This is a genomic window from Deinococcus aestuarii (assembly GCF_018863415.1).
GTDB lineage: Bacteria > Deinococcota > Deinococci > Deinococcales > Deinococcaceae > Deinococcus > Deinococcus aestuarii.
Genome location: NZ_JAHKSN010000005.1, coordinates 1 through 228,637 on the forward strand (window position 1 = coordinate 1; position 228,637 = coordinate 228,637).

The 228,637-nt window shown below is 71.0% G+C and carries 196 protein-coding genes and 4 pseudogenes (1 of these 200 cut by a window edge); 111 read left to right on the top strand and 89 right to left on the bottom strand.

Annotated elements, in window-relative coordinates:
* Window positions 1-80 precede the first annotated feature (80 nt).
* Window positions 81-1,145 carry a hypothetical protein gene (locus tag IC605_RS08620; protein WP_216321876.1) on the bottom strand — a complete coding sequence of 355 codons (1,065 nt, stop codon included), beginning with the start codon at window positions 1,143-1,145 and terminating at the stop codon, window positions 81-83.
* 284 nt (window positions 1,146-1,429) lie between these two features.
* Here IC605_RS08620 and IC605_RS08625 point away from each other — a divergent pair, with 284 nt between their 5' ends.
* Complete coding sequence (locus IC605_RS08625; protein ID WP_216321879.1) at window positions 1,430-1,591, top strand: J domain-containing protein; 162 nt, start codon at window positions 1,430-1,432, stop codon at window positions 1,589-1,591.
* A gap of 210 nt (window positions 1,592-1,801) precedes the next feature.
* Here IC605_RS08625 and IC605_RS08630 read toward each other — a convergent pair whose 3' ends face one another.
* Entirely contained in the window at window positions 1,802-2,971 is a 1,170-nt protein-coding gene (locus IC605_RS08630) for an HD-GYP domain-containing protein (RefSeq protein ID WP_216321881.1), read from the bottom strand.
* Window positions 2,972-3,253: 282 nt separating this feature from the next.
* On the opposite strand from IC605_RS08630, the gene IC605_RS08635 reads away from it, so the two are divergent.
* The 3 genes from IC605_RS08635 (at window position 3,254) to IC605_RS08645 (ending at window position 4,655) form a co-directional block, all read left to right on the top strand.
* The gene (locus IC605_RS08635) at window positions 3,254-3,502 is read left to right on the top strand and encodes a Y-family DNA polymerase (protein WP_216321884.1); all 249 of its coding nucleotides are present in this window, start codon (window positions 3,254-3,256) and stop codon (window positions 3,500-3,502) included.
* Between the two features lie 321 nt (window positions 3,503-3,823).
* Window positions 3,824-4,294 (top strand): DNA glycosylase AlkZ-like family protein, encoded by a 471-nt coding sequence (locus IC605_RS08640; RefSeq protein ID WP_216321887.1) that lies wholly within the window; start codon window positions 3,824-3,826, stop codon window positions 4,292-4,294.
* 187 nt (window positions 4,295-4,481) lie between these two features.
* The gene (locus IC605_RS08645; RefSeq protein WP_216321890.1) at window positions 4,482-4,655 is read left to right on the top strand and encodes a DNA glycosylase AlkZ-like family protein; all 174 of its coding nucleotides are present in this window, start codon (window positions 4,482-4,484) and stop codon (window positions 4,653-4,655) included.
* 143 nt (window positions 4,656-4,798) lie between these two features.
* Here the strand turns inward: IC605_RS08645 and IC605_RS08650 are convergent, their stop codons facing one another.
* From IC605_RS08650 to IC605_RS08685, 8 genes are all read right to left on the bottom strand, one after another.
* Window positions 4,799-5,215: a VOC family protein gene (locus IC605_RS08650; protein ID WP_246580614.1), complete on the bottom strand. Its 417-nt coding sequence runs from the start codon at window positions 5,213-5,215 to the stop codon at window positions 4,799-4,801.
* Between the two features lie 35 nt (window positions 5,216-5,250).
* Window positions 5,251-5,430 carry a YdeI/OmpD-associated family protein gene (locus IC605_RS25035; protein WP_216321893.1) on the bottom strand — a complete coding sequence of 60 codons (180 nt, stop codon included), beginning with the start codon at window positions 5,428-5,430 and terminating at the stop codon, window positions 5,251-5,253.
* A gap of 27 nt (window positions 5,431-5,457) precedes the next feature.
* A complete protein-coding gene (locus IC605_RS08660) occupies window positions 5,458-5,655 on the bottom strand; it encodes a DUF1905 domain-containing protein (RefSeq protein ID WP_216321894.1) in 198 nt (65 codons plus the stop codon).
* A gap of 9 nt (window positions 5,656-5,664) precedes the next feature.
* On the bottom strand, window positions 5,665-6,480 hold the full coding sequence (locus IC605_RS08665; RefSeq protein ID WP_216321895.1) for an alpha/beta fold hydrolase: 816 nt from the start codon (window positions 6,478-6,480) through the stop codon (window positions 5,665-5,667).
* A gap of 104 nt (window positions 6,481-6,584) precedes the next feature.
* Window positions 6,585-7,154, bottom strand: coding sequence for a dihydrofolate reductase family protein (locus IC605_RS08670; protein ID WP_216321896.1), 570 nt, complete (start codon window positions 7,152-7,154; stop codon window positions 6,585-6,587).
* A 459-nt stretch (window positions 7,155-7,613) separates the two neighbouring features.
* Window positions 7,614-8,285 carry a Type 1 glutamine amidotransferase-like domain-containing protein gene (locus IC605_RS08675; protein WP_216321897.1) on the bottom strand — a complete coding sequence of 224 codons (672 nt, stop codon included), beginning with the start codon at window positions 8,283-8,285 and terminating at the stop codon, window positions 7,614-7,616.
* Between the two features lie 141 nt (window positions 8,286-8,426).
* The gene (locus IC605_RS08680) at window positions 8,427-9,083 is read right to left on the bottom strand and encodes an N-acyl homoserine lactonase family protein (RefSeq protein WP_246580615.1); all 657 of its coding nucleotides are present in this window, start codon (window positions 9,081-9,083) and stop codon (window positions 8,427-8,429) included.
* A complete protein-coding gene (locus tag IC605_RS08685) occupies window positions 9,034-9,999 on the bottom strand; it encodes a DUF899 family protein (protein ID WP_216321899.1) in 966 nt (321 codons plus the stop codon). Before IC605_RS08685 ends, IC605_RS08680 begins: the two co-directional genes overlap by 50 nt.
* A 210-nt stretch (window positions 10,000-10,209) precedes the next feature.
* Between IC605_RS08685 and IC605_RS08690 the strand changes: the two genes are divergently transcribed.
* A complete protein-coding gene (locus IC605_RS08690) occupies window positions 10,210-10,848 on the top strand; it encodes a TetR/AcrR family transcriptional regulator (protein WP_216321900.1) in 639 nt (212 codons plus the stop codon).
* A gap of 65 nt (window positions 10,849-10,913) precedes the next feature.
* Here the strand turns inward: IC605_RS08690 and IC605_RS24525 are convergent, their stop codons facing one another.
* The 6 genes from IC605_RS24525 to IC605_RS08720 all read right to left on the bottom strand — a co-directional run bounded on the left by IC605_RS24525 (window position 10,914) and on the right by IC605_RS08720 (window position 17,497).
* Window positions 10,914-11,231: an oxygenase MpaB family protein gene (locus tag IC605_RS24525; RefSeq protein ID WP_246580616.1), complete on the bottom strand. Its 318-nt coding sequence runs from the start codon at window positions 11,229-11,231 to the stop codon at window positions 10,914-10,916.
* A 697-nt stretch (window positions 11,232-11,928) separates the two neighbouring features.
* A complete protein-coding gene (locus tag IC605_RS08700; RefSeq protein ID WP_281416250.1) occupies window positions 11,929-12,969 on the bottom strand; it encodes a vWA domain-containing protein in 1,041 nt (346 codons plus the stop codon).
* A gap of 164 nt (window positions 12,970-13,133) precedes the next feature.
* Entirely contained in the window at window positions 13,134-13,811 is a 678-nt protein-coding gene (locus IC605_RS08705; RefSeq protein ID WP_216321913.1) for a hypothetical protein, read from the bottom strand.
* A gap of 1,298 nt (window positions 13,812-15,109) precedes the next feature.
* Window positions 15,110-15,427, bottom strand: a complete 318-nt coding sequence (locus IC605_RS08710) for a 1-phosphofructokinase family hexose kinase (RefSeq protein ID WP_216321916.1) — start codon at window positions 15,425-15,427, stop codon at window positions 15,110-15,112.
* Window positions 15,428-15,518: 91 nt separating this feature from the next.
* Complete coding sequence (locus IC605_RS08715) at window positions 15,519-16,385, bottom strand: sensor domain-containing diguanylate cyclase (RefSeq protein ID WP_216321928.1); 867 nt, start codon at window positions 16,383-16,385, stop codon at window positions 15,519-15,521.
* Window positions 16,382-17,497 carry an EAL domain-containing protein gene (locus IC605_RS08720; protein WP_216321931.1) on the bottom strand — a complete coding sequence of 372 codons (1,116 nt, stop codon included), beginning with the start codon at window positions 17,495-17,497 and terminating at the stop codon, window positions 16,382-16,384. The genes IC605_RS08715 and IC605_RS08720 overlap by 4 nt, the downstream gene beginning before the upstream one ends.
* A 408-nt stretch (window positions 17,498-17,905) precedes the next feature.
* Here IC605_RS08720 and IC605_RS08725 point away from each other — a divergent pair, with 408 nt between their 5' ends.
* Both IC605_RS08725 and IC605_RS24530 read left to right on the top strand, forming a co-directional pair.
* Window positions 17,906-19,111 (top strand): GGDEF domain-containing protein, encoded by a 1,206-nt coding sequence (locus tag IC605_RS08725; protein ID WP_216321934.1) that lies wholly within the window; start codon window positions 17,906-17,908, stop codon window positions 19,109-19,111.
* A complete protein-coding gene (locus tag IC605_RS24530) occupies window positions 19,101-20,693 on the top strand; it encodes an HD-GYP domain-containing protein (protein ID WP_343216550.1) in 1,593 nt (530 codons plus the stop codon). The genes IC605_RS08725 and IC605_RS24530 overlap by 11 nt, the downstream gene beginning before the upstream one ends.
* 163 nt (window positions 20,694-20,856) lie before the next feature.
* Here the strand turns inward: IC605_RS24530 and IC605_RS08735 are convergent, their stop codons facing one another.
* The 3 genes from IC605_RS08735 to IC605_RS08745 form a co-directional block, all read right to left on the bottom strand.
* On the bottom strand, window positions 20,857-21,201 hold the full coding sequence (locus IC605_RS08735) for a sensor histidine kinase (protein WP_343216551.1): 345 nt from the start codon (window positions 21,199-21,201) through the stop codon (window positions 20,857-20,859).
* Window positions 21,185-21,616, bottom strand: a complete 432-nt coding sequence (locus IC605_RS08740) for an aldo/keto reductase (protein ID WP_216321937.1) — start codon at window positions 21,614-21,616, stop codon at window positions 21,185-21,187. The genes IC605_RS08735 and IC605_RS08740 overlap by 17 nt, the downstream gene beginning before the upstream one ends.
* A 143-nt stretch (window positions 21,617-21,759) precedes the next feature.
* Window positions 21,760-22,974, bottom strand: coding sequence for a cytochrome P450 (locus IC605_RS08745; protein ID WP_216321940.1), 1,215 nt, complete (start codon window positions 22,972-22,974; stop codon window positions 21,760-21,762).
* Between the two features lie 84 nt (window positions 22,975-23,058).
* On the opposite strand from IC605_RS08745, the gene IC605_RS08750 reads away from it, so the two are divergent.
* The 4 genes from IC605_RS08750 to IC605_RS08765 all read left to right on the top strand — a co-directional run bounded on the left by IC605_RS08750 (window position 23,059) and on the right by IC605_RS08765 (window position 28,448).
* Window positions 23,059-23,661 (top strand): TetR/AcrR family transcriptional regulator, encoded by a 603-nt coding sequence (locus IC605_RS08750; RefSeq protein ID WP_216321943.1) that lies wholly within the window; start codon window positions 23,059-23,061, stop codon window positions 23,659-23,661.
* Window positions 23,658-24,665 (top strand): alpha/beta hydrolase, encoded by a 1,008-nt coding sequence (locus tag IC605_RS08755; RefSeq protein WP_246580617.1) that lies wholly within the window; start codon window positions 23,658-23,660, stop codon window positions 24,663-24,665. Before IC605_RS08750 ends, IC605_RS08755 begins: the two co-directional genes overlap by 4 nt.
* 489 nt (window positions 24,666-25,154) lie before the next feature.
* On the top strand, window positions 25,155-27,503 hold the full coding sequence (locus IC605_RS08760; RefSeq protein ID WP_216321946.1) for a GAF domain-containing protein: 2,349 nt from the start codon (window positions 25,155-25,157) through the stop codon (window positions 27,501-27,503).
* A 51-nt stretch (window positions 27,504-27,554) separates the two neighbouring features.
* Entirely contained in the window at window positions 27,555-28,448 is an 894-nt protein-coding gene (locus IC605_RS08765) for a sensor histidine kinase (protein WP_216321949.1), read from the top strand.
* Between the two features lie 216 nt (window positions 28,449-28,664).
* Here the strand turns inward: IC605_RS08765 and IC605_RS24535 are convergent, their stop codons facing one another.
* A complete protein-coding gene (locus tag IC605_RS24535) occupies window positions 28,665-29,774 on the bottom strand; it encodes an ROK family transcriptional regulator (RefSeq protein WP_216321951.1) in 1,110 nt (369 codons plus the stop codon).
* Window positions 29,775-29,925: 151 nt separating this feature from the next.
* Here IC605_RS24535 and IC605_RS08775 point away from each other — a divergent pair, with 151 nt between their 5' ends.
* The 6 genes and pseudogenes from IC605_RS08775 to IC605_RS08800 all read left to right on the top strand — a co-directional run bounded on the left by IC605_RS08775 (window position 29,926) and on the right by IC605_RS08800 (window position 35,234).
* The gene (locus IC605_RS08775; protein ID WP_216321954.1) at window positions 29,926-30,903 is read left to right on the top strand and encodes a phosphotransferase family protein; all 978 of its coding nucleotides are present in this window, start codon (window positions 29,926-29,928) and stop codon (window positions 30,901-30,903) included.
* A 6-nt stretch (window positions 30,904-30,909) separates the two neighbouring features.
* Window positions 30,910-32,307 (top strand): MATE family efflux transporter, encoded by a 1,398-nt coding sequence (locus IC605_RS08780; protein WP_216321957.1) that lies wholly within the window; start codon window positions 30,910-30,912, stop codon window positions 32,305-32,307.
* 70 nt (window positions 32,308-32,377) lie between these two features.
* Complete coding sequence (locus IC605_RS25545) at window positions 32,378-32,719, top strand: DUF4158 domain-containing protein (protein WP_216321959.1); 342 nt, start codon at window positions 32,378-32,380, stop codon at window positions 32,717-32,719.
* 547 nt (window positions 32,720-33,266) lie between these two features.
* Window positions 33,267-33,758 (top strand): annotated as a pseudogene (locus IC605_RS24540) (GAF domain-containing protein); the annotation flags it as partial.
* 250 nt (window positions 33,759-34,008) lie between these two features.
* Window positions 34,009-34,599 carry a GAF domain-containing protein gene (locus IC605_RS08795; RefSeq protein WP_216321962.1) on the top strand — a complete coding sequence of 197 codons (591 nt, stop codon included), beginning with the start codon at window positions 34,009-34,011 and terminating at the stop codon, window positions 34,597-34,599.
* Window positions 34,557-35,234, top strand: coding sequence for a GAF domain-containing protein (locus IC605_RS08800; RefSeq protein WP_216321965.1), 678 nt, complete (start codon window positions 34,557-34,559; stop codon window positions 35,232-35,234). The genes IC605_RS08795 and IC605_RS08800 overlap by 43 nt, the downstream gene beginning before the upstream one ends.
* Here IC605_RS08800 and IC605_RS08805 read toward each other — a convergent pair.
* From IC605_RS08805 to IC605_RS08815, 3 genes are all read right to left on the bottom strand, one after another.
* Complete coding sequence (locus IC605_RS08805) at window positions 35,186-35,644, bottom strand: hypothetical protein (RefSeq protein WP_246580618.1); 459 nt, start codon at window positions 35,642-35,644, stop codon at window positions 35,186-35,188. The genes IC605_RS08800 and IC605_RS08805 overlap by 49 nt on opposite strands.
* A gap of 128 nt (window positions 35,645-35,772) precedes the next feature.
* Window positions 35,773-36,057: a hypothetical protein gene (locus tag IC605_RS08810; RefSeq protein WP_216321967.1), complete on the bottom strand. Its 285-nt coding sequence runs from the start codon at window positions 36,055-36,057 to the stop codon at window positions 35,773-35,775.
* Window positions 36,058-36,343: 286 nt separating this feature from the next.
* Complete coding sequence (locus IC605_RS08815; protein WP_216321970.1) at window positions 36,344-36,991, bottom strand: YqhA family protein; 648 nt, start codon at window positions 36,989-36,991, stop codon at window positions 36,344-36,346.
* Between the two features lie 689 nt (window positions 36,992-37,680).
* On the opposite strand from IC605_RS08815, the gene IC605_RS08820 reads away from it, so the two are divergent.
* From IC605_RS08820 to IC605_RS08880, 13 genes are all read left to right on the top strand, one after another.
* Window positions 37,681-38,100: a DUF4397 domain-containing protein gene (locus tag IC605_RS08820; RefSeq protein ID WP_216321973.1), complete on the top strand. Its 420-nt coding sequence runs from the start codon at window positions 37,681-37,683 to the stop codon at window positions 38,098-38,100.
* Between the two features lie 185 nt (window positions 38,101-38,285).
* Window positions 38,286-39,242 carry an ABC transporter substrate-binding protein gene (locus IC605_RS08825; protein ID WP_216321976.1) on the top strand — a complete coding sequence of 319 codons (957 nt, stop codon included), beginning with the start codon at window positions 38,286-38,288 and terminating at the stop codon, window positions 39,240-39,242.
* Window positions 39,239-40,189, top strand: a complete 951-nt coding sequence (locus IC605_RS08830; protein WP_343216552.1) for an ABC transporter substrate-binding protein — start codon at window positions 39,239-39,241, stop codon at window positions 40,187-40,189. Before IC605_RS08825 ends, IC605_RS08830 begins: the two co-directional genes overlap by 4 nt.
* Window positions 40,186-41,151, top strand: a complete 966-nt coding sequence (locus tag IC605_RS08835; RefSeq protein WP_216321978.1) for a sucrase ferredoxin — start codon at window positions 40,186-40,188, stop codon at window positions 41,149-41,151. The genes IC605_RS08830 and IC605_RS08835 overlap by 4 nt, the downstream gene beginning before the upstream one ends.
* Window positions 41,148-42,125 (top strand): FecCD family ABC transporter permease, encoded by a 978-nt coding sequence (locus IC605_RS08840; RefSeq protein ID WP_216321982.1) that lies wholly within the window; start codon window positions 41,148-41,150, stop codon window positions 42,123-42,125. The genes IC605_RS08835 and IC605_RS08840 overlap by 4 nt, the downstream gene beginning before the upstream one ends.
* 18 nt (window positions 42,126-42,143) lie before the next feature.
* Window positions 42,144-43,073 (top strand): ABC transporter substrate-binding protein, encoded by a 930-nt coding sequence (locus IC605_RS08845; RefSeq protein WP_216321984.1) that lies wholly within the window; start codon window positions 42,144-42,146, stop codon window positions 43,071-43,073.
* The gene (locus IC605_RS08850; RefSeq protein ID WP_216321987.1) at window positions 43,070-44,083 is read left to right on the top strand and encodes a FecCD family ABC transporter permease; all 1,014 of its coding nucleotides are present in this window, start codon (window positions 43,070-43,072) and stop codon (window positions 44,081-44,083) included. Before IC605_RS08845 ends, IC605_RS08850 begins: the two co-directional genes overlap by 4 nt.
* Complete coding sequence (locus tag IC605_RS08855) at window positions 44,080-44,898, top strand: ABC transporter ATP-binding protein (RefSeq protein ID WP_216321990.1); 819 nt, start codon at window positions 44,080-44,082, stop codon at window positions 44,896-44,898. Before IC605_RS08850 ends, IC605_RS08855 begins: the two co-directional genes overlap by 4 nt.
* Window positions 44,899-45,408: 510 nt before the next feature.
* Window positions 45,409-46,152, top strand: a complete 744-nt coding sequence (locus tag IC605_RS25360; RefSeq protein ID WP_216321994.1) for a FadR/GntR family transcriptional regulator — start codon at window positions 45,409-45,411, stop codon at window positions 46,150-46,152.
* A 21-nt stretch (window positions 46,153-46,173) separates the two neighbouring features.
* Window positions 46,174-47,646 (top strand): ABC transporter substrate-binding protein, encoded by a 1,473-nt coding sequence (locus tag IC605_RS08865; protein WP_216321997.1) that lies wholly within the window; start codon window positions 46,174-46,176, stop codon window positions 47,644-47,646.
* A 49-nt stretch (window positions 47,647-47,695) separates the two neighbouring features.
* Complete coding sequence (locus tag IC605_RS08870; RefSeq protein ID WP_216322001.1) at window positions 47,696-48,640, top strand: ABC transporter permease; 945 nt, start codon at window positions 47,696-47,698, stop codon at window positions 48,638-48,640.
* Complete coding sequence (locus IC605_RS08875) at window positions 48,640-49,512, top strand: ABC transporter permease (protein ID WP_216322004.1); 873 nt, start codon at window positions 48,640-48,642, stop codon at window positions 49,510-49,512. The genes IC605_RS08870 and IC605_RS08875 overlap by 1 nt, the downstream gene beginning before the upstream one ends.
* A gap of 28 nt (window positions 49,513-49,540) precedes the next feature.
* Window positions 49,541-51,130 (top strand): gamma-glutamyltransferase family protein, encoded by a 1,590-nt coding sequence (locus IC605_RS08880; RefSeq protein ID WP_216322009.1) that lies wholly within the window; start codon window positions 49,541-49,543, stop codon window positions 51,128-51,130.
* A gap of 31 nt (window positions 51,131-51,161) precedes the next feature.
* On the opposite strand, the gene IC605_RS08885 is transcribed toward IC605_RS08880, so the two are convergent.
* Window positions 51,162-51,914 (bottom strand): IclR family transcriptional regulator, encoded by a 753-nt coding sequence (locus IC605_RS08885; RefSeq protein ID WP_216322012.1) that lies wholly within the window; start codon window positions 51,912-51,914, stop codon window positions 51,162-51,164.
* Window positions 51,915-52,027: 113 nt separating this feature from the next.
* On the opposite strand from IC605_RS08885, the gene hutU reads away from it, so the two are divergent.
* On the top strand, window positions 52,028-53,710 hold the full coding sequence (gene hutU / locus IC605_RS08890) for a urocanate hydratase (protein ID WP_216322015.1): 1,683 nt from the start codon (window positions 52,028-52,030) through the stop codon (window positions 53,708-53,710).
* A 56-nt stretch (window positions 53,711-53,766) separates the two neighbouring features.
* Here hutU and IC605_RS08895 read toward each other — a convergent pair.
* Window positions 53,767-54,258: pseudogene (locus IC605_RS08895) on the bottom strand (Uma2 family endonuclease); the annotation flags it as partial.
* Between the two features lie 104 nt (window positions 54,259-54,362).
* On the opposite strand from IC605_RS08895, the gene IC605_RS08900 reads away from it, so the two are divergent.
* The 3 genes from IC605_RS08900 to hutH are packed head-to-tail and all read left to right on the top strand — an operon-like array spanning window position 54,363 to window position 58,137.
* Entirely contained in the window at window positions 54,363-55,280 is a 918-nt protein-coding gene (locus IC605_RS08900) for an arginase family protein (RefSeq protein WP_216322017.1), read from the top strand.
* Between the two features lie 4 nt (window positions 55,281-55,284).
* Window positions 55,285-56,550, top strand: coding sequence for an imidazolonepropionase (gene hutI / locus IC605_RS08905; protein WP_216322019.1), 1,266 nt, complete (start codon window positions 55,285-55,287; stop codon window positions 56,548-56,550).
* A 9-nt stretch (window positions 56,551-56,559) separates the two neighbouring features.
* On the top strand, window positions 56,560-58,137 hold the full coding sequence (hutH, locus tag IC605_RS08910; protein ID WP_216322023.1) for a histidine ammonia-lyase: 1,578 nt from the start codon (window positions 56,560-56,562) through the stop codon (window positions 58,135-58,137).
* Window positions 58,138-58,752: 615 nt separating this feature from the next.
* Here hutH and IC605_RS08915 read toward each other — a convergent pair.
* Window positions 58,753-59,973 (bottom strand): PucR family transcriptional regulator, encoded by a 1,221-nt coding sequence (locus IC605_RS08915; RefSeq protein WP_216322026.1) that lies wholly within the window; start codon window positions 59,971-59,973, stop codon window positions 58,753-58,755.
* A gap of 160 nt (window positions 59,974-60,133) precedes the next feature.
* Between IC605_RS08915 and hpaE the strand changes: the two genes are divergently transcribed.
* The 8 genes from hpaE to hpaI all read left to right on the top strand — a co-directional run bounded on the left by hpaE (window position 60,134) and on the right by hpaI (window position 67,536).
* On the top strand, window positions 60,134-61,690 hold the full coding sequence (gene hpaE, locus IC605_RS08920) for a 5-carboxymethyl-2-hydroxymuconate semialdehyde dehydrogenase (RefSeq protein WP_216322029.1): 1,557 nt from the start codon (window positions 60,134-60,136) through the stop codon (window positions 61,688-61,690).
* 2 nt (window positions 61,691-61,692) lie between these two features.
* On the top strand, window positions 61,693-62,064 hold the full coding sequence (locus IC605_RS08925) for a VOC family protein (protein WP_216322033.1): 372 nt from the start codon (window positions 61,693-61,695) through the stop codon (window positions 62,062-62,064).
* A 2-nt stretch (window positions 62,065-62,066) separates the two neighbouring features.
* Window positions 62,067-63,548, top strand: a complete 1,482-nt coding sequence (hpaB, locus tag IC605_RS08930; RefSeq protein WP_216322036.1) for a 4-hydroxyphenylacetate 3-monooxygenase, oxygenase component — start codon at window positions 62,067-62,069, stop codon at window positions 63,546-63,548.
* A 9-nt stretch (window positions 63,549-63,557) separates the two neighbouring features.
* Window positions 63,558-64,523 (top strand): 3,4-dihydroxyphenylacetate 2,3-dioxygenase, encoded by a 966-nt coding sequence (hpaD, locus tag IC605_RS08935; protein WP_216322051.1) that lies wholly within the window; start codon window positions 63,558-63,560, stop codon window positions 64,521-64,523.
* Between the two features lie 197 nt (window positions 64,524-64,720).
* The gene (locus tag IC605_RS08940; RefSeq protein ID WP_216322064.1) at window positions 64,721-65,506 is read left to right on the top strand and encodes a fumarylacetoacetate hydrolase family protein; all 786 of its coding nucleotides are present in this window, start codon (window positions 64,721-64,723) and stop codon (window positions 65,504-65,506) included.
* 16 nt (window positions 65,507-65,522) lie between these two features.
* A complete protein-coding gene (locus IC605_RS08945; RefSeq protein WP_216322067.1) occupies window positions 65,523-65,909 on the top strand; it encodes a 5-carboxymethyl-2-hydroxymuconate Delta-isomerase in 387 nt (128 codons plus the stop codon).
* Between the two features lie 23 nt (window positions 65,910-65,932).
* The gene (gene hpaH / locus IC605_RS08950) at window positions 65,933-66,739 is read left to right on the top strand and encodes a 2-oxo-hept-4-ene-1,7-dioate hydratase (protein WP_216322071.1); all 807 of its coding nucleotides are present in this window, start codon (window positions 65,933-65,935) and stop codon (window positions 66,737-66,739) included.
* A complete protein-coding gene (hpaI, locus tag IC605_RS08955) occupies window positions 66,736-67,536 on the top strand; it encodes a 4-hydroxy-2-oxoheptanedioate aldolase (protein WP_216322074.1) in 801 nt (266 codons plus the stop codon). The genes hpaH and hpaI overlap by 4 nt, the downstream gene beginning before the upstream one ends.
* Before the next feature lie 403 nt (window positions 67,537-67,939).
* Here the strand turns inward: hpaI and IC605_RS08960 are convergent, their stop codons facing one another.
* The 5 genes from IC605_RS08960 to IC605_RS08980 form a co-directional block, all read right to left on the bottom strand.
* A complete protein-coding gene (locus tag IC605_RS08960) occupies window positions 67,940-69,274 on the bottom strand; it encodes a GH1 family beta-glucosidase (RefSeq protein WP_216322077.1) in 1,335 nt (444 codons plus the stop codon).
* 162 nt (window positions 69,275-69,436) lie between these two features.
* On the bottom strand, window positions 69,437-70,321 hold the full coding sequence (locus IC605_RS08965; protein ID WP_216322080.1) for a carbohydrate ABC transporter permease: 885 nt from the start codon (window positions 70,319-70,321) through the stop codon (window positions 69,437-69,439).
* Window positions 70,318-71,292 (bottom strand): carbohydrate ABC transporter permease, encoded by a 975-nt coding sequence (locus tag IC605_RS08970; RefSeq protein WP_216322083.1) that lies wholly within the window; start codon window positions 71,290-71,292, stop codon window positions 70,318-70,320. Before IC605_RS08970 ends, IC605_RS08965 begins: the two co-directional genes overlap by 4 nt.
* 95 nt (window positions 71,293-71,387) lie before the next feature.
* A complete protein-coding gene (locus IC605_RS08975; RefSeq protein WP_216322086.1) occupies window positions 71,388-72,641 on the bottom strand; it encodes an ABC transporter substrate-binding protein in 1,254 nt (417 codons plus the stop codon).
* 451 nt (window positions 72,642-73,092) lie between these two features.
* Window positions 73,093-74,124, bottom strand: a complete 1,032-nt coding sequence (locus tag IC605_RS08980) for a LacI family DNA-binding transcriptional regulator (protein WP_216322089.1) — start codon at window positions 74,122-74,124, stop codon at window positions 73,093-73,095.
* Between the two features lie 509 nt (window positions 74,125-74,633).
* On the opposite strand from IC605_RS08980, the gene IC605_RS08985 reads away from it, so the two are divergent.
* The 3 genes from IC605_RS08985 to IC605_RS08995 are packed head-to-tail and all read left to right on the top strand — an operon-like array spanning window position 74,634 to window position 77,699.
* On the top strand, window positions 74,634-76,844 hold the full coding sequence (locus IC605_RS08985; RefSeq protein WP_246580619.1) for a heavy metal translocating P-type ATPase: 2,211 nt from the start codon (window positions 74,634-74,636) through the stop codon (window positions 76,842-76,844).
* Between the two features lie 40 nt (window positions 76,845-76,884).
* Window positions 76,885-77,286, top strand: coding sequence for an ArsR/SmtB family transcription factor (locus IC605_RS08990; RefSeq protein ID WP_343216553.1), 402 nt, complete (start codon window positions 76,885-76,887; stop codon window positions 77,284-77,286).
* A complete protein-coding gene (locus IC605_RS08995; protein ID WP_216322095.1) occupies window positions 77,283-77,699 on the top strand; it encodes a hypothetical protein in 417 nt (138 codons plus the stop codon). The genes IC605_RS08990 and IC605_RS08995 overlap by 4 nt, the downstream gene beginning before the upstream one ends.
* Before the next feature lie 75 nt (window positions 77,700-77,774).
* Here the strand turns inward: IC605_RS08995 and IC605_RS09000 are convergent, their stop codons facing one another.
* Complete coding sequence (locus tag IC605_RS09000; protein ID WP_343216554.1) at window positions 77,775-79,004, bottom strand: hypothetical protein; 1,230 nt, start codon at window positions 79,002-79,004, stop codon at window positions 77,775-77,777.
* Window positions 79,005-79,162: 158 nt separating this feature from the next.
* Window positions 79,163-79,534, bottom strand: a complete 372-nt coding sequence (locus tag IC605_RS09005) for an SDR family NAD(P)-dependent oxidoreductase (RefSeq protein WP_216322441.1) — start codon at window positions 79,532-79,534, stop codon at window positions 79,163-79,165.
* A gap of 265 nt (window positions 79,535-79,799) precedes the next feature.
* Between IC605_RS09005 and IC605_RS24545 the strand changes: the two genes are divergently transcribed.
* The 4 genes from IC605_RS24545 (at window position 79,800) to IC605_RS09020 (ending at window position 83,427) form a co-directional block, all read left to right on the top strand.
* The gene (locus IC605_RS24545) at window positions 79,800-80,108 is read left to right on the top strand and encodes an ATP-binding cassette domain-containing protein (protein WP_246580620.1); all 309 of its coding nucleotides are present in this window, start codon (window positions 79,800-79,802) and stop codon (window positions 80,106-80,108) included.
* Between the two features lie 96 nt (window positions 80,109-80,204).
* Complete coding sequence (locus tag IC605_RS09010; protein WP_246580621.1) at window positions 80,205-81,755, top strand: excinuclease ABC subunit UvrA; 1,551 nt, start codon at window positions 80,205-80,207, stop codon at window positions 81,753-81,755.
* Window positions 81,756-82,003: 248 nt separating this feature from the next.
* The gene (locus IC605_RS09015) at window positions 82,004-82,438 is read left to right on the top strand and encodes a hypothetical protein (RefSeq protein ID WP_216322097.1); all 435 of its coding nucleotides are present in this window, start codon (window positions 82,004-82,006) and stop codon (window positions 82,436-82,438) included.
* Window positions 82,435-83,427 (top strand): tyrosine-type recombinase/integrase, encoded by a 993-nt coding sequence (locus IC605_RS09020; protein WP_216322099.1) that lies wholly within the window; start codon window positions 82,435-82,437, stop codon window positions 83,425-83,427. The genes IC605_RS09015 and IC605_RS09020 overlap by 4 nt, the downstream gene beginning before the upstream one ends.
* A gap of 745 nt (window positions 83,428-84,172) precedes the next feature.
* Here the strand turns inward: IC605_RS09020 and IC605_RS09025 are convergent.
* From IC605_RS09025 to IC605_RS09065, 9 genes are all read right to left on the bottom strand, one after another.
* Window positions 84,173-86,464, bottom strand: coding sequence for a GAF domain-containing protein (locus tag IC605_RS09025; RefSeq protein WP_343216555.1), 2,292 nt, complete (start codon window positions 86,462-86,464; stop codon window positions 84,173-84,175).
* 515 nt (window positions 86,465-86,979) lie between these two features.
* Window positions 86,980-87,771 carry an SDR family NAD(P)-dependent oxidoreductase gene (locus tag IC605_RS09030; RefSeq protein ID WP_216322102.1) on the bottom strand — a complete coding sequence of 264 codons (792 nt, stop codon included), beginning with the start codon at window positions 87,769-87,771 and terminating at the stop codon, window positions 86,980-86,982.
* Window positions 87,772-87,837: 66 nt separating this feature from the next.
* Window positions 87,838-88,602, bottom strand: coding sequence for an SDR family oxidoreductase (locus IC605_RS09035; RefSeq protein ID WP_216322105.1), 765 nt, complete (start codon window positions 88,600-88,602; stop codon window positions 87,838-87,840).
* 144 nt (window positions 88,603-88,746) lie between these two features.
* A complete protein-coding gene (locus tag IC605_RS09040) occupies window positions 88,747-90,258 on the bottom strand; it encodes a sugar ABC transporter ATP-binding protein (protein WP_216322108.1) in 1,512 nt (503 codons plus the stop codon).
* A gap of 69 nt (window positions 90,259-90,327) precedes the next feature.
* Window positions 90,328-91,272: a sugar ABC transporter substrate-binding protein gene (locus IC605_RS09045; protein WP_216322111.1), complete on the bottom strand. Its 945-nt coding sequence runs from the start codon at window positions 91,270-91,272 to the stop codon at window positions 90,328-90,330.
* 82 nt (window positions 91,273-91,354) lie between these two features.
* Window positions 91,355-92,344, bottom strand: a complete 990-nt coding sequence (locus IC605_RS09050; RefSeq protein ID WP_216322114.1) for an ABC transporter permease — start codon at window positions 92,342-92,344, stop codon at window positions 91,355-91,357.
* Window position 92,345: 1 nt separating this feature from the next.
* The gene (locus tag IC605_RS09055) at window positions 92,346-93,872 is read right to left on the bottom strand and encodes an FGGY-family carbohydrate kinase (RefSeq protein WP_216322117.1); all 1,527 of its coding nucleotides are present in this window, start codon (window positions 93,870-93,872) and stop codon (window positions 92,346-92,348) included.
* Window positions 93,873-93,875: 3 nt separating this feature from the next.
* Window positions 93,876-94,823 carry a transketolase family protein gene (locus IC605_RS25365; protein ID WP_216322120.1) on the bottom strand — a complete coding sequence of 316 codons (948 nt, stop codon included), beginning with the start codon at window positions 94,821-94,823 and terminating at the stop codon, window positions 93,876-93,878.
* Entirely contained in the window at window positions 94,820-95,692 is an 873-nt protein-coding gene (locus IC605_RS09065) for a transketolase (protein WP_246580622.1), read from the bottom strand. Before IC605_RS09065 ends, IC605_RS25365 begins: the two co-directional genes overlap by 4 nt.
* Window positions 95,693-96,224: 532 nt before the next feature.
* Between IC605_RS09065 and IC605_RS09070 the strand changes: the two genes are divergently transcribed.
* The gene (locus IC605_RS09070; RefSeq protein ID WP_216322123.1) at window positions 96,225-97,061 is read left to right on the top strand and encodes an AfsR/SARP family transcriptional regulator; all 837 of its coding nucleotides are present in this window, start codon (window positions 96,225-96,227) and stop codon (window positions 97,059-97,061) included.
* A gap of 82 nt (window positions 97,062-97,143) precedes the next feature.
* Complete coding sequence (locus IC605_RS09075; RefSeq protein ID WP_216322126.1) at window positions 97,144-97,662, top strand: hypothetical protein; 519 nt, start codon at window positions 97,144-97,146, stop codon at window positions 97,660-97,662.
* On the opposite strand, the gene IC605_RS09080 is transcribed toward IC605_RS09075, so the two are convergent.
* Window positions 97,659-97,796: a hypothetical protein gene (locus tag IC605_RS09080; RefSeq protein ID WP_216322130.1), complete on the bottom strand. Its 138-nt coding sequence runs from the start codon at window positions 97,794-97,796 to the stop codon at window positions 97,659-97,661. The genes IC605_RS09075 and IC605_RS09080 overlap by 4 nt on opposite strands.
* Before the next feature lie 471 nt (window positions 97,797-98,267).
* Here IC605_RS09080 and IC605_RS09085 point away from each other — a divergent pair, with 471 nt between their 5' ends.
* From IC605_RS09085 to IC605_RS24550, 9 genes are all read left to right on the top strand, one after another.
* Window positions 98,268-99,395, top strand: coding sequence for a M20/M25/M40 family metallo-hydrolase (locus IC605_RS09085; protein WP_343216556.1), 1,128 nt, complete (start codon window positions 98,268-98,270; stop codon window positions 99,393-99,395).
* A gap of 26 nt (window positions 99,396-99,421) precedes the next feature.
* The gene (locus IC605_RS09090; protein ID WP_216322136.1) at window positions 99,422-100,573 is read left to right on the top strand and encodes a diaminopropionate ammonia-lyase; all 1,152 of its coding nucleotides are present in this window, start codon (window positions 99,422-99,424) and stop codon (window positions 100,571-100,573) included.
* A gap of 2 nt (window positions 100,574-100,575) precedes the next feature.
* On the top strand, window positions 100,576-101,853 hold the full coding sequence (locus IC605_RS09095; protein ID WP_216322139.1) for a hydantoinase/carbamoylase family amidase: 1,278 nt from the start codon (window positions 100,576-100,578) through the stop codon (window positions 101,851-101,853).
* Window positions 101,854-102,008: 155 nt separating this feature from the next.
* A complete protein-coding gene (locus tag IC605_RS09100; RefSeq protein ID WP_216322151.1) occupies window positions 102,009-102,305 on the top strand; it encodes an ATP-binding protein in 297 nt (98 codons plus the stop codon).
* 35 nt (window positions 102,306-102,340) lie between these two features.
* Window positions 102,341-103,348 (top strand): LacI family DNA-binding transcriptional regulator, encoded by a 1,008-nt coding sequence (locus IC605_RS09105; RefSeq protein WP_216322156.1) that lies wholly within the window; start codon window positions 102,341-102,343, stop codon window positions 103,346-103,348.
* Between the two features lie 65 nt (window positions 103,349-103,413).
* Window positions 103,414-105,120: a glycoside hydrolase family 13 protein gene (locus IC605_RS09110; protein ID WP_216322159.1), complete on the top strand. Its 1,707-nt coding sequence runs from the start codon at window positions 103,414-103,416 to the stop codon at window positions 105,118-105,120.
* A 121-nt stretch (window positions 105,121-105,241) separates the two neighbouring features.
* The gene (locus IC605_RS09115) at window positions 105,242-106,438 is read left to right on the top strand and encodes an ABC transporter substrate-binding protein (RefSeq protein WP_216322161.1); all 1,197 of its coding nucleotides are present in this window, start codon (window positions 105,242-105,244) and stop codon (window positions 106,436-106,438) included.
* A gap of 68 nt (window positions 106,439-106,506) precedes the next feature.
* Entirely contained in the window at window positions 106,507-107,430 is a 924-nt protein-coding gene (locus tag IC605_RS09120) for a carbohydrate ABC transporter permease (RefSeq protein WP_216322163.1), read from the top strand.
* Window positions 107,427-108,266: a carbohydrate ABC transporter permease gene (locus tag IC605_RS24550; RefSeq protein ID WP_216322166.1), complete on the top strand. Its 840-nt coding sequence runs from the start codon at window positions 107,427-107,429 to the stop codon at window positions 108,264-108,266. Before IC605_RS09120 ends, IC605_RS24550 begins: the two co-directional genes overlap by 4 nt.
* Before the next feature lie 92 nt (window positions 108,267-108,358).
* Here the strand turns inward: IC605_RS24550 and IC605_RS09130 are convergent, their stop codons facing one another.
* Window positions 108,359-109,783 (bottom strand): glycoside hydrolase family 32 protein, encoded by a 1,425-nt coding sequence (locus tag IC605_RS09130; protein ID WP_216322169.1) that lies wholly within the window; start codon window positions 109,781-109,783, stop codon window positions 108,359-108,361.
* A 408-nt stretch (window positions 109,784-110,191) separates the two neighbouring features.
* Window positions 110,192-110,767, bottom strand: a complete 576-nt coding sequence (locus IC605_RS09135; protein WP_216322172.1) for a PadR family transcriptional regulator — start codon at window positions 110,765-110,767, stop codon at window positions 110,192-110,194.
* A gap of 75 nt (window positions 110,768-110,842) precedes the next feature.
* Here IC605_RS09135 and IC605_RS09140 point away from each other — a divergent pair, with 75 nt between their 5' ends.
* Complete coding sequence (locus IC605_RS09140; protein ID WP_216322175.1) at window positions 110,843-111,811, top strand: alpha/beta fold hydrolase; 969 nt, start codon at window positions 110,843-110,845, stop codon at window positions 111,809-111,811.
* A gap of 495 nt (window positions 111,812-112,306) precedes the next feature.
* On the opposite strand, the gene IC605_RS09145 is transcribed toward IC605_RS09140, so the two are convergent.
* Window positions 112,307-112,792, bottom strand: a complete 486-nt coding sequence (locus tag IC605_RS09145) for a hypothetical protein (protein ID WP_216322178.1) — start codon at window positions 112,790-112,792, stop codon at window positions 112,307-112,309.
* 207 nt (window positions 112,793-112,999) lie between these two features.
* Between IC605_RS09145 and IC605_RS09150 the strand changes: the two genes are divergently transcribed.
* The 6 genes from IC605_RS09150 to IC605_RS09175 all read left to right on the top strand — a co-directional run bounded on the left by IC605_RS09150 (window position 113,000) and on the right by IC605_RS09175 (window position 122,995).
* Window positions 113,000-114,598 (top strand): ABC transporter substrate-binding protein, encoded by a 1,599-nt coding sequence (locus IC605_RS09150; protein ID WP_216322183.1) that lies wholly within the window; start codon window positions 113,000-113,002, stop codon window positions 114,596-114,598.
* A 210-nt stretch (window positions 114,599-114,808) separates the two neighbouring features.
* Complete coding sequence (locus tag IC605_RS09155; protein WP_216322186.1) at window positions 114,809-115,816, top strand: ABC transporter permease; 1,008 nt, start codon at window positions 114,809-114,811, stop codon at window positions 115,814-115,816.
* Window positions 115,813-116,661: a nickel transporter permease gene (nikC, locus tag IC605_RS09160; RefSeq protein WP_343216557.1), complete on the top strand. Its 849-nt coding sequence runs from the start codon at window positions 115,813-115,815 to the stop codon at window positions 116,659-116,661. The genes IC605_RS09155 and nikC overlap by 4 nt, the downstream gene beginning before the upstream one ends.
* A gap of 253 nt (window positions 116,662-116,914) precedes the next feature.
* Entirely contained in the window at window positions 116,915-120,022 is a 3,108-nt protein-coding gene (locus IC605_RS09165) for a tetratricopeptide repeat protein (RefSeq protein WP_216322189.1), read from the top strand.
* A 233-nt stretch (window positions 120,023-120,255) separates the two neighbouring features.
* Window positions 120,256-121,932: a M12 family metallopeptidase gene (locus tag IC605_RS09170; RefSeq protein ID WP_216322192.1), complete on the top strand. Its 1,677-nt coding sequence runs from the start codon at window positions 120,256-120,258 to the stop codon at window positions 121,930-121,932.
* 130 nt (window positions 121,933-122,062) lie between these two features.
* The gene (locus tag IC605_RS09175; protein ID WP_216322194.1) at window positions 122,063-122,995 is read left to right on the top strand and encodes an alpha/beta hydrolase; all 933 of its coding nucleotides are present in this window, start codon (window positions 122,063-122,065) and stop codon (window positions 122,993-122,995) included.
* 95 nt (window positions 122,996-123,090) lie between these two features.
* On the opposite strand, the gene IC605_RS09180 is transcribed toward IC605_RS09175, so the two are convergent.
* On the bottom strand, window positions 123,091-123,999 hold the full coding sequence (locus IC605_RS09180) for an SDR family oxidoreductase (RefSeq protein ID WP_216322196.1): 909 nt from the start codon (window positions 123,997-123,999) through the stop codon (window positions 123,091-123,093).
* Between the two features lie 172 nt (window positions 124,000-124,171).
* On the opposite strand from IC605_RS09180, the gene IC605_RS09185 reads away from it, so the two are divergent.
* From IC605_RS09185 to IC605_RS09195, 3 genes are read left to right on the top strand one after another with little or no spacing between them, the layout of a single operon-like run.
* The gene (locus tag IC605_RS09185) at window positions 124,172-125,350 is read left to right on the top strand and encodes an acyl-CoA dehydrogenase family protein (RefSeq protein WP_343216559.1); all 1,179 of its coding nucleotides are present in this window, start codon (window positions 124,172-124,174) and stop codon (window positions 125,348-125,350) included.
* Window positions 125,347-126,057, top strand: coding sequence for a PIG-L deacetylase family protein (locus IC605_RS09190; RefSeq protein WP_216322200.1), 711 nt, complete (start codon window positions 125,347-125,349; stop codon window positions 126,055-126,057). Before IC605_RS09185 ends, IC605_RS09190 begins: the two co-directional genes overlap by 4 nt.
* Window positions 126,054-126,647, top strand: coding sequence for a class I SAM-dependent DNA methyltransferase (locus IC605_RS09195; RefSeq protein WP_216322201.1), 594 nt, complete (start codon window positions 126,054-126,056; stop codon window positions 126,645-126,647). Before IC605_RS09190 ends, IC605_RS09195 begins: the two co-directional genes overlap by 4 nt.
* Here the strand turns inward: IC605_RS09195 and IC605_RS09200 are convergent.
* Window positions 126,611-127,732 carry a glycosyltransferase family 2 protein gene (locus IC605_RS09200; protein WP_216322204.1) on the bottom strand — a complete coding sequence of 374 codons (1,122 nt, stop codon included), beginning with the start codon at window positions 127,730-127,732 and terminating at the stop codon, window positions 126,611-126,613. The two genes, IC605_RS09195 and IC605_RS09200, sit on opposite strands and share 37 nt — an antisense overlap.
* A gap of 307 nt (window positions 127,733-128,039) precedes the next feature.
* On the opposite strand from IC605_RS09200, the gene IC605_RS09205 reads away from it, so the two are divergent.
* The 6 genes from IC605_RS09205 (at window position 128,040) to IC605_RS09230 (ending at window position 134,207) form a co-directional block, all read left to right on the top strand.
* The gene (locus IC605_RS09205) at window positions 128,040-129,422 is read left to right on the top strand and encodes a mercuric reductase (protein ID WP_216322207.1); all 1,383 of its coding nucleotides are present in this window, start codon (window positions 128,040-128,042) and stop codon (window positions 129,420-129,422) included.
* Between the two features lie 687 nt (window positions 129,423-130,109).
* The gene (locus IC605_RS09210; RefSeq protein ID WP_216322209.1) at window positions 130,110-130,790 is read left to right on the top strand and encodes a hypothetical protein; all 681 of its coding nucleotides are present in this window, start codon (window positions 130,110-130,112) and stop codon (window positions 130,788-130,790) included.
* 64 nt (window positions 130,791-130,854) lie between these two features.
* Window positions 130,855-131,598, top strand: coding sequence for a response regulator transcription factor (locus IC605_RS09215; protein WP_246580623.1), 744 nt, complete (start codon window positions 130,855-130,857; stop codon window positions 131,596-131,598).
* Complete coding sequence (locus IC605_RS09220) at window positions 131,595-132,983, top strand: sensor histidine kinase (protein WP_216322211.1); 1,389 nt, start codon at window positions 131,595-131,597, stop codon at window positions 132,981-132,983. The genes IC605_RS09215 and IC605_RS09220 overlap by 4 nt, the downstream gene beginning before the upstream one ends.
* A gap of 117 nt (window positions 132,984-133,100) precedes the next feature.
* Window positions 133,101-133,988 (top strand): intradiol ring-cleavage dioxygenase, encoded by an 888-nt coding sequence (locus IC605_RS09225; RefSeq protein ID WP_216322213.1) that lies wholly within the window; start codon window positions 133,101-133,103, stop codon window positions 133,986-133,988.
* Window positions 133,989-134,024: 36 nt separating this feature from the next.
* Window positions 134,025-134,207, top strand: coding sequence for a twin-arginine translocase TatA/TatE family subunit (locus IC605_RS09230; RefSeq protein ID WP_216322215.1), 183 nt, complete (start codon window positions 134,025-134,027; stop codon window positions 134,205-134,207).
* A 200-nt stretch (window positions 134,208-134,407) separates the two neighbouring features.
* Here the strand turns inward: IC605_RS09230 and IC605_RS09235 are convergent, their stop codons facing one another.
* Window positions 134,408-136,204, bottom strand: coding sequence for a sensor histidine kinase (locus tag IC605_RS09235; protein ID WP_216322217.1), 1,797 nt, complete (start codon window positions 136,202-136,204; stop codon window positions 134,408-134,410).
* Window positions 136,205-136,398: 194 nt separating this feature from the next.
* Between IC605_RS09235 and IC605_RS09240 the strand changes: the two genes are divergently transcribed.
* Window positions 136,399-136,920, top strand: a complete 522-nt coding sequence (locus IC605_RS09240; RefSeq protein WP_343216560.1) for a response regulator — start codon at window positions 136,399-136,401, stop codon at window positions 136,918-136,920.
* Here IC605_RS09240 and IC605_RS09245 read toward each other — a convergent pair.
* The gene (locus IC605_RS09245; protein WP_216322220.1) at window positions 136,868-138,910 is read right to left on the bottom strand and encodes a sensor domain-containing diguanylate cyclase; all 2,043 of its coding nucleotides are present in this window, start codon (window positions 138,908-138,910) and stop codon (window positions 136,868-136,870) included. The two genes, IC605_RS09240 and IC605_RS09245, sit on opposite strands and share 53 nt — an antisense overlap.
* A gap of 222 nt (window positions 138,911-139,132) precedes the next feature.
* Here IC605_RS09245 and IC605_RS09250 point away from each other — a divergent pair, with 222 nt between their 5' ends.
* The 4 genes from IC605_RS09250 (at window position 139,133) to IC605_RS09265 (ending at window position 142,641) form a co-directional block, all read left to right on the top strand.
* A complete protein-coding gene (locus IC605_RS09250) occupies window positions 139,133-141,091 on the top strand; it encodes a hypothetical protein (RefSeq protein WP_216322222.1) in 1,959 nt (652 codons plus the stop codon).
* Between the two features lie 202 nt (window positions 141,092-141,293).
* Window positions 141,294-141,497 (top strand): CopZ family metallochaperone, encoded by a 204-nt coding sequence (locus IC605_RS09255; RefSeq protein WP_216322224.1) that lies wholly within the window; start codon window positions 141,294-141,296, stop codon window positions 141,495-141,497.
* A gap of 52 nt (window positions 141,498-141,549) precedes the next feature.
* Entirely contained in the window at window positions 141,550-141,813 is a 264-nt protein-coding gene (locus IC605_RS09260) for a metal-sensitive transcriptional regulator (RefSeq protein ID WP_212744545.1), read from the top strand.
* A gap of 381 nt (window positions 141,814-142,194) precedes the next feature.
* Window positions 142,195-142,641, top strand: a complete 447-nt coding sequence (locus IC605_RS09265) for a universal stress protein (RefSeq protein WP_216322227.1) — start codon at window positions 142,195-142,197, stop codon at window positions 142,639-142,641.
* A 70-nt stretch (window positions 142,642-142,711) separates the two neighbouring features.
* Here the strand turns inward: IC605_RS09265 and IC605_RS09270 are convergent, their stop codons facing one another.
* Entirely contained in the window at window positions 142,712-142,957 is a 246-nt protein-coding gene (locus IC605_RS09270; RefSeq protein WP_216322229.1) for a hypothetical protein, read from the bottom strand.
* 450 nt (window positions 142,958-143,407) lie between these two features.
* On the opposite strand from IC605_RS09270, the gene IC605_RS09275 reads away from it, so the two are divergent.
* The 5 genes from IC605_RS09275 to IC605_RS09295 all read left to right on the top strand — a co-directional run bounded on the left by IC605_RS09275 (window position 143,408) and on the right by IC605_RS09295 (window position 148,424).
* The gene (locus IC605_RS09275) at window positions 143,408-144,022 is read left to right on the top strand and encodes a TetR/AcrR family transcriptional regulator (RefSeq protein ID WP_216322232.1); all 615 of its coding nucleotides are present in this window, start codon (window positions 143,408-143,410) and stop codon (window positions 144,020-144,022) included.
* 141 nt (window positions 144,023-144,163) lie between these two features.
* Window positions 144,164-144,679 (top strand): hypothetical protein, encoded by a 516-nt coding sequence (locus IC605_RS09280; protein WP_216322235.1) that lies wholly within the window; start codon window positions 144,164-144,166, stop codon window positions 144,677-144,679.
* 29 nt (window positions 144,680-144,708) lie between these two features.
* Window positions 144,709-145,989, top strand: coding sequence for a glycosyltransferase (locus IC605_RS09285; RefSeq protein ID WP_216322238.1), 1,281 nt, complete (start codon window positions 144,709-144,711; stop codon window positions 145,987-145,989).
* Window positions 145,990-146,253: 264 nt separating this feature from the next.
* The gene (locus IC605_RS09290; protein ID WP_216322241.1) at window positions 146,254-147,084 is read left to right on the top strand and encodes a class I SAM-dependent methyltransferase; all 831 of its coding nucleotides are present in this window, start codon (window positions 146,254-146,256) and stop codon (window positions 147,082-147,084) included.
* A gap of 98 nt (window positions 147,085-147,182) precedes the next feature.
* Window positions 147,183-148,424: an NHL repeat-containing protein gene (locus tag IC605_RS09295; RefSeq protein ID WP_216322244.1), complete on the top strand. Its 1,242-nt coding sequence runs from the start codon at window positions 147,183-147,185 to the stop codon at window positions 148,422-148,424.
* Between the two features lie 49 nt (window positions 148,425-148,473).
* Here the strand turns inward: IC605_RS09295 and IC605_RS09300 are convergent, their stop codons facing one another.
* Entirely contained in the window at window positions 148,474-151,554 is a 3,081-nt protein-coding gene (locus IC605_RS09300; RefSeq protein ID WP_216322246.1) for an ATP-binding protein, read from the bottom strand.
* Window positions 151,555-151,735: 181 nt separating this feature from the next.
* Between IC605_RS09300 and IC605_RS09305 the strand changes: the two genes are divergently transcribed.
* Window positions 151,736-155,029: a type ISP restriction/modification enzyme gene (locus tag IC605_RS09305; RefSeq protein WP_216322249.1), complete on the top strand. Its 3,294-nt coding sequence runs from the start codon at window positions 151,736-151,738 to the stop codon at window positions 155,027-155,029.
* Between the two features lie 148 nt (window positions 155,030-155,177).
* On the opposite strand, the gene IC605_RS09310 is transcribed toward IC605_RS09305, so the two are convergent.
* Window positions 155,178-156,440, bottom strand: a complete 1,263-nt coding sequence (locus IC605_RS09310; RefSeq protein ID WP_216322253.1) for a VWA domain-containing protein — start codon at window positions 156,438-156,440, stop codon at window positions 155,178-155,180.
* Window positions 156,437-158,686: a DUF5682 family protein gene (locus IC605_RS09315; RefSeq protein ID WP_216322255.1), complete on the bottom strand. Its 2,250-nt coding sequence runs from the start codon at window positions 158,684-158,686 to the stop codon at window positions 156,437-156,439. The genes IC605_RS09310 and IC605_RS09315 overlap by 4 nt, the downstream gene beginning before the upstream one ends.
* Before the next feature lie 56 nt (window positions 158,687-158,742).
* Between IC605_RS09315 and IC605_RS09320 the strand changes: the two genes are divergently transcribed.
* Window positions 158,743-158,973 carry an antitoxin gene (locus tag IC605_RS09320; RefSeq protein WP_216322260.1) on the top strand — a complete coding sequence of 77 codons (231 nt, stop codon included), beginning with the start codon at window positions 158,743-158,745 and terminating at the stop codon, window positions 158,971-158,973.
* Window positions 158,970-159,401 (top strand): PIN domain-containing protein, encoded by a 432-nt coding sequence (locus tag IC605_RS09325; RefSeq protein ID WP_216322262.1) that lies wholly within the window; start codon window positions 158,970-158,972, stop codon window positions 159,399-159,401. The genes IC605_RS09320 and IC605_RS09325 overlap by 4 nt, the downstream gene beginning before the upstream one ends.
* Window positions 159,402-159,697: 296 nt before the next feature.
* On the opposite strand, the gene IC605_RS09330 is transcribed toward IC605_RS09325, so the two are convergent.
* From IC605_RS09330 to IC605_RS24555, 5 genes are read right to left on the bottom strand one after another with little or no spacing between them, the layout of a single operon-like run.
* Window positions 159,698-160,267 (bottom strand): hypothetical protein, encoded by a 570-nt coding sequence (locus IC605_RS09330; protein WP_216322266.1) that lies wholly within the window; start codon window positions 160,265-160,267, stop codon window positions 159,698-159,700.
* Window positions 160,268-160,270: 3 nt separating this feature from the next.
* A complete protein-coding gene (locus IC605_RS09335; protein WP_216322269.1) occupies window positions 160,271-161,356 on the bottom strand; it encodes an ATP-binding protein in 1,086 nt (361 codons plus the stop codon).
* Between the two features lie 18 nt (window positions 161,357-161,374).
* A complete protein-coding gene (locus IC605_RS09340) occupies window positions 161,375-162,829 on the bottom strand; it encodes a DUF5691 domain-containing protein (RefSeq protein ID WP_216322272.1) in 1,455 nt (484 codons plus the stop codon).
* On the bottom strand, window positions 162,826-163,998 hold the full coding sequence (locus tag IC605_RS09345) for an SWIM zinc finger family protein (RefSeq protein ID WP_343216561.1): 1,173 nt from the start codon (window positions 163,996-163,998) through the stop codon (window positions 162,826-162,828). Before IC605_RS09345 ends, IC605_RS09340 begins: the two co-directional genes overlap by 4 nt.
* A 36-nt stretch (window positions 163,999-164,034) precedes the next feature.
* Window positions 164,035-164,172, bottom strand: a complete 138-nt coding sequence (locus IC605_RS24555) for a hypothetical protein (RefSeq protein ID WP_246580625.1) — start codon at window positions 164,170-164,172, stop codon at window positions 164,035-164,037.
* An 827-nt stretch (window positions 164,173-164,999) separates the two neighbouring features.
* Between IC605_RS24555 and IC605_RS09350 the strand changes: the two genes are divergently transcribed.
* The gene (locus IC605_RS09350; protein WP_216322275.1) at window positions 165,000-166,976 is read left to right on the top strand and encodes an adenylyl cyclase; all 1,977 of its coding nucleotides are present in this window, start codon (window positions 165,000-165,002) and stop codon (window positions 166,974-166,976) included.
* A 492-nt stretch (window positions 166,977-167,468) separates the two neighbouring features.
* On the opposite strand, the gene IC605_RS09355 is transcribed toward IC605_RS09350, so the two are convergent.
* Window positions 167,469-168,362 carry a ParB/RepB/Spo0J family partition protein gene (locus IC605_RS09355; RefSeq protein ID WP_216322278.1) on the bottom strand — a complete coding sequence of 298 codons (894 nt, stop codon included), beginning with the start codon at window positions 168,360-168,362 and terminating at the stop codon, window positions 167,469-167,471.
* Window positions 168,359-169,120 carry a ParA family protein gene (locus IC605_RS09360; RefSeq protein ID WP_216322281.1) on the bottom strand — a complete coding sequence of 254 codons (762 nt, stop codon included), beginning with the start codon at window positions 169,118-169,120 and terminating at the stop codon, window positions 168,359-168,361. The genes IC605_RS09355 and IC605_RS09360 overlap by 4 nt, the downstream gene beginning before the upstream one ends.
* Window positions 169,121-169,376: 256 nt before the next feature.
* Between IC605_RS09360 and IC605_RS09365 the strand changes: the two genes are divergently transcribed.
* Complete coding sequence (locus IC605_RS09365; RefSeq protein ID WP_216322285.1) at window positions 169,377-170,804, top strand: replication initiator protein A; 1,428 nt, start codon at window positions 169,377-169,379, stop codon at window positions 170,802-170,804.
* A gap of 752 nt (window positions 170,805-171,556) precedes the next feature.
* Here the strand turns inward: IC605_RS09365 and IC605_RS09370 are convergent.
* Window positions 171,557-171,988 carry a hypothetical protein gene (locus tag IC605_RS09370; RefSeq protein ID WP_216322289.1) on the bottom strand — a complete coding sequence of 144 codons (432 nt, stop codon included), beginning with the start codon at window positions 171,986-171,988 and terminating at the stop codon, window positions 171,557-171,559.
* A gap of 73 nt (window positions 171,989-172,061) precedes the next feature.
* On the opposite strand from IC605_RS09370, the gene IC605_RS09375 reads away from it, so the two are divergent.
* The 3 genes from IC605_RS09375 (at window position 172,062) to IC605_RS09385 (ending at window position 178,373) form a co-directional block, all read left to right on the top strand.
* Window positions 172,062-175,016 carry an ATP-binding protein gene (locus tag IC605_RS09375; RefSeq protein WP_216322293.1) on the top strand — a complete coding sequence of 985 codons (2,955 nt, stop codon included), beginning with the start codon at window positions 172,062-172,064 and terminating at the stop codon, window positions 175,014-175,016.
* A 74-nt stretch (window positions 175,017-175,090) separates the two neighbouring features.
* Window positions 175,091-176,317 carry a hypothetical protein gene (locus tag IC605_RS09380; RefSeq protein WP_216322297.1) on the top strand — a complete coding sequence of 409 codons (1,227 nt, stop codon included), beginning with the start codon at window positions 175,091-175,093 and terminating at the stop codon, window positions 176,315-176,317.
* A 112-nt stretch (window positions 176,318-176,429) separates the two neighbouring features.
* Window positions 176,430-178,373: a S8 family peptidase gene (locus IC605_RS09385; protein WP_216322300.1), complete on the top strand. Its 1,944-nt coding sequence runs from the start codon at window positions 176,430-176,432 to the stop codon at window positions 178,371-178,373.
* A gap of 810 nt (window positions 178,374-179,183) precedes the next feature.
* Here the strand turns inward: IC605_RS09385 and IC605_RS09390 are convergent.
* Both IC605_RS09390 and IC605_RS09395 read right to left on the bottom strand, forming a co-directional pair.
* On the bottom strand, window positions 179,184-179,453 hold the full coding sequence (locus tag IC605_RS09390) for a hypothetical protein (protein ID WP_216322303.1): 270 nt from the start codon (window positions 179,451-179,453) through the stop codon (window positions 179,184-179,186).
* Window positions 179,446-180,030 (bottom strand): ParA family protein, encoded by a 585-nt coding sequence (locus IC605_RS09395; RefSeq protein ID WP_216322306.1) that lies wholly within the window; start codon window positions 180,028-180,030, stop codon window positions 179,446-179,448. Before IC605_RS09395 ends, IC605_RS09390 begins: the two co-directional genes overlap by 8 nt.
* 647 nt (window positions 180,031-180,677) lie before the next feature.
* On the opposite strand from IC605_RS09395, the gene IC605_RS09400 reads away from it, so the two are divergent.
* Complete coding sequence (locus IC605_RS09400; RefSeq protein WP_343216562.1) at window positions 180,678-181,130, top strand: molybdopterin-dependent oxidoreductase; 453 nt, start codon at window positions 180,678-180,680, stop codon at window positions 181,128-181,130.
* A 162-nt stretch (window positions 181,131-181,292) separates the two neighbouring features.
* Here the strand turns inward: IC605_RS09400 and IC605_RS09405 are convergent, their stop codons facing one another.
* Genes IC605_RS09405 through IC605_RS09420 form a run of 4 tightly spaced genes read right to left on the bottom strand, consistent with a single transcriptional unit; the run spans window position 181,293 to window position 185,795 of the window.
* The gene (locus IC605_RS09405) at window positions 181,293-182,156 is read right to left on the bottom strand and encodes an IclR family transcriptional regulator (protein ID WP_343216563.1); all 864 of its coding nucleotides are present in this window, start codon (window positions 182,154-182,156) and stop codon (window positions 181,293-181,295) included.
* 13 nt (window positions 182,157-182,169) lie between these two features.
* The gene (locus IC605_RS09410) at window positions 182,170-184,059 is read right to left on the bottom strand and encodes a bifunctional sugar phosphate isomerase/epimerase/4-hydroxyphenylpyruvate dioxygenase family protein (protein WP_216322309.1); all 1,890 of its coding nucleotides are present in this window, start codon (window positions 184,057-184,059) and stop codon (window positions 182,170-182,172) included.
* Window positions 184,056-184,952 carry a shikimate dehydrogenase gene (locus IC605_RS09415; RefSeq protein ID WP_216322312.1) on the bottom strand — a complete coding sequence of 299 codons (897 nt, stop codon included), beginning with the start codon at window positions 184,950-184,952 and terminating at the stop codon, window positions 184,056-184,058. Before IC605_RS09415 ends, IC605_RS09410 begins: the two co-directional genes overlap by 4 nt.
* Before the next feature lie 33 nt (window positions 184,953-184,985).
* Entirely contained in the window at window positions 184,986-185,795 is an 810-nt protein-coding gene (locus IC605_RS09420) for an IclR family transcriptional regulator domain-containing protein (RefSeq protein WP_216322316.1), read from the bottom strand.
* Between the two features lie 192 nt (window positions 185,796-185,987).
* Here IC605_RS09420 and IC605_RS09425 point away from each other — a divergent pair, with 192 nt between their 5' ends.
* From IC605_RS09425 to IC605_RS09435, 3 genes are all read left to right on the top strand, one after another.
* The gene (locus IC605_RS09425) at window positions 185,988-186,944 is read left to right on the top strand and encodes a tripartite tricarboxylate transporter substrate binding protein (RefSeq protein WP_216322319.1); all 957 of its coding nucleotides are present in this window, start codon (window positions 185,988-185,990) and stop codon (window positions 186,942-186,944) included.
* Between the two features lie 93 nt (window positions 186,945-187,037).
* Window positions 187,038-187,493, top strand: coding sequence for a tripartite tricarboxylate transporter TctB family protein (locus IC605_RS09430; protein ID WP_216322322.1), 456 nt, complete (start codon window positions 187,038-187,040; stop codon window positions 187,491-187,493).
* The gene (locus IC605_RS09435; RefSeq protein ID WP_216322325.1) at window positions 187,490-189,037 is read left to right on the top strand and encodes a tripartite tricarboxylate transporter permease; all 1,548 of its coding nucleotides are present in this window, start codon (window positions 187,490-187,492) and stop codon (window positions 189,035-189,037) included. Before IC605_RS09430 ends, IC605_RS09435 begins: the two co-directional genes overlap by 4 nt.
* A 100-nt stretch (window positions 189,038-189,137) precedes the next feature.
* Here IC605_RS09435 and IC605_RS09440 read toward each other — a convergent pair whose 3' ends face one another.
* From IC605_RS09440 to IC605_RS09465, 6 genes are all read right to left on the bottom strand, one after another.
* Window positions 189,138-189,374: a hypothetical protein gene (locus tag IC605_RS09440; RefSeq protein WP_216322328.1), complete on the bottom strand. Its 237-nt coding sequence runs from the start codon at window positions 189,372-189,374 to the stop codon at window positions 189,138-189,140.
* Between the two features lie 235 nt (window positions 189,375-189,609).
* Window positions 189,610-190,110, bottom strand: a complete 501-nt coding sequence (locus IC605_RS09445) for a Na+/H+ antiporter subunit E (RefSeq protein ID WP_216322330.1) — start codon at window positions 190,108-190,110, stop codon at window positions 189,610-189,612.
* An 87-nt stretch (window positions 190,111-190,197) separates the two neighbouring features.
* Window positions 190,198-190,842 carry a YqhA family protein gene (locus tag IC605_RS09450; protein WP_246580626.1) on the bottom strand — a complete coding sequence of 215 codons (645 nt, stop codon included), beginning with the start codon at window positions 190,840-190,842 and terminating at the stop codon, window positions 190,198-190,200.
* 74 nt (window positions 190,843-190,916) lie between these two features.
* Complete coding sequence (locus IC605_RS09455) at window positions 190,917-191,600, bottom strand: aquaporin (RefSeq protein ID WP_216322335.1); 684 nt, start codon at window positions 191,598-191,600, stop codon at window positions 190,917-190,919.
* 376 nt (window positions 191,601-191,976) lie between these two features.
* Window positions 191,977-192,549, bottom strand: a complete 573-nt coding sequence (locus IC605_RS09460; protein WP_216322338.1) for a YtxH domain-containing protein — start codon at window positions 192,547-192,549, stop codon at window positions 191,977-191,979.
* Window positions 192,550-192,654: 105 nt separating this feature from the next.
* Complete coding sequence (locus tag IC605_RS09465) at window positions 192,655-193,608, bottom strand: PRC and DUF2382 domain-containing protein (RefSeq protein WP_216322340.1); 954 nt, start codon at window positions 193,606-193,608, stop codon at window positions 192,655-192,657.
* Window positions 193,609-194,028: 420 nt separating this feature from the next.
* On the opposite strand from IC605_RS09465, the gene IC605_RS09470 reads away from it, so the two are divergent.
* Together IC605_RS09470 and IC605_RS25370 are read left to right on the top strand one after the other, a co-directional pair.
* On the top strand, window positions 194,029-194,727 hold the full coding sequence (locus IC605_RS09470; RefSeq protein WP_216322343.1) for a hypothetical protein: 699 nt from the start codon (window positions 194,029-194,031) through the stop codon (window positions 194,725-194,727).
* A gap of 133 nt (window positions 194,728-194,860) precedes the next feature.
* On the top strand, window positions 194,861-197,890 hold the full coding sequence (locus IC605_RS25370; RefSeq protein ID WP_216322346.1) for a DUF2382 domain-containing protein: 3,030 nt from the start codon (window positions 194,861-194,863) through the stop codon (window positions 197,888-197,890).
* A gap of 168 nt (window positions 197,891-198,058) precedes the next feature.
* Here IC605_RS25370 and IC605_RS09480 read toward each other — a convergent pair whose 3' ends face one another.
* The 3 genes from IC605_RS09480 to nirB form a co-directional block, all read right to left on the bottom strand.
* On the bottom strand, window positions 198,059-198,892 hold the full coding sequence (locus IC605_RS09480; protein WP_216322349.1) for a uroporphyrinogen-III synthase: 834 nt from the start codon (window positions 198,890-198,892) through the stop codon (window positions 198,059-198,061).
* Entirely contained in the window at window positions 198,871-199,224 is a 354-nt protein-coding gene (gene nirD / locus IC605_RS09485) for a nitrite reductase small subunit NirD (RefSeq protein WP_216322353.1), read from the bottom strand. The genes IC605_RS09480 and nirD overlap by 22 nt, the downstream gene beginning before the upstream one ends.
* 68 nt (window positions 199,225-199,292) lie before the next feature.
* A complete protein-coding gene (nirB, locus tag IC605_RS09490; protein WP_216322356.1) occupies window positions 199,293-201,866 on the bottom strand; it encodes a nitrite reductase large subunit NirB in 2,574 nt (857 codons plus the stop codon).
* Between the two features lie 216 nt (window positions 201,867-202,082).
* Here nirB and IC605_RS09495 point away from each other — a divergent pair, with 216 nt between their 5' ends.
* Both IC605_RS09495 and IC605_RS09500 read left to right on the top strand, forming a co-directional pair.
* Window positions 202,083-204,212 carry a molybdopterin oxidoreductase family protein gene (locus IC605_RS09495; RefSeq protein WP_216322359.1) on the top strand — a complete coding sequence of 710 codons (2,130 nt, stop codon included), beginning with the start codon at window positions 202,083-202,085 and terminating at the stop codon, window positions 204,210-204,212.
* Window positions 204,213-204,266: 54 nt separating this feature from the next.
* Entirely contained in the window at window positions 204,267-205,502 is a 1,236-nt protein-coding gene (locus IC605_RS09500; protein WP_216322362.1) for an MFS transporter, read from the top strand.
* 156 nt (window positions 205,503-205,658) lie between these two features.
* Here the strand turns inward: IC605_RS09500 and IC605_RS09505 are convergent, their stop codons facing one another.
* Complete coding sequence (locus tag IC605_RS09505) at window positions 205,659-206,987, bottom strand: dicarboxylate/amino acid:cation symporter (protein WP_216322365.1); 1,329 nt, start codon at window positions 206,985-206,987, stop codon at window positions 205,659-205,661.
* 356 nt (window positions 206,988-207,343) lie between these two features.
* Between IC605_RS09505 and IC605_RS09510 the strand changes: the two genes are divergently transcribed.
* A complete protein-coding gene (locus IC605_RS09510; RefSeq protein ID WP_343216564.1) occupies window positions 207,344-208,933 on the top strand; it encodes an ATP-binding protein in 1,590 nt (529 codons plus the stop codon).
* On the top strand, window positions 208,930-209,589 hold the full coding sequence (locus tag IC605_RS09515) for a response regulator (RefSeq protein ID WP_216322368.1): 660 nt from the start codon (window positions 208,930-208,932) through the stop codon (window positions 209,587-209,589). Before IC605_RS09510 ends, IC605_RS09515 begins: the two co-directional genes overlap by 4 nt.
* Before the next feature lie 1,266 nt (window positions 209,590-210,855).
* Here IC605_RS09515 and IC605_RS09520 read toward each other — a convergent pair.
* The 7 genes and pseudogenes from IC605_RS09520 to IC605_RS09555 form a co-directional block, all read right to left on the bottom strand.
* Window positions 210,856-212,442, bottom strand: coding sequence for a subtype B tannase (locus tag IC605_RS09520; RefSeq protein ID WP_216322370.1), 1,587 nt, complete (start codon window positions 212,440-212,442; stop codon window positions 210,856-210,858).
* A gap of 153 nt (window positions 212,443-212,595) precedes the next feature.
* Window positions 212,596-214,317 (bottom strand): annotated as a pseudogene (locus tag IC605_RS25670) (tannase/feruloyl esterase family alpha/beta hydrolase).
* A 234-nt stretch (window positions 214,318-214,551) separates the two neighbouring features.
* Window positions 214,552-215,346, bottom strand: a complete 795-nt coding sequence (locus tag IC605_RS09535) for an NAD(P)-dependent oxidoreductase (protein WP_216322379.1) — start codon at window positions 215,344-215,346, stop codon at window positions 214,552-214,554.
* Between the two features lie 2 nt (window positions 215,347-215,348).
* Window positions 215,349-215,531: an RraA family protein gene (locus tag IC605_RS09540; protein ID WP_216322382.1), complete on the bottom strand. Its 183-nt coding sequence runs from the start codon at window positions 215,529-215,531 to the stop codon at window positions 215,349-215,351.
* On the bottom strand, window positions 215,525-215,980 hold the full coding sequence (locus IC605_RS09545; RefSeq protein ID WP_216322385.1) for an RraA family protein: 456 nt from the start codon (window positions 215,978-215,980) through the stop codon (window positions 215,525-215,527). The genes IC605_RS09540 and IC605_RS09545 overlap by 7 nt, the downstream gene beginning before the upstream one ends.
* The gene (locus tag IC605_RS09550; protein WP_216322388.1) at window positions 215,974-216,231 is read right to left on the bottom strand and encodes a hypothetical protein; all 258 of its coding nucleotides are present in this window, start codon (window positions 216,229-216,231) and stop codon (window positions 215,974-215,976) included. Before IC605_RS09550 ends, IC605_RS09545 begins: the two co-directional genes overlap by 7 nt.
* A 54-nt stretch (window positions 216,232-216,285) precedes the next feature.
* The gene (locus IC605_RS09555; protein WP_216322391.1) at window positions 216,286-217,422 is read right to left on the bottom strand and encodes a DmpA family aminopeptidase; all 1,137 of its coding nucleotides are present in this window, start codon (window positions 217,420-217,422) and stop codon (window positions 216,286-216,288) included.
* Between the two features lie 260 nt (window positions 217,423-217,682).
* Here IC605_RS09555 and IC605_RS09560 point away from each other — a divergent pair, with 260 nt between their 5' ends.
* Window positions 217,683-218,255 carry a hypothetical protein gene (locus tag IC605_RS09560; protein WP_216322394.1) on the top strand — a complete coding sequence of 191 codons (573 nt, stop codon included), beginning with the start codon at window positions 217,683-217,685 and terminating at the stop codon, window positions 218,253-218,255.
* Window positions 218,256-218,740: 485 nt separating this feature from the next.
* Here the strand turns inward: IC605_RS09560 and IC605_RS09565 are convergent, their stop codons facing one another.
* Window positions 218,741-219,697 carry an NAD-dependent epimerase/dehydratase family protein gene (locus IC605_RS09565; RefSeq protein WP_216322396.1) on the bottom strand — a complete coding sequence of 319 codons (957 nt, stop codon included), beginning with the start codon at window positions 219,695-219,697 and terminating at the stop codon, window positions 218,741-218,743.
* A 221-nt stretch (window positions 219,698-219,918) separates the two neighbouring features.
* Here IC605_RS09565 and IC605_RS09570 point away from each other — a divergent pair, with 221 nt between their 5' ends.
* Window positions 219,919-220,890 carry an aldo/keto reductase gene (locus IC605_RS09570; RefSeq protein WP_216322399.1) on the top strand — a complete coding sequence of 324 codons (972 nt, stop codon included), beginning with the start codon at window positions 219,919-219,921 and terminating at the stop codon, window positions 220,888-220,890.
* The gene (locus IC605_RS09575) at window positions 220,884-221,753 is read left to right on the top strand and encodes an NAD-dependent epimerase/dehydratase family protein (protein ID WP_343216565.1); all 870 of its coding nucleotides are present in this window, start codon (window positions 220,884-220,886) and stop codon (window positions 221,751-221,753) included. The genes IC605_RS09570 and IC605_RS09575 overlap by 7 nt, the downstream gene beginning before the upstream one ends.
* A gap of 349 nt (window positions 221,754-222,102) precedes the next feature.
* On the opposite strand, the gene IC605_RS09580 is transcribed toward IC605_RS09575, so the two are convergent.
* Window positions 222,103-222,306 carry a hypothetical protein gene (locus IC605_RS09580; RefSeq protein WP_216322402.1) on the bottom strand — a complete coding sequence of 68 codons (204 nt, stop codon included), beginning with the start codon at window positions 222,304-222,306 and terminating at the stop codon, window positions 222,103-222,105.
* Window positions 222,307-222,325: 19 nt separating this feature from the next.
* Here IC605_RS09580 and IC605_RS09585 point away from each other — a divergent pair, with 19 nt between their 5' ends.
* Entirely contained in the window at window positions 222,326-222,490 is a 165-nt protein-coding gene (locus IC605_RS09585) for a hypothetical protein (RefSeq protein WP_216322405.1), read from the top strand.
* A 389-nt stretch (window positions 222,491-222,879) separates the two neighbouring features.
* Here IC605_RS09585 and IC605_RS09590 read toward each other — a convergent pair whose 3' ends face one another.
* Complete coding sequence (locus IC605_RS09590) at window positions 222,880-223,566, bottom strand: hypothetical protein (protein ID WP_216322408.1); 687 nt, start codon at window positions 223,564-223,566, stop codon at window positions 222,880-222,882.
* A 376-nt stretch (window positions 223,567-223,942) separates the two neighbouring features.
* Here IC605_RS09590 and IC605_RS09595 point away from each other — a divergent pair, with 376 nt between their 5' ends.
* From IC605_RS09595 to IC605_RS09605, 3 genes and pseudogenes are all read left to right on the top strand, one after another.
* Window positions 223,943-225,766, top strand: coding sequence for an extracellular catalytic domain type 1 short-chain-length polyhydroxyalkanoate depolymerase (locus IC605_RS09595; RefSeq protein WP_216322410.1), 1,824 nt, complete (start codon window positions 223,943-223,945; stop codon window positions 225,764-225,766).
* 140 nt (window positions 225,767-225,906) lie between these two features.
* Window positions 225,907-226,326, top strand: a pseudogene (locus tag IC605_RS24575) (Y-family DNA polymerase); the annotation flags it as partial.
* Between the two features lie 15 nt (window positions 226,327-226,341).
* Entirely contained in the window at window positions 226,342-226,614 is a 273-nt protein-coding gene (locus IC605_RS09605; protein WP_246580661.1) for a hypothetical protein, read from the top strand.
* Here IC605_RS09605 and IC605_RS09610 read toward each other — a convergent pair.
* Window positions 226,595-228,637, bottom strand: the 3' portion of a protein-coding gene (locus IC605_RS09610; protein ID WP_216322418.1) for a Tn3 family transposase. 912 nt of this gene lie beyond the right edge of the window; 2,043 of the gene's 2,955 nt are visible here — the last part of the coding sequence; its start codon lies beyond the right edge, outside the window; its stop codon occupies window positions 226,595-226,597. The two genes, IC605_RS09605 and IC605_RS09610, sit on opposite strands and share 20 nt — an antisense overlap.

The following is a 228,637-nucleotide window of genomic DNA, read 5'->3' on the forward strand; positions in this document are numbered from 1 at the left end:
CGGCCCGCAGGCAACAGCGGCTCAAGGCGCTTAAACTGCTTCCGGGTCAGGTCACTCGGGTATGTTTTGCGTTTCACACCTCAAAACTGCCGCAGGACCTGACCCTTTTCAAACACCCTCTGAGAGGTGTCCCCCAGCAGCAGGTCGGCCAGCAGCACGCCGCTGCGCCGAAAGCTGGTCCGGGAGACGGCCTCGCCCAGGCTGAGGGGCCGGGCCGCCTGGGTGGGCGCGGGGGGCGCCTTGGTGGCCCCGCCGGAGACGGAGGGCGTCCCCCCCGGCACGCGGGCGAGCACTGGGGCCGGCGCGGCGCCGTGCCGGGCGAGGTTGGCGGCCGAGTCGTCGGCGTCCGTTCTCCCCCGGGTGTCCGAGGTCCACCACCGGTCGAGGAAGGCCGCCCCCTCCTGCTTGGCCCGCTCCAGCCAGGTCCGGTCGCCGGTGCGCTGGTACTCCTGGCGCTCGAAGACAGAGTAGCCCGCCAGACGGAGGTCGTTGGCAAGCCCGGCCTTGTCCTGCGCGCTGTAGCCCTGGTACGCGGCGTCGGCCAGGAACGTGCGGGCGATCTCCGCCCGGCGGGCCTTCCAGGCGGCGGCCGAGGCGCGCATCCCGGTGTAGCCCTCGTAGGCGAGCACGCTCGCGGTCGCCAGCAGGTGGGAGAGGTCGTCGGGCTTGGCGCCGTAGCGCTTCACGGCGTCGTTCCACACCCGCATCTGCTCGGCGTATTCCCACCGCTTGCGCTCGACGGAGGTCTTCGCCTGCTCGGCCCACTGGGCGAGGGGGGGCTCGTACGGCTGGGGCGTGAAGAGCAGCGTGGCCCGCCCCGCCGCGATGACCGCCTTGCCCCGCTCCTCGCGCGCCGCCTGAAGCTGCATCTCCGAGAGCATGGCCTGCTGCATCATCAGGTTCATGGACATGCTGCTCTGCATGTTGTTCTGAATGATCTGGGTGGTGAGCTGATTCTGGTAGATGTTCTGCTGGCTCATCACCGCCGACAGGCTGTTGTTGAAGGTGTTGCCCGCACTGTCGGACCAGGGGTAGGACGTGGCGCCGGGGTTGTAGGAGACCTGCGCGTGCGCGGCGCCCGCGAGCGTCATGGCGGTGAGCAGCGTCAGGAGGGGGCGGGGCGGTCGGGGAGGGGTGGGGCGCATGGGGTCCTCGCAGGTGACGTGGGTGGACTGGGGAGAGTGCTGCCCATTGTTCTGCCGGACCCCTTCAAAAGACAGGGGTATTTTTGCCTGCCTCACGCCCGGTGCTTCAGGCGTCCGGGCCGCCCGAGTTCTGGATGGATCGGCGTCGTGGCGTCCTGCGGGAGCCCTGCCTGGGTGCGTGATACAGGGCCTGGAGGCCACGCACGGGGTCGAGGAAGAGGTCCTGGGTGCCGAGGTCCCCGGTAGCCGGCCCTGTCGGAGGGCGGGGGGGGCGAGGTGCTGGGGTGAGACGGGATGCCTCACCGCAGGAGATTCGGGCGGCGTACAAGGCGCTGGCGAAGCGCCATCACCCGGACCGGGTGGGGCACCTGGGGCCGGAGTTCCGTCCTATCGCCGAGCGGCGCATGAAAGCCATCAACGCCGCCTGCCAGGCCTTGACCGCCTGAAGCGATTGGGGACGCGGCGTGTGTCTTGCAAAACCTCCACATCCAGGGGTCCCCACCTGGAGGGTCTGGTTGACGAAGAGCACCACCCGCCACCAGTCCCCCCGCTCGCGCACCTGCACCATCTAAGGCCAGTTCCACCGCGAAGAGCGCCGGGTCAGGTGAGCCGCGGGAAGCCCGAGGCCACCGGACGGTCAACCCGGGGACCCGCGCTCACCCGCTCCGGTCAGGTGAGTCAGGCGTTTCCCTCGACCCTTCGTCGCCCACCACCCGGAGAAACACCTCGACCAGTTCGGGATCGAAGTGGGTCCCGGCCTGCGCCCGCAACTCCGCGCAAGCGGCCTCATGACTCCAGGCCGCCTTGTAGGGGCGCGCGCTGGTCAGGGCGTCGTACACGTCGCACAGGGCGAACAGCCGCCCCTCCAGGCTAATCTCCCGCCCGGCCTTCCCGCCGGGATACCCGCTGCCATCCCAGCGCTCGTGGTGATCGTTGATCACGGCCAGGGCCGGGGCGGGCAGGAACTTCAGCGCCTGGGCGAAGCGGTCTCCCTCCCGAACGTGCGAGCGCATGACCTCCCACTCCGCGGGCGTCAGGCGCCCCGACTTGAGCAGAACGGTGTCGGGGATGGCAATTTTGCCGATGTCATGCAGGTAGGCGCCCCAGCGCAGCGCCTGCCGCTGGGCCGGGGAGAGCGGCAGTCGGTCGGCCAGCCGCAGGGCGAGAGTGGTCACCCGGTCGGTGTGTCCCTGCGTCTCCCCGTCGCGCGCCTCCAGCGCCAGGCCCAGCGCCCGCAGCGCCGCCTCTCGCGTGTCGAGGACCTGTTCCTCGGCCGCCAGGCGCCCGGCCAGCGCCGCGATGGTGCCGGAAACCATGCTGAAGAGGGCCGCCTCCTCCGGCTGCCAGGTGTGCGGCTCGAAGGTGTGCATCAGAAAGGCCCCCAGCAACACGCCATCTGCCCGGCGCACCGGGGCGGCGGCCAGGCTCGCCACGCCCAGGGCCGGGAAGCCCTCGGTTTCCCTGGCCCGCCGCGTGTCGTCGAAGAACAGCGGTCCGGCGCTGAGGTCGAGCGCTCGCAGCAGCGGGGTCTCGGCCGGCAGGCCGTGGGCGGCGATGGCCTGCATCTCCGGCGTCCGGGGGAGCTCGCCCCAGGCCGCCCGGACGCGGTAGCGCAGCAGTTCACCGCTCCCGGCCTGGAAATAGGCCGAGCCGACGGCGGCCGTGCCCCGCACCAGGTGTTCCAGGGTCGGCGTGACGCCTGAGGGGAGGTCCGGAGCCGCCAGCGCAACCCGGGTAAGGGTCACGACGGCTTGCGCGGCGTCGGTGCGCGCGTTCCGCTCGGGGATCAGGTCTGAGGCGCGGGGCTCGGGCGGCGGGGTGGACATGCCTTCATCATGTCTTCGAGCTTCTCTCACTCTCCTGACACGGCGATCCTTTATGCCGCGGTGGTCTGGGCTACGACTCAGCCCAGGTTGTTCCTGGTCGCCCAGGCGGCGCGCTGGCTCGGTCACCGGGAGGTCGGGCCGTCGGGCCCGGCCAGTTCTCCTGACGCCCACGGTCGTCAAGGAACGCCGACCAAGTGATGGCCCGGCGGTTTCGAGGACGGTCTGAGGGTGACCGTGGGGCGTCAGACCCAAAGTGTTCACCCCATCGGGGACACTGCCCCCATGACGCGCCTGATCGTGCAGGTGGACATGGACGCCTTCTACGCCTCGGTCGAGGTCCGCGATCAACCGGAGTTGAGGGAGAAGCCTGTCGTCGTCATCGTTCCGGGTCGCCGGGGCGTGGTGGTGAGCGCCAATGACAGGGCCAGGGGCTTCGGCGTCCATGAGTTGGCCGCCCGCGCCGCGACCCGCACGGCCGACGATACCCCGGATCCGTTCCGGAGGCTCTTGAACCTGCTGATCCCGCTCTGAGGGCTGGACGCCCTTCCCGACCCGAGGGGTGAGGCCTGTGGCGCCGAACGTCACCTCCCAGGGTGGCCCCGCTCCTGGCGGGCGGCGGGCTCAAGAGCCTTAGAGAATGAGGGTGTCAGGGGAAACGAGGTCATGGTCCCCAGAGTAGACCGCGCCCTCCCTGGGCAGCTCCAACTGTGCGCCTCAAGCATCCCTGCGCTTTTCAAGACGGCCGACCCGCTTACGGGAAGCGCGGAGGATCGATCACGATCTGGTACGTACCGCCATTCGAATGGATGGGGAGCCGCGATTGTATTGTGGGAGCGAAAGCCCAAACTCCAGATGACGCTCTCCGCGAAGCAGCTCAACCGCGCCACGCTCGGGCGACAGCTCCTCCTGCACCGCGAGGCGCTGGAGGTGGCCGAGGGCGTCTGTCACGTCATGGCCCGACAAGCGCAGGAGGCAGCCTCACCGTACCTGGCGTTGTGGCATCGCCTCGCCCCCTTCGATCACGCCGATTTGGACGCCGCCTTCACCACGCGGACAGTGGAGAAAGCGTCGCTGATGCGCATCACCCTGCACGCCGTGCATGTCGACGATTACCCGGCCTTGTACCGGGTGATGGTGTCGAGCTTGCGTGCCGCACGCTTGGGTGGTCCGCGCTTCACCGGGAGCGGCCTGACCACCGCCGACCTCGACGCCCTTCTGCCCACCTTGCCGACTTCACGGCACAGCCCCGCCCCCGAGCATAGGTCGAGGGGATGCTCGCGGCCCGGTTGGGGTTCCAGCATCCCGGCACGTGGTGGGCACTGAAAACCTTCGCCCCTTTGTGGCACGCGCCGAGTGGTGGGCCGTGGTCGTTCGGCTCACGCCCCCGTCCTTCGTTACCGCTCGCCCAGCTCTGACTCCTGACTGGTCGCCCGACGAGGACACGCCTGCCCCGCCGAGGCTGCTGCCGATGTGAGACAGTACCCTGCTCGCCTCCCAGGACCGTGGCCGGGTGATCCCGCCGGAGTACCGCCGCCTGGTCATCCAGCAGAACGGCGACGTCCTCCCGACCCTGCTGGTGGACGGTTACGTCGTGGGCGTGTGGCGTCCAAGGCGGGAGCGCTGGTGGCGTTTCTGGCTGAGCGTGACCCCGGCGTTTACCACCGCTACACCATTGGTAGGGTGATCTGCCGGGCGTCGACACACGGCTCCTGCCTGATTGAGGCCCTTGTCATCCTGCGTCAGCTCTGCGCCTCCAGCGCTCGTTTCGTCGCCTGCAAGCTGTACCCGAGGGATGCCACCGCCAATGACCTTCTTCGGTCCAGCACGCTAGCGTCGGGCGCTGATCTGCTGGACCGCCCAGCCGTTGCCGTCAGGATCGTTGAAGAAGAGAAAGCCGACGTTGTTGAGGTCTTCCCCCGGCTGGGCCGGGCGTACCCCGGTCGGTCCGACCACCTGGATCTCGCCGACCTCCACGTGGCGTTCGAGGAGCTGGGCCCTCGCGGCGCGCAGGTCACGCACCACCAGTTGCAGGCCCTGAAGCGAGCCCGGGGGCATGGGTGAGAGTCCCGTGCCCACGACGATGGAACACCCGGACCCCGGCGGGGTGAGCTGCACGATCCGGCGAGTCTCGCTCACCCTCGTGTCGTGATCCACCACGAAGCCGAGGCCATCCGCGTAGAAAGCGCGGGCGCGCTCCACGTCGCTCACCGGCACCACCACCACCTCCAGCGTCCAGTCCATCATCCCTCCGTCAGTGTCTGAATAACCTTCTCCACGCGCTACTGGCATGTTTCGGGGTTCCTGGTGCCCTCCACCGTCAGGACAGGCTGGCGGTGTTGACGGGAGGAGAGCTGGCCGAAGCGCTCCAAGGCCGTGGGGTTGGCGTTCAGCGCCCCCCGCAAGGCGTCCGGCACCTCGACCTCGCGGGGTTCGGTGTCCACTTCCAGCGTCACGCTCACGTGATCGCCCGCCTGAACTCCGGCGCCCTAGCGGTGCTCGGCACTGACGGGCACCGTGAACCGGTCTCCCATGACGGCCACGGTGCTGCGGTAGGTAGAGCCGTTCAGGGTCACCTTCACCGCCGACTTCTTACCAGTCCCCAGGGCCGACACGACCTCCGGGGGCACCTCGATGCCGGTGGCCGTTTTGCGCTCCCGTCTCAGGGTCGTTTCAAAGCTGGGCATGGCTCTCCTTTACGGGGCGTCCAGGAAAGCGGTGACGGCGGGCAGCAACAGGGGCGACTGCAAGATGTCGTAGTGGGTCGCGCCGGGCAGGACGGCGAGGCGGTGCGCCGTTCGGCCGGAGCCGTCCCAGCCCGCGTCCCGCAGGCCACCCCCCAGCAGCGCGAAGAATTCGGCGGCGTGCGCGGGCGCGAAGCTGTCGGCGTCCCCGGCGACGATCAGGGTCGGGTTCCGGAACTCGCGCAGTTCGTCTGCCCAGTCGTGCTCGCTGTTCACGACCTCGCCGACCCGGGTCACCAGCCTCGGCCAGTCGTCGGGGTGGGGTGCAAGGCTGGTGTAGAGCGAATGCATAGGCCCCTGCTTCAGGCCCTCGGCGGTGTGAGGACCGATCTGGGCCATGCCCTCGCGCACCTCCGGGAACCAGCCGCTGCGGCGGAATGGGAACGATACGACGACCAGCTTGCGGAGCGACCCTGAGTGCTGGACGGCGAACCTCAGGGCCGCGCCCGCCCCCAACGAGTAGCCCAGCACGTCGGCCTGGGGGAGCTTCAGGTGCCCCAGCAATCCGGCGACGTCATCGCCCAGGGTCTCAAAGCGCATCGGCCGGTCGATGTCCGCCGTGCGGCCGTGCGCCTGCAAGTCCACGGCGATCACCTCCCGCCTGGCGGACAGCGCGGGAATCAGCCCGCTGAACATGGAGGTCGCCCCGAAGCCGCCGTGGAGGAGGACCAGCGGCGCCCCATCGGGTCGGGGTGTGCCGTGCCGCTCGTAGTACAGGTTCAATCCGCCCAACTCGGCGTAGGTGCCCGCGGTGGTCTGATGGGTCATGGGTAAACTCCTCTCGTCAGGGCAGATATGGATAGGCGCTCGACGGGTCGCGGCGACTGACGCTGAAGTCCTGGTGGCTCGCCCAAAGTCCGGGCTGGCAGCGATTAACCCAGGCCCGGTGTCCTTTCAGGTGAAGTCCCCGTCGCAGGCTCATAGGTCAACAGCAGCACGCCCGAGCCGAGGTCCCGCGAGGAGGTGAGGTTCAGCGGCAGCCGGTCCCCGCCCGCGAACAAGCGCTTGCCGCTTCCCAGGACGAGCGGGTAGACCATCAGGCGCAGTTCGTCCACCAGGCCGCGGCGCAGCAGTGTCTGGACGAGGGTCCCGCTGCCGTAGACGAGGAGGTTCCCGCCCTCCTGCCGCTTCAGGGCCTCTACCGCCGCGCCCACGTCCCCTTGCAGGGCGGTGGCGTTCCATTCGAGGGAAGAGAGGGTGGTGGTAGCGACGAACTTCGGCAGGTTGTTCATCCGTTCCCCGAACGCCCCGGTGCCGGTCGCCGTCGGCCAATACCTGGCGAAGCCCTCGTAGGTCACGCGGCCGAGCAGGAGGGCGCCACTCTCAAACAGTTCGTCGTGCTTGAATGGGCCGTCATCCGGGCTGTAGCCCTTCTGCCACGGGATGGACTCCTCGTACACGCCGTCGAGGGTCAGGAACTCGGTCACGATCACCTTCCGCATGGGGGCTCCTTGTGCTGCTCGTCGGCGGGCTCATGCCCGCGGGTGGGAGGGCGACCGCTCCGGTACGAAAACGACACCGCCGTGCAACTGGATGGTCACAGCCCCTGGTGTCAAACGTGGCGCGAGTGCGACGACGCCCATCCGGTTCAGGTCAGCTCGAAGGGACTGGGGGCCGCAAAACCAGAGTTCGCCTTCACGCCAGCGGGGGCTTTCCGGGAAGTTGAGACCGTCGGTGAGCATCGTTGTGTTCATCGGACCACCCCTCTGGTTTTCTTCGACGACGCTCCTTGCGGGCCTGCGTGTTCAGGTCGGGAAAAACTCACAGGGTTGAAGAGAGGGCGCCACGCGCTGAGGACAGAATCGCTGGGTGACCCGGCAGGCTCCCCCAATGATTCGGGTCCACCCGGTTTCGGCCGCACAGGCCAGAGGTCGCGGGCGAATCCGCCGGGGCTCGCGGTGTTAGGGCGTAAAGAGCCTCCAGTGCCCCTCGGAGACCACTTCGACGGTGCCGCCCCGCACGGTGATGGCGGTCTGATCGTCCACCGCATAGGCCGGGCCATGCAGGCGGGCGGCCCACCTCTCCGCGTTCGCCAGGGTGTTCTCCGGCAGCTCCGGGTGACCCAGATGCGGGAAGATCGAGAAATCAACCAGGCCCAGCGTTTCATCGCTCCCCGTGGGCGACCGCCACTCTACGAAGTCCTCCCCGATGCGGGGGGTCATCACCATGCTCCCCGCACTCAGCCCCACCCAGACCGTCTCGCGCAGCGAGGGCAACAGGTCCGCCAGCCCGGACGCCCGCATCCAGTGGCACAGGTACAGGGCGTCGCCGCCATTCACCAGCAGGACGTCTGTCTCCCGGACCCAGGGCACCCAGCGCTCCTCACCGATGCTGGGCAGCGCCGTGAGTTCCAGTACGCCCAAGGACTTCCACCCCAGCTCGGTCATCGGGCACTCGGGTTCTCGTCCGCTGATGAACCGCCAGGCATGGCCTGGGTTGGTTTGGGGGTGCCCGTAGCCCGCGGTGGGGATGCAGAGGGCGTTGGACTCGGCAATCGGCTTGCCCAGAAGGTCGACCAGCGCGTGGTGAATGCTCGCATTGGTGATTCCGGCGGACGTCAGCAGAAGTTTCAAGGTTCCTCTCCTTGCCGATGGATGTGGAGCCCGGTCCCTGACAGGTTGTGCTTGTCGCTGTCCAGGAGCAGGAAAAGAGGAATCATCACACCACTTTCCTGTTTCTCGGTCCTCCGACTGGGGAAAGGGATGCTGACCTCCTCACCCGTAAGACTCCGGCAGCTTGTTCAGCCCTTCCCACTGGGCCTGGTCATGCCCGAAGATGACCAGCCCGATCTGCTCGCGTTCCACCAGATCAAGCAGCTTGATGGTGCTGGCGCGGATCGCTTCGGCGTCCGGGCCGCTCCCGTCGTCCTGCCCGTCCCGGGTCAAGCCCTCGCCGAAGGGGACCGCATCAACCGTCAACAACACCGACCCCGTGGTGGGCAGCCGCACCAGCACCGATTGATGCCCCGGCACATGCCCGCTCGTCTCGATCAGTCTCAGCCCCGGCAGCAGTTCCGTGTCCCCGTCCACCAGCCGGAGGCGCTCCATCGGCTGATCCCATTGGGACCGAGTGGCCGCAAAGCGGGGGTTGCTCGCCGCCTCCAGATGATGTGCACGCTGAACGACATACTGCGCCCTCGTGAATGCCGCGTGTCTTCCGGCATGGTCGATATCGTAATGCGTCGAGACGACGGTATCGATATCGTCCGGTGCCAAGCCGATGCTCGCCAGTTGATCGATCACGTCCCGTCCATTCTCGAATTCCGATGCTTCTTCAGGAATGATTTCAGGGAGGCCACTGTCGATCAGGATGTTTTTGCCGTCATCCGTCTGCACCAGATAGCAAACGATTGGAATCTGGTACTGCGGCATGGACCCCACCTCTATCAGATAAAGACGCTTCACGACATTCTGGTTCATACGTTCCTTCCTGAACTTGAACTTTAGAGGCTGCCAGGAAACCTATGCAAAGAGGGCTCGAGATTGCTTCAGACCAGAATGCAAGCCGCCGGAAACAGGCGCGGTGTCCGCTCACTTGAGTGCTTGGGCTGTCCACGTGCACGAACAGCTCGACTTTGTAGGGACAGTGCAGAACACCGCTCGTGGGCCTGTTGACATTCACCTCGACATCAGGCGGCTGAGGCCAGACCTGCGGCCAGCCGGGCGGGACCGCCTGCCAGCGCTCCTGACGGCCATACGGCAGCAGGTCGGCGTACCCGAAGTGGCTCGACATCGGCTCCACGCCGCGGCCGGTGGTGGAGTACGTCAGGTGGGGCCGCCCCTCCAGCAGCAGGTACACGTTGAGGCCCGGTCCTTCGCCCCCGTCCGGGCCCGTCCACCCCCAGTCCTGGTTGAAGGTGTTCCCGAACGACGAATACCACGGCACGCTCCAGCCCTTGTTCTCGGCATAGGCCAGCAGTTTCCCGATGGGCGCCCGGGAGATGCGGACGAAGCTGGCGTCCATCGATTTGAGGTGCGCGAGGTGAGGGGTGGCATTCTCCGCGAAGTGCGTGCAGGAGGGGCAGCCCGCGTCCCAGTCCGGATGGAACATGAAGTGATGCAGGGTCGGTTGCGGACGGCTCCCGAAGAGCTCGGCGAGCGTGACCGGACCGTCCTTGCCCACGAAGAGGGAGTCGTCCACGGGCGTCATCGGCAGGCGGCGGCGCTGGGCGGCGATGGCGTCGGTGAGGCGGGTGCCGACTTTTTCCAGGGTCAGCAGCTCGGCCCGGGAGCGCTGCCAGGTTTCGAGGTCGACGACGGGTGGGTGGGCTTGGGTCGTGTCGATCATGCTGGACCTTTCGTAGGGGTAGAGGTGGACCGGGGCGGGACGGACGCTCAAACGCCGCGCTGCGTTGAGGCTGGACTTCCCTCCTCTCAAGTGGGGGCTGGAGATGTGTGACGCGCTAGGCTGCCTGTGCCGGACACGCCCAACCTCCGGTGTGTGTACGCCGTCCACATTACTACGTCAGGAACAGAATTACAATCGGGAACCGACCCTATGGCTGAAGCCACATCCGCCAAACGCGACACCTACCACCACGGCGACCTGCGCCAGGCCTTGATCCGGGCCGGTCTGGACCTGGCCCGGGAAGGGGGTCCCGACGCGGTGAGCGTGCGTGAGGCAACCCGCCGCGTGGGCGTCGCCCCGAACGCGGCCTACCGTCACTTCGAGGACCGGGACGCCCTGCTCGCCGCCGTCTGCTCCGCCGCCCAGGTGGAGGTCGCCCGCGCCATCGACGCCCAGCTCGCCACGGTGGGTCCTGACCAGGACCCCGTGACCCGGGCGCGCCTGCGCTTCCGGGCCGTCGGGCTGGGGTACATGTGGTTCGCGCAGAGGCACCCGGGGCTCTTCCGCACCGCCTTCTGGACGTCGGGGGACCTCGCGAAGGCCAGGAGCCCGGAGAGGCGCGGCGAGGGGGGACGCACGCCCTTCGAACTGCTGTCCGGCGCGCTGGATGAACTCGTCGGGACGGGCGTTCTCGCGCCCGAGGAGCGTCCAGGCGCGGAGTTCCTCGCGTGGTCGGCCGTGCACGGCCTGGCGACCCTGTTGATCGACGGTCCACTTCGGGAGCTTGGGGAGGCGGAGGCGCGTCGACTCGAGGACCGTCTGGTGAGGATGGTCGAACGGGGGCTCTAGCGTTGCTGCGGGCATTCAACCAATCTGCCCCCAGGGGGCTGGTAAGCATGCCCTCCCGTTGAGCGTCAGGCTCGGGAGTCCGGGCTCAGGTCGAGGCGCCGAACGGAGGCGAGGTGGGCGGGCGGGATCAGGGCCCGGCGCAGGACGCCGCGCAGGCCGAGCCGCGTGGCGCCCGGGCACAGCGGCAGGAGCGCCCGCAGCCACGGCCGCGCCGGCAGGCCGAGCAACTCCCGCACCTGCTGCGGAACGAGCACGGCCTGCACCTGCCGCAGGAGGTGGTCCCGCCACGGGCCCAGGTGCTCGCGGTAGGCGGCGTACAGGGCGCGGGTGTGCTTCCCGCACCCAGGTCCCGTCTCAGGTGTCGCTCGCGGTCCTCCCGCCACCCGGCGTAGCCCACGGGCAGTTCCGGGATGCCCAGGCCCAGCCCGACGCGCCGGAACACCCCCCACAGGTCCTCCCGCTCCGTCTCGGTGAGGGGACCGTGGAGCGTCTCGTACGCCCGCTGGGAGTAGGCGACGAGCAGGTACAGCACGTCCCGGTGGGCCCAGTCGGGAATGCGGTCCTGCCGCGCCCGCTCGACCCCCCGTGGGCGGCGCGGATGCGGGCGAAGGTGCGCTCGCCCCCGGCGGGCACGTTGAGGGTGTCGCCTGCCTGCCCCTCGAAGGCCACCGTCGTCCCGTCCGGCGCGGCCCCGAGCTGCACGGTGGCCGGTCCCCCCTCCGCCCGGTAGCGCAGCACGGTGCTCTCGCCGCGCCCCAGCGTCTGCCCGGCTGTCGGATCGAGGGGCACGATTCGGCCAGCGGGCGCGGGCTGGGTGGCCCCCCACTGCCAGCACCCCCGCCCGCGCCCGTCGCCGTCACAACCTGGGGCTGCGCCGCCCGCCCGTTCAGGGTTGGGGTGAGGCGCGCGGCCTCGCCTGCGGGCAGCCCACGGTTGCGCAAGGTGAGCGCGACGGTGCTCCCTGCGGCGACGGTCAGCGGTCCACCCAGGGGCTGACCGTTCACGGTCGCCTCCAGCCCCTGCGGCAGGGTGCGGGAATCGACCTGTCCGCGCTACCCCGCCGGTCCCCGAAGCCGGTATCTAAGGGTCGTCGCTTCCCCGGGGGCCAGGGTGCGGTTCGCCTCCGGGTTCAGCAGCACCAGCCGCAGGGGGCCGGTGGCCGGGTTGCCGCCGGGAGTCGCCGCACTGCCCGCCGGGGTGCTCGCCCCGCTGCACGTGCCGCCATCGCCGCCTGAAGGGCTGGTTCCGGCGCCCGGCCCTCCACCCGCCAGCAGGTCCCGGCCAGGCCTGACCAGGACCCGCTCCGGGAGCCTGTTGCCCTCGACGCACAGCAGGGCCGCGGCCTCGGGGGTGCCGGGCCGGGTCCACCGTCAGGCTGAACTGGGACGCCCCCGCGACCAATCGGCCCTGACCGAGCTTCAGGCCCGGAAACTGCGAGTTGTCCATGTCCAGCCGCACGTCCTCGCCCAGCTTGCCGCTGCGGGTCAGCCTGCCCCCGGACAACTCCAGCAGGGCTGGGAGCAGCCCGAAGCCCCCGAGCTGCGGAATGATCCGGGGCGGAACTTCCAGCGTGCGCGCGTAGGCGGTGGCATCGAAAGCGGTTCTCGCCGCTTGCGGGATGTCCGTGCCCAGCCCAATGTAGTAGAGCTTGTCGAAGCGGCCCCGGTTCTTGTCGAACGTCGCCAGGGCGTCTTGCAACTTCACGGGCCCTGGATCGTTGTCCTGCCCGTCGGTGAGGACATAGACGGTCGTGGCGAGGGCGCTGTTCCGGCTGAGCTTCGAAAACACGTCCTGCATCGAGCGGTAGAGGAACGTCCGCTCGCCGGTCGGCTTCAGGCGGTCGAGGTAGGTCTGTAACTCGGCCTTCTGCCGCGGGTACGCGAAATCGCGGCTGGCCTGGACGCCCTGCGAGAAGGTGACCAGCCGGACGGTGCTGGTGCTGGTGGTCTCCCGGAGGAAACGGCCGAGTTCGCGCTGGACCTGCCGGGAGATGTCGTACTTGCCGTCGCCCTTGCCCGCCATCGAGCCGGAGACGTCGAGCCAGGACCACGTGGCGTGAGCGTTCGGGGAGAGGCCCCCCGGGGGGCTGACAGGCGGCGTCCGCCAGGGCCAGGCCCCCAGTCAGGCCCAGCAGGGCGAGCCCGCGGCGCAGAGGAGTTGACGTCGGCTTTGCCAGCGGGCCAGTCTCTGGGGCCGCCCCACCAGGTCGGCACGCCGGACTTGCGTGGCACCTCAGAAATCAAGCCTCGCTCAACTCCGGGCCCCTGAAGGAAGTGTGAAGCCTCTCAGCCTTCCCGACCGGGCGGGTTCGGTCGGGCGGCCCGGGTCCGCAGTTCCGCCGCCACCCGTTCCAGGGTCTCGACCACCGCCGGGGTCGCCTTGAGCGGCAACTTGACGAGCTGCGCGGTCGCCTCCGCGATGATCACGCCCAGGGTCTCGGCGCGCCCGACCACCTCGTCTTGTTCCGCGCGGTCCAGGGCCTCCTGCATCCCCAACCCCAGGCGCTCGAATTCCTGCTGCTGCTCGGGGGTGCGGCCGTAGCGCTTGGCCTGGTTGAACAGGGACCTGAGGGTATTCAGTTGCCCCTTGGCGTCCTGCTCGATCTCCTGGAGGGCGGCCGCACTCAGGAACACCGCGGGGGTGGAGGTCACGTCGCGCAGCGCCTCTGCGAGGACCGCCTCGGAGCGCGACGCCAGCCCCAATTGGGCGTTGAGTGCCGTCAGCAACTCGGCACGGGCGGCTTGCTCCCCGTCCTGCATCTGACCCAGCGCCCAGGCCAGCGAGCGCAGGGCGGTGGAGACGGCGGCCTGGTCCCGGCAGACCCGCAGCAATCTCTCCAGGCAGGCGGCCTGCTCCAGCCCGGCGGCCCCCACGTGGCGGCGGGCCGCCGCCATCAGTTCCTGGCCCAGTGGGCCAGTCTCGCGGAGCTGTTCGAGCGTGAGCAGCGGTGGGAGGTTCTCCAAGGTCGGTGTCCTTTCGCGGTCGGCTTTCGCTTTCCCAGCATACCGGGACGAGGTGGCCGCTCCCGGCGCCCGGACGAGAACAAAGCCCCTCCAATGAAGCTGTCCTGAAGAGCAGGCGCGCCGGGAAAGCCCCCCTCATTGGGGATCAATGTTCGCTCAAGGCGGCGCTCCGGAGGGTGGGCCTCACACCGCTGCGGAACGCCGAAACCCGGGGTCCAGGGGGTGGTGACCGTCGGGGAGTGGGATCCGGCGACCTTCCCGGTTGACGACGGCACAGGTCCTCGCCCGTTCTGGCGTGCCGGGTGCCCGGTTCGCGTCATGAAGACAGCCTGCCGACCCTGGCTGGCAGGGTCTGGATGGGCTGTCGCTGCCACAGACCACCGTGCGCGGTGAGAAGCCCGGCCGTTCCCTCCCCGCCGTTCGGCCAACCGGCCACCTCTCAACAGGCGTACCTTGCGTTCCACCGCGCCCAGAGCCGTGAGAACGATCACCGGGACTTCGTTGTGCTGGCGGATCTGACGCCGCCCCTGCGCGCCGTCCATGTCTGGCACTCCCGGGTCGGGGACCACCCACCTGCGGCCGGTGAGGGAAGACCGGCCGCAGGCCCGTGGAGCCGTCGGGCGCCGTCGTGATCGGGTACCCGGCTTCCCGCAGGTCCAGGCCGATCAGGTGATTCAGGTCCGGGGCAGCCTCGATCAAGAGCATCAGGGCGGTCATGGTGGGGCCAGTCTCCACGCGGAGGCCGCCAGGGTCGTGATGCATGAACGTCCGACCAACGGCGTGGGGCGGAGGACCGCCATCGAGCGCCGCCCGTCGGCGGACTGGGCTCTTCCCGGCGCGGCCACCAGAAGCTGGTGGCCGCGTACCGTCCAGCCGAGACTGAACACCCAGGCCAACAACAACAGGGTTGTCAGGTTGCGAAGGCCAATGGACGCCCGCAACCACGGCCCCGTGACTCTTCAAGAGAGGGGCAGGCCGTTCGGGCGCAGGGGGCGAGAGGAAGTCAGCGGCCCGACGCGCGATCACGAACCAGGCCCCGATGCCCCTGGTCTGTGGTCGTGAGGTCGGCTGCCGGGCCGCGATGACCGCACCTGCTCCCCGACCTGTTCCCAGAAACACAGCTCGGTCCCGGGCGTCGTCGCCGTGGCTGTTGCGCAGGCCACGCCGGAGCCAGGGCGTCCAGCGGGTCCCAGCCCTCGGCCAGAATCACGCACAGTCCCGCCAGCAGGGCGTCTCCCGACCCCACCTGGGACCGCATCTCGACCCTGGGGGAATGGCCTGCCACTCCCCATCTGGGCTCACCAGCAGGGCCCTTGCTCCCCCAGGCTCAGGGCGACCGCCCCAGCCCCGAGCGCCAGCACCTCCCGGCAGGCCGCGCTCACGTCCTCCCCGGCGGGCAGCACACGCCCCACCAGCCGCTCCAGCTCGGACCGGGCCAGGCGGCGCAACTCCTCGCCGTTCGCATCCACCGCGACCCGCGCGCCGTCCTGTCTCGCCCGGGTGAGGGCCCGCTCGAGGAAGTCGGGGGGCACGTTCTGCGGCCGTGATCCCGCGAGGCTCAGGAAGTCGGGCGGGCGCAGGGCGAACAGGGCCCCCCAGACTTGATGGGCTGCCACCGCGTCGATGAACAGGGCGACAACAATCGCTCTTTTTGGCCGATCGGTCGGGACTGGTCCAACGTGTTCTGGGGGGTCGGTGGGCCCTCGTTCACCTGCCTGACCCGGGTCTGGGTGGGATCTTGCCCGCCGCCTTGTGGGCGTAGAGCCGCCGGTCGGCCAACCGCAGCAGCGCGGGGAGGTCGGCGGCCTCCTCAGGGAAGCGGGCGGTGCCCAGCCCGGCGCGCAACGTCCCGCCCTCCAGGGTTTGAAGTGCGTCGAGCAGGTCCTCCCCTCCCCGTGCCTCACCGGTGCCGGGCAGCAAGACGGCGAACTCGTCACCCCCCAGGCGGTAGGCGCCGCCCGTCTCCGGGGTCACGTCCTTCAGGCACCGTCCCACCGACGCGAGCAGGGCGTCGCCCGCCGGGTGACCTCGCAGGTCGTTCACCTGTTTGAAGTCGTTCAGGTCGAGCAGCACCAGGGTAAGAGCCCACCCCTGCCCCACGAGATCGGCGAGCCGGGTGTCGAAGGCGCGGCGGTTCCCGAGCCCGGTCAGCGGATCGAGGGAGGCGAGGCGCTCCAGCCGGACCTGCGCGGTGTGGGTTTCGGAGAAGTCCTCCTGCACGCCCACGAAGTAGCGCACGGCGCCGTTCTCGCACAGCGGCCGGATCCGCAGCCGGTACCACATGGTGCGCCCGTCCTTGCGGTAGTTCAGCACCACCCGCCGGATCGGCTCGCCCAGGTCCAAGGCCTCGCGCATGGCCTGGATATCCGCCGGGTCGGTCTCGGGTCCCTGTAAGAAGGAGCAGGGGCGGCCCAGCACCTCCTCCTGGCTGTACCCCGTCTCACGGGTAAAGGTCGCGTTGACGTAGACGATGCGCCGCGCGGCGTCCGTCACGAGCAGCCCGACGTCGGCCGCATCGAGGACCTGCCAGAGCAGGTCGGTGGGGAGCGCGGCCCGCGGCGAGACCACGGTCATCGGGTGGCCCAGTAGTGAAGTGCCTGTGGGGTGAGGCCGGACGCCTGCTCGACGGGGCGACCGAGAAAGTAGCCCTGCGCGTAGTCGGTGCCCAGCTCATAGACGATCTGCACCTCCTCCTGGGTCTCCAGCCCCTCGGCCACCACCCGGACGCCCAGGTCGTGCGCGTAGCGGATCAGGGCGCTCACCAGCGGCACCCGGGGATCGTCGCCGTGCAGGTCCCGGACGAGACCGCGGTCGAGTTTCACCACGTCGGGCCTGAGTTCGGAGAGGTAGGTCAGGCTGGTGTGCCCGGCGCCGAGGTCGTCGAGCGCCACCTGGGCCCCCTCCGCGCGGTAGCGTTCCAGGATGCGTTTCAGCAGCCGCAGGTCGGGGAAGGCCTCGCTCTCGGTGACCTCGAACAGCAGGCGGGAAAAGTCCGCTCCCACCTCGCGGCAGGTCTCGAAGGTGGTCTGGAGGCAGATGTCGGGGTTGTACACCACCCCCGGGGCGAAGTTGATGAACAGCACCTGATCCCCCTGGAGCTGCGGGTAGGCCTGGCGGATGGCGGTGCGCCGGGCGTGGGCGTCGAAGCCCCGGGACTGACCATGCGCGGCGGCAGCTTGCAGCAGGGGGCCTGCTCCGAAAAATTGGCCGTGCCACTGAGCACGGACCAGGGCCTCGTAGCCGTACACCCGCCCGCTGGCGAGTTCCACGATGGGTTGCAGGTGAAAGCGCAGGTGCCCGCTGGCCCCGGCGAACCAGCGGCTCGACAGCCGTGCCACCCACTGCTCCAGCGGGGCGATGTGCCAGGTCTCGACCCGATCACCGCTGCGGGGCAGGGCGAGGAGATCGGGTCGCTCGGTCTGAGAGAAGCCCGCCAGCACCTGGTCCAGGCATTCGAAGGCCTGGGCGGGGATCACGAAGGCGTCGTCGTGCGTCTCCAGGGGCAGGCCCTGGGCGGTGAGCAGCAGGGCGAGCTTGCGGTGCAGGTGGCGGGAGGCGGCGTGGATGGCGAGGCTGGTGAAGCGGTCGAGATCGAGGGGGACGACCGCGTGGCAGTCGCAGGAGGTGAAGCCGCTCGCGTGGCCGGTGGTGGGCAGCGGTTGACCCAGGGTGGGAGTGGCCGTCATCGCGCTCCGTTGTACCAGGCCGGCCCTGACACGGTTCTGTCGCGCGGTCAGGGGAACGGTCTTCACTCCGCCGGGGAGGCGTGGGAACGCCTCGGGCTGTCGGAGCCTCCTCTCTCAGGAGGGTGATGTTCTTCCCGCCTTCGAGGCCCTCCACCGAGCAGGACCCGCTCCGATGCGCGCAACAAGCTGGGTGAGCCGGCCTGCACCTTGCCGGTCGCCTGGCGGTGACGACCCGAGAGGGGCGGGCGAAGGGGGTTGATTGACGGAGTGGTGGGGCAGCCTCCCGATCTTGGTGCCGCACGGCCGCGTTGTCCGGAAGTGAAGGGCCGCTGCGGTAAGAGTTCTGTGGCGGAGGCCGCCCACACTGGATCACAGCTTGCGCCCACCGCGAGCAGCGTTCCCCTGACCATGCCGCAGCCTCACTCCCCACCCCCGATCTTCACGCCCGAGTACGTGCGGGCGCTCGAACGCGTCTTCCGGCTGATCCTCCCCGTCATGGCCCTCACCGAGGCTGCCCGCGCGTGGGTGGAGTGGTCCACCCATCCGCTGGAAGCGGGCCTCAACCTGCTCTACGGCGTGGTCTTCCTGGCCGGTGCCGTGGGTCTGGGCACCCTGCCGGGACGGGCGCTCACGGTCATCCGGGTCATGTTCGGCGCGGCCGTCCTGGTGGCGCTGTCCTTCGACGCCCTGAGCTACCGCCTGCTGCCTCCGGAAATCCTCGCGGGCAACACGACCTCCGCCCTGAACGGGCGCTACCTGTACCAGACCTACGTGGTGATGGTGTGCAGTTGGCTGCTGTTCCCCGTGCCGCTGGCCGGACGACTCGCCCTCGGCCTCTTTCTGACGAGCCTCGGTTTGACGACGCTCGCCACCGGGCACGCGGTGGGGCACGGGCAGGCCGTTCTGGGCGGGGGGCTGAGCCTGGTGCTGACCCAGGCCGCGGTGGGAGGCTGTTTCTACCTGCTGCTGCACGTGCTGACCGGGGTGTACACCCGCCACGCCACGCTCGAACATGAGCGGGGACTCCTGGAGCGGTACGCGCACGTGGACGTGCTCACGGACCTGCCCAACCGGCGGGCCTTTGACGCGGCCCTCGCCCGGGAGGTGGCGTGTGCCCGGCGCGAGGGGTCGGCCCTGAGCCTGGTCACCTTCGACCTCGACCACTTCAAGCGGGTGAACGATACCTACGGTCATGACGTGGGAGACCGCGTGCTGGTCGACCTCACCGCTCTCGTCCGGAGCGAACTGGGCGCGGGTGAAGTGCTGGCCCGCTGGGGGGGCGAGGAGTTCGTCCTGCTGCTGCCGGGGGTGGACGGGGCGCGGGCGTGGGGGCGCGCGGAAGGGCTGCGCGCGCGGGTGGCCGCGCACGACTTCGGCGTCGGGGGGGTGACGGTCAGCCTGGGCGTCGCCACCCTGCGGGGGGACGAGCCCGCGAGTTGGCTGTTCAAACGCGCGGACGAGGCCCTCTACGCGGCCAAGCGGGGCGGCCGGAACCGCGTGGGCGGGGCGGCCGGGTCCGGGCACCCGGAGGCGGATGTGGGTGAGGTGGCGGGCCGGGTGGACGCCGCGCGCCGCGTGTCCCGGGAACGTGGTGGGGTGAGCCGTGAAGCTTGAGCAGGGGGTGTGGCGGCGCGAGCGGGCCCTGACGGCGGACCCGGTGGGGGGCAGCGGGCTGAGCGCCCTGCTCGGCGGGTGGTCGGCGGCGTGCCGTGCCCTGCACGCGGCTGGGCCGGAGGACCTGCCCGGCCTCCTCGCCGACTACGCGACCCGGCTGCTGGGGGCCTCCCGCGCGGCCTTCGTGTCTCCCGCAAGGAGCGAGCCGGTGCTGTGGGGCGAGCCGGGGGCGTTCACCCTGGCCTGCCGCGCGCTGGAGACCGGTGAGGTTCAAGGCCTGTCCCCGGGGGGCGGGGAGGTGCTGCTGGCGGCGCCGCTGCTCGACTCGGCCGAGGGGCCTCTGGGGGCGGTGGTGGTCGCCCGGGGAGCGAACCGACCCTTCGGGGAGCGCGACGTCCACCTGCTCACGGCGCTCTCCACGGCGGGAGCGGCGGCGCTGGGCCGGGCCCGGGCCGTCCAGGCCGCCCAGGACCGCGCCGAGGAGTTCCGAATGCTCGCCGAACTGTCCGGGGCGACCCTCTCGCTCACCGAGCCTGCCGCCGTGGCCCAGGCCAGCCTGGAGGCCTGCCGCGCCTTCCTGGGCGCCGACCACGCCGCCTACTACGCGCCCGCCCGGCAGGTGGGTGCCGAGGTCGGCGAGGCGCCCGGCCCCTACCGCGCGGTGCTGAGCGCCCAGCGGGAGCGGCGCGCCGCCGGCATGTCCTCCCGGGCCCGGCGGGGCGTGCAGGCCACCCACGCCTACCCGCAGGAACCCGACGCGCGGCCGGAACTCATCGCGGCGGGGGTGCGGGGGGTGGTGGTGGCCCCGGTGGTGCTCGCGGGCGGGGAGGTCGAGGGCGTCGTGAACCTGGTGTGGTTTCGCGATCTCCCGGCGCTGCCCCGGGCGGCGCGGGCCCTGGCCGGGCGGGCCGCCGAACTGATCGCCCGGGCGGTCGAGCGCGAGAGCCACCTGCGGGCGGTGGAGGCCACCCGCGAGGGGGGGCTGCTCGCGCTGGGCCTGGCCCTGGAGGCGCGCGACCTGGAGACCTCGGGGCACACCCGGCGGGTGGTGGCGCTGGCGACCCGGCTGGGGGAAGTGCTCGGCCTGAGGGGCGACCTGTTGGAGGAACTGCGCCAGGGGGCCTACCTGCACGATCTGGGCAAGCTGACCGTACCGGACGCCGTCTTGCTCAAGCCGGGAAAGCTCACCGCCGAGGAGTGGATCACCATGCGGGGGCACGCGGCGCGGGGGTATGAGCTCGCCCGCCAGATGCCCACCCTGGGCACGGAGACGCTGCACGTCGTGCGTCACCACCACGAGCGGTGGGACGGGGCGGGCTACCCGGACGGCATGGCAGGAGAAGAGATCCCGCTGGGGGCACGCATTTTCGCGGTGGTGGACGTGTATGACGCGCTCACGAGTGAGCGGCCGTACAAGCGGGCGTGGACGCCAGGGGAGGCGTTGAGGGAGCTGCACGCCCAGGCCGGGCAGCACTTCGACCCGCAGGTCGTGGAGGCCTTCTTCTCGCTGTTGCCCGGGACACGGTTGGTGGAGCGCGCGGACAGCGTGGCCGGTTCTGGTGGGCAGGAAGGACGGGCCTGAAGTGCTGGGGCACGGCTGTTTCTCCACAGGGTGAGCCGCGTCTTCGCCCCGGGGCGAGGCCGAAGGGGCGAGCGCCTGTGCCCGGGGACGGGCGATGGCGGTGCGGGAGGAGCCGGGCCCCTGACGCCTGGCCGGGACGGGGCGGCGTCCCACGTGGGGCCCGTCAGCTCCTGGGCAGGCTGAAGCGAAAGGTCGCCCCCTCCCCCGGCCTTCCCTCGGCCCAGACCCGGCCCCCATGCCGCGCCATGATCCGCCGCACGTTCGCCAGCCCCACCCCCGTCCCCTCGAAGTCCTTCGCCAGGTGCAGCCGCTGAAACACCCCGACCAGCTCGCTGCCGTACTGGGGACCAAATCCCACCCCGTTGTCCCGCACCGAGATCACCCACTCCCCCGGCTGCTCCTGGGCCCCCACCTCGATGCGCGCCACCTCCCGCGGGCGGGTGTACTTCAGGGCGTTGTCGAGCAGATTCACCACGACCTGCCGCAACGTGTCATGATCGCCCGTCACCAGCGGGGCGGTTCACCTCTGCGGCCAGCGCCCGCAGAACGTCGAACACCGGCCAGTTGTGGTCCGTGAACTTGGTGTCGCCGAAGGGATTCGCGCCGCTCAGACGCCCCTCCCCGCTGGCCCCCGCCCCCTGGCGCGTGTACCTGCCCGCCAGAAAGCCGCCCGCCAGCGGACTCCAGGGGGTGAGCTCCAGACCCAGCTCACGCGCGGCGGGCACGTGTTCCTGCTCGATGGAACGGTCCACCAGCGCGTATTGAAGTTGCAGGACGATGGGGCCGGGGACACCGTGCGCTTCGGCCAGCGTGGCCGCCCTCGTCAGATACCAGGCGGGCACATTGGACAGGCCGTCGTACCGGATGGTCCCGGCCCGCACCAGCTCGCCCAGGGCCTGCACGACCTCCCCGGCGGGAGTCACCCCCCCAAGTCACGCCCGGCCAAGGCGACCGACCCGCCCGGCGTGTTCGAGTACAACCTGCGGTACTCCACGCCTTACGAGGGGAGCGGACAAGAGCCAGCAATTTTGTGCACAAAATTTTTAAATCCTGTCCGCTCCCCCTTTCATTCATGAACTTCAACGATGAAGTCGCGGATCTCGTAACTCATCAGCATCTCGTTGAAGGTCAGTTGCGGCGTACCCACGATGCGCAGTGGCAAACTCAGCAGACGGTGGAGAAATACGTCGCTCTCGTGGACGGCGAGGAAAGCGCCGGGGCAGCGGTGCGCGCCGTCCCCGAAGCTCAGGGCCTGCGCCTGCACGCCGCTCGGCAGGGCCCGGCGCGGGCAGAGCGTGAGCGGCCCCTCGCCGACCACCGAGGCGTCGGCGTTGGCGGTGCGAAGGTCCAGAATCATGCGCGCCCCCGCCGGGATGTGGTGCGCCGCGCCCCCCTGCTCGATGATCACGTCCCCCACCGCCTTGCGCCACAGGGTCGAGGCCACCGGCTCCAACCGCAGGATCTCGTGCAGGATGCGGTGCCGTTCGGTGCGGTCGCCCGCGAGGTACTGCCCGCGCACCTCGTCATGTTCCAGCAGGTGCCACGCCGCCACGCCGAGAAATTCGCGGGTGGTGACCATCCCGGCGGTCGCGTAGGTCAGGCACTCCACCAGAATTTCGAGGTCGTTGTAGCCCTGGCCCAGCAGGTGGCTGATCACGTCCTCCTGGGGCTTTTGGCGCCGGGCCTGGATGGCGGGGCGCACGTCGATGCGGTAGAAGCTCGACATCCTGAGCAGGCCCCTGGCCTGGGTGACGGCGCTCCGCAGGCGGGCCAGTGGACCCGCCCCCGCAACACCGCTGATGTCACTGCCGGAGAGCAACTCGTCGATGCGGCGGTCCATGCCGGGCTGAAGCGAGTCGGTCAGGCCCACCACGCGCGCGGCGACCTCGACCGAGAGTTCCATGCTCAGGTCGCTGAGGTCGGCCTGCCCCGCCCGCAGGAGCCGCACGATCAGGCGCTCGGTCAGGTGGTCGATGAAGGCGTGGTGTTTGTCCTGCACCGTCTTGGGGGTGAAGAAGCGGGCGATGGCGGTGCGCTGCTCACGGTGCTCCTCCCCGTCCTGAAAGATCACCGCTGGGCGCAGACGGGTGACGAGCACATTGTCGGTGGTGGCCCCCTGCCGCACCCGCTCGCTGTCGCGCAGCACCTGTCTCACGGCGGCGTAAGAGCGAAGGTGCCACACGTCGCCCTGAAGTTCGACGCCGGGCTGGTGGTCGGAGCCGAAGCCGGTCTTGCGCTCGGACTCGTGGAAGGGGCAACGGGGGGTGGATTCCGTGGTCATGGTGGGGCCTCCTCAGGGCAACTAATGATTCACGGTGTATCATACGAGTTATGAATGCGCGTGAGTCGTTGTGGAGAGGGACGGATGTCTGAGGTTCCATTCGTTCCCCAGCCCGATCTGCGCGTGCGGCGGACCCGCCGCCTACTCACCCAGGCCCTCATCGAACTGAGTGCCGAGCGGCCCCTTGAGGCCATCACCGTGCGCGACCTGACCGACCGGGCCGAGGTCGGTTACGCCACCTTTTTCCGCCACTACGCGAGCATTGAGGAACTGCTGCGCGGCGCGGTGGACGACCTGCGCGCCGAGCTGCTTGGCCTGTTGCCTCCGCTGGCGGGCGACTCGCCCGAGCAGGCGGGCGCGGTGGTGTTCCGGCACGTGCAGGCCCAGCCGGACCTCTACCGCCTGCTGCTCGGCACCGACCGCTCGCACGGACTGCTCGACCAGATCGTCGATATTGGCGTGGAGGGCCTGCTGGACACCTTCGAGGCCCGTCCGGACGCAGGGGTGCCGGTGGAGGTCGCCGCGCACCACTTCATCCGCTCGTTTCTGAACCTGATCGAATGGTGGCTGCGGCATGACCAGCCCCACAGCCCGGAGCGCATGGGCGAGATCTACCGCGAACTGATCCTGCGCCCCACCCAGGCCGCCGCCTTGCAGCCCCGCACCTCCCCCAGAGACCAGCGATGAACCTGAAAAAGACCCTCGGCTGGGGCACCCTCGCGGCCCTGGCCCTCGTGCTGTACCGCCGCCGCTCCCCTTCCTACAGCCAGTTGCACCCCGAACTGCGGTCGCCCCTGCTGCGCCTGCGCAGTCCGGCTTTTACCCTCCCGCTCGTCTCGCTGATGCAGCGCCTCCCCACCCGTTTCTCGGAGCCGACCGATGTGGCCTTCGAGGCCCGCACGGTGCCCGGCCCGGCCGGGGCGCCCGACGTGCCCGTCTTCCTGTACCGGCCCTTACCAGGACAGCGGAGCGACGCCGCCGTGCTGTACATCCACGGCGGTGGCTTCGTCACCGGCTCGGCCGGGGCGTACCACCGCCAGTGCGCCGGGTTCGCCCATGAACTCGGTTTGACCGTCGTGAACGTGGAGTACCGTCTTGCGCCGGGCACGCCCTTCCCGGGGCCGCTGGAGGACTGTTATGCGGTCCTGCGCTGGATGAAAGAGCAGGCGGCGTCCCTGGGCATCGACCCGGCCCGCATCGCCGTCGCCGGGGACAGCGCCGGAGGGGGTCTCGCGGCGTCGCTCGCGGGGCTGGCCCGCGACCGGGGGGAGGTGCAGCCCGCCTTCCAGCTCCTGCTGTATCCGATGCTGGACGACCGCACTGTCCTGAACACCGACCACGCCGGTCGCGGAGAATTCGTCTGGACGCCCGCCTCGAACAGGCTGGGTTGGACGGCCTATCTGGGACGCCGACCGGAGCTGGAGACCGCGCCGCCCTACGCGGCGGCGGCCCGCCTGGAAAACCTCGCGGGCCTGGCCCCCGCCTGGATCGGCGTGGGGACCCTCGACCTGTTCTACACTGAGGACCGCGAGTACGCCCGTCGGCTGAGAGGGGCGGGTGTCCCCTGCGAGTTCTATGAAGTGAAGGGCGGCTACCATGCCAGCGAGCTGTTCACCCCGGCGGCGTCTGTCTCGCGTGATTTTCTGGCGCGCAGCATGGAGGCGCTGCGGCGGGGACTGCGGCTGGCCTGACTGGGCCTCGGGAGAATTCAGGCGCCGGTGAAGACTCCCCGAAGGGGTGCCAACCACAGGGGCATACCGGGAACTGCACGGGTAAAGCTCGTGCAACACGCCCTTTTTCCTTAACGTTGTGTCTTGGACTGCGGGCCATTCTCAGGTCCTCCGTCAAGCCAGCCCGGACCACTAAGCCTGCGCTCGGCGTTGACCCCCGAGGTCGTTTGCGGGGTCACGCCAGCAGCGGCGCGAGAACAAACGCTTCGGTACCCTGTCGCGTCGTTGCCCCAAGCACCCGAGCCCGTTCGTCGCGGCCTTGGCCGGGGTGACGCGGGCACAAACGCTCTGCCCCAGCCGTCCCCCTCCTGAGCGGTTCCAGATGGTGTGCGGACAGGGGGCACCGCCGCGCCGCGCGAACGAGGCCAACCGTGTGCGGTGACCCGTGCTCTGACTTGTTCAGTTCGGTATCTTGACCCGGTGTCTCGCCCGTCCACAGCGCCCTCAGCCGTGGCTCCTTCCCCGGGTGAACGGCTGCAAACCGTCACCGAGGCGCTGGCCGCCACCCACAGCACGGAGGACGTGTTCAGGGTCGTCCTGAAGCCCGCCCTGGAGGCCGTGGGAGCCGTCGCCGGAGCCGTGCTGCTGGTGGACGGGACGCGGGAACGGCTGGAGACCGTGGCCGCTGTGGGCTACGAGGCAGGGGCCCGGACGCCCTGGCAGGACGGCCCCCTGGGCGGCCACGGCCCCGCGGGTGACGCCCTGGCACGCCGTGAGCCGCTGTTCTTCGAGCAGGCGGGCGACCTCGTGCGGGCCTCCCATTCTGGGGAGGCCCGCACGGGGAGGGTGGCCGCGGGCGCCACCGCCGTGCTGCCGATGTTGCTTGACGACCGGCCGCTGGGCGTGATCGTCCTCGACTTCGGAGAACCGCACGAGTTCACGACCGAAGAACAGCGCTTTCTGCGGACCCTCGCCGCCCAGTGCGCCCTCGCCCTGGGCCGCGTCCGGCTGAGCCGGGACCTCGAACGGCGGACCGCCGAACTGGAGGAGGAACGCACCGCCCTGGCGGCCTTTGCGCGCTTCACCGAGGCCTCGACGCATCTGGTGGACGCCCGCGCCCTTGTTGGGCAGGCCGGGGCCGTGCTGCGCGACCTTCTCGGGGTGCACGTGGGCTACTCGGCACTGGAGGACGGCCGGTGGAAGGGCGAGGTGTTCTCCGAGGACACCCCGCCGCCGGTGGTCGAGGCCGCCCGGGCCGGCTTTCCCGCCGACCTTCCCAGCTTCGCGCGTCCCTTCGTGGAGCGGGACGTGGTGTTCGTGGAGGGGTGGAACGGGGAGCAGGAGGGCGCCGAGGTGACCGGGGTGTACACGGCCGCCGCGCTGTACCCGTACTTCCAGGAGGGCCAGCCGCACGGGCTGCTGACGATGGGCTCGCTACGCGCTTCGGCATGGACCGAGCGCGAGCGTAGGGTGTTCCGGGCGGTGGGGCGCAGCCTGGCGCTGGCCTTCGAGCGCGCCGAGCACGCCCGGCAGGTCGAGGCGGATGCCCGCGCCCACGAAGCCTTTATGGCCTTTACGGAAGCCGTGGGCACCGAAACGGACCTGCTGACCCTTGCCCGGCAGGCCATTGCGGTGCTGCGTGCCCGCTTCCAGGACGGCAGTATCGGGTACTACACCCAGGACAGTGGGTTGTGGAAGGCCCAGGCCTGGAGTGAGGACATGAGCGGGGCGTTGCTGGGCAGCCTGCGGGCGGGTCTGCCGGGCAGCACGCCGCTGATCCACCAGGTGCTTCAGGCGGGCACCGCGGTGTTCACCGACGCCTGGGACCCGGAGCGGGAGGCGTTCGAGCACACCCAGGCCTACGGCACGGCCGCCGCCTATCCCCTGGTCGTGAACGGCGAGGTCGGGCACCTGCTGCTCTTCGGCCTCAAGGACACGTGGCGCTGGAGCGAGCGGGACCGGGCCGTGGTGCGCGCCGTGGGCCGGGGCCTGACCCTCGCGCTGGACCGCGCCGAGCAGACCCGGCACCTGGAGGAGGAGCGGGCGGCCCAGGAGGCCTTCGTGTCGTTCACGGAGGCCTCCAGCACCGAAACGGACGTGCTCGCCCTGGCCCACCAGGCCACCCGGGTGCTGCGGGCCCGTTTCGCGGACGCCAGCGTCGGGTACTACGAGCCCGAGGGCGAGCGGTGGAAAGCCCGGGTGTGGAGCGAGGACGTGCGGGCGGACGTGCTGGCCCTGATGCTGGCCGGGCTAAGCGCCGACACGCCGATGTTCCGCACCGTCCTTGAGCGGCGGCAGGTGGTGTTCACCGATGCCTGGGACCCGGCGCGCGAGGAGCTGGAACCCACCGAGCAGTACGGCACGGTCGCCAACGCGCCCCTGCTGGTGGGCGGCAAGGTGCGGGGGGTGCTCTCCATCGGCCTCAAGGACACCCGGCAGTGGCGTGAGTCCGACCAGGCCCTGTTCCGCGCGGTGGCGCGTGGGCTGAATCTCGCCCTGGAGCGCGCCGAGCAGACCCGGCGCTTGGCCGAGCAGAACGCCGAGCTCGACGCGCGCACCCGGGTGCTCTCCGGCTTCGCGGAACTCTCGCACGACCTGGTACTGGAAACCGACCCCCTGGTCCTGATCCGCCGCACCCAGGAGGTCGTGCTGGGCCTGCTGTCCGCGGGCTACTCCATGTACTTCGAGCCCGAGGGGGGGTGGTGGCGCCTGAAATCCCAGGTGGGCCGGGCGCCCTCCCCCAGCGTGCAGGCGGTGCTCGACGAGCGCTACCCCTTCGAGGCGGCGACGAATCTCGTGATCCCCTACCAGCGTGGCGAGGTCCACTACCAGGACGAGTACGACCCGGGGACCGACTAGCTCCCCGGCGGCGACGAGTACCCCGGCGCCACGGCGGTCTTGCCGGTGACCGTGAACGGGCGGTCCCGCGGCGTGCTGGGCTTCGCGCTGTACACCCAGCGGCGCTGGTCGCGGGAGGACCGGGCGATGCTGGAAACGGTCAGGCGCCAGCTCACCCTGGCGCTGGAGCGGGCCGAGAGCGTGGCGCACCTCGCCGAGGAGCGGCGCGGGTTGGCCGCCGCCAACGAGGAACTGGTGGCCTTTACCTACAGCGTCTCCCATGACCTGCGCACGCCAGTGCGGCACGTCACCGGCTTCGTTCACCTGCTGCGCCAGACCCTGGACGGCGGGCTGAGTCCCAAGGCGGCCCGTTACCTGAACGTGGTCGAGGAGGCGGCCGGGCGGATGAACATCCTCATTGACGGCATCCTCCAGGTCTCCCGCACCTCCCGCCTGACGCTCAGCCCGGGGCCGGTGGACCTGGGGGCGCTGGTGGACGGGCTGCGCCGGGAGCTGCGGCCGGGTGAGCGGGAACGGCGGGTGGACTGGGCGGTCTCACCCCTGCCCGTGGTCACGGGCGACGCGGACACCCTGCGCCAGGCCCTGCGGATGTTGCTGGAGAACGCCCTGAAGTTCACCCGGACCCGGGAGGTGGCCCGAATCGAGGTGTGGGCCGAGGAGCGCCCGGACGAGTGGGCGCTCTTTGTGCGGGACAACGGGGTGGGCTTCGACCCCCGGTACACGGCGCGGCTGTTCGGCATCTTCCAGCGGCTGCACCGCCAGGAGGAGTTCGAGGGGGCGGGGGTGGGGCTGGCGAACGTGCGCCGGATCATCAATCGGCACGGGGGACGGGTGACGGCGGAGGGTCAGCCCGGAGGCGGCGCCACCTTCGGCTTCACGCTGCCCAGTGCAGGAAGGGTGGTGGGGACCCACGCGGCCCCGAGCACTGCGGGCGCAGGCGGCTAAGCCCCGCTCGCCGTTCCGGTGGTCGTGCGGCCTGACTTTCTGCGGGGAGAGGGGTGAGCAGAGGGCCCGAACGTCGGCGTGGGGACCCGGTGAGGCGCGAAGGGAGAAGTGCTCGGCTCTCGTGGAGCAGGGGGGGCGGCGGTGTCCGCGCGGGGGGCTGGCGTCACCTCTGAACGGACGTCCTCGGGCGCTTGGGGCCACAACGCGACGTCCCCGCTACCGGGGCAGCGTTTCCGCTCCGCCCGTGAGCCGGGCACGCTCCAGCCACGCGGCCCCGTAGCCCCCGGCGCTGTCCACACCCCCAGCGGGTCCCAGCGGGCTGACCTGCACTCTTGGAAGCAAGTCGAGCGCCGCCAGGGCGCGCTCCACCTCCCGCCGCAGGGGACCCGCCGCGTGCGGCACGTCCTGCAAGACCATGACGGCGGGGTCGAGCACCGCCGCCACCGCCGTCAGGTGGTTGCTCAGGTCCGTGGTGAAGGCGCGCATCGCCCGCCGGGCTGCCGGGTCGCCCCCGGCGGCGAGGGCCGCCACTTCCGCCGTGGAGCCCCCGGGCAGCGCCGCGTGCAGGTGACGCAGCAGCCGAACCGAGAGGGCATCACGCCGTCCACGTGTGGCCGGGTCGGCGGCAGAGGAGACCTCGCCCGCCGCGCCCGTCGCGCCGTGGTACACCCGCCCGCTCAGCACCATCCCCAGACCGATCCCGTAGCTGTAGTTGAGGAACACCAGCGGCTCGTCCGCCGTGAGCTTCAGGGCCTGCCAGGCGTGCCAGGCACAGAGGTTGGCGTCGTTCTCCACCCGCACCGGCCAACCGAGCGCTGCGGTCAGCTCGGCCTCCAGCGGGCGGTCCCGCATGGCGAGGGGAACACTCGTCAGGGCGCGCGTCACCGGGTTCACGGCGCCCAGAACGCTGACCACCGACAGGTCCGCCGGGCCCTGCACGCCCAGCCACTCCAGCAGCAACCGCACGTTGTGCCCGGCGTCCTGGGTAAATTGCCGAACGGGGAACCCGTGCTCGGTGAGCCCATGCCGTCTGCCGTGCAGGTCGTAGCGCCCGCCCATCGCCTGAGGTCCACCGAGGTCGAGGGCGGTGACGGTAAACCGGTCGGGCGTGAGGCGCACCCGGGCCGCGGGGCGTCCGCGGCTCCCGGGCAGGGGCGCGTCCTCCAGGGCGGCCAACCCTGCGCCGATCAGGTCGTCCACGGCGGCGATGACCGTCGGCAGGCTGAGCCCGCTGCGTCCGGCAAGTTCGGGGCGGGTGGCGGGGCCGAGTTTGAGGGCCCCGTACACCCGTTCCCGGGCGGGCCGGGTTTCCGGGAGGCTGGTCACGGCGGGCCCGACCTTCGCCAGATTTGAAGGAGGTGATCGCGGCTCGACATGGTGCCGTTATTTTACTAGCTTGACTTTACTAAACTAAGACTTAGAAAATAGTTCCTGCTCTGGATGGACGCACCGGGGTCCGAGCTCTTGGAGGACTGAAGTGGACAGCAAGACCAAAAACCGCAAAACACATGAGCAGATCGCCGCGATGGCCGCCCGCGCCTTTGACGGGATGACCCTCGCTGACAGTGACGACGCCGTGCAGGAGTTGAAGGAGGGCTGGTTCAACGCGGCCTTCCTGGTCCGATTGGCCGACGGCCGGGAGGTCGTCCTCAAGATCGCTCCCCCACCCGGCGCCGAAGTGATGCAGTACGAGAAGAACATCATGGCGACCGAGGTGGCGACCATGCGCCTCGTCCGGCAGCACCCGGCCATCCCCGTGCCCGAGATTTACTTCTACGATCAGGCCCACGACCTGTGCGACTCGGACTACTTCTTCATGGCGAAGGTGGCCGGGGACAATCTGGAGCACGTGAAAGAGGCCCTGCCCCCCGAGACCCAGGCCGCCATCGAACGGCAGACCGGCGAGATCATCCGCGAGGTCAACGGCTTTCGGGGCACCTCTTTCGGATACGACGGCAACCCTGACCTACGCGCGGACACCTGGAAGGAGGCCTTCCTGCGGATCGTCGAGTCCGTCCTGGAGGACGCCGCCCGCAAGGACGCCCGGTTCGACTACAGCTACGACGAGCTTCGGGAGGTGGTGCACAGACATGCCCCGGCGCTGGAGGAAGTCACCACGCCCGTCCTGGTCCACTGGGACGCCTGGAACCCCAACTTCTTTGTCAAAGACGGCCAGGTGGTCGGCATCATCGACTTCGAGCGGGCGCTGTGGGCCGAACCGCTGATGGAAGCGCAGTTCCGGCCACTGCTCGGCGAGGGCATCACGAACCAGATGCAGGGCTACGGCAAGACGAGCTTCACCCCCGCGGAGGACCAGCGGTGCCACCTGTACTCGCTGCATCTCGCGCTCGTCATGCACGTCGAGTGTTACTACCGCAATTACGACACCGACGACATCTTCCATTTCTCCAGGGGGTTCATCGCCGAGACGATGGCCTGGCTCAAGGCCCACTGAGGCTGCATGACGCGGGCGTCCGGGGTCGAACGGCTGGGGACCGAGAGCGTCGGGAAGCTGCTGCTGGAATTCTCGTCGCAGACGACCTTCTCGCTGCTGGTCTACGCCATCTACACCGTCACGGACACCTACTTCCTCTCCGTGGGGGTGGGTCCGCTGGCGGCGGCGGGCGCCTCGATCATCGCGCCGGTCCTGATCGCCCTGGGCGCGGTGTCCACGACGGTGGGGGCCGGGGGCGCCTCGGTGGTGTCCAGGGCCTTGGGTGAGCGGCATGTGGAGCGGGCCTCCCGGACCGTGGCGATGACCTTCCTGATTTTCTGGGTGGCGGCCCTCACCATCAGCGTCCTCGGCACGCTCTTCATCGGGCCCATCGTCCACCTGCTCGGGGCCACCCAGAGCATCGCCCCCTACGCCGTCGAGTACGGCCGCATCATCTTCCTGGGGGCCATCACGAGCACCGGCTTCTCGGCCATCATCCGGGCGGATGGGAACGCGCGGTTCTCCACGGCCATCTGGATCGTTCCGGTCACCGTCAACCTGGTGCTGTGCTGGCTGTTCATCATGGTGCTGGGGATGGGTGCCGCAGGGGCAGCCCTGGCGACCGTCGCCGGTCAGACGGTCTCGGCGGGCATGGGCATCTACTTCTTCTTTTTCAGGAAGAACCGTTCCTACGAGATCAAGGCTTCGTATTTCAGACCGAACGGGCCGATCATCGCCGAGGTGCTCTTGATCGGCCTGCCCTCGTTCGCCAGGAACCTGAGCGTCAGTCTGGCGGCGATCATCACCAACAACCTCCTGAGGCAGATGGGTGGGGACGGCGCCCTGAGCGTGTATGCGATTGTGGGCAGACTCTATGCCGGGTTGCTGACGCCGCAGACGGGCATCGTGCAGGGGGTGCAGCCGGTGGTGGGGTACAACTTCGGCCAGCGCAAACTCGAGCGGGTGCGAGAAGCGGTCCGGCTTTCGCTGACGGCCACCATCGTCTATGGGGCGCTGGTCTGCGGGCTGTGCCTGCTGATCCCGGCCGCCCTGATCGCCCTGCTGTCCAAGGAGAGCACGGTGATCGCGCAAGGGCAGACGGCCCTGCGGCTGCTGGCGCTGGCGGCTCCCCTGGCGGGCGTGGCCCTGGTGACGGCGGCCTCGTTTCAAGCGGTGGGACGGGCCAGGGAGGCGCTGCTGCTGACGCTGGGCGGCATCGTCCTGGTCAAGGTGCCGGTGCTGCTGCTGGCCGCCCACCTGTTCTCCCTGACGGGCATCTGGGCAGCAGAGGCGAGTTCGGAACTGGTGCTGTGCTTGGTCTCCTGGCTGCTGCTGGGGAGAGTCCTCGCCCAGACCGGGAGCCCCCGGCTGGAGGAACAGGGGAGGGAGCACCCGTCTTCAAGCTGGAGGAAACGGTCGGAGTGAGGTGAGGGGGATCCTCCCGGGGAGGGTGAGTCCTGAAGGGGTCTGGCTGTGACTCCATCCGTCAGGCCGGATGGCCGCTCACTCAACCCCGCTCACCCGGGCCCAGCGCGAGCCATTCACGCGCGTTCCTTCCCTCGACGAACGCATCCTCTCCCGCTCCTCCCTGCTGAGGGAAGACGATCTGCGCTTGGTGCGGGAGCGGAGACGGGATTTCGACAAGCTCGGGTATGCCGTCTGGCTCACCGTGTTGCGCCATCTCGGGCGTGCGCTGCGTCCCGGCGAAACACCGCCCGAGGTCGTCCCGGCTTCCCTCGCCGCACAACTGCGGGCAGACCCCGGGCGCGATGCAGGGGTGACGCCCGCAGGGCCTTTGTTGGCGAATTCCCGGGAAGGCGCAGCGAGCGCGTGTTGATCGCCGCGGGTTGCGGTTGAACACGGCGGTCATCCGAATTCGCCCGCAAAGTCGGCATGGGTGCGGAAACCAACGCTCAGCCTCCAGCCCCCGCTCTCGCCGGGTCGGCAGGATCGGCAAACGGTCGTAAGGCCCCTGTGCGAGCAAGGGCAACCCCTCGACATGGGGCTCTTTCAGCATGGGGATGTGCTCGAACAGCAGTCGTGAGCGCCGCAACCCATCCTCCGGCCACACCCCTGTCCCCGACGTCCACGGGAGCTTCGAGATCGCGTCGAGAGACTGGGTCTTCCACAACACGGCGGCGTTCACCACTGGTCCCCGTGCTTCAAGCTGATCTTCCTGGCCCTCGCGGTCCTTTCGCCGCACCCCGGCCCACCGCCCGGAGAAGGGTCAGCCTCAGGGAAGCCCCCGTGGGGCACGCAGGAAGTTCAACCCGAGGGTCCAGAGTGTACCCGCCATCGTCCTGCTGGAGCGCGCACCGGGGGAGAGGCGTGCGGAAGGAGGAAGGCTGATCTGACCCCGGGCTGCGGACAGTATCCTCATTTCTGTGTCCAGCCCATCCACGACGTCTCCTTCCCTGAGCGAACGTCTGCGAACGGTCACCGAGCAGCTCGCCGCCGCCCGCACCCAGGAGGAGGTGTTCGGGGTGGTGCTTATCCCGGCCCTGGAGGCCCTGAACGCCATCGCAGGTGCGGTCTTGCTGGTGGACGAGACGGGGGAGCGCCTGAACCTCGCCGCCCACCAGGGCGACCGGGACGGGGCTCAGATCCTCTGGCAGGACGGTCCCCTGGACGGCGACGTGCCTGCCGGAGACGCCCTGAAGCGCCACGAGGGGCTGTTCTTCGAGGAGCGGGGTGACCTGACCCGGGCCTACCCCGGGCTGGAAGCCCGCACCGGGGGGGTGGCCGCCGTCGCCACCGCCGTCCTGCCGATGTTCCTCGACGGCGCTCCCCTGGGCACGCTCATCCTCGACTTCACCGAGCCGCATCACTTCACTCCGGAGGAGCGGCGCTTCCTGGGGACCCTCGCGGCCCAGTGCGCCATCGCCCTCGGCCGTGCCCGCCTGAGTCAGGGCCTCGAAACCCGAGTCGCGGTCCGCACCGCCGAACTGGAGGAGGAGCGCGCGGCCCTCGACGCCTTCGTCGCCTTCACGGAGGCGTCGGCCGGGACGACCGATGTGCGGGCCCTCGCGCGCCGGGCGGTGGACGTGCTGCGCGCCACCCTGGGCGAGGTGAGCGTCGCCTCCTCCGACCTGGAGGGGAGCCGCTGGAAGGCCCGGGTGTGGTCCGATGACTTCGCCCCCCGAGGTGGTCGAGGTCTTGACGGCGGGCGTCCCGTTGGACGCCCCGAGTTACGCCGAGGCCGTGGAGACGAGGGAGGTGGTGTTCGTTCCCGGCTGGGAGGCGGAGCGCGAGGGGGTGGCCCGGACCGAGGCCTACGGGGCGGGAGCGTTTTCCCCCTGCTTCGTGGGAGACGCGCCGCGGGGCCTGCTGGCGATGGGCACCCAACGGGCCGGGGACTGGTCGGCGCGCGAACAGGCGGTGTTCCGCTCGGTGGGCCGCAGCCTGACCCTGGCGCTGGAGCGGGTGGAGGCGGCCCGGCGGCTCACGGCGCAAAACGCCGGGCTCGACGCCCGCACCCGGGCGCTGGAGGCCTTTGCGGAGTTGAGCCGTGATCTGTCCCTCCAGGGTGATCCCCACGCCCTGATCCGGCGGGCCGGGGAGGTGGCCCTGTCCCTGCTGCCCGGGGGCAGCGTGCTGCTCTACGAGCCCGCGCGTGACCGCTGGCGGGCCGCGGTGCAGGTCGGCGCCCCCTCGACCCCGCCCTTCAGGCGGCGGTGGACGCCGGGCTCGCCTTCGAGCAGACACACAACCTGCTGATCCCCTGGACCAGCGGGCGGCCCGTCTACCAGGACCTCTACGACCAGGGCACCGACCACCTCGGCGACCTGGCGTTGGGGGTGGGGGCCACGGCCACGCTGCCGCTGACGGTCGGGCACGAGCGGGCGGGCGTGCTCGCAGTGGTCTTGTCGCGGCCCCACGTCTGGTCGGCCACCGACCGGGCGGTGCTGGAGACGACCGCGCGCCAACTGGGCCTGGCGCTGGAGGGGTCGCGGGCGCAGCGCGAACTGGGCCGAACCCAGCACTACCTCAAGGTAGCCGTGGAGAACGCGCCCCTCCTGCTGTTCGCCACCGACGCGCGGGGTGTGTTCGCCCTGTCCGAGGGCCGGCTCTTGGACACTCTGGATCTGAAACCCGGTCAGGCCGTCGGGCACGCGGCCACAACCCTGTTCGCCCACGAGCCGAATCTCCGCGAGGGGCGGCGGCTGGGCCAGGCCCTCGCCGGTGAGGAGACGCACGACCTGATGCACTTCGCGTCCCGGGGCGTGACGCTGGAGACGTGGTTCACCCCGGTCAAGAACGCTGCGGGTGAGGTGACCGAGGTGGTGGGCGTGTCGCTGGGAGTTCACCACGTCCTGCCCGTCCACGCCGCCCAGCGGAGACCGCCCTGCTGATTTACGACACTGCCCGCAGCATTGGCAGCCGTCCCGGCGGCGTTGGTCGCCACGCCCGCCACGTTGCCCAGCAGGTTGCTCGCGGTCCCCAGCAGCCGGGCGGCGCTGTTCAGGGCGAATAGGCTGGTCAGCAGCACGAGCAGGCCGCCCGTCACGAGTCCGGTGAGGGAAGCGTCGTCATGGGTCATGATAGCGATGCCGTCGTCGTTACGGGTGACGGGGGCGCTGGCCCGCACGGTGGTCAGACCCGCGACGTAGGCGCCCACCAGCGCGGCGAGGGCCGTCCAGATGCCCGCGGCGACGCCGGTGCCCAGGGCGATGATCGTCAGGGTCGAGACCAGGCCCACCAGGCCCGCGAGGACGCCGCCCCAGTGGAGGCGGTGGGAGCGGCGGTCGGCATTCAGGGTCATGGGGTCTTCCTCAAGCAGTTGACAGAAGAGTGTCATGCTGAGCGCAAGCGAGGCAGCTTCAAACACTGTGGAGGAGACCCTCCGCTCCGCTCAGGGTGACCAGTGTTCTGGCAAAAGAAGAGGAAACGTCAGTTCAGGTCGGGTGGACGGTTGGACTGGGGCGGGTGGGCGCGGGGTTCATGAGCTGGCCGCGTGTGCAGCGCGATGCCCAGGCCGAGCAGCAGGCCGGAGAGCAGCGCCAGCCCGGCGGTGAGCAGCACCTCACGCCCGGGATGGAAGAAGCCGGTGGAGCGGTTCGCGCTCGCCACGGCGACGAGCTGGTTGAGGTCGATGAGGTTCTTCGCCAGCAGCCCCACCGCGCCCAGGAGCACGACCACGCCGAAAAACAGCAAGACCCGCTTCAGGTTATTCACAGTCACCTCCTCGGGGGAGACGGAGGAAAGCCGTCGGGCTCCCTCAGGCGGGCAGGGCGCTCTCCTCCTGCCGCCGGTCGTCGAGGGCGGGGGAGCCGAAGCGCGCCCGCAGTCGGACGCTGGCCGTACCCAACAGGGCCGTATACCGCGCCCAGACGCCTGCCCAGGACCGTAGGGGCGCTCCCACCGCGTGGAAGCGGGCCCAGACTGACCCAAAGGCCGCGCGGCACAAAGAAGGGGAGATATCCGTTCCACACCGGCAGGCTGAGCAGGGTGGAGCCCATCCTCACCCGCCGCTGCTCTGGGTCCGCCCCTCCACCTCGTCCTGGCTGATGACGTGCTGCTCGGTGTCTTCCTCGAACAGTTCCTTCTTGGCGCGCGCCGTCACGTCCGGGCTCTTCTGCTGCTGCGCCTCCTTGGCCTGGTGGCTGTGCCGCTGGAAGAACACCAGCGCCGCCACCACCACCGCCAGCGCCGCGCCGAACTGCAAGGTCTCCAGCGGGTCCTCCCAGCGGACGAAGTGCTCCAGAAAGGTCACGCCCAGGATGACGATGACCACGCTGACGATCTTGTCCTCGAGGTCGTTGAGGGTCTCGATGCCCAGGCTGACGGTGAGGTTGAGGGGCGCGATGAAGAGGCTGTAGAGCCCGACGCCGATGATGTAGAACACGACCGCCTTGAGCATGGTGCTGACGATCTCCAGAAAGACGAGGGTGAGGTTGGCGGCGTTGAACTGCAAGTCGGCGACGGCGGCGGCGGCGTTGACGATGCCGGTGAGGGCCTGGATGACGCCGATCAGGAAGAGGGCGGCGGCGACGAGCAGTACGGAGATCACGGCCAGCAGCACGATGAAGCGCGACTGCCCGATGAAGCGGCTGAAGGGGGTGGGAGGACGGCCCCCCTGGTCGGGGGTCTCGGAACGGCGTGAGGTCATGGGACTCCTTGCGGAAAGAGGGAGGCGGGGTGGGGTGCAGGGCGGCCCGGGCGCGGCGGCGTGCGCCGCACGGACCCTACCCGGCCGGGGCGCCGCGAGACTGTCCGCGACCACCCGCAGGGGCTCTCGCCGCCGGGAACCGCGTCCCCCGGCGTGGCGTCGCGCATGAACAGGACAACGCTGGTGGGGTGGCCCTCCCGCCGTGCGGTGGACCTGCTCTCCCGGCAGCAGGGTGCACGCCGGGACGCACGGGCCCGGTCAGCGTGCCGACGCTGGGGTGGCCGCTGACGTGAAGGTCGGGGAGCGTCCGGCGTGTGGGTGCGGGGGGGAGCCGCGCCGCCGGGGGAGGGCCCGCCCGGGGACGGCCGGCCTGTGCGGAGGGCGGGGGTGGCGGTGGGGTGCATGGGCGGGCCTCCTGGGCGGGGAAACGGCAAAGGAGGAGCCCGCTAGCAGACTCCTCCAGTTCGGCGTATGGTCGCCGGGACCCGTCAGATCGACGCTGTTCCGAGGGCAGTGTACACGAGAAGGGCGCGGTGGGACGGTTCCACGGGCCGCGTCCGGCGGGCCCTGCCGCCCTCTCTGCACACGACCTTCGAGGAGCGCGCGAGAAACGTTGAAGGTCGCCTCCTAACCTCTGGGCAGCGGGGAAGCCGGACCGGCCCCCCGAGAGACGACCGGAGGCAAAGACCATGAACAAGCTCGTCAAGACCGCCCTGATCCCCACCGCCTTCGCCCTGACGCTGACCGGCGTGCTCGGCACCGCCCTCGCCCAGACCACCCCGCCCCGCCCCAACGTCCTCTTTCTGGCCGACACCGGCCGTCCGGGCGCGGTCGACGTGTACGTGGACGGCGCGCAGGTCAAGGCGGGAGTGCAGGCGACGGGCCGTCCCAGCCCCCTGTTCCTGACCCCCGGCGCGCACGAGATCACCGTGAAGACCAGCCTGAGCGGCGAGGTGCTCGCCACGGCCACCCTGAACGTGGCGCCCAACAGCCTCAACGCGGTGAGCCTCCAGAACAGCTCGAACGTGCCGGGTGTCCACGCGACGGACTACACCCTCGCCCTCGCCAGCGGCGGCACCGCCGTGAGGAATCTGGTGCAGAGCGATTGACACGCGTTCCCGCCGTCCCTGCTCCCCCCGTCTCCCGAAATGGAGGCGGGGGTTTTCCTGGGCGGCGGTGGGCGGGCGGCGCGAGCACCGGCCGGAGGTCCGCGGTTCCAGACCGCCTGGAACGGGAAGGGGAGCCCCCCGGCCCAAACTTGACTAAATCGGTCGGATTATGGAGTATGTCCGGCATGAAGGCCTTCCTGCTCTCCCTCGTCACCCTGTCGCTCGCCGCCGCCTCGGCGCAGCCCCTCACCCTCCGGCACGACGAGGGGACGGGCACCGTGCAGGTGACGCGCGATCCCAAACGCCTCGTCGTGCTCGACGAGCAGGCGCTCGATTTCATCTATGCCCTGGGGCTGGGTGACCGCGTGGTGGGGCTGGGCAGCGCGGTCATAGGGTCTGCCGGGCTCACGGCGGGCGGATACCTGAGACCCGAGGTCCTGAAGACCGGCTACCTGGCGCGCGGCAGGCTGAACAACCCCCGCTTCGTGGGGACCTGGACGGCGCCCAACCTGGAGACCATCCTGTCGCTGAAGCCCGACCTGATCGTGCGCTCGACCTGGGAGGGCAACCAGCACTACGCCAACCTCAACAAGATCGCCCCGACCGTCGGCTACCGCGAGGACGCCTCCGGCTTCTGGCAGGGGAGCCTGCGCGACCTCGCCCGCGTCTTCGGGCGGCAGGTGCAGGCTGAGCGGGTGATCAAGCAGGTCTCGGACGTGAACCGCGCCAACGCCCGCAAGCTGGCGGCGGCGGGCGTCTTCCGGAAATACCCCAAGGTCGTGGTGATCTCGCCCTTCACGGGGGGCAGCACGTGGCTGTACAACGAGGTCCGCCTCATCGACGACCTGCGCGCCCTGGGGTTCAGGGACGGCCTCAAGGCCCCCTCCACCACCCTGGGTGTCGGCGTCCAGATCAGCGACGAGGCGCTGCTGGGGCTCGACAAGCAGACGCTGGTGGTCATCATGCCGCCCGCCGGGCAGTACAACGGCGGCGAAGCCTTCCTGAAGTCGGCGGTCGGGCAGCGGCTCAGGGGCCAGAGCGTGATCTACAACCTGGAGGCGAGCAGCCCGTGGTCGGGTCCCCTGGTCTCCATGCGCAACAGCAACGACGTGACCCGGCTGATTCTGGAGGCGGTGAAGTGAGGAGGCTGGGGCTCGCCGCCCTCGCGGCCGTGCTGGGGCCCAGCGGCCCCGCCCTCGCCCAGACGCCCTCCTGTGCCGGGAAGCTCGTCTCCCACGCGCTCGGGCAGACCTGCGTCAGGGGCGTGCCCAGGCGTGTGGTGACGCTGGAGTGGACGTACACCGAAAACGTCCTCGCGCTCGGGGTGCAGCCCGTCGGCGCGGCGGACACCGGCGGGTATAGGGAGTGGGTCAGGATTCCCGCGCCCCTGTCCGCGGGCGTGCCCGACGTGGGCACCCGGCAGCAGCCCAGCCTGGAGCGGATTCGCGCGCTGAGGCCCGACCTGATCCTCACCTCCAAGCTGCGCGCGACCCAGAACTACGCCCAGCTCGCGGCCATCGCGCCCACCCTCGCTTTCGACACTTACGCGCCGGGCTCCCCGTACGGCGAGATGCGCGCCACCTTCACGATCATCGGGGACGTTCTCGGGCGCCCGAACACGGCGCGGCAGGTGCTCGGCAACCTCGACGCCCGCCTCGCCCGGGTGCGGGGGGACCTGCGGGCCGCCGGGAGGGCGGGGGAGACCTTTGTCTTCGCCCAGGCCTTCACGGCCCGGGGCGGCACGCCGACCATGCGCCTCTTCACGAACAACAGCCTGGTGAGCGAGGTGCTGGAGAAAGTCGGTCTGGTCAACGCCTGGAACGCACCCGCGCAGGGCTACGGCTTTTCCGAACTCGGGCTGGAGGGGCTGGCCGCGCTGAGGCCGAGGAACTTCCTCTACGTGATTCAGCAAGAAGACAACGTGTTCGCCGCGCCCGCCACCGCGCCTCTGTGGCAGGGCCTCCCCTTCGTGCGGGAGGGGCGGGCCTACGCGCTCGACGAACGCACCTGGACCTTCGGCGGGCCGCTCTCGGCGCTCGAACTGGCGAGCGGGGTCCGCCAGAGGATGCTGGGCCGCCCCACGCCGTGAGGACGCCCCACGCCCGCCTCCCCCTGTGCGCCGACGCCTCCCGCGCCGCCGGGGAAGACCCCATCGGCACCGCCCCCCACTGGCAGGAGGTGACGGTCCTCGAACTGGACGTGCCCGTGTGGGCGGCCCTGCGCAATGTGGAGGCGTGGACCGCCGAGCAGCGCGGCCTGTTCGAGGCGCTGCGCGGCAAGGTCGAGGCGAGCGGCGCGGGCTTCGGCCTGCTGATGGCGGCGCCGGAACGTCCGGGGCAACCGTTGCGCGTCAGACACTACGTCCGGGGGGCGGGCGGCTTCACCCGCCGCGACTACGTGTCCGGCCTTCCCCAGACCGAGTGGGCGCGCGGCCTGAGCGCCACCCTCCTGCACCCCGAACGGCTCCGGGGGGGCGAGTGGGCCGAGGTGCCCGCCCCGACTGGCCCCGACCATCACGTCTGCACCCACGGAACGGTGGACGCCGCCTGCGGGAAGTACGGCGTGCCTGTCCACCACGCCCTGCGCGGGGAGGGGCAGCGCGCGTGGCGAACCGGGCACTTCGGGGGCCACCGCTTCGCCGCGACCGCCGTGGAGTTGCCGTCCGGGCTGCTGTGGGCGCACCTGACGCCGGAACTGGCGGTCCGGGTCGCGCGGCGGGAGGTTCACCCGGCGCAGGTGCGGGGGCATCTGCGCGGCTTCGCGGGCCTGCCCGCCCCCGCGCAGGTGCTCGACCGGGAACTCCTCGCGCGGCACGGCTGGGACTGGCTCAGCGCCGAGCGCGCGGCCCGGGTGGAGCCTGGGGGGGAGGGGGCCGTCCGGGTCACCCTGTCCTTTGTCTGGAAGGGCGCACGGGGGAGTGCCAGCGCCCTGATCCGGGAGGCCGAACCGCTGCGTCTGCCGGGGTCCAGCCACAAGGCCGATCTGGGCGCGGTGCGGCAGTACGCCGTTCCCGACGTGTGGGTCGCCGACGGAGAGCCGAGCCCCGCTTGAGACGCCCCCTGATCTTCGTCCTCGCCGCCGCGCTCCTGATCCTGGCCCTCCTCGCCTCGCTGGCCCTGGGCGCGAGCGACATCCACCCGGGCCGGGTCGCCCGCCTCCTGTTCGCGCCCGACGACGGCACGGACAGCCTCGTGATCCACACCCTGCGGCTGCCGCGCACCGTCGTCGCCGCGCTCGCCGGGGCGGGGCTCGGCGTGTCGGGCCTGCTCCTCCAGGGGGTGACGCGCAATCCGCTCGCCGACCCCGGCATCCTGGGGGTGGAGGCGGGCGGGGCGCTCGCCATCCTGGTGATGGTGGTGTTCTTTCCGGGGGCTCCCGCCGGGCTGTTCGTGCCCGCCGCCTTCCTGGGCGGGGCCCTGGCGGCGGCGCTCGCGTACGGGGTGGCGCGGCGGGTGGGCGTCACGCCGCTGCGGCTCGCGCTCGCGGGGGTGGCCGTCGCCAGCCTCGCCGGGGCGGTCACCCGTGGCCTGCAACTGCTGTTCGAGGAGCGGGCCCGGGGAGCGCTGTTCGCCCTCTCCGGCTCGGTGGCGGGCCGGACGTGGGAGCAGGTCGCGCAGGTCGCCCCCTGGCTGGGGCTGGGGCTGGGGCTCTCGCTCCTCCTCACCCCGCGGGTGAACGTGCTCGCCCTCGGGGAGGACGTGGCCCGGAGCCTGGGCGCGCGCACCGAGCGCGACTCGGCCCTTGTGACGGTCCTCGGGGTGCTCCTCGCGGCGGCGTCGGTCAGCGTGGTCGGGCCGGTGGGCTTCGTCGGGCTGATCGTTCCCCACGCGGCCCGCGCCCTGATGGGACCGGACCACCGCCTCAGCCTGCCCCTCGCGGCCCTGCTGGGGGCGGCCTTCCTGACCCTGGCCGACGTCGTGGCCCGCCTGATCGACCGCCCCGCCGAGACGCCCGTCGGCATCCTCGCCGCCGCCGCCGGGGCCCCCTTCTTCGTCCTGCTCGCGCGGCGGATCGGCCGCCGGTAACCCAAGGAGAATTCCCCCATGCGAACAAAGCCGCTGCTCCTCACTGCCCTCACCCTCGGCACCGCGGCCGCCGCCGCTGTCACCGTCAACCACGAGCGGGGGACGCTGAGCCTCGACCGCCCTGCCGGCCGGGTCGTCGCGCTCGAATACTCGTTCGTGGACACCCTGCTCGCGCTCGGCGTGAGGCCCGTCGGCGCGGCGCTGGGCACCGGGGGCGGGGACCGCGGGACGCCGCCCTACCTGCGGGGCCGCGTGGGGGGCGTCACCGTCACGGGCAGCCGCGCCCAGCCCAGCTTCGAGACGATGGCCGCCGCCCGCCCCGACCTGATCCTCGCCGACGCCTTCGTCCACGGCAGCGTGTACCCGCAACTTTCCAGGCTCGCGCCCACCGCCGCCTTCCAGAGCCGCCGGGGCAGCCTCGACGACCTGAACGCCCAGACCCTCGCCATCGGTCGCCTCGTCGGGCGCGAGGCGGCGGCGCGGCAGCTCCTCGCGGACCAGAAAAGCCTCCTGGCGAAGGCGAAAGTGCTCGCCCGCAAGGGTGCGCCCCCCTTCGTCGCGGCGGTCGCCACGCCCGGCAGCCTGACCGTCCACACGAGCGGGAGCTTCGGGGGCAGCTTTCTGGAGGACCTGGGGCGCAAGAACCAAGTCGCCGTGCAGGGCGGGCAGACCCAGTACGAGATTTCGCTGGAGGGCCTCGTCGCCCTGAACCCGCAGACCCTCGTGCTGTTCACCGCGCCGGACGAGCAGCCCATCACCGAGACGTGGAGGACGAGCCCCCTGTGGCAAAAGCTCCCGGCGGTGCAGCGGGGCCGGGTCTACGGGTTCGACCGCGACAACTGGACCCGCGGGCGCGGCCCCATCGCCCTGAAGCGGATGGTGGCCGAGACGATCCAGAGCCGCCTCCTTCAGGACGCCGCGCCGCCCACGGAGTTCCGGTCCCGGTGACCGCCAGCCCCTACACCGCGCGCCGGGCCCTCCTCGTCGGCCTGCTCCTCGCGGGGCTGACCGGGCTCGCCTCGGTCCTGGCCCTGGGGTTCGGCGCGGTCCGGACGCCCGCCGCCGACGTGCTGCGGGTGCTGGCGGGCGGGGGAGACGACCTGACCCGGCAACTCGTCCTGGGGCTGCGGGTGCCGCGCGTGCTCGTCTCCCTGCTGTGCGGGGCGATGTTCGCGGCGTCGGGGGCGATCATGCAGGGGGTGATCCGCAACCCGCTCGCCTCGCCGGACCTGATCGGGGTGGGCGCGGGGGCGGGGCTGGCGGTCACGCTGTTCCTGCTCGCGTGGCCGGGGGCCCCGGTCGGCGGGCTGCCCTGGGCCGCGCTCGCGGGCGCGTGGGCGGGCTTCGGGCTGGTGCTCCTCCTCGCGCGGGAGTGGCGGGGGGCGGGGCTGAACAACCTCCACCCCGTGCGGCTCGCGCTCGTCGGCGTGGCAGTGGCGGCGGCACTAGGGGCGTGGCAGCAACTCGTCCTCGTGCGCGCCCCGGACGGGCTGGGCACCGCCCTCTCGTTCCTGACGGGCACGGTGTACGGGGCGGACACCGAGCGGGTGGCGCGGGTGCTGCCCTGGGCGCTGGTGCTGCTGCCCGCCGCCCTGCTGCTCTCGCGGACGCTCGACGTGCTCAACCTCGGGGAAGACCTCGCCACCAGCCTCGGCACGCGGGTCAGCGCCGCGCGGCTGCTGTGCCTGGGGGTGGGGGTCGCGCTCGCCGGGGCCGCCGTGACGGGGGCGGGCATCCTGGGCTTCGTGGGATTGCTCGCGCCCCACCTCGCGCGGCTGCTCGTGGGGGGGCGGCACGGGCGGCTGGTGCCCGTCTCCGTGCTCGTCGGCGCCCTGCTCGTGCTCGCCGCCGATACCCTGGGGCGCACCCTGCTGCCTCCGGTCGAGGTCCCGGCGGGCATCTTCACGACGCTCGTGGGGGCGCCATACTTCCTCTATCTGCTGAGGCGCAGCGCATGACCCACACTCCCGTCACCGAGGCTTCCGACCCCGCCCCCCTGACCACCAGCAACCTCAAGCTCGCCTACGGGCAGACGGTGATCGTCCCGGGGCTCGACCTGCACGTGGCGGGCGGAAAGATCACGAGCATCATCGGGCCGAACGGCTGCGGCAAGAGCACCCTGCTGCGCGCGCTGGCCCGCCTGCTGCCCGCCGGGGGCGGCTCCATCAGCCTCTACGGCCAGGCGCTCCACGCCCTGCCCTCCCGCGAGGTCGCGCGGCGGCTGGCGATCTTGCCCCAGGGCCCGGCGGCCCCCGAGGGCCTGAGCGTGGAAGACCTCGTGTGGTTCGGGCGCCACCCCCACCAGGGCCGCTTTCCCGTGCGGCGGGAGGAAGACCGCGAGGCGGTGGCGTGGGCGCTCGCCCAGACGGGCATGACGGTCTTCGCGGGGCGCCCGCTGGAGGCCCTGTCCGGCGGGCAGCGCCAGCGCGCCTGGATCGCCATGAGTCTCGCCCAGCAGACCGACATCCTGCTTCTCGACGAGCCGACGACCTACCTCGACCTCTCGCACCAGCTCGAGGTGCTGCACCTCGCCGGGCGGCTCAACCGCGAGCAGGGCAAGACCGTCGTGATGGTCCTGCACGACCTCAACCAGGCCGTGCGCTACAGCGACGAACTCGTCGCCATGCGGGGCGGGCAGGTGTACGCCCAGGGCCACCCCGAGGAACTGATGACCGCTGAACTCCTGCGCGACGTGTTCGGCCTGAAGGCCCACATCCTCGCCGACCCCGACACCGGCAGGCCCCACGTGATCCCCTACGCGCTGACCCGCTGACGGCCGCTCCCGCCCCCCGTGCCTGGGCGAGTGCCCGGAAGGCGCCAGGCAGGGGAGAGGGTGCAGATGGCCTCTCCTGTCCGACCCTCGCATGGCCCAGGGTCCCCCGGTGACCGGCCAGAATCGGCGCGGCGGTGCCGGAAGTGGCCCACCCTGTCCGGCGCCCCGGAGCCCACCACCTCGTGCCGGAAGCCGCTTCTCCCCGCCTCCTCTTCGGCGGCCAGGGAGGGCGCCCAGCTTCAGGCACGGGCGGCCCGGGTGCGCCGCGCTTCCCTCGCCCTCCGTCCCGACTCCCCGACCCGGGCGGAGTCGAGCGCGGCGGGGGAGAGTGCCGGAGGACGCGAGGCGGACGTATCACCTCCCACTGCGGGGTTGACCCTCGGGCCTCCGGCACCCGGCGCCGCTTGTCTAGGCCCGTCGGCGTGGTGGGGGGCGGCCGGGCTTATCGTCTGCTCACGACAAAATTGGTCAGACCATCGTACCTCCAGAGAAGTGCGGCCAGGAGGATCCGTGATTCAGCCCCTACGCAAACCCAAGCTCTCGGAAACGGTCGCCGACGAACTTCTGGTGCTGATCCGCACCGGCACCTATCCGGCGGGGAGCCGCCTTCCCCCCGAACGGGAACTCAGCAGCCGCTTCAACATCTCGCGGGCCAGCCTGCGCGACGCGTTCAGGCACCTCGAACTGCTCGGGCACGTTGAGATTCGGCAGGGGGACGGCACCTACGTCCGCACGCCCGACGGGGAGACGCTCAGCCTGCCCTTTCGCGGGCTGCTCACCGGACGTCCCCAGGCGGCCCTCGACCTCCTCGAATTTCGCCGGATGCTCGAACCCGAGGTGGCCGCCCTCGCCGCCGTGCGGGTGAGGCCCGAGCACGCCGACGCCTTCGGCGAGTCGCTGGCGCGGCAGCGGGAGGCGCTGGGCCGGGGCGAACGGCTCTCCCGCGAAGACCTCGCCTTTCACGGGCTCATCTCGCGGACCGCCGGGAATCTGGTCACCCTTCAGGTGCTGGGCACCCTCCGCTCGCTGCTCAGTGAGCTGCGGACCTCCGCCCTGCCCGGCCACCTGCCCGACCTCACCCTCGCCCAGCACGAGCGCATTGCCCGGGCGATCCTGGCGGGTGACCCCGCGGGGGCCCGGGCCGCCATGCTCGATCACCTGAACGCCGTCGTCGAAACGTCCTCGTTGCCCGGGTCGGCCAGTCCCGCTCCAGGGAGCCCCGCCCCGACCCACCCTTCACCCAGGCCGGACTGAGATCCCGCCAGGAGGTTTTCCATGCGTCCAGCCCCCCGCACCCTGGCCCTCTTCACCCTCCTCGCGCTCGGCACAGCAGGGGCGCAGACGGTCACCGTCGGCCTCGACGCCGATCCGCCGCGCCTCGACCCGGCGCTGTCCTCGGCCTTCGTGGACCGGCAGGTGCTCAACCAGATCTTCGACAAGCTCGTGGACCTCGACCAGAACCTCAAGATCGTCCCGGCCATCGCGCGGTCGTGGAAGGTCACGAACGGCGGCCTGACGTACACCTTCACCCTGCGCCCCGGCGTGAAGTTCCACGACGGCACGCCGCTCGACGCCAGCGCCGTCAAGTACTCGCTGGAGCGCAACATGACCGTGGAGGGCAGCGCCCGCAAGAACGAGCTGTCGAGCGTGAAGGAAGTGAAGGTGGTCAATCCGCAGACCGTCCAGGTCACGCTCAAGCAGCCGTACGGCCCCTTCCTCGCCACCCTGACCGACCGCGCGGGCATGATCGTCTCGCCCACGGCGGCGCAGAAGGCGGGGGCGGACTTCCAGAACAACCCGGTGGGGAGCGGCCCCTTCCAGTTCGTGAGCCGCAAGCGCCAGGACAACGTGACGCTTCAGGCGAACAAGGGGTATTGGGACGGGGCACCGAAGATCGACAAACTGGTGTTCCGGCCCTTCCCGGACGGGGACGTGCGGCTGGCGAACCTGCTCTCGGGCGCCGTGCAGGTCATCACGCCCATCGACCCCAAGGACATCTCCAAGCTGGAGCAGAACCAGAAGTTCGAGGTGCTGAATTACCCGGGCCTGGGCTTCCAGGGCATCTGGTTCAACGTGACGCGCGCGCCCTTCAACAACAAGGCGAACCGGCAGGCGGTGGCCGCTACCATCGACCGGGACGCGGTGGCGAAGGTCGTCTTTTACAACACGGTCAAGCCCGCGGCGGGCCCCTTCGCGCCCGGCACGCCCGTCTACAACAAAAACACCCGCATTCCCGCGCCGGACCTGAACGCCGCCCGGCAGCGGCTGGCGGGCAGGCCCCTGACCTTTACGCTGCTCACCACCCCCGGCACCGTGACCACCCAGCTCGCGCAGCTCTATCAGGCGATGTTCGCGCAGGCGGGCATCAACGCCAAGATCCAGCAGGTGGAGTTCGGCACTCTGCTCGACCGCGCCGACAAGCAGGACTACGACGCGCTGATCCTGGGCTGGAGCGGGCGGCCCGACCCGGACGGCAACATCTACGACTTCTTCGTGACGGACGGCTCGAACAACCAGGCGGGCTACAGCAACAAGACGGTGGACGGCCTGCTCGCCAAGGCGCGGGCGCAGAACTCCCTGAACGCCCGCAGCGCCACCTACAACGTGGCCCTCAACCAGATCGTCAGCGACGTGCCCTACGTGTGGGTCTACCACCCCAACAACCTCGTGGGCATGGTGAAGGGGATGAGCGGCCTGAAGCCCATCCCGGACGGGATCGTCCGCTTCAAGGACGCCGACTTGAAGTAACCCCTCCTTCCCCGGGCGCCCCCCCCGGGGAGACGCTCAGGAGGCCCCCGTGATCCAGTTCGCCATCAGGCGCCTTCTCTCCGCGCTTCCCACCCTGCTCGTCGTGACGGTGCTGGTCTTCGGCATGGTCCAGCTCCTGCCCGGCGACCCGGCCCGGCTATTGCTGGGCGAGGAGGCCACGCCTGCCGCCGTGGCGGAGCTGCGCCGCTCGCTGGGGCTCGACCGCCCGGTTCCCGAGCAGTATTTCCGCTGGCTGGGTGACGTGGCCCGGCTCGACCTCGGCGCCAGCGTGAAGGACAACACGTCGGTGGGAGGGCTGATCGCCGACAAGCTGCCCACCACCCTGCAACTCGCCGTCTTCGCCATGCTGATCTCGCTCCTGATCGCCCTGCCCGCCGGGATTCTCGGCGCCATGCGGCAGAACTCGTGGGTGGACCGGCTCCTCACCCTGCTGGCGCTGTCCGGGATCAGCCTGCCGAGCTTCTTCCTGGGCATCTTGCTGATCTACCTCTTCAGCATCCGGCTCGCCTGGATTCCGGCGAGCGGGTACGTGCCCTTTTTAGAAGACCCCGGCAGGAACCTGCTGCTGCTGCTGCTTCCCGCCGTGACGCTGGGCGTGCCGACGGCGGCGGTCCTGACCCGCTACCTGCGGTCGAGCATGCTGGAGGTCATGACGCAGGACTACGTGCGGACCGCCCACGCCAAGGGGGTCACGGGGGGCCGCGTGATGTTCAAGCACGGGCTGCGCAACGCCCTGATTCCCGTGATCACGGCGTTCGGCCTGCAACTCGGCGGGCTGCTGGGCGGGGCCGTGATCACCGAGCAGATCTTCAGCGTGCCGGGCTTCGGGCGCCTGCTCGTGGACGCGGTGTTCACCCGCGACCTGCCCGTCATCCAGGGGGTGGTGCTCGTGTCCGCCGTGGCCGTGTTTCTGGTGAGCTTCCTCGTCGATCTGGCGTACGCGGCGGTCGATCCGCGCATCCGGTACCACTGATGCAGCAGACCGTGCCTGCCCCCACCCCCGCCCGCCGCTTCCGACTGGGCAAGCCCGTCCGGCGCTTCCTGAAAAACCGGCTGGCGGTGATCGGCGCCGCGTTGCTGGCCCTGTTCATCCTGCTCGCCGTGCTCGCCCCCTGGATCAGCCCCTACGACCCCACGCAGGTGTTTTTCACGGACCTGCGCGCGGCCCCCAGCCCCGCGCACCTCTTCGGGACCGACGAGCTGGGGCGCGACATCCTCAGCCGGGTGCTGTCCGGGGCGCGGGTGTCGCTCAGCGCGGGTGTGCTGAGCGTCGCCGGGGCGCTCGTCGTCGGGACGCTGCTGGGCCTCGTGTCCGGGTACGCGCGGGGCTGGCTCGACGAGGTGATCATGCGCCTGGTGGACGCCATGCTCGCCCTGCCTTTTTTGGTGCTCGCCATCGCGCTCGCGGCCATCCTGGGGCCCAGCCTCCAGAACACCATGATCGCCATCGCCATCGTCACCGCCCCCGCCTTCGCGCGGATCACCCGGGGCGAGGTGCTCGCCCAGCGCGAGCGCGAGTACGTGCAGGCGGCCCACGCCCTGGGGGCCAGCGGCGGGCGGCTGGTCTTCCGGCACCTGCTGCCCAACATCAGCGGCGCGCTGATCGTGCAGACCTCGCTCGCCATCGCCAACGCCGTGCTCGCCGAGTCCAGCCTGTCGTTCCTCGGGCTGGGGGTGCAGCCGCCCGCGCCGTCGTGGGGCTCGATGCTCAACGCCGGGCGCGGCTTTCTCGCCGAGGCGCCCTGGATGGTGGTCTTTCCCGGGCTCGCCATCTTCCTGACCGTGCTGGCCTTCAACCTCGTCGGGGACGGCCTGCGCGAGGCCACCGACCCCCGCAGCCGCTGACCTCCCCAGGAAGGAACCTGCCTATCCCATGACCTCCCCCCAGTCCGTCTCCCACCGTGAACCCGTGTACGCGCGGGGCGGTATGGTCGCCACCTCGCAGCCGCTCGCCACCCAGGCCGGGCTTTTCGTCCTGCGCGAGGGAGGCAACGCCGTGGACGCGGCCATCGCCACCGCCGCCGCCCTGACCGTCGTGGAACCGACCAGCAACGGCATCGGCGGGGACGCCTTCGCCCTCGTCTGGATGGAGGGGAAGCTGCACGGCCTCAACGGCTCGGGCCGCGCGCCCCGGGCGCTCACCCGGGACGCCCTGCCGAACGGGGAGCTGCCCACGCACGGCTGGCTTCCCGTCACCGTGCCGGGGGCGCCGCGCGCCTGGGCGGACCTCCACGCCCGTTTCGGGCGGCTTCCGTTTGACCGCCTGCTCGCGCCCGCCACCGAGTACGCCCGGCGGGGCTACCCGCTGTCGCCGGTGCTGGCGAGCAACTGGCAGCGCGGCATCCGCGCCTACCAGGCCCGCCGGGTGCCCGAGTTCCGGGCGTGGTTCGACACCTTCGCCCCGGACGGCTTCCACCCCGTTCCGGGGGCCGTGTGGGCGTCGGAGGGGCACGCCCGCACCCTGGAACGGATCGCGCAGACGAACGCGGCGGCCTTTTACGAGGGGGACCTCGCCGGGGCCGTGGACGCCCACGCCCGCGCGACCGGCGGCCTGCTGCGGGGGGAAGACCTCGCCGCGCACCAGTCGGAGTGGGTCACGCCCATCCACGCCCGCTACGGCGACCACCTCGTCCACGAGATTCCGCCCAACGGCCAGGGCATCGCCGCCCTGATCGCCCTGGGTATTCTGGACGGCCTGCCGCTGCCGGACTGGCGGGACAGCGCGGAGGGCCTGCACCTCCAGATCGAGGCGATGAAACTCGCCTTTGCGGACGCGCACGCCTTCGTGGCCGACCCGCAGCACGCCCGGGTCCCCGTCGCCGAGCTGCTCGACCCGGCCTACCACGCCCGGCGCCGCGCCCTGATCACCGGGGAGGCGCGGCCCCCCGGGGCGGGCGACCCGAACGCGCACGGCACCGTGTACCTCTGCACCGCCGACGGGGAGGGCGGCATGGTGAGCTTGATCCAGAGCAACTACATGGGCTTCGGCAGCGGCGTGGTCGTGCCCGGCACCGGGGTCGCCCTGCAAAACCGCGGGCACAACTTCAGCCTCGACCCCGCCCACCCCAACGCGCTGGCCCCCGGCAAGCGGCCCTACCACACCATCATCCCCGGCTTCCTGAGCCGCGCGGACGGCACCCCGGTCGGCCCCTTCGGCGTGATGGGAGGCTTCATGCAGCCGCAGGGACACCTTCAGGTCGTCGTGAACACCGTCCGGTACGGCATGAACCCCCAGCAGGCCCTCGACGCGCCCCGCTGGCAGTGGACGGGCGGCAAGGCGGTGGAGGTCGAGCCCGCCCTCGGCGCGGACCTCGCCCGCGCGTTGGCCGCCCGCGGGCACGACGTGCGGGTCCAGCTTGAGCCGGGGTCCTTCGGGCGCGGGCAGATCATCTGGCGGGACGGGCAGGGCGTGCTCTGCGGGGGCAGCGAGAGCCGCGCGGACGGGCAGGTGGCGGGCTTCTGATATTCCTGCGCTGACCGGCGGGCCCCGGTCCTCAGCCTTGGGGGCGGTGGCCCAGCGTCCAGGCCACCGCGTCGGCGGCGTCGCGCAGGCGGCGGGTCAGCCCCTCCCGGTCCCTCAGCCGGGCGGTGGGAAAGCTCACCCCCAGCGCCGCGAGCACCTTCCCCTCCGCCCCGACCAGGGGCACGGCCAGCCCACCCGTGCCGAGGGCCCACTCGCCCTGCGTGACGGCGAGCCCGGCCCCGCGGATGCCCGCGGCCTCGGCGGCCCAGGGGGTCTTCAGGGTCAGCGGCGTGAAGCGGGGGGCGTCCTGCGGCAGGTCCAGACCGTGCAGGGCGTACAGCAGCTTGCCGCTGGCACTGGCGTGGGCGGGCAGCTCGAACTGCGTCTCGCCGACCACCGGGGGACCGTCCCGGCCCTGCACCGAGCGCGCGATGCACAACACCCGCGCGCCGCCCTCCCGGTCCCGCTCCAGCACGCTCAGGAAGGCCAGCAGGTGCGTGCCGCGCGCCAGGGCGGTCATCGCGTCGTGGGCGGGCGCGTACCACGGCACGCTGCCGTACAGGGCGCTGGAGAGCTTGAGCAGCCGCCAGCCCAGCCGGTAGCGCCCCCGCCCGACCCGCAGAAGCAGCCCGCTCGCCGTGAGCGTCGTGAGCTGCTCGTGCAGGGTGGAGGTCGGCTCTCCCAGGTGGGCGGCCAGCCCCGAGAGCGTCCACTCCGTATGGTCCGCGTCGAAAGCCTCCAACACGCGCACGGCGCCGTCCACCGTGGAAAGGGTCCGGGGCATGGGCCGAGCCTACCGCCTTTCCGGCATAGTCGGAAAGAGGTGTTGTGGCAGCCGGAGCCGTGCCGGACGATGGGCCCAGTTCAACCCCTCCCCGTCCCGACAAGGAGTGAATGATGCCCCCAGTCCCACCAGCGGCCCCCGTCGTTCGTGCCCCGCGCGGCGCCCAGCGCACCGCCAAGGGCTGGATTCAGGAGGCCGCCAAGCGGATGCTGATGAACAACCTCGACCCCGAGGTCGCCGAACACCCCGAGCATCTGGTCGTGTACGGTGGGCGCGGCAAGGCCGCCCGGAGCTGGGAGGCGTTTTCCAAGATCGTGGAGACGCTCGACCGCCTGGAGAACGACGAGACGCTGCTGATCCAGTCGGGCAAACCCGTCGCCGTCTTGAAGACCCACGAGTGGGCGCCGCGCGTCCTGCTCGCCAACTCCAACCTCGTGCCCCACTGGGCGAACTGGGAGACCTTCGACCGCCTCGACCGGGCGGGCCTGATGATGTACGGCCAGATGACCGCCGGAAGCTGGATCTACATCGGCACCCAGGGCATCGTGCAGGGCACCTACGAGACCTTCGCCAGCGCCGGGAAGAAGCACTTCGGCGGCAGCCTGAAGGGTACCGTCACGGTGACGGCGGGCCTGGGCGGCATGGGCGGCGCGCAGCCCCTCGCGGTGAAGCTGGCGGGCGGGGTGAGCATCACCATCGAGGTCGACCCCACCCGCATCCAGAAGCGTCTGGAGACCCGGTACCTGGACGAGGTGGCGGACGATCTCCCGGACGCCATCGCGCGCGCCGAGCGGTACAGGGCGCAGGGGGAGGCCCGCTCCATCGGCGTGCTCGGCAACGCCGCCGACCTCGTGCCCCGGCTGGTGGAGACCGGCTACACGCCCGACCTGATCACCGACCAGACGAGCGCCCACGACCCGATGTGGGGCTACCTCCCCGTGCTGGCCCCCGACGAGGACGCGGGCAGGCTGCGCGCCGAGCAGCCGGAGGTCTACCGCGAGCGGGCCTACGCGGCGATGGCGGGGCACGTCCGCGCGATCCTCGAACTCCAGAGGCGCGGCACCGTCGCCTTCGACTACGGCAACAACCTGCGGCAGCGGGCCTTCGAGGCGGGGGTGGAGGACGCCTTCGGCTACCCCGGCTTCGTGCCCGCCTTTATCCGCGATTCCTTCTGCGAGGGCCGGGGCCCTTTTCGCTGGGTGGCCCTCTCCGGCGACCCCGAGGACATCCGCGCGACCGACCGGGCGCTGCTGGACCTCTTCCCGCAGGACGAGCGGTTGCAGTCCTGGCTGACCTATGCCGCCGAGCAGATCGCCTTCCAGGGCCTCCCGGCGCGCATCTGCTGGCTGGGCTACCGGGAGCGCGACCGCGCGGCCCTGCTGTTCAACGAGATGGTCGCGGACGGTCGCCTGAAAGCCCCCGTCGTGATCGGCCGCGACCACCTCGACGCGGGGAGCGTCGCCAGCCCCTACCGGGAGACGGAGGCGATGAAGGACGGCTCCGACGCCGTGAGCGACTGGGCGCTGCTCAACTTCGGCGTCGGCATCGCGTCGGGCGCGGCCTGGATGAGCTTTCACCACGGCGGCGGGGTGGGCCTGGGCTTCTCGCAGCACGCGGGGCTGGTGGCGGTGGCGGACGGCACGCCGGAGGCCGCCCTGCGCCTCAGCCGTTGCCTCGTCAACGACCCGGGCATGGGCGTGATTCGCCACGCCGACGCCGGGTACGACCTCGCGCTTGCGACCGCCCGCGAACGCGGCCTCGACCTGCCCAGCCTGGGGGTGACGGGCCGACCATGACGCTCCCCCGGCTCCAGCACCCCGGCATACACGTCGTCGAGGGACAGGCTCACGCCCAGGCCCGGCACGCCGACCTCGCGCAGCCGCCACTCGGCCCCCGCCCGCTGGTCCTCGTAGACGCGCCGCTGGGACTGTTCCACGATCAGGTAGGTCTGGAGGCTGGGCAGCCCCGTATACAGCGCGTACTTGCCCACCCGGTCGTTCGCGGCGGTGCTCGGCGAGAGGACCTCCACCAGCAGGCAGGGGGCCGTCTCGCACAGGGGATGCGGGATGTCGTGACCACAGACGAGCATCACGTCGGGGTAGACGATGGTCGAATTCACGTGCAGGCGCATGTCGGCCAGGTGGATGCGGCACCCTTGACGCCGGGCGTGGGGAGAGAGCGTTCCGGCGACGTTCATGCTGATCAGCGAGTGCGGCTGGCTCACCCCCGCCTGCCCGTGCAGCGGGTACACGAAGCCGCCCACGTACTCGCGCTTGTAGGGACTCGTCTCCTCCGTGCGAAGGTATGCCTCCACGCTCATGGCGTGGAACGCGGGGCCCATCATGGAAACAGGGTACAGGCGGGCGGAAGGAAGCTCGGGCGTCGGAGCAGGAGCACGCCTGTAAACGTAGTGGCCCGTTCCCTCCCTTCAGGTCACCGGAGAACGCCGTGACCGCCCCCGCCCACCTCCCCTACGGCGGCATCACCTCCTTTGCCCGCGCGCCCATCGTGGAACCGGGGGGCGAGTGGCGGGCGGACGTGGGGGTCCTGGGCATTCCCTTTGACCTCGCGCTCGGCTTCCGTCCGGGGGCCCGGTACGCGCCCCGCGCCCTGCGGGAGGCCAGCCTGCGGTACGTCCCGCCCTTCAGCGACCTGTCGGGCCGGACCCGTCTGGGGGGGGTGACGTTCGCCGACGCGGGGGACGTGGTGCTGCCCAGCCTGGAACCCGAACTCGCCCGCGAGCGCATCACGCGGGCGGCCCGGCAGGTCCGGTCCCGCTGCCGCCTTCCCGTCTTTCTGGGTGGGGATCACAGCGTCACCTTCCCGCTGCTGCGGGCTTTCGACGACGTGCCTGAGCTCCACGTCGTCCAGCTCGACGCCCACCTCGACTTCACCGACGAGCGCAACGACACGCGCTACAGCAACTCCAGCCCCTTCCGGCGGGCGGTGGAGGCCCTGCCCGGCCTCGTCCACATCACCACGCTGGGGCTGCGCGGGCTGAGACACGACCCGGAGGGGGTGCGGGTGGCCCGTGGGCGCGGTCACACCCTGATCAGCCTGCCGGAAGTCGCCGCCGATCTGCCCGCCGTCCTGAGTGCGCTCCCGAGCGGGAAGAACGTCTACCTGAGCGTGGATGCGGATGCCCTCGACCCCGCCGTGCTCCCCGGCACCAGCAGCCCCGAGCCGGACGGGCTGACGTACGGGCAGACGCTGGACCTGATCCGCGCGGCGGTGGAGCGCAACACGCCCGTCGGCCTGGACCTCGTGGAACTCGCGCCGAACCTCGACCCGACCGGGCGCAGCGCCCTGATCGGCGCGCGGCTGGTCATGGAGACCTTGTGCGAGGTGTTCGATGCGCGGGGCTGAACACATGGGGACGCTGTTCACCGGCATCTCGCAACTGGTGACCCCCGCCCCCGGTCCCCAGCGAGGCGCGGCGATGCGCGAGCTGACCGTGCTGGAAGATGCCGCCCTGCTCGTCCGGGACGGGCTGATCGCCTGGGTCGGGCCGAGCCGGGACGCGCCGTCCGCGCCGCAGGGGCACGACCTGGGCGGCGTGGCCGTCGTGCCCGGCCTCATCGACCCGCACACGCACGCGGTCTGGGCCGGGGACCGCCTCGCCGACTTCGAGGCGCGGGTGGAGGGCGTCTCCTACGAGGAGATGCTTGCGCGGGGCGGCGGCATCCGCTCCACCATACGGGCGACGGCGGCAGCGAGCGTCGAGGAGTTGGTCCGTCTCGCCCGGCCCCGGCTGGAGGCCCTGGCGCGTTCCGGCGCGACCACCGTCGAGGTCAAGAGCGGGTACGGGCTAGACTTTGATGCGGAAGTGCGAATGCTTGAGGCGGTACGCGAGCTTCAAGCGGAGTTCGCACTGGTGCCCACGCTGCTAATTCACGTTCCGCCCGTCAGGGGACGCAAGGACTACGTTCAAGGCGTCATCAATTCTCTCATCCCGCGAGCGGCTGAGCAGAAAAATCATTCTCTGTGGTCAGTGCCTCATTCAGGAGGTGAACTGTTTCCGAAGTTCACTCCCCCATTGGCAAAAGCTGTGGACGTGTTCTGTGAGAAGGAGGCGTTCAGCGTCGAGGAGTCGCGCCGCATCCTGATGGCAGCCAGGGAGCACGGCCTGGGCGTGAAGCTGCACGCCGATCAGTTCCACGCGCTCGGCGGGGTGGACCTCGCCTGCGAGCTCGGGGCACTCAGCGTGGATCACCTGGAGGCGAGCGGCCCGGCGCAGATCGCGGCGCTGGCCGACTCGCCCACCGTGGCGACGGTCCTCCCCGGCGTGACGCTCCACCTCGGGCTGCCCGCCGCCCCCGCCCGCGCGCTGATCGACGCCGGGGCCTGCGTGGCCGTCGGCACCGACCTGAACCCGGGCAGCTCGCCCCTCTTCAGCGCCGGGCTCGCGCTGGCCCTGGCCGTGCGGTTGTGTGGCCTCACGCCCGCCGAGGCCCTGACGGCGGGCACGGTCAACGCCGCCGCCGCCCTGGGGCTGCGGGACCGGGGAGCCCTCGCGCCTGGACAGCGGGCCGACTTCCTCGCGCTGCACTCCTCCGACTGGCGCGAGCTCGTCTACACGCTCGGCGCCCCCCCGGTCCGCGACGTGTTCGTGGCCGGGGAGCGCCTTCCCCTCTGAGGTTTCCGTATGATCCTGGACCGCACCCTGACCCTGCCCGACTTCGAGCGCGTCGTGCGCGGCTTCGAGCCGGTGACGCTCGCGCCAGGGGCCCGCGAACGGCTCCGGCGGGCGAGGGCCGTCATCGAGCGCATCGTGGACGGGGAGGAGGCCGTCTACGGCGTGAACACCGGCTTCGGGAAGTTCGCCACCGTCCGCATTCCCCGGGAGGAACTCGCCCACCTCCAGCACAACCTGATCGTCTCCCACGCCATCGGGATGGGGGGGGCGCTGCCCGCCGAGGTCGTGCGCGGCATGATGCTGCTGCGCGCCCAGTCGCTCGCGCTGGGGCACTCGGGGGTGCGCGAGGAGGTGGTGGACCTGCTGCTCGCCCTGCTGAACGCGCGGGCCCACCCGGTCGTCCCCGCCCAGGGCTCGGTGGGCGCGAGCGGCGACCTCGCCCCGCTGGCCCACCTCGCGCTCGCCCTGATCGGCCAGGGTGACCTCGACCACGCGGGCACCGTGCGCCCCGCCGCCGGGGTGCTCGCCGACCTGGGCCTCACGCCGCTCGACCTCCGGGCGAAGGAGGGGTTGGCGCTCATCAACGGCACGCAGCTCATGGGCAGCCTGCTCGCCCTGAGCGCTCTGGACGCCCGCCTGCTCGCGCGCACCGCCCACCTCGCCGCAGCGATGACGGTCGAGGCCATGCGGGGCAGCCACCGGCCCTTCCGGGACGACGTGGTGAGGTTGCGCCCCCACCCCGGCGCGCTGGAGGCGGCCTCGGAGGTGCGGGCCTTCCTGGCGGGGAGCGAGATCGCGCCTTCCCACGCGGGGTGCGCGCGGGTGCAAGACGCGTACAGCCTGCGGGCCGTGCCCCAGGTCCACGGGGCGACCCTCGACGTGATCGCGCACGCCGAGCGGGTCCTCGCCACCGAGTTCGCCTCGGTGACCGACAATCCCCTGATCTTCCCGGAGACGGGCGAGGTGGTCAGCGGCGGCAATTTCCACGGGCAGCCCCTGGCCCTGACCGCCGACGCGCTCACGGTGGCGGTGGCCGAACTCGCCTCCATCTCGGAGCGGCGCTGCGAGCAGCTCCTGAATCCGGCGCTTAGCGGCCTGCCGGGCTTCCTGACGCCGCACGGCGGGCTCAACAGCGGCCTGATGATCGCCCAGTACACCGCCGCCGCGCTCGTCAGCGAGAACAAGGTGCTCTCGCACCCGGCGAGCGTGGACAGCGTCCCCACCAGCGCCAACCAGGAAGACCACGTGTCGATGGGCGCCCACGCCGGGCGCAAGCTGCGTCAGGTGCTGGAGAACACGGCCACGGTCCTCGCCGTGGAGCTGCTGTGTGCCTCGCAGGCCCTCGACTTTCAATCCCTGCGGGCGGGCGCGGGCGTGGACGGCGCGTACCGCTTCATCCGCGGGTTCTCCCGCCCGCTGGAGCACGACCGCTACTACAAGCCCGACCTCGACCGCCTGCTCGCGGAAGTTCGGAGCGGCGCCCTCCTCGCTTCGGGGCAGGCCGCCAGCTCGCCCCGGCCCGAGTCGGGGGCCCGCCCCGAGGAGCTGGGTGCGCCTCCCCCGGAGGAAAGCACGTCCAGGCATTGAGGTCGGCGCCCGCCCGCCACGTCAGGGAATGCCCGGGGCCCCGCGCGACAGGGGCGCAAAAGGCCCCCGAGTGGGTCATGGAGCGGTTCATCGTGGCGTAGCCGAGGCTGAACCCGGCGATCAGGGACGCGCCCGGTGCACCCGGACCGTTGCCCAGGGCCAAGGCGCCCGTGGCCCCGGGTAGGGCGGTGAGGCGGCGGTGATCACGAAGAACACGATTGGCCCGGCGCCGGGGAGTTTTTCCGAAGGCCTGCGCAATGCCCGCCCCTGCACCGCTCGCGGGATGAGGTGGGGGCGGGAGGGACCTGAACGGGGCGGCGCGCGAGGCGCCGAACTCAGTTGCGCCGACCCTGGCCGAGGGTATTCTCAGAGCCCTCTGGAGGGGAGGCCGGGGGCGCCGGGTGGCGGTTTCGGCGGTGGCCCTGGGGTCGGAGGCGGGCCCAACACGCCCTTGTGCCTGTCGGGCAACAGACGTGGTGTGAGCTTGTGAGGACGCGGGGAGACGTCGCGGGAACGGCGTGGGGCAGGTTCTGGCACCCGGGCGAAAGAGGAAAGGTTCACCGCGTCCTGTGTCCCCGCCGTGGAACGTCGTCCCCGCGCCCGGTCGCGTGACGCTCAGGCCGAACCGGGCGCCCGGCGTCCCTCCCGGGGGGCAGCGTGAAAGGCGAGGTACAGCCGGGCCACGAAGGCGGGCTCGGCCAGCTCACCCTCCAGCACCTCCTCGATGCGGCGCAGGCGGTAGCGCAGGGTGTTGACGTGCAGATTCAGGTTCCGGGCCAGCTCGGCCAGCGAGCCCCGGTGCGCGAGGTACTGCCGCAGGGTATCTTCCAGCTTCCCGCCCTCGTCCTCCGCCCGCATGCGCCCCCGCACCTGCTCGGAGAGGGCGTGCAGGGCCGGGCTGTCCAGCAGGGCCTGGAGTGGGTCAAGGCGCTGGAAGGAGACCAGGCCGCGCGGGGTCCGCACTTCGTCTAATGCCTGGAGAGCTTGCCGCAGCGCCGCCCTGACCTCGCCGTATCCGGGCTGCGGGCTGCTCACGCCCAGCCGCAGGTCCTCCTCCGTGGCGTTGAGGAGGGCCGTGTGCAGGCCCCGCGCCTCGCGTTCCGGGTCCTGGCTCGGCCACAGCCACAGGGCCTTGTCGCCCCGCACGGTGGTCAGGCAGCCCAGGTCCCGCCCGTGAAAGTACCCCTCGCCGACCGCGCAGAGCACGTCCAGCCGGTGGATGTGCGCCTCGCGGGCCCGCTCGGCGCGGGGCAGGACCCGGTCCAGACGCAGGGCGGCCAGGACGCAGGGACCGCCCTCCGGGGCGCCGGTCGTGTCCCCGGCGAGCAGCGCCTCGAACTGCCGCTCGCCCACCCGGCGGCGGGCCGCTCCAGCGGCGGCGGATTGCAGGCGGGCCAGCCGCGCGAGTTCGGCGACCAGCCGGAAGAGGGGGTGCCAGCCGGGGTCGGCCTCCAGGTGCAGGCTGCCGACGGGACGGCCCTCGTAGACCAGACGTTGCTCCATCCGAATCTCCCCCGGGGAGCCCCGCTGGGCCACGGTGTCTCCCCAGCTTGAGCGGATGGTCGCCTGCCCGCCCGTCACCGCCGCCAGCCACCCGGCGATGGCCCGTTCCGCCTGGGGCCCGTCCACCGCTGTCCTGACGTCCCCCAGCAACTCGACCACGGCGGGCAGGTGGGGGCGCAATTCCTGGGCCAGCAACCGCGCGTAGACCGGACGCCAGCGGGAGGCGGGGACACAGGCGAGGTGGGCCGCCGCGCCGTCGAAGGTGGGGAGGTCCTCGTCCGGCGTCACGGGTGCGAGACCCAGTTCCTCTCGCAGCGCGTTGAGCTTCACCATTGTCGGACTCTACAAAACAGTTTGTGGTTTCTGTGCATTCCGGTCTTGTGTGCGGAAGGCCGGGTTCGTACCTTACGGGGGCAAGGACAACTCACCCTGGCGGCCGTCAGCCATGCCCAACACTCCCACACGGTTCGCGCATTCTGTTCCCGGAGGTTTTATGACCGTATCCCTGCCCGTCCCCACGCACGAGGCGCTGCGGGAGCGTCTGAGGCAGCGCCCTCTCCAGCACTTCATCGGCGGGGGGTGGGTGGACGCCGCGGGCGGGGAGACGTTCGACGTTCACACGCCCACGGACAATAGCCTCCTGACCCGGGCGGCGAGCGGGGACGCGACCGACGTGGACCGCGCCGCCCAGGCCGCCTGGGACGCTTTCCCGGCCTGGCGGGCGATGAGCGGCAAGGCCCGCCGCAAAATCCTGTACCGCGTCGCGTCGCTGATCGAGGAGCGGGCCGAGGAGATCGCCCTGCTGGAGAGCATGGACACCGGGCAGCCCATCCGCTTCATGAAGTCCGCCGCCGTGCGCGCCGCTGAGAACTTCCGCTTCTTCGCGGACCGGGCGGAGGGGGCCCAAGACGGCCTGAGCCTCCCCGCCGAGGGCTTCCTCAATTACACGCTGCGCCAGCCCGTCGGCCCAGTCGGAATCATCACGCCCTGGAACACGCCCTTCATGCTCTCGACGTGGAAGATCGCCCCGGCCCTCGCCGCCGGATGCACGGTCGTCCACAAGCCCGCCGAGTGGAGCCCGGTTACCGCCACCCTCCTCGCCGAGATCATGCATGAGGCAGGCATTCCCAGCGGCGTGGTCAACCTCGTGCACGGCTTCGGGGAGACGACGGGCAGGGCGCTGACCGAGCACCCACACATCAAGGCCATCGCCTTCATCGGCGAGAGCAGCACGGGCAGCCTGATCCAGAAGCAGTGCGCGGACACCCTCAAGCGCGTCCACCTCGAACTCGGCGGGAAGAACCCGGTCGTGGTGTTCGCCGACGCTGACCTCGACCGCGCCCTCGACGCCGTGGTCTTCATGCTCTACAGCCTCAACGGGCAGCGTTGCACGAGTTCGAGCCGCCTGCTCGTGGAGCGATCCGTCCACGACGAGTTCGTCGCCAAGCTCGCCGAGCGTGTGGCGAACATCCGCGTGGGCGATCCCCTCGACCCGAAAACCGAGGTCGGCCCGCTGGTCCACCCCCGCCAGTTCGAGAAGGTCTGCTCGTACTTCGACATCGCGCGGCAGGACGGAGCGACGGTGGCGGTGGGCGGCGAGCGTATTGGGATGACCGGGAACTATGTGCAGCCCAGCCTTATCACGAACGCCCATTCACCCATGCGGGTCGCCCAGGAGGAAATCTTCGGGCCGGTCCTGACCGTCCTCGCCTTCGACACGGAGGAGGAGGCGCTGCACGTCGCCAATGACGTGAAGTACGGCCTCGCCGGGTACCTCTGGACGAACGACCTCACCCGGGCGCACACCTTCGCGCAGGGGCTGGACGTGGGGATGGTCTGGATCAACTCGGAGAACGTCCGCCACCTCCCGACCCCCTTCGGCGGCATGAAGGCGAGCGGCATCGGGCGGGACGGCGGGGACTACTCCTTCGACTTCTACATGGAGACGAAGAACATCGCCGTCAACCTGAACAGGCACCGGGCCGCCCGGCTGGGGGTGGGCGAGGGGCAGCCGGGGCGGGACGCGGCAGACAAGAGGCTGGCGGAGTAGGAATGACACCCGTTCTGGACCATGTGAGCTTCAAGGTGAGAAACGTCGCCGCAACCGGAGCCTTCTACGCCGCCCTCGGCGCCGAGGTGACTCCTTACAGTGGGGAACGCTTAGCAGTGACGTTCAGCGGTGGCACCCGTCTGATTTTTCAGGAGACGAGCACGCCCTTCTCCCCCGACGCCGTGGACTACCTGGGTCTGGAGTGTGCGGGCGATGCCGGAGTCGATGAGCTTTTCGCCCGCCTTGCCGCGTCCGGCGCCCAACTTCGGGATGTGCGCGCCGAGTTCGCGTCGGCCCCCGGCCCCTACGGCTTCTTTCTGCGCGACCCCGACGGCTATCTGGTGAAGGTCTTTCATTACCACGAGGAGACGTAATTATGGCTACAGCGACCGGACAGCAGTTCCTCGACCGCCTCCGCCAGAACCCCCCCAACCTCTACGTGGACGGCGCGCGGGTCGAGGACCCCACCACCCACCCCGCCACCCGCAACATCGCCCACTCCCTCGCCGGGCTGTACGACCTCCAGCACGACCCCCGCCTGCGCGACGTGCTGACCTACGAGGAGAACGGCGAGCGGTACGCGACCGCCTTCATGGTGCCGCGCACGAAGGACGACCTTCGGAAGATCGGCGAAGCGCACCGCATCCGCGCGAACTTCTCGCTAGGCACGCTGGGCCGCGCGCCGGACTACATGAACACGAACGTCATGGCCGCTGGGATGGCGAGCGACTACTTCGACCAGTGCGAGCACAGCGGGCCGAAGGGCTCGGGGCGCAACTTCAGCGAGAACATGCGCCGGTATTACGAGTACGTGCGCGACAACGACCTGTGCCTCACCCACGCGCTCACCAACCCGCAGGTCAACCGCAGCAAGCAGGCGTCCGAACTCCCCGATCCCTACATCGCTATGGGGATCGTCGAGGAAACGGAGGCGGGCGTGATCGTGCGCGGCGCCCGAATGCTCGCCACGCTGCCCATCGCCGACGAAATCCTGATCTTTCCCTCCACAGTGATCAAGGAGAACGGCGACAAGAGCCGCTACGCGATGGGCTTCGGCCTGCCGACCAACGCGCCCGGCCTGTACTTCCAGTGCCGCGAGCCCTTCGACCTGGGGCGGGACGTGGAGGATCACCCCTTATCGAGCCGATTCGACGAGCAGGACGCCTTCGTGATCTTCGACGACGTGCTCGTGCCCTGGGAGCGCGTGTTCCTGATGTACGACATGACGCTCGCCAACCAGGCGTATGCCCGGACGGACGCCGTGCTGCACATGGCTTATCAGGTGGTGAACCAGAAGGTCTCCAAGACCGAGGCGTTTCTGGGCATCGCGCAGAGCATCGTGGACACGGTAGGCAGCGGGCAGTTCCAGCACGTGCAGCAGAAGGTCAGCGAAATCATCATCACGCTGGAGATCATGAAGGCCCTTCAGGTGGCGGCGGTGGAAGGGGCAGAGTTGAACCAGTACGGCGTGATGACCCCGGCACGTGGACCGCTCGACGCTGCCCGCAACTACTACCCCAGCGTCTACCCGCGCCTGAACGAGATCATTCAGCTTCTCGGCGCCTCAGGAATCATCATGATGCCGGGCAAGGCCGACCGGGAGGGACCGCTCGGGCACTTCATCGAGAAGCACCTCCAGGCGACGAACGCGAGCGCGGAAGACCGCCTGAAACTGTTCCGCCTGGCCTGGGATCTGACGTTGAGTGCCTTCGGGGCGCGGCAGAACCTGTACGAGAAGCACTTCTTCGGTGATCCCATCCGCATGTACAGCGCCCTGTACGAGGTGTACGACAAGGGGCCGTACGTGGAGCGCATCCGGCAGTTCCTGCACCAGCCGCAGCCCATCGCCGCCGACTGAGGTTTCGCCATGCAACCGAACACCATCCGCATCGCCCACGGTGTCCTCTATGTCACCGACCTCATGCAGTCCCGGCGCTTCTACGTGGACCTGCTCGGCCTGAACGTCCTGCACGAGACCGAGGGCGCCCTGTACCTGCGCGCCAACGAGGACCGCGAGTGGACGCTGAAACTCGAACTCGCCCCCGAGGCGGGCGTCAAGCACCTCGCCTACCGGGTGGGCACGAACGACGACCTCGACGCCCTTGTGGAATTCCTCGACCGTCAGGGCATCCCCCACCGCTGGGAGATGGAGGTGGACCGCCCCCGCCTGCTGCGCTTCCAGGACCCCTACGGCATCCCCGTCGCCTTCTACGCGGAGTCAGTCAAGCACCCCTGGCTCCTCCAGGACTACCACCTGCACCGGGGTGCCGGATTGCAACGCATCGACCACATCAACGTGATGACGCCGGACGTGGAAGGCGTGATGCGCTGGTACATGGATCACTTGGGCTTCCGCCTGAGCGAGTACACCGAAGACGAGCACGGCAGAATCTGGGCCGCCTGGATTCAGCGCCGAGGGAGCGTGCACGACCTGGCGCTCACGAACGGCACGGGGCCAAGGCTGCACCACTTCGCCTACTGGATGCCCGACATGCAGAGCATCATCCGCGCGTGCGACATCCTCGCCGGGGCGCGAATGCCCGAGGCCATCGAGCGCGGGCCGGGGCGCCACGGCATCTCCAACGCCTTCTTCCTGTACATCCGTGACCCGGACGGGCACCGCATCGAGCTGTATACCAGCGACTACGTGACCGTGGACCCCGACTTCGAGCCGATCCGCTGGTCCCTGGACGACCCCCGGCGGCAGACCCTCTGGGGCGCCAGGACTCCCCGGAGCTGGTTCGAGGAGGGCTCGTTGCTGGAAGCGTTCGATGGCGGCTGGGTGACCCCGCAGGAGGGCGAGTTGCGGGGCCTCCCGGTGCATGTGATCTAGGGTGGGGGCGACCCCTCTGCTGCGCAGCTCTACGAGTCCGCCCCCTGACGGGGGCACCTCCCCTTAAAAGGGAGGCTTCTATGGGCGTTGCTCCCCATGTCGTGCGCTTCAGGCTCCCCTCCAAGGGGAGCTGTCCGCGCAGCGGACTGAGGGGTCACCCGCGACTCCACCACCTCCTCCCCCCGAAAGGCCCCACCATGAAAACCGCCCGTTTCCTCTCCCGCGGACGCCTGCACCAGGGCGCCTTGCAAGACGGCCTCCTCATCGACGTGGCGGGCGAAGGCCATCACCCCGACGACGTGCAATTCCTGCTGCCCGTCACGCCCGGCAAGGTCATCGCGCTCGCCCTGAACTACGCTGACCACGTGGCGGAACTGGGCTTCAAGCAGCCCGAGGAACCCGTGATGTTCCTCAAGCCGAACACCAGCCTGCTGCCTCATCGTGGGACGGTTGAATATCCCCGAGGCGCGCAGTTCATGCACTACGAGGTCGAACTCGGCATCGTTCTCGGACGCAATGCCCGACGGGTGAAGGCGAAGGATGCGGAGGACTACATCGGCGGGTACACCATCGCCAACGATCTGGTCGTGCGCGACTACGTCTCCAACTACTACCGCCCCCCCATGCGCGCGAAGGGCTGGGACACCTTCGGGCCCCTCGGCCCCTATCTCGTGAGCGCCGACGAGGTGCCCGACCCGTACAACCTGGGCTTGCGGGCCTACGTGAACGGCGAACTGCGGCAGGAGGGCTCCACCCGCGACATGATCCTCAAGGGCCCCGAGCTGATCGAGTTCATGTCCCGCTTCATGACGCTGGAGGCCGGGGACGTGATCCTGACCGGCACCCCCAAGGGCGTCTCGCACGTCCACCCGGGCGACGTGATGCGCATGGAGATCGACGGGTTAGGCGCCCTGGAAAACGACGTGCAGCTGGAGGACGAGAGCGCCGAGCCCCTCATCGCCCAGGAAGGCGTGCGACAGTAACTCCCGGAGGTCTCCCTTGCCGCACGTCATCATCGAATACACCGACAACCTCACGGGCGAGACGGACATTCCCGCGCTGCTGGAGGGCATTCACGGGGTGCTGATCGGGCACGCGGACGTGTTCCCGGTCGGCGGCATCCGCTCGCGCGCCCTCGCCCTGCACGACTACCGGGTCGCGGACGGGCGGGAGGACGACGCCTTCGTGCACGTCACCCTCAAGATCGGCGCGGGCCGCAGCGACGAGGTGAAGAAGACAGTCGGCGACGAGCTGTTCGAGGTCGTCAAAGCGCACTTCGCGGACCTGTTCGCCCAGCGTTACCTCGCCCTCTCGATGGAACTTCAGGAGTTCAGCGAGGCGGGCACGTACAAACACAACAACATCCACGCGCGGTTCAGGAAGTGACGCGGGAGGATTGAAGAGGCCGAATGTTGACCGACACCCAACTCCAAGACGCCGCCGCCCGCCTGAATGAGGCCGAGAAGACCCGGCAGCAGATCAGGCAGTTCTCCCTGGACTACCCGGATATCACCATCGAAGACGCCTACCGCATTCAGCGCACCTGGGTGGACCTGAAACTGAGCGAGGGCCGCACCCTCTACGGCCACAAGATTGGCCTCACCTCCCGCGCGATGCAGATGTCCTCGAACATCGCCGAGCCCGATTACGGCGCCCTGCTCGACGACATGGTGTTCCCGGAGGGCTCCGAGATTCCCACCTCGCGCTTCATTGTCCCGAAGGTGGAGGTCGAACTCGCCTTCCTGCTGGAACGGGACCTGAGCGGGCCGAACTGCACGATCTTCGACGTGCTTCAGGCGTCCAGCTACGTGGTGCCCGCCATCGAGATCATCGACGCGCGCATCGAACGCATCGACCGGGAGAGCGGTGTGACCCGCAAGGTGTTCGACACCATCAGCGACAACGCGGCGAACGCGGGCATCATCCTGGGTGGTCGGCCCGTGCGCCCTCACGACGTGGACCTGCGCTGGGTCGGCGCGCTGCTGTACCGGAACGGCGTGATCGAGGAGACAGGTGTGGCGGCAGGCGTTCTGAACCACCCGGCGACCGGCGTGTCGTGGCTGGCGAACAAACTCCACCCGCACGGCGTGACGCTAAAAGCAGGGCAGGTCATCCTGGCGGGGTCCTTCACCCGGCCCGTGGACGCGCGGCCCGGCGACACCTTTCACGCGGACTACGGCCCCCTGGGCGGCGTGGCCTTCCGGTTCGCCCCATGAGCGAGATTGCCAACCTTTTCAAACAGGCCCTGCGTGCCCGTGAACTTCAGGTGGGCCTGTGGCTCGCCCTCGCCGATCCCTATTGCGCGGAGGTGTGCGCGGGGGCGGGCTTCGACTGGCTGCTGATCGACGGCGAGCACGCGCCCAACGATGTGCGCAGCACCCTGGCCCAGCTCCAGGCTCTCGCCGCCTCCCCGGTGGCACCCATCGTCCGCCCGCCCGTCGGGGACACGCACCTCATCAAGCAGTACCTCGACCTCGGCGTGCAGACCCTGCTCGTCCCGATGGTGGAGACGGCGGAGCAGGCCCGCGCGCTCGTGGCGGCGACCCGCTACCCGCCCCGGGGCGTGCGGGGTGTCGGAAGTGCCCTGGCCCGCGCCTCACGCTGGAACCGCGTCCCGGAATACGTACACCGCGCGGACGACGAGATTTGCCTGCTCGTGCAGGTCGAGTCCCGGCGCGGCCTGGAAAACCTGGAGGAGATCGCCGCCGTGGAGGGGGTGGAGGGCGTGTTCATCGGGCCCGCCGACCTCAGCGCCAGCCTGGGACACCTGGGCAACCCCGGGCATCCGGAGGTCCAGGGCGCTATCGAGCAGGCCATCGCCGCCATTGTCGCCTCCGGCAAGGCCGCCGGGATTTTGTCGAGCGACGAGGCGCAGGCTCAGGGCTACATCCGCCTGGGCTGTACCTTCGTGGCGGTCGGGGTAGACGTGAGCCTGCTCGCCCGCGCGACCGCAGACCTCGCGGCGCGCTTTGGCCGGGGGAGCCGGACCCCCGGGTCGGGGGGGGTGTATTGAAAGACGGCAGGTGTCAATGACATCACGCGCTTCACGGGGCGGGGCGCGAAAGGCTCCTCTTCGACTTCAAGCCCGCCGAGGAGGCCAGTCTTATCACCCTGCATGTCACCTGGCCTCCTCGACGTCGTGCCCGGCCCCGGTGCCGTCATCCCCTCGTCGCCAAACTCAGCCACACCGGGGGCAGGGTCGTCGGATGACGGAGACGCTCAAGCCCCTCACGCTGGAATTGGGCAGCAAGGCGCCGCGGTCGTGCCGGAGGACGCCGACTTCGGGCAGACGATCCCGGTGCGGGCAAGGGACCTCTTCGCCAACGCCGAGGTCGTGTGGCGTGCGGGTGAGGGCAGGGGGCCCGTCCGCACCCTGGAGACGGCACGGTCTGCCGGGGTGGGCAACGGAACGGGCCTCAACGGAGGAACTGGCGATACCAGCGGGCACTGTCCTTGAGGGTGCGTTCCTGCGTCGGGTAGTCCACGTACACCAGCCCGAAGCGCTTCCCGTACCCGAAGGCCCACTCGAAGTTGTCCATCAGGGACCACGCGAAGTAGCCGCGCACGTCCACGCCCGCGTCCAGCGCGTCCAGGAGAGCCATAAGGTGGGTCTGAAGGTACGCCACCCGCTGGGGGTCATGGACCTGCCCCCCTGACCGCTCGTCCGCGAAGGCCGCGCCGTTCTCCGTGATGACGACGGGCGGCAGCTTCGGGTAGTCCGCCCTCAGCCGAGTCAGCAGATCGGTGAGCCCCAGCGGGTAGATTTCCCAGCCCATGTCGGTGACCGGGGCTCCAGCGGGCACCCCGCCGCCCGAGGCGCCCACCACGCCGCGTGAGTAGTAGTTGACGCCCAGGAAGTCGAGCGGCGCCGCGATGAGATCCAGGTCGCCCTCCCGCACGTCGGGCACGTCCGGGCCGCACGCCTCCCACACGTCCCGCGGGTACTCGCCGCGCAGCAGGGGATCGAGGAACCAGCGGTTGAGCCGCCCGTCCGCCAGCCGCGCGGCGGCCACGTCTTCGGGTCGGTCGCTCGCACTCACCTGCGGTCCCAGGTTCAAGACGATCCCCGCCTGGGCGCCGGGAGCGTGGCGCCGCACCTCCGGCAGCGCGAGTGCGTGGCCCAGCAGCAGCCCGTGCGCGGCGGCGAGGGCGAGTCTGCGGTCCCTGAGTCCGGGCGCGTGGTGCCCGATCTCGTAGCTGAGGATGGAGGAGCACCACGGCTCGTTGAGGGTGGCGTAGCTCCGCACCCGGTCGCCCAGCCGCGCGGCGACGGCGGCGCCGTACTCGGCGAAGAGGTAAGCGGTATCTCGGTTCGCCCACCCACCCGCGTCCTGAAGCGGCTGGGGCAGGTCCCAGTGGTAGAGCGTGACGTGTGGCTGGACGTTCCGGGCGAGCAGCCCGTCGGTCAGGCGCTCGTAGAAGTCGAGCCCGGCGGCGTTCATCGGCCCGCTCCCGGACGGCTGCACCCTCGGCCAGGCCACGCTGAAGCGGTAGGCGTCCACCCCCAGCGAGGCGATCAGGTCGAGGTCGGCCTCCCAGCGGTGGTAATGGTCGCAGGCGACCGAGCCGTCGCTCCCGTCCGCGATCCGTCCCGGCTGGGCACAGAAGGTGTCCCAGATGGAGGGGCCGCGCCCGTCCTCATTCGCAGCCCCCTCGATCTGGTAGGAGGACGTGGCGACGCCGAAGGTGAAGCCCGCGGGGAAATCGGTGCGGCGAAGGGTGTCGGGGGTGGGTCGGGCGGTCTGGGTCATAGGAACCTCTGAAGTACGGGGCAAAAGGAGCTGTTTTTTTACCCCTCCCCCTTGAGGGGGGAGGCCGGGACTCGGAGAGCTGCGGAGCAGAGGGGGTGAGCAGGCCGGGCATCCCAGAACAACGGACGCCCAACTCCCTGCTTCACAAGGCGAACAACGCCTTCACCCCTTCGTCGACCCCGCCGTCAGCCCCTCGATAAGCTGGCGCGAGGCGAGCGCGAAGAGGATCAGCAGCGGCACGACCGTCAGGGCCACACCGCACATCAAAGCACCCCAGTCGGTGTTGGCGATGCCTTGCAGGGTCCGCAGGGCGAGCGGCGCGGTATACGTCTCCGACGAGCGGAAGATGATCAGCGGCCCCAGGAAGCCGTTCCACGACTGCACGAAGGTCACCAGCCCCAGGGTCGCCATCGCCGGGCCGGTCAGCGGTACGATGACCTTGCGGAAGATGCCGAACTCGGTCGCCCCGTCGATGCGCGCGGCCTCCACGAGTTCACGCGGGATGCTGGAGCCGATGTACTGCCGCATCAGGAAGATGCCAAAGGCACTCGCCATGCCGGGCACCCACAGCGCGCGTGGCTGGTCGATCCACCCCAGCGCCTGCATGATCAGCGCGAAGGGCACGATGTTGAGCGTGGAGGGAATCAGCAGCGTGGCGAGCAGCAGCCCGAACAGCGTCTCCCGCCCCTTGAAGGAGTACATGGCGAAGGCGTACCCGGCCAGCGTGCAGAAAAAGAGCGTGGTCGCCGTCGTCAGCACCGCCAGGTACAGGCTGTTCCAGAGGTTGCGCCAGAAGGGCATCCGCTCCATCAGGCTGCGATAGTTCTCGTCCAGGTTGTTCCCGAACCAAGTGGGGGGCGGGAGCTGGAAAATCTCGGTGCGCGTGTGCGTGGCGAACACGAACATGAAGTAGAAGGGCGCAATGGTCAGCACCGCCCCGACCAGAATCAGCAGGTACGCGCCGAGGCGGGAGAGGGGCGGCAGGTGGCCTCCGGACCGGGTGGACGGCTGCGTGCCGGGCAGGTCGGTCGCTTTGACGCTGGTCATCTCTCGTCCCTCCCCGCCAGGCCGCTGCGCCCGAAGAGGCGGTTGTTCACCAGGGTCAGCGCCCCGATGACGAGGAAGAGCAGCCACGACATCGCCGCCGCGACCCCGGCGTCCGAGTAGCTCGCGTAGGTGCGGTACATGTACATGATCGTCGTCAGCCCCGCCTGCCCCGCGCCGCCCGTGCCGTTGGTCAGGATGAACGGCTCCTCGAACAGTTGCAGGCCGCCGATCAGGCTCAGCGTCACCGCCACGAACATGATCGGGCGCAGCAGGGGGAGGGTGATGTACCGGAACTGCTGCCCGCCGGTCGCGCCGTCCACCGCCGCCGCCTCGTACAGCTCCCTGGGGATGGCCTGGAGGCCGGAGAGGTACAGGAGCATGTTCCAGCCCGTGTACCGCCAGATCACCACGAGCGCGACGGCGGGCTGCACGTACTCCTTCTGCCCCAGCCAGTTGATCCTGTCCGCCGGGAAGAGGCCGCCGATCAGGGGAAGCCCGTGCAGCGCGCTCAACGCCGCGTTGATCACCCCGTACTGCCAACTGAACAGCGTGAAGAAGATGACCGAGATCGCCACGATGGACGTGATGTACGGCAGGAAATACACGGCGGTGACGAGGTGCTGCATCCGCCGCAGCACGCCCGCCACCGCGAAGGCGAGCGGAATGGCGATCAGGTGTTGTGGCAATCCGGACAGCACGGCCAGGACCGCCGTATTCTTCAGCGACTGCCAGAAGGTCGGGTCGGTCAGGTTGTCGGTGTAGTTGCGGAAGCCGACGAACTTCATCTCCCCCAGGCCCGAGCCTGGCTGCCACTGCTGGAACGACAGGTAGGCGTTGAAGAGGATCGGGAAGAGGCCGAAGATGAAAAACAGGATGAAAAACGGGCTGATGAAGATGTAGGGCGCGTACCGGCGCTGGAAGTCGGTCCAGCCGCCGCGCCGCGCCGCGGGAGTGGGTTTGCTTGCCAGCATCCTGACCTCACGGCTGTGTTCTCTCAAGGGAGAGGCCGGGCACGGCAGGGGCGTCAGCGCACCCGCTCCGTCCCCGGCCACTCGGGGCCCCCGTCTTACCGGGCGCGGCGGGTGATCAGCGTCTGCGCCTCACGCAGGGCCGTGGGGATATCCTTGCTGCCGTCCAGCACCGTGTTCAGCGCGTCGTTGACGATCTGCTCGGCCACCGGGTCGAGGCGGTTCACGTCGAGCGGCTGAATCTTGAGCGCGGCCTGGCGCCACTGGATGCGGGCCTTCTGGCCGCCGAGGTACGGCACGCCCTCGTTGAAGACGGGATCGCTCGCGGCGGCGCGCAGGGCCGGGAAGGCGCCCGTCGTCTTGAACGCCAGGACCTGCTGCGCCGGGTTGGTCGTCAGGTACTTGATGAGGGCCCAGGCTTCGGCCTTGTTCTGGCTCTGCTGCGGGATGGCGTAGAAGGACCCGCCCCAACTGGCGAAGGTGTTGCCGGGGAGGTTCTGCGCCGCCCACTTGCCGCTGTAGTCCTTCGCCAGCCAGTTCTGCATGTGCCCGACGAGCCACGCGCCGCTGAACTCGGTGGCGAGGTTGCCCTTCTGGAAAGCCGTCGTCCAGTCGGGGGAGAAGGCCCCGCCTGCACGCGCGTCCAGCTTGGCGTCCCGAATCTGCTTGGCGACCGTGAAGGCACGGACGAAGCGGGGGTTCTCCGGGCCGACGAGCACCTTGCCCGACTTGTCGAAGTACAGCCCCTCGCCCGCCCCCAGCCCGGTGCGGAGGATGATCTGGGCGGCCTCGCCCGCGTCGGGGATCAGGAAGCTGCCGGGGTTGGCGGCGACCACCTTCTTGCCCGCCGCGATGTAGCTCTCCCAGCTCCGGTTCAGGTCGGTGGGGCGCACGCCCGCCTTCCTCAGCATGTCGCTGCGGTAGAACATCGAGCCCGGGCCGATGTCGGTGGGCATGGCGACCATGCGGCCGTCGGGGGCCATCGCCTGCGGGTAGGTGTAGGCCACGAACTGTGAGCGGTACTGCCCGGCGTTGTACGGCGCCCCCCGAAGATCGACCAGCCCGTTCCCCTCCGCGAACCGGCCGATATACCCGAAATCCACCGCCACCACGTCGGCGGCCCCCTTGCCCGTCGAGAGGGCGGTCGTCAGCGCCGTGTGGTGGTCGGCGTAGGCGAGCGAGTTGATCTTCACGTCGACATTCGGGTAGAGCTTCTTGAAGCCCGGCAGCGCCGCCTTGATCACGCTGTCAAGGTCGGGAAACGCCGCGACCGTGATGGTCTTCGTCTGGGCGGCGGCCATTCCCAGGGTGCTGGCGGTCAGGGCGAGGGTCAGGGTGAGCAGGGAACGCATGGCTGGGCCTCCTGGGAGCGGAACACGTCGAGAGACGGCAGAGTCGCCCTCCCACATCCACGGGAGTGGCGAGGTGATCCCCAGCGGGGGAGGTCACTCCGGGCTGATTTGATTCCGCTTGACGGTACTGTAGGCACTTTTGAAAGCGCTTGTCAAGAAGTTCTGGAGGAGGGGTGCCCCCGCTGCGCCGGAATCCGGCAGAAACAGACGGCTTCTCGTTGATCAGACGGGGCATCCGCTTTCAAGGCCCCGACTGGAAAAGAGCTTTCAGCCCCTCAGAGCGTGTTCGAAAAGTGCGGCAGTGCCGCTCATATCCACAATTTCGACGGTCTGTTTGCCCCTCCCCATTGTGGGGGAGGCCGGGACTGGTACAGCTCCGCAGGAAAGGGGGAAACGCAACCGCCCTCCCAACGCGCTTCACTCCCCATCGAGGGGCTTTTCAACCCCGCTCTCAGGGCGCGCGGCGCGGGGCGACGGACTCGCGCAGGCGCAGTTCCAACCGCGGCTGGAAGGGCTCGATCTCCTGACCGGTGAGACGGGTGACCACGAAGCGGGCCAGCCACTCGCCCATCTCGGCCATCGGCTGCCGGACGGAGGTGAGGGGCGGGGTGGTGTAGGCCGAGCCGGGCAGGTCGTCGAAGCCCACCAGCGACATGTCCTCGGGCACGCGCAGGCCCATGCGGTAGAGCGCCAGCCGCGCGCCGTAGGCCATCTGGTCGTTCGCGCTGAAGATGGCCGTCATGTCGGGGTGCCGGGCGACGAGTTGCTGGGTGCCGATCAGTCCCGAGGGCTCGTGGAAGTCGCCCTGGACCACCAGGCCGGGCTCGAAGGGCAGGCCCCGCTCCTCCAGCGCCTGACGGTAGCCCGCCAGACGGTCCCGGGCGTCCACGTGGTCCTGCGGTCCCATCAGGTGTCCGATCCGGCGGTGGCCCCGGTCGAGCAGGTAGGTCACCACGTCAGAGGCCGCCCGCCGATTGTCGAGCGCGAGGCTGACGCTGCCCGGGACCGCGAGGTCGAGCTGGCGGCCCAGCACGGCCACGGGAAGTCGCCGGGCGAGGTGACGGAGTTCTTCCTCCGGGAGGCGCCCGCCCAGCACGATCAGGGCCTCGACCCGGCGGCTCAGGAAGAGTTCCAGGGCATGTTCCTCATCCCTCGTCCGCCAGTGGCCGCTGATGATCAGGGGCGAGTACCCGCTGTCCATCAGGCCGCTCTCGATGCCGCCGAGGGCGTCCCCGTAAAAGGGGCTGGCGACGTCCTGGGTCAGCACCCCGACGCTCGCCGACGCCCCGGTCGCCAGGCTGCGGGCGAAGACGTTCGGCCTGTAGCCCAGCCGGTCGATGGCCGATCTCACCTGGGTGACCTTTTCCGATCTCACCCTGGCCGTGCCGTTGAGGATGCGGGAAACGGTGCTGGGAGAGACTCCCGCCTCCCGCGCTACCTCCTCCAGGGTAACCGGGTGGCGCGGCGTGACGTCTTGGGACATGACGCCAGTGTATGTGAAAGCCCTTGCAAATACGGGGGGTCGGGGAGTGGGGACCGCGCAATTCCTGAGACCGGCACGGGCACCGGCTGACTCAACCTGACCCCGATGGACCCCGCCCCGGAAAATGCCGAATCCGTCTCTTCTGGAGACCTCAACCTGCGGAAAGGTCAGTGGCGCTCCCCCTTCGCCCGACCCTGCCCTGTCCGCACACGTCGCCTGCACGGGCTCACCACCCTCCGGCCCAGTCGCCTTCAACTCGCCTTGCCCGAGAACTGGCAGGCCCTTCACGCTCGGGACCCTGGCCGTGAAGGCCTACCGAGACCGGTAGGGGCGGTCGCTGACCACCTCCACGGCCCAGCAGCCCGGAACACGCGCGGCTCCGCCCCGCCCCTGGGCTCGGCCGTCCCCGGGACCCCCTCCGCGCTCCGACCAGCCCGGCAGGGGAGCGCCTCCGCAGGAGCCTCTGTCTCGCCTCGACATATGAGCAGACACTCAGGTATACTCGGGACATGAGTGCGCCCCGGGCCCAACTCGAATACTTCGTGGACGGGATGGACTGCGCGAGCTGCGTGCAGAAGGTGGAGCGAATGGTCGCCACGCTGCCGGGCACGGCCGAGGTGAAGACCAGCTTCGCCCGGCAGACCCTGACCCTGGACCTCGACGAGGCACAGACTGAGCGGGCGACCCTGGAGCGCAACCTCCAGTCCCTCGGCTATACGCCCTCCCTGTTGAACCCGCCCGCGGCCCCAGCGGCGCAGGCCGCCCCGGGGGTGGACGCCCACGCCGGGCACGTCCACGGGGCCCCGAGGCCCGGCCAGCCCTGGTACGCCACCGGGCAGGGCAGGCTGGTCGTGACCTCGGGCGCGCTGCTCGCCCTGGCCTGGCTGTTCGGCTTCATGGAGCCCGGGTTCGCCACCTTCGGGTACGTCGCCGCGACGCTGCTGGGGGTCTGGCCGCTCGCCAAAAAGGCCTACGCGAGCGTCCGCCTCGGGGACCCCTTCTCCATCAACCTGCTCGTCAGCCTCGCGGCCATCGGCGCGGTGCTGATCGGGGAGGCCGCCGAGGGCGCCGTCGTCGTGTTCTTCTTCGCGGTCGGGGAGCTGCTGGAGGGAATCGCCGCCGGGCGGGCGCGGGCGGGCATTCGGGCACTCGCCGCGCTGGCGCCCAGGACCGCCCTGCTCGTGGAGGGCGGCCAGACCCGCGAGGTGCCCGCCGACTCGCTCGCCGTCGGGCAGACCGTGCAGGTCAACCCGGGCGCCCGCGTCCCCGCCGACGGGACCATCCTCTCGGGCACCTCCAGCCTCGACGACAGCCCGGTGACGGGCGAGAGCGTCCCGGTCGTGAAGGGCGCCGGCCACACGGTCTACGCGGGCAGCATCAACCAGGGCGGCGTGCTGACCGTGCGGGTGGACCGGGCCGCCCGCGACAACACCATCGCCCGCATCGTCCACCTCGTCGAGGAGGCGGAGGGCAGCCGGGCGCCGACCGCCCGGTTCATCGACCGCTTCAGCCGCTTTTACACCCCCGGGGTGGTGGCCGTCTCGGCGCTGGTCGCCCTCGTTCCCCCGCTGCTCTTCGGTGCGGCCTGGTCTCCCTGGCTCTACAAGGGCCTCGCCCTGCTGCTGATCGGCTGTCCCTGCGCGCTGGTGCTCAGCGTGCCCGCCGCCATCACGAGCGGCATCAGCGCCGGGACCCGGCGGGGCCTGCTGATCAAGGGCGGCGCGGCCCTGGAGAGCATCGGGAGCGTGAAGACGGTCGCTTTCGACAAGACCGGGACCCTGACGGCCGGAACGCCGCGCGTGACCGACGTGGTGGGCCGGGACCGGAACGAGGTGCTGCGCCTCGCCGCCGCCGTGGAGTCGGGCAGCAGCCACCCGCTCGCCAGGGCGATCACCGACGCCGCGAGGGGGTCGAACCTCACCCTGCCTCCGGCGACGGACGCCCAGGCCCTCCCCGGCAGGGCCGTGACCGCGACGGTGGAGGGCCGGTCCCTCAGCGTCTCCTCGCCCCGGCACGCCGCCACCGTGACGACCCTGCCCGCCGACCTCCGGGCCGCGATTCGGGACTTCGAGGAAGAGGGCCGCACCGCCGTGGTGCTGCTCGACGGCGCGGCGCCGCTGGGCGTCATCGCCCTGCGCGACGAGCCCCGCCCCGATGCCCGGGAGGCCGTCGCGCAGCTTCGCCGCCTCGGCGTGAACCCGGTGATGCTGACCGGCGACAACGCCCGCACCGGCCGGGCCATCGCGGACGACCTCGGCCTGGACGTGCGGGCGGAGTTGCTGCCGGAGGACAAGCTGCGCCTCGTGGCGGAGCTGAGGGCGCGCGGCGGGGTGGCGATGGTCGGGGACGGAATCAACGACGCCCCGGCCCTGGCGCGGTCGGACGTGGGCATCGCGATGGGCGGCGGCACCGACGTGGCCCTGGAGACCGCCGACGCGGCCCTGCTGGGGGGGCGCGTGACGGGCGTGGCCGACCTCGTGCGGCTGTCGCGGGCCACCCTGCAAACCATCCGGTGGAACGTCGCCTTCGCCCTGGGCCTCAAGCTGATCTTCCTGGTCACCACCCTGCTCGGCTCCACCAACCTCTGGATGGCGATTCTCGCCGACACCGGCGCGACCGCCCTCGTCACGGCCAACGCCCTGCGCCTGCTGCGCTGGAAGGGCGAGGGTGGCCCCCGCTCCTCCCCCCCGGTCGGTCGGCCCGTTCCCCAACATGGCTGAGCACGGCCACGGCGAAAACGTCCGCGCCGGAGGTAACGCGGTGACGGTGCGCCCCGCTGCCCCGCGCTCTGGTCGGGAAACGAGCACCGCCTCCCAGGACGACGGGTGTGAGGTCACCTGCGTCCACCCGGGGGCGGTCGCCCGCGTCCGCACCGCCCTGCCGGGCGCGCAGTGCGTGGAAGACGCCACCACCCTGCTCAAGGTCGTCGCCGACCCCACCCGCTTCCGCATCCTCAGCGCGCTCAACGTCGAGGAGCTGTGTGTGTGCGACCTCGCGGCGGTGGTGGGCATCAGCGAGAGTGCGGTCAGCCACCAGCTCCGGCTGCTCCGCGCCCACCGGCTGGTGACCTTCCGCAAGGAGGGGCGCGTCGCCTATTACCGCCTGCTCGACGCGCACATCACGGGGTTGATCGGCGGGGCGATGGACCACGTGCGCGAATGAGACCCGGGTTCGCCGTCGTGGCGGGGGCGCTGGTGGGGCTCCTCGGCCTGGGGGGGTGGCTCACGGTCGAGCGTCGCTGGCAGGGTGACCTCTACTGTATCGGGCGCCCCGGCACCCTCTGGAACGGGCTCGCTCCCCTGCCGGGAGGGCTGACCCCGGAGTGCCCCACCTACAGCCGGACCTACCGGGCCGAGGTGCGGCGCGGAGAGAGCCGCATCGAGCAGTACCGCCTGCCCGGCTGGCAGCCCCGGGCGCTGCTCGACCCCTTCCGGCGAGCGGGCTACCGGCAACTCACCGACGACGCCCTGCCCGGCAGCTACTCGGCCTTCCTGAACCGGGAGGGCGACCTCTTGCAGTACCACGCCACCCGCGAAGGGAACACCACCCTCATCGCCATCAGCGGCCAGCCGTGATCGGGACGGCGGCGCGGGGGGGAGGCCGCGCGCAGGTGCAACCGGTGCGCCCGGAGCGGCCCTCCCCGGGCCCCCTCACTCGTCGTGGGGCGGGGGCTGGTCGGGGTCGCAGTAGTCGATGGCGGCGCCCGTCTGGAAGGTGCCGACCACGACCTCCCGTTTGAAGGGATACCCGATGCGCACGCCCTCCGCCGCCCGCTCGAAGGTGAAGCGCTGGCCTTTGCGAATGGGCGTGTCCCCGATCACCAGCGGCCGGGTCGCCTCGTAGATCGCGCAATACGGCGTGCAGAAGAAAAAGCCCAGGGGCTGGCCCTGCGGGGTTGTCGCCACCCGCGCGCCGCCCGTCTCGACCGCCCGGCGAATTTCGTCCCACACGGCCACGCTCGCCGCCGGGTCGGGGTCGAGCGCCCACATCTCGTCGATCACCCGCCGGGCGTTGGGGTCCCCCCGCAAGGAGCGCACGCTGCCCGAATCGGTCATCGCCCAGGGATCGAAGCCCGGTTCGCCCGGCAGGGGCGTGCGCCGGAAGGGGCCCTTGCCCCTGGCCGGCCCGGTCGTGGCGGCGCGCGGTTCCTCGACGAGCAGCGCGGGATAGCTGACGAGTTGCCCCACCCGGTAGAGCTCCTCGATGGCCCCTTTCGCCTGCTCCTCGATTCGCTCGTGCAGGGCCGGCGAGGCGCCGGGGCGGTACATCCCCGACACGTAGGTCGCCCTGGACAGCGCCCCCGCGAACTGGCCGCGCAGCCGGGCCAGCCCCGCGGCGTCCCCCTCGGGCGTCGCCTGTTCGAGGTGGTGCATGGCGGCCTCGGCGTGCAGCCGCATGGCGTCCAGGGCCGCGATCATCGCGTCGAGGTGCGGCCTGGGGCAGGGCTCGACCGGCGACCAGTCCGGCAGCCGGGCGGGCAGGGTCCCGGCGGGCAGCTCGAACGCCGGGTCGTGCCCGGCCTGGCTCGCGTAGCCCAGCCAGCGCCCCACCTCGGTGTAGTAGCCCTGCACCTGGTCGAAGGTCACGGGCGGCACGAAGCCCACGGTGTCCGGGTCGGCCGTTTCGTCGGCCTCCAACATCTTGTCCCCGAGCGTCTGGAGGGCGAAGGCGTTCCAGGCGCAGGCGAGCTCCAAACCGACGTGACGCTTGACGCGAAAGGGGCTCGTGCCGCTGAGGGTGAGGTCGAGGCGGCGGCGTTCGGCGGCGTCGAGCAGGGGGTGTACCTGCGCGCCCGCCCGGCGGTAGGCGTACAGCGTCTCGGCGTCCCGCTCGCCGCGGGTGAAGGCCCGCACCCGTGTCCAGACTCTTGGAGTGTCCACTGCTGCACGATACGGCGCCGGGGATGACGGCGTTCCCCCAGATGTGCGGCCCAGGCGACCCGGCCCGGAAGGAAGTCGCGCCCCTCGGCGGTGTCCTGTCCACCCACCACGCCCGCGCCGATGCGGCCTTCCGGGGCGGAAGGAGTCCCCAGCCCCACTCACCGCGGAGCCATGCGGATCGCCCCGTCCAGCCGGATGGTCTCGCCGTCGAGCCTGGCGCTGGCGAGGATGTGCCCCACCGGCATCGGCGTCCCGAACAGGCCGGGCGCGACCGTGACGACCCGGATGCCGCTGCGCGCGGGGTCACGGGCCATCGGGCGCGTCATGCCCGCGACCCCGCCCCTGCTCGCCGAGGACGCCGCCTGGCCGATCTGCCCGTCGAAGGCCGCCACCGGGGCGGTGTTCACGGTCACACCCCGTTCGCCGTCCCCGTTGGGGGTATCGTCCAGCATGGCCTGAGCCGCGGGCCGGATGACGTTGAAGGGGCCGGTCGGGTCGACCCTGATCGCGCTCGAACAGCTCCGGGGGATGCGGGCCGAGCTTGCCCGCCGTCACGGCGGCACCCATCCGAAGTCTGGTCCGGCCGGTCAACTCTCTTTCCACGGTGTTCGCCGATCCCTCGACCCTGCCCGCCTGGGCCCGCCTGGCTGGGGGTCATGGTCACCCGGAAGCCGCTCCGGGCCACGGCGGCGACCCGGGCCCCACCTCACGCCACCCGGCTGGCCCTGCTCCGGCCGGTCCTGATCACCGCCGTCACCCGGACGTTCCGCCTGCCCGGCAGGCAAGGAGGACTGCATGACCGAAAGGCCGTTCATCGAAGTGCGTGGCGCCCGCGAGAACAACCTCAAGGGCGTCTCCCTGGACATCCCCAGGGGGCAGATCACGGTGTTTACCGGTGTGTCGGGTTCCGGCAAGTCGTCCCTGGTCTTCGACACCATCGCCGCCGAGGCGCAGCGCCAGCTCAACGAGACCTTCACCGCCTTCGTGCAGGGCTTCTTGCCGCATGACGGCCAGCCGGACGTCGAGCGCATCGGGCACCTGAACGCGCCCATCATCGACCAGAAGCGGGTCGGCGGCGGCGCGCGCTCCACCGTGGGAACGTAGACCGATCTGTCCGCCTCGCTGCGGCGGCTGTTCTCACGGGCAGGCACGCCCCCCGTCGGTCCCAGTGATCACTTCTCGTTCAACACGCCCCAGGGGATGTGCCCGGAGTGCGAGGGCCTCGGCGTGGCGGTGGGGCTCGACCTCGACCGCCTGCTGGACCGCCGCAGGTCCCTGAACGGCGGCGCCATCTTGCACCCCGACGTGAAGGTGGGCAAATGGGTCTGGAAGACCTCCGCCCAGTCCGGTTTCTTCGACAACGACAAGCCGCTGGAGCAGTACAGCGAGGACGAACTGCGGACCCTGCTGTACGGCGCAGGCGGCCAGAAGGTGGCGTTCGCCGACTTCAACCTCACCTCTCTGGGGCTGGCCGAGCGCCTCACGCAAAAGGACGCCGCCAGCCTGTCCGGGCGCAACCGCCAGGTGTTCGAGCAGTTCACGACCACCCGGCCCTGCCCGCTCTGCCACGGGGCGCGGCTGAATCAGGCGGTGCTGGGGAGCCGCATCGGGGGTCGGAATATCGCCGAACTGTCCGACCTGGAGGTCGGCGACCTCATCCCCTTCCTGAACGGGAGGCCCCTCGATCAGGCGACCCGCCGCGTGGCCGATGGCCTGACCGGGCGGCTGGCCCACATGGTGGACATCGGTCTGGGCTATCTGAGCCTGGGGCGAGGGACGGCCACCCTCTCGGGCGGCGAGTCGCAGCGCCTGAAGCTGATCCGCCACCAGGGCAACAGCCTGACCGACATGCTCTACATCCTCGACGAGCCGAGCGTGGGCCTGCACGCGCGGGACGTGGCCCGCCTGACGGGGCTGCTGCGCCAGCTCCGCGACAAGGGCAACACCGTGCTGGTCGTCGAGCACGACCCGGACGTGATCGCCATTGCCGACCACATCGTGGACCTGGGGCCGGGAGCCGGGACGCACGGCGGCGAGGTGGTCTTCGAGGGCGGCTACGAGGCGCTGAGGCGGGCAGACACCCTGACCGGGCGTTTCCTCAGCCAGCACCTTCCGGTCAAGGAACACGTGCGCAGACCCACCGGCTGGATGACGGTCGAACACGCCAGGCTGCACAACCTGAAGGACGTGACGGTGAGGATTCCGACCGGCGTGTTCACGGTGGTGACGGGTGTGGCCGGGTCGGGCAAGAGCACGCTCATCAACGGGGTGTTCCTGGCCCGGCATCCGGATGCCGTGGTCATCGACCAGTCGCGGATCGGAACGAACGTCCGTTCCACGCCCGCCACCTACACCGGGATCATGGACGAGCTTCGCAGGGCCTTTGCCAAAGCCAACGGCGTGAACGCCTCGCTCTTCAGCTTCAACTCGGAGGGCAGTTGCCCGAACTGTGGTGGCCTGGGCATGGTGTACACCGACCTGGCCTTCATGGAGGGCGTGACCTCACCCTGCGAGGTCTGCGGGGGCCAGCGCTACAGGCCGGAGGTGCTGGCCTACACGCTGCAAGGGCATCAGCGATGTGCTCGACCTGACCGCCGAGGAGCGGCCCGGGTGGGGCAGGTGCCGCTCGTGCAACCGGCGCTGACGGTGGGGTATTCACCACGGCTCCCGGGTGAGGGGCTTGATGAACGCACAATCCTCGCGTCGCCGCTCGTGGTCACCGTCGCGGCGTCCGGCAGATCGAAGCGGTGAGATCGACAAAGGGGTCTTCACACCCCCTCGGCGCTCAAGAGCACCCAGGGGGTCTGGAGTTGGACACCTGGGGTTATCTTACCTAAGTGAGATTAGCTAGGATAAGAGAAGTGATTCCTCCCCTGACCGCCCCACGTCTGTTGGACCTGCTCCGGCGCAGTCCCCAGACCTGGCTCGTCGAACACACCCGTCCAACCTCACCCTCACGGCTGCGGCTATGCCAGGTTGACCATTCATCACCTGACCAAGTGTTCCACCTCAAGAACCTCCAATTGGACATCGTGTGCCTCCAAGCCGCCTTCCACGAGGCCGGTCACGCCGCGGCCACTTCTGCCCTCACCACCGGGGACGTTTGGGGGCTGCACCTGTGGTTCGCCGACGATCCTGAGCAAGGCGGTCATGGCGAGGCCCATGCCGGGCGGACGGCCACCGTCGGGGGTGACGGTCGGCCCGCCAGCCCAGCCGCCCCGCGGGCCAAGCTTGCCACGGTCCTCGCTGGTCCGTTCTTCCATCCCCAGTTGCCCGGCCTCTTCCTCACCGGGCTGGAAGACGCCCCGGCCCACACCCGCAGGGTGACCGACCGTCAGGACCTGCACGACGCCGTGAGCGCCCTGACCCCGCCAGCATTCGGCAACCTCGGTCGCCCGTCGACCGGGCCGAGGACCGCCACGGAGGCGCGATGACGCTCGACCGGTACCAGGGAAATCTCCTCACCCAGACGCGGCAATGGACCAACCTGCACGATGACGAGCTGCGCCGCCGGGCCGTGCAGGCCGCCGGGGACAAGGACATGGACGCCCTCGTTTCCCTCACGACCGCCTTCCTCGCCCACCAGGGCGGGAGCGGTGTTCTGACCAGTCCGCGCACCGTCGAGGCCTATGCACTGGGAACCCGGCAGTTCGTCGCGTACGCCCAGGGACAGGCCGTCAATCTTCTGCGTCCTGGCCGCCACGATGCCCAGGGTTATATCAACGCTTTGCTCGCCGCCGGTCGCCGGCCGGCGGGCGTGCAGCTCAAGGTCGCGGCGGCCTCCTGCCTGTACCGCGCCCTGAGGTGGGCAGGCGCGACCGAGGCCGATCCCTTCCGGGACGCCCGCGTCCCCCGGGACCCCACGCCCGGCATCGTGAAGCGCCCCCCCTACTCGGAGGACGAACTCGCCGATGTGTTGGAGCAAGCGGACGTACATGCCAGGTTCCTGCTCTTCCTGACCGCTCATGCGGGGCTGCGGATCAGTGAGGCGCTCGGGCTGGAATGGGCGGACCTCGATGAAGCGGCCAGGCGAATCCAGGTCCGGTCCGGCAAGGGTCGCAGAGGCCGGGTCGTCGCGATGAGCAGCAGCCTCGCCCGGGCCACCCGGCACTACCGGGGCCTGTATGCCCCTGGTGGCCCTGACCATACCGACGGCAAACGCACGACGCCGCCCACCCGGGTCTTTCGTTACGCCGACATGATGACCGCCCGTTACCACGTGGAAAAGGCGTTCAAGGCCGCCGGGGTGAAGTTCCGGGGCTTCCACCCCGGGCGCAAATACGCGGGCACGCGGCTGCTCAGGCAGATCAAGGATTTCGGGCGGGTGGCGGCACACCTGGGCCACTCCTCGGTGGACACGACGCGCAAGGGGTACGCCCAGCTCGCCGCCGATGACCTGAAAGACGACCTCGCCGGGTGGTGAGGTCCCCGGCGTCCTGCCCCCCGGAAGGACGCGTCGTTCTCGGCGTCACACACCGGCGCCTTGCAGGTGAGGCACCCGGCAACGCCCTCCAGCGTGTCCTTGCGGTGGGCGGGAACGGGCTGGCGGTGTGCAAGAAGATCGTCGGGCGCCCCGGCGAAGGGCTGGGGGTAGACCGCACGCCAGGGCAGGGCTCCACCTTCCCGTTCACCCTGGCTGCCGTCCCCGCTCCGTCCCGGGGTTGTCCTGACGCGAGGGGGCTTCGAGGTCGCTGACCGCCTCGTCCCGGGAAAGGCCAGGACCACCGTGCCACTGGTCCGTCGCGCTTCCGCCCACACCCAGCCGCCGTGCTGTGCCAGGATGCGCCGCACCGGCACCAGACCCCTGCCCTCCAGCCGGAGCATCCCGTCCGTACCAGGGGATCGAAGCGGGTGGCCGCCTCCCCGGTGGCCTGCTCCAGCGCTGCGGCTCGCCAACCCCAGCGGGCCGAACCGACGTGAGCCTGGCGTACACCCTGCCCAGAAGCTTCCACGAGAATCCACGTCCAGGGCATTTGCCGAAAGGGGAATGGTCACCCTGAACGAAGGGAAGGGTCTCGCCCGGCCCGTTGGAGATGCCGCGCCGCGCTGAGCACGACAGTTTTCCTGTGTCAAATGCCCTGAACCCGTGACTCTTGGGCGGCTTCGCCGGGTCCCGGGCCGACACACCTTCCTGCCCGGGTCCCCCGAAGGGCGCGCAGTCCTCTCCCTCAGGTTTCCGGGAGGGTGAAGAAGAAGGTGGTGCCCAGGCCCGGGGTGCTCTCCAGCCACAACCGTCCGCCGTGACGCTCGACGATCTTCTTGCACACCGCCAGCCCGATGCCGGTGCCCTCGTACTGCTCGCGGCCGTGCAGCCGCTGGAAGATCTCGAAGATGCGCCCGTAATACTGCGCCTCGATGCCGATGCCGTTGTCGGAGACGGCGAAGCGCCACATCGCCCCGTCGCGCCGGGCCGAGACGTGAAGCTCGGGGGCCACCCCCTCCCGGTGGTACTTCAGCCCATTGGCGATCAGGTTCTGCAACAGTTGATCGAGCTGCTGCGCGTCCGCCCGGACCACGGGCAGCTCCCTGCCGCTGATCGTGGCGCCCTGCGTCCCGGCCTCTTCCCGGAGCCGCCCCACCACCCTGTTCAAGACCGCCTGGCTGTCCACGGCGCTGAGTTCGCGCTGTTGGGTATGAACGCGGGAAAAGGTGAGCAGGTCGTCCACCAGCCGCTTCATGTGTTCGCCGCCCTCCACGATCTGGCGCAGGTACAGCCTGCCGCGCTCGTCGAGCAGCGGCCCGTAGCGGCGCTCAAGGATCCCGGCGAAGCTCGTCACGGCCCGGATGGGCGCTTGCAGGTCGTGCGAGGCAATGTACGCGAACTGCTCGAGTTCCGCGTTGCTGCGCGCGAGTTCCTCGGTGCGCCGGGCCAACTCGCCCACCCCCTCGGCCCGCTCCAGGGCCAGGCCCAGACTGCGCACCACCGTCTCCATCACCGCCCGCTCCGCGCCCGACCAGGGCCGCAGCCTCCCAAACAGCACCACGGCGAAGACCCCCCGGGGCCGGCCCCCCACCATGACGGGAAAGGTGGCCGACGCGCCGATGTGGGCCACGATCTCGCTGTCGAGGTGATCGGTCTCCTCGGCATACTGGTCTTGGTAGTACGGCTCCAGGGTGGTGTAGGGCGTGAAGAGGTTGCCCGCCTCGTGGTACGGGAGGCCCGCGTCGGCCACCGCCTGCAAGGCCCCGCTGCGCAGCTCGCCCGTCTGGACCTGCTTGACCCAGCGGTCGCCCCCTGGCTCGAAGTACAGCGCGTACCCGTCGGGCAGGAGGGACAGCACCACCTGCTGGGCACGCCGGATGAGCACGTAGGGGTCGTCGTGCAGGGCGAGGTCGCGTGTGAGGTCCGCAAAGCCCTCCAGCGCCCGGGTGCGCGCGGCGAGCTCCGCGCGTTCCACCTCCAGTTGCCGCAGGTGCGCGGTGCGCTCCAGGGTGACGGTGAGTCCCCGGGCGACCGCCCGCACCAGGGCCTGTTCCCGCTCATGCCACGCGCGGGTCTCCCGGGTGCCCACGGAGAGCAGCCCATAAGTCTCCCCCCGAATCACCAGGGGGATGAAGGCGGCGGCACCGTAGGACTCGGCGTGCTGGACGCCGTTGGCCCGCCCGTCCCAGCCGTTCACAAAGACCGGCCGCCCGGAGTGCGCCGCCTCGGCGTAGTTCGGCGCGTGGACGGAGACCCCCGCCGTGATCTGCGCGACGATCTCCGGGGGAATGTCATCCGACCACACCCGCGCCTTCCACCGCTCGTCTTCACGTTCGTAGTACGCGGCGCTGACGTGCTCGATGTTGGCGCGCACGACCTCCAGGGCCTGCCGGGCCAGGACGGACACGTCACTCTCGCCTCCCACCGCCTCCTTGTAGGCGACAAAGGCGTCCAGGGCCGCGCGCTCCTCCTCCAGCTCGGCGGTGCGCGCCGCGACGCGCGCTTCGAGGTCGCGGCCGAGCTGTGCGCGTCCCAGGGCGATGGCGCACTGGGCGGCGAGGGTGCGCAGGAAGCGTTTTTCCGGCGGGGTGAACTCGTGCGGTTCCCTGAAATCGAGGATGATCGTGCCCAGCGGGGCGTCGTCGAGGAACATGGGCAGCACGGCCGTGGCGACGGCGGCCACGCCCCCCGTGCGGGCCTCCAGCTCCGGGTAGACCCGCTTCAGGTCGCCCTCGTGCTCGAAGAACAGAGGCTCGTGGCGCTTCAGGGCGTCCCCCGCGGGCACGTTGCCGTCGAGCGGCCCGTCTTGCCACACCGTCTGCGCGCCCCGCTCGTACCCCTGGGTGGCGGCGATCTCCAGGCGGTCGCCCGACGCCCCGACGAGCAGCACGGCGCCCGCGATGGCTTCCAGGGCGTCGAGGGCGGGCTCAAGCACCACCTCGAAGACCTCTTCCGGGGTCCTGGCGGCGGCGAGCGCTTCGGTCACGTCTTGCAATCGCTCGCTCAGGGAGGCGGCCGAGGTGGACGGGCTGGACACCCGGTCAGGATACCGTCGGCCGGTGGACGGGATCGAGGGGGGCCCGAACGAGGGATGAGCCCCCGGCCCTTCCGCCTCGGCCCGGGAACGGGCAGGCCTGTTCGCCCCTGGGCGCGGCGCGGTCGTCCGCCACCCGCGAACTCGTCGAGGTCATGCCCGGCCGTTACAGTCTCCCGGCGGAGAGGTCCTCCCACGTCTTCCCGGTCGCCTTTGCCGCCGCTTCCGTCGGGCCGAACTTGGAGGAGGCGTCCTGGCCGGGGCAGCGGCGGGAGAGGATTTCCCTGCGGCTGAAGCCCAGGTCCCCGAGCAGGTCGGGGGCCAGCCCGGGCAGGGGGCTGTACCCGTCGAGGCGATCCGGACCACCGCGTCGGGGTCCACCCGCTCGGGCCTGCCCAGCTTCCCCACGCCGAACCCCTTGAGGGACGTGAACCGGCAGGGGTGACCCAGAGCCGTCACCTGGGGCTGGCGGTGCCGGGCGCCCGTGTGAGCCGTTTGCGTCCCAAGGTGGGCCCGCCTCAGGACATGATCAGGCCGCCGTCCACGTTGATGGTCTGGCCCGTGATGTACGCCGCGTCCCTGGACGCGAGGAACGCGACGAGCCCGGCGACCTCCTCCGGCGTGCCGACCCGCTGCATGGGAATCTTCTCGGTGGCCCAGGCCTGCATCAGTTGGCCCTGGCCCGAGCTTCCCAGCAGGCGGCCCCAGTGTTCGTCGTTGTACTGCCACATCTCGGTCGCGATGATGCCCGGGCAGATCGCGTTGACGGTGACGCCCCGGGTCGCCAGCTCCTTGGCGAGGCTCTGGGTGATGCCGACCACCCCCATCTTCGACGCGGCGTAGTGCGGCGTGTAGATGAAGCCGTCGCGCGCCTGCCCGGAAGCGGTGTTGATCAGGCGGCCGTATCCCTGCCCCAGCATGTGCCGCGCCGCCGCCTGGCAGCACAGGAACACGCCCTTGGTGTTCACGTCCATCACGAGGTCCCACTCCGACTCGGTGAGGTCCTCGACCCGGGCGATGGTGATGACCCCGGCGTTCTGGACGGAGATATCCACCCGGCCGAAGCGCTCGACCGTCCGCGCGTACAGCGCCTCCACCTCGTCCTTCTTCGTCACGTCGCAGACGACGGCGAGGGCCTGCGCGCCCAGGGTCTCCAGCTCGGCGGCGACCTCGTGCACGCGCTCCTCGTTGGAGCTGACGACCACGTTCGCGCCCTCCCGGGCGAAGCGCAGGGCGATCCCCCGGCCCAGCCCCCGGCTCGCCCCCGTGACGACGACGACCTGATCTTTGAAGCGGCTCAGCTCTTCCATAGGGCTCCTTCCGGGAGGCGCGGCGGCACTCCCGTCAACGCGGTGCGGAGGTCTCCCGGTTCGCGCTCACCAGCAGGTGAAGCCGCCGTCCACCAGCAGGTCGATTCCGGTGCAAAACGAGGAGGCCCGCGTGGCGAGGAAGATCGCCGGGCCGACCATCTCGTCCACGGTCGCCATGCGGCCCAGCGGCGTTTCCGACTCGAAGACCCGGCGCTGCTCGGCCACCTCGGGGCGCAGGTTCATGGGCGTCAGGGTGTAGCCGGGGCTGATGGCGTTCACGCGCACGCCCCGGGTCGCCCACTCCATCGCCAGGCTGCGCGTGAGGTGGATGACGCCCGCCTTGGAGGTGTTGTAGTGCGCTTGCAGGAGGCCCCGGTTCACGATGTCACCCGACATGGAGGCGATGTTGATGATGGTGCCCCGGCCCCGGGGCAGCATGACGCGCGCCTCCGCCTGGCAGGACAGGAACACCCCGGTCAGGTTGATGTCGAGCATCCGCTGCCACTGCGCGAGTTCCATCTCCTCGGCGGGAAAGGCGTTGGCGATCCCGGCGCTGTTCACGGCGACGCTGACCGGGCCCAGCTCCGCCTCGGTGCGCGCGATGGCGGCGGCGAGGTCCTCGGCCTGGGTCACACTTCCCGTCAGCGCGAGGGCGCGCCGTCCGAGGGCCCCAATCTGCCCCACGGTCTCGGCCAGGCCCTCGCTGCCCGGCAGGTCGAAGCACGCCACGTCCGCCCCGGCCTCGGCGAGCCCCACCGCGAGGCGTTGCCCGATGCCGCTGCCCGCGCCGGTGACGAAGGCGGTCTGTCCAGTCAAAGAGAAGAGGTCCATGTCAGGGTCGTCCTTACGTGGGCAGCATCGGACCGGGGCCGACGTTGCCTGAGGGGAAGAAGGGTGGCGGCTTCGTTCAGTCCCGAACGGTGCGGCCGCGCGGGTTAAAGAGTTCTTCGGGCTCGGCGAGTTGTTCTCACCGGCTCACGCGGTCGCCAGCTCCATGACGGCCACGCCGCTCGCCTCGCTGCGGTCCAGGACGCCCATGTTGCGCCCGCGCGCGAGCACCATCACCCGGTGGGCGAGCCCCAGCACCTCCTCCAGGTCCGAACTCACCACGATGACGGCCATCCCCTCCCGCGCCAGATCGGCGATGACCTCGTAGATCGCGGCCCGCGCGCCCACGTCGATGCCCCGGGTGGGCTCGTCGAGGATGAAGAGCCTGGGGTCGCGGCTGATCCATTTGGAGATCACCACTTTTTGCTGATTCCCGCCCGAGAGGCTTCCCGCCCGGTCGTCGATCCGGCCCTTGACCCCCAGCCGCTCGATGGCCCGCTGGGCGAAGGCCCGCGCGCGCGACGGCGAGACCCAGCCGCCCCGGGAGAGGCGGTCGAGGTTGGCGAAGGTCAGGTTGTCCGCGATGGTCCCGTCGAGGAGCACCCCCTGGGCCTTGCGGTCCTCCGGCACGAGCACCACCCCCGCGCGGATGGCGTCCTCCGGCTCCCGCAGGCGCAGCGCCCGCCCGTTCAGACTGACCCGCCCGCCCTTCAGCGGGTCCGCCCCCGAGATGGCCCGCACGAGTTCGGTGCGCCCCGCCCCCACGATGCCCGCGATGCCGAAGATCTCCCCGGCACGGACCTCGAAGCTCACGTCCTGAAAGGCCCCGGTCGCCGAGGTCAGCCCCTCGACGCGCAAGACCTCCTCGGGGCGCGGGGCGGGCAGGGCCGGGAAGAGGCGGTCCACGGAGCGGCCCACCATCTGCTCGACGAGCACACGCACCGGCACGGCGGCGGTGTCGTGCTGGGCGACCAGCCGACCGTCGCGCAGCACGGCCACCCGGTCGGCGATGCGGGCGATCTCCTCCAGGCGGTGGCTGATGTAGATAAAGGACACGCCCCCCGCCCTGAGCGCCTCGATCTGGGCAAAGAGGTGGTCCGTCTCCTCGCCCCCGAGCGCGGCGGTGGGCTCGTCGAGGATCAGCAGCCGCGCGTTCAGGGTCAGCGCCTTGGCGATCTCGACCTGCTGCTTGGCCGCCACCCGCAGACTTCCCACGAGGCGGCGGGCGGGGACGTTCAGGCCCAGACGTTGAAGCTGGACTTCGGCCCGCTCCTCCATCGTCTTGCGGTCGATGCACCCGCCCCGCATGGGGAGGTGCCCCAGGAACACGTTCTCGGCGATGCTGAGGTCGTTGAGCAGCTTGGTCTCCTGGTGGATCAGGGCGACCCCGTGGTGGATGGCGTCGCCGGGCGAAGTGGGCGCGTAGGGCTGGCCCTGCCACGTCATCTCGCCGAAGTCGGGCCTCACCAGCCCCGCGATGATCGAGGACAGGGTGGACTTGCCCGCGCCGTTCTCGCCCAGCAGCGCGACCACCTCGCCGGGGCGCACGTCGAGGTCGATGTGGTCGAGCACCACGTTCTGCCCGTAGCGCTTGCCCACGCCCCGCACGCTGAGGCCACCCGGGAGGGCCGGGGAGGAAGGGTCGAGGGGGATGGTCATGCAGGCACCTCCGTTCGGGGTCGGGGGGACGGGGCCCGGGACAGGGGCAGGCTCCGTCCCCGGCCGGGCTCAGGGGTGGTTTTTCAGGAACGGCGCGACGTTGGCCCTCGTCGTCAGGGTGGCCGCTTGCAGTTGGACCTTGGGCACGGCCTTCTTGTTGATCAGGTCGAGCGCCGACCTCACCGCGAGCTGGCCCATGTACTGGGTGCGCTGGGTCATCGTGGCGGCCAGCGTCCCCGACTGCACGGCTTGCAGGCCCGCCGTGTCCCCGTCGAAGCCGACGACCATGATCTTGCCGCCCTGGCCCCCGACCTTGGTGGCCTGCGCGGCGCCCAGCGCGAGGGCGTCCGCCCGCCCGAAGAAGACGGTGATGTCGGGGTTCTTCTGGAGCATGTCCTGCGCGATGTTGAAGCCCTCGTCCTGCGCCCAGGCGGTGCTGGCCTGCCTGGCGACGACCTTGAGGCCCGCGCACTTGGCGAGCGCCTGGGTAAAGCCCTTGTCGCGGTCCTGCTCGGGGGTGGTGCCGAGCTGGCCCTGGATGATCGCCACGTTGCCCTTGCCGCCCGTCTGCTTGCACACGTAGTCGCCCAGCGTCCGGGCGGCGGCCACGCTGTCGGTGGCGATAAAGGTGTCCCCGGGGGCCCCGGCGGCGTTGCGGTCGACGTTCACCACGGGAATCCCGGCGGCGCGGGCGGCCCGCACCGGCACGGCGGCGGCGGTGGCACCCGCCGGGATGTAGATGATGGCGTCCACGCCCCGGGCGATCAGGTCCTGAATCTGGCTGACCTGGGTGGCCGAGTCGCCCTTGGCGTCCACCGTGATCACGGTGATGCCCTGCGCCCCGGCGGTGCGCTCGACCGACTGCTTGATCTGGTTGAAGAAGTTGGCCTGGAGGTTGGCGACCGCCAGCCCGATGGTCACCTTCTTGCCGGGGGTCTGGGCCTGCGCCGGGGACGCGGCGAGCAGCAGGGTGAGGGCGGAGACGGCGAGGGTGATCATGCGGGGACGGGTCATCTGGAACTCCTTGGGGAAAGGGGATGGGAGGCCGGGGGCGGACAGGAACGGGAGGTCAGGGGAGAGGGGGTGGAGCGGGGCTTTACCGTTCACGGCGCCGCAGCGAGTCGATGGACACCGCGACGGCGATCACGACGCCGATCACGATCTGCTGGACGAAGGGCGAGACGCCGATCAGGTTCAGGCCGTTGCGCAGGATGCCGATGATGAAGACGCCGATGATCGTCCCGCCGATGCTGCCCACCCCGCCCGCCAGGCTGGCCCCGCCGATCACGACCGCCGCGATGGCGTCGAGCTCGTAGCCGGTGCCCGCGCTGGGCTGCGAGGAGTCGAGCCGGGCGGCCAGCACGACCCCGGCCAGACCGGCCAGAACGCCGGAGGCGACGTAGACCCAGGTGGACACCCGCCGCACGGCGATGCCCGCCAGCCGCGCGACCTCGGGGCTCCCGCCGATGGCGTACAGGCTGCGCCCGGCCGCCCGGTAGCGCAAGAAGGCGGCGGCGGCGAGCGAGAGCACGATCAGGAGGGCCACCGTGGCCGAGAGGAAGCCGAAGTGCCGCACGATGGCGAGGTTGGTAAACCACTCGGGGTAGCCCACGATCTGCTCGCCGTTGGTGATGATGTTCGCCAGGCCGCGCGCCACCGACAGCATCGCCAGGGTGGCGATGAAGGCGGGGAGCCTGAGCCGCGTGACGAGCAGGCCCGAGACCAGTCCGCACAGCCCGCCCACCCCCAGCGCGCCGAGAATCGCCACCGGGAACGGCCAGCCCTGGTTGTTCGCCAGCCAGCCCATCACCATCATCGAGAGGGCCAGCACCGCGCCGACCGACAGGTCGATGCCCCCGATGATGATCACGAACGTCATCCCGATGGCGAGGATGCCCAGCACCGTCATCTGGTCGAGGACGTTGAGCAGGTTGCGCACCGACAAGAAGGCGTCGGTCGAGAGCGACATCACGGTGAACAGCAGGATCAGGCCGATCAGGGGGCCGCTGGTCCCGAGCAGGCCCCGCCACCAGGGCGACGGGCGGGTCGAGGCGGCGGACGGATCGAGTTTGACCGTGGGTTGCATGTCAGAGCCCCTTTACACTCGGTGAGAGGGCGGGGAGGGCGGACGGGGAGGACCGCAGCCGCGCCCGGTCCACCGCCGCGAGCCAGCGGTCCCGCAGCCTCCGGCGGGCGGCGGCGTCCAGCCCGGGGCGGAAGGTCTGCCGTTCGCGGGGCAGGGCCCGCAGCGCCCCCCAGTCCCACAGCCCGGCGCCCAGCCCCGCCAGGTGGGCGACCCCCAGCGCCGAGAGTTCCGCGTGCTGGGACCGCAAGACTGCCGTGCCCATCAAGTCCGCCTGGCGCTGCATCAGGTGCCCGTTGGCCGTGGGGCCGCCGTCGGTGTAGAGCGCCCCGAGTTGCCCCGCGCTGCGGTTGACCGCCTCCACCACGTCGGCCACCTGCTGCGCGATGGAGTCCACGGCGGCGTAGGCCAGGTCGGCGCGGGTGGTGCCCAGCGAGAGGTTGCTGATCAATCCGACCGCCTCCTCGTCCCACCAGGGCGCCCCCAACCCGCCGAAACCGGGCACCAGCGTCACCGGGCTGTCCTCCACCGTGGCGGCGAGGTCGGCCAGTTCGCCCGGCGTCAGGTTCAGCAGCTCGGCGACCCACCTCAGGGCGGCCCCGGCGGAGCGGATGTTCCCCTCGGCGGCCAGTTGGCGGCGCCCGTCCAGACTCCACGCCACCGTGAGGCACAGGCCGGGGTCGAGCCCCTCGGCGCCCTCCAGCAGCCCCATCACCGAGGAGCCGGTGCCGTAAGTCGCCTTGACCGCCCCGGGGGTAAAAGCGCCGTGCGCGAAGAGGGCGGAGTGCGAGTCACCCATGACGGCGTGGATGGGTGTACCGTCCGGCAGCGGGGCCAGCCCCCGCAGGGCAGGGAAGGGACCGTTCGAGGACCGCACCTCGGGCAGGGCCGCCCGGGGCACCCGGAAGAGGCGCAGCAATTCCTCGTCCCACTCGCCCGTCCGCACGTTCAGGAGCTGGGTGCGCGAGGCGTTGCCGTGTTCGGTGAGGTGCTCGCCGGTGAGCTTGAAGAGCAGCCAGGAGTCCACCGTGCCCAGGCACAGCTCTCCCCGCGCGCTGCGCTCCCGCCCCGGATCATAGGTGTCGAGCAGCCACGCCGCCTTGCTCGCCGAGAACATCGGGTCGAGAGGTAAACCGCTGCGTTCGCGCACCAGGGCGGCCACGGCGGGCTGGCGCAGGTCGTCTCCCAGCGACGTGCGCTGGTCCTGCCAACTGATCAGCGGCGAGACCGCCTCCCCGCTGGCCCGGTCCCACAGCAGGTACGACTCCCGCTGGGTGCTCAGGCCCACGGCCAGCACCCGGGCCGGGTCCTCGTGGGACAGGCAGACCCGGACGGCCTGCCGAACGCTCTGCCACACCTCCTCCGGGTCCTGGTTGACCCAGCCGGGGCGGGGATGCCCCTCGGACAGGGGGGCGCCGCCCCGCGCCACGATCTCCCCGCCCGCGTCCACGAGCAGGCACTTGCTGCCGCTGGTGCCCTGGTCAATCGCCAGGACGCAGGACCCGGCGGGGGATACTCGGTCGCCGGACATCCGCTAGCGCAGCAGCTCCAGGGCGGCGTCGGCGATGCCCCGGGCAGTCAGGTGGAAGTGTTCGAGGAGGTAGGCCGCCGAGCCCGTGGGCGCGAATTCCGTCACGCCCAGCGTCCGCATCGGGGTGGGGTGGTTGACCGCCAGCACGTGCGCGACCATCGAGCCCAGGCCCCCGCGGGTGGTGGCCTCCTCGGCGGTCACGACCCGCCCGGTCTCGCGGGCGGCGGCGAGCACGGCGGCCTCGTCGAGCGGCTTGACCGTCGCCATGTTCAGCACCCGGGCTTCAAACCCCTGCGCCGCGAGCAGGTCGGCGGCCTCCAACGCGCGGGAGACGGTCGTGCCCGTACCGATCAGGGTCACGTCTCCCCCCTCCCGCAGGGTGACCGCCCGGCCCAGCTCGAAGGTCACGTCCGGTGGTGTGACGGCGGGGACCTTGAAGCGTCCGACGCGCAGGTACACCGGCTTGTCCGTGCTCGCCGCCCAGGCCACCGCCTCGCGGGTCTGCTGCGGGTCGGCGGGCACCACGATGGTCATGTTGTCGAGGGCGCCTATCCACGCGAAGTCCTCGATGGAGTGGTGGGTGGGCCCCAGTTCGCCATACGCCATCCCGGGGCTCATGGCGCACAGCACGACGTGGAAGTTGCTGTAGGCCACGTCGGCCTTGATCTGCTCCAGCGCCCGCCCGGTCAGGAAGGGCCCGGCGGCGCACACGAAGGGGATGAAGCCCCCGTTGGCGAGCCCCGCGCCCACACCCACCATGTCCTGCTCGGCGATGCCGACGTTGATCAGCCGGTCCGGAAACTCCTTTTGGAAGGCGCCGAGGTTGCTCGACCCCACCGAGTCGTTGCACACCGCCACGATGCGCGGGTCCTGGCGGGCGAGGCGGATCAGCTCCTCGGCGAAGGCCTGGCGGTTGTCGAAGGTGGGGGCACTCTCCTGCACGGCGGTCACGCTTCCAGCTCCTTTCTCGCCTGCTCGACCTGTTCCCTGGAGGGCACCTTGTGGTGCCACTCCACCCGGTCCTCGATAAACGACACGCCCTTGCCCTTGACGGTGTGGGCGATGACGCAGCGGGGCCGCTCGCCGGGCGCGAGGCTGAAGACCTCGTACAGCGCCGCGTGATCGTGGCCGTCCACCTCGTGGACCTCCCAGCCGAAGGCGCGCCACTTGTCGGCCAGCGGTTCGAGGGAGTTGGTGTCCTCGGTGCGGGCACCCTGCTGGAGGCGGTTGCGGTCCACGACGGCGGTGAGGGTCCCCAGGCGGCGGTGGGCGGCGGTCATGATGGCCTCCCAGTTGCTGCCCTCCTGGAGCTCGCCGTCGCCCAGCACGACGTAGGTGCGCCAGGGTTGCGGGCTCAGTTCGCTGGCGATGGCGCAGCCCACCGCTACGGGCAGGCCGTGGCCGAGTGGGCCGGTATTCGTCTCGATCCCCAGCACCTTGTTGCGGTTGGGGTGCCCGTTGAGCATCGAGAGCGGGTCCATGAACGTTCCCAACGCCGAGACCGGGAAAAAGCCGCTGTGGGCCAGCGCGGCGTAGAGGGCGGCGGCGGCGTGCCCCTTGCTGAGGATGAAGCGGTCGCGCTCGGGCCAGTCGTGCTCCTGGGGCCGCACGTGCAGCACCGAGGAAAAGAGCGTGGCGAGGATGTCGGTGACCGAGAAGTCACCGCCGATGTGCCCGAGCCCGGCATGCTCGATCATCTCCAGCACGGAGAGACGGACGGACCGGCTCAGGGCCCTGGCCTGCTCCTCGCGCTCGGCGGCGTCGAGGCTCGCCAGCCTGGCGGGACGGACCGGCATGCGGATGGACGGGATCGTCGTCATGCTTCCTCCTGGGATTGAAGCCCCAAACTCTGAATATCTATTCGGCTCTGAATTGATATTTAGTATGGAGGCGACCCCGGGGGTTGTCAAGCAGGGGGACCGGGGCGGTCAGCTCCGGCAAGGCAAGAGGGGAAAGGTGCGGGCCGCACCCCTGATCTGGCAGACCAGAGAAGACGGTCCCCTCAACGGGGAGTGGGCGACTTCGCCGCGTGTTCGTCACGGGAAAGCAGAAGGAAACTTCTCCCCCGAGTGACCCGGCCGTTTGGAGGAGAGACCGGCGTCCCTGGCTGCCGGTCGCCTGGTGACTCCGTGCAGGCGACCGCGGAGCCAGGGCAATCCCGGAAGCGCGGGCGTCCACCCAAGCCGCCACCGCGCGGGCCGTCTCCAGCGCCGCCACCGGACCGTTCCCCCTGACCCCGGCTGAGGTGGGTGGGGGACGGCCCCATATCCCCGGAGGGAGAGACTGTTATAATAGATACACTCTCCAGGGGCCGGAGGATGACTGGGCCCGCCCCCTTGCCCGAGGTCACCCATGACTGGTTTGCGTGTGCGTTCGCTGGGAGCCATCGAGGTCGCGCGGGACGGCCAGCCGGTGAGGTGGGGCGCGGGGAGCGCACGTGACCTGGTGTTCCTGCTGCTCGCCCGGCCGGAGGGGCTGACCCGCGACGAGATCATCGACGCGCTGTGGCACGAGGACGCCGGTGACCGCAGCGGCAACCGCTTTCGTGTGGCGCTGCACCGCGCCCGCACGGCGTTGGGGGGCCCGGGCAGCGTTGTGGAGCTTCACGGGGCCTACCACCTCTCGGACGGGGTGTTGCGCTCCAGCGACGTGTTTGCGCTCTACGCGGCGCTCCACGAGGCCGAGCACTCGGAGGGAGAGGCCCGCTTCCGGGCGCTGAGCCGGGCCGTCGAGACGTACGGGGGCGACTTCCTGCCCCACGTCCAGGCCGAGTGGGCGCGGGCCGCGCGGGAGGAATACCGGGGCGTGTACACCCGGGCACGCCTGGAGCGCTCCTTGCTGCACTGCGAGGGACTGCACTGCGACCTGGCGGTCCGTGACCTCGCCCTGGCCCTGCGCGCCGACCCCTACATCGGGGAGAATTACCACCAGAAACTCATGACCTGCCTCTCGGTGGTGGAGGGCCGGTACGCCGCCACCGAACACTACCGCCGCTTCCTGCGCTTTTTGCGAGAGGATCTGGGCGACACCCCCATGCCCGAGACGGTCGCCTTGGCGCAGCGGCTCAAGGCGGGCGAGCCCATCTGCGTCCGCGGCCACCGGGACGCCCTCCCCCGCTTCCACACCTGCCCCCTCACGGCCGACGGGACCTGCCCCGGCCCCTACGCGGAGCTGCTGAAGCTCGCCTGAACAGCGGGCGCCGGGAGCGCAGGGCCCGCGCCCACCGCCTGACGGTAACGGCCCGGTAACCGCCGGGGCACACCCTCGACCCATGACCAGAACTTCGGCAGGGCGGACGGGGCGATCTCGTTTCGACCAGTTCACCGATTGGCTGACCCAGGAACAGCGCCTCGTGCGGGCTGGGCAGCGGCAGGCCGTCGGCGTCGGCGTGGTGGGCGTGCAGGAGGCGCCCTCCATGACGGCGGTCGCGCAGGCGCTCGCCCCCATCGGCGTGGGGGTCCAGAGCCTCTCCCCCGCCGGGCTGGCCGCGCAGGCGCTTGCCCCCACCGCGATGGGCGCACAGGCCTTGCCGCCCGGAACCCTCGCCGCCCAGGCCCTCGCGCCGACCGCCGTGGGCGTGCAGCTTACCCTCCCCGGGGCGCTGTCGGTGCAGGCGGTGGCCCTCTTCGCCGTCGGCGTGCAGTGCGTGGCGCCGGGTGGGGTGGCGGTGCAACACGTCGCCCCGGGGGGCATCGCCGTGCAGATCGTCGCGCCGGGGGCGGTGGCGCGGCAGGTCGCGGCGCCCGGAGGCTTTTGCCTGCGCGTTCCCTTCCCGGCACGCCTCCCCTAACCCAGACCGCGCCGTTCCTGACGGTCCAGCACCCGCAGCGCCGCCATGCCGCCGGGAACGTTCAGGCCCGAGATCAGAAAGACCGCGTGCAGCCCCCTCCGCAGATGCAGCCTGGACTGGGGACGCCGCGCCACCCTGCCTGCGGGGCAAGATCACGCCGTCCCCGGGCGCCGGGTAGACCGTCTGAGTGCCCCTCCACGCTCTTCTTTTAATTAATACAAGCAGGGTTGTTTCCTTTCTTCTTCAACACTCCCACCGTCATCAACTGACGTCTCATCCGTCAGACTCGCCTGCGCACATGCCCCCGGCAAGATGGAGGCCGACGCCAGGACGGTCTTCCTCCAGCCTGATCTCCCACCGCTGGCCCATGTCACGGCGTTCCAGTTGGAGACTCAGGAGGGCTTACGGGGCTTCTCGCCCATGTTGAATCCTTCTATTAATTGTGTGGGCGACAGCCTGCATCTGTCGCAACGCGGCGGCAGTTCCACGGACCGGAGGGCTCTATTGATCAAACAGAGGCTGAGTTGGCGGCGTCCTCAAGTGCGGGGGAATGGATGGGTCATCCAACACCAGCGGTATATAGAGTGTAGTATATCACTGTGCCCGTGACGCTCACCGATCTGCTGGCCGCCCTCGTCCGCATCGACTCCACGAACCCCGCGCTCGTTCCCGGTGGTGCCGGTGAGACGGTCATCGCCCGCTTCGTCACCACCTGGCTCACCGCCCACGGCATTCCCGCCGAACTCGACGAGGCGGCTCCCGGTCGCCACAGCGTCATCGCGCGTGTTCCCGGCACGGGGGGCGGCCGCTCCCTGATGCTGAATGCCCACCTCGATACCGTCGGCACCGGGGGGCTGCCCGGTCTCCTGGGGCCCGTGGTGCGTGACGGCCGCATGTATGGCCGCGGCACGTACGATATGAAGGGTGGGCTGGCCGCCTGTCTCCTCGCTCTGCTGGAGGCGCGAGACGCGGGTCTGCGCGGCGACGTCCTCCTCACCGCGGTTGCGGATGAGGAACACGCCAGCCTCGGCATCCAGTCGGTCCTCCTGCGCGTCACCGCCGACGCCGCCATCGTCACCGAACCCACCGAGCTGAACGTCTCCGTGGCGCACAAGGGCTTCACGTGGCACGAGATCACCACCTTCGGCCGCGCGGCGCACGGGTCGCGCCCGGACCTCGGGATCGACGCCATCGCCCACATGGGCCGGGTCCTCGGGGGGCTCGAGGCCCTCGGCCGGGACCTCGCCGCCAGGCCCGCCCACCCCCTGCTCGGCCACGGCAGCCTGCACGCCTCGCTCATCACGGGGGGGCAGGACCTCTCCAGCTATCCCGGCCGCTGCACCCTGCGGGTGGAACGCCGCACCCTTCCCGGAGAGACCCCCGAAGGCGTCACCCGGGAGATCGACGCGCTCCTCGGCGAACTGGCCGCCGACGCCACCTTCCGCGCCGAGCACCGCCTCACCCTCGCCCGGGAGCCGTTCGGCGTCGGGCAGGACGAGCCCATCGTTCAGAGCCTGCGGACGGCCGCGGCGGGCGTGCTGGGTGGGCCTCCCGCCCTCATCGGCCAGAGCTTCTGGATGGACTCGGCGTTTCTCGCCGCGGCGGGCATCCCCACCGCCGTGTTCGGCCCCCGCGGCGCGGGCGCACACGCCGCCGAGGAATGGGTGGACCTCGCCTCGGTCGAACGCTGCCGCGAGGTCCTGTCGGCCACCATCCGCGACTTTTGCGCCTGAGCGCCCTTCACCCCGGAGAGACCCCGATGACCCGAGCCACGGACCGGCCGCGCGCCTACTTCAACCCCGCCACCACGACCTTCTCCGGGGCTTCAGACGCCCGCCTGCTGGACTTCCACCGCCGACTTCCCGGCTACGCCCCCACGCCCCTGGTCCGCGCGCCCTACCTCGCCGCGGCCCTCGGTGTCCGTGAGGCCTGGGTCAAGGACGAGGCCAACCGCCTGGGCCTGCCCGCGTACAAGGTTCTCGGGGCGTCCTGGGCGACGTACCGCGAACTCGGCACCCTCTTCGGACCCTGGCGGCCGTGGAACACGCTGGATGAGCTGGCCGGACAGCTCCGGGCGCATCTGCCGCTCACGCTCGTGACCGCCACGGACGGCAACCACGGCCGCGCCGTGGCCCGTGTCGCCCGCTGGCTGGGCCTGGGCGCACAGGTTCTCGTTCCGCAGGACATGGTTCCGGCCCGCCTTCAGGCCATCGCGGACGAGGGGGCGCGGGTGGATGTGGTGCGAGGCACGTACGACGAGGCGGTCGCGCGGGCCGCACAGCTCGCGGACGAGCGGCACCTCGTGATCAGCGACACGGCCTGGGCCGGGTACACCCGCGTCCCCGGCTGGGTGGTCGAGGGGTACGGCACGATCTTTCGGGAGATCGACCGGCAGCTCGTGGCGCTGGGGGCGCGGGGGCCGGACGTGGTGGCCGTGCAGATGGGCGTCGGTTCGCTGGCGACGGCGGCCGTGCAGCACTACCGCGCCCCGGGGCGGGAGACCCGCGTGGTGGGGGCCGAACCGGTGCGCGCCGCCTGTGTGCTGCACTCCCTGGAGGCGGGAGAGCTGACGGAGGTCCCGGGGCCGCACCCGTCGATCATGGCGGGTCTGAACTGCGGCAACACCTCACCGCTGGCGTGGCCCTACCTGCGAGGGGGGCTGAGCGCCTCCGTCGCCCTTCCCGACGCGCGGGCCGAGGAGGCGACGCGGCTCCTCGCGCGCGACGGTGTGACCTCCGGGGAGAGCGGCGCGGCGGGCGCGGCCGGGCTGCTGGAGCTGCTCGCGGGGGAATTTGGCCCGCGGGCGCGGGAGGTGCTGGGGATCACACCGGAGAGCACGGTCCTGGTGATCTCGACCGAGGGCGCCACCGACCCGGGGGCGTACGCCCGCATCCTGCGCGGGGAGGGCTGAACATGCTCGACCCCGCCCGGACCATCGCCGAACTGCGTGCCCTGCACGGGCTCACAGGCGACCGGCACGGCGCGCAGCGCGTCGCGTTCACGCCCTCCTGGAACGCCGCGCGGGCCTTTCTCCTGCAAAAGCTCGCGGACCTCCCCGTGACGGTGGAGACGGACCCGGCGGGGAATCTCTGGGCGACCCTTCCGGGAGAATCGGAGCAGGAGCTGTGGATCGGGGGGCACCTGGACAGCGTTCCGAACGGTGGCTGGCTCGACGGCTGCCTCAACGTGTTCGCGGGCCTGGAGGTGTTGCGGCGGATTCAGGGCGAGTCCGCGGGACGGCCTCCGGTCACCGTGCGGCTGGTGGACTGGGCCGACGAGGAGGGCCGCTTCGGACACAGCCTGTACGGCTCCAGTGCCGTGAGCGGCCACCTGGACCCCGAACGCGCCGGAGTCCTGACCGACCGGAGCGGCGTCACCCTGCGGGGCGCCCTGCGGGGCGCCGGCATCGACCTCGACTGCGCGTCCGCGGCGCAGGCGCAACGCCGGAAGGCCGGGGCGTACATCGAACTGCACATCGAGCAGGGCCCTGTTCTGGAGCGTCTCGGGCTGCCCCTGGGGGCCGTGCTCGGGACGTGCGGCGCCCTGCGGCACCTCATCACGGTGACGGGCCGCGCGGCCCACGCGGGCAGCACGCCGATGGACGCGCGTCAGGACGCGCTGCTGGTGCTCGGCCGGCTCAGCGGGGAGATCTACGCGGTGGCGGAACGGCACGGGGGCGTCTGCACCATCGGCAGCGTGAGGACGGCGCCGGGCATCCCGACGAGCGTGGTCGAGACCTGCGAGTTCACCCTCGATCAGCGGCACCTCGACCCGGCCGGGCTCGCGGCCCTCTGGCAGGACGCGCGGGCGAGCCTCACCCGCTTCTGCGAGGAGGGCGGGTGCTCCTTCACGGTGGCCGAGCTGTTCCGGATCGAACCGGTGCCCTTCCATCCGGACCTGATCGACGCGGGCGAGCAGGCGATCCTGGAGGTGACGCGGGCCGCCCACCGCCTGCCGAGCGGGCCGCTCCACGACGCGGCGCAGGTGGCGCGCGCGGGCGTCCCCGCGGTCATGCTCTTTGTCCAGAGCCTCGGCGGGCTCAGCCACAACGCGGCGGAGGACACGCGCACGGAGGACCTGGAACTCGCCGTGCGCGCGCTGGACCGCCTGGCGGAGCGGGTGATGACCTGGATGGGGACGCGCCAAGCCCATGGCGCTGCCGATGGGGAGACCGCGCGCCGAGGCCGGTGAGGAGGCGGTGGGGCGATCCGGTGGGAACGGACGGACCGCCGCTCGTCTCCCCCCCTCGCTCACGGCACACGCAGCGACAAGACCTGCGCCCGGTGGACAGCGAGGCGGTGTTTGACCCGTGGCTCGGCGCTTGCAAGCCGAGCCGGTGAAGCCGGGTGCGACCCTCACCCGGGGGGGTCGCCGCAGGTGCTGGCCGACCGGCCACACCCCGATCAACTGTTGCAGAACCTTATCTCCAATGGGCTGAAGGACCACCGGGAGGGGGTGGCCCCACCGGCACCGGGCTGGCGGTGTGCAAGAAGATCGTCGAGCGTCACAGCGGACGGCTGTGGCTGGAGAGCACCCCGGGTCAGGGCACCACCTTCTTCACCCTCCCAGGGGGTAGGGACTTCCCGGGCTGTGGGAGCTATGGTCCGCTCCCCGCCGGGCGACCCGACCGTTCGGTGGCTTGACACCCGAACTGTAAACGCTTACAGTCGTGGCACCGATGGAACCGACAATCAAGGATGTGGCGAGGCGCGCGAACGTCTCGACCGCGACGGTTTCCCGGGTCCTGAACGGGCAGCACTGGGTCGCGGAGGAAACCAGAGCCACCGTGCTCAAGGCCGTTCAGGACCTGAACTACAAGCCCAATGCCATCGCGCGCAGCCTGATGCAGGCCCAGACCAAGACGCTGGCGATCATCTTCCCCAACGTCTCGGACATGTTCTCCGGCACGGTGCTCAGCGGGGTCGAGGACGCGGCCCATGCCCGCGGGTTCAGTGTGATCGTCTGCAAGACGGGGGGCGGGTACGAGCGCACGCTCGATTATCTCCAACTGCTGGCGGAAAAGCGCGTGGACGGCATCATCTTCGCCAGTGAGGTGTTGCGCAGGGAATACGCCAGCTTTATCCAGAAGTTGCGTATTCCGCTGGTGGTCTTTTCGGGCGAGAGCGCCGATCCCGACATCCCCACCATCCGCTGCGACGACCGTCAGGCGGCCTACACCGCGACGGCTTACCTGATCAGCCAGGGCCACGAGCGCATCGGCCTGCTGTACGGGGGCGCCCACGAGACCCCGGAGCAAAACGGCCGGGTGCTGGGCTTTCACGAGGCGCACCGGGATCACGGGCTGGCCGTGGAACCCGGGCAGGTCCTGCTTATGAACGGGTTTGCCTTCAAAGACGGGCAGGCCGGAGGGACCGCCCTCCTGGGTCAGGCGAGGGGGCTGACGGCCATCTTCGCCAGCAGCGACGAACTCGCGCTGGGCGTCATGTCCGCCGCGCGCACCAAGGGCATCCGGGTGCCGGACGACCTCAGCGTGATGGGATTCGACGATCTTCCCCTGGCCGAGATGAGCCTGCCGCCGCTCACCACCGTGCGCCAGCCCCTCTACGGCATGGGGCGCAGAGCGGCCACCCTGCTGCTCGACCACATTCAGGACATCCGGAAACTGGAAGGGCACGTCGCCTTTCCCACGACCATCGTCGAACGGCAGAGCGTGCGCAGACTCTAGAGCGGGCGTCCGGCAGCCGGGGGTCAGCGCCCGGACCTGTAAGCGCTTACTGGTAAGGGGGCCCTATGGCGTGGTGGAAAGAAAGCGTCGTGTACCAGATCTACCCCCGCAGCTTCCTCGACACGGACGGCGACGGCATCGGTGACCTGCGGGGGATCACCGCCCGGCTGGATTACCTGCATACGCTCGGCGTGGACGTGATCTGGCTGTGCCCGGTCTATCAGTCCCCGAACGACGACGGCGGCTACGACGTCTCCGACTACCGGGCCATCCTGCCCGAGTTCGGGACGATGGAGGACTTCGGCGAGCTGCTCGCCGAGACGCGTCGGCGCGGGATGCGGCTGGTGATGGACCTCGTGGTGAACCACACCAGCGACGAGCACCCCTGGTTCGTGGAGGCGCGGCGGTCAAAGGACAATCCCTACCGCGACTTCTACATCTGGCGGCCGGGCAAAGGCGGCGGGCCACCCAACAACTGGGGCTCGCACTTCGGCGGCTCGGCGTGGAAGTACGATCCCCAGACGGGCGAGTATTTCCTGCACCTCTTCTCCGAGCGGCAGCCCGACCTGAACTGGGACAATCCCCGGGTCCGCGAGGAGGTCTACGACATGATGGGCTGGTGGCTGGACCGGGGCCTGGGCGGCTTCCGGATGGACACCATCAACATGCTCTCCAAGGCGCCCGACTTTCCCGAGGGGACCGTGCGGGGCGACTACCCCTACCCGCTCGCCGAGGAGCACTTCCTGAACGGGCCGCGCCTGTTCGAGTACCTGCGGGAGATGAAGGAGCGGGTGCTGGACCGCTACGACGTGCTCACCGTCGGCGAGACCCCCGGGGTCAGTCCCGAACTCGGCGTGGCCTACACGCACGAGACCCGGGGCGTGCTGAGCATGATCTTCCAGATGGAGCACATGGCGCTCGACGCCGACCCCGCCCACCCCACGCCCCGGTGGACGAAGGTGCCCTGGAGCCTCGCCGAACTCAAGCGCGTCACGACCCGCTGGCAACACGCCCTGCACGGCCAGGGGTGGAACAGCCTGTACCTCTCCAACCACGACGTGCCCCGGATGGTCTCCCGCTTCGGGGACGACGGGGAGTACCGGGTCGAGTCGGCCAAACTGCTCGCCACCTTCTTGCACACCCTCCAGGGCACGCCCTACATCTATCAGGGCGACGAGATCGGCATGACGAACGTGCAGTTCCCCTCCATCGAGGACTACCGCGACGTGGACGCCCTGAATTTCTACCGCGAGCGGGTCACCGAGGGAGGCGGCGACCCCGCAGACACCCTCGCGCGCATCCACCTCAAGGGCCGCGACAACGCCCGCACGCCGATGCAGTGGGACGCCGGGCCGAAGGCCGGGTTCACGACCGGCACGCCCTGGATCGGGGTCAATCCCAACCACACGTGGATCAACGTCGAGGCGGCCCTGGGCGACCCCGGTTCGGTCTTCTGGTACTACCGCGACCTGATCCGGCTGCGGCGCACCCACCCGGTGATCGTGGACGGGCGCTACGACCTCCTCCTGCCCGACCATCCCCAGGTGTACGCCTACACCCGGACGACCGGGGGTGAACACCTGCTCGTCTTGCTCAACTTCAGCCGGGAAGCGGTGACCCTGCCCTGGCCCGGCGACCCTCCCGCACCCTCCACGCGGCTCCTCCTGGCGAACTACGGGGCGCCGGAGGAACCGGAGCCGACACTGACCCTCCGTCCCTACGAAGCGCGGGTGTACCTCACCTGCCCCGGGGAGGGTGATCGTATGGCCTGATTCGCCCTGCGCAGTCCCCGCACCACGTCCCCCCGGTCCTCGTGGAAGGCGCCCCCACCGCGGTGGCCCTCCCCCCCCGGTCCTGTCGGTTTCCCCGCTTCTCGCCCAGGAGGCCTCCCACATGAAGCACCGCACCCGCATGACGTTCCTCGCGCTGTCCCTGCTCGCCTCCAGCGCCCGCGCCGCCACCGAGATCGAGTTTTACGTCGGCAACAAGGGCGTCGAGACCTGGAAGCAGCTTTTCGCCGCCTTCGAGAAGCAAAATCCCGGAATCAAGGTGAACCTCACCGTGCCGCCGGACTTCGTGGCCGTCCTCAAGACCCGCATCGTGAAGAACAAGGCGCCCGACATCGTGGCGATGGGCGGGGACACCAACTTCAAGGGCTTTGCGGAGGGCGGCGTGTTCAAGGACTACGCCGCAGACCCCCTCGTGAAGAAGGTCAAGCCGATCTACGTGCAGCAGCTCCAGGCCATCGTGGGCGGGAAAGAGGTGTACGGCATTCCCTACACGGCCAACACCATCGGCCTGATCTACAACGTGGACAAGCTCAGGGGGCTGGGGCTTGAACCCCCCAAGACCTACGCGCAGTTCATCGCGGCCCTGAAAAAGGCGAAGGCGGCGGGCCAGACGCCCCTGACCCTGACCCTCAAGGACGCCTGGGTCACCTTGCCCTTCATGAACGCCATCGCCGTGAACACCGTGCCCGCCAACTTCGCCGCGCAGAAGACCGCCGGGAAGGCCACCTTCCAGCAGGCCTACAGCGGCGTGGCCGACAAGATGCTCGAGATCGCCGGTTACAGCCAGAAAGACCCGTTGGGCACGAGCTACGCCGACGGCACCGCCGCCTTCGCCCGGGGGGGCAGCGTGTTCTACATCCAGGGGGACTGGTCGCTGCCGGACATCCTGGCGGCCAATCCGGGCGTCAAGGTGGCGATGGTGCCCTTCCCGGCCACCAACGGGCAAAACCGGGTCGTCAGCAGCGTGGACCTGCTGCTCGCCTCGTCGAAAAGCACCCGGCACCCCGCCGAGGTCGCCAAGCTGCTCGGGTTCCTGACGACCCCGCAGAACGTGAACACCTTCCTCAAGGCGGTCAACGCCCCGTCCGTACAGGTGGGGACCGTCCCCACGGACCCCCGGCTCTCGGCCATGCGGGCGAGCTACGCCGGCGGCAACATCGCGGGGGCGCCCTTCAACCTCTTCCCGCCCGGCCTGTCCGCCGAGACCTACTGGCAGGCCATGTTGCAGGACAAGAACAAGGCCAAGGCCCTGAGCGGCCTGGACAAGACCTGGGCGGACGTGCTCAAGCGCACCTACTAGCCTTTTCGCGTGCCGGGGCCAGGGGCAGGGGGAGCGGTTGACCCGGCCTCCGGCCCCCAGGGAGACCCATGAGCGCCATCACCGAACCGAACGTGAGCAGCACGTCCACCACCGCGCCGCCGCGCCGCCGCCGGAGGAGAGACCACACCTACCTCTTCATGGCCCTGCCCGCCGTCCTCCTCTTTTTCGTCTTCCACACCTACCCGGCGATCCAGGGCATCTTGTACAGCTTCACGAACTTCAGGGGCTACGGCGACTACGACTTCGTGGGGCTGCGCAACTACCTGCAAATCTTTCAAGACGAGCGGGCGCTCGCCGCCTACCGCTTCACGTTCGTGTTCGCCGTCCTGGCGACGGTTCTGGTCAACATCATCGCGCTGACGGTCGCCATCGGCCTGAACGGCAACATCCGCTTTCGCAACTTCTTGCGCGGGATCTATTTCCTGCCGAACATCCTGAGCGTCCTGATCGTCGGGTTCATCTTCAACTACCTCTTCGCCAACCTCGTGCCGCGCATCGGCGAGGCGCTCGGCATCGCCGCCCTGTCGAGGAATATCCTGGGTGATCCCCAGCTCGCCTGGACGGGCATCCTCTTCGTGGCGGTGTGGCAGGCCGCGGCCTTCAACATCATCTTGTACCTCGCCGGGCTCCAGACCATCCCGTATGACCTGTACGAGGCGGCGGACATCGACGGGGCCGGAACGTGGCAGAAGTTCCGCAACATCACCTTCCCGATGATCGCGCCGTTTTTCACCATCAACATGGTGCTGGCGATGAAGGGCTTTCTTCAGGTCTTCGACCAGATCGTGGCCCTGACGGGCGGCGGGCCGGGCACCTCCACCGAGTCGGTGTCCTTTCTGATCTACAAGGGCGGCTTCGACGGCGGGCAGTTCGCGTACCAGTCGGCCAACGCGGTGCTGTTCTTCATCGTGCTGGTGGTCGTCTCGCTGGCCCAGACGAGAATCCTGCAACGCCGGGAGGTGGAGGCGTGACGGCCCAGACGGGCGACGCCAAGCGGCCCAACTGGGGGGTCACCCTGCTGCTGTGCCTGGGGGCGCTGACGATCCTCTTCCCGCTCTACCTCGCGGTGGTGACGGCCCTCAAGACGCCGCAGGAGCTGGCGAACTCGGTGTTCGCGCTTCCCAGCACGTTCCGGTGGCAGAACTTCACCGAGGCGATCCGGCTCACCAACTTCTTCACGGCCTTCCGCACGAGCGCCCTCGTGACGGTCTCGGTCGTCGTGCTGACGCTGATCACCAACTCTCTGGTCGCCTACGCCATCGCCCGCAACCAGCACAAGCGCTTTTTCCGTTACCTGTACTACTACTTCATCAGCGCCCTGTTCATCCCCTTCCCGATCATCATGCTGCCGGTGGTGCGGCAGACGAGCGCCTGGGGCATGGACAACCCCTACGGGCTGATCTTCCTGTACGTGGTGTACGGGCTGTCGTTCAACATCTTCGTGTACGTGGGCTACATCAAGTCCATTCCGCGCGAGCTGGAGGAGGCGGCCCTGATCGACGGCGCGACGACCTGGCAGACCTTTTGGAAGATCATCTTTCCGCTGCTCGCGCCCATGAACGCGACGGTCGGCATCCTGACCTGCCTGTGGGCCTGGAACGACTTCCTGCTGCCGCTGGTGATCATCAGCGATCCGCAGTTCGCCACACTGCCGCTCGTGCAATACATCTTCCAGGGGCAATTCAGCACCAACTACAACCTGGCCTTCGCCTCGTACCTGATGACGCTCGCGCCGATGGTCATCGTGTACCTGCTCGCCCAGCGCTGGATCATCAGCGGCGTGACCCAGGGGGCGGTCAAGGGGTAGGGGCGTGCCTGTTCTCGTGTGGAACCCGTTGGAGCCGGGTTACCTTGAGCGTGATCCGGCTCTTGTCGGGAGGATCAGCCCGGCGCATTTCCCTATGAAGCGCGAATGCCGCCGTTCATGGTCCAGACCTGGACCCGCGCCCGGGTCGGCCCAGCGGCGGTGACGAGGCCCTGCACACTCTCCGCCCGGGTCGGGTACACCCGGCTGCTCAGGCAGACCCGCCCGTTCGCATACACCTCCAGCACGCTGCCGTCGAGCAGCACGCGCAGGTCCAGGCCCTCCCCCCGCCTCAACGCGAGGTGCGCCCGCTGCGTGTCGCCGTTCGTGCGCGCGTCGAGTGAGGAGCGCGAGCGGTCGATCCGGAGCTGACGGGCCTCGGGGTGATACGTCACCACCGTCTCCTCGGCCCCGTTCGGGGAGCGCAGGAGGGTGACCTGAACGGGGGATTCGTTCCCCGGCTCCACCCGCAGGCCAAGGTCGAGGTGCCGTCCCTCGAAGGCGTGCGGCGCCCCGCTTCCCAACACGACCTCCCCGTCCAGCACTGCCCCGCCCCGGTAGAGCGCGACCTCGGCGGCGGGAACCACGCGCAGGTCCCCCTCCTGGAGGCTCAGTTCGCGCGGCACGCTCAGGGCGCCCGCCCAGCCGCCCGGATCGATCAGGTCCTGGTGGCGCTGCTCGTTCAGCCAGGCCCACTGGAGCCGTCGCCCGTCCCCGCCCCGGGCGGTGAGGTGCGCGAAGGCCCCACCATCGCTGTCGAGGAGGCCCTCGCGCTCCGGCACAAAACGCTCGTCCTCGAACGTTCCCACGAAATACCGCGCGCCCAGGTTGGGTGCCACCGACACGATCAGCACCCACCTCTCCCCGATGGGGAAGACGTTCGGGCACTCCCACATCACGCCCTGATCGGTGCGGGTGGCGGCGTACAGGACGTGCCGGTACGCCCAGTCGACCCCATTGGCCGAGCGGTAGAGCAAGACGGCGCCCCGGTCATGGTCGAGGGAGGCGCCGAGTGCCAGGTACCACCAGGCCCCGTGCCGGAAGACGTAGGGGTCGCGGAAGTCGTCGTGACGGACGCCCTCCGGTGGGTGCGGGATGATCGGATGGCCCGGGTCCTTCTGCCAGCTCACCAGGTCCCGGCTGGTCGCCCGGCACTGCGCCTGCCCTCCCCCCGAACAGCCGGTGTAGTACAGGGTGGGTAGGCCGCCCACCACGGCGAACGACCCGGAGAAACAGCCGTGCTCGTCGGCGCTCCCCGGCGTGGGGGCGAGGGCGAGGGGCTCGTCGCGCCAGGCCACGAGGTCGGCGCTGCTCGCGTGGCCCCAGTGGATGTGGCCCCACTGGGGGCGGTACGGGTTGTGCTGGTAGTACAGGTGCCAGCGCCCCCCGTGGTGCGTGATGCCGTTCGGGTCGTTGAGCCAGCCCGAGGGGGGCGTGAAGTGGTAGAGGGGCCGGTGCGGATCGCGTGGGAGAGCCGCACGCCCCGGGAAGGAGTGACCCGAAGATTGTTCGTCGGCCATCCTTCCAGTGTGGCGGAGGAATGGGGCAAGGAGGACTGGAGTCAGCCGGACGGACATCGGGGAGGGCTTTTCAGAAAGAGCAACCCGGCGGCAGAGGGGGGCCCAGGCCCTGGGTCTGGACTCAACTCCTCGATGGCTCGGTGCGACGACGGATCAAGGCGCGCGGCAGAGTCTTTGCCGGAGGGTGGCTCATCCTGACTTCACCGCCGGTGGCGCCGCCACGCCCGGACCTCCGCAGGGGCGGTCTGGTCCTGACCTCGGCGGAGCGCAGGGTCGTCGGAATGTCCTGGTGTCCGGCCATTTGCAGGCGGTCGTCGAGCAGCCCCGTCCGCTTGCGGCCCCCTTTCCCGGCACCGTGAGGTGTCGAGCGCCCCGGCCGAGGGCCCGGTCCCCCACCCGAGGGGCGCCCTACCCCTCTCCTCCCCCACCGCCGGTGGGTGTGGACCGCGCCAGCCGCTCGATGGTCCGCGTCAGCCAGTCGCGGTCCGCCTGGGTCAGTAGGCGGATGCGCTCCATCGCCAGCCCCACGCCCACCGTGCAGGGTAGGTTATAGCTCTCGTAGAGCCGCAGCCGGGCCTCCACCCCCGCCAGGCGGCGGCGCAGGGCGTCCAGCGTCTCCTGCGGGGTCAGGTTCTCGGCGAACATGACCGGCACGTTGCCCGTCAGGATCAGGGCCTCCTCCCGTGCGAGCTGTGAGCGCAGCATCTCCCCGAAGCGCGCCCGCCCGGCCTCCGTGAGCCGGTAGACCCGGCGGTTCGGGCGCTGGCCGTGCTGCTCGACCCGGCTTTCCACCAGGCCGTGCCCCTCCAACCGCTCCAGAAGCTGATAGGCCGTCGCCTTTTTCAGGTGGATGACGTGGTGGAGGGTGCGCTCGATGAAGTCGTTGATCTCGTAGCCGTGGCGGTCCTGCGCGGTCAGCAGGCCCAGCAGCAGCAGGGTCCGCTCGTCGTCCGGGGGTGGGGAGGTGAGGGTATCCGGGGACATCTGTTCATCCTAGATTAGTCATTCTTGACTAGTCTGACCTTGAGCACGATTCACGCTCCGACCCAGGAGGTCCCCATGCGAACGAACCGCCTTGTCCTTGCCACCGCCGTCCTCGCCGCCGCCGCGCTGGCGCTGAGTGCCTGCGCGCCCGCCCAGACGGCGCGGGCGGACGGCTCTGCCACCCTGCGCCCCGCCGTGAGCGGCGAGCGGCGTTCCCTGACGGTGCCGGGCTTCGGCCGGGTGAACTCCTACGCCGACCCGCGCGGCACCGGGCGCCCGCTGATCCTGACCCATTCGGTGAACGCCGCGGCCAGCGCCTACGAGATGAGGCCGCTGTGGGAGACCTACGCGGGCACGCGGCCCGTGTACGCCCTGGAGTGGCCGGGCTTCGGCAGCTCGGAGCGCCCCGACGTGACCTACACGCCGGAGCTGATGGCGGCGGCGCTGCGGGCGCTGGTGGCCGAACTGGGCACCGACGTGGACGTGGTGTCGCTGAGCCTGGGGGGCGAGTTCGTCGCCCGCGCCGCGCTGGGGGAGCCGCGCATCCGCACCCTGGCGCTGATCAGCCCCAGCGGCTTCGGGCAGCCCCGGAACGGCACCCAGCGGGCCCCTGCGGACGACGGCGGCGTGAGGCTCTACAACCGCCTGAACAGCGTCGGTGACTTGGTGTACGGCACCCTGCGGACGCGGCCCAGCATCCAGTATTTTCTCAGCCGCAGCTTCCGGGGGCCGGTGCCGAAGGGCGTGATCGACTACGCCTACGACACCAGCCACCAGCCGGGGGCCAAGTACGCCCCGCTCTACTTCGTGAGCGGCCGCCTGTTCAACCCGGACGCCTACGGCACGCTCTACAGCAGGCTCAACGTGCCCACGCTGGTGCTGTACGACCAAGACGGCTTCGTCTCCTTCGACCGCCTGCCCCTCTTCGCGCAGAAGGCGAACGCGCGGGTCGTCCGCATCCCGGATACCGACGGCCTGCCGCAGTTCGAGAAGCTGCCGGAGGTGAGGGCCGCCCTGGACGCCTTCTGGGCGGAGGCGCGGTAAAGGGTCAAGCCTGTTGGAGCGCCGTGGGGCGGTCGGGGAGGTGATGGGCGGTGCGCCCTCTGGAGTCGCCTGCTGCGTCGTGGCGATGGACCCATGCCCCCGGCAGGTCCCGCCCCTCGTCGACTGGCGGCCCCCACCCGCGACCGGGGCGGAGGTTGTGCGGGCTGACCTCAGCCGGGTCCAGCCCCGCCCGCTTCGGCCCCGGGTCTTCGCGGTGCGGCAAGGCGGGCCAGGGTCCATCTCCGGCGTCTGCTCCAGCACCCCGGCAGGCGGTGGGGAGGTGCAGGCTGACCCCTGGCGCGGGCCAACGCCCTGGAGGGTCCCCCGTTCCCCCGCCGGGGCGGTCACCCCCCCTCCCGGCCGGTCCTGTGCAGATCAACCGGGGCAGAGGGAGCCGCCTGGAGTGGGGGTCATTCCAGCATCCTGGCCGTTCACCGGCCAGCCCCGGAGGAACCATGCCCAAGTGCCGCCTGCTCGCCATGAGGATGGTGCCGATCAGGCGGGGGTGATTTTGCAGGCCCACGTAGAGCCCGTCGGGTCCACCGCTGACGCCGGGGCGCGACCGTACAGCGGTGTGGGGTTGGGCGTGACCCTGGCCCGGCAGATGGCGGTGAGCGTGGTCGTGGAACCGCTGTAAAAGAGGCGGCGCCCGGTGGTCGCCTCGCTGACCGTCGGGGTGCGGTCGCCCTGCTCTTCCATCCGGCCGGTGCCGAGATCGAAGGGACCGCCCGAAAATTCGGCCAGCCCCTGCCAGGAATCGCTGTCATCGCTGCCGGGAAAGGCCAGTCGGGTGCGGCCCTGTCCCTTCGGCGTGCGGGAGGTCCTGTTCTCGAAAGGCTCTGTCCGCCGATACCCCCGAACGGGTACCGTCTCAACCTCGTCGCCGGGCCAGAGCCGCGCGACCGGGACGCTCCTCGACGGCTTGCTTCGTCGGTGGCCGTTGAGGCGCCACGCCGACGCAGGGAGAGTGAAGCCACTCAACCACCGCCGCCCTCCAGCCCCGCCCCCAACCCGTGCCCTCCCAGGGGGCGGTCTTTCCCGCTGGCGGCGGTGAAAGGGGGGCCAGGGACGGCCGAGCCGGGCGCCCACGTCACGCCGCCCCCGCGATGGTGTAAAAAGAGAATCAGCCTACACTCCAGAGGTTGGAGAGCGGGAAAGACCACGGCACATTCTCGGGGAGGTCCACGTATGCACGACGCGGCAAGAGCAGCCCTGACCTGGAGCGCCCGGACCCTCACGTTCGCGCTGGCCCTCGGCCTGACCGCCGCCAGCGCCCAGTCGGGACGGCAGAGCACGCTGGTGATCGGCGGCGACTTCTCGGACCTGATCACGCTCGACCCCGGGGTGTCCTATGAGTTTTCGGGCTCGCTGATCGCGGGAAACCTCTACGACACGCTCGTCGCCTACGAGGGCAACGACCTCCAGACGCTGCGGCCCCGCCTGGCGACGAGTTGGAAGGTCACCCCCACGGCGACGGGCTCGCGCATCACCTTCACCCTGCGGGACGCGAAGTTCAGCACCGGGCGCCCCGTCACCGCCGCCGACGTGGTGTACTCGCTCAACCGGGTGATCGCGCTCAAGACGCCCTCCAGCTTCCTGCTCACCGACGTGGCGAACCTCAAGGTCGGGTCGGTGACGGCGCCCTCCTCCCGCACGGTGGTCATGGACCTGCCGAAGACCGCCAACCCCAACATCGTGCTCGCGCTGCTCACCTTCAACGTGGGCGGCGTCGTGGACTCGGCGGAGGCGAAGGCGCACGAGCAGAACGGGGACTACGGCAGCGGCTGGCTCAAGGACCACTCGGCGGGGTCGGGGCCCTTCGTCCTCAACCGTTGGGACCGCAGCGCGCAGGTGGCCCTCGACGCCAACCCGCAGGCGTTCCGGCGCTCGGCGAGCATCCGGCGGGTGATCCTGCGTTACATGCTCGAATCGTCGGTGCAGCAGTCGGCGCTGAACTCGGGCGAGATCGACGTGGCCTGGGACTACACGCCGGACGCCTTTAAGGCCGCGCAGAGCAACCCCAGACTTCAGGCGCTGAGGACCGGCACCTTCCAGCTCGCGTACCTGGGCATGAACTCGGCCAAGGGCTCGCCCTTCGAGGACCCCCGGGTGCGCGAGGCGGTGCGCTACGCCATCGACCAGGACGGGATCATCCGGAGTCTGCTCCAGGGCCTGGGCCGCAAGACACAGACCATCATCCCCATCGGGCTGGCGGGCTCGAACCCGGCGACCCCCTACCCCTACGACCCGGCGAAGGCGCGGGCGCTTCTCCAGGCGGCGGGCAAGGGAGGCGGCTTCACGGTGGACTTTCTGGTCAGCACCGGGGCGTGCTCGGGCGGGGTGCCGTGCCAGGACCTCGCCGCCAAGATTCAGGCCGACCTCGCCAAGGTGGGGATCAAGGCCAACATCCGCCAGCTCGTGAACGCTGAGCTGCTCACCGCCTACCGCGCCCAGAAGGCCCCGCTGATCCAGGTGGGGTGGAGCCCCGACTACCCCGACGCCGACGGCAACGGCACGCCCCTGTCCGACTACAACGCCAAGTCCCTCGCCTGGCGCAATGCCTGGAACAACCCCCAGGCGAGCAAGCTGGCGCAGGCCGCCGCCGTCGAGACGGATCAGGCGAAGCGCGCCGCCCTCTACAAGCAGCTTACCGAGCTGATGGTGAAGCAAGGGCCCTACGCGATCCTCTACCAGCCGTATAAGCCGGTCGTCCTGAGCGTGAACGTGGCGGGCTTCAACCGCAACGCGAACGGGGACGTACAGTTCGAGAAGGTGAGCAAGAAGTAGCGGGAAGTGAGGGGGGTGGACGAGAAGGGGAAGTTGAAAGCCTCGTTTCTTGGGATGCCCGGCCTGTTTACCCCCTCTGCTGCGCAGCTCTACGAGTCCCGGCCTCCCCGATAAAGGGGGAGGAGTAAAAACAGATCGTCGTTCTGATTCACCGGAACGAGAGCATCAAACACTCTCTTCACCCGCCCCGGCCCGGGGGGAGGCTCCTCTTTGCTCATCTACGTCCTGCGGCGGCTCGCGCTGATGGTCTTCGTGCTGTGGGGGGTAACGCTGGCCGCCTTCGTGATCTCGCACGCCCTGCCCGCCGATCCCGCGGCGGCGGCGCTCGGCAACAATGCCCGGGAGGAGCAGCTCCAGGCCTTCCGGGAGAAGAACGGGCTCGACCAGCCGCTCGTCGTGCAGTACGGCCTCTACATGGGGGGGCTCTTGCGGGGCGACCTGGGGACCTCGTTGCGGACGCAAAACAGCATCACCGCCGACCTGCGGCAGTTCTTCCCGGCCACCCTGGAGCTGACGCTGGGAGCGGTGTTGTTCGCGCTGGTGATCGGGCTGCCGTTGGGCATTGTGGCGGCGCTGTACCACGGACGCCTGCCCGACCTGCTCGCCCGGCTGTTCGCGCTGCTGGGCGGGGCCACGCCGGTCTACTGGCTGGCGATCCTGGCTCTGGGCGTCTTCCACGAGCGGCTGGGGTGGCTGCCGGGGCCCGGGCGGCTGGACGCCTACAGCCTGGCCCCGCCGCTCCACACCGGCCTGGTCACGGTGGACGCCCTGCTGGCCGGGGACCGCGAGGTGCTGGTGGACGCGCTGCGGCACCTGATCCTGCCGGGGCTGGTGCTGGGGGCCTTCTCGGCGGCGCTGCTGACCCGCATGACGCGGAGTGCCCTACTGGAGGTGCTCTCGCAGGACTACATCCGCACCGCCCGCGCCAAGGGGCTGAGGCCGGGCCGGGTGATCTGGCGCCACGCCCTGAGAAACGCCGCGCTCCCGGTGCTCACGGTGCTGGGCGGCCTGTTCGGGAGCCTGCTGACGGGCGCGGTGCTCACCGAGACGATCTTCTCGTGGCCGGGCATCGGCGGCTACGCGACGACCTCGGCGATCAGCCTGGACTTCCCCGCCGTGGTGGGGGTCACGCTCGTCGCCGGGCTGGCCTACTCCATCGTCAACCTGCTCGTGGACCTCGCCTACGCGGCCTTCGACCCCAGGATCAGCTTCTCGTGACGGTCGCGGCGTCCTCCGGCGGGACTGCCGCGTGGCGGCGATTGCGGCGCAACAGTGGGGCGGTGATCGGGCTGGGGCTGCTGGTGTTCTTGGTCCTGGCCGCCTTGCTCGGCCCCGCCTTCCTCGGCGACCCGGGAGCACAGGACCTCGACCTGCGGCTCTCGCCTCCGTCGGCCCTGCATCCCCTGGGCACCGACCAGCTCGGGCGGGACGTGCTGACGCGGGTGCTGAACGGGGGGCGCATCTCGCTGGGACTGGGCGTCAGCGTGATGCTGGCCTCGCTGCTCGTCGGCTCGGTGGTCGGGCTGCTGGCGGGGCTGCTCGGAGGCTGGTGGGACGAGGGGCTGATGCGGCTCACCGACATCTTCCTGGCCTTTCCCGGATTGATCCTGGCGATGGCGATCTCGGCGGCGCTGGGGCCGAGCCTGACGAACGTGATGATCGCCGTGGCGCTGGTGTCGTGGCCGACCTACGCCCGGCTGGTCCGCGCGCAGGTGCTCGCCCTGCGGGAGCGCGAGTTCGTGGAGGCCGCCCGCGCGCTGGGGAGTTCCCAGGGCCGGATCGCCGGGCGCCACCTCCTCCCCAACGCCCTCGCGCCGCTGCTGGTGCAGGGCAGCTTCGACGTGGGCAGCGCGATCCTCACGGCGGCGGGCCTGGGCTTCATCGGCTTCGGGGCGCAGCCGCCCACCCCGGAGTGGGGGGCGATGGTGTCCGAGACCCGCAACTACATCGTGCAGGCGCCGTGGGCGTCGAGTGCCCCCGCCGTCGCCATCCTGCTCACCGTGCTCGCCTTCAACCTGATCGGCGACGGGCTGCGCGACGCCTTCGACCCACGCGGGCGCTAGGCGGCGGAGGTCTGCGGTACCTCGGCCCACGTCCGCCTCACGGCGCTTGAGGCCGGGTACGGGCCGGAGAACGTCTTCGCCCGCAAGGCGAACGGGCGGCCCGGCGTGGGGGAGGCGGCCCTCCAGCCCGCGTGACGGGGCGGGGACGAAGCGCGTAGCCTGGGAAGACGGACACCGGGCACCCGGGCATGTGGCCCTGGGGTGGGTCGCCCCTGGCCGGGTCACCCGGCGCCCCGGCCGGAGGGGGTGGGGCATGAGGGAGGAGGGACTGGGGAGGGTCACCCGCGCCCTGCGGGCCGTACTCGCCCGGCGGGCGGGCGTGGCGCTGGGGCTGTGGGGCGAGCCGGGCATCGGCAAGAGCCACGCGGCGGCCGAACTCCTGCGCGGCCTGCCCTGCGCGAACCTGAGCCTGCCCGCCGTGAGCCCGGTGGCCCGGCTCGTGACGGCCCTGCCGCGCCCCCGGGAGCTGCCCGTCTGGACCGAGCGCCAGCTCGACCGGCTCGGGGCGGACGGGCCCGCGGACTCCGGGCTGGTCGCCGACACCCTGGGTGCCGTGCTGGCGGGGCTGGCCCCCTTCGTGCTGCACCTCGACGACCTGCACGAGGCGGGGCCCGAACGCGTGGCGCTCACCGTGGCGCTGGCGCGGGTGGTCACGCGCTCACGCGGGGTGGGGCTGCTGGTGGGAAGCCGTCAGGCGCCGCCCGAGGGCTTTCGCAGCGAGCGGCTGGCCCCCCTCGGCCGGGAGGCGGCGGCGGGGCTGCTGGAGGCGCAGGCCCGCCAGCCCCTGCCGCCCGAGGGGCTGGCGTGGGTGTATGACCGCGCCCGGGGCAATCCCCTGTTCACGCTGGAATTCTGGCGGTATCTGGTGCGCCAGGGGCACTTCTGGTCGGACGGCGTGGGCTGGCACTGGCGCGCGCCGCCCGGGGACGCCACGCCCGCCAGCGTGGAGGCCACCATCGCGCAGACCCTGGCCGGTCTCGGGGACGGCGCGGCGCGGGACGTGGTGGAGGTGAGGGCTTTCCTCGGCGAGGCGGGCGAGGACGAGACGCTCTGGGCGCGGGTGGCGGGGCTGAGCCCGGGCGAACTCTCCGGTGCCCGGGCACGGCTCGAAGCCTGGGGCCTGCTGCGGGGCGCGCACTTCGCCCACCCGCTCTTCGGGGAGGTGGCGCGGGCCGGAACGCCGCCCGGGACCCGGCGGGAGATCGCGCGGCGGGCCGTCCGGGCGCTCGCGGACGACCCCGAGCGCGCGGCCGGGTTCGCGCAGGCGGCGGACCTCGGGGCCGAGCAGGTCCGGGCGCTGCTGGGGGCGGCCCGCCTCCGGGCCGAGGCGCGCGGCGACCGGGTGGGGGCCGCACGCTGGCTCGCCCGGTCGCTGCCGCTGCTGGACCCCGCCGGGCGCGGCGAGCTGGCGCTGCGGGCCGCGCGCGACCTGTTGCCCTTCGATCTGCGCCAGGCCGACGCGCTCTCCGGGGTCGCGGCGTCGGGCACGCCGCCGGACCCCCCCGCGCTGATCTTCCGCGCCGAGGTGCTCGCCCGGCTGGGGCAGACCGGGGAGGCCGAGACGCTGCTCGACCGGGTGGACTCGCCGGAACTCGCCGAGGCCTGCTGGCGGACCCGGATCTTCGTGCGGCACCTGCGCGGCCGCCGCGAGGCCCTGCTCGCGCTGTACGGCGCGCACCCGGAATTCCACCCCACGGCCGACACCTTCACCCTGTCGCACGTCTGCTTCGCCCTGAACAGCCTGGGCCGCCCGGACGAGGCCGAGCCCCTCGTGGAGCGGCTGCTGGCCCGCGAGCACGAGGGGCCGCGCGACCGCTCCACCGCCTGGAACCTGCGGGGCATCACCTCCACCCGGCAGGGGCGGCTGGAGGAGGGGGCCGCCGCCTTCGAGCGGGCCCTGGCCTCCGCCCGCGAGGACGGCGCCCCCGGCGTGATCGCGCAGGCGCTCCGGAACTCCGCCGTCGCCTGCCGGGGGCTCGGCCGCCTGGAAGACGCCCGGGAGAAGCTGCGCGAGGCGCTCGACCACGGCGCCCGGTACGGGAACTTGCGCTTTTACACCCAGGTCCAAGACAGCCTCGCCCGGTTGCTGGTGGACGAGGGCCGCTGGCGCGAGGCCGAGGCGTGCTTCGAGGGGAGCGGGGCCGTGTACGCCCGGCAAGACCCGCTCTCCCCGCGCTGCGAGCACCACCTCGACCTCGCCGAGCTGTACCTCGACTGGCGGCCCGCCGCGGGGCCGCCGCTGGCCCGGCGCCACGCCCTCGCGGGCCTGGCGCTGGCCCGCGAGATCGGCGCGCCGAACCTGCTCGCCCGGGGGCTGGTGTGCGCCGCCCGCGCCGAGGCGTGGAACAGGAACGCCCCGGGGGCCCTGGCCCTGGCCCGGGAGGGCCGGGCGCTGGCCGGTCGGCACCCGGCCGAGACGGCGCGCAGTTGGGTCGGCCTGGGCGCGGCCCTGGAGGTCGCCGGGCAGGTGCAGGAGGCGGTCCGGGCGTACCTCACGGCCGCGGAGGCGTCCGCGCGGGAGGACGACCCCGCCCGCGCCCGGCGGGCCGAACTGGAGGCCGACCGCCTGCGGGGCGACGTGGGGGGAGCCCGCGCCCACCACGCGTGGTTTCTCGCCCACGGTCTGGCGGGGCACGCCCGGGTGGCCGTCCGCTTCTTTCCCGAACTGGGGCAGGACCCGCCCGCTGGCCGTCCGGCCACCCCCTCCCTGTCCCTGCGGGTGCTGGGACGGCCGGGCCTGGAGCGGGGCGGTCAGCCGCTCACGTCGCGGGGCAGGAAGCGGCTGGAACTGCTGTGCCTTTTGCTCGAAGCCCGTCTGGCGGGCCGCCCCGACGTGGGGCTGCTCGACTTGCTGGACGCCTTCTACCCGGACGAGCCCGAGGCGCAGGCCCGGCTCACCCTGCGCCAGCACGTCTACCTGACCCGCAGCCAGCTCGGCGCGGGGAGCATTTGCAGCACCCCGGGCGGCTACCGGCTGGGCGACGAGGTGACCTCGGACGCCGAGGCCTTCCTGGCCGGCGGGGACACGGCGCTGTGGCGCGGGCCGTACCTGGAGGGGCTGGGCGAGGGCTGGCACCCGCAGGCCCGCGAGGCGCTGACGCTGGCCCTGCGGGACGCGGTGGAGCACCTGGCGGGCACGGACCCCCGCGAGGCGGCGCGGCTGGGCCTGATCCTGCTGGAGACGGAGCCCTACGACGCGCAGGCGCTGCGGCTCACCCTCGGCGCCCTGCGGGAAAGTGGGCAGCTCCGCGCGGCGAGCGCCCTCTATGCCCGTCAACGGGAAGCCTGGGCCGAGATCGGCGAGGCGTTGCCCGGCACGCCGGAGGAGTTCCTGGCCGCCCCCGCGCCCGGCCTGCCTTGATCAACTTTTGATCGGCCCCACACGACACTCCTCCCAGGAGGCGGCGAAGACCCCTCCCACGGAGGAAGGAGTCGAGATGGGTCCCTGAGAACACGGCCCAGAGCGCTCTCCCGCCCACCCTCGTCAGGGGCTGCGGGAAGGGCCGCCCAGCAGCAACGCGCGGTCGAGCGGCGCCGGAAGACCCGGGCGCGGCCGGCACCGACCCTGGCCGGACACCGGCAAAGGCAGGAACGATGAACAGATCCACCGGAACAGGCCACTCCCCCGGGCACCCCCTCCGGGCCCTGACCCTCCTCGGGCCGCTCCTGCTCGCCGCGTGCGCGGGCAGCCCGAATCCCTCGCCGACTCCCGGCGGGGAGACCCGGCAGCTTCAGCTTCGCGGCAAGACCGTCAGGGTGGACGTGGTGGACGAGTACGCCGTCGTCGAGGGCGACATCATCGTCGGCAAGCTGGCGGACCTGGAGCGGGGGCGGCTCAGCCCGCAGAGCGTCTTCCGGGACGCGCCGCTCGACTACCGCTGGCCGGGCGGGGTCGTGCCGTTCACCTTCGCGGCTTCGGTGACGGCCTCGGGACGGCAAAACGCGCTGGCCGCCATGCGGGCGTGGGAGGCCGTCACCCCGGTGCGCTTCGTGCCGCGCGGCGTGGAGCCTGACTTCATCACCTTCCAGGCGGGGACGCAGGCCGACTGGTGCTTTTCGAGCATCGGGCGCCAGGGCGGCGAGCAGGCGGTCCTGATGACCTCCTCCGGCGACTGCTCGGCGCGGACGCTGACCCACGAACTGGGGCACACCATCGGTCTGTGGCACGAGCAGACCCGCGAGGACCGCAGCCACCACATCAACATCCAGTGGGCGAACCTACGGGACGGCCTGTGCCGCAGCGCCTTCGAGGAAAAGCGCCTCGCCGACGGGCTGGACATCGGGCCCTACGACCTGAACTCCCTGATGCACTACGACCGCTTCACGTGCAGCGCGAACGGCAACCCCGTGTACGACACCATCCCGGCGGGCAAGCCCACCAACGGCGGCGAGAGCATCAGCCCGGGCGACCGCGCGGCGGTGGACTGGCTGCACCTGCGCCGCTGGATCGTGTCGGGCGGCGGGGCGGGGATGTGGCGCAACTTCGGCGGCTCGGACCACCAAGCGGAGCACCTGGCGACCGGGGACTTCAACGGGGACGGGCGCACGGACCTCTTCACGGTGGACACCAGCCGCTGCCTGTGGTTCGTGGCCCTCTCGCAGGGCACCGTCGCCGCCCCCTGGGCCACCCTGAACAGCGGGGTCTGCCAGGGGCTCGACCGCCTGGTCCTGGGGGACTTCGACGGGGACCGCCGGACCGACGTGTTCATCGCGGCCGCGGGGACGTGGTACCTCTCGCGCGGCGGGGCTGAGGGCTGGACCGAGTGGAACACCTCGCGCGTGGACCCGTGGCAGCTCTCGTTCGGGGACTTCGACGGCGACGGGCGCACGGACGTGTTCCACGCGACCGGCAAGGTCTGGAACGTCTCCTCCGGTGGCTCGTCGGGGTGGCAGCGCCTCAACGCCTCGGCCGTCAAGGCGCCCAACCTGGTCTTCCGGGACTTCGACGGGGACGGACGGACCGACGTGTTCCGCACCACCAACGGGACGTGGTGGATGTCGTCGGGCGGCACCGGGCTCTGGGAGGAGCTGAACACCTCCAGCGTCCCCCTGAGAGCGCTGAGGTTCGGGGAGTTCAACGGCGACCGCATGACCGACGTGTATCGCCTGAACCCGCAGGGGGGCTGGCTGGTCTCGTACGGCGGAACCGGCCCGTGGAGCCCGCTGCCCGACTCCCTGCGGCTGCCGCCCTTCACGGCCCAGCCCAGCGGCTTCGTGTTCGGCGACTTCGACGGCGACGGCACGCGCGACGTGCTCGGCACGCTGCGGTAGCCCCCCCGTCCCCTCTCGGGGAGACCCCCTGCCCGGGAGGGCGGCCCTTCGTGCGGGTGCGCCGCTGCGGGCCCTGAGCCCACCCGGGGCTCCCCTTTGTCCACAGATCGGAGTTCCTATGTTCGGACTGATGTTCCTTTCGCCGCTGCTGCTCGCCGCCCCGCTGCTGTTGACCGCCCACGTTCAGGCGGACCGGCTCGTCCGGCCCCGGCGTACCCGCGCCGTTCACACGCCCGACCACCTGGGGGTCACCTCCTGGGAGGACGTGGCCTTTACCACCGCCGACGGCGTGACGCTGCGCGGCTGGTTCGTGCCGCCCGCCCCAGGTGCGGACGGGGCGAGCGTCGTCTGCGTCCACGGCACGGGCGGGCACCGGGGCCACCTCCTGCTCCACGCGGCGGCCCTGCACCGGGAGGGGTACGGGGTGCTGCTCTTCGACCTGCGCGCCCACGGGGAGTCGGGCGGAAGGGTCAGCGGCCTGGGCCTGCACGAGCTGCACGACGTGCTCGCCGCGCTCGACCACGTGCGCGCGCGGCCCGACGTGGACCCGGGCCGGGTCGCGCTGCTGGGGCACTCGATGGGCGGGGCCGCCGTGCTGCGGGCCGCCGCGCGCACGCCCCACGCGCGGGCAGTCGTGTCCATCGCCAGCGCGGCGGGCCTGGCGGAGAACGTGGTCTCGGGGGTGCGGGCCTTCACCCGCCTGCCCGTGCCCGCACTCGCACCCCTGATCGTGTGGGTGGCCGAGCGGCGGACCCGGGGCCGGATGCGCGACATGCGGCCCGTGAAGGACGTGGCGAGGCTGCGGGATCAGCCCCTGCTGCTGATCCACGGGGACGCGGACCGGGTGGTGGGCGTCGAGAACGGGCGGCGGCTGCGGGACGCCCACGGGAGCGCGCGCCTGCTGGAAATCCCGGGCGCGGGTCACCTGGGCGTGATCGGCCCCCGGCACCTGACGAGGTACCGCGCGGAGCTCCTCGGTTTCCTGCGAGAGCACCTCCGGCCCGGCACGGCCCCGCCTCCGACCCCCGGAAAGGCTCCCGACCACGCCCCAGCGCACGTCTGACCCCCTGGGGGTGACGGATCGGGCAGCGCGTCCCCAGGACTCCACCCGGGGCGTGGTCGGCGGCCGGAGGAATCACGGCGGGGCCGGGGCCCGGTTCAGGTCCGCCCGTTGCCGCCCGCCACGCCGTACACCTCGCCGGTGACGTAGCTCGACTCCTGCGAGGCGAGGAAGACGTACACCGGCGCGAGTTCGGCGGGCTGGCCGGGGCGGCCCATCGGCGTCTGGGCACCGAACTGCTCGATCTTCTCCTGCGGCTGGCCGCCGGTCGGCTGGAGGGGCGTCCAGACGGGACCCGGCGCGACCCCGTTGACCCGGATGCCCTGCCCCGCAAGCTGCTTGGCGAGCGAGTGGGTGGCCGCCATGATCGCCGCCTTGGTCTGCGCGTAGTCGAAGAGCAGCGGCGAGGGCTGGTACGCCTCGACCGAGGTGGAGTTGATGATGGCGGCCCCCGGCTGGAGGTGGGGCAACGCCGCCTTGGTGATCCAGAACAGCGCGTACACGTTGGTCTTGAAGGTCTGGTCGAACTGCTCGGTCGTGATCTCGCCGAGCGATTTCTCCGCCGTCTGCTTGCCCGCGTTGTTCACCAGGATGTCGAGCCCGCCGAGCTGCGAGACGGCCTGCTCGACGAGCTGCTCGCAAAAGGCCTCGTCCTTGATGTCGCCCGGCAGCGCGACGCCCTTGCGCCCGGCGTCTTGAATCAGCTTGATGACTTCTTGTGCGTCCTCTTCCTCGTCGGGAAGGTAGTTGATCGCCACGTCGGCGCCCTCGCGCGCGAAGGCGATGGCGACCGCGCGCCCGATGCCCGAGTCGCCGCCCGTGATGAGGGCCTTGCGGCCCGCCAGGCGGCCCGAGCCCCGGTAGGTGGTCTCGCCGTGGTCGGGCGGGGGCACCATCTTGTGGACGGTGCCGGGCGCCTCCTGGGGCTGCTGCGGAAACGGCGGCTGCGGGTACTGCGTCACCGGGTTCTGCATCGTGTACTGGTCCTTGCGCCCATCCTCGCTCATCTGGGTTCCTCCCCCTGCCGAACCTCCCCCGGCCCCTGTCGCACCCTCCCCTGAGGTGAGCTTTCCCCGGCCCGGGGGTTCAGCCCCATGACCATTCCCCCTCCGGCCCGCCGGGCGTTGAAAAAAGCATGAAGCGGGCTTGGCCGTTGTGCCCGGACGGTATGGTGGTCGGGTGAGTTTCAGGCACACCGGGCCGACCCCGCCTCCACCCGCCCCCGGGGAACGCCCCCTGCTCCCCCGTGAGGCGGTCGCCCTCTTCACCCCGGCCGCCGCCGTGGTCGAGGGCGAGGCCGGGGCGCGCGACGCGGACGGGGCCTTTCCCGCCGCCTCCTTCCGGGCGCTGCACGCGGCGGGTGTGCTGACCGCCCCCCTGCCCGCCGAGCTGGGGGGCCGGGGGGTCGGCGGCCCCGCGCTGCTGGCCCTGCTGCGCCGGGTGGGCCGCGCGAGCCTGCCGGTGGGGCGGGTGTTCGAGGGGCACGTCAACGCTCTGGCGCTGATCCTGCGCTACGGCACCCCGGCGCAGGCGCGGCGGGCCGCCGCCGACGCCCGCGCGGGCGAACTCTTCGGCGTGTGGAACACCGAGGACGGCCCGGGGCTGCGGCTGGTGCGGGGCGAGGCCGGGGCGCTCACCCTGACGGGCGGCAAGACCTTCGCCTCGGGTCTGGGGCACGTGACCCGGCCGCTCCTGCCCGCCGAGGGCGAGGCCGGGCGGGTGATGGTGGTGCTGCCCACGGAGCGCGAGCCCGGCACGCCCGACCCCGGCTTCTGGCAACCGCTGGGAATGCGCGCCACCGTCTCCGGGCGGGTGGACTACACGGGCGCGGGGGTGCGGCCGGACGACCTGATCGGGGCTCCCGGCGACTACTACCGCCAGCCCGAGTTCGGCGGCGGGGCGCTGCGGTTCCTGGCCGTGCAACTCGGCGGGGCCGACGCCGTGGTCGCCTCGGCGCGGGACGTGCTGCGGCGGCTGGGCCGGGCGGGGGACGACGCCCAGTGTCTGCGCTTCGCCGAGGTCGCCGTCCGGCTGGAGGGGGCCTGGCAGACCACCTGCCGCGCCCAGGCCCGGCAAGACGCCCTGCCGGAGGGGGCCGACCCGTCTTCCCTGCTCGCCTACGTGGCCCTGGCCCGCGCCGCCACCGAGGATGCCTGCCTGCTCGCCTGCGAGGCCGCCGAGCGGGCGGTGGGCGCCCGGGGCCTGCTCGCCCCGCATCCCACCGAGCGGCGGCTGCGCGACCTGCGGATGTACCTGCGTCAGCCCGCGCCCGACGCGGCCCGGCTGGCGGTCGGCGCCCGGGTGCTGGGCGCCCCGGACCTCCCGGACGGGGCCTGGGACCCCTGGGAGGAGGCGTGAGCGCGCTGGTGCCGGGCACCCTCCCCGGGCCGGTGTGGGTCGCCGCCCCCCACCCGGACGACGAGGCGCTGGGCTGCGGGGGGCTGATCGCCGCGCTCACCGGGGCCGGGCAGGAGGTGTGGGCCCTGCTGCTGAGCGACGGGGGCCTCTCCCACCCCACCTCGCGGACGTACCCCCGGGAGCGGCTGGCGGGGGCGCGGCTCGCGGAGTGGCGGGCGGGGCTGGCCGAGCTGGGCGTCCCCGCCGCGCGGACCCGGGCGCTGGGGCTGCCGGACGGGGCGCTCGGCGCCTGCCCGGACGCCCTCGCCCGGGGAGCCCTCGCCGCCTTCCGGGAGGCGCCGCCGGGCACGCTGCTGCTGCCGTGGGCGCGTGACCCGCACCCCGACCACCGCGCGGCCTGGGCGCCGCTGCTCTCGGCCGCCCGCGCCTTTCCCGCCGTCCGGGTGCTGGCGTACACGGTCTGGCTGGAGGAGCGGGGTGACCCGGGCGACCACCCGCAGCCCGGCGAGGCCCGGTCCCTCACGCTCGACGTGGGCCCCTGGCTCGGCCGCAAGCGGCGGGCCATCCTCGCACACCGGACGCAGCTCGGCCTGATCACCGACGACCCGCACGGCTTCACGCTGCCGCCGGGCCTGGTCAAGCGGGCACTGGGCGGCACCGAGACGTACCACGAGGTCCCCCTCTCCACCCAGGAGGTCCCCGCATGACGCCCCCCGACGAGACCCTGGGCGACCGCTACTTCGAGGACGTGTACGGCGCCAACGACGACCCCTGGAACTTCGAGACGAGCGAGTACGAGCACGCCAAGTACGCCCGCACCCTCGCCACCCTGCCCCGGGAGAGGTACGCCCGCGCGCTGGAGGTCGGCTGCTCCATCGGGGTGCTGACCGGCCTGCTGGCGGACCGGGCAGACGCGCTGCTGAGCGTGGACGTGAACGAGAAGGCCCTCGCCCGCGCCCGCAAGCGCAACCGGGACCGGGCGAATGTCACCTTCGAGCGCCGCCGCCTGCCCGGGGAGGTCCCCGACGGCCCCTTCGACCTGATCGTCCTGTCCGAGGTGGGGTACTACTTCAGCACCCGGGACCTGGAGGAGCTGCTGGACGCCCTCACCGAACGGCTCGCCCCCGGCGGCGACCTGATCCTGGTCCACTGGACGCCCCCCGTCCACGACTACCCGCAGACGGGCGATCAGGTCCACGGGGCGGCCCTGCGCCGCACGCCCCGGCCCCTGACCCACCGGCACGGCGAGCGACACGAGCGCTACCGGCTGGACGTGCTGACCAGACCGGAGTCCTGAGGCGGCGCTTCCCCCCCGGGAGGACTGTGGAGCCGGAGCACCGCGCGCAGGTCGGCCAGGGCACGCGCGACGGGGACGGGGGGGTGGCGCTCGGCCCACAGCCCGGCCCGGCCCCGCGCGGCGTGGGCGGCCTCCAGCGCGAGGCCGAGGGTGGGAGCCCTCAGCGCCTCCCGCAGCTCGGCGGGGGAGGCCAGCCAGCGGTCGGCGAGCCGGACCGTCCAGCCCCGGGAGCGGGCGGCCCTGAGCGCCGCCTCCGCCCCGGCGAGGGCCGCCACCTCGGCCGCGCCGGGAACCCGCCACGCGCCGGGGTCGGCGTGCCACTCGGCGAGCTGGGTGCTCAGCCCGACCGGCACCCGGCCACTCGTGCGGGCGCTGGTGTGGACGCGGGCGTGCGGGGTGTGGCGCACCCGCAGGTCGTGGCGGCGCAGGGCGCGCACCAGGGCCACGTCCTCCAGGCACGGCACGTCGGGCACGCCGCCCACCCGCCGGTAGGCCCGCAGGGTCAGGGCGAGGTTCGCCCCGAAGTGCTGGTGGTGCCGGGGCCAGGGATCGCAGGGGTCGGGATTGAGCCGCGCCGTGAGCTGTTCGGCGGCCAGCCGGTAGGCCGTGTCCTGGAGGTACACGCGCCGCACCGGGGCCGGGAGCCGGGCGCGCTCTGCCCCCGCGAGCAGGATGCGCCCGCAGGCCACGTCCGCCCCCGCCCGCAGGGCCGCGCCGAGCTGCCACAGCCAGTCGGCACCGGGCACGCTGTCCGCGTCGGTGCTCACCAGGACGCCGGACCCGTCCTCCCCCAGCCGGGCGGCGGCGAGGTCGAGGGCCGCCCGGCGCGCGCCGACCACGTTGTCCTCGCCCGGGGGCAGCGTCCGGGTGACCACCCGCACGGGGGCTCCGGGGGGAACGGCCCCGGCCGCCCGCCGCGCCGTACCGTCCGTGGAGTTGTTCACCAGCACCCAGACCTCGTACCCGGCCAGCGGCTCCCCGTCCGCGTCCACCTGGGCGGCCAGAGCGCGGACCGTGCGGGCGATGTGGGCCGCCTCGTTCCGAGCAGGCACGGCGACGACGATGCTGGGACGAGGACCACTCACGGCTGGGAGGCAGGGTAGCTCAGCCTTAAGGACCGGGACGGCAAGAATTCGCGGAATCTGGGGCGGGGCGCCGTGCCTTGCCTCTCTCCCCTGAACGCCTGATGGGCAAGGACCCGGTGGACGACGACAGGGGGTGTCTGTCTATTTCCTGAGGACTCCCCACCCATTCACCCCCTCAAGGGGAATAACCCCACGTCCTTCCTGTGATCCTCCACGAGGGGAGGGGCTTTTTTCCCCCTCTCCCCTTGCGGGTGAGGGGTGGCGAGCACCGCTTGCCCTTGCAGGACCTACGATGTCGGGAGGCTCTATGGACGACACATCCTTTGACGTGCTGATCATCGGCGGCGGGCAGGCCGGGATTCCCCTCGCGCACGCCCTCGCCGGGGAGGGGCGCCGGGTCGCCCTGGCCGAGCGCAAACACCTGGGCGGGTCGTGCGTGAACTTCGGCTGCACGCCCACCAAGGCCGTCCTCGCCTCCGCGCGGGTCGCCCACCAGGCCCGCCGGGCGGCCGAGTACGGCCTCGGGGTCCCGGAAGTCAGGGTCGATTTCCCGGCCGTGCTGGCGCGGGCCCGCCGCATCGCGGACGAGTCGCGCGCCGGGCTGGAGGAGCGGCTGTCGGACACCGACAATCCCCGCTGGCTGCGCGGCCACGCCCGGCTGGAGGGCCGGGACGGGGGGGGCTTCCGGGTCCGCGTGGGGGATCAGCTCGTGACGGCGGCGCAGGTGGTCCTCAACACCGGCACGCGCAGCGTCATCCCCGATGTGGAGGGGCTGGCGGAGGCGGACGTGCTGCACGCGGGCAACTGGCTGGACCGGGGCGAGCTGCCGGAACACCTCGCCCTGCTGGGCGGCGGCTACATCGGGGCCGAGATGAGCCAGTTCTACCGCCGCATGGGCAGCCGCGTCACCGTGATCGAACAGGGCGAGCAACTGATGGACCGCGAGGACCCCGATGTGGCCTCGGTCCTGCAAGACGCCCTGCGCGGCGAGGGCATCGAGCTGCGCCTGAACACCGAACTCCGGCGGGTGGAGCGCGCGGGGCCGGGCCTGCGGCTCACGCTGGGGCGGAACGGGCGGGACGAGACCCTGGAGGTCACCCACCTCTTCGTCGCCACCGGGCGGCTGCCCAACACGGACGACCTGGGGCTGGAGACGGTCGGGGCGCGGGTCGCGGAGCACGGCACGGTGGAGGTGGACGCCCGCCTCGCCACGAACGTTCCCGGCCTGTGGGTCGCGGGGGACATTCGCGGCGGGCCGATGTTCACGCACTCCGCCTGGGACGACCACCGGGTGCTGCTCTCGCAGCTCGCCGGGGACGGCTCGCGAACCACCGCAGGCCGCATCGTGCCCTACGGGGTCTTCACCGATCCGCAGCTCGGCCGGGTGGGGCTGACCGAGCGGCAGGCGCGGGAGGCGGGCCTGGGCGTGCGGGTCGCCTGCTACGAGATGGGCAAGAACGGCAAGGCGACCGAGATCGGGGAGACGCAGGGCCTCGTCAAGCTCGTCACCGAGGCGGAGAGCGGGAAAATCCTGGGCGCGGCGGTTCTCGCCGCCGAGGGGACCGAGATCGTCCACGTCTACATCGACCTGATGAACGCGGACGCGCCGGTAGACCGCCTGCGTGACGCCGTGCACATCCACCCCACCCTCGCCGAGGCCACCCAGAGCGTCACCCGGCTGCTGACGTAGGGCAGAGCGCCCCCAGGGTGCCGCTTTCCGGCACCATCCCGGACGACCGTGGCTCAAGCCGACCGCTCCCCGCCCGCGAGGATGGCGACGGCGGCTTCGTGGGGCATGGAGGGCGGGGACCCGCCGGGCCTCGCCGCGAGCTTCCGGGGCCGCGGTCCGTGCGCGCGATGGCCTGCGGGGTGATCCCGGCACGACGCGCCCGCACCACCGGCCACCCGGCGCCCCGGTCCACGACCCGGGACCTGTGGGTGGGCCGGACAGCCTCGGCGCCCGCGTTGACGGGGGGCCTCTGACCCCCAGCGCGACGAGCCGGGGCCACGCCGGGGGCGGAGTCGCAAGCACACCGGGCCCCTGACCGGGTGCCGTGAACACACCGGGCTCGGCCGCTCGTGGTCGGACGGCCGGTGACTGGCGTGTTCTGGGGACCCCGGGATTCGGTGGCCGTCGCGCCGGGGAAGAGGGGCGGGTCCGTGAACGGTTCTGGCCTTCCGGGTCTCCGCGCGGCGAACCCGGGGGCTCGGGTCCGACCGCCGGGTGCCTGCTCGGGTGCCGGGGAGGGCGCGTGAGGGGAACCGCGCGGGTCCACACAACTTCTGAACATCCCTTACCCGCCACCTGAACACGCGCCGCGCAGACTCCGGGTCACGTGGACGAGGCCCGTCCACCCACCACCCAAGGAGTCAACCCATGCGCCACGCACCCAAGGTTCTGCTGCCCCTCCTCGCCGCGCTTCTCGCTGGAGGAACCCTCGCCGCCCCGGCCGTCGCCACCACCCAGCCCGGTCCACGGCCCGCGCCCGGGGCCCAGCCCCACGCCCCACAGGCCATGCAGGTGGCCTACTACCGGGGGGACCCGCTCGGGGGCGGGCAACTCCTGAGCCGCACCGTCACGCCCGGACCCGGCGAGCGGCCCTTCCAGAACGCGCCCGGCGGCGCCACCCACGCCGTGGTGACCACGCCCTCCGGCCAGCGCGTGGTGGCCCTGCGAGACACCCGGAGCCAGCCGGGCCCCGGGGCCGACGCCGGGCGGCCCCGGCAGGGGCCGGGAGCGGGGGGCCCCGGGCCGAACGGGGCCGCGCCGCAGGGCCGGTCAGGCATGGCCCGGCAAGACCCCGGTGTCCTGGGCAGTGCCCTGCGCGGAGCCACCCGCGTGACCTTTTACGGCGCCGATCCCCTCCAGGGAGGCCGGGTGACCGCGACGATCACGCTGAACGGCACCGCCACGAACCAGGAGGGCGCCGTCGCCCAGGCCGCCCGGCAGGCGAGGTTCGCCGTGGTCGAGCGGCCCGGTGAGCGGTTGATCGTGGACCTGAGCGCCGGCCCCGCCCAGCCCGGCCAGACGCCTCCCCGGGGCGCCGGACGGCCCTGACGCGGCGCGGGAAGCGTGGGGGTCAGGCCTGTTTCCCGCCGCCCTGCACGCTCCCCGCCGCTTCATGCGAGAGTCTGGGGATGACCCCGCCCCCCAGCCCCCCGACCTCGACCGGGAGCAGGACGTGAAGACCATCCTGATCGTGGAGGACCACGCCGCCGTGCGTGACCTCGTGCGCGAGTACCTGGAGGAGCACGGCTACCGGGTGAGGGTGGCCGGGAGCGGGCAGGAGGGACTGCTCGAGGCCCGGCACCACCGCCCCGACCTCGTGCTGCTGGACGTGATGATGCCCGGCATGGACGGCCTGGAGTTCTTGCGCCGCTTCCGGATGGCCGAGCACGTGCCGGTGATCTTCCTGACCGCGCGGGACACCGAACTCGACAAGGTGCTGGGCCTGGAACTGGGCGCGGACGATTACGTCACCAAGCCGTTCTCGATGGCCGAACTCCTCGCCCGGGTGCGGGCGCACCTGCGCCGGGGCGAGGGCCCGGGCCCGGCCGCCGTGCTGCGGGCCGGGGAGGCCGAACTCGACCCGGCCTCGCGGACCCTGCGCGTGCGGGGCAACCGGGTGGACCTCACCCGCTCGGAGTTCGAGCTGATGTCCGCCTTCCTGCGCGCGCCCGGGCGGGTCTACACCCGGCCGGAACTGCTGGAGCGGCTTCAGGAGGAGGCCTCGGGCTCCGAGCGGACCATCGACGTGCACGTGCGCAACCTGCGCGCCAAGATCGAGCAGGAGCCTGGCCGGCCGCAGTTGATCGAGACCGTCTTCGGGGTGGGCTACCGCCTGAACCCGGACCCGGGCACGTGAGGCGGCCCTTCTGGCAGACCCTGGCGTGGCGGCTCACGCTGGCTTTCGTGCTCGTGAGCGCCGTGGCGCTGGGGGTGGTGGGCTTCATCTCGGCGGCGTCCACCCGCGCGGAGTTCGGCGCCCTGCTGGGGGCCCAGGCGCGCGAGGACCTGGGCACCCAGGTGCGGACGTACCTCGCCGCGCGGGGCACCCTGGAGGATTTTCGCCCGGCCGGGCCGCCCGCGCCGCCCCCTCCCCGGCCGCCGCGCGGGGGCTCCCCACCCCCCCCGGAGGGGCCGGGCCCCTTCGTGTCACGGGGGGCGTGGATCGTGCTGGACCCGGACCGCCGGGCCGTGTTCTCGACCCCCGACGTGGCGCGGGGGACCCGGGTGACGGGCCGGCCCGAGACGCCCGTGACGGCCGGCGGCCGGGTCGTGGCGTACCTCGTGCCGTCCGGCCTGCGGGCCCAGCCCGATCCCCGCAGCCAGGAATTCCTGGCCCGCACCGTCCGCGCCCTCGCCTGGGCGATGCTGGGGGCGGGTGTGCTGGCCGTCCTGATGGGGCTGCTCGTGGCCCGCACCCTCCTGAGGCCGCTGCGGGAACTCCTCGCGGGCATCCGGGCCCTGGGACGCGGCGAGGCCCCCGCCCTGCCCGGACGGGCGCGCGCCGACGAGTTCGGGGAGGTGCTCTCGGCCTTCGGGGAGATGCACCGGGCCGTCGAGCGCAACCAGCAGGCCCGGCGCCAGCTCACCGCCGACATCGCCCACGACCTGAACACGCCCCTGACCGTGATCGCCGGGACGCTGGAGGCCATGCTCGACGGCACCTTCGAGCCCACGGCCCAGAGGTTGCGGCGCCTGCACCTTGAAACCCGGCACGTGGCCCGGCTCGTGAACGACCTGCGCTTTCTCGCCCTCGCCGACGCCGGGGAACTGCATGTGAACCGCCAGCCCGCGGAGGTGGCGCTCCTGGTCGCGGACGCGGTGGCGGGCTTCCGGGCGGTCGCCGAGGGACAGGGGGTGGCGGTGGAGACGCGGCTGGAGGACGTGACCGTCTCCCTGGACCGGGTGCGGATCACCCAGGTCCTCCAGAACCTGCTCGCCAACGCGCTGGCCCACACGCCGGGGGGCGGACGGGTGGACGTGCGGGCCCGTCTGGAGGGCGGGCGGCTGCACGTCGGCGTGGCGGACACCGGCAGCGGCATCGCGCCCGAGCACCTGCCCCACGTGTTCGACCGGCTGTACCGGGCGGACGGGGCCCGCTCCGCCGGGGGCAGCGGCCTGGGCCTGAGCATCTGCCGGTCCATCGTGGAGGCCCACGGCGGGGAGATTCGGCTGACGAGCCGCCCGGGCGCGGGCACGTCCGTGACCTTCACGCTGCCGCTGGAGACCCCCCGGGGGACCTGAGCTTTCGGGCGCGTCCTCACAGCACCTGCGACAGAACCCAACAACTTCTGAACACCCTGACCCTACCCTCCGGGGCGAAACGCGGCCAGACCGCGCCGCCGCAAAGGAGACCCTGCCATGACCGACCCCCGGAAGCTCCCGCCCTACCCCGCCGACGACCACGACCACCACGACGACTTCAACGACCTCGGCCTGAGCGCCGACCTGGACATGCTCGCCCGCCCGGTCATGGACCGCCGCCGGGTCCTGGGCCTGGGGCTTCTCGGCATCGGCCTGCTGGTCGGCTGCGGCACGGGCGCCCTCACCCCGAGTGCGGGGACGGACACGGGCACCGGCACCGGAACGGGCACGGGCACCGCCGACTGCCCGGCGGCCATCCCCCCGGAGACGGCCGGACCCTACCCCGCCGACGGCTCGGCGGCCTCGGGCCAGTCGCTCAACGTGCTGACCCGCTCGGGGATCGTCCGCCCGGACCTGCGCACCAGCCTGGGGACGGGGAACACGGCGGCGGGCATTCCCCTGACCCTCACCCTGAAGCTGGTCAACGTCAACGCGAGTTGCGCTCCCCTGGCCGGGTACGCGGTGTACCTGTGGCACTGCACCCAGGACGGCAACTATTCGATGTACAGCCAGGCCACCGTCAGCGAGGACTACCTGCGCGGCGTGCAGGCCGCGGGCCCGGACGGCACGGTCACCTTCACCACCGTCTTCCCCGGCTGCTACGCGGGGCGCTGGCCGCACATCCACTTCGAGGTCTACCCGACCCTCGCCTCGGCGACCTCGGCGAACAACAAGATTCAGACCTCGCAACTCGCGCTGCCCGAGGCCACCTGCCGGGAGGTGTACGCCACGGGCGGGTACTCGGACAGCGTGCGCAACCTCAACAGCATCTCGCTGGCCCGCGACAACGTGTTCAGCGACGGCTACAGCAGCCAGATGGCGACCGTCACCGGCAGCGCGGCGGCGGGATACGCGGCCACGCTGACCGTCGGCCTCGCCCGCTGAGCAGCGCGGTGGGGCGGGCCGCCCCTGGAGAACACCATGAACCTTGGACCGATGGAAATCATCCTCGTCGTGATCGCCCTCGCGCTGGTGTTCGGGCCGAAGAAGCTGCCGGAACTGGGCCGGGGGCTGGGGCAGAGCGTCCGCGAGTTCCGCTCCGGCACCCGGGAACTGAGGCGGGACCTCGACCTCACCGGCGCCGATCAGGAAAAGCGGCGCTGACCGGGCCCGCCTGAAGCTGCGGCGGGGCCCGGGTCAGGTGGGCGTGAGGGGCGCCCCGCCAGGCTCGCCCGGGGAATGCGCGGGCGCCCGCTGAGGCGCACCTGCCGGGTGGCGCTCACCTCCCCGGCCCTGGTGGGGTGACCCTGGCCGTCTTGTCCCCCCGTCGCGCCGGGGTGTCCTGATCCCGGTCCCCCACCGCCTCACGGGCCCTTGGGCAGCGTGAAGGTGAAGGTCGCCCCCTCGCCCGGGGTTCCCTGCGCGGACACCGTGCCGCCATGTCGGGAGACGATGCGCCGCACGTTCGCCAGCCCGACCCCGGTGCCCTCGAACTCCGCGTCGCGGTGCAGCCGCTGGAACACCCCGAACAGCCGCTCCCCGTAACGCGGGTCGAAGCCCACCCCGTTGTCGCGCACGCACACCGCCCATTCCTGCACCCGGTCCTCGGCCCAGACCTCGATCCGGGCGACCTCGCGTGGGCGGGTGTACTTCACCGCGTTGCCCAGCAGGTTCGCCACCACCTGTTCCAGGATGTCCCGGTCGCCCGTCACCACCGGCAGCGGCGCGACCCGCCACTCCACCCGCCGCCCGGCCAGCTCCACCTCCAGGTCGTCCCGCGCCTGCCCGAACAATGCGCCCAGGTCCACGCTCCGGGTGCGCAGCGGGTGCTGGGCGGTGCGGGCCAGGTCGAGCAGGGCGTCGATCAGGGTGTTCATGCGCGTCGCCGCCCCCTCGATCACGCTCAGGTAGTGGGTGGCCTTGGGGGGAGGGGCGTCTCCCAGCGTCTTGCGCAGCAGGCCCGCGAAGCCGACGATGTGCCGCACCGGCGTGCGCAGGTCGTGCGACACCGAGAAGCTGAAGGCGTCCAGTTCCTCGTTCGCCAGGCTCAGGGCCTCGGCGCGGTCCTGAAGGGCCACGCGCTGCACCTCCAGTTGCCGGGCCTGCTCGGCGCGGTCCAGCGCGAGGGTCAGGCCCCGGCCCACCGCGCGCACCAGGGTCTTGTCGCGCTCCGGCCACTGCCGGGTGTCCTTGAGGCCCACCGCCAGCACGCCCCGCACCTCGCCGCCCACGGTGAGGGGGTAGGTGGCGACCGTGCCGTACTGCTCGGTGGCCTCGACCTGTTCGCGCACCGGGTCCCAGGCGTCGGTGAACACCGCCTCCCCGGAGCCCAGCATCCGCGCGAAGATCGGGGTCGCGTCCGGCACCCCCGCCTGCACCCGGGCCACCACGTCCGCCCGCATGTCCTCGCTCCACACCCGCAGCTTCCACAGTCCCTCCGCGTGCTCGTAGTACCCGACGCTGGCCTCCGAGAACCGGGCCCGCAAGACCGTGATGGCCTGCCGGACCAGGGCGTGCACGTCGGTCTGCGTCCCCACGGCCTCCGTAAAGACCATGAACGCCTCGTGCGCGCGGGCCTCCTCCTCGATGTGCCGGGTGCGTTCCTGCACCTGCCGCCGGAGGGCGGTCATGAGGCGGGCGCGGCCGAGAGCGATGGCGCACTGCGAGGCGAGGATGCGCAGGAAGCGCTGTTCCTCCGGCGTGAAGGAATGCGGCTCCCTGAAATCGAGGATGACCACGCCCAGCGGGGCGTCGTCAAGGAACATAGGCAAAACGGCGGTCGCCACCGCCGCCACACCCCCCGTGCGGGCCTCCAGCTCCGGGTAGGTGCGGGTGAGGTCGCCCTCATGCTCGAAATAGAGGGCCTCATGCCGTTCCAGCGCGTCCCCGGCCGGGACGTTGCCGTCGAGGGGACCGTCCTGCCAGAGGGTCTGCGCCCCCTCCTCGTGGCCCTGCGTGGCGGCGATCTCCAGGCGGTTGCCCTGCGCGCTCACGAACAGCACGGCGCCCGCGACGGCGCCCAGGGCCCTCAACGCGGTTTGGAGGACGACCGCGAACACGTCTGCGGGCGCCTGGGCGGCGGCCAGGGCCTCGGTGACGTCTTGGAGGTGTTCATTCAGGGGGACGCGCACGGGGGCGTCCGCCCCGGGGTGCATGGACATGCGGGCAAGATACTGTCCGCGAGCACGCCCCGATATGGCCTATCCCCCACGGTCGTCGCTCCCCCGCCCGGGCCGTTGTCCTGCAAGGGCGGGAACGTGGGGAGGCGCAGGTGGGCGCGGTTTACTTTCCCTTCATGGTATCCTGCCCGGACGCGACGGGCGCTTCGGGCGCCTGTTGTGCTGAGAGGAGGAGCGTGCCCAGGCACCTGCTGATCGTCGAGGACAATCCGCACGACCTGGAACTGGCCCGGGCGGCGCTCGACCTCAGCGAGGTCCACTGCGAGGTGAGCGTGGCGCGAGACGGGCAGGAGGCGCTGGCGTTCCTGCGGGGAGGAAAGGACCTTCCCGACCTGGTGCTGCTCGACCTGAACATGCCGCGCGTGAACGGGCACGAGGTGCTGGCAGCCGTCCGGGCGGACCCGCTGCGGCGGCGGGTGCCGGTGGTGGTGTTCACGACCTCGGGCGAGGTGCGCGACCGACAGGCGGCCAGGGCGGCGGGAGCGGACGACTACGTGCGGGGGCCCGGAAGGTTCGAGGACCTGATCACAGCCTGGGACGGCGCTGGCTGGCCGCCTAGCGCCGCCTCCCGACTCCGCAAGGTTCCGGTCGCCCCACCGGCCGGGGAGGCGGCGGCCCCGGGCGGTGAACACCTCCCCGGTGGGGTCAGCGGGCGCCCCGGCGCGGGCTCGCACCCACCCGGCGCTTTTCCCCCTTAGCGGCGTACATGCGCGCGTCGCTGACCTCGATCAGGGTCCGGAGGTCCGTGCCGTCCGCCGGAAAGCAGGCCAGGCCCGCGCTGGCGTCGGCGTACGCGAAGCCCGCCCGGCGCACCTGACGGACCACCGCCTCCACCCGGGCCAGCAGGGGGGGCCCCTCGTGGGGTGTCACGCCGGTCAGCACGACCGCGTATTCGTCGCCGCCCAGGCGGTACGGCTGGTCCTGGGGGCGGAAGCGCTCACGCAGGGCGCGGGCGAACTCGGCCAGCAGCGCGTCCCCGCGCAGGTGGCCCTCCCCGTCGTTCACGGCCTTGAGCCCGTCGAGGTCGATGCTCAGCACGCCGACCCGTCCGCCACGCCGCGCGGCGTCCTCCAGCTCGGCTTCGAGGTGGGCGGTGAAGGCGCGGCGGTTGCCCAGCCCGGTGAGGGGATCGGTGTGGGCGGCGGCCGCGAGGTCTTGCAGCCGGAGCTGCCGCTCGGCCCCGGCCCTCAGGATGCGGCCCGCCGTGATCAGCAGGTCGCGCTCGAAGGGCGACCACGCCCCGAACTCGCCGCCGCGGTAGGCGCCCAGGATGAGTTCCTGGCCCGGCAGGCGCAGCAGGACGGGGAGGGCCGCCGTGCCCCGCAGGCCGTTTTGCCAGGCCACCTCGGACAGCGACTCGGCGTTCAGGAAGACCCGGTGACCGGCCAGCACGCCCAGGGCCTCGTAGTGACTCGCGGGGACGCCCGCCTGCTGGCGCCGCTGGACCGCCTCCGGGGGAGAGCCGTGCACGGCGAGCGGCCGGAACACCTCGCCCTCGCGGCGCCACAACACCTGCCAGCCGTCCCCCAGGGCGCGGCCCACCGCCGCCAGCGCGAAGGGCGCGATCTGCTTCACGTCCCCTTCGCCTTCGAGGAGCTGGGAGAGTTCCAGCAGCACCTCGGCCCGCCCCCGCGCCCGCTGGGCCTCCTCCAGGGCCTGCTGGAGGGGTTCTTGATCCCCGCGCCGCGCCCCCGGCCGGGCTCCCCGGTGGTGCAGGGCGCGCACCACCGCCTCCATGAAGCGGCGGTCCCACGCGCTCCAGGGGCCGTCGTCCCCGAGCCGCACCAGCGTGACCACGTGGCCCGGCAGCCCGGCCTCGCCCAGCCAGGCGCTCGCCGCGCAGGGGGCGCCGGGCGGCCCGGCGTCGTCCCCGCCGAAGCACACGCCCGTTTGGTGGGCCGCCCGCCGGATCAGCCCGTCCCCGTGGGGCTCGGCCGCGGGGTCGTACCCGGCGCCCCGGGGGCTGTGCCAGAGCGGGGTCGTGGTGGCCCGGTCGCCCTCGACCGCCGTGAGGCCCACCCAGTCCGCGCCCAGGACCGGCGCGGCGAGGTCGGCCACACGCCGCAGCAGGTCTTCCGGCGCCAGACCGAGGGCCGTGAGGTCGCTCACCCCCCGCAGGAGCTGCGACAGGGTGAGGTCTTCTTGAAACCGGCGCCGCGCCTCGGCCCTCGCCCTCCCCTCACGCTCGACCTCCCAGGTCCTGAGCCGCCCTTCCAGCTCGTCCACCGCCAGGGCCGCGAGGTCGCCGAGGACGGCGGGCTCCCCGCCGGACCGGGGCGCGCGGGGCCGGACATCCAGCACCCCCAGCGTGCCGAGGACCCGCCCGTCGGGCGCGACCAGGGGCACCCCGGCATAGAAGCGCGGCGCCAGCTCTCCCGGGGCCCTCCGGCAGGCAGCGAACCCGGCGTCCCGGGCCAGGTCGGTCACGACCACGCCCTCCGGGTGATCCAGGGTGGCGGCGTGCAGCTCCGGGAGGCCGGGCAGCCGCCGCCAGCCCTCGCCCACGCCGCCCTGGAACCAGGGGGGCTCGCCGTGGCCCAGCGTGAGCAGGGCCACGGGCGCCCGGAGCAGGCGGGCCGCCAGACGGAGGGGCCGGTCGAAGGCCGACTCGGGCAGGGGGCCGAGGACCGCGTACCGCTCCAGGTCGGCCGCGTGCGGGGGTGCCGGGATCGGGCGAGACACCTTCATGACCCCCGATTCTGTTCCGCCGCGCCTGCCAGCCCTGTCACAGCCCCGCGCGGAGGGCCAGCCCACCGGAACGTGAAGGCCCCTCCTTCCCCGGGGGACGGGGGCCCGGGTTCGGCGGGTCGTCCAGACCGGGGCGGGTGTCCGGGCGGGTGCGGGTCCGCGTCCCCGCTATGCTGAACCCCTCGCCTTGTCGCCTTGTCCCCAGCCGTGGAGGTTCACGTCATGCCCCGTCTTTCCAGGATCGTCTGTGCCCTGCTGCTCGCCCTGACCGCCGCCTGGGGCGGTGCGCAGCGGCTGGGCGACGTGAGCTTCACCACCCCGCCGGGCTGGACGGTTCAGGTCGAGGGGGGGCTGGCGACCTTTACCCCGGACGGCGGCGCGGCGCAGGGCGTCATGGTGCTGCTGCCTCCCCAGACCGTCTCCGGCGACGCCCGGAAGTGGTTCGCGGCGCGGGTGGCACAACTCTCGAACGACGGCGAGGTTCTCGAACGCAGCGAGGTCAGCAGCACGCAGACGGCCTCGGGCACGCCCCTGCTCGTTCAGGCGGTGAGCGTCCGGGTCGCGCGGGGCACGCAGCAGCGCTTCTACACGGCGGTCCTCTCGGGGGGGAAGGCCACGCTGGCCGTTCTGGCGGTGCCCGGCGGGGACGCCCTGAAGCGGTTTCAGCCCGGATTGATCGCCCTGGTGAATTCAGTGGCCTCACCCGGTCAGGCCGCTTCCGGCGCCGCGGCGGCCCGCCCACCCGCGGGCGGCAAAGCCCCGCTGCCCGCCGTGAAGCCGCAAAACGCCGCGCAGTTCGGGGCGGCGGGGGGTGACCCGGAGAGTCAGGTCATCCCCGACGAGTTCCGCTGCTATCAGGTCAAGGAGGGGAGCGGCCTCACGCCCGAACTCGTCGTGCAGATTCTGCCGGGCGGGAAGTACCGCACGTCCTCCGGCGCGGGGAGCTTCGGCGTGAGCAAGGACGGCAGCCTGAGAAAGACCACCTGGCGCGGCGGTCCCCTGAACGGGGCCTCCGGTTACCTGAACTTCGGCGATCACGGCCAGAGCTTCAGCCTCTCCGACGTGGGCGAGACCGCGCAGACGTCCGGCCTGCGCTTCGAGTGCTACCAGCGCGGCCCGATGGAGAACCTGCGGCTCTTGCAGTTCAGGCTCAAGACGCCCGCCCCCGCCCCCTACCCCTGCGTCCTGTCGGACGGCAGCGGCAAGAGCGGCGGCACCCTGGAGATCTTGCCGGGCGGGGCCTACCGCCTCGGCGGGCAGGCGGGCCGCGTGGCGGTGGACTTCCGCAGCGATCAGGACGAGGACTGGAGCGACCTGGAGTTCACGGGCGGGCCCCTGGAGGGCGCCATCGGCTCCTACAGCGAGGACGAGTCCGGCGTGCGGGAGGTCAGCGTCTTCCGCCCCAAGATGAGCTGCCGCAGCGTGACCAAGCCGACACCCATTCCCCGCTACGGCACGGCGAAGGCGCCCGCGCCGCCCAGGGGGTCCGGGGGCCTCACGGGCGCCTACGCGGCCTGGTCTCCCGACACGCTGGCGATCATGGGCTACGGGGGCTGCGGCGGCACCCTGTGCTGGAGCACCCGCTTTTTCACGAAAGAGGGGTACGTCTACACCGGCGAACCGGAGGCGGGTCTCGACGAGGCCGACTGCTCGCGCACCCACCCCAACGGCCTGCCGATCTGCGAGGTCTACCGGGTGCAGGCGGGCAAGATCACGTTCGGTGGGGACAAGCCGGAGACGTTCCGCAAGGAGGGGCGCAACCTCCAGATCGGGGGGCAGACCTATGAGCCCATGCTGCCGCTCCAGGGGGTCGGGCTCGGCGGCGCGTACGAGTCCAAGAGCTTCGTCGGGGGCGGCACCAGCACCACCTCGGGCTCCTTCCAGCGCGATCTCGTCTTCACGCCGCAGGGCCGCTTCAGCCTGAACCGCAGCGGGGGCGTCGTCTCGACCGCGACCGACACGGGCACCTCGCTCGGCAACGTGATCGGCGGCGTGGCCGTCACCTCCAAAGGCGGCAGCGGCGGCACCTACCGCGTCACGGGCTACACCCTGGAACTGACCTACGCCGGCGGGCACGTGGAACGCAAATTCGCCTTCGCCCTCCCCGACAAAAGCGGCAAGCCCGACCTGGGCCTGTTGCGGATCGCCGGGTCCACGTACACCCGGCAGGACGGAAAGTAGACCCGGCCTCCGCCACCCGGGCACGGCGGGCGGCCCGGAGGCCACGTCCCAGGTCGGGCGTCCCCGCCCTCACCCCCCTTGGGAGGGGACGGGGCCGGGGGACGAGCCGGGATCAGGTCGAGGCCCGGCGTGGGCGTCTCCTGCCCGACCCGCGCCGCCGTCTTCCCTTGCGATCCTCCCCTGGAGGGTCTAGACTCTGGGCATGACCACCGAGTTGACGGTTACCGGGATGAGCTGCGGCCACTGCGAGAAGGCGGTGACGAGTGCGCTGAGCAACGTTCCCGGCGTGCGGGACGTGCGGGTGGACCTGCAAGGCGGCACCGCCACCGTGCAGGGCGAGGCCGATCCCCAGGCCTTGATCGCCGCCGTGACCGAGGAGGGCTACGGCGCCCAGGTGCGCGGCTAACGTGACCCACGCCAAGACGGACCACGCCGCCCACACCGGGGCGCACCTGTGTATGCCCGAGGACGCCCGCAAGCGCGCCGCCCGGCGGCTCAAGATCGCGCGGGGGCACCTCGACAGCATCGTGACCATGCTGGAGCAGGAGGACGCGTACTGCGTGGACGTGCTGCGGCAGATCAAGGCCGTGCAGGGGGCGCTCTCGGGGGCGGGCGAGGTGGTGCTGCGCGGGCACCTCGAAGCCCACGTCGCCACCGCCTCCACCCGGGGCGACAGCGTGGAGATCGTCGAGGAGCTGATGGAGGCCCTCAAGTACACCTGAGGGCGCCCCGTGCCGCCCTCCCGGTCACGGGGCCCGGTGGGCTCGGGCCGACCTCAGGCCACAGGGCCGAGCCCAGGCGGGTCGGCGCAAGACGAGTTCGACGGGGAGGGTTTCGTGCCCCGCGACGACTTCGGGATCGTTTCCCCGGCGGGTCGCCCCAGCTCGGCCCCCGGCCAGTCGGGGTGAGCCGCGTGACCACCCGCTCCCCGTCGGTTGACGGCCCGGATGGCCCCGGGGGGAGGGGGCCGTCTTTCCCCCGTCACCCCGGCCCGGGCCGGGAGGGACGTCCAGACGTGCCCGGTCGCGCGCGGTCGCCGTAACTCCCGGGTAACCTCCGGTGCCCACCCTGGGGACAGGCTCCTTGCGGCCTGGAGGTGGAAGATGTTCCGTCGAGTCCTCGTTCCGGTCGACTTCGGCACTTGCAGCGTGCAGGCCGTCACCCACGCCTGCGACCTCGTGCGGGCCTTCGGGGGAAGCCTCACGCTGCTGCACGTTCTGGAGGCGCAGGAGCCGGGTGGGCCGGTCGAGGACCGCCTGCGCCACCTCGCCGAGCGCGGCCGCCGCCCACCGATCCTGCTGGTCGAGGACCCCGGGGCGCACTCCGTCGCGGCCGCGATCCTGGCGGTGGCCCGCCGCGCGGGGGCCGAGCTGATCGTCCTCGGCCCGCACGGGGGACCGGACCCCACCGTCCGCAGGCTCGGCCGGGTGGCGACCGAGGTCCTGCTGGGCGCCCATCTGCCCGTTCAGCTCGTGCCGGGGGCCGTTCAGGGCACTCCGGGGCCGGGGACCCGCTGGCGGGCCCTGGCAGCGAGGGACCGGGACGCCTGAGCGAGGGGCAGGAGCAGGGGCCCATCGCTGGGAGGGCGGCGCACGGTGGTCCGGGCCAGCGTCTTCGTCGTCACGAACAGGTCAGCCGGGCGCGGTCGTCGGCGGTGCCGCGCGTGACGGGGGAGTCGAACACCCCGTCGATGCCGATGCCGCCCAGGCGGTGGGTGTCCAGGTTGTAGAAGTCAAGCTTCTTGAAGCACCCGTCGAGATGCACGTCCAGATGTTCGTCGCGCGCCGAACCGGCCGTGCCGGTGGTGACCCTGGCGCTGGGCTGGGTGGACGCCGCGTTGCGCAGCACGGACGCGAGTGCGGCCATCGGAACGCGGCTGGCGCTGTGGCTGGCCGGGGCGGGTCCCGCGGACGTGCGGCGTCCAGGGCTCCCCCGCCCCCGACGATCCACGCGGACCCGCGCGGCTGAGCGGCGGGATGCGCCCGATGGCCCCGCCGCTCATCTACACCGGCCGGACGGATCGGACCCGGGCCCCTCCCGCACCGCGCCGCCCCCAGCCCTGGTCGGAGCCCGGGGGCAGGCCCCATGAGGACCCCCTCGTCCCCGGCCACCGCTGGCGGACCTGCGGGCGGCTGAGGTTCGGGCGCGGCCGATCTGCCTCGCGTCCATATGTCCGGGGCGGTCCTCTCCACCCATCCCGCAAGGCTCCCGGGACGACACCCAGGCAGGGCCCACCCCTTGACCGGCCGAACCCAGCCGCCTATGCTCTGAATGACCGTTCATCTGAATGAGCCTTCATTCACCACCGGGAGATCTATGGCGGGCAGTCTGCAAGAGCAGCTCACGGCGACCAAGCGAGCCCACATCCTGAACGCCGCCGCCCACGTGTTCGCCGAGAAGGGCTTTCATGCCACGACCGTCCGGGACGTGGCCCGCCGGGCGGGGGTGGCCGACGGGACCATCTACAACTATTTCGAGAACAAACACGCCCTGCTGCTGGGGCTGCTCGACGAGATGACCCGGACCGCTCGCGGGATGATCGACCCCGCGGAGCTGGCCGATCTGGACCTGCGGGGGTTCCTGAGGGTGTCGTTCTCCCACCCCCTTCAGGCGTTCCAGGCCAGCCAGTTCGAGCTGTTCCGGGTGATCTTGTCGGAGGTCATGGTGAACCGTGAGCTGGGCGAACGCTTTCAGGCCCAGATTCTCGCCCCCATGATCGAGGGGGGCGAGGGCTTCGCGCGGCTGTGGGCGGCCCGCCACGGGGTCACCCTGGCGCACGGCGGCCTGAACATGCGCGTGGTCTGCGGGCTGGTGATCGGGCTGCTCGTCCAGCGGGCGCTCGGCGACGAGACCCTGATCGCGGCCTGGGACGACCTGCCCGGGACGCTCGCCGACCTGATGCTGGGAGGCCTGGTTCCGGATGAGGCGTAGCGGCGGGCCGGGGGCCGAACAGGGGCTCGCGTTGGTCGCCACGGGGCTCACGCTCGCCGGTGTGGTGCTGGCGGTCACCCAACCGCCCTGGTTGACCGAACCGCTCCAGGCCGCCGTGCGCGAGGCCGGGGGAGCGGCCCGGTGGTGTATGTCCTGCTGTGCGTGCTGGCCGCGCCCTTTCACCTCAGCGGCGTGCTGGGCGCGCTCTCCACCGTCACCTGGCCGCTTCCCGCCGCGCTGGGGCTGACCTTTCTGGGCACGCTGCTCGGCGCCCTGCTGACGGCCTGGCTGCTCTCGCGGGCTCACCCCCCGGCCCAGGGATACCGCGCGGCCTGGCCGGGGTGGTTCGGACGGCTCGCGGCGCAGGTGCAGCGGCGGGCCGTCCTGACGGGGGTGCTGGCCCGGCTGGCCCTGGGCTCCGGCGCGGCCCTGGAAGCCTTTTTCGTGCTCACCGGCTACACGCGGCGGCAATACCTCGTCACGGCGGTCCTGGGCACGGCGCTGTGGACCCTTCAGGCGCTGCTGGGCGTGACCCTCCTGCGTGAGCTGGCAAAAGCCTCGCCGGGTCTCGCCGCCCTGTTCGCCCTGCTGCCGCCGCTGACGGTGGCCGCCCTGCTGGCCCTGCGCCGCGCCCGTCAGCGGCAAGACGCCGCCTAGCCCCGCTTTTTTCCCTTGGGGAGGCTACCATGAACATCGCCGTCATCGCCCTGGGCACCCAGGGGGACGTTCAGCCCTACCTCGCCCTCGGCGGGGCGTTGGTCCGCGCCGGGCACCGGGTACGCCTCGTGGCGCCCGAGGGGACGGACGCCGGCGCCGCCCCCGGCCTGGAGGTGTGGCCGGTGCCCGGAGACGCGCGGGGCGTCATGGCGTCGCCGGAGATGCGCGAGCGGCTGGCCCGGGGCCGCTTTCTGGAGATCCAGCGTTACGCCAACCGGCAGATGCGCCGGGTGGCCCCGGCCTGGGCCCGCGCCGCCCTGACGGCCTGCGAGGGCGCGGACCTGCTCGTGGCCGGACTGGGCGGCCTGTCCCTGGCCCAGCCCCTGGCCGAGAGGCTTGCGCGGCCCCTCATCGAGGCCCACGTCGTGCCCCTGACCCCCACCCGCGAGTTCCCGGGGCCGCTCCTGCCCGCCGGGGCCGCGCGGCTGGGCGGGACCTTCAACCGCCTCTCCTACGGGCTGATCCGCCAGGCCATGTGGCAGGGCTTCCGGGCGGCGGACACCGACCTCCGGCGGGGGGTCCTGGGGCTGCCCCCCGCCCCCTTGCTCGGGCCGCGTCCGCCGCGGGGCCCCGTGACGCCCCCCGTGCTGTACGGCGTCAGCCCCGCCGTGCTGCCCCGTCCGGCCGACTGGCCCGCCCGGGTCCACCTGACCGGCTTCTGGTTTCTGGAGGCCGCGCCGGACTGGCAGCCGCCCGCCGCCCTGGAGGCCTTTTTGCGGGCCGGACCGCCCCCGGTGTCCGTCGGCTTCGGCTCGATGGGAAGCCGTGACCCGCAGGAGACCGCCGACCTCGTGCTGGAGGCCCTGAGGCGCACCGGGCAGAGGGCCGTGCTGCTCAGCGGCTGGGGCGGCCTGCTCCGGGGGGCGGTGCCGGACACGGTGTTCCTGAGTGACGCCCTTCCGCACGGCTGGCTGTTTCCGCGCGTGGCGGCGGTCGTCCACCACGGCGGGGCGGGCACCACGGCGGCGGGGTTGCGGGCCGGGGTGCCGGGCGTGGTCGTCCCGTTCTTCGGGGATCAGCCCTTCTGGGGGGGGCGGGTCCAGGCCCTGGGCGTCGGGCCCGCCCCCCTGCCCCGCCGGGGGCTGACCGCCGACCGGCTCGCGCAGGCCCTCCACACCGTCATCACCGACGCGCCGATGCGGCGGCGGGCGGCGAGGCTCGGCGAGGTCATCCGGGAGGAGCGCGGCCTCGGGAACGCGGTGCGGGTGATCGGGGCGTTCGGGCGGCAGGTGGGTCTGCCCACCCCGTAGCGGGCACCCGGTCTCGCCTCTCCCCCGCCGCGAAGGCACGCGGCCACCGGGGGGGTGCCGAACCCTTTGACCGGTTTTTGACCGGGACCCGTTCAGGCTGCCCTCACGCCCGGTCGAGGCGCCCCGAAGGGGAGTCGGCCGCCCGGCCGGGACGTGCCGCGCCGCGCCCTCTCCCGCACCTGCCGGAGGGCGCCGTTGAACCTCTTCCGACACCGCCCGCGTTCGTCCGCCCGCCTGTCCTCGACCCCAGCCGGAGGTTGACCCATGACGAGCACGCAGAGCACGCCCTCACCCGACATGCAGGCCCTCAAGGCGAGGCTCAAGGCCACCTGGGAGAGCGGCGACTACGGCGTCTTCGCCCGTTCCCTCGAACCCGGCGCGCTGGTGTTCTTGCGGGAGCTGAACATCCGGCCCGGGGAGCGGTTTCTGGACGTGGCCTGCGGGGCCGGTCAGCTCGTCATCCCCGCCTCGCGCATGGGCGTGGACGCGACCGGGGTGGACATCGCCGCCAACCTGATCGGGCAGGCCCGGGAGCGCGCCGCCGCCGAGCACCTGCCCGCCCGCTTCGACGAGGGTGACGCCGAGGACCTCCCCTACCCGGACGCTGGGTTCGACGTGGTGAGCAGCCTCGTCGGCGCGATGTTCGCCCCCCGCCCGGAGCACGTCGCCGCCGAGTTGCTGCGGGTGTGCCGCCCCGGCGGACGGGTCGTGATGGGCAACTGGACCCCCTCCGGCTTCGTCGGCGGCCTGTTCAGGGTCCTGGGACGGCACGTGCCCCCCTCGCCGCTGATGCCCTCCCCGATGGGGTGGGGCGACGAGGCCACCGTGCGCGAGCGGCTGGGGTGGGGGGCACGGGAACTGGGTTTCGAGCGCTTCGCCTACCCCTTCGCGTACCCCTTCGGCCCGGCCGAGGTCGTCGAGTTCTTCCGCGCCTTTTACGGCCCGACGAACCGCGCGTTCGCGGCGCTGGACGAGGGCGGGCAGGCGGCCCTGCGTGCGGATCTGGAGGCGTACTGGGCCGAACACAACCGGGCCCGGGACGGCACCACCCGGCTGGACTCCGAGCTGCTGGTCGTGAGGCTCGTTCGCGCCTGACTTCCGGGCCCTGCGCCCGGGGCCACGCCGCAACGTGGGCCGGTCTGCCCGGCGGGCCGCGAGGCCGACCGACCCGTTTCCCCCCGGAGGTGAAAGAGATGACGCCGAACCGTTTCCCAAAGGCCCTGCTGCTCGCGGCCCTGCTCGCCGCCTGCGGCCATGCCCCCACCACGCGGGCGCCGGACCCCGCGACGCCGACCCCCCAGTTCGGCAGCGGCCGCCGCGACGAAGCCTACGGCCTCGCCCCACACGGCTCGGGCGTCTACGTGGTGGGCCGGACCTGGGGCAAGCTGTACGGCCCACACCAGGGCGACGCCGACGCCTTTCTCGCCAAATACGACGCGGCGGGCACCCTCGTGTGGGGGCGGCAGTTCGGCACGTCCGACCTCGACGACGCCTGGGGCGTGTCCACCGACACGCAGGACAACGCGTACGTGGTGGGCCGGACGGAGGTCGGCAGCAATACCTTCGACCTCTTCCTGCGCAAGTACACCGCGGGCGGTGACCTCGTGTGGTCGCAGCCCGTCGGGACCGGGGGCGGCGGGACCGGCGGCGGCCTTGCGGTCCACGGGAGCGGCGTCTACGTGCCGGTGTCCATCTTCGGGGTCGCCAGCCTCCTCAAGTACGACGCGGACGGCACCCTGCTCTGGACCCTCAGGGACCACACCCACAGCGACCTGAGGTACGCCGACGTGGCGCTGGGCCCCGACGGTTCGGTCTACCTGGCGGGCACCGACCACGACGGCATGGTCCTGCGCAAGGTCACCCCGGACGGCGGGATCGTCTGGACGCGTCAGGTGCTCTACCAGCAGTTTCAGAACCAGACGGGCACGGCCGTGGCGGTCGCGCAGGGTCACGTCTACCTCGTCGGCAACTTCCAGTGGTGGGCGTCGGGCGAGCAGAAGGTGCTCGTCACGAAGTTCGGCGCGGACGGCGGGCAGCAGTGGCAAGAGCCGTACCACAACCTGTACGGCACCGACACCGCGTGGGACGCCAGCGTGGACGGCAGCGGCAACCTCTACCTCGCCGGGTACCGGGGGGGTGGCCCCCACCCGTCCCTCGTCGGCTTCGTCAGCAAGGTCGGACCCGGCGGGGGGCCGCCGCTGTGGACCAAGACGGTCGCCGCGCGACCGGGGGCATACGCCTTCGCGGTGCTCGCGTCCCCGGCGCTCGGCGGCCTCCTCACCCCCGGTCGCGCGTGGCCCCTGCCCAGGGCCGTGACCGAGGTGTACGCGGCCGGGTACGCCCTCGGGGACCTCGGCGCCGGGCACGCGGGCGACGGGGACGCGTTCCTGCGGCGGCTGGACAGCGCCACCGGCGAGACGCTCTGGACGAGGTAGCCGGCGACCCCACCCGGCGCCCGTGCCGCCCGCGGAGTCGGCGGGGGCCTCAGGGGTGAGCCCCCGCCAGGAACCCCTCCGGCAGGGCGGGCAGGCACTCGCCCACCTCCAGCAACGCGGCTCGCCGCTCGGCGTACAGGGCATGGGCCGCCGCCGTCTGGCCCTGGGCCCGCAGGGCCCGCACGGCGAGCCGCAGGGCCTCCTGATCGTAGGGCTCCACCTCGCACAGCACGCGGGCGAGGCGCCCGAGGTCGGGTGCGCCCCGCGCGAGCAGCGCCTCCACCCGCGCGCGCAGGGCGAGCGCAAGGGCGTCCCGCACGCCGGGCAGCCAGCCCTCGCCCAGCCCCTCCAGGTAGGCCCCGCGCCAGAGTTCGGCGTCGCCGCCCGCCAGAAAGTCCTCGGCGTCGCTCGACACGGCGCCCAGCGCGTAGCCGTTCGGGGTGCTGAGCACGGCGTCCTGGCCCAGCCCCGACCGGATCAGGTACACCTGCTGCTTGAGGGTGCGGCGGGCCCCCGCCTCCGGGGCCCCGGGGTACAGGGCGTCCACGAGGTCGAGCGCACTCACCTCCCCCCTCCCGGCGATGCGGGCTTCGAGCAGGTACGCGAGCAGCTCGGCGCGCTTGCGCCCCCGGTACGGCGCCGCCCGGTCCCCGCGCCAGAGGCCGAACGCCCCCAGCACCGTCATCCGCGCCGGGGGGGAAGGCGGCGGGGCCGGGGCGGGCGGCCGCGCGGGAAAGTACCGCCGCGCGCGCCCCGCCAGCGCCCCCAGGCCGACCTCCTCGAACCAGGCCAGGAGGGACGCCGCCCGCGCCGCGTCCCCCTCCAGCCGGGCGAGTTCGAGTTCGGCCTCGTGGCGGTACTCGGGCACCCGGGTCCGGGTGACCGCCTGCTGCCAGCACGCCCGCGCCTGCCCGGTCTGCCCGTTCGCCTCCAGCGCGAGCGCGAGGGCCACGTCGCGGCCGTAGGCGTCCTCGACGGAGCTGGAGTCCAGCGCGGCGGCCTCCCCCGCGAGCCCCAGGGCGCGCGCCGGGTCGCCCTGCCACGCCTCGACCCGCGCGGCCACGCACAGGGCGGTCAGGAGCGGGCGCGGGTTGGCGAGCGAGCGCGCGTGCGCCAGGGCGTCCCGGGCGAACTTGTGCGCGAGCGCGCCGCCGTGGGGGGGGCGCCAGTCGGCGTACAGCAGGCCCAATTCCCACTCGCAGTTGGCGAGGCTGTAGGTCACGTCCAGCCGCGAGAGGGTGCCCTGCGCCTCCAGCAGGGTCGCCTCGGCCTCCGCGAAGCGCCCCAGCCGCCCGAGGGTCACGCCGAGCAGGGTGCGGGCGTTCGCCGCATACTGCACCCAGCCCGCCTCGGCGTAGCGCCGGGTGGCGACGTTCAGGGCGCCCAGGGCCTCGCCGTAGCGGCCCAGCCGGGACAGGTTGAACGAACGCTCGTACTGGCACGCGGCCACCGTCCCGGCCGAGCCGTGCGTCTCCAGCCACGCCAGGCTGCGGTCGAACAGCCGCTCGGCCTCGCCGAAGTGCCCCTGCTCGGACCGGATGAACGCCAGCAGCCGCGAGAGGGCGGCGTGCATGTGCGCGGGCAAATCCGGCAGGGCCAGCCCCCGCGCGATCAGCCGCTCGGCCTGGGCGAACTCCCCCAGGTTGGCGTGGACGTTGGCGGCCCTCAGCATGCTGCCCGGCCGTTGGGCCAGCTCCGGGTGCGCGTGCCAGGTGCGCAGGGCCTCCACCGCGTGGGTGCTCTGCGCCTGGGCGTGAAACACCACGTCGGTCCAGCGAACCTCGCCCCGCTCGGCCTCCGGCAGCGCCCGCACGAGCGCCTCGACCTCGTGGTCCCGGCCCATCGCCGCGTACGCGCCCGCCAGCCGCAAGCGTGCCCCCCGGTGCCCCGGCTGCGCGTCCAGCGCCAGCCGGGCCAGCCGCGCCCGCTCGGGCTCGGAGCCGTCCGGCCGCAGCAGTTCCTCGGCCTCCAGGGCCAGGCGCGCCCGCTCCCCGCCGTGGGCGCGTTCGGCGGCGAGGCCGAGCAGCCGCGCGGCCAGCCGCGAGTCCTGCCGCCCGCGCGCCTGTTCAATCGCGCGGCGCAGCAGGGCCCTTTCCTCCTCCTCCCCGAGGTCGGCGGGCCCGATCAGGTCCACCGCCCGCGCCGGGTCCCGGCCCATCAGCACGCGGACGGCGCCCCTGGCGTACGCGCGGCGGCGCTCCCGGGGGAGGTCGCGCGCCACCACCTCCCCGATCAACGGGTGGGCGAGGTCGTCGCCGCGCAGCAGGCCGCCCCGGCGCAGGGCGGCGCGCGCGTGGTCAAAGGCCCCGGGGCCGACCCCGGCCGCCCCCCGCCAGGTGTCCTCGTCCGGCAGGGGCCCGAGCAGGGCGCGCGCCTCCAGCACCGCGCGGGCCTGCGGGTGCGGCAGGCTCGCGGTGAGCTGGGCGATCAGGGCCTCCACCGTGAGCGGCACGGCGTCCTCGGGGGGCGCGCGCCAGTGCCAGTGCAGGCCGTCACTCCACAAGAAGCCCTGCCGGGTGAGCGCGCGCGTGAACTCCAGCGCGAAGAGGGGATTGCCGCCGGTGCGGGCGTGGACCCACGCCACCGCCTCCGGCGGCACCGCCACGCCCACCTCGCGCCCCAGGAGCGCCGCCACCTCGTCGGGGCCCAGGGGCGTCAGGCGGCGGCTCAGGAAGGGCGGCGGCAACTCGGCGCGGCTGGTGGCGAGCAGACCGACCCCCCGCGAGCGCCGCACGGCCCGGCCCACCCCGGCCAGCCGCGCCAGGTGGTCTTCTGCGGCCTCGTGAACGTCTTCCAGGTGCAGCACGAAGGGCGCCAGCGCCGCCAGAACCGTGGCGAGCGTGGCCGCCAGGGTCTCGGGCTTCGGGGGCTCGCCGCGCCCGAGCCGGTCGAGTTGCCCCCCGGCCCAGGCGGGAAGCTGCCGGGGCCGGGGCAGTGCCCCCAGCAGCTCCGTCACCGGGAGGGCGGCGGGCACGCTGAGGCTCGCGCAGGGAACCTCCCGCAGCACCTGCGCGGCGAGGTGGGTCTTGCCGATGCCCGGCTCGCCCCACACCCCCAGCGTCACGCCGAGCCGTCTGGACACCACGGCGCCCAGGCCGCGAGCGATGCTGGTGACGACCTCCTGCCGCACGGAACCCGCCTTCCCTTCTTCCCCAAGGGGTTCCTCCCAGGGTAACGGCCGCGCCTGAGAGGCGGGAGAGAGGGCGGCGAGGCGACTCCCGGCCCGCCGCCCCCCCCCCATCCCCCGGAACCTGCCCGGGGCGCCGACTTCCGCCCTCGCCCCCCGGCCCGCGCGCCTATGCTGGGCGTCCATGCCGAGCCTCTCTCCCTACCTCGCCGCGCTCCGGGACACGCGGGCGACGGACCTCGCCACGCCGGAGAACTCGTACCTGCCCCACCTGAAGCCGCTCTTGGAGGCGGCCCTGGAGACGCTCTCGCCGCGCGTCGGCGTGCTCACGCACCCCAGGGACCGGGCGGGCGCGGGCCTCGCAGACGCCGCCCTCGTTGAGGCGGGCAGCGGTGACCTCGTGGCCGCCGTCGAGGCCGAGGCGCCCACCACCAGCCTCGCCTTCCCGCCCACGACCGCCGGGGGCGAGGAGGCGTGGGAGCAGGCCCGGCGCTACTCGGCGCACCTCGGCCCCACCCTGCTGACCAACTTCGTGGACTTCGTGCTCGTCGAGGATGGCCGGGAGGTGCGGCGCGTCAGCCTCGGGGCCTGGGGTGACCTCCTGACGGGTGCGGAGGTCGGCGAGCGGACCGGCGCGGACCTCTTCGACCTGCTGCGCGACTGGGCGACGCGGCGCCGCGCCGTCACCAAACCCGCCGACCTCGCCGACCGCCTCGCCAACTACGCGCGGGCGGCCCTCTCCCGGCTGGAGGCCAAGGAGGACGACGGGCTGGGCAGCCTGCGGCGCACCCTCAAGGACGCGCTGGGGCTGCACTTCAACGACCGGCAGGGCGAGCACTTCTTCCGCTCGACCCTGGTGCAGACGCTCTTTTACGGGCTGTTCAGCGCCTTCGTGCTGTGGGTGCGGGAGGGCCACGCCCCGCGCGACTTCCGCTGGCGTGACGCCGCCGACTACCTGCGCCTGCCCGTGATCTCCGCCATTTTCGAGGAGGCCAGCAAGGCGAGCACCCTGCGCCGACTCGACCTGCGCGCCCCCATCGAGTGGGCGGAGGCCACTTTGCAGCGGGTGGACGAGGAAGCCTTCTTCGCCGCCTTCGCCGAGGAGCACGCCATCCAGTACTTCTACGAGCCCTTTCTGGAGGCGTTCGACCCGGACCTCCGCGAGCAGCTCGGCGTGTGGTACACCCCGCCCGAGGTCGTCGCGTATCAGGTCCGAAAGGTCCACGAGGTCTTGCAGCGTGACCTCGGGGTCGAGGACGGCCTCGCCGACGAGGGCGTGGTCGTGCTGGACCCCGCCACCGGCACGGGCTCGTACATGCTGGAGGTCGCCCGCGTGATCCACGCCCACCTCGCCGAGATCAGGCCCGCCACCGCCGCCGCGCGCACGAGCCAGGCCCTGCGAACGCGCGTCTTCGGCTTCGAGATTCTGCCCGCCCCCTTCGTCGTCGCGCACATGCAGGCGGGGCTGCTCCTCCAGCACCTCGGCGCCCCCCTGGCTGGCGGCGAGCGCGTGGGCATCTACCTCACCAACGCCCTCACCGGCTGGAACCCCAGGGACGACGCCAAGCGGCAGCTCGACTTCGCGGAGTTCGAGCAGGAACGCGAGGCCGCCCAGAGCGTCAAGCGTGACGCGAGGATTCTCGTGATGATCGGCAACCCGCCCTACAACCGCTTCAGCGGCGTGGCCGAGGACGAGGAAGCCGACCTGATCGCCCCGTACAAGGCGGGCCTTCAGGAGAGGTGGCGGGTCCGCAAGCAGCTTCTCGACGACCTCTACATCCGCTTTTTCCGGCTCGCCGAGTGGCGCCTGAGCGAGAACGGGCAGCGGCGCGGCGTCGTGAGCTTCATCAGCAATTCCTCGTGGCTCACGGGCCTGAGCCACCCCGTCATGCGCGAGCACCTGCTGAACAACTTCGACCGGGTGTGGGTGGACAATCTTCAGGGGAGCGCCCTCGCCCGTGAGCGGTCGGAGCGCGGGGCCTCCGACATGAGCATCTTCTCGAACGAGTACAACCCCCGGGGCATCCGTCCGGGTGTCGCCATTGCGACCCTTGTGGACACGGGTGTAGGCAAAGCCGACGACATGGCGGAGGTTCATTACCGGGAGTTCTGGGGCTCCGTGAAAGCCAAAAAGGCCGCGCTCACCGAGGACGTGGAGCCCTATCACCGCCTCACGCCGCAGGAGCGCACGCGCTGGGTCCTCGCCGCGACGGGAGAGGCAAGTCATTACCTCGATTGGCCGACGGTGCCTGAGCTGTTCCCCGCCATGTTTAACGGGGTGATGACGGCGCGGGATGGAGTCGTCACGGACATCGAAGAGGCTCGCCTTAAACGGCGAATTCAGGACTACTTCGATTCCACCATTTCGGACGATGAGCTTCGGCGACGGCACGGTGACGTGCTCACGGACAGCTATCAGTACGATGCGAGCGCAGTCAGACAGACGATGCTCGCTCGGGGTATAGATGACGCGGCCTTCCGTACCGTCATGTACCGTCCGTTTGACAACCGCTTTGTTTACAACGAAACCCGTGGAAAGCTCGTGGCACGCTCAAGCCCGGAATTCTTGCCTCACGTTTTCGACGGTAATCTCTTCCTCAACACCACGAGGCGGCAGCGGCGGACTGGTGCGTGGGATCTTCTTTCGTTGACACCGTATCTCACCGACTTGCACGTCCACGAGCCGGACGCGCGTTCGTTCCCCCTCTTCCTGCGCGTGTCCGACATGTTCGGCGAGCATCTGGAGCCCAACGTCTCGCCGGACGTGCTCCGGGCGGCGTGCGCCCTGTTCGGCGTGGTGCCCGCGTCGAACGGGCCGCAGGACGACGCGGTGCTGGGGATCGCCGACCACCTCTTCCACCATGCGGTGGCCGTCTTGCAGTCGCCCGCCTACCGCCGGGACAACGACGGGTTTCTGCGGCAGGACTGGCCGCGCGTGCCCCTGCCGAGGACGCGGGAGGCGCTGGAGGCGTCGGCGGAACTCGGTCGCCGGGTGGCCGCGCTGCTCCGGCCGGACGTGGCGGTCCCCGGCGTGACACGCGGCAGGCTGGCCGAGGGGTTGCGGGACCTCGGCACGCCCACCCTGGCGGACGGCACCCCGGTCCGGGAGGGCGACCCGCTGGCGCTGACGGTGCGCTACACCGGGCGCGGCCGGCACGAGGGGGCGAGCGGGCGGCTGTGGTGGTCGCCGGGCGGGTACTGGGCGAACGTGCCTGTGGAGGTCTGGAACTTCTCCATCGGCGGCTACCCGGTGCTGAAAAAATGGCTGTCCTACCGCCACCGGGACGACCTCGGGCGCCCCCTGACGCTGGACGAGGTGGAGTACGTGCAAGACCTCGTGCGCCGCATCCGCGCATTGATCGACCTCGGCGGCGACCTCGACGAGAACTACGCCGCGGTGACGACGGCCACCCCGGAGGCCGTGCAGGGTCAGGAGGAAGACCCGGAGCGGTGGACGCGAGAAGAGGCGTCCCCCTGAACGCGAGGGTCGGCCACCGCGTGACCACGTTCCTCCGCCGAAGACCCCGAGCGGCGGGAGGCGATGCTCAGGACCCGGCGCCCGGTGACGCTCGCGGCGGATGGGTCGGCTGCCGACGGGATGACCGCCGTTCACCTGCGAGAACCCTTCAGCGTTCGGCCAGCGGACCCGCCTCGGCCCCCGCGCGGGCCGTCACGATCCCGCGCGAGGCCGCCCAGGCGCCGATATCGGCCCCTTGCAGAGCGGTCGCCATCAGCTCGGGGAAGAAGTCCGGCGTGCAGGCGAAGACGGGGATGCCCAGGGCCGCCAGCCGCGCGGCGTTGTCGTGGTCGTAGCTCGGCCTGCCGTCGTCGTCGAGGGCCAGCAACACGATCACGCGGGCCCCCAGCTCGCGGAACTCGTTTAAGCGGCGGATCATCTCGGCGCTGCCCGAGCCCTCGTACAGGTCGGAGATCAGAACGAAGGTATGCTCCTCGGGGTTGGTCAGCAGGCCCCGGCAGTAGCGCAGGGCCAGCGGCGTATCGTTGCCGCCGCCGAGCTGCACGCCGAACAGCACGTCCACCGGGTCGGCGAGGTGGTCGGTGAGGTCCACGACCGTCGTGTCGTACACGACCACGTTCGTCTTCAGGGCCGGGAGGCTCGCCAGCACCGCGCCGAAGATGCCCGCGTACACGACGCTCGACGCCATGCTGCCCGACTGGTCCACGCAGAGGGTCACGGCCTTGAGCTGCCGCCGGGCGCGCCCGTAGCCCACCAGCCGCTCGGGAATCACGCTGCGGCGCTCGGGGTCGTAGGTCCGCAGGTTCTTGAGAAGGGTGCGGCCCCAGTCCACCTCGTTCTGGCGGGGGCGCAGGTTGCGCTGCGAGCGGTTGAGGCTGCCCGTAACGGCGCTGCGCAGCGGCTCGGCGAGGCGGGCCTGAAGGTCCTCCACCACCCGCGCCACCACCTGCCGCGCGAGCGCCTTGGCCTGGTCCGGCATGGCGTCCTTGAGGCTGATCAGGGTGGCGGCCATGTGCACGTCGGGTTGCAGGTGCTCCATGAGTTCGGGTTCGAGCAGCATGGTTTTCAGGTTCAGCCGCTCCACCGCGTCCCCCTGCATGACCTGCACCGCCGACTGCGGAAAGAGGTCGCGGACCTCGCCCAGCCACGCGGCCACCGCCGGGGCGCTCTTGCCGAAGCCCACGTTGCGGTGCGACTTGCGGCCCCCCTGCGGCTTCTCGGTTTGCAGGGTGAAGGGCGCGCCGTCGTACAGCGAGGCCAGCGCCGCGTCGAGACGGCGGTCGTGCTCGCCCAGCTCGCAGCCGATGCCGTCGGCGCTCTCGCCCTTCGCGGTCTCGCCGCCCAGCAGCAGACGCCAGCGGCGCAGACGTTCTTGCTCGGGAGTCAGGTTCTGTGGGGCGGGTTCAGTCATTGGGCATCTCCAATCGGCAGGGTGACACCGAGCAGCCGCAGCACGACGGGCACTACGGCGGCTCCCAGGTCGCCATTCACCTGCGCGGCCTGTTCGGCGCGTTCCAGGCCGCGCAACTCCTCGCCCAGCCTCTTGCGGGCGTGCGGTTCCAGGCGCGAGAGGGCGCGGCGCAGGGGGGGCAGCACCTCACCGAAGGCGTCCGGGTCGAGTTCCGTCACCCAGGCGTCGAGCAGGGCCAGGGCCGCCGGGTCATGCCGCAGCGTCCCGCCGTCCTCGCCGATGAAGCCGCCCAGCCACGCGGCCACGTCGGGCGGGGGTGCCCCCGGCGCGAGGGCCGCCGCGAGCCTGGATTGCACCTGTTCGGCGTCGAGGATGCCCCGGTCGCGCAGCCGGTTCACGGCGTCGCCGCGCAGGAGGGGCGCGGTGCCCTCGGCGTCCAGGGCGTGCAGGGCCGCCACCCACTCGCCGCTCGCCTCCGGGTCGTCGAGGAGGCGCACCGCCGCGTCGGCCCCCACGATCTGGCCGTGGAGTGTTGCCGCGGCCTCCTCGCCCAGCCCGTGCGCGGCGTTGGGCAGTCCGGCGGCGGCGCGGGCCACCAGGGTACGGAACACGGGCCGCAGGTCGTCGCCCTCGCGCGCCCTCACGTCGCCGTAGCGGGCCAGCCGCGCCAGGGGCGGCAGCGAGAGCAGCAGCGCGGCGGTGTCGGCGTCGGCGGCACGGGCGTCCAGCCGCGCGAGCGTGAAGTCGGCGGCACCCGGCAGCCCGCACAGCCGCGTCACCTCCAGCAGCGCCGAGAGGGCGCCCAGGTCCGGGGCCCGCCGCGCCCGGGAGATCGCCGCCGCGTTCGCCGCACGCACCAGCGTATTGCCGTAGCGGCTCGCCTCGACGAGGCGCACGCTAAATTCCGGCTCCCAGCGCAGGGTCCACGCCTCCTTGAAGGTGCCCGCGCCCCGGCTGGCGGCCTCCCTCGCCCACGGCACACCTAGCAGGTTCAGGCGGTGGAAGAGCTGCGAGCGGCCCAGGCCCGCGTCCTCGCGCAGGTCGAGGGTGACCTCGCGGGTCACGGCCTCGCGCTTCAGGCGCAGCCGGGCCAGCGTTCCTGCCAGGTCCTGTTCCAGCGGCACGGCGGGCACGCCGGAAGGCACGCTGCCCAGCGCCTCACCCACGAACAGTTCCTCGGAGAGCAGGCGCAGCGGGGTGTCGGAATCCCAGGCGAAGACGGCCCGGGTGGCGTCGGTCAGCTCGTCCAGGCCCGCCAGGCTCCGCCCACGCAGGGTCGCCAGGGCCTCGGCCAGCCGCACCGCGTCGATGACCTGGGCGCTTGACGCGTCCAGCCCACGTTCGCGCAGCAGCCGCGCCGAGCGGGTCAGCCAGCGCTCGCTGACCTGCATGGGCGTGCCGTAGAGGTGCGCGTACCAGCCCGGCGACGTGACGCCCGCCCCGTAGCCGCTCGCCTGCGTGAGCCGCCCGTGCGTCCAGGGGGTGATGGTGAGGGCGACTTTCGCCCTGGGGAGGTTCTTGACGCGTGCCGGGTCGGCCTTCGCCTCGCGCGCCAGCACTTCGGGGGTGAGGGCGTGGGCATGCCACGCGCCGCAGACCACGGCCACGCTGTCGCGCCCCAGGGCCGCGCGGATGGTCTGACGCATCTGCGCCTCACGGATCAGGTCGCGCTCGGAAGTGTGCCCGTCCTCGTCCTCGCGCACCGCCGCCATGACCTCGGCAATCGCCGCGAAGACCGCCTCGCCCTCTCCGCGCGACTCGACCAGGGCGTCCCACCAGCGCTCGAAGTCGCTGTAACCCGCCGCCCGGGCCAGCAGCGCGAGCGGATCGGCGCGCACGGCGTCGGCATGAGAGGTGAGCGTCCCCTCGGCGTCAGGGTCGGTCTCGGCGGGGGTCTCCCCTTCCTCCCCCTCACTTTTTGCTGGAGGCGCGAGGGTCACGCTGGCGGGCAGGTCCATGAAGGCCACCGGTACGCCGCGCGCTAGGGCCCAGCGGATCGCCACGAACTCGGGACTGAACTCGGCCAACGGGTAGAACACCGAGCGCTCGGGCTGGCCCTGCACATGCGCCATGACCGCGACGGGGGGCGTGAGGGCGGGGTCGTTCAGGAAGGGCAGCAGGCCGTCGGCATCCACCGGCCCCTCGATGAGCAGCGTGGCGGGCGGGTTGGCCTCCAGCGCTCGCGCCACGCTGCGCGCCGAACCGGGGCCGTGGTGGCGGATGGGGTAGATGGTGAGGTCAGACATAGCAACGCTCCAAAAGGGAATGTATCTACGGTATATACTTGAGTGGAGGTGAACCCGTGACCCGCAGCCGAACGTTCAAGAGTGGCAACAGTCAGGCCGTCCGTATTCCACAGGAGCTTCAGTTGCCCTATGGCGAGGTGGAGATCGTTCGCCGGGGCCGGGACCTGATCATCACGCCGGTTCAGCGGCAAGACGGGCTTGCCATCTTCGAGGCCCTGACGGCCTTTGAAGGTCCCCTCGAACGGGAGCAGCCCAAGGCGCAGCAGGAACGGGAAGACTTGATGTGACCTCTCCTCTCCTCTACCTGCTCGACACGAACATCTGCATCTTCACCATGAACCGCCGCCCAGAACAGGTCGGGCACAGGATGGGGGAGGTGACGGCAGCCGGGCACCGAATCGGCATCTCCAGCGTGACCCTGCATGAACTCTGGTACGGCGTGCGCCGCAGTGGCCGCCCGGAGCAGAACGCCGCCCGCCTGTCGGCCCTGACGCGGACGCTGGACGTGTTCGACTTCGGCCCGGACGCCGCCGAAGCCGCCGCCGGGATTCGGGCCGCCCTGGCGGGAAGCGGCTCGCCCATCGGACCATACGACGTGCTGATCGCGGGTCATGCCCTGAGCCTGAACGCCCAGGTCGTCACGAACAACCTCGGGGAGTTTGCCCGCGTGCCGGGCTTGCGCTGCGAGGACTGGACGCGGGAAGAGGGGGATTGAGGGCGTCGTTGGCGTCCTGACCTCCAGCGCCCTTTCCACGCTGCGCGCCGAACCGGGGCCGTGGTGGCGGATGGGGAGGATGTGGAGTTGGAACACGGGGCCTCGTTTCGGTGCAAAAATCTGCTGTGCCTGATGAGAAGAGAAACACTTCGTGGTCAGAAGGAATGACAGGGGAAGAAATTATGGAGGCGTACAACCGCGTTTACGACGCACTCGACAGCGAAGACCCAGAAACAGCGGAATTTCGCAAGGAAGCAGCGCGACGCGCATTTGAGCGGGTGGAGTGGGCAAAATAATCAAAGCTGAACGCCTGCCAATTTTGTTCTAAACGGCTCATGGGTCATGCTGAACATGCGCCGAAAACCTTCCCTGATTTGCTCTCTTGACCAACCTGTTTCGGGAGCATTTGTATCGGTGATGAGGGGCCGCGTCAGGTCTTGACCCCGCACTATCAGCGTCTCCTGTGTAGCAAATTCAGCGGGGAGAGCAAGGGTGACTGTCCAGCCTACCCACTGCTGACGGACAACTTCCAGCAACTCTCGCACTATGTCGGGGAATTCCGGGTAAAGCTCAAGCTCTTCCGGTATTTCGTCAAATCTACGGAAATCAGGCAACCATTCCCACGAGCCGAAAATCAGGTCTTTGGAATCTAGATTGATGAGGATGGCTCCTTCGGTCATGACTTCATCCCAAATGTCCACTTGATGCAGGCGAGAACTCGCATTCTCAAGATGCTCTCGCGCCCAAGCCAGTGCGAAGTCAGGTCCACAGGCGACGAGAGCGGGAATGTCGTGAACAAAGCCTTTTGCGGTACGTCCATAGGTCTGCCCGCCTTCGTGAATGAGGATATTCCCCCGGTGGCCCACGCCTCAGCTCACCTCCCTACACGCCGCGTAAAACTCCTTCCACCCGGTCCGCTTCTTGACTGCCGTTTCCAGGTACTCGTTCCACACGGCCTGGTCCTGCACCGGGTCTTTCACCACGGCCCCGATGACGCTGGCGGCCACGTCGCGGCTGCTCAGCCTGCCGTCGCCGAAGTGGGCGGCCAGGGTCAGCCCGTTCGTGACCACGCTGATCGCCTCGGCCACGCTGAGGCTGCCACTGGGCGTCTTGAGTTTCGTCTTGCCGTCCTCGGTGACGCCCGCGCGCAGCTCGCGGAAGACCGTCACCACGCGCCGAATCTCGTCAAGGGCGGGGGGCAGCTCAGGCAGGCCCAGGCTGCGGCCCAGCGACTCGACGCGGCGGGTCACGATCTGGAGTTCGTCCTCCAGGCTGTCGGGCACGGGCAGGACGACGGTGTTGAAGCGGCGCTTGAGGGCGCTCGACAGGTCGTTCACGCCCTTGTCGCGGTTGTTCGCCGTGGCGATCAGGTTGAAGCCGCGCACCGCCTGCACCTCCGTGTTCAGCTCGGGCACCGGGAGCGTCTTTTCCGAGAGGATGGTGATCAGGGTGTCCTGCACGTCGCTCTGCACGCGCGTCAGCTCCTCCAGGCGGGCGATCTTGCCCTGACGCATGGCGTGCATGACGGGGCTCTCGACGAGCGCGGCCTCGCTGGGCCCCTCGGCCAGCAGCCGGGCGTAGTTCCAGCCGTAGCGGATGGCGTTCTCGTCGGTGCCCGCCGTCCCCTGCACGAGCAGGGTGCTGTCGCCCGAGACGGCGGCGGCGAGGTGTTCGCTCACCCAGCTCTTGGCCGTGCCCGGCACGCCGATCAGCAGAAGCGCCCGGTCGGTGGCGAGGGTCGCCACGGCAATTTCCATCAGCCGCGCCTCGCCCACGTACTTTGGCGTGATCTCGGTGCCGCCCGCCCGGCCCCCCATCAGGTAGGTCAGGACGGCGCGCGGGCTGAGGTTCCACCTCGGCGGGCGCGGATGGCGGTCGTGCTCGGCGAGGGCGGCGAGCTCAAAGGCATAGGCTTGCTCGGCGTGCTGGCGCAGGACTTCGGGGGTGCTGGTCATGGCGGGCTCCTTGGGGGGTTAGAGGGTCGAATGAGCGGCCAGGGCGTCACGCCACTCGCGGCGCAGCCGGAGGGTATCGGTCAGGTCGCGCCAGGTCTGCAACGCGGCGTGTTCCCTCCCGGCGTGCTCCTGACGCTGGCGCTCCTCCCAGTCGGCGGGGGTCTGCCAGGAGGGGAGCTTCTTGGGGTGCGGCGGCATCTCGAAAGGGAGGGGCGTGGGCGGGGGCACCGTCAGGTCGGGGGAGAGGCCACGGCGCAACAAGGACTCCAGTTCCCGGGTGTGCCAGGTCAGGCCCGCGCGCTGGAAGAGATCGAGCGTGCGCGCGGCCAGGGCCGTTTGCAGGGCTGCCGTTTCCGCCGAGAGGTCGGGCGACTCACCCAACGCCTGCACCGCCTCCAGCAGCTTTTCCGGGGACACCTTCGGCTGTCCGGCGAGGTCGCGCAGCCGGGCGCGGGCCATTCCCGGGTCGAGCGGTTTGGGGGCCGGAGGTGGCGGCGCCTGCAATTCGTTTGCCAGGGACCAGTGATGCGCCCGGGCGGCCTTTTCCAATTCGTCCCAACCGACCCTCAGCGTCTTCAGGATCAGGGGGGTGGGCAGCCCGCCCAACAGGCGGTGAAGGTCGCCGTCGTCGTACTGCCCGGCCCGCGGCTTCCCGAGGGCGGCGGGCAGGTCGAAGGCCCCGAAGGTGATCTTCTTTTTCAAGAGGCCGCTCACCTTCACCGCCTGGGGCAGCAGCGCCAGCAACTCGTCCTGGAGGGGGCCGGGCAGGTGACCCAGAAGCTGCCGCGCCGTCTTCTGCACCTCGGGGGAGCGGTCGCGCGTCGCCGTCTCCAGCAGGAGGCGGTCCTCGGGGCGCAGGTCGCGGCGCACCAGGGCCAGCAGCACCTTGCGCCGGTCGGCGGGCTGGGCGGCCCACAGCTCTTGCAGGCTCTGCGCGGCCTGCGCCGGGTCGCTCCGCCGCTGTTCGGTCAGCGCCTCCAGCCGCGCGGCCCAGGCAGCGTCTTCCTCGTCCTGCCGCGCCCGCCCGTGCAGGGGATGGGCCTCCAGGGTGGCCCGTGCCCGCCCGTCCGCCAGCGTCCAGAGCGTGCGGGCGAGGTTGGTGCTCTGGTTGTACAGCGCCAGCACCTGCGCGGCGTTCAGGGTCCAGCCGCGCGCCGCCACGGTGTCCAGCGCCCCGGTGATCAGGGCCGGGTCGGTGCGGACCAGCGCGGGCAGCAGGGCCGCCAGGGCGGACGGCAGCGAACGCTCGGGGGCGGGGAGAGGGGTGGGCGGCGGCGCGGCGGCACGTTGCAGAGGCGCTCCGGCGCGGGCGTGCAACCCCAGCAGGGCGGCGCGGCCCAGCAAGAGGGCTTCGGGCGTGTCGCCGGGCACGCTTGCCAGGGCCCCCGCCAACGGTCCGGCGGGGGTGGGCAGCTCGGCCCGGCTGGTGCCGCGCGTGGCGATCACGGCCAGTTCGCGTAAGTCACGGCTCACGCGGGCACTCCGGTTTCGGCGGCTTCGGGCAGGGGCACCTCAACGGAGACAAATCCCACCGGCACGAAGCTCTGACCGTCCCACTCGCCGAAATACGTCTGCATCCGTGTCTCGGCCTGGGCGAGCATGGCCCAGAGGTCGGCCTCTCCCACCCGCGCGCTCAGCGGGACGGCGTGGCCCTCCGCGTCGCACAGCCCCGGCGGGTCGAGGTTCAGGTACGCCGGGCCGACGAACGCGCCGATGCGCTCCAGCCAGGGGTTCAGGGCCAGGGCCGCCGCGTAGCGCCGCTGCATCTCGGTCAGGGTGCCGCCGGGAAGAGGGAGGGGCTCACCCACTGGAGTGATCTCGCCCTGCACGAGGGCCCGCTGCGCGTAGGCCGAGGGCGCGTAGGCCACCGCCGCCGTGAAGGGCCGCCCCGTCACCAACGGCACGGGCAACGCCTGTCCCGTCGGCGCGAAGTCGAGCAGCAGGGCCAGCTCCTGCCCCTCCCCCAGCAGCCAGGTGCGGCGCACGGTCAGCTTGCCCTCCTCCTCCTGCACCGAGCCGAGGGCCTGCCACACCTGCGGCGCCGCCGGGGGCACGCTGGCCCGGTCAAGCGATGCGCCCAGCGCGGTCAGGAGGTCGGCGCGCTCGGGTTCACTCAAGGTCTCGCGCACCTGCCAGCCCTGCGTGAGCAGCCACAGCCGCCCCAGGTGAGCGGTGAGGGCCTCGCCGGTCTCGTCGTGCAGCCCCTCGGGAATCTGCCGGACCTGTCGCGCGGCGCCCGGAAGCTGCGCGTCTACCAGCCGCGCCGCCTGCCGGTCCCAGTCGCCGTACGGGCGGGCGCGAGCTGCCTGGAGCCCCTCGCGCACGAGGTCGCTCAGCCACAGCTTGAGGTCTTCGAGGCCCGCCGTCCTTTTGCGGTCGCGGGTCGCCTGGGCCCTGGCCTGAGCCTGGGCCTGCGCGGCGGGGTCGGCGGGCCTGTCACTGGGAGGCTGCGCGGCCTTTTCGGCCCGCCTGGCGCGGCCCTCCAGCCACTTGGCGAGGTCGGGGGGCGGGGGCTCGCCCTGCCACGTGCCCGCCTGCGCGGCGTGCAGCAGCAGCAGCCCCAGGGCGTGCTTGCAGGGAAACTTGCGGCTGGGACAGCTACACTTGCTGGCGAGTTCGGCGCTGCGGGCATCGACACCCACGAGGTAAGGGTGCGCGCCGCTGCCCTGGCACTCGCCTCACAGCACGTCGCCGTCTCGGGCCAGGGTGGGCCACTGCGCGGGGCGGGCGAGTTTCTGGGCCGCTTTGGCACTCCCGGTGTCGGGCGCGAGAGCCAACGCGGCGTCGGCAGTCAGGTGATCGAGGATGGGATCCAACGCGTAAACTTCCTTTCTAATTACGTTTGTAGCGTAATTGTAACAGACGGAATATTCGGTGCGCAACAGGGGTTGGCGTGGGCTCGGGGACGTCGGCGGAGCGTTGAGCGGGATGCGAGCCGGGTAGCGATGCTACACACACCGCGTAGACAGGAAGAGGAGGAGAGGCCAGACCAAACGGTAGCCAGGGAAATCTTAACCATTTCTCACAGCCGGAAGCAGGGCTGGGCAGGGCACGGTGGGCGTGGGTGCCCAGGGGCGGGCCGCGAGGAGATCAGGGCGACGACCTTGCTGGGCGCCCCACGCCGCCCACGTAAGGCTCGACCTGTTTGCCAAGGCGCGGCGACTCTTCTGTTCCCCTCCCCGACTCGGGGTGCGCCGGGGTCCTCTCCGTCTTCCAGGGCAGCGGGGTTCAGCACTCGAAGCAGGGCTCTATTCACTGCCATGCCCCAGCGAGGGCCACCAGGGCGACACCATCCGGCGTGGTCGGCATGACGAGCCCTTCCGTCCGGTCTTGTTCAGGGTCGGGGCCTCAGGGGTGCAGCGCGCCCACCTGCCAGGCCAAGCCCTTCAGGCTCGCCGGAGCCAGGTGCGCTCTCACCACCGTCGACCGGGCGCTCCCCCTCCCTGGCCCCGACAGACCAAGGCGGAGCTTGCCTCGCCGCCGCTGCGGCGTTACAGTTCGCGGGACGCGACAAGTTGAGCCCGTCCCCGGCGTTTCACCGTCCCAGCAGCGCCGCGGGGCCGGGCCTTCCGGCTTCAGGTTGCGCTCGCCCTCCGGTCCAGCCCTCCGCCAAGGCCCAGTCTCGATTCCCGAAAGGATGTCCATGCGACCACACCTTGAGGCCGACCCATCCTGCCCCGTCCCGACCCGTCCCGGCCGCGCCCGGGCCGCCACGCTGCTGGCCGGGTTGACCCTGGTCCTGAGTGCCTGCGGCCAGCAGGCCGCCGCGCCCGCGAACGGGCAGACGGACACGCTCGCGGCGGGTGTTCGGGGCAGCGACCTCGGCGCCAGCGTCACGATCTTCACGCCGGACATGTCGGTCGAGGCCATCCGGGCGAAGTTCGATGCCATCACCCGGGCGCAGTTCGACAACGAGTTCGGCACCCGGCGCGACGCGGTTCTCTTCATGCCGGGCACCTACGGGACGCCGGAACAGCCGCTCAACGTGCAGGTGGGCTACTACACCGAGGTCGCGGGCCTGGGCGCCTCTCCGACGGACGTCACGATCAACGGGACGATTGGCGTCTACAACCGCTGTCTGGAGGGCAACGGGACGGGCAACTGCATCGCCTTGACGAACTTCTGGCGCTCGATGTCCAACCTGACGATTCAGGTCAAGGGAGGCCTGACCCAGGTTCTCGGCGAGACCGCGCCCCGCCCCGACTGGTGCACCGACACCGAATTCTGGGCGGTGTCACAGGCCGCCCCGCTGCGCCGCGTCAATGTCGTCGGGCCGATGTCCTTCATGGACTACTGCTCGGCCGGGCCGCAGTACGCCAGCGGCGGCTTCATGGCCGACTCGCAGCACAGCGGCGCCGCCGAACTCGTCAACGGTTCGCAGCAGCAGTTCTACGTGCGGGGCAGCCGCATCGTCAAGTGGTCGAACGCCGTGTGGAATGCGGTCTTCTCGGGCGTCGAGGGCGCACCGGCCGAGACGTTCCCCGCGCCGAACCCCTATACCGTGCTCGACCAGACGCCGGTCAGCCGCGAGAAGCCCTACCTCTTCGTGGACGCCCAGGGTCACCGGAACGTCCGGGTGCCGTCGGCGCAGCGGGGCAGTCGCGGCGTCACGTGGGCGAACGGCCTCACGCCGGGCCGCACCCTTCCCCTGACGGACTTCTTCGTCGTGAGGCCGACCGACTCGGCGCTCGCCATCAATCTGCAACTGGTGCGGGGCCGCCACCTGCTCTTCACGCCGGGCGTATACGACATCAACCTGCCCCTGGTGGTGTGGCGTCCGGATACGGTGGTGCTGGGCCTGGGCTACGCGACCCTGACCGCGCACAACGGCGTCGTCCCGATGATCGTCGCGGACACGGCCACGGGCTCGGTCGTCGCGGGCCTGACCTTCGACGCGGGCACCAAGACCTCACCCGCGCTCTTGCAGGTGGGCCTGCGGCGCGGGCGGGGGCTGGGCCTCGGGCGCAGTGATGCCGCCAACCCGATCACCCTGAGCGACGTGTTCTTCCGGGTCGGCGGTCCGCACATCGGCCGGGCGACCACCAGCCTGGAGGTCAACAGCGACGACGTGCTGCTCGACCACGCCTGGGTCTGGCGCGCCGACCACGGCCTGGAGGGCTTCACGCAGGGGGTGAACGGCGACACCGACCGCTGGAACACCAACATCGGGCGCAACGGGGCCGTGATCAACGGCGACAACGTGACGGCAACCGGCCTGTTCGTCGAGCACTACCAGCAGCACAACGTCGTCTGGAACGGCGAGAACGGCACGACCATTTTCTTCCAGAACGAGCTGCCCTACGACCCGCCCACCCAGGAGGCGTGGAACGCGGGCAACGGCGGCGCTACCCTCGGCTGGGCCGCCTACCGGGTGGCGGATCACGTCAGGACGCACCGTCTCTTCGGCGGCGGCGCCTACGTCTTCAACCAAAACAACCCGTCCATCGTCACCACGAACGGCTTCGAGGTGCCCCGGACGCCCGGTGTACGGCTCCACCACGTCCTGACGGTCAACCTCAGCGCGGGCACCATCCAGCACGTCGTCAACGGGGTGGGCGATCAGGCGGACAACTCCAACACCGGCCAGCCGCGCTACGTGGTGGATTACCCGGCCCCCTGACGGGAGGCGGAGGAACGGGTGGGCTGGGGCGGACTTCTCACCCCAGCCCACCTGCGGCTGTGGTTTTGAGGCTGAATCACGCCGCTCTCGGCACCAGCCAGGACCACCCCACCTGGCCGCTCGCGCCCGCCGGTACCCAGCCCTTCGCCGACGGGCCTCGGCCTGGTGTTCCCCGAGTGGGGGCGCGGGACGCCGCGGTCACCCTGCGGATGGGCGCGGCCGTGAAGGTCGCTCCGGCGTTGGGTGAAGCGCAGGACGCCCCGCCGACGGCCGGATACGGTGAAACGAACCCGCGGGCGCTGGACCAGGACGGGTCCGGCAACCTCGCCGCGAAGAGGGAGAGCTCGCCCGCAACGGCACACAAGGCGTTCTTACCGGTAAGAACGGACTCACAGCGGTGGCCCCATCAGTAGAGGGGCAGATCCCAAGTCGTCGGGTCCCCTTGGCTGGTGGACTTGAGGAACAGCCCTTCAGGTTGTCTGGTGACCGCTGTCAGTCCCGCTCTGACAGGGCGGAGCGCAGCGCCTCCGGCATCCGGGCCAACCAACGGTCCACGGCCTTCTTCGCTTCGGGGTCGAGGCTGGACATGAAGCGCCGACTCGCCAGCCGCCGGGCGACCTGGGTGGCGGGTGAGGTCTCCCCCACCGAATCACGTCGGCCCAGGCGCTCGATTTCGGCCCGGAGCGCCGTGCGCGTCGCGCCGCCCCGGGCGAGGGTGATCAGGCGGTCGTGGTGCTCCTCGGGGGCACGAACGATGACGCCGGCCAGCGTGAACGGGAGACCGCCGCGAACCGCCTCAAGGAGGGGCGGCGGCCAGTTCAGGACCCGCAATTTGTTCTTGGCGAACGATGTCCAGGTCTCCCGCAACGGGGCGAAGAGCGCCGCGAGGGTCTGGGCCTCGGGGCCCGGCTCCTCCCGGAGCAGCCGCATCAACCGTGCGCGCGTCTCCTCGCGCGGCAGACCAAGTGCGAGCGCGGCCAGATCGAGTTTGGCGTCCACCTCGTCGATCAGGTTCAGGTCCTCGCGCTGCAAGTTCTCGATCAGGGCGACCACCCGGGCCTGGTCCTCGCTGAGGGCGCGGATCACCACCGGCACCTCGGTGAGACCGGCGAGTTGGGCCGCTCGCCAGCGTCTCTCCCCCGCCACGATCTCGTGCCCTCCTTCTGCCGGACGCACCAGCAGGGGTTGCAAGACGCCGTGTTCCCGCAGGCTCTCGGCCAGCTCCCGCAGCCCCTCTTCCCCGAAAACCCGCCGCGGCTGGCCTGGCCCGGGACGCAGGGCACTGACCGCGAGGGTCTGCTCGGTCGGCGGAATCTTCACGAGCTCGGCGGTCTGCCCGAGCAGCGCGTCCAGGCCCTCCCGGCGGGGCGGGCGCCTGCGGGTCACGCCCGCACCCCCAGGCCCAGCACGCCCGCGACCTCGCGGGTGAGCCGCTGCACGTCCTGAAAGACCGGGCTGTTCGGCGCGTACACCCCGACCGGCTCACCCGCCATGCTGGAGTCGAGCCACACCGCCGCCCGCTCGGGAATCGGCTCGGCGAGCGGGGAGAGGTGGGCGCGCAGCTCCTCCAGCACCTCGCGGTCGTGGGACCTCCGGGCGTCGTAGAGGGTCGGCACGTACAGCCCCACCGCCAGGTCGGGCCGCAGGCGGCGGTAGAGGGCCGTCGCCTTTTGCAGGCCCGGGAGGGCATCGAGCCCCTTCGCCCGGGTGGGGATGGGCACGATCAGCCGGTCGGCGGCCACCGCCCCCAGAATCGCCAGTTGTCCCAGGCTGGGGGGACTGTCGATCAGGGCGACATCGTACGAGCCGCGCACGCCCTCCAGCGCCTGCCGCAAGAAGAGTTGCGATCCGGGCACGCCGAGCATCCCCGTCTCCGCCAGGGCCAGATCGACCTGGGCGGGAATCAGGTGCAGGCCGTGGGCCTGAACAGGCTCGGGGAGGGGCGTGCCCTCGGTCGCCAGACGGTACACCGTGGAGGAGAGGGACACGCCCCTGACCCCCAGCCAGGTGGTCAGGTTCGCCTGGGGATCGAGATCGATCAGCAACACGCGCTGCCCGGCCTGAGCGAGCTGGTGGCCCACGTCGCGGGTCAGGCTTGTCTTGCCGGCTCCCCCCGCGTGGTTGAAGACTGTCGCGGTGATCACGACGGCACGATACCGCGGCGACGCGCACGCTGTCGGCCCTGTCTCACCCAGGTCGGCGCCGACCCGCAGGGCCCCGGCACAACGGTGGGAGTGTGCGGGCTCAGTTGCCGCGTGAGGTACTCGGCGGCAGGCCACGTCCCACCTCGCGGGGAAGTCCGGCGGCGGGGGAAACACAGGTTCAGTCGGGGATTTTCCGTTTGTGGCCCGTATTTTCTGAGGGAGCGTGTGGGAGCGCCGCATCCTTTAGCATGGGCAAATGGCGCCCCCAGCTAAGAAACCAGGGAAGCCCGCGCCCCCCCGGCGGGGTTCTCCGGGACTGGAAGGCCCCCCGGACGTCCACCCCGGCCTGGATGAACTCAACCTCGGCCGCCTGACCCTCAACAGCGCCCAGAAGACGGTTCCGCCGGAGATGCGCCGCTGGGAAAAGAGCATCCTGACGCCGGACGGCCGCCCGGTCTACGTGGTCTGCACCGTGGGGGAGGGGGAGGTCGTTCCGCACGGCCTGGACAACGACTTCATGGTGGGGCTGATCAACCTCTGCTTCGAGGCCGGGGTGCCCAACGGTCCCTTTACCACCACGGGGTACGCCCTGCTCAAAGCCGCGGGCCTGCCCGACTCCGCCCAGTACTACAAGGCGATGCAGGCGAGCTTGCGCCGTCTGAGCAAGGCCAAATACAGCGTGGACGAGGCCTGGTACCGCCACCACGGCAGCGGCGGGGAGTGGCTCTCGCAGGAATTCAGCCAGATCTCCTACCTGGCCTTCCGCCGCTCCAACGCCGGGATGTCCGCGAGGAGCGTCATCGTCGTGCAACTCGGGGTTCCCATTCTCGACAGTCTGCGGGCCGGGTACATCAAGCCGCTGGACCTCGAGTTCTACCGCTCGCTCAGCCAGCCGCTCGTGCGGGCCCTCTACCGGCAACTCGACGCCCTTCACTTCGACGAGCAGGCCGAGGACGGCCTCGTCCGGGAGGTCACGGCCCCGCTGCTCGGTTGGGCCGTCCGCCTGGGCCTGTTCAGCGACCGCCCGGACAACATCCTGCGGGCGCTTCAGCCCGCCCACGAGGAGCTGCTGGCCCGGGCCTACCTGAATCAGGTCGAGCACGAGGGCCGGGGGCGCCAACGAACCGTGCGGTATGTGTTCGCCGGACCCCCACGCACCGACCACCCGGAACTCGCGGAGTCGCTCCTGGCCCGGGGGGTGAAAAAGGGCATGGCCCTGCGTCTGAGTGCCGCCTTCCCCGAACGCATTCCGGAGGCGCTGGGCAGGTTCGACCACTACATGACGACCAGCCGCACGGCGGTGGGCAATCCGGCGGGCCTGCTGGTCGCCATGATCAAGAGCCCGGAGCAGTACGAGGGCCTGGGCGGGCCGCCCCCTCAGGACAAGGCCGCCCCAGCCCCCCGGAAGGCCGAGCTCGAGCCGGGAGCCGAAGCCCTCGACCTGCACCCGACCCGGCTGCGCGGCCCGGAACTCGGGGCCTGGACTGTGCGGCAACTCGGCCTTCTGGGAGTCATGAAGCACCTGACCGTCCCGGAGCGGGCTCTCCTGGGCGACGCGCTCGCCGAGGGTGCGCTGGATGGAAGCCTGCTGGTCAAACGGGCCACCTCCGCTGGCTACCAGGGTCAGACCAGCGTTCTTCAGTTCGTGGAGGAGTTGCGCGCCGCCCTGCTGCCGGGCCCATAGCCTCCACCCCCGACCCGTAGTTTCTGAGGGAAGGCGTGAAGCGGGCTCCCGTATATTCTGAGGGGATGACGGTGGAAACATCGTCCCAGACGAGGTTGGTGTGATTCTCACCCATGACCCGTAGTTTCTGAGGGAATGTGGGTCATTTTGCCCTCAAAAGCCCGTAGTTTCTGAGGGGAATTCGGCGGAGAAGGGTTCCATTGTGGCTTTTGGGACCCGTATTTTTTGAGGGAAACGGCCCGTATTTTTTGAGGGAATGCTGCCGGGGTACCCAGCGGGTTCCCGTAGTTTCTGAGGGGAAATCGGCCTGAGTCCCCGTAGTTTCTGAGGGGAAATCGGCCTGAGTCCCCGTAGTTTCTGAGGGGAAATCGCGGAATTCGCCGTCTGGGAGCGGGAGGCAGTACGCCCTATGATGATGATCATTCAATCTTTTTATTCTTTTAAAAACAACATAAAACATCATCACTCAAGGGAGGCGCGCGCGGTAAATCGTGCCGGGTTCGAATCGAGGCCGTGAGGAGGTCAGATCACCAGAGAGGAAAGGGGGCCAGGAGGGGACAGACGTTCGGCCATCTGTCATCAGCTCGCCGCTCGCGTCGGCCGTCACACCCGTGGGCGAGCGCGTGACGGGACACGTTTGTGCCGGGTCCCGTCGCCTTCCCGTCCCGGCTACCGGTCAGGGGGTGCGTGAACCCGGGTTCACCGGGAAGCAGGGCCCGGTCATCTTGTTGCCCTGTTTCCACAAGCTGCGCTCACGTCGTCGTCGTGAGCAGGAGCCACCAGCCCACCAGTCCGCCGCGTGCCACCCAGGCCAGGGTGCGCCACCAGTTCGTTCTCACCAGCCGTGCGTGCCACGCCGGATCGAATCCGGCGGCGAGCTGCCCGTGGGCGGGGGACTGGACCAGGGCCGTCGAGAGCCAGACTGAAATGATCAGCGCCAGACCCAGCCCGGTGGACGCGGCGGGCACTCCAGGTGGGGGGCGCAGCACCAGCGCGGCGCCCGTGCCGAGTTCGGCCAGCATCAGGGGTGCGACCAGCCCGGTGATGCGCGTGACGTGATCCCGCTGGTACGCGGCATACCCGGCCGTTCCCACGCGGGCGAACAGCGGGTAATGGACGACCTGGATGGTCAGGATCAGGCCGACCAGGACCCAGGTCAGCGCGGCGTGGACGATCAGGAGCATGGCCCGAGTGTGACATCGGCGCGCGGCGGCCTCTGTGCGGCACCCGAGCCGGGCGGCTCTGCTAGACTCGGCAATGCCGCCTCGCCTCGCTCTGCTGGGGTCTCCCGCCGTTCTGGACGGGGGGCGCCGGGAAGACGTTCCGGTCCTCAAGCCCGCGTACCTCTTGCTGTACCTCGCGGGGGTGGAGCAGTGGGTGAGCCGCGACGACCTGACCCGGGTGTTTCGCCCAGGGGGCGCCGAGGCCGCGACCCGCGGCAACCTGCGCCTGCTGCTGACCCGCGCCCGGCGCCTGCGGTGGGCCGCCGGGGTGGAAGCCGAACCGCAACGCCTGCGCTGGCGGGTGGACACCGACGTGGCGGAGCTGCGCCGGGCCCTCGCCGAGCGAGACTGGCACCGGGCAACAGAGGGCTATCCGGCCCCGCTGCTGCACGGCTGGCCGACGGACGAGCTGCCGGGCTTCCACGAGTGGCTGGAGGCCGAACGCGCCGCGCTGCACGGGGCATGGCTGGAGGCGGTGGTGCGCCGCGAAGACGACCTGCTGCGCCGGGGCGCCTTCGACGAGGCCGCGCGGCTGCTGGGGCGGGCCCTCACACACGACCCCCTCTCCGAGGACGTGCTGCAACGCCTGCTCCGCGCGAGTCACCTCGCGGGCGCGCGCGACGAGGCCCTGCGGACCTACGAACGCTTCGCGGCGCGGCTGCGGGCCGACCTCGGCCTCACCCCGCTGCGGGCGACCCTGGACCTTGTGGACGCCCTGCGCCGGGACGCCCCGCCCCCGCGCCCGGACGGTGCGGAGGCCCCCGCCACCCTGCCCCTTGACCTCGTGCGCCCCCCCACCTTGAGCGGGCGCGCGGCGGAGGTGGCCCTGCTGCGCGGCGCGGGGAGCCCGGTCGTCCTCGTGACGGGCGAGCCCGGCGTTGGGAAGACGCGCCTGCTCGCCGAGGTGCTGCCGGGGGCACGGCCCCTGCGCTGCCAGGAGGGGCTGGAGCATGTGCCGTATTTCCCGCTGCTCGCCGGGGTGCGCGCGCGGTTGCCGGAGCTGCCCGACCTCGGCCCGTATGCCCCGGACCTGGCGCGCTTCGTGCCGGAAGCGTGCCCCGAGGGGGACGGGCCGCCGCCCGGGGACGGGGACGCCGACTCGGGCAAGGTGCGGTTTCTGGAGGCGCTCGCCCGCGTCTTCGCCCCGGAAGGCGTGGTCGTTGTGGACGACCTCCAGTGGGCCGACCCCGCCACCCTGGAGTGGCTGGTGTTCCTCGTGCGGCGCGGCGGCGTGCGCCTTTTCGGTGCCTACCGGGGGGGTGAGGTGGGGGAGGCCCTGGAGGGGACCCTGCGCGCCCTCGCGGCGCAGACCACGCCCGTCCCCCTCGCCCCCCTGCCCGAGGCCGGGGTCGCCGCGCTCGTCGGGAGCGTCACCGGGCCGGGGGCGGGGCCGGGCGACCTCGCCGCGTGGCTGTATCCCCGCAGCGGCGGCAATCCCCTCTTCGTGCTCGAATGGCTGCGGGTCCTCGTGCAGGAGGGGGTGTACGAGGCGCGCCCCGGCGCGTGGCAGCGCCGCGCAGGCCCAACCGACCTCGACGCCCTGCCGCTCACGCCGCGCCTCGCGGACCTCGTGCTACGCCGTGCGGACACGCTTCCGGAGGCGAAGCGGCGGGTCCTTGACGTGGCGAGCGTGCTCGGCGGCGTCCTCGACCCCGCCCACCTCGCGCGGGTGCTGGGGGAGGGGGAGTGGGCGGTGGTGGGCGCCCTGGAAAGCGCCGGGCGGCTCGGCCTGCTGCGCGGGGAGCGCTTCGCGCACGACGTGGTGCGCCGGGCGCTGTACGCGGCGTTGCCGCAGGCGCGGCGGCGCTTCGTGCACGGGCGGGCGGCCCGCGCCCTGGAGGGCACGCTCGACGACCTCGTGGTGGCCGAGCACGCCCGGCTCGCGGGGGACGAGGCCAGCGCCGCGCGGCTGTGGTTTCGCGCGGCGCGCTTTGCCTTCGGGGTGCGGCGCGGCTTCGAGGACGAGGCGACGGCTCTCTACGAGCGGGTGCTGGGCCTCGGCGTGCGGACCCCCGAGTGGTACCGGGCGCACGCCTACCTCGCGGTGCGCCGCCGGGTGGCGGGCCGCGCCGGGGAGGCGCGCGACCTGATTCAGACCGTCCTGCGCGAATCCGGCGACCCGGCGGCCCGCGCCCTCGCCCACGCGGAGGGGGCCACCCTCGCCTACATGGACGGCAACCTCGCGGAGGCGGCCGCCCTGGTGGCGCTCGCCGCGCGGGAGGCCTCCCCCCTCGACGACCCCGGGTTGAAACGCGACGTGCTGCTGATGCAGGCCAATATCGCCCATTACCGGGGCGAGTACGCCGAGGCGCTGGGCATCGCCGAGGGGGTGGTCGCGGCGGCACGGCGCGAGCCCCTCAGCCTGGGCTTTTGCAACTGGCTGAGCCTGCTCGGCGCCCTGCTGTGCGACGTGGGCCGCTTCGAGGAGGCGCTGGCGCTCTACCGCGAGCAGCTCGAAGCGGCGCGGTTCCTGGGGGCGCGTTCCGAGCAGGTCAAGGCGAGCAGCGACATCATCGCCACCCTGCACGACCTCGGGCGCATCCAGGAGGGTGTCCCCCTCGCCGAGGCGGCCCTGAGCTTGGGGCACTTCAACGACTCCTACCCCCTGCGCTATCACCTCGCGCTGGCCTATTGCCGGGCGGGGCGGCTGGACCCGGCCCTCGACCACACCCACGTCGTGCTGCGCGGCTCGCCCTCGGTGAACATGCGCGCCCACGCCCACGCCCTCCTCGCCGAGATTCACGACCGCGCCGGGCGGGGGGCCGAGACCCAGGCGGCCCTCGAAGGCGGGCTTACCGAGGTCGAGGGCTGCGACGTGCTCACCGCGCGGGCCGTCGTCGTCATCGCCGCGTTGCAGTTCGGGGGGGCCGGACTGCTCGCCCGGGCGCGGCCCATCCTCGCGGAGCTGCGAGAAGACGCCCTGCCCGCCTACCTGCGCCCGGACTTCGTGACCGCCCTCGCCGCCCGGCGGGACGAAGCTGGCAGTTGAAACGTTTGGGAAACGCCCTCCCCTTACCCTGGGGCCAACCCGGACATGTCCCGCACGGTTCCCAGGAGGAAAAGATGGCCGCACCCGTCAGACGTCTCGCCCTGCTCGCCCTGCTGCTCACCGCCTGTGGCGGCGGACCCTCCGGCGGAGGAACCACCACGCCGACCCCGAACCCGACGCCCACGCCCGGCCCCACGCCTGATCCGGCCCCGGGGACCTGTACCAATCAGCTCTCGGGGGTCATCGACCTGACGGTGGCGACCGCGATGACAAACGGCCCGGCGGCGTGCGACTACCTGATCGACGGCTACGTGAACGTGACCTCGGTGCTCACCATCGAGCCGGGAACGGTGATCCGCTTCGGCCAGGATTCCGAACTGCGGGTTGGGCCGGGCGGCGTCCTGAACAGCGTGGGGACGGCGAACGCCCGCATCCGGATGGAGGGCCTGAACAAGACCAAGGGGTACTGGGAAGGCGTCTCCTTCGGCCCCGGCGCCCGCGAGAGCCGCATCGAGTACACCGACATCGAGAGCGCCGGGCAGACGGGCTACCTCAAGAACTACGCCGGGGTGAGCGGGATCGACGGCACGCTGACCTTCCGCAACAACACCGTCTCGGGTAGCTACGCCCACGGCATGACCATCCCCGAGGACAGCCGCCTGCTGATCAAGTCCTTCGCCAACAACCGTTTCTTCGACAACGTGGGTTTTGGCCTGAAGGTCAGCGCCACCCAGACGGGTGTGCTCGACGCGGCCAGCGACTACCTAGGCGGCAACCAGCCCAACGGCCTGCCCTACGTGAAGATCGACTGGGACGACGTGTACGGCAACACGACCTGGAAGAAGATCAACGCGCCCTATTTCGTGAGCATCGCGCTGTACTACAAGGGCGGCCTGCTCACCGTCGAGCCGGGCGTGAAGGTGGTCATGGACGACGGCGCGGTCCTGAATATCCACGGCGGGGCCATCCGCGCCGTCGGCACCCCCCAGGACCCCATCGTGTTCACCGGGGTGACCCAGGAGAAGGGCTCGTGGGACGGCATCGACTTCTTCTACTCACGCTCGGACGCGAACGTGCTGCAAAACGTCCGGGTCCTGTACGGCGGCGGGGCGGGCGCGAACGTCTTCGTGGGGCACGGGTCCTCGCTCAGGATTTCGGACAGCCTGGTCGCGCACAGCGGCGGATACGGCCTGTGTCTGAACAGCCTGGATTTCGGCGACGCCAACGCCACCCTCGACATCGGCTCCGGCATGACCTACGAGGGCAACGCGGCGGGCAACGTCAACCTGGAGTGCGAGTGAGGCCCCGCACCCGCCGGACCCCGGCCCGGGGGTGGAAATCATGGAGTCGGTGTGTCACGCTCATGGCTAAAATCTCACAGTTTCTCTCCGTCTCCCCCGAAAGGAAGCCCAGATGCGTGTGAACCCCAAGGCGATTGCGGTGCTCGGCCTGACCTGTCTTCTTGCGGCGTGCGGCGGCAATGGCGGCGGGGGGACGCCCTCGCAGCCGGTCAGCTCCATCTCGGGCCTGATCCTGGCGCCCGGGGCGCTGGGGTCCTCGGCCCAGGCGGGTGAGCTGACCCGGGAGACTCCCCCCGACTGGGCCACTCATGAATCGTGGTGGACCGACCCGGCGGCGGCGCGGGCGAGGCGGGAGGCGCGCGGGGTGGCCGCCGACGGGTCCGTTCCCGGCGAGTTCATCGTCAAGCGGCGCGGTTCGCTGAGCGCGCAGGCCCTCGCCACGCTCCGGGTCGGGGACACCTCGCTGCGGCTGGAGCGCCCGCTCGGGCTGCCGGGCGTGGGGCTGTACCGGGTGACCTCGGGCGGGGGGGCGGACGTGGCGGCCGTCGTGCAGGGGCTCGCCGCCCGCGCCGACGTGGAGTACGCCCAGCCCAACGCCTACGTGCAGGCGCTGCGCACCCCCAACGACACGTACTTCCCGTTCCAGTGGGACGCTCAGGCGATGCGCCTTCCGGCGGCGTGGGACGGGACCACCGGCAAGGCGGTCACGGTAGCGGTGGTGGACACGGGGATCGTGAACCACCCCGACCTCGCGGGCCGCATCCTGCCGGGCCTCGACATGGTGCAGGACGTGAACGACTCCGGCGACGGCGACGGGACCGACCTCAACCCCACCGACGAGGGCGGGGACACGGGCTACCACGGCTCGCACGTGGCGGGCACCATCGCCGCCGCGAGCAACAACGGGGCCGGCATCGCGGGCGTGAGCTGGGGGGCGAAGATCCTGCCCATCCGCGTGCTGGGCACCTCGGGGGGCGGAACCCTCGACGACATCATCATCGGCACCTTCTGGGCGGCGGGCGGCACGGTCGAGGGCCTGCCCGCGAATCCCAATCCGGCGCAGGTCGTCAACCTCAGTCTGGGGGGCAAGCGTGCGTGCAGCCAGGTCGAGCAGGACCTGTTCGGCGCCCTGGCGAACGCGGGCGTGATCGCCGTGGTGGCGGCGGGCAACGAGGACGACAACGCGGGCGGTTACGCCCCGGCGAGCTGCGGCAACGTGATCACCGTGGGCGCGACCGGCCCCGACGGCAAGCGGGCGCCCTACTCCAACTACGGGGCGCGCGTCGACGTGATGGCGCCGGGCGGCAACACCGAGCTGCTGCTGGAGATCGGCGGCAAGCGGATTCCCGGCGGCATCCTCAGCACCGTGGCCGACACGGACGACGCCGGGCGGCTCGTCGCCACCTACGGAATCATGGAGGGCACCTCGATGGCCGCCCCCCACGTCGCGGGTCTGGTGGCCCTGATGAAGGGCGAGCAGCCGGGCCTGACCACCGCCCAGGCGCTCGCCCGCCTCAAGGCCACGAGCACGCCGCTGAGCAGTGCGGACTGCGGCGTGTCCGGTGGGTGCGGCGCCGGGCTGGTGAACGCGGCGGCGGCCCTGAGCACGTCGGGCGGCACGCCCACCCCGGCCCCCACGCCCGCGCCGACGCCCACCCCCGTGGGTCAGGTCCAGACGTTCGTCGCGGCCCTCTACCGCCTGTCCAGCGGCTACGACGAGAGCCGCAGCCACGCCGCCACGGTGCACCAGGACACGCTGCGCAAGACCTACACGCTCGGGGAACTGGAGCCGGGCCGCTACAACGTGGCCGCGTGGCAGGACCTCGACGGTGACGAGGAGGTGGACGACGGCGAACCCTTCGGCCTCTACTACGACGCCGTGAACAAGACCTTCGACGTGACCGTCGATAACGTCGCCCGCAAGATCATCGGCATCGACATCGACATGCAGCCCTACAGCGCGTCGGCCTCGGGTCAGGCCGCGCCCTTCGCCCGGTCCTCCGGCCCGCTGGACGCCCTCAGGGCGGCGGCAGAGGCCCGCACGGCGTCCCGCTGACGGTCAACCCCGGCGCGCGGGGTGAAACCGGGTCAGGCGCCCTCCTCCAGGGGTAGGCGCCCCGCCCCGGGCAGTCGAAGTGTGCGCGAACGGCGGCGATGTCCCACGGTTAACGGCTCGTAAGGGTCCCTCCGGGGTAGCCCGATCTGGGCGATACAGGTTGGTCGGCAGCAGGAACGCGTACAGCAGCACCGGGTGGAGACCGGCCCGCACGGCGTAGACGATGAAGGACAGGTTGCCCGTGATCGCCAGCAGGCGCGGCGGCACCATGGCCCGCGTGCAGAAGGGGTCGTCACCCTACACGGGTGGTGCCTGGGCAGCCGGGTCACCCTGGAGGCCGACCAGATGGTGACAGGCGTCAAGTCCTGATGCGTGACGGAGGATCAGGCCGTACCGAGGGTAGCCCGGTGAACCTCTCCCCTACCCCACGGAGCCTCCGCGCGTCGGTGAGGTCAACGGTCAACGTTCGTGGCCGGGGTGGGCCGGACGCAGGGCAGGCGGGCCTTCAGGAGCCCGGAGACGGGGTTGCCTGCCACACCACATGAGGGCTCAGCCGAGCTGGGCACCGTTAGGCTACGGGCGAACAACTTGTCTCACCGCCCAGTTTCAACCCAGGGGCACATACCCGTGGCGGTCATCTGTCGGCAGAATGTGCCTCAGTGTGTTGGTGTCTCAAAACACCTGTATGCCACAGAGTCAAATGGCGGCGACCCGGTTCGCATGTCATTTACAAAGTCTGTATCCAGGGGAGCTTGGTGTGTTCTGAGGTTTCTATGTCCTGAGATATCAAGGTGTTGAAATACCAATGTTTCAAAGTTCGCCGACATCCTTGAGATACCGCTCGACGGCCTCTTCGACGAGATCGCGCACCTGGCGCCCGGATTTCACGGAATACAGGCGCAGCGGCTTGTGCACGGACTCGCGGACCGCCACGTTGATCCGCCGCTCCTGCACCTCTGGTGTTGCTGTGTCCTGGGGTGCTGGTGTTTCCTGTTCGACCCTTGGCCGCTCGACCTCCCTGGCGCGGTTGGCAGCGCCGAGAAGGCCGCTGAGGTCCGTCTTGGGATTGGGCTTAGGCATCGATGCCCACCTCCGACAGCGCCTGGCGAAACGGGGTGAGCAGGGAAGAAGGGATCACGGACCCGAAGGCCCGGCGGTACTCGACGGACTTCTTGATGGCCGCGACCATCGGGTAACCGAGTTGCTCCAGCGCCTGCGGCATCGCGGCGCTGAGGTTGTCGTGCTCGACATAGTTGAGCAGCAGGCCCAGGCGGGCGCCCTCCTTGAAATGACCGTCGCGCAAGACGTCCATCGTGGGCTCAAGGCGGTCGATCTCGCCCTTGCCCGGTTGGATGGGCACCAGAATCACGTCAGACACCTTGGCGGTCGCCGCGAGGGTTTTGGGATCGTTGGGGGGCGTATCGACGATCAGGTATTCGGCATCCAGCCGCATGGCCGCCTCCACCGGGCCGTACACCTGGAAGGGAAGCGGTGAGCCCTGCGCGCCCGCGTCGTTGGCCCAGGCCCGCGCCGACCCTTCCGGGTCGAGGTCCAGCACCGCCACGCGGTGGCGTTCGGAGAGCACCTGGGCGAGCCCCATGCTGCACAACGTCTTGCCCACGCCGCCCTTCCGGGACAGCAAGCTGATTCTTATCACACAGAAACTCTATCACACCAAAACATTAGTGTATCTAGGTTTCTGAATACTAGAGTTTTGAAACATCAAAATCAGAAAGTCTTGAGATAGCTGTGTGTAGTAACCTCAAAATTTTGAGACATTAATGTATCAGTGTTTCAAAACATCTGATTTTACCGTATGAGATGGGGCTCGGTCTCCGGTCCCGGTTCAAGGTGCCCCACGGGGGACGGGTTTAGGCCAGCAACCTCGCCGTGGCTCGTTCTGAGGATGTCCGCACGACGGCGGCCCGACAGGTTGCGGGGGCCTCGCTACCGTGACTGTTTCCCCGGTTTGTCCCGGCGGTCGTTTGGTGGCGCGTGGGGAGGGGAGAGGAGGGGCGATGAACCCGGGCGGAGAAAGGCGAGCACCGGGCAAGTCCTCCTGAGGCTCGCCCTGATCGGGACCCGTGCCTCGACAGCACGTCCTGCATGGCGCGGCTGGCGGTGTCATTCCCGCTCGTGCCCTGGGTGCAGAGTGCCCGTCGCTTTGGACCTGCGATGTTGTGGGCGTCTTTGGCAGCGGCAGCCTCACGAACGAGGAGACGTACCGGCTGGGCAGGGTCGCCCGGCTGGCGCTGAGGACCGCGACGAGCCTCGCCTTCCTGACCGGGCAGGGCAACGGCCAAGGTGGACGCAAGCACGGGCAAGAAGGCAGGCCAGCTTCCCGGCGCCCGCAGCCTGCGCAATCCCAGGCACTGCGCCGAGATCGCCGCCCTGTGGGGCTGCTCGCCGGGCGACCTGCCCCAGCCCGGCCGAAGTGCCCGGGGGCTGCTGAATGCCTGCGGCAAGCCTGGCGGCATCGAGGTCCTGATCGTCCTGGGCTCGAACCCGGTCGTCAGCGCGGCGGGGACGGGGCAGGTCTGCGAACGCCTCCAGGCCCTGAGGCACCTCATCGTGATCGACTGCCTGCCGCATGAGACGGCGCGGCTCGCCACGCTCGTCCTCCCCGGCTCGATGTGGTGCGAGGAGGAGGGCACGACGGCCAACTTGACGGGCCGCGGGCCGCGCCCGATCACCGCCCCCGGCGCGGCCCGCGAGGACTGGCGCATCCTGTCCTTCTCAGCGCCGTGGTCTTCGTGACCGGCATGTTGCGGCTCCGGGCGCTGGGGCGACAGGGCCTCGCCTGACGGCGGGGGCCGGGGACGGGTCCACAGGGGTCCCGGGCTGTCCCGGCCTGAAAGAGGTCGGATGCTGGGGGGCGCCTCCGGGGTGAAGGGGGAGACGCCCCGGACCCTTTGACCCCTAGCCCCTCGCCCTGCGCTTGGGGACGCGGCGCAGGGTGGCCTGACCGTCCAGGGTGTGCCAGTACAGGCCGTCCTCGGAGTCGGGGCGGTGGTCGTGGCCGATGCGGCGCGAGGTTTCCGCCGCCGCCGCGGTGAGGTGCGTGGCGAGGCTGTCCTTGCGCCGCGTGAAGCGCCGCGTGGGCACCGAGAGGCTGATGGCCGCGATGACCTCCGCGTTGGCGTTGCGGATGGGCGCGGCGACGCCGCACACGCCGGGGACATGCTCCTCGATGCACAGGGCGTAGCCCCGCTCGCGGGTGCGGGCGAGGTCGGAGAGCAGCTCGTCCTCACTGGTGATCGTGCCCGGCGTGTGGCGGTGCAGCAGCCCGGCCCCGCTCAGCCCCTCGACCTCCTCCGGGGGGCGGTGGGCCAGGATTACCTTGCCGGGCGCGGTCGCGTGTGGGGGCAGGGTGCCGCCGACGGGTGTGTCCACGGGGGAGGCTCCCCCCTCCACCCGGTCGATGCAGATGGTCTGCCCGCCGTCGAAGGCGGCGAGGAGGACGGTCTCGCCCGTGACCCCCGCGAGGCGCGTCATCTCCTCGCGGGCGACGCGCCGCCAGGGGGTGTGCGACATCAGCACGGTGTTGAGCGCCATCACCCGGAAACCCAGGCGATAGCGCCCGGTCACGAAGCGGTGCAGCAGGCCGATGTGGGTCAGGGCGGTGAGCAGGGCGTGGGCGCCGCCCTTGGACATGCCCAGGTGCCGGGCCGCCTGCGTCACGCCGATCTCCGGGCTCTCCACGGTGAACAGCTCCAGCAGCCGCCCGACGTTCTCGACCGACTGGACGCTGTGGGCGCCGGGCTTCAGGGGTGGCCCGGGCACCGCCGCTCCCCGCTCATCCGCGCAGGGCCCCCCCGGCCCGGTCCCGCTCGTGGCGGGTGCTCAGGGCGTTCATCCGCACGGGGGCGTTCGCCGCGCCGAAGCCCAGGTAGCCGTCGCGCTGCACGACCTCGAAGAAGAAGCGGTCCTCGAAGGTGTTGGTATACACCTGCCGAAACTGCCCCGCGCCGTCTTGGTCGTACAGCAGGTTCAGGTGGCGCAGGGTCAGGAGCTCCTCGTCCGGCAGCAGGAAGCGCACGCCGAGGTCGTCGTAGTAGTTGCCGGGGATGTCGAGCAGTTCGGCGGCCCCCGGGTCGAGCGCCGCGGCCGTCTGCCGCAGGTCGTCCGTGGTGAAGGCGATATGGTGCACGCCCGCGCCCGAGAGCGCGTTCACGAAGCGGCCCGTGGCGGTGCGCCGACTCTCGGAGACGTTGAGGGGAAAGCTCACCCGCCGGTCCCGGCTCACCAGGGCCCGGCTGCTCACCAGGCCGTAGGGGTCGGGCAGTTCGTGCAGCGGCTCCGGCTCCAGGCCGAACACCGTGCGGTAGAAGAGCACGAAGCTCCCCAGGCGGTCGGGCGGCAGCGCCTGCGCCACGTGGTCCACCCCGCGCAGCCCGGCGCCCCGGGGCGGCCTCGCCGTGCGGCGAAAGTCGGTGTGGTACACCTCGGCGGCCAGCGCGTCGTCCACCAGGCAAAAGAGCATCCCGTCGGGCGCGCGCAGGGCGGGGAGGCGCGACTCGCCCGCGCCCGTGCGCTCTTCCCATTCGGAGCACAGCAGGGCGCGCGCCCGCGCCAGGGCCCGGTCCACGTCGTCCACCCGCAATCCGACGGCGCACACCGAGGGCCCGTGGCCCTGGAAGAAGTCGGCGGCGTGGCTGTCGGGCTCGCTGTTCAGGGTGAGGTGGATGTCGCCCTGTTCGTGCAGCGTGACGGCCTTGGAGCGGTGGTGCCCGGTGCACGCGAACCCCAGCGCCTCCAGCCGCCGCGCCAGTCCCCGCGCGCCCGCCGGGTCCACCGCGAACTCCAGAAACTCGTAGCCCCGGAACTCGGGCGGGGCGGGCAGGCTCGTCGCCCCCGCCTCGGCCTCCACCCACAGCAGCGACCGCAGGCCGTCGTGCGCGATCAGGGATGCCGACGCCGCGCGGAACTCGTCGTTGAAGACCTCCAGCGACAGGGGCCCCGTGTACCCCGCCCGCACGAGGTCGCGGGTAAAGCCCGCCACGTCGAGGTCCCCCTGCCCCGGGAAGTTGCGGTGATGGCGGCTCCACGACAGCACGTCCATGCTCTTGCGCGGGCTGTCGGCGAGCTGCGCGAAAAACAGCTTTCCCGGCGGCACCGTCTCCGCCAGCCCCTCCAGCGTGTCCCCCACCGCGAGCGTGTGGAAGGAGTCGAGGATCAGCCCCAGCGCGGGGTGGTCGGCCCGGCGCACGATCTCCCAGGCCTGGCGCCAGCGGTTGACGTGCCGCCCCCACGCCAGCGCCTCGTAGCCCACCTTCAGGCCGCGCGCGTGGGCCCGCCCCGCCATCTCACGCAGGTCGGCGGCGGCGCGCTCCGGGTCGTCTTGCGCGAGGTCTTGCACGTTGCTGCACACGAGCACCATCGGCGCCCCGAGCTGCTCCATCAGGTCGAACTTGCGCTCGGCCCGGTCGAGACCCCGCTGACGGTAGGCGTCCGGCATCGCCTCGAAATCGCGGAAGGGCTGGAAGAGGGTGATCTCCAGGCCCAGGTCGGCCGCGAGCCGCCGCACCTCGGCGGGCGTGCCCCGGTGGTTGAGAAGGTCCTGCTCGAAGACCTCGATGCCGCCGAAGCCGATGTCCGCCGCCGCCCGCATCTTTTCCGGCAGGGTGCCGCTCAGGGACACCGTGGCGATGGACTTCCGGAAGGGTCCGCGTGGGGCCGGGGTCATGCGCCCGCCACCCCCGCCGGGGGCGCGATCAGCCGCTCGAAGTGCGCGAGCATCCGGCCCAGGTCGGGCCGCAGGCCGCTGAACAGCTCGAAGGCGCGGGCCGCCTGGTACACGGCCATGTACCCGCCGTGGACGGTGGCGCACCCCCGCGCCCGGGCCACCCTCAGCAGCTCGGTCTCCAGCGGCACGTACACGACCTCCGCCACCCACTGCCCCGGGCGCAGCCACGCCGCCGGGAGGGGCAGGCCCGGGTGCGCGGCCATGCCGGTCGGCGTGGCGTGGATCAGGCCGTCCGCCTCCCGCATGGCCGCCTCCAGGCTCTCCCCGGCCTCGACCCGCCGCCCGGGAAACTGGGCCCCGAGCCGGGCGGCGAGCGCCTGAGCCCGCTCCCGGTCCCGGTCGAAGAGGGTCAGGCGCTCCACCCCCAGCCCCAGCGCCGCGTGCGCCACCGCCGCCCCCGCCCCGCCCGCGCCGAGCTGGACCGCGTGCGTGAGGGCCGCGTCCGGCAACCCGCGCCGGAAGCCCTGCGCAAAGCCCCAGCCGTCGGTGTTGTGGCCGATCCGCCGGCCTTCCCGGAAGACGACGGTGTTCACCGCCCCCAGCGCCCGCGCCTCGGGGGACAGCTCGTCCAGATGCCGGATCACCCGCTGCTTGCAGGGATGGGTGATGTTCAGGCCGCCGAAGCCGGTGACCTGGGCGGCGCGCAGGAGTTCCGGCAGGGCGTCCGGGGTCAGTCCCAGCACGTCGAGGTCCATCAGGCGGTACAGGCAGCGCCGTCCGTGGGCGTCTCCCTCCGCCTCGTGCAGGGCGGGGGAGAGCGACTTCCCGATGCCGCTGCCGATCAGGCCGGTGAGGAGGCGGGGGGCGTCGGGGGCCGTGTGGGTCGGGATCATGGGACTCCTTGGGGGCGTGGGGCGCGGGGAGGCTCAGGCGCTCAGCAGCGGCCGCAGCCCCTCGGCCTCGTGCTGGAGGAGCGGGAGATACGTGCCCACCAGCTCCTCGGCGGAGACGCGGCCCACCTGGGTCGAGAGGGTCAGGGCGGCGACCACCCGGCCCGACGCGCCGCGCACCGGCACCGAGATCGAGCGCAGGCCGATCTCCAGCTCTTGGTCGGCGAGGGCGTACCCGTCCCGGAGGGCGGCGCGCAGCAGGGCGAGCACCTCCTCCGGGTCGGTGACCGTGTACTCGGTGCGGGGGGTGGGCGGCGTGCGCTCCAGGACGGCGCGCTGCTCGGCGGGGGAGAGTTCGGCGAGGAGCACCCGGCCCACCGACGTGCACGACAGCGGAAAGCGGCTGCCCACCCCCAGGTCGGCCGAGAGGATGCGCGGCGAGGCGGCGCGGGCCACGATCACCGCCTCGTCGCCGTCGAGGACGCAGGCCGAACACGACTCCTGGGTGCGCTCGGTGATGCGCGAGAGCGCGGGCTGGATCACGGTGGGCAGCGGCGACGAGGACAGGTAGGCGTACCCCAGCGTGAGCACCTGGGGCGTCAGCGAGAAGAACTTGCCGTCCCACGCCACGTACCCGAGGTGGTGCAGGGTCAGCAGCGAGCGCCGGGCGGTGGCCCGGGTCAGCCCCGTCTCCCGCGCCACGTCCGCCAGCGCCAGCCGGGGCCGCCGCGCGTCGAAGGCCCGGATCACCTGGAGACCCCGCGCCAGCGCCTGAACGAGGTCCCCCCCGAGCTCCTCGTCCCGGAGGGGAGCGGGTGGGGGCGGGCTGGCCGTGGCAGAAGGCATGGCCCCAGTATAGGCATATCGTTCGCTCAGCGCACAAGTGTTCGCAGGGGGAACAAACCACGTTGACTTTTGCTCATCCGGCTGCCATAGTGCGCTTGTCGAATAAAAGTTCGTGGAGCGCACAACCATAAGAGAGCTTCATCTTGTGGCGGTGCCCCCGCCCGGCAGCCGAGCCGGACCCAGGAGACGCCTATGAAGAACGTGCTGCCGCTCGCCCTGACCACCCTCGCCCTCGGTTCGCTTGCCGCCGCGCAGAATTTCCCCACGAAGGGGCTGAACTTCATCGTGCCGTGGTCGCCGGGCGGGTCGGCCGACCTGACCTCGCGGGCGCTGGCGTCGGCGATGAGCCGGCCGCTGGGGGAAAACGTGACGGTCGTGAGCCGCACCGGGGGCGGCGGGGCCATCGGGCACCTCGCCATCTCACAGGCCAGGCCCACCGGCTACGACATCGGCATGGGCACGCTGGAGATGGTGATTCCCGCGTGGAGCAAGCAGTCGGGCCTGACCATCGACAACTTCACGCCGATCAGCCTCGTGAGCGTCAACCCGGCGGCGATCACGGTCGCCAAAAACTCGCCCTTCAAGACGGTGGGCGAGCTGGTGGCGTTCGTCAAGGCCAATCCCGGCAAGCTCAAGGCGTCGGGCACGGCCAAGGGCGGAAGCTGGGACATGGCGCGGGCGGGCTTTCTCCAGACCATCGGCGTCAAGGACAGCGCCTTGCCGTGGGTGCCCGCGCAGGGCAGCGCCGCCGCCATTCAGGAACTCCTCGCGGGCGGCGTGGACGTGATCACGGTGAGCGCGTCGGAGGTCAACAACCTCCTCAAGAGCGGCGAGGTACGCACCCTGGCGGTGATGGCCGACCGGCGGCTGCCCGACCACCGGGACATCCCCACCCTCAGGGAGTCCGGCATCAACTGGTCGTTCGGCTCCTTTCTCTCGGTCGTGGGACCCCGCCGCCTCTCCGCCGACGTGGTGACGAGGATCGACGCGGCGGTCAAGGCCGGGATGCAGGAGCCCGAGTTCAGGAAATTCATGACGAACGCGGGCTTCGGCATGAACTACCTCAACCCCGCCCAGTTCCGCCTCTTCCTGAACCAGCAGGCCGCCAAGATGCGGCAGGTGCAGGCCTTTATCGACGCCGACAAGTAGGCCCGGGCCCGGGGCGGGGAGTGTGACGCGAACAGTGGCGCAGGCACTCCCCGCCCCCCCGTTTCCGACCTCGCACGTCACGCTGGAGACGATATGGAACAGCAGGAACACCCCTACTGGGAACTGGGCCTCAGCCTCTTCTTGATATTCGTCGGGATCGCCGTCTGGGTGCTCAGCGCCTCCTTTCCGCGCCTCGACGACGGCACGCCTGGTCCCTCGCTCTTTCCCCGGCTGATCGGCGCCGGAATGGTGATCGGCGGGACCGTGCTGGTCTTCTCGGCCGTGGGGGACCTGCGCGGCCGCGTCGCCACGCTGCCCTTCGTGGAGTCGCGCGCCGGGCTGCTCAAGGTGGTCGCCACGGTCGCCATCACGGCGGCGGTGCCCTTCGTGATGCCGTTCATCACGCTGGTGGGGGGGGCCGCCCTCGCCGCCGTCCTCTTCGCCCTCCTGATCGGGACGGACCTGCCGCGCGCCCTGGGGGTCGGCCTCGTGACCGCCGTGATGGTCTACGGCGTCTTCGGCAGGCTGCTGGGAGTGCCCCTGACATGACGGACCTCTTCAGTTGGCAGGCCCTCGTCGCCCTGATCCTGGGCAGCCTGTTCGGCGCCGTGTTCGGGGCGATCCCCGGCCTGACGGCCACGCTGGCGCTGAGCCTCTTCGTGCCGCTGGCGCTCTTTCTCGACCCCAGCCTCGTGCTGCCCGCCGTGATCGGGATTTCCACGGCGGCGATCTTCGCGGGGGACATCGGCTCGATCACGGTGAAGATTCCCGGCACCGCCGCCTCGGCGGCCTACAGCGACGAGATCAACCGCATGGGCAAGGGCAGCATGGGCTTTGCGATGGGGGTGGCGACCCTGCCCTCGGCGGTCGGGGCGATCATCGGCGTGGCGATCCTGATGGCCGGGGCGGGGGTGCTCGCGCAGTTCGCCAAGCAGTTTTCCTCGTTCGAGTACTTCTGGCTCGCCGTGCTGGGGCTGGTGGCGGGCGTGTTCGCCACCCAGGGCAAGCTGGTCAAGGGCGCGCTCTCGCTCGGCATCGGCGTCTTGCTCTCGACGATGGGCCTGGACCCCACCCTGGGCTTCGCGCGCTTCACCTTCGGCTCGCCGGAGCTGCTCAGCGGCGTGAACTACGTGGTCGCCCTGATCGGCCTCTTCGGCATCGCCGAGCTGCTGGAGCAGGCGTACAAGGGCGTGGTGAAGACCCAGGCGGTCGCCACGCCGGAGGAACTGAGCGCCCAGCGCCGCCGCCTCGGGCACGACTACTGGGTGCGGCCCACCCGGCTGATGCTGCGGCAAAAGGGCGCGATGGTGCGCTCCTCGCTCGTGGGCACGGCGGTCGGCTTCCTGCCGGGGGCGGGGGCGGACCTCGCCGCGTGGCTGTCGAGCAGCCTGGAGCGGATGCGCAGCCGCAAGGCCCACATGACGCCCGCCGAGCGGTCGAATCTCGAGGAGGTCGTCGTGCTGGCGGGCACCACGTCCAACAACGCCGCCGTGGCGGGGGCCTGGATTCCGGCGATGGCGCTCGGCATTCCGGGCGACACCCTGACCGCCATCGTGCTCGGCGTGTTCCTGATCGCCGGGATCACGCCGGGGCCGCAACTGTTCACCCAAAACCGCGACCTCGTGAACCAGATCTACCTCGCCTTCGCGGTCGCCAGCGCCCTGCTGATGCCGATCATGGGCCTGCTCGCGGCGTACGGGGCCGGGTACATCACCCGCATCCCCTTCCGGCTGCTGATGGGCTTCATCCTGGGGCTGACGGTGGTGGGGGCGTACGCCATCAACAACAACCCCTTCGACATCTGGGCGATGCTGGCCATGGGACTGTTCGGCTTCCTGCTCAAGCGGGGCGGCTTTCCGCTCGCGCAGGTCGTGCTCGGCATGGTCCTCGGGCCGCTGCTGGAGCAGAACTTCATGGTCAGCGTGATCAAGGTCCACTGGAACCTGGCGAGCTTTTTCGAGCGCCCGGTCGCCCTGATCCTGATGCTCGCCACCCTGCTCGTGATCGTCTTCGGCGTGCGGATGAACCGCCTCTACCGCCAGTCCGCGGCGGGCCCGGCGCCGGACGTGGACCGCCCGGTGGGTTCGGCCTAGCCCTCCCCGGACGGGCCCGGCGCCAGGCGGGACGGCGCCGGGCCCGTTTCCCGCCGGCGTCGTCTGCCTGGAGGGACGCCGGACCCTGGCCCACTGACCCTCAGCCGATCCGCTGCATGTCGGTGGTGTAGCGCCGTTTCAGCCTCAGGCAGAGGTCGGTGGCGTGGAGCCCGGTGAGCACCACGTCGAGCTGGTAATAGGCGTCCTCCCCGAAGAGGACCGGCCTGGGGGCGAATTTTTGCCGAAGGACGGTCCCCGAGGGAGCGCTGCCCAGCAGGGAGCAGAGTTCGTCTCGCGCCTCGGCGACCGCATCCACGAAGATCCGGTAGGTGACCATGCCGCAAGTTACCCGTGCCCGAATGACATCCTTCTGACAGGCCCTGCCCGCCATGACCCGCCCGCCGCCGGGGGCGGAGGCGGGGCGGCGATCCGCCGGGCGGGGGACGGCGGGTTCGGACCGCTGGCGCTGGGGGCGGGCGCGAAGGGGGGCTTTCGGCCGCCCGGGTCACCCGCGAGGCGCCCCTGCCCGTGCTGACGGCCCACCCCGCGCTGCCGGAGGGCGGGGCCTGCGCTCACGTCCCGGCCTCCGGGCGGCCCGGCGGGCGGTCGAGGACGCGCAGCACGTGGTCTTCGACCCTCTGGATGGCCTCGCGGGCGGCCTGCGCGCTCGGCGTGCCGATGGCGTGCGCGTAGAGGACCCGGCGGTCGTCACTGAAGCCCAGGGCGACCGTGCCGGGCATCAGGGTGATCACGGCGGTCAGCAGCGTGAGGGCCGCGTCCCCCTGCACGCGCAGCGGCACCGCCACGATCATGGGGCGCAGGGGCGGGCGGGGCCGCAGCGCGAAGAGCGCGACCTGCACGTTCGCCACCGTCAGTTCGCGCAGGAAAAATCCCAGAAACGAGAGCGCCGCCGCGACCCGGCGCACGTACCCCCCGGTGCCCAGCACGCGCGGAAACACGGCCAGGATGGCGAAACCCAGCAGCGAGCCGACGGCGAGTTCCCGCAGGCTGACCTCCCCGGCCAGAAGGGCCCACACCACCGCGAGGAGCACGTTGAGCGCCAGTCCCTGCATTCGAGGTCTCCTTGGCGTGGGGCGCCCGTGTGCCGCGCCCGGGAAAGTGACCGTCCCGGTGAACCCGGCCCCGGGTGGGGGCGGCGCTCACCCGCCGCTGCTCTGGGTCCGCCCCTCCACCTCGTCCTGGCTGATGACGTGCTGCTCGGTGTCTTCCTCGAACAGTTCCTTCTTGGCGCGCGCCGTCACGTCCGGGCTCTTCTGCTGCTGCGCCTCCTTGGCCTGGTGGCTGTGCCGCTGGAAGAACACCAGCGCCGCCACCACCACCGCCAGCGCCGCGCCGAACTGCAAGGTCTCCAGCGGGTCCTCCCAGCGGACGAAGTGCTCCAGAAAGGTCACGCCCAGGATGACGATGACCACGCTGACGATCTTGTCCTCGAGGTCGTTGAGGGTCTCGATGCCCAGGCTGACGGTGAGGTTGAGGGGCGCGATGAAGAGGCTGTAGAGCCCGACGCCGATGATGTAGAACACGACCGCCTTGAGCATGGTGCTGACGATCTCCAGAAAGACGAGGGTGAGGTTGGCGGCGTTGAACTGCAAGTCGGCGACGGCGGCGGCGGCGTTGACGATGCCGGTGAGGGCCTGGATGACGCCGATCAGGAAGAGGGCGGCGGCGACGAGCAGTACGGAGATCACGGCCAGCAGCACGATGAAGCGCGACTGCCCGATGAAGCGGCTGAAGGGGGTCGGCGGGCGCCCCCCCTGGGACTCGGGTTCGGAACGACGGACCATCATGAGGCTCCTTGGCCGGGCGAATTGGGCACACCGGAGAGGGGGGAGAGGACGTCGGCCAGGTGCACGCGCGCCTACCCCAGGTCCCGGGAGTCGTGGACGGGTCGGGCGACGACCTCCTGGCGGTCACGCTCCTGCGCTCCTTCGGGAGCCAACGAGCGGGCCAGCAGGGCGGCGAGGGCCCCGGCGACGAGCGGCGCGGCGAAATAGATGAGGTTGACGAACACAGGGCCCCTCAGCAAATTCCCGGCCAGCAGCACCAGGGCGATGGCCGGATTGAGCACCCCACCGCTGCTGGGTCCCGCGATGGCGATGCCCACCGTCAGGGCGATCCCGATGGCGAGGGCGCTCGCCTCGGGGGCGGCCTTCGCCATCACCACCCGGACGACCACGAACACCAGGAGGGCCGTGCCCAGCAGCTCGAACCACAGCGCGTTGCCGTGGGCGCCCGCCACGGGGAGCCGGCGGTCCACCAGTTGCCCGAAGCCCAGGGCCAGGAACGCGCCCAGCACCTGCGCCACGAAGTACACCAGCCCCTCGCGCAGGGGAAACAGCCGCGCGGTGATGAGCCCGAGGGTCACCGCCGGGTTGAGGTGCGCGCCGGAGACCTGTCCGAGGGCGATCACCATGACGAGCAGGGTGGCCCCGACCAGGGCGAAGGTGAGGCCTGGGGGCGAGAGCAGGGCGGCGATCACGAGGAAAAAGGTGCCTACGACCTCGGCGACGAAGCGCCGGGAGAGGTTGGGAGAGGCGGTCATGGTTCAGGGTCCTCCTGTAGGAGTGGGATGCGGGCCGGGCTCTCGTCGTCCAGCCGGTCGAAGGTCGCGCGCCTGTGGTCGCCGAGGCCCATCCTCGAAGTGTGGGGCGGTCGCGCGAGGGTGCCCGCCCCGGAGGTGCAGCTCGACTTGTCCTGACCGCTGAGGAACGCGCCGGAGCGGCACACCTTGCCAGCGGTCATCCGATTCGTTCTCAGGAGAGGCCGAGTTGCAGGATGTCGAGGTAGTCCAGGCCCAGCAGCACCCCCACCAGGAGGAGCAGGGCCAGAATGAGCCACAGCCAATGAGCCACAGCCACGAGGGGCGGCCCTTGGGTCCTTTCAATCGGGTCATGGCCCGGTCCTTTCGGGGAAGGAGGCTAGTGGCGCCTGGAGTCGTCGCGTAGATCGTCGGCCGCCCGTTGTGCGTCCCGCCTCAGGTCCTGCGCGCTGTCCTGAGCCTGATGCTGGAGGTCGCGCAGCTTGTCCCCGGCCTGATCGGCGGCCTTCTCCCCGGCTCGGCGGCGTTCACCCCCGGCGTCTCGCAGGGCATCCCGGGGATCGTCGCCGCGCATCACGTCGGACACGGCGTCTTTTGCGGCGTCCCCGGCGCGGGCGAGGTGGCCCTCGAGTCCGGGACTGACCTGCCTCAGGAGCCCCCGAATCCGGTCCCTGAAGGACGGATTGCTGCGGTACAGAGCGTAGGCCACGCCCGCGAGGAGCACGAGCCCCCACGGAAAACCGCCCCCGCCTCTGCGTTCGTGCTGGAGCCGCTCCATCTGGGCCTCCAGGCGATGCAGGTCCTGTTGATGCCGGGCGAGGGTGGCGGCGAAGTTCGCCTGCGTCTTGGCGAGGCCCCTGGCGGCCCCCGCGCTCATCTGACGTTCGAACTGCCGCCCGACGTCCTGGGCAGCCTCCTTGAGGTCGTGGGCCTGTTCTTCGAGATGGGTCATGACCATTCCTGTCCCGCCGCTGCCCCGGCTTATCCCTGGGCGATCCGGCGGCCTTGAAAAGAGGGCCGAGGAGGTCTCCCGCCCCGGGCTTGGTGCCTGGTGGAATCAGCGGCGGTCGGTCTTGCCGCCCCCGGGGTCAGCGGCATCCTTGACCGCATCCCCCGCGCGGTCGAGGGCGCCCTTGCCGTCCATCGTCACGGAGCGGTCACCCGCCTGCCCGGCCACCCGATCCCCCATGTTCAACTTCACGTCGCCGGTCTTCTCGACGTTCAGCACCTCGCGGCCCACCATCTCGGTGACCTGCTGGGTGTCGGTGACGGTGCGCTTGCCGATCTCCACTTCCTCGGTGACGAACGCCTGCTTCCCGACCCGCGCCCGCTCGGCCTCCAGGTCCACCCGCAGGGCCTCGCTCGCGGCGCCCAGGGTGACGTTGCCCTCCACCGGGCGGGGGTCGGTGACGGCGTGGCGCTCGATCACGACCTCCTCGCGTTGCAGGGGCACCGTCACCGTCTCCTGCCGGGTCTCCACCCGTTTGCCGATCTCGACCTGCCCGGCCACGTAGCGCTGCTTGTTCACCAGCAGCCGCTCTTCGAGCAGTTGCAGCCGCTGCGGGGCACGGAACATCGTGTCGTTCTCATCGTCGCGGTAGTTGTATCGCTGCTCCGCACCCTGCCCGGTCATGCCGACCGTCCCCGCGTAGCCCGTCCCCCGCAGCACCCGCTCGTCGGTGGTCTGTTGCTCACGGCCGTACTCGCGCCCCACCTCATAGACGTTCAGGTTCTTGACCTGATCCCTCGTCAGCGAGTCGAAGTACACCGCGTCGTCCTCGATGCGGGCCATCCCGACCGGCATCAGCACCTGCTTGGAGGCGAACCAGCCGCCCACGTCCACGATCAGGTACCGCAGGCGACCGCCGTCCTCGGCCATCGCGCCCTTCACGGTCCCGACCTTCTCGCCGCCCGCCGCGTAGGCGGTCGCGCCGGTGGGGTCGTGGTACCCCGTGCCCAGGTCGTAACTGCGCTCCCTTGCCAATTGATCTACCCGTGTGAGTCCCGCCATCCGAGAACCCCCTTTGTGACAGCCCCTATCCATGAGGTTGCTCCCCAGCGTGTACGACCTCCGGCCCCCTCCCCTAAGAGCCGCCTAAAGAATCTTGATTCACCTCGATCCTTCAATGTTGAGTAAACCGGAGGGCCTGAAGCGGAGCTTCATCAGGGGGATCTCATCAAGAGAAAAGCGACTCTGACGTGCATTCTCGCCGGGGCCATCCACCCGCCCTGCCATCCGGGAATGGGTGGATGACCACGAATCGGCCGGGAGAGGGTGAACGGCAGGGCTGGATGTGCCCCGTCTTGAATTCAGGTTGAGGCTGCACGGCGTGGCGGCAGGGAACGGACACTGCCCTTCACCAGGGGATCATCTGGGCCGAACCGCGCCCGGCCACCCACCTGGAGGGGTACCGACGGGAAGGCGACATGCTTGCCCCTGCCCCGCCGGGGTGAAAGGACGCGATCCCTGGGCACCCTGCCCCCCCTGCTGACCCTGGCACAACTGCGCGAGCCTGGGACGCTCGGTCAGGACCTGGTGACGGCCGCCCGCCGCCACGTGGGGGCGGCCGGATTGGAGCAGACCGCCTCGCTCGAACGTCTGCTGCGGGTGTGCCGGGAGCAGGCGGCGGTGGGCACCGCCCTGCGGTCCCTGGCCTGGGCGCTGGGCCGGATGGGGGACGGCGGGGACGGGGAGGCCGGGGCCCGCGCCACCCTGCTGGCCGCGCTGAACACCCAGCTCGAACTGGCGGCCCGGATTGAGGCGGTGCTGGCGGACGCCCTGCGGGACGTCACCTCGACCCCGGCGGTCTTCATCAGCGCCGCGGCCCTGCAAGAGATCGAGCAGGACGCCAAGGGACAGCTCCAGACGCTGAAATCGCTCTTTCACGAGGCCCGGCGCTACGGGCGCACCCCCGAGCAGCAGCAGGAGTTCGAGCGCCTGGGGCAGGGGATGCAAGAAGCCCTCGACCGCGCCGAACAGGACGAGGCGGCCGGGCGCGCCGAGACCCTGGGCGTGATCATCGCCGAAGCGACGGCGCAACTCGTCAAGCTGCCCGGGATGCCGACCCCGGCCCTGACCGAGACCCTGGAGCGCATCGCCGCCGAGCTGCGGGCCAAGGCAGCTCGGTAGGCAGGAACCGGACCACCCGCTCAAGGGCGGATGAACGCCGGGCCACCGCTGATCTGACAGGTCCCTTGATTTCTAAAGAGGGTTGAAACGTTCCGCGATCCAGCTCGCCCGCGAAGTTCAGATACTGCCCGGCATGGGTTTTTTCACACTTCTGTTGCACCGGGGCCTGGCCCTGGTGGGGCTGACGGCCGGGCTGGCGCTGGCCCAGAGCGGTTGCGTGCTTCCAGACGGACCCCTGCCCGAGCGTTCCCGCTACGTGGTCATGCTCGACGTGTCGGGGTCGATGGTGGGCAAGGGCGACGGCCGGTTCGACATCTTCGGGCAGGTTGAGCGCGAACTGGGCCGTTTCCTCCAGCAGAGCACGAGCACCGTTCGGCTGGTGACTTTTTCGCGCGGCGTGGAGGCCAGCCGCGATTTTGAATATCCCACCCAGAAGGCCGAGTTGCAGACCTACCTGAACACCCTGAAGCCCGACGGCACGCACACCTACCTCTACCGCTCCATGCAGCGGGTCTTTTCCGGGCTCACCCGGGACCCCAGCCTCGCCACCACCGTCTACGTGCTCACCGACGGCAACGACAACGACCCCGGGCGGGTGAGCCTGCAAGGCGCGCTCGCCACCTTCGAGAAGAGTCGGGGAGAGTTCGACAAGCTCTATTACATCGGGCTGGGCACCGACATTCCGCAGGCCGCCGAGACCGCCTTCGACGCCACCTCGTACGCCCGCACGCTGGAGGTGCCGCCCAGCATCATCCCCCAGCTCGGGGGCTTCGGGCTCCTTCCGGCGCTGCTGGAACTGTCCAAGGGCAAGCTGACCCGCAGCGGCAGGTTGGGCGAGGACGTGCGGCTGGAGCTGGACAACTCGCGCTTTCCCGGACTGAAGCTCGGCCAGGGCCGTCTGGCGGGGGGCGAGCGCCTCCTGACCCTGACGGTGGATCCGGCCCGGCCCGGCACTCCCGAGGCCGCGGCCCTGCTGTGCGTCGAGGGCGCTGGCCTCTCGCAACGGGCCCTGGTCCGGCCCGGCCGGGAGGTGCTGGCAGGGGGCGGCCCCAGTGCCGGGGCAGGAAGCCCAGGTGCAGGAGGTCCAGGGACGGGCAGCCCGGCGGGACAGGCGGGGTCCGGCCCCTCCGCGACCGGCCGTCTGCGCCTCACCCTGCTCAACCCCGAGGGCAACCGGGTCTTGAGCCCCGGCGAGGAGACCACGCTGCGCTACCGCGTGGGGGGCCCGGCGGGCGGACGGGGACTGGTGAACTTCGGGACCCTGCCTGAGGGGCTGGAAGCAACGGTGAATGGCCGGCCCCTGAACGGACCGGTCCCGGTGACGGCCGGAGACACGCTGGCGCTGACCCTGCGCAGCACGGGGCTGCCCGGGGGCCAGGCGGTGAGCATCGCCCCCACCCTGGACGGCCAGGCCGCCCGGGCGCAGCAGGTTTCCGCAACAGGTGCGAACGGGAGCCCTGCCCCGGGGCCCTTGGCCGGGAGCGCGGGCGCCCGCGGGACCGCCGAATCCCTCCGCCTGGTCCTGCTCAACCCGGGGGCGAACCGCTCCCTGGCGCCCGGCGAGGAAACCACCCTGAACTACCGTCTCCAGGGCCCGGCCGGTCAGAGCGGGCAGGTAGCTTTCGGCAACCTGCCGGACGGCCTGGAGGCCACCGTGAACGGCCAGCCCCTGACGGGACCTCTCACCGTGCAGGTCGGCGACACGGTGGCGCTGACCCTGCGCAACCGGGGCCTGCCCGGCGGTGAGGCGATGAGCGTCACCCCAAGCGTGGACGGCCGGGCCGCCGAGCCCCAGCAGGTCACCGGGCGGGCGGCCGCCGGTGACCCGGCGGGAACGGCCGCGACCGGAGGGACGACCCCGGCCCCGGGCACCGGGACGCCCGGCGACACCGCCGCGGCGAGCCCGTTGCGCCTGGTGCTGCTCAACCCGGGGGCGAACCGCTCCCTGGCCCCTGGTGAGGAAACCACGCTGAGTTACCGCCTTCAGGGCCCGGCCGGGCAGAGCGGGCAGGTGGACTTCGGGGCCTTGCCGGACGGCCTGGAGGCCACCGTGAACGGCCGGCCCCTGACGGGACCTCTCACCGTGCAGGTCGGCGACACGGTGGCGCTGACCGTGCGCAACGCGGGGCTGCCCGGGGGCGGGACCGCCACCCTGACGCCGACCCTGAACGGGCAGGCGGCCCAGCCCCAGCAGGTGACGGCCGCCACTCCGGGCGCGGCCGCGGGCACTGCCCCTTCCACGGGTCAGGTCCCGGCGGCCGGACCGGTCGTGCTGCTGAACCCCGAGGCCAGGCAACCCCTCGCGCGCGGGGAGAGCACCGTGTTGCGCTACCGGGCGGAGGGGGCCCCGGCCACCGTGCGGCTCGGCGAGACCCCGGCGGGGACCTCGGTGGCCTTCGAGGGCCAGCCGGGCAGCACCCTGACCGTGCCTGCGGGCGGCGAGTTCGGCGTGCGGGTGACGAACACGGGGCTGGGCGGCGGGCAGGCGGTGAGCCCGGACGTGCGGGCCGCCGGGGTGCCCCTGAACGTACCCACCATCACCGGGGCGCGGGCGGGCTTTGACCCCGGCTGGCTGGGGTTACTCGGCCTGCTGGGATTGCTGCCGCTTGTCGTCCGCCGCGCCGCGCCCCGCGTCCTGTCGGTGCCGGTCGGTCCGGCGCCCGCCGGATCCCCCCCCGTGGTCACGGCGCCCACCCCCGTCGCTCCCAGCAGCCCTCCGGTCGACACGGCCCCGGCGGGCGCCGCGCCCGACCGGCTCCAGCTTCTCGAAGAACGGCTTGCGGTGGACAAGACGCGGGTCAAGGTGGGGGAGGTGGAGATCGGCAAGCGGGTCGAGACCCGGACTGAGCAGGTCGAGGTGCCCCTGACGCGCGAGGAAGCTTATATCGAGCGCCACGCCGTCGCCGACCCCCGGCCGGTGGAGGACGCGGTGCTGGGAGTTCAGCCGGAGGCGTTGCGGGTGGACCTAGAGGCCGAGCGGGCCCAGGTGGAGAAGCGGGCCTACGTCGCCGAGGAGGTGGAGGTCAGCAAGCGCACGACCACCGAGCAGCGGACCTTCACCGAGACCGTCGGGCGGGAGGTGCTGGACGTGCGGCCCGAGGGCGACGTGACCGTTGTAGACGGGGAGGACGTGGATGAGGGGTCATCCCCCCGGCGCCGCTGAGCCGTGACTTCAGAGCGCAGGGGCCACCACGCCCCTGCCGCTTCTGTCTGGAAGGGCCGTGCCACGCCGCTACGCCCAGACTGCGTACCCCATGCTCCGTACGCTGCGCAGCACCCGGTAGGCCCCTTTCTGCCGAAGTTTCTCGCGCAAGTTCGCCATGTGCACGTCCTACCCCGCCCGGCTGAGCCTTCCCCGCAACAGCCCCGGCCCATGTTCGGCGGCGGTGCGGACCAGAATGCCCATCTTGTGTGGATTGGCTTCCAGGTCGATGCGCACTCCCAGTTCGGCTGCGCTCTCGCTGCACGCGGGACCGATGCTCACGACGATCATGCGGCCCAGGGCAGCGCGCACCTCGGCCTCCAGCCGCAGCCGCTCGGCGAACTTCAGGAAGTGCAGGAGCTGGGTGCCGCTGGACAGGAGCAGGATGTCCTGCCCGCCCAGGGCCGTATCACGGACGGCGAGGCCCAGCGGCGCCGTGTCGTGCGGGAAGGTGCAGCGGTAGACGGGCACGCTGGTCACGCGCAGGCCCGCCTGGGAGAGCGTGCGGAGCATGGCCTGAGGCGTCGGGTCGCCGTATTCGAGGATGACGGCGTGCTGGCCGGGTTTCAGCGTCTCCAGCAGGTGATCCTGAATCTCATGCCAGGTGTGTGGGCGCGGCACGATGATTCCGGTCAGGCCGAAGGTCTTGAGCGCCTGGGTAGGCTTGTTCCCCCGTGCGACGAGGGGCACGTCCTTCAACTTCTCCAGATGCCGGGGGTCTCGCGCCGCCAGGTCCCGCAGGAACATCTTCGTTCCCACGCCCGTCATGCAGGCGACGGCGTGAATGTCGCCCGCCGCCAGCCCCGCCTCGAACTTCGTCAGGTGGGCGCTCAGGTCGAGTTTCTGTTCCCTCATGCTGGGGGCGACGGTCGCCTCCCCGCCGTACTTCTGAATCAGGGTCGTCATCTCGTCGGCGCGGCGCGACTCCAGGCTCAGGACCCTCAGCCCCGCGAACCAATCCACACGTCACCGCCTTCCACCCGCACCGCGTAGGTGGGCACCATGACCGCCGGATCGTCCAGGCTGACGCCCGTCTCCAGGTCGAAGGCGTGCTTGAGGAGGGGAGAGGCGACCTTGAGCGTGTCGCCCTTGCTGCCGGTCAGGCCACGCGAGAGCACGTTCGCGCCCGTGAAGGGGTCACGGTTGCCGAGGGCGAAGACGCGCCCGGCGATGTGGAACACGGCGACCTGCTCGCCCTGCACGAGGGCACACACGCCGGTCCCCGGCAGGATATCGCCCAGGGCACACACACGCGTCCAGGTCTGTTCGGAGGGGGGAGTCAGGGTCAGGGTCATGGGGGGGCTCCTTCGGGGGGAGGTCGTGGGGTATGGGAAAAGAGGGAGTCTTCCTGCACCCCGGCTTCTCAGTCGTCCCCGCCCGCCATCGGCAGGGGAGTCAGCTCGTGCTCGAACGCTGGGCGAATCTGGCCGCGTTCGTCCACCCACTGGATGGCGTTGTCGCGGGCGTCACTGTTGATGAAGGTGCGGAAGCGGGTCAGGCCCTCGGGGTCGGCGAGCGCGACGGCCCACTCGTCGAAGTAGGTGTCCACGTGCTGGGACATCGCCGCGTCGAGGTCGGCGCAGATGCCCAGCGTGTCGTCCATGATCACGGCCTTGAGGTAGTCCAGGCCGCCCTCCAGGTTCTCCAGCCACGTGCTCGTCCGCTGGAGGCGGTCGGCGGTGCGCACGTAGAACATCAGGAAGCGGTCAATCGTGCGGATCAGCGTTTCTTCGTCCAGATCGGCGGCGAGGAGGACCGCGTGTTTTGGTGTCACCCCGCCGTTGCCGCCGACGTAGAGGTTCCAGCCCTTCTCGGTGGCGATCACGCCGAAGTCCTTGCCGCGCGCCTCGGCGCATTCGCGGGTGCAGCCGGAGACGCCCGACTTGATCTTGTGCGGGGAGCGCAGACCCCGGTAACGCAGTTCCAGCCTCACCGCGAGGCCGGTCGAATCCTGCACCCCGTAGCGGCACCACGTCGAGCCGACGCAGCTCTTCACCGTTCGCAGGCTCTTGCCGTAGGCGTGCCCGCTCTCGAAGCCCGCGGCGATCAGGTCGCCCCAGATCGCGGGGAGGTCGTCGCGCTGGGCGCCGAGGAGGTCGATGCGCTGCCCGCCCGTGATCTTGCAGGCCAGGCCGTACTTCCTGGCGACGGCGCCTATGGCGATCAGGCCGTCCGCCGTGATCTCGCCGCCCGGCACACGCGGCATCACCGAGTAGGTGCCGTTCTTCTGGATGTTCGCCAGGAAGGCGTCGTTCGTGTCCTGAAGCTGGGCGTGCTCGGCCTTGAGGACGTACTCGTTGTGCAGTGTCGCCAGGATGCTCGCCACGGCGGGCTTGCAGGTCTCACAGCCCAGCCCGGTGCCGTGGGCGCTCAGCACCTCGTCCCAGGTGCGGTGGCCCTTCACCTTGATGAGGTTGAAGAGTTCCTGGCGCGAGTGCGGGAAGTGCTCGCAGAGGTGGTTGGTGACCGTCTCGCCGAGTCGTCGCAATTCCGTCTGGAGGAGGCTGTGCATACTCGGCACGCAGCCCCCGCAACCCGTCCCCGCCCCGGTGCACTTCTTCAGGCCCGCCACGTCACGGCAGCCGCCCTCGATGGCTTCGACAAGGGTATTCGTGCGGACGTTCTCGCAGGAGCAGACGAGGGCGTTCGCGCTGACCGGGAGGGCTTCACCTCCGGGCAGAGGCGGCACGATCAGCGTCTCGGGCGGGACCGTGAGCGGCGTGCTCGAAAGCGCGAGGTCGAGCAGGGCGCCATAACGGGCCGTGTCGCCGACAAGCAGACCACCCAGCACGCGCGTCCCGTCTGGGCTGAGGACCAGCTTGGAATACGTGCCGCGCACGTTGTCGCTCAAGCTCACCGAGCGCGAGTCTGGTGTCTGCCCCTTCGCGTCGCCGAACGAACCGACCTCCACGCCGAGCAGCTTGAGCTTGGTACTGAGGTCCGCACCGACGAATTTTGCGTCCGTGGGCCCGCTCAAGTCCAGGTCCGCGAGGAGGCTCGCCGCCGCCACCTTCGCCATCGCATAGCCGGGGGCGACGAGGCCGTAGACCCGCCCGTTATGGAGGGCGCACTCACCGACCGCGTAGACGGCGGGGTCGCTCGTCACGCAGCGGTCGTCAATCTGGATGCCGCCGCGTTCCCCGACCGTCAGGCCGCACGCGCGGGCGAGGTCGTCGCGGGGCCGGATGCCCGCCGAGAAGACCACGAGGTCCGTCTCCAGCCGCGACCCGTCCGCGAAGGCGAGGGCGGTCACGCGGCCCGAGGCGTCCGTGCTGACCTCACTCGTCGCCCTGGAGACGTGCACGCCGATGCCCCTATCCTCGATGATCCGTCTCAGCAGCGCGCCGCCCTCCGCGTCGAGCTGGGCGGGCATCAGGTGGGGGGCGAACTCGACCACGTGCGTCTCCAGCCCCAGCTTGCGGAGTGCCCCGGCAGCCTCCAGCCCGAGCAGCCCGCCGCCGATCACGGCCCCGACGCGCGAGGTCCGGGCGGCAGTACGAATCGCGTCGAGGTCATCCAAGGTGCGGTACACGAAGCAGCCCGACGCGTCCTTGCCGGGAATGGGCGGCACGAAGGGGAAGGAGCCGGTGGCGAGGACGAGCGCGTCGTAGGCGAGCGTCTGTTCCCCAGCCTTGCCTGTGACGGTGACGGTCCTGGAGTCGCGGTCCACGGCGGTCGCGCGGCCCCAGGCCACGGTTACGCCTTGGCCCTCGTACCCGGCGTCGGTGGCGAGGGAGAGGTCGGGGCGGTCGTCGTCGAAGTGGGCGCTCAGGCGAACGCGGTCGTAGGCGAGCCGGGTCTCCTCGCTGATCACGGTGATGTTGAGGGCGTCCGCTCCAGCGTGGGCGCGCAGGTTGTCCACGAGGCGGTGACCGACCATGCCGTTCCCGACGATGACGACGTGGGGGAGTTGAGTCTGGGGGGTGGGTTGAGTCATGGGGTCCTCCGAGAGGGCGGAACGAGGAAAGCCCGCCGCAACGTCACCATTGGGCGGGATGTAGTGCAGATTGTCAACGGTAAAAGGCCAGGTTGACCAGACGTTTTGGGCGGTTACGCAGTAAGTGGCCCACTTTTCTGCGATTTGTCTAAAATTTCGAGAACAGCCTGCAGATTTGGCCTTGACTCTCTCCTCGTCTCCTGCCAGGGTGCGCCCATGTCAAGCGCGCCCTCCCTCAGCCGCGACCCGTCCACGCGCGTGGTGCGGACGACCTGCCCGTACTGCGCGGTGCAGTGCAATTTCGACCTGCATATCGAGGAGAACCTGCCCGTCAAGGCGGCACCTACCAAGGAATGCCCCGTCGCCCACGGCACCGTCTGCAAGAAGGGTCTCTCCGCCCTGAACGATGTGCGCCACCCCGACCGCCTGACCCAGCCCCTGCTGCGGAAAAACGGCGAACTCGTGCCCGTGAGCTGGGCCGAGGCGCTGGCCTATGTCTCGGATGCGTTGCGGCCCCTGCTCACCACCCGCCCGGATGCGGTCGGCGTCTTCGGCAGCGGCGCCCTGACGAACGAGAAGACATACCTCCTCGGCAAGTTCGCCCGCCTGGCGCTACGCACCGCGAACATCGACTACAACGGGCGCTACTGCATGGCCTCGGCGGCGACGGCGCTTAACCGCACGGTGGGCTACGACCGGGGCCTGGGCTTTCCGCTGGACGACATGAGCACGAGCGACCTGATCCTGCTCGTGGGCGCGAACATCGCCGAGACGCTGCCGCCGGTCATGCAGTACCTCAAGGGGGCGCGGGACCGGGGAGCCGCCGTGTACTCCATCGACCCGCGCGCCACCTCGACGGCGAAGGTGGCCGGGCGTCACCTCGCCGTGCGCCCCGGCACCGACGGCATCCTCGCCCTGGGCCTGCTCCACCTGATGAAGACCTGGGGCCGCATCCGCCCGACCGCCCCTGCCCACGGCATGACCGAGGTGCTGTGGCAGGCGGACGATTACCCGCCTGCCCGCGTGGCGCACGAGTGCGGCATCTCAGAAGACGAACTGCTCACCCTCGCCCGCCTCTACGCCGACGCCCACAAGCCCCTGATCCTGACCGGACGCGGCCCCGAGCAGCACGCGCACGGCACCGACACCGTTCACGCCTACCTCAACCTCGCCTTTCTGACCGGGCACTTCGGCAAGCCGGGGGGCGGCTACGGCACGCTGACCGGGCAGGGCAACGGCCAGGGCGGGCGCGAACACGGGCAGAAGGCGGATCAGCTTCCCGGGGCGCGCAGCCTGCGCAATCCCAGGCACCGTGCGGAGATTGCCGCCCTGTGGGGCTGCTCGCCCGACGACCTGCCCCAGCCTGGCGTGAGTGCCCAGGAACTCCTCAACGCCTGCGGAGAGGCAGGCGGCATCGAGGCCCTGATCGTCCTGGGTTCAAATCCGGTCGTCAGCGCGCCGGGGGCGGGGCAGGTCCGCGAACGCCTGATGGCCCTCAACCACCTCATCGTCATCGACTTCCTGCCCAGCGAGACGGCGCAGCTCGCCACGCTCGTCCTCCCCGGCTCCATGTGGTGCGAGGAGGAGGGCACGACGACCAACCTCGAAGGTCGCGTCCAACGCCGACGCAAGGCGATCACCGCCCCCGGCGCGGCCCGCGAGGACTGGCGCATCCTGTGCGACCTCGCGGCGGCGGTCGGGCGGCCCCAGGGCTTCACCTACGCCACCTTCCGCGAGCTTCAGGACGAGTTCTTCCGGGTAACAAAGGGCGGCGTGGCCGATTACAGCGGCCTGAGCGCCGAACGCCTCGACCGCGCGAGTGCCCAGTGGCCGGTGCGGAGCGCGGACGGCCCCGACACCCCCTACGCCTACGCGCCGACGTACCCGACGCCGGACGGCCTCGCCCGGCTGCACGTCCCCAGCTTCCCGCCGCCCCCCGCGCCCCGGCAGCTCACCCTCACGACCGGGCGGCTGGGCAACCAGTACCAGAGCGGCACCCAGACCCGCCGCAACCCGGCCCTGCGCGCGAACCTCGAACTTCAGGTTCACCCGGAGACGGCCCGTGAGCGCGGCCTGAAACCCGGCGACCTCGCCCGCGTCACCACCCGGCACGGCACGCTCGACCTGCCGGTGGCGCTCAACCCCGGCCTGCGCCCCGACACCCTCTTTATGCCCTTCCACTGGGAGGCGAGCGCGAACCTGCTGACGAGTCCCGACCATCTGGACCCCCACTCGCGGATGCCCGCCTTCAAGGCGACGCCCGCCAGCCTCATGCCCGTTCCCGTCGCTGTCCTCGAAGTCCGCCCAACCCGAACCACCCCACTGGAGGGGGGAGTGCCCGTCTGACCCATCCCCTTCCGGCCTCTCCTCATCGCTCAGCACTCTTCCCGAGGTTCCCGTATGACCCAGCCTGCCAACATCCCCCTTCCCGCCCCCGCCCTCACCGCCGATGCCCGGCGGGTCGTGACCTGGAGCACCCTCGGCTTCACGCTGATGTTCGCCGTGTGGGTGATGTTCTCCATCGTGGCGCTGCCCATCCGCAAGCAGCTCGGGCTCACCGACGCGCAGTTCACGCTGCTCACCGCGATTCCGGTGCTCACGGGCTCGCTGCTGCGCCTGCCCGCCGGGCTGCTGGCCGACCGTCTCGGCGGCAAGAAGATGTTCCTGGCCGTGACGCTGGTGACCGCCGCCTTCTCGCTGGCGCTCTCGTTCGCGCAGGGATACGACACGTTGCTCGCGCTCGCCCTCGGGGTGGGGCTGGCGGGGGTGAGCTTCGCGGTGGGCAATGCCTGGATCGCGCAGTGGGTGCCCGCCTCGCGGCAGGGGCTCGCGCTGGGAACGTTCGGGGCGGGGAATGCGGGGGCGAGCATCACCAAGCTCGTCGCGCCCCTCCTGATCACGCTCGTGCCCGCCGGGCTGCTGATCCCGGGGGGTTGGCACTTCGTTCCCTTCGTGTTCGCGCTGATGCTCGTGCTGGCCGCACTTCTCACCGCCCGTTTGACCCCTGCCGACGCCGCTGTCCGTCCGCAGCGCACCCTGGCCGACTGGCTGCGGCCCCTGGGCAACGTGCAGGTGTGGCGCTTCGGGCTGTATTACGTGGTCTTCTTCGGCGCCTACGTGGCCCTCAGCCTCTTCCTGCCGAAGTATTACGTCGATCACTACGAGATTCCCCTCGCCGAGGCGGGCCTGCTCACCGCCCTCTTCATCTTCCCGGCGAGCCTGCTGCGGCCCCTCGGCGGCTACCTGAGCGACCGCTTCGGGCCGCGTGGGGTGACGGTCGCCTCCTTCGCGGTGATGCTGCTCGGCCTGCTGCCCCTGACCCGCGAACTGCCGCTCTCGACCTTCCTGCTGCTGACCACCGTCGTCGGAGTCGGCATGGGCGTGGGCAAGGCGAGCACCTACACGCTGGTCGCGCAGTGGTACCCGGGGCAGATGGGCGTGGTGGGTGGCCTCGTCGGGCTGCTGGGCGGTCTGGGCGGCTTTATCCTCCCGCTGACCTTCGCGGCCCTCAAGCCCTCGTTGGGGGCGCAGGCGGCCTTCATCACCCTGCTCGTCGTGACGCTCATCAGCACCGCGGTCTTCGTGGGGAGCATGTTGCGGCTGCGGGCCCTGGGGCGGCGGCCCAGCTTCGCGTAAGACAGAGGCCATAACGGAGCGGAGGACCGGGCGGCTGTTCTCTGGCCCCCTGCCTCACGCTCCTCCGCGCTTGTTGCAAAAGGGTCGGGCGCTGAGGGCAGCGTGGACGCGGACACGAAGTCGATCAGGGGGGCGCCTGCCTTGGGCTGGCTGGGCTTACGCGGGCAGCGGCCCGTCGATCTGGCGGCCCTCTCCGCGTTCCTCGGCGAGCACCTCGGGGGTGATGGCGGGGAGGTGCTCGCCGTTCAGTGCCCGCTGGAGGCGGTTTTCGTCGATGGCGTTCTCGCTGCGGGCGATTACGAGCGCGGCGACCCCGTTGCCGACGAAGTTGGTCAGGGCCCGGGCCTCGCTCATAAAGCGGTCGATGCCCAGGATCAGCGCGAGGCCCGCGACGGGCACGCTGCCCACGGCGCTGAGGGTGGCCGCCAGGGTGATGAAGCCGCTGCCCGTCACGCCCGCCGCGCCCTTGGAGGTGAGGAGCAGGATGCCGAGCAACCCGAGCTGCTGCCCCAGGCTCAGCTCCGTCCCCGTGGCCTGCGCGATGAACATGGCGGCCATCGTGAGGTAGATGCTGGTGCCGTCGAGGTTGAAGGAGTACCCGGCGGGCACGACCAGCCCGACCACGCTCTTACTCGCTCCGGCGTGCTCCAGCTTGGTGATCAGCCGGGGCAGGGCGCTTTCGCTGGAGGAGGTGCCCAGCACGAGCAGGAGTTCTTCTTTGATGTAGCGGATGAACTTGAAGATGGAAAATCCGTAGGCGCGGGCGATCAGGCCCAGGACCCCGAACACGAACAGCAGGCAGGTGACGTAGAAGGCGACCATCAGGTAGCCGAGCTGGGCCAAGGACCCCACCCCGTACTTGCCGATGGTAAAGGCCATCGCCCCGAACGCCCCGACGGGAGCCAGGCGCATCACGAAGCCGAGGATCACGAAGACCGCGCTGTTGACGGCCTCGATGCCCGCCAGGATCGTCTCGCCCACTTTGCCCAGCCGCAACAGGGCAAAGCCGAACAGCACCGCGACGAGGAGCACCTGGAGGAGATCACCCTCGGTAAAGGCGCTGATCAGGGTGTCGGGGATGATGTGCAGCACGAAGTCCGCGACCGTGCGCTCGCCCGCCGCCTCGGTGTAGGTGGCGATGCTGCCCGTGTCGAGGGTGGCGGGGTCGATGTTCAGCCCCCGGCCCGGCCCCAACACGTTCACGACCACCAGGCCGATCACGAGGGCGAAGGTCGTGACGACCTCGAAGTACAGCAGCGCCTTGCCGCCGACCCGCCCCACCTTCTTCGTGTCGCGCATGTGGGCGATGCCGCTCACCACGGTCGCGAAGATGATCGGCGCGATGATCATCTTGATCAACTTGATAAAGCCGTCCCCGAGCGGCTTGAGCCCCTCACCAACTTTCGGGAACAGGAAGCCCAGCAGCACGCCCAGCACGATGGCGATGAGCACCTGGACGTAGAGGCTGCGAAACACTTTGGGCATAGGAATACCTCATGGGAGAGAAGGTGGCAGGACGGACGGCGACCGGGCGGCGCGGGCGTACGGACGAAGGGGGGCTCGGAAGCCCAGGATTGGGGCAGAAGTTTGTGCGGTCATGGTGGACCGGGGACCCTTCCCGGCCCGGTCGCCTGACTTCATCAAAGCTTCACTTCGCCGGAAACGACCCCCCAGCGCAGGAAATCCGAGCCCGCGCCATTTCTTTTTTGTCCGTACGGTGAACCAAACCCTGCGAGGTGTTCTGGAGGTCTGGCAAACTGCCCCTGGTGTTTCCCCACCCCGCTCCCACGGCTGCACCCTCTTCCACCCGTCCCCCGGCTCCTCTGAGCCTGGCGCGCGAGGTGGCCCTGCCGCATACGCCCCGCCTCCTGCGGGTCCAGTCGCGGCTCTTTCTCTCCATCGCCGCCGCTTTCATGCTGCTCGCCCTGCCGCTCGCGCTCCTCGCCTCGTCCAGCCTGCGCGGGGTGATCCACCGCACCTACGCGGACCGGGCCCTGCGGGAGTCGGGGCTCGTCGCCACCCTGCCCCCGGTGCGGTCCGCGCTGGAGGGGGACCCGGCGGCCCGCGCGAGCCTGAACGGGCTGATGGACAGGTACCGCACCCTGCTCGGCGCCGACTACATCGTCGTGACGGACCGCGAGACGCGGCGCCTGACCCACCCCAACCCCGCCCAGATCGGCGAGCGAATGGTGGGCGGCGACTTTGCCAGCTTCCTGGCGGGCCGCCCGGTGACCGAGACGGTGCAGGGCACCCTGGGGCGCTCGGTGAGAGCCAAGGTGCCGGTGGTGGACGAAGGGGGGCGCGTCCTCGGCCTCGCCAGCGTGGGGTTCTTGCTGCCGCGCCTGGGGGAGGTTTTCGAGGGGGTGGTGCGGGTCGCGCTGCCCTGGTACCTGGGCGCGCTCGCCTTTGCCCTGGGGCTTGCCTCGGTCCTCGCGCGGCGGGTGCGGCGGGAGATGCTCGACCTCGAACCCGAGCAGATCGCGGGCGGCCTGCTGCACTACCGCACGGTGCTGAACGCGCTCGAAGACGGCGTGCTCGTCGTGCGCGGGGAGCAGGTGCACGTGATGAACCCGCAGGCACGGACGCTGCTGGGAACGCAGCCGGGCGAGCTGCCCGTGCCGCTGGGCACCCTCCTCCCCGAGTTGCCCCCGGTGCTGGACGCGCCCGACCCCGATTCTCCGGTGCCCCTGACCGTCCGGGGTCGTCCCCTCCTCGTCGGGGTACGGCCTGCCCCGGACGGGGCGCAAGTGATCGTCCTGCGGGACCTGGCCCGGGTGCGCGCTCTGGCGGACGAACTCACCCAGGCGCAGCGCTACGCCGACCTGTTGCGCGCCCAGACCCACGAGTTCACCAACCGGCTGCACACGCTGGCCGGCCTGCTGCACCTGGGCGAGACGCGCGAGGCCCTGGCACTGATCTACGCGCAGGCCCAGCGGGGGGCCGAGCACCTGGGCGCCGTGCACTCGCTGCGGCCCGTGCGGCTCGCGGCACTTGTTCTCGGCAAGTTCGAGCGGGCCGCCGAGCGGGGCGTCACCCTCACCCTCGATCCCCTCACCGCCCTGCCCGACAGCCTGCCGCCCCCCACCCTCGACCTGATCGAACTGGCGGTGGGCAACCTCTTGGAGAACGCCTTTGAGGCGCTGGAGGGGAAGGCGGCGGGCGAGGTGCGCCTCCTGATCGCGCAGGACCCCGAGGGGATCGTCGTCGAGGTGCGTGATAACGGCCCCGGCGTGCCCCCGCACCTCGCCGCCACGCTGACCGGGCGCGGGGTGAGCAGCAAGGGACCGGGGCGGGGTGTGGGCCTCTCGCTGGTGCAGGCTCGCGTCGACGCCCTGGGCGCCACCCTCTTGCACGACCGGGTGACGGACTCGCAAGGACGAACCTGGACCCGCTTGACGCTCGAAGTCCCTCACCCAGAGGAAACGGGATGACCACGCCCCCCATCCGTACCCTGGTTGTCGAGGATGACCCCCGCATCGCCGCCCTGCACCGGGGGCTGCTGGAGAGCGCGGGCGGCTTCGAGGTGCTGGGCACAGCGGAGACGCTGCGGGTGGCGCGGGCGATGGCCCAGACCCTGCGGCCCGACCTGCTGCTCCTCGACGTTCACCTGCCCGACGGGCGCGGCCTCGACCTGCTGCGCGAGCTGCGTCTCCACTCCACGCGGGTGGACGCCGTCTTGCTCACCGCCGCCAGCGACACCCCGAGCGTACAGGATGCCCTCGCGCTCGGCGCCGCCGACTACCTCGTCAAACCGTGTTCCCCCGAGCGCTTCGCGCTGGCCCTCGACCGGGTGCGCGAGCGGGCGGCCCTCTGGAGGCAGGAGGCCGTGCGGCAGGGTCACCTCGACGCCCTGTTCCTGCGGCCCACCGCTCCCGCCTCCGGCCTTGACCCGGCTACCCTCGGGCGGGTGCGCGGCGCCCTGCGCGACGGTCTGCCCCGGACCGCGAGCGAGGTCGGGGGGCTGCTCGGCCTCAGCCGCGTGACGGCTTGGCGCTACCTCGAACACCTTGTCGTGGAAGGGGAGGCCGCCGCCGAGGCGGACGCGCGGAAGGTGGGAAGACCCGTGAAACGGTACCGGCGGGCGTAAAGGGGAGCGTCCGGATGGGAGTGGCGGAGGTCTCTGTCCCTGAGACCTTGCGGTTTTGGTCGACGTCCACCTGGTGCTCCTGCCCCGGCCCGCAGGCCCGGGAGCCTGGCGGCAGGACCTGCCGGGCTCGGCGGCGAGGAGGGCGGTCCGCACCACATCCTGGGAACCCCGCAGGGGTTGCCGGAAGCACGGATACGGCGAGGGGCATCCAGGCCACGACGGGCAGGGGCCGGACCGGCACCCCGGGCCCTCGGCCCTCCTTCATTCAGGGCCCGCCACTCGGGTGATGCGTGGGTCAGGGTCGCCCGCGCACAAGGCCGGCCTTCCAGGCGAATCCCCGGAAGGGCGCTGGGGACCGGGCCAGCCACGACACCGGGCTTCCTCCGGCCTTCCCGGAGCTGGCCCTTTCGCTTTCCAGTCCCCTGGCTTCGTCTGGAAGGCATTCACCGCAGGGCACGGATTCCGGCCTGGGGCCGGGACCCAAGCGCTGGAAAGATGCGCCGAGGGGGACGCTTGGCAGGTGCCCCGGCACGGCGACGCGCCTCCCGCAGGGCGCGGCGCGGGCAGGCGGTGGCGGCTCACCTCCCAGATTGGCGTGACGGGGGGCGGTCCTCGCCTTCGCCCACAGCTTGCTCCCGAATGTGGGGTCGTCACGCATCGAGAACGCGGCTTCACCTGGTCAGCGATGGCATGCCGACCGGTTCCGCGACCGGGCCATTCTCGTGCTGACGGCCTGAACCCGGGCTGGAAGCAGGCGACCCGTCGAGGCAGGTCGCGCCTTCGTTCGTCGGCCAAGGTCTCCGCCTGCCCCACGGCTGGCTGTGTGCAGGTGGAGAGGAGGTGAACAATCGTTCAGAGCACAGATGTATGCCGCTCCGGAGGGTCCTCGCAAGAGGACTGGTGGGAGTGACGCTGGAGGCCACCGAGGACGCGTGAGGGTGGTGCTGTGGCTCTCGCTTGAGCAGGCCACATGCCGCAGGGTCACCCTGAACGTGGGGCTGGAACGCCTCCTTCGACCCCGCAGAGACTCGACGGCCAAGCCAAGCATGTCCGGTTCGCGGCGCTGGATGTCATCCCAGCGCCGCAGTGCAGGAGGCAGGAACGGCACGTTCGGGTCGTCTTCCCCCCGCTGCGCACACCTCCTGCACCCGCGTCGTCTCCGTCGGGTAACGGGGCACTTGCAGCCCCCAGGCCCCTGCCGCCTCGCCGCGGCTCGTCTGCCACGCCCGACGCAACTGCCAGCTCAACGTTGGCCGGGCGGAGTGCTTACTGGGCGACGACCCGATCCATCCAGGCGAACAACTCGGTCAGGTCGTAGTCCCCGCTGTGGGGCACGTTCCAGGGGAGTGCCAGGTCCACGTCGTACCCGCTGCTGCTAAGCTTCGTCCCCAGGATCACCGGGATCGCCAGCGAGGTGTCGCGGTCCGCCGTGCCCTGCCGGATGCGCCAGTGCGCCGCCGTCTTCGTTCCGGGCGTGCCGATATAATTCATGGGATTCATCAGCCCCACCGTCTGGGCGTCCGCCTGGGTGGCCGTCACCGCCGTGTGTTGCTGGCTGTAGGCCGTGAAGTGCCGGGCATTCACGGTCCGGGTGCCGAACAGCTCATTTTCGGCGTTCTCCAGGCTCAGCCCGTCGAAGGCGGGTGGGGTCTTCTGCCGTCCGGCGGCTTTGACATAGGCGTCGAAGTCCACGGCCGTGACCCTGCCTCCCTGCATGGTCAGGTACGTGAAGCTGGACAGGTCGGTGCCCGCGTCCAGCGCGCGCTGCGCGGAGGCCTGCACCAGCGAGGCGACGTAGGTCTTGAAGCTGCCGTTCCCGGCTGCGTCGAGGTTCAGCACCGTGTCCCCGTTCCTCAGGGCCAGCCCGTTCAGATAGGGAGTGAACGCGGCCTTCAGATCGTTAGAGACATTGATCTGATCGGTGGTGAGAGTCCCGGGAATCTGGGTGCGCTGCACCTGGCCGCTGACCACCGTGATCTGCATCTTGGTGTAGTCGTTGACCCCGTTAAACTGCCATTCGTAGGCCGCGTCGGCGTGATCGAGGTTGGTGATTCCGGCGTAGTCGGAGACGGCGAAGATATCGTCGCGGGCCGGGGCTGCCCCCAGGGCCCTGAGGTACGGTTCGTAGTCGGCGTTGTTGCCGGTGGCGCCCAGCAGCGCCGAGAGCGCGCCGCCCGCGCTGGTGCCGTTGGAGATGATGCGCTCGGCGTTCCCGGGTATGCGTTGGTCGTTGTAGCGCAGGTAGCGCACGGCGGCCTTGAGGTCCACGATGGCGGCCGGGGCCTTGCCGACGTACTCGCCCGCCGCGTTCTTGCTGCTGCGACCACGTGCGCCGGGGGAGGCCACCACATACCCGCGAGAAAGCGCCGTCTGGATGGCGTTCGGAGCGCTGCTCGTGGTGCCGGAGGAGCTGCCTGCCGGGGCGCTCGCCGCTGCCGTGGTGGGGGTGGCCGCCGGGGTGTTGGCCGTGGTGGGCGCCTGACCCCCTGCCGCGAGGCCCATGCCGCCCAAACCGCCGCCCTCCACCGTGCCGGGCTGTGCGGGCAGGTAGCCACCGATCTGGTTGGGCAGGAAGATGGGGGCCGTCTGCGCCGTGTAGCTGCCGACGGCTTTGCCCTCGAAATACTCCTCGGGCACGTAAATGTTCATGATCTCGGTGGTGACGTCCTCCGGGCGCTGCACGTAGACGAGGTTCTCGTAAGCGCGGTAGCGCACCGCCTTGCCGTTCACGGTCGTGGTGCCGGAACGGTACGTCTGGCCGTCGAAGTTCAGGCTGTAGGTCTTCGTGCCCGTGATCATCGAGCAGGAGGAGAGCAGCGCGGAGCTGAGCAGACAAAAGTGGAGTCGAGACATCAGGAGAGGCTCCTCGGGCGAAAGGGTGAGTAGAACTCGGCGACGACAGATGGACGCGGCTGGGCTGAAATGAGTGCTCGAATTGCCCCGGTCACGCCCAGCCCCTAGCCTGCTTGGGTCCTGCGAAGATTCGGAGGAGAATTCGTTAAAGCTTCACGAGGCTCCGTTCGCCGTGCAGGTGAAGTTGGCCGCGTCGTTCGCCTGCGCCTGCGTGGGGTTGGCCGGGCCGGTGTACCTCGGTTGGCTGCCGTACCGGCACAGCGGGCGGGTGCGGCCATTCGTCGCGGTGGTGCCCGCGTCCGTATTGCCGTCCACCGCGACGAGCTGGCCCGGCGCCTGCCCCTGTTCGACCCAGGCCTCCAGCGCAGAGAGCAGGTCGACCTTGGCGTTGAAGATGCCCCCGCCGTGGCCCTTACCAGGAATCAGGTAGAACCGGGCGAAGCTGTCCACCTCCGCCTGCCCGTTCGCCGCCACGAGCCTCTGCCAGTACATGACGGTGTTGTACGGCGTGATCGAATCGTCGATGGTTCCGTGGGTCAGCAGCAGCTTGCCGCCGTGGTCCGTGAAGTCGCTCAGGTCGGTGCTCACTGCGTCGGTCCAGCTCGACACCTGCTGGATGCGCGTCGCCCACTGGCTGGGATCGAAGGCCAGGGGATCGGCGTTCAGGTTCTTTGTGATGAAGCCCGTCACGGCGCCCTTGCCGGGGAAGTACTGGAACGCCGTGCCGTCAGGCCCGAACGGCACCTTGCTCGGGTCGGCGGTGTTCGTGCGCCCGAGGTGATTGCCGGTGGTCGCGCCCTCCAGGATCGGCTATCTCGGATAGGTGGTGGTGCCCCCGGCAAAGGCGAACGAGAACTGCACGGGCGAGCCGATCTTCTCGACCGCCGTGAGCTGCGGGTCCGAGAAGCAGGTGTCGCCCGTATCGGCGCCGTCCGGGCAGCGCAGGGCGGTCTTCACCGTCTGGATGGTGACCTTGGCGTTGCAGGCCGGGACATCGCTGATGATGCCGTCCTCCACCCCGTCCAGGCCGTCGCACTGGGTCTGCACGTAACTCACGAGGGTGGCGATCTTGGCCGGGCTGCTCCACGAGGCGCTGGGCACACCCGACTGGTTGCCGTAGATGGCCTTGGCCTGCGCCAGCGCGCCCTGCCACATGTTCTGGAGGTTGTAGGCCGGGTAGTTGGCGATCACGCCGTCGTAGTCGTCGGGGTAGCGTTGCGCGGCGTCAAAGGCCTCGTGCCCGCCCTGCGAGCCGCCCGCGAAGTAGGTGTACCTCGGCTTCTGGCCGTCCATCTCTCCCGTCAGGAACTTCGCCACGTCCACGGCCTTCTTGACCTGCCACTGGGCGAAGTTCATCAGCTCCTCCTGGTTCAGGGCGAAGCTGGTGTCGAAGGGCGGCTTGCCCACCGAGGAGTGGCCCGAGTCGCTGCCGAGCGTCACGTAGCCGCGCGCCAGCGGCGTGGGGAGGGTGGCGGGCCCCTCGCTGAACTGGTTCAGGCCCGTGACGACCGTGCCGTTGGTCCCGCCGCCGCCGTACTGGAGCATGCGCTGGTTCCAAGATTTCGGCAGGTTGACCTCGAAGTTGATCGGCGAGGCGTTCGGGTCCACCGCCCAGATGCTGCCGGTGACCTTGCAGTAGTCGCGCGCCGCGCCGGAGGGATCGGTGTCGGTCGTGTCGGTGGCCGCCAGAACGCTGGCGCCGGTGGTGGGCAACCCGACGGCACCGATGGGCACCGTCAGGCCTACCAGACTGGAGCAGGCGACCTGCTGCGCCACGGGGGCGAGAGGCGGCTGCGTGACGACGGGCTGGGTCGAACTACAGGCGACGAGGAGGCCGAGAGAGGTGGTAACCAGGGTGATCGTGGCGCTTTTCATGCGGTGCTCCTTGCTCGTCCATCAAGGGGGTGAGGCGGGAAATTGGACCGACGACCGTGAAGCGACCTCTTTGCTTGCACCTCCAGGCAGACAAGACGGCTGGAACTCTCGGTTGGGAGCAGCAACGACGACCTGACGGTCGGGTGAGGTGCGACCGCTGGGAAGCGTGACCGCGAGGATCAGGGCATGTGGCGGCGCCCTAAGCTCAACTGCTGGGGGTGCCGGGTGGGGCACTCATGGTGCCGTGGGCTCCTCGCCCCCCGCCAGCCGGGCCAGCCACGCGCGGGTCGCCTCGGCCATCAATGGGTCGAGACCCTGTGCGCGCAGCATCTCGGCGGCGGCAGCCATCTCCTCTTCCCGGCGCACGGCGTGGAGGCGGCTGCCTTCTTGCAGGCGGTCCACGGTGCGTTCGTCGGCCTCCTTGAGAGTTTGGGCAATGTCGGCGCGCAGGGCCTCCTCTGCCTCCGGGCCCATTCGCCCCGCCGCCTCCAGCGCCTCGCCCACCGCGGCGGCCAGCCCCTTGAAGAACACGCTGCGGGCCAGCTTGCGCGAGGCGGCCAGCCCCACCGGGCCATTCAGGACGGTGACCGGACCATTCAGTGGGCGCAGCAGTTCGGCGAACCGCTCCGCGCCGGGGCCAGACACCAACATGGGTGTGCGGATGCCCTTCCCCGGCACCGAGCTCATGAGTGCAACGTCGGCCACGAGGGCCCCCGGGCCAAGCACTTCCGCCACCGCCTTTTTCTTGTCCGGCGAGGAGGTGTTCAGCTCGGCGTAAATCTGCCCGGGGTGCAGGGCGGGCCGCACCCGGCGGGCCACGTCCAGCGACACCCGCGACCAGTTCACGCTGAAGACGATCTGCGAATCAGTCACGGCGTCGGCCTCGTCTCGGGCAGACGTCACGCCGTCCACCTGCCGGGCTGGATCGGGGTCATAGGCGCGGACCTGCACGTCCGCCGCCAGCAGGTCGTGAGCCATCGCGCTGCCCGCCTCGCCCAGTCCCAGGAGCGTCACCTGTTGGAGGTCCATACTCAAGTCTCCACGAGCAGGGGGGCCAGTTCCTCGCGCAGGCCGTACAGGTCGATGGACAGCACGCCGGACTCGAACTTCTCGCGGTTGGTGGCCTCCTTCCCCTCACGTGCCCGGGAGGCGCTCAGCACGTCCTCCACGCAGTCTTGCGGGATCACGACCGCGCCGTCGGCATCCATCAGCACGAGGTCACCGTGCGAATGGTCGTCCCGCCGAGCTGTACAGGGGCGTTCAGCGTTCCGGTGTTCGACCGTTTCGCCCCGCGCGAGCGGATGAAGCGTGCCCAGATCGGCAGGTCCATCTCGCGCAGGGTCTCCACGTCACGGACGGCGGCGCCGATGAGCATTCCGGCGGTCCCATGCACCTTCGCCTGGGTCGCCAGCAGAGCCCCGACCAGCGCGACGGGTTCTTCTTCCGGCATGACCAACACCAGCACCTCGCCGGGCTTCACGGCGGCCATCGCGGCGTGGACCATTAAGTTGTCGCCCTGGGCGCACAGGACCGTCCGGGCAGGCCCGCAGACGCGGCTGCCGGGGATGATCTGGTGCAGCTCGGTATCGACGAGCCCCTGACGCCCGGACGCCTCGTACACGGTGGAGACGCCGAAGGGCAGAAAGTCTTTCGCGCTCACCATGAGGAGATCACCTGCAGCATGACACGCATGAAGGCCTCGGCCTGCTTGATCTCGCCCCGACCGCTGATGCGCCGGGCGTGGTTGGCACGGTGCCTGGCGCGCTCGGTGTAGTACGTCTTGAGGTAACCCTGTGCGCCCATCTCGCCCATCGCCGCCTCCTTCTGGGCGCCGTTGCCCGCGCCGGGTCCGCCCGCTGGGCCCCGCCAGGGGCCGCGCCGACTCCGTGTCCGCCAGTCCGGCTGCGCCCGCACCTCCTTGCGGTGTGGAGTTCCGGGACCGGTCCCACCCAGGTCTGCAAGATCGCCTCACGCCCCGCTGTGCGCCCCGCCCAGGGCCAGTTCCCTCAGCGCCCAGCGCAGGAGGTCGGGCGTCAGCGCGTGGGCCGTGCGCCCATTCACGCCACTCAGGGTCCTGGCCTCCAGCAGGGCATTGAGGATCGCCTCCTCGGTCGCCTCCGCCGCGGCGTGAAAGAGCAGGCTCAGCGTGTCGTTGCTGACCATGCGGACCTCCTGGCGTCCGTGGTGACCCCTGGCATAGTCGGCGACTGGCAGCCCCGCGTTTCCGGTGGCGAAACACACGAAAAAGTCCCCGCTGCTGTCGTCGCACCCTCCCCCGGTGCGCGCCAGACCTATGCCTGCCCGCCGGGCCAGCCGCTCGCACTGCCCCGGCAGCAACGGGGCGTCGGTGGCGAGGACGACCACGATGGAGCCGCTGCCGGGCGTGGGAGCACTCCAGGGGGTGGGCACCCGGTCCTCGGTCAGCACCCGCCCGACCGGCAGGCCCAGCACCCGCAACTCCGGGCGGCGGCCTTGGTTGGCCTGCACCAGAGCGCCCACGGTGTAGGTCTCGCCCCCCACGCTCACCGCGCGGCTGCTGGTGCCGGTGCCGCCCTTGAAGCCGTGGCAGATCATCCCGGTGCCGCCGCCCACGTTGCCCTCGGGGACGGGCCCGCCCACCGCCCCGTCGAGGGCGGCCCAGACATGCTCGGCGCGGACATGCGCTCCCCAGATGTCGTTGAGGGTGCCGTCGAAGGTCTCGCCCACCACCGGCATGCACCAGTAGAGGCCCGTGTCCGCGCGGCGACGGCCCTCCCAGGTGATCATGGCGTCGCGCACGGTGCCCAGGGCGTGGGTATTCGTCAGGGCGACCGGCGTGGTGAGGGTACCGTTCTCACGAAGCCACTCGGCGCCGCTCAGGTCGCCGTTGCCGTTGAAGCGCACCACGCCCGCGAAACAGGGTTGATCCCGGGTGAGCCCCGGGCGCGGCTGGACCACGGTCACCCCGGTGCACACGGGCCCACGGCCCACCTCCAGCGGCCCCTCGCCCTCGATCAGGGTGGTGTGACCCACCCGCACCCCCGGGACGTCGGTGATGGCGTTCAGAGGCCCCGGAGAGAGCGGGCCGAAGAGGACGAGAGGCAGACCGAGGTCGCGCAGGCGCATGGGGTCAGCTTAGGGGCAGCCCAGGAGCAATGATGCGCTCAAGGCGTGCCGGGGCCTCGGCGAGTGGGGGCGCGGGGCAACGGACCTGCGTCAAGACGGCGCCCAAGGGCCGCAGGGGAAGAGGGGTGAGGCATGAGGCGCGAGCGTTCACAGATCAGCAGCCCCAAGGCGCTGAGGGCCAGCGGCAGGGGGGGCGCACGCGTCCGGTTCACCCGTCATCGTCGCGCCGCCGAGGACCCGGGTCGCTTACACTCCAGGCGATGTCCCGCCTGCTCGGTATCGCCCTCGCCAGCGTGGTGCTGGGCACGGCCCCCGCCGCCCCGGTCCCGCTCCCCGACCTCGCGCGGCTCCTCGCCCTCACCCGCAGCCCGGAAACCGCCCACCTGGAAGTCGTCGGCACCCACCTCGACCTCGGCCCCGGTTTCGTCATCGACGAGTGGAACCTCACCCAGGCCGGGCGCGTCCTGATCAACTTCAGCCGCCTGAGCAGCGACGCGCAGGCCTGGCAGCTCGACATCCTGCGGTCCTCGGTGACGCCGGCACAACTCGCCCCCTCCAAGCGGGCGCTGTATACCGTCACGTCCCCCGCGCTGGGCGACGTGACCGACGTCTCGCTGATCCTGAGCGGCCCGTTCCGGAACCGCTTCCTGGAACACACGGTCTTTCGGGACCAGAGCGCGATCCTCACGGTGGTGGACCGGCGCTATCTGCTGGCCTCGGGGCGGCGCTGGGAGGCACTGGGGTACGGGGTGCCCGAGGCGGAGACGACGTACCAGTACCTGCAAGGCCGAGCGCAGTTTTGCCGGCGGCCCCAGGTGCGCTGTCGCCCCTGACGCTGAGAGTCGCGCTGGACGGCGCTGCGCCTGGCGGACCCCCTGAACGCCACGGCGGCTTGCCTTGAAAGACACGTCCCAGGACAGGAGCTGCGCGCCTCGTACCCGCTTAATACAATTAATACATTTCAGGCAAGTCAGGACCACCCCCCGGCCTCCCCCTCCTGCCCCCGCCAAACTCACGAGCCAGCGCAAGCCTCCCCCTCTCAGCCACCATCCCCACGCACACGCCTCCTGCACCAGCGTCACTGGACGACCCCTATGAGGCGGCCACATTCGTCAATGCAGCACATCAAGAGGCCCCGGCGTGCTTGTCTGGCGGCTGTCCAATCCGCCGGTAGGGGTCACCCACGCCAGGACGTACGGTGTTGAGACCCCACCCGGGTGAAGTCGGCAGGCAGCCCCTTCCCGGGTGGCGGGGTCACTTCCTGTTCCGGCGCGCCCAGTCAGCAGAGCAGATCGGCCGACGCTCCCGCTCTTCGCCCTCAGCTCATCGTGACGACGCCCTGCCGGACCAGGGCGTCCACGGACTCGCGCACCGCCTGCAACGAGGTGTACCTGGGTGCGTAGCCCAATTCGCGGCGCGCCTTCTCGATGCTGCAATTCGGGCTACGCGCGATGTGCTCCCAGGTCGCCCGGGCGTCCTCCTCCGCCACCCCCTCGCGCCACGTCTCGAAGGGCAGGAAGCTCAGGCGCGCCTCTTGACCGAACCACCCCGCCACCGCCTCGGCGTAACCGCGCAGCGTCACGGCGGCGGGGGAGACCAGGTGAAAAGCTTCCCCCACCGCCGCGCGCCAGGAGGTCAACGCCCGCTCGAAGCCCTGGGCCACGTCGTCGGCGTGCACGTGGTGCACCGTCTCCAACCCGAAGTTGGGCAGTGCCAGCCCTTCACCGCGCGCCAGAGTACCGAAGACCGCCGGATTGAAGTGCCCGGCCGGGTTGAGGGGCACCCAGCCGACCCCGACGATGTGCCCCGGGTGCAGCACGGTCGCGGGAAAGCCCCGCTGCCGGGCCTCGAAGAGCAGGTCACGCTCGATGGCCGCCTTCTGGATGCCGTACTCGCCGAAGGGGCGGCGGGGCGCCGATTCCGGTGTGGGGACCTCGACGCTGTGCCCGTGCACCCAGATGGTTCCGCAGTGCAGGAAGTGCTGCACACGCCCGCGCAGCGCGTCCACGAGCTGGCGGTTGCTCTCCGGGGTGAAGCAGATCAGGTCGACAACAGCGTCGGGCCTCAGGGCCAGGATTTCGCGCCCGAACTCGCCCGCTGTCTCGGCGGCGTCCCGGTCGAGGCTGACCTGCCGCACGGCCTTCCAGTCCCCCAGGTTATGGTAGGGCTCGCGCTGTCCACGGCTCACTGTGATCACCTCGCAGCCGAGAGCGACCAAGCGCGGCACCAGGAAGGTGCCGATGTGCCCGGTGGCGCCGATCACGACGACTCGCATCCCGTCAGGGTACAGGGTCCTGGCAACGCCGCGTTGAACGTGAGGGGGCACGGGTGGAGTGGACAGGCGGGCCGTGCCGTGATCCTGCGGGTGGGCCAGGTTCCTTCTCCTGCCCGTCCGCCCGGCGGCGCTGAGCCTCAGCTTCCGCTGAGAAAGTAGGCCGCGTCGGCCCTGACCGGTCGGGCGCGGCGTAGGGTCACCCGGAACGACAGGAGGGTTGCATGGACTACCGTCACCTCGGACGCACCGGCCTCAGGGTCAGCCCCCTGTGCCCCGGCACCATGAACTTCGGTCCCGAGACCAGCGAGCCTGACAGCTTCCGCATCATGGACCGGGCCCTCGACCTCGGCGTGAACTTCCTCGACACCGCCAACGTCTACGGCCGGAAACAGGGCGAGGGCGTCACCGAGCAGATCATCGGCCGCTGGCTGGAGCGAAACCCCGGCCAGCGTGACCGGATCGTTCTCGCCACCAAGGTCTACGGCAGGACGGGCGAGGGCCCCAACGACCAGAAGCTCTCCGCCTACCACATCCGCCGGGCCTGCGAGGACAGCCTGCGGCGCTTGAAGACCGACCGCATCGACCTCTACCAGATGCACCACATCGACCGCGCGGCTCCCTGGGAGGAGGTCTGGCAGGCGATGGAGTGGTTGGTGGGGCAGGGCATGGTCCTGTACGTGGGTTCCTCGAACTTCGCGGGCTGGAACATCGCGCAGGCTAACTGCCTCGCGGCGCAGCGGCACTTTCTGGGCCTGGTGTCCGAACAGAGCCTGTACAACCTCAGCGCCCGGACGGTCGAGCTGGAAGTGATCCCGGCCTGCCAGGCCTTCGGGCTGGGCCTGATTCCCTGGAGTCCCCTTGGCGGCGGTCTCCTGGGCGGCGTGTTGCAGAAGGCAGAGGGGGGCCGCCGGGCGAGCGAGCGGATGCAGGGGCAGATCGAGAGGTACTGCCCACAGTTGGAGCGGTACGAGGCGCTGTGCCGGGACCTGGGCGAACAGCCGGCGGACGTGGCCCTCGCGTGGCTGCTGCACAACCCGGTGGTGACGGCCCCGATCATCGGCCCGCGGACGCTGGAGCAACTGGAGGGGAACCTGCGGGCCCTGAACGTCAAGCTCTCCGAGGAGACCTTGAGGGAACTCGACGCCATCTGGCCGGGACCGGGTGGGCAGGCGCCCGAGGCGTACGCGTGGTGAATGGACGGCGGGTGGTCGTCACGGGCGCGAGTGGCAAGGCGGGCCGCTCGGTCGTTCACGAGTTGCTGGAGCAGGGGTACGAGGTCACGGCGGTCGATCTCACGCCCTTTGAGACCTCCGGGCTGCCGCATCCCCTCGCCGGGAACCTGCGCGCGGACCTCACCGATCTCGGTCAGGCGCTGGAGGTGCTGCACGGAATGGACGCGGTCGTGCACCTCGCCAACATCCCCGCGCCGGGGTTGACCACGCCGGGGCGGACGTTTCTGGAGAACACCGCCATGAACTTCGCCGTGTTTTCGGCGGCGGTGCAAAACGGCCTGAAGCGGGTGGTCTGGGCGTCGAGCGAGACCACCCTCGGCCTGCCCTTCGACAACCCGCCCCGGTACGCGCCTGTGGACGAGGCGCACTTTCCGCTTCCGGAAAGCACCTACGCCCTGTCGAAGGTGGTAGGGGAGACGCTGGCGGAGCAGTTCGCGCGCTGGTCGGGCATTCCCTTCGTGGGACTGAGGATCTCGAACATCATGGAGCCGCCCGACTACGCCGCCTTTCCGGGCTACTGGACCGACGCCGGGCTCCGCCAGTGGAACCTGTGGGGGTATGTGGACGCGCGGGACGTGGCCCAGGCGTGCCGTCTGGGGCTGGAGGCGGGCGTGAGCGGCGCCCGGAGTGTCATCGTCGCGGCGGCGGATACGGTGATGAACCGTCCGTCGCGCGAGCTGATGGCCGAGGTGTTTCCGGGCGTTCCCGTCGCGCCGGAACTCGGCGAGTTCGGGACGCTGCTCTCGATTCGGGAGGCCCGGCTGTTGTTGGGGTACGCGCCCCGATATTCGTGGCGGGACGTGGTGCAGGTGGGCGGGGTTTGACTTCGGGTGGCCGCGCTCGTCTGCTACCCGGTGGAGGGTTCCGGTGATGTGCCGTGGCGGCGGCCCTGAACCCCAGCCGTTCCCCCCCTCCAGCCGTGCTCATGCTCAAGCTCCCGCTCGGGGAAAGCTCGGCGATCTGCCAACCAAGGGGCGCACCCGAGAGTAAGGCACGGTGAGGAGTGCTCTGCCTGCTGCAACCACTCCTCCCTTGCCTTTCTATTAATTCTCTAGTATCCGTGTCCACCCCACGATCCTCAGTTCAGGGCAGCCCACCTGTCCCGCATGACGGGGGAAAAGACCAGCCTTGTGCTCTGCGGGAGCCTTCGAGAAGGCGGGCACCTCTTTGAACCTACCTGCGCTGGAACGTGGCCCCGAGGCCCGCACAAGCACTCCGGTTGCTCCATGCCGTCGTTCGGACCCACGGGTCGGGCATGGACTGCGGGAAGCAGATGTTCACCTTGTCGTATTTATTGATGTTGATCCAGGTCAGTTCGAAGGCATCACACGAGTACGAGCGTCTCAGGTTCGTGGTCTTGCGCCACTGGGACGGCATGGCCTGATCGTGGCAGATCGTGACCTCGCTGTCCTTTTTGATGTTGACCCAGGAAATCGCAAACTCACCACAGGGGTACGGTGACTTCAAGCCGGTCGTTTTGCGCCAGGAAGGCGGCATCGACTGGTTATGGCAGATGGTGACGCTGCTCGTCGAGTTGAGATCGACGAACCTCGCTCCCTGAAAGCACCCGGAGGTGGTCACCCACGTACTCGTCCTGCGCCAGTTGGAAGGGACACTTTCGTTTCTGCAAAAGGTCGCGTACGTCGCCTGGGACTGCGCTTCAGCCGTCCATTCCGTTTCATCCGCTGGGGGCGTATCCCCAGCGGGCGCCCCCACCCTGCCACAGCTCGCCAGGATCAGGGCACAAAGAGCCAGCATTCCCCCGACGTTCTTCATAAGCCCCCCCGTTGAGTTCGGTGTGGGTCAGCGTACGTCCTCGACCCACCAGGATCAACCGCTCCAGGCGGTGGTGTGGCAGGACGGCCTGCGGGTGCCCCTACACCGGAGGGGTCCACCCGCACGCCAACCGGTCGGGCCAGGACGGGTTTGGCCCTGGGCGCCAGTGGTCGCTCAATCCCGCACGAAGGCCCAAGCCTGGCCCTTGACCAGCCAGGCCAGCGCAAAGGCCATCACCGCCGTGCTCTCCGGCACAAACCGCCACCCGCCCGGCCAGCCGAACTGCTCGCTCAACACGTTCTGCGCCGCCAGCACCAGCGCCCCCAGGCTCATGACCCCCGCGCACCCCAGGTAGAGGCGGTTGCGCCGATGCTTGCGGGGGTTCTGCCGTTCCAACTCGGCGATGGTCGCGAGGTGGCCTGGGGCTTCACCCGTGAGCTGCCCGAGTGTCGTCCGCCGGAAGGAGACCCCCACCAGGAAGATGCCCCCCACGAAGAACGCCGTCACCGGCAGGGGATGCAGCCCCAGGGCCAGGCTGGAGGACGTGTCCGCCCGCATCCCCGCGGAGGGTGTCATGGGCAAGAGCCCGACGAACACCGCCGCCACCCCGGTCACCTTTGCCACCACCTCGTCCCAGCGGTAGGGCGACCGGTAGAAGAAGATCAGCACGCCCACCAGCGCCATCGTCCCCACGAAGAGGTCGCGGGCCCTGGAGTAATAATGCGCGCTAATGGTGTCGTAGATATGGACCGGGAGGCCGTCGTACTGGCCGATGCTCCACACGACCAGGGGCATCAACAGGCCAAGCCCCCCAATGGCCTGCCGCAGCGCGAGGGCAGAAACGTCGAGGGCCACCTTCATGGGCTTACCTGGAGAACACAGGCCAAGATGCCGGGATTCTACCCTCAGCGGCGCCCTCACCCGGTCGAGAGACTCCGCCACACCGCCGGATGGGGGCGCCGCGCCCGCCCGAAAGGTGTCCCCAACCCACGCCCCAGCCAGTGGAGCGCGTAGCCGCTCCACATCCGCTTCCAGCGTGCCCTGGGCCCCTGGCGCGCTCGTCTGGCGCGTGCCACCCTCCGTCCGGAGCGGTGCCTCAGCTCCCCGTGGTTTCGGTTGGGCAGCCGTGTAACGCGGCGGTGACGGGAGGGGGGTAGGGTGAGGGCCGCTCCCAAGCTCCCTCCTGTGTCCCACCGCCCGCAGCGGTGCGGGCCCTATCTCCCGCGTGAGGTCTGCCATGAAGCGCCCCGCCGCCCTGCTGTCCGCCCCCCTGCTGCTGGCCGCCTGCTCGCAGTCCCCCTCCCCGGCTCCCGCCCTGAGCGCCCAGGCGACCGGGACCACCGTCACCGGCAGCGCCACGGGTGCGGGGGTCACCCGCAACTACACCCTCTACACGCCTACGGCGGGGACCGGGACACCCCGGCCCCTGGTGGTGATGCTGCACGGTTGTACCCAGTCCCCGGCAGACTTCGCGGCGGGAACCCGCATGAACGACCTCGCCGACCAGAAGGGCTTCCTGGTCGTTTACCCCGAGCAGCCGGGCAGCGCCAACCAGAACAAGTGCTGGAACTGGTTCGAGCCCGCCCACCAGGCGCGCGGCCAGGGCGAGCCCGCCGCCATCAAGGCCATCGTGGACGCGATCAAGGGCCGCACCTCCGTGGACGGCTCGCGGGTGTATGTCGCGGGGCTCTCGGCGGGCGCGGCGATGAGCGTGATCATGGGAGCGACCTACCCGGACGTGTTCAGCGCCATCGGGGTGGGCGCGGGGCTGGAGTACAAGGCGGCGACGAGCACGGCCGCCGCCTTCACGGCGATGAACTCGGGCGGGCCGAACCCTGACACCCAGGGCACCGCCGCCTACAACGCGATGGGCACCACCAAACGCAACGTGCGCGCCATCGTCTTCCACGGCACCAGCGACTACACGGTGTCCCCGGTAAACGGCGATCAGGTGGCCGCCCAGTGGGTGCAGACGAACGACCTGACCGACGACGGGCAGGACAACGGCAGCAAGAACACCTCGCAGGTCTCGACCCGGAGCGGCACGGTGAGCGGCGGACGGGCCTATACGGTGAAGACCTATGCGGGCGGCGTGGTGGAGCTGTGGAACGTGACCGGGATGGGGCACGCCTGGAGCGGCGGCAGTACGGCGGGCAGCTACACCGACCCGCAGGGACCCGACGCGAGCGCGGAGATGTGGAGATTCTTCAGCGCGGGGACGGCCACACCGCCCCCTTCGGGCACCGACACCACCGCGCCGGTGGTGAGCGTATCTCCGGCACCCGGCACCTACGCTGGCCCCCTGACCGTCACGTTTGCCCTCAACGAGGGTGGGACGGTGTACGCGACGACGGACGGCAGCGACCCGCGCACGAGCGCGACCCGGGTGACCCTTGCGGGGGGCGGCAGCCTCACCCTCAACGCCAGCGCGACGGTGCGGGCCTACGCGGTGGACACGGCGGGCAACGCCTCGGCGGTGCAGGCGTACACCTACACGGTGGGCACCCCGGCCACCACCACGACCTTCCCCTCGGTGGTCGCGGAGGACGGGTACGTGGCCGCGACCAGCAAGACCGCCACCTCGGGCGGGTACGTGGTGACCTCGGGGGGGATCGGGGTGGGAGACAACGCCGACGCCCCTTGGAAGGGCGTGCTGTCCTTCGACACCTCCGCCCTGCCCGACGGGGCGACGGTGACGGGGGCGAGGCTGACCCTGCGGTACAGCCTGGCGCCCAACGGCAATCCCTGGACGGGTGGAGCGGTCCTGACCGCCGACCTGCGAAGTGGCTGCCTGGGGGCAGGCTGCGCGCTAGGGACGGACGATTTCGCGGCGACCGTCACCACGGCGGGGGCGGCGACCTTCACCACTCCGGCGAGTACCGCCACGGGCACGGTGCTGACCGCCGACCTGGGCCCGGCGGCCCTGGGTGCCGTGAACCGCACGGGCCGCACGCAGGTCAGGCTGAGCTTCACGGGGGGCACGGCGGGGAACAACGGCCTGAGCGACTACCTGACCCTGGGCGAGGGCGCGCAGGTGACCCTGGAGGTCAGCTACCGGTAGGCGGAAGGGTCCCCGCCCTTGTGCTGGGCGCCTTCCCCAGGACCTCAGGCAGGTCCACCCGCACAGCAGGACTCCCGACGGAACGGCCCCACTCCATCGGCGACACTGCCCCCATGACGCGCCTGATCGTGCATATGGACATGGACGCCTTCTACGCCTCGGTCGAGGTCCGCGATCAGCCGGAGTTGAGGGAGAAGCCCGTCGCCGTCATCGTTCCGGGTCGCCGGGGCGCGGTGATGACCGCCAATTACGTTGCGCGGAGCTTCGGTGTGAAGAGCGCGATGCCCGTGCACCTCGCCCGGCAACGTTGCCCGGGGCTCGTCCTGATTCCTCAGCGCATGGACGTGTACCGCGCCGTCTCCGCCTAGATTCACGGCCTCTTCTCTCGGTACACCGAGGTCATTGAACCGCTGGCGCTGGACGAGGCCTCCCTCGACATGACAGCAGAGGGGCGAACGCTCGCTCAGGCCGAGGAGCTGGCCCGCAGCATCCAGGCCGACATCCTGGCGGAGACGGCGCTGACCTGTTCGGCCGGGGTGTCGGTGAACAAGTTCCTCGCCAAGCTGGCGAGCGGGATGAAGAAGCCCGCGGGCCTGACCGTCATCCCTCCCGGGGAGGTGGACGCCCTGCTCGCCGCCCTGCCGGTCGAAGAGTTCTACGGGGTGGGGCCGGTGATCGCGGGGAAACTTCAGGCGCAGGGCATCCACACGGGGGCGGAGCTGCGTGCGAGGTCCCTGGCGGAACTGCAAGCCATCCTGGGAGCGGGCAAACGCGTTCTACCCCCAAGCGCCCGAAAACGTCCGTTAAGCGCTGGGCCCCTGCTCCTGCTCAGGAGCGGAGGCGGCTGAGGTCGAAGTGGTAGCGCCCGAAGGGGTTGATGTGCTTGCGCAACAGCGGCGTCGTCAGGGCCAGCACCTCGTCCGGCAGTTCATGCCCCTTGGCCCGCAGCTTCGCCACCACCCCCTCGACGGTCAGGATGTTCCACGCGACCACGGCGTTGTGCAGCACGGCCAACGCACTGAAGCTCTGCGCCTGATCCCCGAACTCCCGCCCCCGCAGGGCCCCTTCCTGCCCGAAGAACAGAAACCGCGACAGGTCGTTCGCCGCCTCCCCCTTGTTCAGTTCCCGCGTCTGGGCCCGGCGGTACGCCTCGCTGTCCACGGTCCGCAGGATGTGCATGGTCTTCTCCGCCCGCCCGATCTCCGCCAGCGCCTGGTGGATGCGGTTCTGCCGGGCGTAGGACCCCAGCCGGTGCAGGATCAGCGAAGCGGTCGCCGTCCCCGTCTTGATCGAGGCCACCACCCGCACCACGTCGTCCCAGGCCTCGCGCACCACGTGGGGCTTGATCGTGCCCTTGAGGATGGGATCGAGATGCGCGTACATCTTGCCCCGGTCGAGCTTGTACAGCGTCTGCTCATGCACCCGGGCGATGCGCGGCGCCAGCTCCTTGTCCAGCAGTGAGGCTGAGGCCATCACCACCTCAGAAAAGCCGTGCGAGTCGGTCACGACTCGCCGAGGGTCGAGTTCGGTCCCGTGCTCCAAGAGGCCGTCCAGCACAAAGGTCGCTTCCCGCAACCGCACGGGAATGGGCTGCTGGTACAGCCGCAAGGAGGTGTCGGTCGTGTGGGCATACATGGTCACGCCCCGCGCCCCGAGCAGGTGGCTGTAGTCCGCAGCCAGGATGTTGACCGGCACATAGAAGCGCATTCCGTCGGCACTGCACATGTCCCCACGCCCGTAGACCGCGGCCATCGGCAAGCCCGACGCGAAGTTCACGAGGTCCACGCTGGCGGCGCGCAGGGCGTCCTCGGTGAGGTACCAGTCGGCCGCCAGGCTGATCTCGCGGGCGGACAGGTCCGACGCTGCCGCCATCCTCGCCGGGCCGATGTTGCAGCCCACCGCCATCAGGGCGGCCAGGACATTGCGCCGCCGCACGTTGCGGGGCAGTTTTGACCCTTCCCCGCTGTGGAGGAAGTGCCCGAGGATGTCCAGCCGCGCGTCCAACTCGATCACGATGTCGAGCAGTTCGCGCCCCGGCATCGCGTTCTCGATCAGGGCCTTGGCGGCTTTCACGTTGATCTGGGTGTTGTTCGCCCGGGTCGGCGCCAATCGCCACGTCCCTTTCTCCCGGTCCAGGGTCAGGGCCTCGTTCCTGGGCACCCCCGTGTTCACGTTCTGCGTGACCGTGTGCAACCGCTCGTCGAGGGCTTGCAGGTAGGTCCCCGCGTCCAGCGGCAGGCCCAGCGCCCCGTAATGTCCCTCCCGTTCCCGCTGCCAGTCCTCCCTGGGAATGAGGTACTGCTCGAAGTCGGCCCAGCGCCGCGAGTGCCGCACCGTCACGTCCCCCGACTTCAGCTTCTCAACCAATGTGGACAGCAGCGCTAGCTCGTAGTGGGGCCGGGACACCTCCACCTCGCGCCCGACCCGCCTCACCACGCAGCCCTGCCACTTCGGGGGCAACCATCCCAGGGGCACGTCCACGCCGAATTTGCGCTTGCCCGCCGCGTTGAACTCGCGCATGAAGGTGACCGCTTCTCCCAGCCGCGCGCTGTTCGACCACGCCAGGGGCATCACGGCCAGCAACGTCGGGGAGAAGCGCCGCGTGAACTCCCACGACCGGGCGGTGAACGCGTGGTGGGAGCCGTCGTCTCCTTCCCGCAGCAGGCGGCTGCCCTCCACCAGCCGCCCCAGGTCCTCGCGGGAGTACCGCTCGAAGATGGCCGTTCTCAACTCGCCGTCGGACACCTCGTCGCTCAGCGCCAGAGCGCCCAGCGTCTCCACGATCTCGACCGCGCGGCGCCGGGCCTCCTCACTCGCCCGCAGCAACTCCTGGCGGCGCTTCCTGGCCTTGCCGTGGATATCGTTCATCAC

Excerpts from the sequence above, each read along its gene's own strand:
- IC605_RS08620 (WP_216321876.1), bottom strand. The coding sequence starts at position 1,145 with ATGCGCCCCACCCCTCCCCGACCGCCCCGCCCCCTCCTGACGCTGCTC.
- IC605_RS08630 (WP_216321881.1), bottom strand. The coding sequence starts at position 2,971 with ATGTCCACCCCGCCGCCCGAGCCCCGCGCCTCAGACCTGATCCCCGAG.
- IC605_RS08635 (WP_216321884.1), top strand. The coding sequence starts at position 3,254 with ATGACGCGCCTGATCGTGCAGGTGGACATGGACGCCTTCTACGCCTCG.
- IC605_RS08640 (WP_216321887.1), top strand. The coding sequence starts at position 3,824 with ATGACGCTCTCCGCGAAGCAGCTCAACCGCGCCACGCTCGGGCGACAG.
- IC605_RS08650 (WP_246580614.1), bottom strand. The coding sequence starts at position 5,215 with ATGATGGACTGGACGCTGGAGGTGGTGGTGGTGCCGGTGAGCGACGTG.
- IC605_RS08660 (WP_216321894.1), bottom strand. The coding sequence starts at position 5,655 with ATGCCCAGCTTTGAAACGACCCTGAGACGGGAGCGCAAAACGGCCACC.
- IC605_RS08665 (WP_216321895.1), bottom strand. The coding sequence starts at position 6,480 with ATGACCCATCAGACCACCGCGGGCACCTACGCCGAGTTGGGCGGATTG.
- IC605_RS08670 (WP_216321896.1), bottom strand. The coding sequence starts at position 7,154 with ATGCGGAAGGTGATCGTGACCGAGTTCCTGACCCTCGACGGCGTGTAC.
- IC605_RS08680 (WP_246580615.1), bottom strand. The coding sequence starts at position 9,083 with ATGCCGCAGTACCAGATTCCAATCGTTTGCTATCTGGTGCAGACGGAT.
- IC605_RS08685 (WP_216321899.1), bottom strand. The coding sequence starts at position 9,999 with ATGATCGACACGACCCAAGCCCACCCACCCGTCGTCGACCTCGAAACC.
- IC605_RS08690 (WP_216321900.1), top strand. The coding sequence starts at position 10,210 with ATGGCTGAAGCCACATCCGCCAAACGCGACACCTACCACCACGGCGAC.
- IC605_RS08715 (WP_216321928.1), bottom strand. The coding sequence starts at position 16,385 with ATGACCGTGGTCTCGCCGCGGGCCGCGCTCCCCACCGACCTGCTCTGG.
- IC605_RS08720 (WP_216321931.1), bottom strand. The coding sequence starts at position 17,497 with ATGACGGCCACTCCCACCCTGGGTCAACCGCTGCCCACCACCGGCCAC.
- IC605_RS08725 (WP_216321934.1), top strand. The coding sequence starts at position 17,906 with ATGCCGCAGCCTCACTCCCCACCCCCGATCTTCACGCCCGAGTACGTG.
- IC605_RS08745 (WP_216321940.1), bottom strand. The coding sequence starts at position 22,974 with ATGACCACGGAATCCACCCCCCGTTGCCCCTTCCACGAGTCCGAGCGC.
- IC605_RS08750 (WP_216321943.1), top strand. The coding sequence starts at position 23,059 with ATGTCTGAGGTTCCATTCGTTCCCCAGCCCGATCTGCGCGTGCGGCGG.
- IC605_RS08755 (WP_246580617.1), top strand. The coding sequence starts at position 23,658 with ATGAACCTGAAAAAGACCCTCGGCTGGGGCACCCTCGCGGCCCTGGCC.
- IC605_RS08780 (WP_216321957.1), top strand. The coding sequence starts at position 30,910 with ATGACGCGGGCGTCCGGGGTCGAACGGCTGGGGACCGAGAGCGTCGGG.
- IC605_RS25545 (WP_216321959.1), top strand. The coding sequence starts at position 32,378 with ATGGCCGCTCACTCAACCCCGCTCACCCGGGCCCAGCGCGAGCCATTC.
- IC605_RS08795 (WP_216321962.1), top strand. The coding sequence starts at position 34,009 with ATGACTTCGCCCCCCGAGGTGGTCGAGGTCTTGACGGCGGGCGTCCCG.
- IC605_RS08805 (WP_246580618.1), bottom strand. The coding sequence starts at position 35,644 with ATGACCCTGAATGCCGACCGCCGCTCCCACCGCCTCCACTGGGGCGGC.
- IC605_RS08815 (WP_216321970.1), bottom strand. The coding sequence starts at position 36,991 with ATGACCTCACGCCGTTCCGAGACCCCCGACCAGGGGGGCCGTCCTCCC.
- IC605_RS08820 (WP_216321973.1), top strand. The coding sequence starts at position 37,681 with ATGAACAAGCTCGTCAAGACCGCCCTGATCCCCACCGCCTTCGCCCTG.
- IC605_RS08825 (WP_216321976.1), top strand. The coding sequence starts at position 38,286 with ATGAAGGCCTTCCTGCTCTCCCTCGTCACCCTGTCGCTCGCCGCCGCC.
- IC605_RS08845 (WP_216321984.1), top strand. The coding sequence starts at position 42,144 with ATGCGAACAAAGCCGCTGCTCCTCACTGCCCTCACCCTCGGCACCGCG.
- IC605_RS08855 (WP_216321990.1), top strand. The coding sequence starts at position 44,080 with ATGACCCACACTCCCGTCACCGAGGCTTCCGACCCCGCCCCCCTGACC.
- IC605_RS08865 (WP_216321997.1), top strand. The coding sequence starts at position 46,174 with ATGCGTCCAGCCCCCCGCACCCTGGCCCTCTTCACCCTCCTCGCGCTC.
- IC605_RS08875 (WP_216322004.1), top strand. The coding sequence starts at position 48,640 with ATGCAGCAGACCGTGCCTGCCCCCACCCCCGCCCGCCGCTTCCGACTG.
- IC605_RS08880 (WP_216322009.1), top strand. The coding sequence starts at position 49,541 with ATGACCTCCCCCCAGTCCGTCTCCCACCGTGAACCCGTGTACGCGCGG.
- IC605_RS08885 (WP_216322012.1), bottom strand. The coding sequence starts at position 51,914 with ATGCCCCGGACCCTTTCCACGGTGGACGGCGCCGTGCGCGTGTTGGAG.
- hutU (WP_216322015.1), top strand. The coding sequence starts at position 52,028 with ATGCCCCCAGTCCCACCAGCGGCCCCCGTCGTTCGTGCCCCGCGCGGC.
- hutI (WP_216322019.1), top strand. The coding sequence starts at position 55,285 with ATGGGGACGCTGTTCACCGGCATCTCGCAACTGGTGACCCCCGCCCCC.
- hutH (WP_216322023.1), top strand. The coding sequence starts at position 56,560 with ATGATCCTGGACCGCACCCTGACCCTGCCCGACTTCGAGCGCGTCGTG.
- IC605_RS08915 (WP_216322026.1), bottom strand. The coding sequence starts at position 59,973 with ATGGTGAAGCTCAACGCGCTGCGAGAGGAACTGGGTCTCGCACCCGTG.
- hpaE (WP_216322029.1), top strand. The coding sequence starts at position 60,134 with ATGACCGTATCCCTGCCCGTCCCCACGCACGAGGCGCTGCGGGAGCGT.
- IC605_RS08925 (WP_216322033.1), top strand. The coding sequence starts at position 61,693 with ATGACACCCGTTCTGGACCATGTGAGCTTCAAGGTGAGAAACGTCGCC.
- hpaB (WP_216322036.1), top strand. The coding sequence starts at position 62,067 with ATGGCTACAGCGACCGGACAGCAGTTCCTCGACCGCCTCCGCCAGAAC.
- hpaD (WP_216322051.1), top strand. The coding sequence starts at position 63,558 with ATGCAACCGAACACCATCCGCATCGCCCACGGTGTCCTCTATGTCACC.
- IC605_RS08940 (WP_216322064.1), top strand. The coding sequence starts at position 64,721 with ATGAAAACCGCCCGTTTCCTCTCCCGCGGACGCCTGCACCAGGGCGCC.
- hpaH (WP_216322071.1), top strand. The coding sequence starts at position 65,933 with ATGTTGACCGACACCCAACTCCAAGACGCCGCCGCCCGCCTGAATGAG.
- hpaI (WP_216322074.1), top strand. The coding sequence starts at position 66,736 with ATGAGCGAGATTGCCAACCTTTTCAAACAGGCCCTGCGTGCCCGTGAA.
- IC605_RS08960 (WP_216322077.1), bottom strand. The coding sequence starts at position 69,274 with ATGACCCAGACCGCCCGACCCACCCCCGACACCCTTCGCCGCACCGAT.
- IC605_RS08965 (WP_216322080.1), bottom strand. The coding sequence starts at position 70,321 with ATGACCAGCGTCAAAGCGACCGACCTGCCCGGCACGCAGCCGTCCACC.
- IC605_RS08970 (WP_216322083.1), bottom strand. The coding sequence starts at position 71,292 with ATGCTGGCAAGCAAACCCACTCCCGCGGCGCGGCGCGGCGGCTGGACC.
- IC605_RS08975 (WP_216322086.1), bottom strand. The coding sequence starts at position 72,641 with ATGCGTTCCCTGCTCACCCTGACCCTCGCCCTGACCGCCAGCACCCTG.
- IC605_RS08980 (WP_216322089.1), bottom strand. The coding sequence starts at position 74,124 with ATGTCCCAAGACGTCACGCCGCGCCACCCGGTTACCCTGGAGGAGGTA.
- IC605_RS08985 (WP_246580619.1), top strand. The coding sequence starts at position 74,634 with ATGAGTGCGCCCCGGGCCCAACTCGAATACTTCGTGGACGGGATGGAC.
- IC605_RS08995 (WP_216322095.1), top strand. The coding sequence starts at position 77,283 with ATGAGACCCGGGTTCGCCGTCGTGGCGGGGGCGCTGGTGGGGCTCCTC.
- IC605_RS24545 (WP_246580620.1), top strand. The coding sequence starts at position 79,800 with ATGACCGAAAGGCCGTTCATCGAAGTGCGTGGCGCCCGCGAGAACAAC.
- IC605_RS09010 (WP_246580621.1), top strand. The coding sequence starts at position 80,205 with ATGTGCCCGGAGTGCGAGGGCCTCGGCGTGGCGGTGGGGCTCGACCTC.
- IC605_RS09020 (WP_216322099.1), top strand. The coding sequence starts at position 82,435 with ATGACGCTCGACCGGTACCAGGGAAATCTCCTCACCCAGACGCGGCAA.
- IC605_RS09030 (WP_216322102.1), bottom strand. The coding sequence starts at position 87,771 with ATGGAAGAGCTGAGCCGCTTCAAAGATCAGGTCGTCGTCGTCACGGGG.
- IC605_RS09035 (WP_216322105.1), bottom strand. The coding sequence starts at position 88,602 with ATGGACCTCTTCTCTTTGACTGGACAGACCGCCTTCGTCACCGGCGCG.
- IC605_RS09040 (WP_216322108.1), bottom strand. The coding sequence starts at position 90,258 with ATGACCATCCCCCTCGACCCTTCCTCCCCGGCCCTCCCGGGTGGCCTC.
- IC605_RS09045 (WP_216322111.1), bottom strand. The coding sequence starts at position 91,272 with ATGACCCGTCCCCGCATGATCACCCTCGCCGTCTCCGCCCTCACCCTG.
- IC605_RS09050 (WP_216322114.1), bottom strand. The coding sequence starts at position 92,344 with ATGCAACCCACGGTCAAACTCGATCCGTCCGCCGCCTCGACCCGCCCG.
- IC605_RS09055 (WP_216322117.1), bottom strand. The coding sequence starts at position 93,872 with ATGTCCGGCGACCGAGTATCCCCCGCCGGGTCCTGCGTCCTGGCGATT.
- IC605_RS09065 (WP_246580622.1), bottom strand. The coding sequence starts at position 95,692 with ATGACGACGATCCCGTCCATCCGCATGCCGGTCCGTCCCGCCAGGCTG.
- IC605_RS09070 (WP_216322123.1), top strand. The coding sequence starts at position 96,225 with ATGACTGGTTTGCGTGTGCGTTCGCTGGGAGCCATCGAGGTCGCGCGG.
- IC605_RS09075 (WP_216322126.1), top strand. The coding sequence starts at position 97,144 with ATGACCAGAACTTCGGCAGGGCGGACGGGGCGATCTCGTTTCGACCAG.
- IC605_RS09090 (WP_216322136.1), top strand. The coding sequence starts at position 99,422 with ATGACCCGAGCCACGGACCGGCCGCGCGCCTACTTCAACCCCGCCACC.
- IC605_RS09095 (WP_216322139.1), top strand. The coding sequence starts at position 100,576 with ATGCTCGACCCCGCCCGGACCATCGCCGAACTGCGTGCCCTGCACGGG.
- IC605_RS09105 (WP_216322156.1), top strand. The coding sequence starts at position 102,341 with ATGGAACCGACAATCAAGGATGTGGCGAGGCGCGCGAACGTCTCGACC.
- IC605_RS09110 (WP_216322159.1), top strand. The coding sequence starts at position 103,414 with ATGGCGTGGTGGAAAGAAAGCGTCGTGTACCAGATCTACCCCCGCAGC.
- IC605_RS09115 (WP_216322161.1), top strand. The coding sequence starts at position 105,242 with ATGAAGCACCGCACCCGCATGACGTTCCTCGCGCTGTCCCTGCTCGCC.
- IC605_RS09120 (WP_216322163.1), top strand. The coding sequence starts at position 106,507 with ATGAGCGCCATCACCGAACCGAACGTGAGCAGCACGTCCACCACCGCG.
- IC605_RS09130 (WP_216322169.1), bottom strand. The coding sequence starts at position 109,783 with ATGGCCGACGAACAATCTTCGGGTCACTCCTTCCCGGGGCGTGCGGCT.
- IC605_RS09135 (WP_216322172.1), bottom strand. The coding sequence starts at position 110,767 with ATGTCCCCGGATACCCTCACCTCCCCACCCCCGGACGACGAGCGGACC.
- IC605_RS09140 (WP_216322175.1), top strand. The coding sequence starts at position 110,843 with ATGCGAACGAACCGCCTTGTCCTTGCCACCGCCGTCCTCGCCGCCGCC.
- IC605_RS09150 (WP_216322183.1), top strand. The coding sequence starts at position 113,000 with ATGCACGACGCGGCAAGAGCAGCCCTGACCTGGAGCGCCCGGACCCTC.
- IC605_RS09165 (WP_216322189.1), top strand. The coding sequence starts at position 116,915 with ATGAGGGAGGAGGGACTGGGGAGGGTCACCCGCGCCCTGCGGGCCGTA.
- IC605_RS09170 (WP_216322192.1), top strand. The coding sequence starts at position 120,256 with ATGAACAGATCCACCGGAACAGGCCACTCCCCCGGGCACCCCCTCCGG.
- IC605_RS09175 (WP_216322194.1), top strand. The coding sequence starts at position 122,063 with ATGTTCCTTTCGCCGCTGCTGCTCGCCGCCCCGCTGCTGTTGACCGCC.
- IC605_RS09180 (WP_216322196.1), bottom strand. The coding sequence starts at position 123,999 with ATGAGCGAGGATGGGCGCAAGGACCAGTACACGATGCAGAACCCGGTG.
- IC605_RS09195 (WP_216322201.1), top strand. The coding sequence starts at position 126,054 with ATGACGCCCCCCGACGAGACCCTGGGCGACCGCTACTTCGAGGACGTG.
- IC605_RS09205 (WP_216322207.1), top strand. The coding sequence starts at position 128,040 with ATGGACGACACATCCTTTGACGTGCTGATCATCGGCGGCGGGCAGGCC.
- IC605_RS09210 (WP_216322209.1), top strand. The coding sequence starts at position 130,110 with ATGCGCCACGCACCCAAGGTTCTGCTGCCCCTCCTCGCCGCGCTTCTC.
- IC605_RS09215 (WP_246580623.1), top strand. The coding sequence starts at position 130,855 with ATGCGAGAGTCTGGGGATGACCCCGCCCCCCAGCCCCCCGACCTCGAC.
- IC605_RS09225 (WP_216322213.1), top strand. The coding sequence starts at position 133,101 with ATGACCGACCCCCGGAAGCTCCCGCCCTACCCCGCCGACGACCACGAC.
- IC605_RS09230 (WP_216322215.1), top strand. The coding sequence starts at position 134,025 with ATGAACCTTGGACCGATGGAAATCATCCTCGTCGTGATCGCCCTCGCG.
- IC605_RS09235 (WP_216322217.1), bottom strand. The coding sequence starts at position 136,204 with ATGTCCATGCACCCCGGGGCGGACGCCCCCGTGCGCGTCCCCCTGAAT.
- IC605_RS09245 (WP_216322220.1), bottom strand. The coding sequence starts at position 138,910 with ATGAAGGTGTCTCGCCCGATCCCGGCACCCCCGCACGCGGCCGACCTG.
- IC605_RS09250 (WP_216322222.1), top strand. The coding sequence starts at position 139,133 with ATGCCCCGTCTTTCCAGGATCGTCTGTGCCCTGCTGCTCGCCCTGACC.
- IC605_RS09255 (WP_216322224.1), top strand. The coding sequence starts at position 141,294 with ATGACCACCGAGTTGACGGTTACCGGGATGAGCTGCGGCCACTGCGAG.
- IC605_RS09260 (WP_212744545.1), top strand. The coding sequence starts at position 141,550 with ATGCCCGAGGACGCCCGCAAGCGCGCCGCCCGGCGGCTCAAGATCGCG.
- IC605_RS09265 (WP_216322227.1), top strand. The coding sequence starts at position 142,195 with ATGTTCCGTCGAGTCCTCGTTCCGGTCGACTTCGGCACTTGCAGCGTG.
- IC605_RS09270 (WP_216322229.1), bottom strand. The coding sequence starts at position 142,957 with ATGGCCGCACTCGCGTCCGTGCTGCGCAACGCGGCGTCCACCCAGCCC.
- IC605_RS09275 (WP_216322232.1), top strand. The coding sequence starts at position 143,408 with ATGGCGGGCAGTCTGCAAGAGCAGCTCACGGCGACCAAGCGAGCCCAC.
- IC605_RS09285 (WP_216322238.1), top strand. The coding sequence starts at position 144,709 with ATGAACATCGCCGTCATCGCCCTGGGCACCCAGGGGGACGTTCAGCCC.
- IC605_RS09290 (WP_216322241.1), top strand. The coding sequence starts at position 146,254 with ATGACGAGCACGCAGAGCACGCCCTCACCCGACATGCAGGCCCTCAAG.
- IC605_RS09295 (WP_216322244.1), top strand. The coding sequence starts at position 147,183 with ATGACGCCGAACCGTTTCCCAAAGGCCCTGCTGCTCGCGGCCCTGCTC.
- IC605_RS09305 (WP_216322249.1), top strand. The coding sequence starts at position 151,736 with ATGCCGAGCCTCTCTCCCTACCTCGCCGCGCTCCGGGACACGCGGGCG.
- IC605_RS09310 (WP_216322253.1), bottom strand. The coding sequence starts at position 156,440 with ATGACTGAACCCGCCCCACAGAACCTGACTCCCGAGCAAGAACGTCTG.
- IC605_RS09315 (WP_216322255.1), bottom strand. The coding sequence starts at position 158,686 with ATGTCTGACCTCACCATCTACCCCATCCGCCACCACGGCCCCGGTTCG.
- IC605_RS09335 (WP_216322269.1), bottom strand. The coding sequence starts at position 161,356 with ATGACCAGCACCCCCGAAGTCCTGCGCCAGCACGCCGAGCAAGCCTAT.
- IC605_RS09350 (WP_216322275.1), top strand. The coding sequence starts at position 165,000 with ATGCGACCACACCTTGAGGCCGACCCATCCTGCCCCGTCCCGACCCGT.
- IC605_RS09365 (WP_216322285.1), top strand. The coding sequence starts at position 169,377 with ATGGCGCCCCCAGCTAAGAAACCAGGGAAGCCCGCGCCCCCCCGGCGG.
- IC605_RS09370 (WP_216322289.1), bottom strand. The coding sequence starts at position 171,988 with ATGCTCCTGATCGTCCACGCCGCGCTGACCTGGGTCCTGGTCGGCCTG.
- IC605_RS09375 (WP_216322293.1), top strand. The coding sequence starts at position 172,062 with ATGCCGCCTCGCCTCGCTCTGCTGGGGTCTCCCGCCGTTCTGGACGGG.
- IC605_RS09380 (WP_216322297.1), top strand. The coding sequence starts at position 175,091 with ATGGCCGCACCCGTCAGACGTCTCGCCCTGCTCGCCCTGCTGCTCACC.
- IC605_RS09385 (WP_216322300.1), top strand. The coding sequence starts at position 176,430 with ATGCGTGTGAACCCCAAGGCGATTGCGGTGCTCGGCCTGACCTGTCTT.
- IC605_RS09390 (WP_216322303.1), bottom strand. The coding sequence starts at position 179,453 with ATGCCTAAGCCCAATCCCAAGACGGACCTCAGCGGCCTTCTCGGCGCT.
- IC605_RS09410 (WP_216322309.1), bottom strand. The coding sequence starts at position 184,059 with ATGACCCCGGCCCCACGCGGACCCTTCCGGAAGTCCATCGCCACGGTG.
- IC605_RS09415 (WP_216322312.1), bottom strand. The coding sequence starts at position 184,952 with ATGATCCCGACCCACACGGCCCCCGACGCCCCCCGCCTCCTCACCGGC.
- IC605_RS09420 (WP_216322316.1), bottom strand. The coding sequence starts at position 185,795 with ATGCCTTCTGCCACGGCCAGCCCGCCCCCACCCGCTCCCCTCCGGGAC.
- IC605_RS09425 (WP_216322319.1), top strand. The coding sequence starts at position 185,988 with ATGAAGAACGTGCTGCCGCTCGCCCTGACCACCCTCGCCCTCGGTTCG.
- IC605_RS09430 (WP_216322322.1), top strand. The coding sequence starts at position 187,038 with ATGGAACAGCAGGAACACCCCTACTGGGAACTGGGCCTCAGCCTCTTC.
- IC605_RS09435 (WP_216322325.1), top strand. The coding sequence starts at position 187,490 with ATGACGGACCTCTTCAGTTGGCAGGCCCTCGTCGCCCTGATCCTGGGC.
- IC605_RS09440 (WP_216322328.1), bottom strand. The coding sequence starts at position 189,374 with ATGGTCACCTACCGGATCTTCGTGGATGCGGTCGCCGAGGCGCGAGAC.
- IC605_RS09445 (WP_216322330.1), bottom strand. The coding sequence starts at position 190,110 with ATGCAGGGACTGGCGCTCAACGTGCTCCTCGCGGTGGTGTGGGCCCTT.
- IC605_RS09450 (WP_246580626.1), bottom strand. The coding sequence starts at position 190,842 with ATGGTCCGTCGTTCCGAACCCGAGTCCCAGGGGGGGCGCCCGCCGACC.
- IC605_RS09455 (WP_216322335.1), bottom strand. The coding sequence starts at position 191,600 with ATGACCGCCTCTCCCAACCTCTCCCGGCGCTTCGTCGCCGAGGTCGTA.
- IC605_RS09460 (WP_216322338.1), bottom strand. The coding sequence starts at position 192,549 with ATGACCCATCTCGAAGAACAGGCCCACGACCTCAAGGAGGCTGCCCAG.
- IC605_RS09465 (WP_216322340.1), bottom strand. The coding sequence starts at position 193,608 with ATGGCGGGACTCACACGGGTAGATCAATTGGCAAGGGAGCGCAGTTAC.
- IC605_RS25370 (WP_216322346.1), top strand. The coding sequence starts at position 194,861 with ATGGGTTTTTTCACACTTCTGTTGCACCGGGGCCTGGCCCTGGTGGGG.
- nirD (WP_216322353.1), bottom strand. The coding sequence starts at position 199,224 with ATGACCCTGACCCTGACTCCCCCCTCCGAACAGACCTGGACGCGTGTG.
- nirB (WP_216322356.1), bottom strand. The coding sequence starts at position 201,866 with ATGACTCAACCCACCCCCCAGACTCAACTCCCCCACGTCGTCATCGTC.
- IC605_RS09495 (WP_216322359.1), top strand. The coding sequence starts at position 202,083 with ATGTCAAGCGCGCCCTCCCTCAGCCGCGACCCGTCCACGCGCGTGGTG.
- IC605_RS09500 (WP_216322362.1), top strand. The coding sequence starts at position 204,267 with ATGACCCAGCCTGCCAACATCCCCCTTCCCGCCCCCGCCCTCACCGCC.
- IC605_RS09505 (WP_216322365.1), bottom strand. The coding sequence starts at position 206,987 with ATGCCCAAAGTGTTTCGCAGCCTCTACGTCCAGGTGCTCATCGCCATC.
- IC605_RS09515 (WP_216322368.1), top strand. The coding sequence starts at position 208,930 with ATGACCACGCCCCCCATCCGTACCCTGGTTGTCGAGGATGACCCCCGC.
- IC605_RS09520 (WP_216322370.1), bottom strand. The coding sequence starts at position 212,442 with ATGTCTCGACTCCACTTTTGTCTGCTCAGCTCCGCGCTGCTCTCCTCC.
- IC605_RS09535 (WP_216322379.1), bottom strand. The coding sequence starts at position 215,346 with ATGGACCTCCAACAGGTGACGCTCCTGGGACTGGGCGAGGCGGGCAGC.
- IC605_RS09545 (WP_216322385.1), bottom strand. The coding sequence starts at position 215,980 with ATGGTGAGCGCGAAAGACTTTCTGCCCTTCGGCGTCTCCACCGTGTAC.
- IC605_RS09555 (WP_216322391.1), bottom strand. The coding sequence starts at position 217,422 with ATGCGCCTGCGCGACCTCGGTCTGCCTCTCGTCCTCTTCGGCCCGCTC.
- IC605_RS09560 (WP_216322394.1), top strand. The coding sequence starts at position 217,683 with ATGTCCCGCCTGCTCGGTATCGCCCTCGCCAGCGTGGTGCTGGGCACG.
- IC605_RS09565 (WP_216322396.1), bottom strand. The coding sequence starts at position 219,697 with ATGCGAGTCGTCGTGATCGGCGCCACCGGGCACATCGGCACCTTCCTG.
- IC605_RS09570 (WP_216322399.1), top strand. The coding sequence starts at position 219,919 with ATGGACTACCGTCACCTCGGACGCACCGGCCTCAGGGTCAGCCCCCTG.
- IC605_RS09580 (WP_216322402.1), bottom strand. The coding sequence starts at position 222,306 with ATGCCGTCCCAGTGGCGCAAGACCACGAACCTGAGACGCTCGTACTCG.
- IC605_RS09590 (WP_216322408.1), bottom strand. The coding sequence starts at position 223,566 with ATGAAGGTGGCCCTCGACGTTTCTGCCCTCGCGCTGCGGCAGGCCATT.
- IC605_RS09595 (WP_216322410.1), top strand. The coding sequence starts at position 223,943 with ATGAAGCGCCCCGCCGCCCTGCTGTCCGCCCCCCTGCTGCTGGCCGCC.
- IC605_RS09605 (WP_246580661.1), top strand. The coding sequence starts at position 226,342 with ATGAAGAAGCCCGCGGGCCTGACCGTCATCCCTCCCGGGGAGGTGGAC.